The organism is Oceaniradius stylonematis (assembly GCF_003149475.2).
GTDB classification, from domain to species: Bacteria; Pseudomonadota; Alphaproteobacteria; order Rhizobiales; family Rhizobiaceae; genus Roseitalea; species Roseitalea stylonematis.
Genome location: NZ_QFWV02000001.1, coordinates 65193 through 277510, shown reverse-complemented (window position 1 = coordinate 277510; position 212318 = coordinate 65193). Strand labels below are relative to the sequence as shown.

Genomic DNA, 212318 nt, shown 5'->3' with positions numbered 1-212318 from the left:
CAGGCCGCATGAGGCCACAATTGAAAACCCGGGCTCTTCACTCAGCTGGATGAGAGATGGGGCTCAGGTCATATGCCGAGTTTTTGGGAGCGGCGAGAACTCGCCGGATATCTCCGGGACGTTCGCAAAAAGCCGGATAGGTTTCAACACCTGTCTAGCTCTATTGGGCAAGCCAAAACATCAGGGGAGCTCAACGCATCAACATCGGATAGTACAAGATTGCTTTGATCAAATGATGCATTCGATGCATTTCGCGATAAGCCAACAAAATCCGCCGCATAAATTCGATGAACTGCATGCTCTCGGAGCGTTCCTCCTCCATTCCCTCTCGACGGGGAAAGTATTCTATGACCTGAGAAACTTCGTCATAATTCGTTTTGTAGTGCGCTATGGAGTTTCGTAATTGGTTGTCCGTTGCCGCATCTTCTAGCGTAAACCAACTGTCGTCGATGAAATCCATTTTCCTTCCAAATGGAACGTCCGCAAATGCGTTTAGGCTTTGTGGAGTAAAATCTCTACCGTTGGGCAATCGGCCAATACCAGGCTGGAATTCATTATGGTTGCCACGTTTTATTAGATTGTTGACCCCTGCTATTAGTACCAGCTGTCGAGATACTATCTCCGTAATATCTTTGTACATGTCTTTGTACATCTCAAAATCATGTGTAGACACGCGTACCGGCAAAAGTGTTTCAGAAAAATCGCAGTCAAAATCATAAAATAAAACTGGGCGCAGAGCGAGTTCTGCATTCAGAATCCGAGGGTAAATCTCTAAGCAGTCATGTTGAAGCGCCTTCACGAAGCCAGTGCCATGCACCTCATCAATGAATGCGTCAGTGGCTTGTCTATTGCTCTGGGACAATTCTGAAATTACGCGCATGTATTGATCGACGGTGTCTCTATCTTGCCCAGGTAGTGCAAACGGCCACATTACCTTTGCGATCAAACTGTAGAGAGTTGCATTTATGTCTTGCGGTAAATCAGAGTCTGCCGCTACTCTGAAACGCTGCCGGGCACAGTTTTGAAACGGCTTTATCTTTCCGTTCCGATAGAATTTCAGGCAGTTTCGGAAGAAAGGGACATTGTCAGCACCCGCGTTCAACGCATTCAGTCTTGCGTTGTGCAGTTGGTATTCCTCGGGACGAATTTGCGTGATCGCACGCATAAACGGCGTCATACCCATCACATACTCTCCCATGTAGACCGGAAAATCTAAATGCAGGTCTACAAAGGGGTTAGTGTTATCAAAAGGGCTGATCCCCTCGGCTCGTTCCGCACCCGAGAATTTCATACCCACTCCGAACGTCAAATCAATATCAATAGGAGCTGAACAGCCAGGGCAAGCAAACCTAAGGGGCTGGTGAAGGCGGTTCGACATACCTATTCGACAGTCTATGGCTTGGTCGCACGAGGTGCACTTAAGCGTCTCATTAAAGTTCATGTTTTTACACCTGTGTAGACCAATATAAGTGGCCGTAATACTAAATTTGCTTACATTCGATATTATTCCTTTGGGTGCCACTCATGCCTTGCTTTAAGTTCGGCGGGACTTTCAAGGTCTATGCTTCATTTCCGTCGTCAAACCATTCTTTCGGCACCAAGGCAGCTTCACCGCGCCACTCTTCCACAAGAGTTACACCCTGAATTTCTCCCCAAACGTCGGGACCAGCGTGATCCAGAATGATCGTCTGGAGCCTTCCCTTCGCACGCACCACCTCGTCGGCTACAGCAACAAAGACTGCCCTTACTGCCGCAATGTCTTGATCCCGAGTTCTTCCAGTCTCAGATTCGAATTCCGTCTCAAAACCACGTGGAAAATAAACCTGGCTCGGTTGGTCATAGACCAAAAAACTTGGAACTGGATGGTTCGGGAGCTCCATGAAGTAGCGCTGCAGCGAGAGCGTGGCAGCAACATGGTAAGCTAGCCAGTTTGCGCCGCTTCCAATCTCCCAGAGATAATCCGTACGGTCGCTATGCACCACTTTGACTGTGAGGTCTCTGACATCCAAATTTATGGGTGCATCTGGCCATTCAGCGTCAAGCTTTGGCACGATCTGAGAGGCAATATGTTCAACCTGTCTTAGTGATCCTTGTGTCCTGCGCTCCACCTGTGATTCTGAGTAGATTGTACGTAGTTCACCAATTTGTTGCTGAAGTGAGTCGAGCCGCTCATTCAGTTCGGCCGACTCATCGCTACGCTCGTAAGTCGAAAGGGCTTGTTCCAAACGCCCAAGAAACCGCTCAATTCGGTCATGCCGGTATGCGATCTCTCGAACTTGCTCAGATTCCTGCTCTAGCAACAAAATCTCTTGTCTGACCTCAGCGAGTTGATTCGCCGCAGTTTCTACTTCGCCTCGTATTCGCAGTTGCTCTGCATCGAATGTGTCGGACAAACCAGGCTGTGATCGCAGTTCAATCTCCACCCCTCGAAGTGCTTCAACGAGAGAGTTCAACTGGTTCACAGATTCAAGTGATCTCGAAAGTAAGTCGCCCTCAAATGCAATCTTAGTTTGTAGCCAGTCCGAAATACCGAGGCGATCTCGCTGAATTCTGATTGCGTCTCCGTAGTTCTCACTGCTCTCAACCAGACGTCGGATTTCATTCAATCGCTGCCTCCACTGGGAGAGCAGCGATGCAGCCTCCGTTTCTTGACCTCTGAGATCTTCAAGGCGGCGAAGAGTAGGTTCAATGGAGTCAATAGTTGTGTTTGATTCCCGAGTGTTGGACTGTGTAGCCCTACGCAGCAAGTCCGCAATGTCTGCCCACTCTGAAGGAACAACAGTGTCCACAGGCAGAAGCCCAAATTCAATTGACTGCCGCACCCAAGCTTGTGTTTCTGTTCGCCATGCGTCCGCTGCACCACGAAGCGTACGCAGGTTACTTTTAATCTGCCTGACTATTCGCAACAGCCGGTCTATTTCCCATCTCGCAGCCAGCATTTCTGCTGTCAATGCACCCAAAACGTATGGAAAAATCGCTTTAAGTTTTTCGCGATGCTCTGTGGTGTCCGCGTTGAAGTAGAGCGCCAAGGGGTTAGCCACAATGTATTGTGGTTGAAAGTTAAACGCCATCAAGTCGCGAAAGCTAACTCTCGATTGAAAACCGGACTCGCTGTCGGGATCAAGGCGAAGTGTTGACAACCCTGCAAGTTGGTCGAGCTTTCGCTTAACAGACTCTGCGGTGGTATTTTTCTCAGGCACATTTATTGGTACTTCGAGGCTCTCTCCCTCCAAAATAAACATATCGCCGGTTTGCCGGGCATCTCCGGGCTCACGCCGTGCTAAGAGCTTCTGACCTTCAGCTGTTTCCACCAATACTCCGAACCAAGCGCATGATTTTCGTATGGTGCCAACGGGAATGCTACATTTCCCTGACGCGAGACAATAATCGATGATTGGAATGACAGCCGACTTACCTGTCTTCGACGCACCGCTGATTACGTTGACCATGCCCGGCTCAAAATTCACTACTCGAGGGGCAAGTCCTGATTTGGACCACAATATCAATTTGAGTATCTGAAAGTGCATGTTAGGCAACCACCCTCAGAATTGAAAACACTTGATTTTGCTGTAACCGCCCACACCATTTGCCCAGTTTTTCGGCGCCTTTGACATGATTCCGGAGGCGTTCTGGCACGACGGGCAATTTGGTTTCGTTCGCACGCACACATGCTGATCTGTAGTCGAGCTTTATGATTCCAGCACTAATGGCGATTCCCAATGAATCCAGAGTGAGACTTCTTAGCTTCAGTGCCCTGCCATGAATGGCCAACAAATTTTCGCGCTTTTCTGCTAATTTCGCTGCCAGCCGCCCCAAACCAGATGGAAGTTGTGTTGAACGTACGTGCTCCAAGGTTTCGGCGTGCAGTATGATGGGCAGTACGAGAAATAAGCTTGTCATTGGCACAAGTTTCCCAATTGCTTCGCTTTGAAAGCCCCGGCCAAAGCTCCACAGCAAGATCGAGCCGAACGCCGGATTTTGAACCAGTTCAATTTGTGAATAACTTCCCTCTTCCATCATTCAGCGGCCTCACCAAATAGGACTTCGTAACTGGGATGCCATCCAACAACCAGCTTGTCCGCGAGATCGTTGAAGGCTCCCGGAATGAAGTGCGTCGGAAGAGGTTGCCCATCCAGTGGCAATTGAAGATAGGTGCAGCGTCTATAGAGAGATCTTCCTCTTTCCTCGGGGGCTAGAGCTTTTTCAGTGTCCTCAACCTCATCTCGCTGGAGCGTATGATGACGTTTTAGTGTCGCATCGAGATCGTCGAAGCTCTCTTCGAGAACTAGTCCATCGGCTGCCCAGCGCGTCTTATCTGCGGCTGTCCTTAGGTAATCAGCAACGGCCTCCATCTTCAGATCAGCGCTTGCATCGACTGCGGCCAGCTGCTTGAGGAAAATCGGATCGGAATTAAGCATGGAATCGATCTGCTCATCACTTGGACGTCTCGAAGCCGACGTCAGCAGCCCAGCAAGGTTGTGTCTGCGGACAAAATTTTGAAACCTTCGTCTGAAAACGGCAACGTCAACAATCGGCGGCGAACCTAAACGTATGCATTCATCCGCATCCGATTTCGCGCGACCGATCGCCGATGCACAAAAATCGTCTATCAGCGCTGCCGGCAAAGTTGCTTGCAGCTTTTGTCGAATTGAAAGGATCGGGTCTTCAACGCTCTCAAATCGAAAGTTGCGAATAATGTCGCTGCAGATTTTGCTTCCTGCGGCAATAAACCTTGTAATGTGCGGCTCAGCGCCTACGCCCTTCTTTCCTATGAAATTTGGCGCGGATATCTCCTTCAATATGTCCGCCGCTTCTTCATTTTTTGCCGCCGAGTGTAACCGCTTAACTAGGTCTCCACTGCATACTGGGGTTACGTAGTATCGGAACTCAGAACTCTCAGAATCCACCGTTCCGGCGACACAAATGTCTGCCCAATTGGCCAAGGTGTTCCAAAGCTCCTTCGAGCGGTCGGAAGCCGGGTTCCCGGTTAGCGAACTTTTAGTTTGCTCGAGCACAACTCTACCATCCGGCCAGTGAAGCGCGACATCCTCAATATGCTCCATCGACGCCGAGCATCCGTCAGGTGCGTCAAATAAATAGTGACATAGGCGAACGGGCTGCAGCGCAAAACCGAGATACTGCCCCGGAGCTGCGCTTTTCGGTTTTGCTAAGTCTACAACACTCATCGAGACCTCCACCTTAAACTCATAACCCAAATCTCTGAAATATCTCGAGAAAATAGCAAATAATCGCGGTCAGGACAAAGAAAACTACAATATTGGGGAAATGTATCCACACAGCCTGCTGCGGCCAGGGGGATGCAACGGGGGTGCGCAGCGACCCCCTTGCCAAGATAGCGGGTACTACCCCGCACATCTTGCACTTCTCTTTACCTGCATTTCCGATCGAGATTCGCCTCGGATCAAAAACGTTCACCTGACCCCAAAAAGAACTCGGCATATTTTCCAGAATATTTTTTATTGACCAATTGGTAAAATTGTAATTCACTACCATTGCTACCAGGTTGCTCGTTCTCTGCGATTGAAGCAACTTGTGAAGCGCAATTTGGCGCTTTGGACGCTCATAGCGTCCCTCCGGGAGCATTTTGGATGCCCGCTCCCCCTGCATTTCCCTTGCCCCGGAGTTTATCGACAGCCATTTCACGTGTGAAATGTACACCGGAGGCAAGTTAACCGCCTCCGTCTTTTGTTTTCGACGAAGGCAAATACTGAGCAAACATTTGGGAATAAATTCCTTGTTTGTTCTATATTTGTTCTGTACTGTATTAGACCCAGTTAATACAGTCGGAACCGAGAAGAAAGGACGTGGCGATGACAATAAACGACACCACGATTCAAGAGCGTCCAAGCTCCGCCTCGGTGGAACGCAACGGCTCGTTTCCTGAGTTTGACCCGGCGAAATACCGAGCTGAACTGAGTGAGTTCGGCCTGACGGAAGAGCAAGAAAACGAACTGCTCACCATCCTGTGGTCGATCATGGTGAAGTTTGTCTATCTCGGCTTCGACGTGAAAAATTGTGGGCAGATTTTCGAAAGCTTCACTCAAGCCGCCCAGGGCGACTCCGGCGCGATAGACTCTTCTCATTCATCACAAAAGGAGAAGCCAATCGGAGGACGAAGCCATGATTAATGACTCACATCACAGCGAGGCGGTGATCTATTGCCGCGTTTCCAGCACCAAACAAACCACGGTCGGTGACGGTCTGGCGTCTCAGGAAACGCGCTGCCGCGAGTTTGCGCGCATGAAGGGCTATGAGGTTCTTCAAGTGTTCAAAGATGACGTGTCCGGCAGCTTGATAAACCGTCCCGGCATGATGGAGATGTTGGCCTTCGCAAAAATGCGAAAAGGAAAAGACACGGTCATTCTTAATGATGATGTGTCACGCCTGGCACGCGACCTCCAAGCTCACCTTGAACTGCGCGGTGCAATCGCGAGTGTCGGCGCTCGCTTGGAATCACCTTCCATTGAGTTCGGCGAAGATTCAGACTCGATCCTCGTCGAAAATTTGCTCGCCAGTGTGTCGCAGCATCAGCGACAGAAAAACGGCGAGCAAACCAAAAACCGCATGAAGGCGCGCATACAAAATGGCTATTGGGTTTTTCAGCCGCCGGTCGGCTATGAGTATGCGCCCGTACCTGGGCGCGGAAAAATGCTCAAGCGCAACGAGCCAGTTGCGTCCATCATTCAAGAAGCTCTCGAAGGCTACGCGAATGGGCGCTTTGATACGCAGGCGGATGTCATGCGCTTTCTGCAAGAAAATCCCCTATTCCCGAAAGATGCGCGCGGCATTGTTCGTCATCAGCGCGTCTCCGTGCTTCTCAATCAATGTGTCTATGCCGGATATGTCGAAGCGCCCAAATGGGGTGTCGAAATGCGCGAGGGGCAACATGAGCCGATCATTTCCGCAAAAACATACCAACGCATTCAAGATCGTTTGAGCGGCGGATTCTACGCGCCCCGCAAATCAAACATCAATGAAGATTTCCCGCTGCGTGGTCACGTCGTTTGCGCGGATTGTGGAACGCCTCTGACCGCGTGTTGGTCGAAAGGAACGCACAGCCGCTATCCTTACTATCTCTGCCCGAAACGCGGTTGCGACAGCTACGGCAAGTCCATTCGCCGCGACAAGATCGAAGAAGAGTTTGAAGCGCTGCTCTCAAGCGCAACGCCCAGCGCTGCCTTATTCAAAGTCGCAAAGGCAATGTTCAAAGACCTTTGGGACTATCGCCTGGCGCAAGCTGAATCACGTGCGAAAGCGCTAGCGGCGCAGCTTGTGAAAATCGACGATCAAGTGGCGCAATTTCTGGAACGCATTTTCGAAGCGTCATCGAAGACCGTCATTGGCGCATACGAAGATCATATTCATAAGCTCGAAATGGAAAAGCGCGTTATCAAGGAAAAGGCCGCAGAAATCACCAAACCGGCCAATACCTTTGACGATGCACTTAGAACGGCTTTGGAATTTCTCGGAAACCCCTTGAATCTCTGGGGTTCTGGCCGGTTAGAAGACCGTCACGCAGTCCTAAAACTGGCATTTAGTGACCGTCTGGAATACTCACGCGAAAATGGATTTAGAACGGCAAATTTTACTATGCCCTTCAAGGTCTTAGGTAGCTTATTGGGTGGTGAAGAAATGATGGCGCACCCGGGAAGATTCGAACTCCCGACCCCCAGATTCGTAGTCTGGTGCTCTATCCAGCTGAGCTACGGGTGCATAGCGCGGCGGGCCAATGGCCCCGGCAAGGCGGCTTGGTAGTCGCAAGCGTCTCAAAATGCAAGCGCATACCGATCGTTTTTTGCCGCCGCGCCGATGCGTGCGCGGCACCTCTTTGCGGCGGGCGAAGCACTGGGAGATGCAGCGGCAACCGCATAAAACGGGACGCCCGCTGCCGGGCGGCCAAGGGCATCAGGCGGCACGCGCAAGCGGTGCCGGACGGCGAGGACACACTCGTTGCCCGACCCGATCAGGAAGGCCCCGGTCAGCGCCGGCTGGCGGTTGCTTCGCCCGGCCCGGTCGCCTTTACGCCCGAGCCGACTTGCCGCGCATGCCCCGACAGGCTGACCGGCGCGTCGGGCAAGCGGATCTCGAAATGCGTGCCGACGGCCCGGTCGTCGCGCAACTCCAGCGTGCCGCCGTGCGCCGTGACCAGTTCGTGGGCGATGGCAAGACCGAGCCCGGTGCCGCCCTGCCGCGCCGCGCCGGAAAACGGCGAAAACAGATGCTCGCGCGCCTTGGCCGGAAGCCCCGGGCCGGTGTCCTCGATCGAAATGATGGTCGTCGTGCCCATCCGCACCGCCGACACGGAAACGCGCTTGACGGTGGCCGGATCGTCGTCGCCGCGCATCGCCTGCACCGCATTGCGGCAAAGGTTCATGGTGACGCGAAACAGCTGCTCGGGGTCGGCGTCGATTTCCAGATCGTCGGGAATGTTGGCCGAAAACTGGACCTGATCGCCCGGTTCCAGGCCAAGCAACTCCTCGACATCGCCGATCACGCGCGACAGGCGCACGCGCCGCCGCACCGGGTCTTTCTCCTGCGCCTTGCCGTATGAGACCACATCGGAGGTATAGGCCGCCGCCCGGTCGATCGCGCGCACGAGTTTCGGCGCAAACCGTTGCACCGTCGGGTCCTTGGTTTCGGCGAGCCGGTCGCCGATCAGCTGCGCCGAGGCGAGGATGTTGCGCATGTCGTGATTGATCTTGGAGACCGCCAAGCCAAGATCCGCCAGCCGCTTCTGGCTGCGCAGCGTCGATTGAAGCTGGCTCTGCATGCCGGCCAGTTCCCGTTCGGCCAGGCCCAGTTCGTCCGAGCGGTTTTCCGGTTCGATCACCGCGCCCGGATCGGACGGATCGGCGGCAAAGCGCAGCATCGAGGCGGTCATCTTCTCGATTGGCCGGATCATGATCCGGTTGATGGCCAGAAAGACCAGCGTAGCGGTGATCAGCGAGATCAGCAGCGACAGGATGGCCACATTGCGCGCATAGGTCAGCATCGCCGCGCGCAGATAATCGTCCGGCATGACCATTTCGATCCGCCCGCCGCTTTGGCCGACCGGCCCGGTGACGCGCAGCGTCTGGTCGCCGCCGAAGAACAGCGTCGCAAACGCATCGCGGATAGCATCGGCCGGCGTGAACGCGATGACGTCGACATGCTGGTCGATCGCCTCGGGCATGTCGGAGACGACGAGCAGCCGGGACTGGTCGTCCATCCTGAGCGCGATCGTCTGTGCGCCAATCGCCATCAGCACGTCGTCCTGCACCTGTTGCGGCAGTTCGGCCGCCGTGTCGGCGGTGATCAGCACGCTGGCCGCAGCCGCCGTGTTCAGCCGCTGCTCGAGCCAGGTGATCCGGAAATTGGCGACCGAGGGCACGAAGATCAGAACTTCGGCGATCAGCACGAACAGGATGGTCAGCCACAACAGCTTGGCCGACAGCCGTCGGCGCGGACGCGCGCCGGGCCGGGCGGTGTTTTCCGTGTTATCGCCGCTCTCGCTCATGGCACCCAAGATAGAGCGCCGCGCGGCGCTTCGCCAACGATTGGCGCTCTTATGGTTAGGCCGCTCACCCGAAACGCCTCAGAAAGCCGATGATCCGGCGCACCATCGGCTTGCGGGTCATCGGCGCGGCGAAGCTGGTCGCCGCGCGTTTGGTAATCTCGGTCATGGTCGGATAGGGCGCGATGAAACCGCGCAGATCGCCCGCCTTCATCTTCTTCGACAGCGCCAGCGCGAAGATGTTGATCATCTCGCCGGCATTGGCGCCGGCGATCGACGCGCCAAGAATGCGGCCCTTCTTGTCGGTGATCATCTTGACCAGCCCGTCGGTCTTGCGTTCGGCCTGGGCGCGGTCGTTTTCGGCATAGGGCCAGCGCAGAATTGTGATGTCGCCGGCTTTCTTGCGCGCCTGCTCCTCGGTCAGCCCCACATGGGCCAGTTCCGGGTCGGTGTAGGTCGCCCAGGGGATGATGTCATTGTTCGGCTTGCCCGGCAGACGGAACAGGATCGACTGGACGACAAGGCCGGCATGATAGCCGGCCACATGGGTGAATTGCAGCCCGCCGGCGACGTCGCCGATCGCGTAGACGCGCTTGTTGGTCGTGCGCAGCGCATCGGTCACGGTGATGCCGCGGCGGTCATGGGCGATGCCGGCAGCATCGAGACCGAGATTTTCCGTGTTCGGAGCCCGGCCGGTGGCGACCAGAATGTGCGTGCCGTCGACATGCGATTGTTCGCCGTCATGCTCGACGGTGACGCGCACGCCGTTCTTGCCGCGCTTTTCCACCGAGACGACCTTGGTCTCTTCCATCATCTCGACGCCGTCGTCACGGATGCGGTCGAGCACGATGGACACCAGTTCCGGATCGTCTTTGCCCATGGCCTTGAACGCCTCGATCACCGTGACCTCCGAGCCCAGACGCCGGTGCGCCTGCGCCATCTCCATGCCGATCGGCCCGCCGCCGACAACGATCAGGTGACCGGGCTTGCGGGTCTGCTCGAACAGCGTCTCGTTGGTCAGATAGTCGACCTGGTCGAGGCCGGGAATCGGCGGCACGAAGGCGCGGCTGCCGGTGGCGACGACGAAGCGCCGCGCCTTGATTGTGTGGCCGCCGGCTTCCACGGTGCGCGCATCGGTGAACGTGCCGTGGGCTTCGATCACCCGAACGCCGAGCGCGGTGAACCGCTCGACGGAATCGTTGGGCGCGATCGCGCCGATCACGTCATGGACATGATCGTGCACGCGCCGGAAATTGACCTCGGGCTCCACGGCCTTGATGCCGAACTTTTCGGCGTGGCGCATGGAGTGGGCGGTCTTGGCCGCCGCGATCATCGCCTTGGAGGGCACACAGCCATAGTTCAGGCAGTCGCCGCCCATCTTGCCGCCCTCGATCAGGACGACCGAAACGCCGAAGGCCGCTGCCGCTGCCGCAACCGTCAGTCCGCCCGAGCCGGCGCCGATGACGCAGATGTCCGGTGTCAGAACGTCGCTCATGAAAATGGTGTCCCCTGATCATATGGTGCGGCCGGCTTGGCGGCCTGTGGCAGTGAAGGTGGCGTCCTTATGCGCCGGACGGCGTCTTGCGGCTTCGCCATTTCTTGATGACGACCGGAATGGCCGCAACGATGGCGAGCGCCGCAAAGGCCAGCGTGATTTCGGTGGTGATCAGATCGCCAACCGAGGCGCTCGTTCCTGCCGCTTCCGCCGCGTCCAGGACCGAGCCGATGCCCTGGCCCAGATAGCTGTAGGCGACGACACCGGGCAGGATGCCCAGGAAGGTGGCGATCACATAGGTGCGCAGCGGCACGTTGAAGAGCGCCGGTGCGATATTCATGATGAAGAACGGAAAGACCGGCGCGATCCGCAGCACCAGAAGATAGCTGAACGCATCCTTTTCGAATCCGTCGGCGAGGTTTTTGACCCGCCCGCCGACCCTGCTTCGCAGTCCGTCGCCGAACGCCGATCTGGCGGCGAGGAAGATCGCGCTCGCGCCGGTCGTCGCTCCGATCGCGACGATCACCGACCCGGTCAGCCATCCGAACAGGAAGCCCGAAAAGATCGTCAGGATCGATGCGGCGGGAAACGAAAAGGCGACGGCGATTGCGTAGAGCGCGGTGAAGCCGATCGTCGACAGCCAGTAGTTGGACGCAACGAAGCTTGTCAGGCTCTCGCGGCTTTCGGCGAGGAAATCGAGGGTGAAGAAGCGCTGCCAACCCATCAGGTAGGCAAAGCCCAGCCCGGCCACGACAATGGCCAGCGGCAAAAAGCGCTTTGCGGTCGGCCAGAGCGAGCCGCGTGCGGGCGTGTCGGCGTTCTTGGCCATGCTGGCTTGCGATGTATCAGTCATTGTGAGCGTGTCCAACGGGTTTGAGGGCGGCCGGGCGGCGCGGTTGATCCCGAAATGCCCATCGGCCCGCTCAACAACAACTCACAACGGGGTGACACGACAATCCGTGATCCGCCCGGTGCGGCACTTCACGGTGCCGTGACCGGTCCGTGTGTGGCGTCGCAACCAAGATGGCCCGCCGTGCCCAATCCGATTGACTTTGGATGGCCGTTCGCACATAAGCCCGTCAACGTTCGGGCATCGGTGCCCGGCGACGCGTTTGTGTTGCCGCGCCCCTGCCCAAAGGGCCCTTGAAGAGATGAATGAGAAGGCCGCGACACGCGGCGTGTGATCCCATGACCAAACGCACCTATCAGCCCTCCCGCCTGGTTCGCAAACGTCGCCACGGATTCCGTGCCCGCATGGCGACGGCCGGCGGCCGCAAGGTTCTGGCGCGCCGGCGCGCCAAGGGCCGCAAGAAGCTGTCGGCCTGATCGCGGGACGGCGCGCCGCAACGCGACGCGCCATCGGGCCCCGATGCCGGCGAGCGGAACGACCGGACCCTATGAGATCATGCGCAAGCGCGCCGACTTCCTCGCTGCCCGGCAGGGCGTGCGGCTGGCGGGCGACACCGTCCGGCTGGAAATGCGGCGGCGCGGGCCGGCAGAAAACGGCGACGGTCCGCGCGTCGGCTTCACCGTGACCAAGCGCATCGGCAACGCCGTTACCCGCAATCGGGCAAAAAGGCGCCTGCGCGAGGCAGTGCGGCTGGTTGCCGCCCGTGACATGCGGCCGCGACATGACTATGTGATCATTTCCAAGCCCGATGTGTTGACTGCGCGGTTCAGCACATTATGCGAGGATTTGCGCCGGACGCTTGCGCGCGGACACAAGCGCATCGGCGACGCCGCAAACGGCAACTGACGGAACGCACGGGGCCGAAAAGGCCGGACACGGAGCCATGGACACCAACAACCGCAACCTGTTCCTGACCATCGGCCTGTCGGTCCTGATCCTGACCCTGTGGCAGATATTCTACGTCAACCCGCAGATCGAGGCCGAGCGTCAGGCGCAGCTCGAACAGCAGGCGGTCGAACAGCAGGTCCAGCCCGGCACCGAGTCAGCCGGCGCGGGCACGCCGCAAACGCAGGGCGCGACCGCATCGGGCGAGATCCCGCAGGCGACGGTGTCGGGCAGCGCACCCGGGATGGCGGGCGAAGCGGCCGGCGCGGCCGGCGATCGCGCCTCGGCGCTGTCGACCACCGATCGCATTCCCGTCGACACGCCGACCCTGTCCGGCTCGATCAATCTGACCGGCGCACGTTTCGACGATCTGTCGCTGAAGAATTACCATGTCACGGTCGACGAAACCTCGCCGATCGTCGATCTCCTGTCGCCGGTCACCGGGCCCGACGCCTATTTCGCCGAGTTCGGCTATACCGGCGTCGAGGGTGCGCCGGGTCCTGACGCCGTCTGGCAGGTCGAGGGCAATGCCGTCCTGACCCCGTCTACCCCCGTCACGCTGACCTATTCGGCCGAAAACGGACTGACCTTCAGCCGCCAGATCGCGGTCGACGACAGCTACATGTTCACGATCACCGACGAAATCGCCAACGGCGGCGCCGGTGCAGTCGCTGTGCAGAATTATGGCCGCACCACCCGCTACACCAAACCGGCCCTGCCGCCGATCTTCATCCTGCATGAGGGCATGATCGGCGTCACTGGCGAGGAAGGGCTGACCGAGCACACCTTCAACGAGATCGAGGACGAGGGCCAGGTTGCACCCGGCAAGTCGACCGACGGCTGGCTCGGCATCACCGACAAATACTGGGCGACGGCGCTGATCCCCGAGCAGGGCAGCAGCTTCCAGCCGCGCTACTCCTATTTCACCGACGGCACGCCGCGCTATCAGGCCGACTTCCTGGGTGACGCGGTCACGATCAACGCCGGCCAGTCGGCGACCGTCACCAACATGCTGTTCGCCGGCGCCAAGAAGACCAAGATCATCGATGCCTACGAGGCGGAACGGGAAATCCGTCAGTTCGAGCTGATGATCGACTGGGGCTGGTTCCATTTCATCACCAAGCCGCTGTTCCACCTGCTCTACTGGCTCAACAGCGCGATCGGAAATTTCGGCCTCGCCATCCTTGTCACGACGGTCATCATCAAGGCCTTCTTCTTCCCGCTTGCCAACAAGTCCTATGCCTCCATGGCCCGCATGAAAGTGGTCCAGCCCAAGATGGCGGAGATCAAGGAACGCTACGGCGACGACCGCGAGAAGATGCAGAAGGCGATGATGGAGCTCTACAAGAAGGAGAAGATCAATCCGATCGCCGGCTGCTGGCCCGTCCTGATCCAGATCCCGGTCTTCTTTGCGCTCTATAAGGTGCTGTACGTCACCATCGAGATGCGCCATGCGCCCTTCTTCGGCTGGGTGCAGGACCTGTCGGCGCCCGATCCGACCTCGATCTTCAACCTGTTCGGCCTTCTGCCGTTCGACCCGTCCACCGTGCCGCTGTTCGGCCCGTTCCTGATGCTCGGCGTCTGGCCGCTGCTGATGGGCATCACCATGTTCATGCAGATGCAGATGAACCCGCCGCCGCCCGATCCGACCACGGCGATGGTGTTCAAATGGATGCCGATCCTGTTCACCTTCATGCTGGCGACGTTTCCGGCGGGTCTGGTGATCTACTGGGCGTGGAACAACTTCCTGTCGATCATCCAGCAGGGCGTGATCATGAAGCGCAACGGCGCCAAGATCGAATTGTGGGACAATCTCAAGAGCATGTTCGGCGGCGGCAAGGCCAACAAGCCCGCCGAATAGGCGATTGCGCGAACCGCAAGGGGAGAAGGGTCCGATGACCAGCTGAGCACCGATCCGCCGTTTGCAACGGATGGATCGACGACACCATCCCGACCACTCACTTTCGGAGCTCAGCCATGCACGGGCCTCATCCGACCACCGCCTATCCGCTTGCCGGGTACGCGCATGCGGTCTTTCTCAACAATTTCATCACCCGCCCAAACATCGAAGTGGGCGACTATACCTACTATGACGATGCGAGCGGCGCCGAGCGCTTCGAGGAGCGCAACGTCGTCCATCATTACGAATTTCTGGGCGACCGGCTGGTGATCGGCCGCTTCTGCGCGCTGGCTGCTGGCACGACCTTCTTCATGAACGGCGGCAACCACGCCATGGACGGCTTTTCCACCTATCCGTTCAACATATTCGGCAATGGCTGGGAGGAGGGTTTCGACCCGCAGACGTGGGTCGATGCGAGCCGCGGCGACACGATCGTCGGCAACGATGTCTGGATCGGCAATGGGGCGCTCGTCATGCCCGGCGTCACCATCGGCGACGGCGCCATCGTCGCGGCGCGCTCGGTCGTCGCCTCCCACGTGCCCGCCTATGCGGTCGTGGCCGGCAATCCGGCGCGCATCGTCAGGATGCGGTTCGACGACCGGACCATCGCGCGGCTGTTGGACATCGCCTGGTGGAACTGGCCGGCCGAGACGATCACCGCGCATCTGGACGCCATTCGCGGCAACGATCTTGCCGCGCTCGAAGCGATCGAGGATAAGCGGCCATGACCGACGCGGCCGACCTCACCATCGACACGTCCTCGCCCGTCTGGGCGGCGCTCAAGGCGAGGGGCGCATGGACGTTCGTGCGCGGCGTGCCCGCCATGGAGCATTTGCCGCCCGAAGGCCCGCCCGAGATCGCCTTCGCCGGACGGTCCAATGTGGGCAAATCTTCTCTGATCAACGCGCTGACCGGCAAGAACGGGCTCGCGCGCACCTCCAACACGCCCGGCCGCACGCAGGAGCTGAACTTTTTCGTCCCTGAGGGTTTTTCCGGCACGCTCGACGATCTGCCGCCGCTCGCCATCGTCGACATGCCCGGCTACGGCTACGCCAAGGCGCCGAAGGAAACCGTCGACCGCTGGACCGATCTGGTGTTCGACTATCTGCGCGGGCGGACCACGCTCAAGCGCGTCTTCGTGCTGATCGACGCGCGTCACGGCATCAAGACAAACGATGAAGAGGTGTTCGACCTGTTCGACCGGGCCGCCATTTCCTACCAGCTCGTGCTGACCAAGATCGACAAGATCAAGCCGCCCGCGGTCGCCCGTCTGACCGCCGAGACCGAACAGCGCATCCGGCGCCGGCCGGCCGCGTTCCCGGGCGTGATCGCGACGTCGTCCGACAAGGCGCTGGGTCTGGACGATCTGCGCCGCGCCATCGCCTATGCCGTTGCTTCGTGACGGAAAACGGGCCGCGCCCGGTTAACCGTAGCGCGCGGTTCCCGGCGATTTCGGCGTCCGTTTGCGCTACAGGACGGCCGATGACGGCAAGTGCGGCGCGACGATATCCCGACTACGGCACATTCGCGGTATGGCGGCTTTTGGCCGCCATGCTGGTGATGGGCTATCACTTCTCGTTCTCGGCGCCCCATGACGATGCGCTGACCACCTGGTTCGAGCACATGAACCCGCTGCTCGACATGTTCTTCGTCCTGTCCGGCTTCCTGATCTATGAGCGCTATCATGATCGTGTTTTGACTCGCGGCGCCTACGGCCGCTTCGTCCTGCGGCGCCTTTCGCGGCTCTACCCGCTGCATCTGGCAACGCTGGGCTTCTTCGCCGCCGTCGGCATGGCCGCCCATGCCGGGCTGATCGAGGCGGGCGGCATCGACAGCCGCTACGACATGAGCCAGCTTTTGACCAACCTGTTCCTGCTGCAGGCATGGGGCGTGCACGACACGCTGACCTTCAACTATGTGTCCTGGTCGCTGTCGGGCGAATGGTTCGCCTATCTGATGCTGCCGGTGCTGGCATTTGCGGGTCTGCGCATGGGCCTTGCCGGTCTGGTCGCCGTGCTCGCCCTCACGCTCGCCGGGCTCGAATGGGCAAGCCGCGACGCCACCGACTATTCCCAGACCTGGTATGATGCCAAAAGCTGGGGCGCCGGGCGCATCTTCGCCGATTTCACCTTCGGCGCGATCCTGTTCCGCATCGTCGGACGCCTCCCGGCCCGGTTGGGTTCGCGTCCGGCCGGCTGGATGTTTCTCGGCCTGTCTATCGTCACCATGTTCGCCGGCATGGGCACCTATGTGGCGCTGGCGCTGATCGGCTGCGCCATCGTCTGCGTTGCGCTGGTCGAGCGCCAGCCGGACAGCGCCAGCTCCCTCCTGACGGGGCTCGCGCCGGTCACCATTCTCTCCTACGGCATCTACATGTGGCATCCGGTCATGGAGACGCTGTTCTTCTCGGGCGTGTGGAAGCTGGCGTTCGGCGCTCCCGAGACGACTTTGTTCTACCTGTTCGCAGCCGTCCCGGTCGTCGCCACCTTCGTCGTGGCCGCCCTGTCGCTGCGCTTTTTCGAAACGCCGGCCGCCCGCGCGATCATGGCGCTGGGCGACAGGCAGCGGAAAGCAGTGCAGCCGGCCCGCGCCTGAAACGGAATTGCGGCAACGGCTGGAATTTTCCCGCGGCACCGACTATCTGCTGTGCACGAGAGGGCGCGTCCGCCATGCGGACGCCTGCACAGCCGCGCGCAGATGTGAACTGGACCAAGATGAAGGCCGATTTCTACGAGACATTGGGCGTATCGCGCGATGCCGACGAAAAGGCGCTCAAAAGCGCCTACCGGAAGCTGGCGATGAAATATCATCCCGACCGCAATCCCGGCGACAGCGCAGCCGAGGTAAAATTCAAGGAAGCCAACGAAGCCTACGAGACGCTCAAGGACCCGCAGAAGCGCGCCGCCTATGACCGGTTCGGCCATGCCGCGTTCGAAAACGGCGGAATGGGCGGCGCAGGCGGCTTCGGCGGTGCCGGCGCCGGCGGCTTTGCCGACATATTCGAGGACATTTTCGGGGAGATGATGGGCGGCGGGCGCGCCCGGCGCGGTCCGGGCGGCCGCGAGCGCGGCGCCGATCTGCGCTACAATCTCGAAATCACGCTGGAGGAGGCCTTTGCCGGCAAGACCGCGCAGATCCGCGTGCCGACTTCGGCCACCTGCGAGACCTGTTCGGGATCGGGCGCCAAGCCGGGCACCAGTCCGGCGACGTGCACGACCTGCAACGGCGCCGGCCGGGTCCGCGCCGCGCAAGGGTTCTTTTCCGTCGAGCGCACATGTCCGGCCTGCAATGGCCGCGGCGAAATCATCACCGATCCGTGCGAGACCTGCTCGGGCCACGGGCGCGTCACCCAGGAACGCTCGCTTTCGGTCAACATTCCCGCCGGCATCGAGGACGGCACGCGCATTCGCCTCGCCGGCGAAGGCGAAGCCGGCTTCCGCGGCGGCCCTGCCGGCGACCTCTACATCTTCATCTCGGTGCGGCCGCACGAATTCTTCCAGCGCGACGGTGCCGACCTTTACTGCAAGGTGCCCATTTCGATGACCACGGCTGCGCTCGGCGGCCAGTTTGAAGTGGGCACGCTCGATGGCTCGCAAACCCGCGTGAAGGTGCCCGAGGGCACCCAGTCGGGCCGCCAGTTCCGGTTGAAGGGCAAGGGCATGCCGGTGATGCGGCAGGCCCAGATGGGCGATCTCTACATCCAGATCGCCGTCGAGACGCCGCAGAACCTGTCAAAGCGCCAGCGCGAACTGCTCACCGAGTTCGAGGACATTTCGGCCAAGGAGAACAGCCCCCAGTCGAGCGGCTTCTTCACCCGCATGAAGGACTTTTTCGACCTTGGAGACTGATCCCCACTTCGCATCCCGCCGCGATGGCGACGATGACGTCGACGCCGCCGATCGGTCCCGGCGCAAGCGCAGCGAACTGTCTGACCGGCTGAAATTTCTCGCCGCCATGTTCCGGTCGCCGCGCCGGGTTTCGTCGGTGACGCCGACATCGCGCCAGACCGCGGTCGAAATGGCCCGCCCCATCGATTGCCGATCCGGCCTTCCGGTCCTCGAGCTCGGTCCGGGCACCGGACCCGTCACGCGCGCGATACTGGATCGTGGCGTCGCCCCTGGCGATCTTTACGCGATCGAGCAATCGGCCGACTTGTGCCGGCATCTGGAGAAGGCCTTTCCGGGCGTCAATGTCATCCACGGCGATGCCTTCGATCTCGACACGACGCTCGCCGCTACGGGCGTGTCGCTGTTCGATTGCGTGATTTCCGGCATTCCCCTGCTCAGCTTTGGCCCGGAGCGCAGCGATGCGCTGCTGATGAGCGCGATCGGACGCGTGCCGCCCGGCCGCCCGATGGTGCAGATCACCTATTCGGCCAAGGCGCCGCTGCAGCCGAGCGATCCGCGCGTGCGCATGCACCGCAGCGCCAGGGTCGTCAGGAACCTGCCGCCGGCCAGTGTTTGGCTTTATTCGCGCCCGGATTGATCGCCGGCCCCGATTGCGGTCTATTGCACTGCACCGTCCCACCGTCTTTCACCGCCTCGAAGGATCGCCATGCCCGCCAAAGTCCTCCTGCTTGCCGGATCGGTGCGATCCGGCTCGTTCAACGTGTCGCTCGCCCAGGCCGCCAACAAGGTGCTGGCCGAGATGGGCGCCGAGACGACGATGATCTCGCTGGGCGATTATCCGTTGCCGCTGGTTGATGAGGATCTGAAGAGCGAAAAGGGCGTGCCGGAAAACGCCGTCCGGCTGGCACGCCTGTTTGCGGCCCATGACGGACTGTTCATCGCCTCGCCCGAATACAATTCCTCGATCCCGCCCCTTTTGAAGAACGCGATCGACTGGGTCAGTCTCGCGCCGAAGGACATCAAGGCCTATGCGGGCCTGACCGTGGCGCTGGGCGCCGCATCCAACGGTGCGCTCGGCGGCATTCGCGGGCTTTATCACCTCCGCTCGGTGCTGATGAATGTCGGCGCGCAGATCGTCACCGAACAGGCCGGTATCAGCCGCGCCGCAACCGCCTTTGGCGAGGACGGGCTGCCGGCCGACGAGCGCCAGCTCAAAATGCTGCAAAACACCTGCCGGTCGCTTCTGGAAAACCTGACCGAGGGCAGGGCACGGTCATGATCGCGGCGGTGCGTGATCGCCTGATCGTCGGGCTCGATCTGCCGGCCGTTGCCGATGCCGAGGCCATGGTCGACACGCTAGGGGACACCGTCTCCTTCTACAAGATCGGCTACCGGCTCGTCTTTGCGGGCGGGCTCGATCTGGCACGCCGCCTGAAGGCGGCGGGCAAGTCCGTGTTCCTCGACATGAAGCTGCTCGACATCGACAACACGGTCGCGCAGGGCGTCCAGAGCGTGGCGGCGATGGGCGTCGACATGCTGACCGTCCATGCCTACCCCAAGGCGATGGCCGCCGCCGCCGAAGCGGCGCAGGGCAGCCATCTGACGCTGCTCGCCGTTACCGTCCTGACCTCGATGGACGATCACGACCTGTCCGATGCCGGCTATCATGACAATGCCGCCGGTCTCGTCCTGAAGCGGGCGCGCCAGGCGCGCGACGCGGGCATGGGCGGCATCGTCTGTTCGGCGGCCGAGGCGGAGCCGGTGCGCGATGTGGTCGGACCGGGCATGGCGATCGTCACGCCCGGCATCCGGCCCGCCGGCAGCGCGGCAGGCGACCAGAAGCGCGTCGTCACACCGGCCCAAGCGATGGCCGCCGGCGCGACCCACCTGGTCGTGGCCCGGCCGATCATCGCCGCGCCCGACCCCGCCGGGGCGGCCGCCGCGATCCTCGACGAGATGGCCGCGGCCGCGGAAGGCTAGGTGGTCTGAACAGACCCAGAGCGGGCTTGCTTTTGGCCGCCTGACCGAATTTGCTGGCCGTTGCGCAACCGTGGCGTCATCAGGGGAGACAAACCATGCCGAAGGGATATTGGGTCGCGCGGATCACCGTGCACGACCCCGAACGCTACAAGGACTATGTGTCGGCGGCCACGCCCGCCTATCAGGAGCATGGCGCGAAATTCCTGGTGCGCGGCGGCGCGATTGGGGCGTCCGAAGGCGCCAGCCGGCAACGCAACGTCGTCATCGAATTCCCCACCTATGAGGCGGCGCTCGCCTGCTACAATTCGGACACCTACGCCGGGGCGCGGGCCATCCGGCAGGAGATTTCCGAGGGCGAAGTCATCGTCGTCGAGGGCCACGACGCCTGATGGCGCCCGCGCCGGCGGCCCGCCGCCACCTTTCGTTAACCGAAGTTAACGCCGCATTAACACATGCGCCGCCTAATGGCCCGATGGTGCGTGAAATGCAGGGGATTGGGCACTACCTAGACGTTAGCACGATTTCGCAACCGCGAAGCCAGTGCTAGCGTGCAATCGATTTAATGTTGCCATGCACAAGAAGCGGCCTGCATAAAGACCCTATGAGAAGCCGCCGCACGGCCCATGAGGAGAGGACGACAGGTGTTCTATCATTTGTATGAACTGAATCATGCCGTGATGCAGCCATGGCGCGCCGCCGCCGACGCGACCCGGCTGTTCTACCAGAACCCGCTCAACCCGGTTTCCCGCACGCGCTACGGCCGCACCGTCGCCGCCTGGGCCGAGGTTTTCGAGCGCACCACGCGCCGCTACGGCAAGCCGGCCTTCGATCTCGACGAGACCGTGATCGACGCCAAGCAGGTGCCGGTGGTGGAAAACACCGTCTGGTCCAAGCCGTTCTGCAATCTGGTGCATTTCCAGCGCGATCTCGCCAAGCCGCGCCCGTCCGACCCGCGCGTTCTGCTGGTCGCGCCCATGTCGGGGCACTATGCGACGCTGCTGCGCGGCACGGTCGAACGCTTCCTGCCGGAAGCCGAGGTCTACATCACCGACTGGGTCGATGCGCGCCACGTGCCCATGTCCGAGGGCCATTTCGATCTGGACGACTATATCGACTATCTGATCGAGATGCTGAACCATCTTGGCCCCGACACGCACATTGTCGGCGTTTGCCAGCCATCGGTTCCGGTGCTGTCGGCGGTCTCGGTGATGGAGCAGCATGGCAGCCCCAATTCGCCGACCTCGATGACGCTGATGGGCGGTCCGATCGACACGCGCTGCAATCCTACCGCCGTCAACCAGCTGGCCGAGGAAAAGGACCTCGACTGGTTCCGCGACAATGTCATCATGCATGTGCCGTTTCCCAATCCGGGATTCGGCCGGCCCGTCTATCCGGGCTTTCTGCAGCTGACCGGCTTCATGTCGATGAACATGGACCGGCACATGATCGCGCAGAAGGACTTCTTCATGCATCTGGTGCGCGACGATGGCGATTCGGCCGAAAAGCACCGCGAGTTCTACGACGAGTATCTCGCCGTCATGGACCTGACGGCGGAATTCTATCTCCAGACCGTCGAGACCGTCTTCATCGAGCATGCACTGCCCAAGGGCACGATGACCCATCGCGGCGAGCCCGTCGATCCGGGCGCCATCAGCCGCGTGGCGCTGTTCACCGTCGAAGGCGAGAATGACGACATCACCGGACGCGGCCAGACCAGGGCCGCACATGCGTTGTGCACCGGCCTGCCGGAAAACATGAAGGTTCATTACGAGCAGCCGCGCGTCGGCCATTACGGCGTCTTCAACGGCTCGCGCTTCCGCACCGAGGTCGCCCCGCGCATGCTGAACTTCATGCGCGCCCAGTCCAATGTCAAACGCCGCGGCAAGATCAGGGCCGTCGCCTGATCGCGTTTCGTCTGACTGTTCATGACCGCATCCGTCGCGATCCGTCCGGGCGCGCCCGACGACCGCAACGGCATCGAGGCGCTCTATCCCGATGCCTTTCCGGACGAGGATCTGCTGCCGGTGGTTCGCAAGCTGCTGGACATGCCGTCCGGCGTCCTGTCGCTGGTGGCGGTGGAGGACGGCGCGCTCGTCGGACATGTCATCTTCACCGATTGCGGCCTCAGCGATGCCGATGCGCGCCTTGCGCTCCTCGGTCCGCTCGGCGTCGCATCCGCACGGCAGGGGCAGGGGATCGGCAGCGCGCTCGTCCGCGATGGCCGCGAAAGGCTGAGACAGGCCGGCATCACCCATGTCTTCGTCCTGGGCGATCCCGCCTATTACGCCCGCTTCGGCTTTGCCCCCGAGACCGGCGTCGCAACGCCGTTCGAACTGCCTGTCTCATGGCGGGACGCATGGCAGTCGCTCGCCCTTGCCGCCGCCGCCAGGCCGCCGCGCGGCATGCTTTCGGTGCCCGAGCCCTGGAACGACCCCGCCCTTTGGGCACCCTGACCGTCCATCGCCCCCAACCGTTAACCATGTCACCGACCCGTGAACCTATGCCCGTTGCCGGTCGCCGGCCCGCGTGATTAACTGTTTGTTAACCGGTGAGACCCCGCCGGCGAACGGGACAGGGAGTGGGGCGCGTGCGTATGCGTTTCGGGTGGATTGCCGCGGTTTCCGCGGGCTTGGCGGCGTTGGCCGGACCGGCCGATGCCGGCGCGATGAAGACCGGCGGACTGACCTCCCAGCCGATCGGCCATTACGAGTTCTGCCGCCTTTACACCGAAGAATGCCGCCAGAAGCGCGGTTCCTACAAGCCGATCACCATCACGCGCGAGATCTGGGCGCAGATCCTCAACGTCAATTCGGCGGTCAACATGGTGATCGAACCGCGCAGCGACATGGACATTTACGGCCGCGAGGAGGTGTGGACCTTTCCCGACGCGGCCGGCGATTGCGAGGACTATGTGCTGCTCAAGCGGCAGATGCTGATCGGCCAGGGATTGCCGCCCTCGGGCCTTCTGATCACCGTCGTGCGCAAGCCCGATGGTGAGGGGCACGCGGTGCTGACGGTGCGCACCGACCGCGGCGACTTCGTCCTCGACAATCTCAGGTCCGAGGTCCGGCTCTGGAGCGACACCGAGTACACCTATCTCAAGCGCCAGTCCGAGCGTCATGCCGGGCACTGGGTGTCGATCGAGATGCCCGACCGGATGGTCGTCGGATCGGTCGAACCCGCCGCGCCGACCGTCTCCGCGCGCTGATCCCTGGCAGCCGCGAGGTGCGGCGATCGTTTCCGTTCTTCGGTCCGTGATCAGCCGGCGTCGATCAGGTTGACGCCGCCGCGCCGCGCGCAGGCCGGGCCGGGGCCGCGCATATAGTGGCGCTCGGGCTGGTAGCTCGGCCAGATGAACTCGCGGATGGACCGGATTTGGACTTCGATGGCACGCATTGGTCTTGTCCCCTTTCTGACGGCGCCCCTGCCGTGTGCGATGGGTCCAAGACTAGCCCGCTACAGATGAATTCGGCGTGAACGGATCACCCGATTCGACGCCCTCCGAACCACCCGAACCCGCAATGCAACCACTATCGTTCATCTTGGTTAATGCCGCATTAACCTCCGGGCGCCGCTGCCCGCGCGGCGGCTAAGCATTGCCGATCAGCATGCCGGCGGCGAAGACCAGCGCGCCGCCCAGCACCACCTGGAAGATCGCCCGTCCCCACGGCGTTTCCATGAAGCGGTTCTGCGTCCAGGTGATCGCCCACAGTTCGATGACGACGATGACCATGGCGATGATCGTCGCGGTCCAGAAATGCGGGATCAGATAGGGCAGCGCATGGCCTAGGCCGCCGACGGTCGTCATGATGCCGGTTGCCAGCCCGCGCTTGATCGGCGAGCCGCGCCCGGAAATCACGCCGTCGTCGGAGGCCACCTCGGTGAAGCCCATCGAAATGCCCGCGCCGACCGAGGCGGCAAGGCCGACCAGGAAAGTCGTCCATGTGTCCTGGGTGGCGAACGCGGTGGCGAAGATCGGCGCCAGCGTCGATACCGATCCGTCCATCAGCCCGGCGAGACCGGGCTGCACATAGGTCAGAATGAACTGCTTGCGCTCGGCATCGTCCTCCTCCTGGCGCGCATCCTCTGGCAGATGCTCGGCTTCCAACTGCACCGCCTTTTGCTCGTGCCCGCTCTCGGCGAGCGCCAGATCGCCGAGCAGCGCCCGCGTGTCCGCATCCGTGCACTGCTGCGCCGCGCGATGATAAAAGCGCTGCGCCTGCGCCTCCATCTCGGCGGCCTGGCCGCGCACCTTGTCGAGACCCAGCGGACGCACCAGCCAGTCCGGCTTGCGGTCGTAATAGCCGCGCACATGTTCGCGCCGGATCAGCGGAATGGTGTCGCCGAAGCGCTTCTTGTGCAATTCGATCAGCCGGGTGCGGTGCTCGCCTTCCTCGGCGGCCATGTCCTCGAAGATCTTCGCTGATTGCGGATAGTCCTCGCGCAACCCGTCCGCATAGGCCAGGTAGATGCGCGCATCGTCCTCTTCCGACGAGATCGCAAGCGCAAGCACTTCCTGTTCGGAAAGGGACGAGAAGTCGCGCCGGTTGGATACGAAGAATTTGTTGAGCATGGAAATCACCAATTTGGAATAATTCTAAACTAAGCCTTTCGCGCTCCGGGGGCAAGCCGCGCAACGCCACGCGCCGCCACAAATTTGCTCACGCCAATGTGCATCGGGTTTAAGCAAGGTTTCACCGAAGCGGTGATAGGCTGTTTCGGCGACAGGGCGCATGCGGTGTGGGCGCAATGAGATGACCGAACAGCGCGATACGATATTGGACAACATCGGGCACTGGCTGGCGGGCCGGCTGGAAGCGGAATCATCGGGCTACAGGCCCTACACGCCGTCCGATCCGCACACGCTTTACCGCACGCTGGAGCCGGGCGACGTGCTGCTGGTCGAGGGCAACCGGCAGATTTCGGCGGCGATCAAATATCTGACCCAGTCGACCTGGAGCCATGCGGCGCTCTATGTCGGCGACGCGATCGACGAGGTCGACGCCTCGGGCCGCCGCAGGCGCCTGGTCGAGGTCAATCTGGGCACGGGCTGCACCGCCGAGCCGCTGGAGAAATACGAGACCTACAACACGCGCATCTGCCGGCCCGTCGGCCTGACGCCGTCCGACCGGCAGGTCGTCGTCGATTTCATGATCGGCAAGATCGGCCTGAAATACGACAACAAGAACATCCTGGACATGCTGCGCTATTTCCTGCCGACGCCGCCGGTTCCGGTGCGCTGGCGCCGCCGCATGATCCAGTTCGGTTCGGGCGATCCCACCCGCGCCATCTGTTCGACGCTGATCGCCCAGGCGTTCCAGGAGATCCGTTACCCGATCCTGCCCGAAATCACGCTGGCCAGGGGGCGCGCCCGTGCCGTCTCGGACTATTCGCGCCGCGAGATCATGCATATCCGCCATCACTCGCTGTTCACGCCGCGCGACTTCGATTCCTCGCCCTATTTCGAGATCGTCAAGCCGACCCTGCGTTTCGGCTTCGACTACAAGCGTCTTCAGTGGCGCGAACCGTCCAAACCCGGCGACGCGGCGCCCGAAGCCGCAACACCGCCGGCCGAGCCGGTCGCCATGCGCCGCTGAGCGCGATCCGAAGCGTACTTGACCGCCGTCAATGCACAGGCCCCCGCACGGGTCTTCAGTGCCGCCGCCGGCAGCCGGTGGCGCGCCGGCCCGTGACACGAGCCACCGCATCGGGAGACAGATGATGAAAGCGCACCGATCCCTGAACACCCTTGTCGCCGCGACCGTTCTGGCGCTTGGCGGACTGTCCGCAAGCGTGCCGGCCCAGGCCGGCGACTGCACCGGCCATATCGTCGGGGTGCGGCCGATCAGCCAGTACAACCACGCCGCAGGAAACGGGTTTCTCGCCGTGCGCAGCGGGCCGGGATCGGGTTACCAGCAGATCGGCGAATTCTACCTGGGCGACGAGATCGCCGTGTGGGACCGCCGCGGCAACTGGTATGCGGCCATGTGCATGTCGGGCCGCTGCAACAACCCGCTTTGGGCACAGCCCAGCGCACAAGGCTGGGTCTACGGCAAGTACGTCTCGGTCGGCGGCGTTTGCCCGTAGGAAAGCCTGCTCGCGGCACGTGTGCATAAAGCGCACTATCTGACCGTTTCGATCAGGGCGTCTGGTGCTGCCGCCGGCAGCGCCGGCCGTGGTCCGGTCAGTGGGAAGTCAGGCCGCCCGTGGGAACCCACTCGTCGTGGGCGCCCTGGCGGAACCCGTAGCGCTGCCAGGACTGTTTGCCCCGGGGCGACTCCAGTTTGAAGGAGATCTCCATATGGTGACCGTCGGTCCGCACCGTGATCGCGCCATAGACGCCGACATTGCGCTGCTGGATGAATTTCGTCAGCCGCGCGCGTTCCTGCCGCAACTTTTTCCTGTCGGCGTCCGATGTCGTCGGGGCTTCGATCTTCTTGTTCAGCAAAGCGAGCTTCTTGAAGTCGGCCGCACGGCCTTCCTCGCGCGTCGATCGCAGCAGTTCCGTACACAGCAGAAGAGGGGCATCGCCCCGGCCGAACTTGCCCAGCCGCCCCAGAAGGTCCGGTCGCGGATGGGCATGGCTTTCCTCGTCACCCGACGAAATCACGAAGGCAAACGGGTTGACGGCCTTGAGCAACTCGTCGGTGACGTCGTTCGAGCCGTGATGGCAGCTCTTCATGACGTCCGCCGACAGCCGGGTGCTGGCCTGCGGCACGGCGTCCGCCAGCGCCTGCGCGTCTCCGATCCCGCCATAGTGCCGCAGCAGAAAGTCCTCGGCGGGCGCGTTCAGGTCGCCCCCGAAGAACAGCTTGAACGATCTGAGCGTCAGCCGCAGCAGCACGGAGTGCCCGTTCTTTGTCTTGCCGGTGTTCTTGGCCGACGAGCCGATTCCGTCGCCGAACCAGCGCAGACGGTCGTTGCCAGCCGCGTCGCGCTCGACCACCGGACCGATGACTTCGATGGCAACGTCCCGCCCGGAGCTCGGCGCAAAGCCGGGGATCCACTGGCGCCCGGCCTCGGACTCGCCATGCTCGGTCGACAGCATTTCGATCTGGCCGACGCGGCCGCTCGTCATCGCCGTGTGCAAAAGCCTTGGATACCATTTCCGGCCCCGCACCGCCGGATCGCCATACAGCGTGCGCACCGCCGTGTCCGACGCGACGATGCCGGTCAGATATCGCCCGCTCGCATCGGTCGGCCCGAGCAGATCGTTGCCGGTGCGCTCCATCAGACCGTTGTGATAGATGCGGTCGAATTCGATGTTCTTGTGCGAGAAGATCTTCTGGAAGCCACGATAGTGGTCGGCATCGGGATGCGTGATGATCGCCGCGTGGAACCGGAATGCCCTCTTTAGCTTGCCGAAGCGCCAACGCAGGAAGCCGAACATGTTGTCGGATATGCCGGCGTCGATGACCATGATCCGTTCGCGCTCATGGTCCGCCGCACCCGCATCCGTGCGCGCTTCCGGCGAAACGACGACGCAGCCGTCGCCCTGGCCGACATCGAGAAACATGACCTCCAGCGGACGTTCGGTGGCAATGTCCTCGACCGGCAGGAAGTAGCGTTTGCTGCCCCATTTTATCTTCGCCCATCCATCCTGGTCGATCGATTCGATGTTGAGGAAATCGCCCCAGCGGACATCCCTTGCGCGGGCGCCGCGGGCCCTGCTCTTTTTGGAGTAGAGCCAGGTTGGACCGCTTTTCTCGTTTCGTTTTACAAAGCCGGTGTTCATGGGGGCTCCCGAAAGAAAAGAAAATACGTGGAACATCATAGCAGATCGGGTCCATTATTGGCAGTCGCCAAGAATTGGCGAGACGGATCCGATGATCCGTACCGGCGGTGCGCTGCCCCTGGGCATGCGGCCCCGCCGCCGTCCCAGCATCGCGATTCCGCTTTCCCGGCAAGGCGTTCGCCCCTATATCAGCGCCATGACCAAGACCCCGCGTTCCCACATCCGCAATTTCTCCATCGTCGCCCATATCGACCATGGCAAATCGACGCTCGCCGACCGGCTGATCCAGATGACCGGCTCGCTGGAAGAGCGCGAGATGAAGGACCAGGTGCTCGATGCGATGGACATCGAGCGCGAGCGCGGCATCACCATCAAGGCCAACACCGTCCGGCTCGAATATGACGCGGCGGACGGCGAGCACTATGTGCTCAACCTGATCGACACGCCCGGCCATGTGGATTTCGCCTACGAGGTCTCGCGGTCGCTCGCCGCCTGCGAGGGCTCGCTTCTGGTGGTCGACGCCTCACAGGGCGTCGAGGCGCAGACGCTCGCCAACGTCTATCAGGCGATCGACAACGACCATGAGATCGTCACCGTCCTCAACAAGGTCGACCTGCCCGCCGCCGACATCGACCGTGTCAAGGCGCAGGTCGAGGAGGTGATCGGGCTCGATGCGTCCGACGCCGTCGAGATTTCCGCCAAGACCGGCCAGGGCATCGACCAAGTGCTCGAAGCGATCGTCACCCGCCTGCCCGCGCCGCCCGAAGGCGAGGGCGCCGAGCCGCTCAAGGCGCTTCTGGTCGACTCATGGTACGACGCCTATCTCGGCGTCGTCGTCCTCGTGCGCATCATCGACGGCCGGATGAAACGCGGCCAGACGATCCGCATGATCGGCACGGACGCCAGGTATCAGGTCGACCGCGTCGGCGTGCTGACGCCCAAGCTCGTCACCGTGCCCGAGCTCGGCCCCGGCGAGATCGGCGTCTTCACGGCATCCATCAAGGAAGTGGCCGACACCCGCGTCGGCGACACCATCACCGAGGACAAGCGCCCCACCGCCGTGGCGCTGCCCGGCTTCAAGCCGGCCCAGCCGGTCGTCTTCTGCGGCCTGTTTCCGGTCGATGCCGCCGATTTCGAGGATCTGCGCGCCGCCATCGGCAAGCTGCGCCTCAACGATGCGAGCTTTTCCTACGAGATGGAGACCAGTGCCGCGCTCGGTTTCGGATTCCGCTGCGGCTTTTTGGGCCTTCTGCATCTCGAGATCATCCAGGAGCGGCTGGCGCGCGAATTCGATCTCGACCTGATCGCCACCGCGCCGTCGGTCGTCTACCGCATGACGCTGACCGACGGCACGGTCACCGAACTGCACAACCCCGCCGACATGCCCGACGTGGTCAAGATCGCGACCATCGAGGAGCCGTGGATCAAGGCGACCATCATGACGCCGGACGATTATCTGGGCGCCATATTGCAGCTCTGTCAGGAGCGGCGCGGCATCCAGACCGACCTTGCCTATGTCGGCAGCCGCGCCATGGTCACCTATGAGCTGCCGTTGAACGAAGTCGTGTTCGATTTCTACGACCGGCTCAAATCGATCTCCAAGGGTTATGCTTCGTTCGACTACCAGATCGACGGCTATCGCGAGGGCGATCTGGTGCGCATGTCCATCCTCGTCAACGAGGAGCCGGTCGACGCGCTGTCCATGCTGGTGCACCGCTCGGCGGCCGAAAAGCGCGGCCGCGTCATGTGCGAAAAGCTCAAGGACCTGATCCCGCGCCACATGTTCAAGATCCCCATCCAGGCGGCGATCGGCGGCAAGGTGATCGCCCGCGAAACCATCTCGGCGATGCGCAAGGACGTGACCGCGAAATGCTATGGCGGCGACGTGACGCGGAAACGCAAGCTGCTGGAAAAGCAGAAGGAGGGGAAGAAGAAGATGCGCCAGTTCGGCCGCGTCGAGATTCCCCAGGAAGCGTTCATCCAGGTGCTGAAGGTGGATGGGTAGGGCTGCCCAAACCGTCTTGCCGCCCCTGCCTGCGTCATCCCTGGGCTTGACCCCGGGATCCATTCCTGCGGCCTTGACGATCGAGCGCTCGGAACACACCGGATTCTATCGCCAAGAGAGTCGGCGTTGACGATGAGGCGCGAGGCGCGCGCGCGGCCGGTTTGATCGTGACGGTCAGTCACGCGTTTGTTTCTGGGCAAACCGGCGGACCAGCCGGAATGGATCCCTGTGACAAGCACAGGGATGACGGTGGATGGATTCCCATCACAGACTTACCCCCCTTCCCCCAAACCGCCCTTACACTCCCCGCCATCCCCTTCGCGGAAACCCGGCGGCGTACCGTGCCGGCGGGGAAGGGGACGATGGCGCGGTTGGCGGTGCAGAGGTGCCCCGCTGGGCGATGAGCCCCCAAGCCGCGTTTGGCCCCGCAGCATCCTTGATGCTGCGGAAAGGTTCCAAACGCCACCATTTGAATCGCCTGCAAGCTTTCCGGATCGGCCGAGCCGATCCGGGCGCAGGCGTGCGGAATGAAGATGTGCGGCGTCCGTTCGTGCCTGCCATCGGCCAGACCCGGCCGGCGGTCAGGGATGGGCGGGGCCGGCCGAACCCTCCCGGCGTTGCGGGTCTGCGACGCTCGGGCCGGGTACGGCGGCTGCGGCAGGGCGCAAGCCTCGCGTCGGCGCCCCATATTACGATCACCGCAAGCCCGTCGAACGGGCGGTCCGGCGACCGCACCCAACATAGCAATGCGCGGTTTCCGGATCGCCCGTTGGTCCTTCCATTGCGCTCACGCCACTCCCGCTGGCGCGGGACGGCTGCGCGTGCGCGCCGAAACGGCGGCGGTGATGGGGTCCCCGCCAGCGAGCGCGTCAGCGCGACGCTTAAGGGCGGGGCGGAGAAGATCGCGCTTGCGGGCTGCGCCCGTCGGCGGTGGGGCGTCGCAGGCAAGCAAGGCGGTCAGAAGCCGCCGGATCAACCCTTTCTTCACCATGGCGGCGTTTACCAATGCGAAACCCTAAAGCTTAAGCGGCTGGCAATGGGCCCCGTGTAGGTTGGCGTTACTGATCGGGCCGGAGAGAAACCCGACAGAGTGCTGTTTGACACGAGTAAGGAGCTCACCAATGTTTGCACGTTTTCTGAAAGACGAGTCGGGTGCGACTGCCATCGAATACGGTCTGATCGCTGCTCTGATCGCTGTTGCCATCATCACCGGCGCAACGGCCCTGGGTACCGAACTGAACGCCAAGTTCGACGAAATCTCCTCGGAGCTCGCTGGCTGATAACGGCCATCGTGCTGAGGCCGCGAGCCTCGCCACAGGGATTTCGACCCAACAAGAAGACGGCCCGCTCGACCGAGCGGGCCGCTTTGCTTTGAGCGCCGCAGGCGCGGTCGGCCATCGCGCGCGACCTTGCCAATGCCGGGCCGCCGTTCTACGCAACACCGGCTTTTCATCGAAAAAGGGGCGATCGGTGTCGGCCACGATCCCGCGAGTCATCCCGGTCATCTTGTGCGGCGGCGCGGGCTCGCGCCTGTGGCCGATGTCGCGCGACGACAAGCCCAAACAGTTCCATGCGCTGGCCGGCGATGCCAGTCTGTTGCGCCAGACGCTGGCGCGCATGCCGCAGGGCATCGTCGACGATGTCGCGTTCGGCGCGCCCTGCGTCATCGGCAGCGCCGCGCTGGCGCCGCTGCTTGAAGCCGAACTGGCCGGCACGGGTGATTTCCGTTTGGTGCTGGAGCCGGCGATCCGCGACACGGCCGCCGCGATCGCCGCAATCACCGCGCTGCACGAAGCGGGCCCGGGCGATGATCTGCTGCTCGTCGTGCCGTCCGACGCGCTGATCGAGGATCACGCCGCCTTCCGCACCGCCGTGGCCCGGGCGGCGCGCACCGCGGCGGCCACCGATGCGATCATGTTGCTCGGCATCGCGCCGACCCGGCCGGAAACCCAGTACGGATACATCGAGACGGGCGAACCGCTGGGCGAGGGGCACGCCGTGCGCCGGTTTCGCGAAAAGCCTGACGCGGACACCGCGCGGCACTATATCCATCAGGGCGGTTTTCTGTGGAATGCCGGCATGTTCCTGTTCCGGCCCGGCCGCATGGCGGAGGCCTTCAGAAAGCATCAGCCGCAGATATGGGATTGCGCATCGCAGGCCGTGCGCGCCGCGCGGATCGACGGCTGCAGGCTGTGGCTCGATGCGCCGTCCTTTTCGGCCGCCGAAAAACTGTCGGTCGACTACGCCATCATGGAAAAGGCGGACAATATCGGCGTGGTGCGGGCCGGTTTCGACTGGGACGATCTGGGTTCCTGGGCCCAGCTCCACGATCACGCGCCAAAGGATGACAAGGGCAATGCGCTCGACGGGGACATTATCGCCGTCGACAGCGCCGGCAACCACATTCGCGCGCGCGATGCCATCGTCGCTGTCGCCGGCGTCGACGATCTGGTGGTGGTTGCCGAAGACAACAAGGTGCTCGTGACCCGCCGGGACCGCACGCATCTTGTCAAGGACGTGACGGCTCTTTTCAAGGAGCGGTTCGTCGGCTCTGTCGCCCATGACCGCTCCGAGGCCGCAATCCGGCGATGGCTGTTCGACGCATGTCTGCCGTTCTGGGCCGGACCCGGCATCGATGACGTCCATGGCGGTGTGCATGAGGGCCTCGGCCTCGATGGCGCGCCGGGCACATATGCCTCCAAGAGGATGCGCGTGCTGCCGCGCCAGATCTACAGCTTCGTCCATGCAGGGGCGCTGGGCTGGAACAATGCGCCCGGCGGCCTGCTCGAAACCCTGTTCGAAACGCTCGTGTCAACGGCCTGGGACACCACCGATGGCGGCTGGATCCACCGCTTCAACCCGGACGGAACCGTGCAGGACGGCCGGCGCGACACCTACGATCAGGCCTTCGTGCTGCTGGCGCTGGCGTGGCTCCACAAGGCCGGCGGGTTTGACGATGCCCGCGCATGGGCCGACCGGACGCTCGACTTCATGGATGCCCGCCTCGCCGATCGCCGCCATGGCGGTTTTGTTGAAGACACGTCCGGCAGCGCGCCGCGGCGCGCCAATCCGCACATGCACATGCTCGAAGCCATGCTCGCCTGGTATGACGCGACGGGTGAGACCGGATTTCTCGATCGCGCCGAAGCGATGGTCGAACTGTTCGACGCCCGCTTTTTCGATGCGGCAGCGGGCACGGTGCGCGAGTTTTTCGCCGACGATTGGACGCCGCTGTCTGACGATCCGGCGCACACCGCCGTCGAGCCGGGCCATCACTATGAATGGGCATGGCTGCTTCTGCGCTTTGCGGACAGACGGTCAAGGCCGGGGCTTGAGGACAAGGCACGCGTGCTGTTCGCGACCGCCCGCGCATTCGGCCATCATCCCGCGACGGGCGCGGTGGCCGACACCATGCGGCCCGATGGCGCCGGTCAGTCGGCAACGGCACGCTGCTGGCCACAGACCGAAGCGCTCAAGGCCGCCATCGCCCTTGAAAAGCGGGGCGTATCGGGCGCGACCGCGCTACGCCGGCAGATGATCGATGTGCTGTTCGATCACTATCTCGCCCAACCGGTCTCCGGTGGCTGGGTCGATGCGATCGATCCGAACGGCAAACCAATCGCCGCCGACATGCCGGCGAGCACGCTCTATCACGTCGTCTGCGCGCTGGCCGAACACCTTCAGGCGGATTGACGGCCCTCGTCCGTGCCGGGCACCAGGGTGCCGGGCCGGAAGGTTACGGTCAGCGGGTCCTCGCTGGCGAGGCGGCGCTGGAGCGCGGCATCGGCGTCGGCGCCAAGCGTCTGTTCCCAGTCGCGCAGCGTCGTGCGGTAGGTGCCAAGCGCGTTCATCACCGCCGTCTTGCGGTCGCGCGATGCGTGGGCAAGCATGGTAACCGACAGGCAGAGCACCTGCTCTGTCCCGGAGAAGGAAGCGCCTGTAACCGGCACGGCGATCACCGCTTCCCGCCCGATGAAGCCGCAGGCGGTCGCATTGGTGTCGAGCGCCGTGCCGATCACGCCGATGCCGGTTCGCTGTTCGCCGTAGCCGGAAAGCGCTTCGGGAGCGTTGGCGCCCGATGCAAGGCGCACCAGCGTCGTGCCTTGCGTTTCCTCGACATCGAGCAGCGTCGCCCATTCGATCCTGTCGATCAGACGCGACACCACGGCAAGCGTCTTGCGGTTGTCGAACGACATGCGGCTGTCGGCAAGCCCGAGCCCGGCGAGCGCATCGCGGATCGCCGATGACAGTGCATCCTCGGGGCGGCTCGTGCCGACCGTAACCGTCTTGGCCTGGTGGCGGATCGTATCGACGGGGCGCGAGGTCTCTTCGAACGCATCGCGGACGAGCGGCAGTGCGCCCTGCGCCAGCCCTGCGACATCGGACCCTTCGCGCATCCGCCGGGCAAGGCGCGCAATCTGCGCCAGGTGACTGGCGCCGAGACCCGAATTGAAGGCGCCGTCGGCCGCCTCGTCGACAAATGTTTCAAGGGCCGCCACGACCGCTTCCGGATCGGCGCTTTGTTCGCCCATCGCCACCAGCCCCAGTCCGGCAAGGATCGGCTTGAGCTTCTGCGCGCCCTCGTCGATGGCCTTGGCCGCGTGGAAGCCGAACAGATGGCCGGCCACCGTGGCCAGGACGAAGGCAAGATCGGCGCCGACATCGGGCAGCGCGATGACCCGTTCGGCATAACCGGCAAAGGCATCCGCATCGGCGCCCTTTGTGGCGAAGACGACCGGACGGCCATTGTGCGCCTTGAAGATCGCCGCTTCCTTGACGACGTCGCCGACCAGATCGCCCGGCAGATCGTTGGCGACCACCAGCGTCAGCGGCTCTGTCGACAGGTCGATGTGCTTTTTGTCCTCGGTGTAATCGACCGGGATCGACTTGTAGCAAAGCTCTGACAGCTTGATGCGGATTTCCAGCGCCGCCACGTGATTGACGCCCGAGCCGGTGACCGCCCAGTAGCGGGAATAGGGGGCAAGATCGCGGGCGCATTGGCCGATATGGGTTTCGTCCGCAAGGACCGCCGCGATGTGCCCGGGCAGCTTTTCCAGTTCGCCCATCTCGTAGGCCAGTTCCACATCGGTCATCGCGCCGAGCTGGGCGGCGAGAAACAGCGCGGTCAGCTTGCCGGCGGTGATCTGCGAATAGAACGCCTTGGTCGAGGCGACCGACATTTCCACGTCGCGCCCGTCGGATGTGTAGAGAACCGACTGCGCCTTGCGGACGAGATCGGAACTGCGCCGGTTGACGATCGCATGCACGAACGCGCCGCGCTCGCGGGCAAGGTCGACGGCACGGTTGGTGTCGGTCGTCGTGCCCGACTGCGAGACTGCGATCACCAGGGCCCGCTTGAAATCATAGGCGTCGATATCGGCCGACAGTTCCGACGAGCGCACCGCCTCGACCGGAATGCGCAGGCGGCTGTCCCGGGCGATGGCCTTTTCGACCAGATGGCCGATGCCGACCGCCGCCACGCCTGCCGTGCCCTGGCCGATCACATAGATCCGCGACAACCCGCCCTTGAGCGCTTCGCGCAATTCCGCCCAGATGTCGTAGGGCAGCTTGTCGAAGGCGACCAGGCCCTTTTCGCGCCGGAACCGGCCGCGCAGCGTCTTGGCGACGCTGGCCGGCCCGTCATGGATTTCCTTTTCGAGGAATGTGTCGAAATCGCCGCGATAGATGTCGCGCGCATAGATCTGGATCGGGTCATACTTGATCTTGGCCGGCGTGCCGTCATTGACGGTCCGCATGATCGCGTCGCCCCTGTTGGCATCGAGGTGGATCACTGAACCGCCGGCGACCGAGCGGGCAAGGTTGGCTGCCTCGCGGGCCGCGTTGCAAAGCCCGTAGCTCTCAGAGGCGAACATGAACCCGTCGGCAAGCCGGGCGGCGTAAAGGCCCTGGCCCGACCCCTTCTGCGCCAGAAGCGCTTCGCCGGGCATCATCGGGTCGATGCAGCCGACGGCCACCGAGCCGTCGAGCCGTCGCGTCGCGGCGCGGAACCGCTCCATCCGGTCGTCCGACGGTGCGTCGGCAAGCCGGTCGGCCAGCGGGATGACCTTGGCGTCGGTGGTGATCGCGGCGTCGACCGCGCTCTGCCGGTTGGTGACCAGTTCGGTCATCAGTTCGACGTGATTGTCCACATCCCCGTTGAGCGCATACATCGCACCGAGCGCGGCCTTGGCATCGCCGGGCGCGTCGCCGTTCAGGGACGGGTTGTGCGGATGGCAGTTGGCGACCGAGATGACGCCGTGCGAAGCCCAGCGCGTATGCGACAGGATCGACACGCGCCGTGCCCGGGATGCGAGCGCCCAGAAAAGGGAGTCATCGCGCAGCGCATCGCGCAGCGCGGCGCCATTGTCGCCGAGCCGGCCCACCAGATTGGCCGTCTTGTAGATGAAGGTGACGGTGGTTCCGCCGGCATCGCGCGGCGTCACATAGACCGCATCGTGTCCGGCATGGATGTCGGCCGCCCGGACCGTCAGCGCCCTGGCCTCGCTGTCGGGCAGCGAGCCAGGCGCCTCGGCGGGCACGTCCAGCTGGATGGCGATCCCGGCCGAATCCCGGCCGCGCACTTCCAGCCGGTCATTGGCCCGCAACACATATTCGGTGGCGATGGCCACATGAAGTGCGGTCGTCGTGTTCAGATCGATGCCGGGTCCGACCAGTCCGCGGGCGGTCGCCGCATGGTCGGCCAGCTCCGCCTCAAGCTGCCAGCCGAAGTCCCGCAGGCCCTCTATCAGCGGGTCGAGATCGGTGCGCCCGGCTTCCGACAGCGCAGTGAGCGCGGTCTCGTGCTCGCCGAGGCGGGCGGCAAGGCCGCGCAGCGCGGCCTCGAGATCGGCGTCCAGCGCCACCGCGCGCACGAAGCCGATCGCCATCATCTCGCCGAAGCGCTTCTTGAGCACGCCGATGACGTCGCCGAGCGTCCCGACCGCGCGGTCGCCTGCTCCGGCGCTGGCGATCTTGTCGGTCAGCTCGCTGACGAACCCGCTGTCGGGCAGGTCTGTGGAAAACTCGTCCGTCACGTATCCGGCGATGCCGCACATGGTCCTGATCCCCTCGCATGGTCCCGGCGGTGGTATGCGCCGCAGCCGAAATTGCTTTGAAACGCAGCGCACAGGAGGTGCAAGGGCGAATCGCCGCCACCTGGTCACATCGTGCATCAACGCGTAACGGGCGCATCTATACGGCCACGACGGACCTATGTCATTGCGCGATTGCCGGCACCGTAAACGTACACGCTCCATGACATTTGTGTGATTTCGTGAAATCGGCCCGCCTCTGCCAATATTTCGCCGCAAACGCTCTGTTAATTTACCATTAACGGCAAAACGCCGTTGTCCGGCTAAGGCCCGTCCCCCGCCGATCCGGACTAGTGGCAGCCTAATCCCCCTCTCCGGGCTGCCACTTTCGTTCTTGAGCCATCATGCGTGACCTCCGCATGATGGCTTTTTTTGTGCCGTACCGTGTTTATGGTTTTGACACGATCGGCGCGCGCACCCATCAATCGCGACCGCAACCGTACACGCAGGGAGGCGACCCGTGACCAAACCGGCATTGAGCCTGGAACCCGTTCTCGACGCGCTCGACAGCGCCGTGGACGACAGCATCGAACGGCTCTTTTCGCTGTTGCGGATACGGTCGATCTCCACCGACCCGGCCTACAAGGACGATTGCCGTGCCGCGGCGAACTGGTTGGCCGGCGATCTGGCATCGATCGGCTTTGACGCGTCGGTGCGCGACACGGATGGCCACCCGATGGTCGTCGCCCACCATGATGGCCCGTCCGCCGATGCGCCGCATGTCCTTTTCTACGGCCATTACGACGTCCAGCCGGTCGACCCGCTGGACCTGTGGCACGACGATCCGTTCGATCCCAGGGTGAAAACCATCGGCGGCACGGACGTGATCTCCGCTCGTGGCGCGTCGGACGACAAGGGGCAGTTGATGACCTTTGTCGAGGCCTGCCGGGCCTACAAGGCCGTTCATGGTGCCCTTCCATGCCGCGTATCCATCCTGTTCGAGGGCGAGGAGGAAAGCGGATCGCCTTCGCTCAAACCCTTCCTCAAAGCCAATGCCGACGAGTTGAAGGCCGATGTGGCGCTGGTCTGCGACACGTCCATGTGGAACGCCGAAACACCGTCCATCTCGGGCAGCCTGCGCGGGCTGGTCGGCGAGGAAATCACCATCCACGCAGCCGATCGCGATCTTCATTCGGGCTATTTCGGCGGTGCGGCGGCCAATCCGCTGCACATATTGAGCGCCGTTCTCGCCGCCATGCACGACGAGACCGGCCGAGTGACCATTCCGCATTTCTACGACGGCGTCGAAGAGGTGCCGGCGCAACAGCTTGAAAGCTGGAAAGCGCTGGGCATGACGGACGAGGCGTTTCTCGGCGAGATCGGCCTGAAACACCCGTCCGGTGAGCGTGGCCGCAGCGTCCTGGAACTGACCTGGGCGCGGCCGACCGCCGAGGTCAACGGCATGATCGGCGGCTATACGGGCGAGGGGTTCAAGACCGTCATTCCTGCCAAGGCATCGGCAAAGGTGTCGTTCCGCCTGGTCGCCGGTCAGGACCCGCAGGCGATCCGCGACAATTTCCGGGCCTTCGTGCGCGCGCGCATTCCCGGCGACTGTTCGGTTGAATTCGCCGAGCACGGCGCCGGACCGGCCAATATCCTCGCCGCCGATTCACCGGCCGTGCTGGCCGCCAAGGCGGCATTGTCCGACGAGTGGCCCATGCCTGCCGCCGTGATCGGCATGGGAGGCTCGATCCCGATCGTCGGCGACTTCAAGCGCATGCTCGGCATGGATTCGCTGCTGGTCGGCTTTGCCCTGTCGGACGACCGCATCCATTCACCGAACGAGAAGTACAATCTGGCCTCGTTCACCAAGGGTCAGCGCTCCTGGGCGCGTATTCTCGATGCTCTGGCCTCCACGTGATCGCCGATCGGGCAAAGCCATGAAACCGGCGGGCCCGCGCGGTTAACCGCACCTTAAATGGCCGCGTTCTAGGCTCATCGGGCCGTTCGTTTGTTTGGTGTCACGGTTGTGCGGGCCCGCATGTTTTCAAGACGAAAGAAGCGCAAGACGCGCGTCGAGCCGCGGTTCGAGGATCGCGGCGGTCGAAAGTCGGCCGCCGACTTCTCGGTGACGGCGGCCGATCGCGCGGCGCCCCCGCCGGCGCGCAAGCGCAAACCGTCGTCCAAAAAGCCGGGGGCCAAGGCCGCATCGGGCGCGCGCCGGAAACCGGCCGCACGCGGCTCATCCGGCGGACGCCGCAGGACAAGCGGGCGCGGTTTCGTGCGCGGCTTCGTCTATTGGTCGTTCATCGCCTGCATCTGGGGCGGTGTCGCGCTGGCCGGCATCATCGCATGGTACGGCGCGCAACTGCCCTCGGCCAGCGCATGGGCGGTTCCCGACCGGCCGCCCAATGTCAAGATCGTCGCGGTCGACGGAACGCTGGTGACCAATCGCGGCGCGACCGGCGGCGCGGCGGTCGGCCTGCATGAGATGAGCCCCTATATTCCCAAGGCCGTCATCGCCATCGAGGACCGGCGCTACTTCTCCCATTTCGGCGTCGACCCGATCGGGCTGGCCCGCGCCATGGCCCGCAACGTGATGGCTGGCGGGCTGGTGCAGGGCGGCTCGACGCTGACCCAGCAGCTCGCCAAGAACCTGTTCCTGACGCCTGAGCGCACCGTCGGCCGCAAGGTGCAGGAGGTGCTGCTGGCCCTTTGGCTCGAACATGAATACTCCAAGGAGCAGATCCTCGAACTTTATCTGAACCGGGTCTATTTCGGCTCGGGCTCCTATGGCGTCGAGGCGGCGGCGCGGCGCTATTTCGGCAAGTCGGCGCGCGATGTGTCCCTGCCCGAAGCGGCGCTCCTCGCCGGGCTTTTGAAAGCGCCGTCGCGCCTGTCGCCGAACCGCAATCCCGAACGGGCCGAAAGCCGCGCGCAGGTGGTTCTTTCGGTGATGCGCGAACAGGGGCTTGTGTCCGACACGGAAATGACCGCGGCCTTGGCCAGCCCGGCCGCCCGCGCCAACCGCTATTGGTCCGGCGCGCACCATTATGTCGCCGACGCCGTCATGGAGGAACTGCCGCAACTGATCGGCGAAGTCCGGCAGGACGTGATCGTCGATACCACGGTCGATCTCTACCTGCAGACCGCCGGCGAAACGGCCATCCGCGCCGCGATCGCCGAACATGGCGCCGAGCGCGACGTCAGCCAGGGCGCGCTTGTGGCGATCGATCCGGCCGGCGCCGTCCGCGCCATGGTCGGCGGCGTCGACTATGCCGCCTCCCAATTCGACCGGGCCAGTCAGGCCAAGCGCCAGCCCGGTTCTGCGTTCAAGCCGTTCGTCTACCTTGCCGCGCTCGAAGCAGGCGCGCTGCCCTCGTCGGTGCGCAACGACACGCCGGTTCGGTTCGGCAATTGGGCGCCGGAGAATTATCGCGGCAAATATCACGGCCCGGTCACGCTGGAGACCGCGCTGTCCAGATCGCTCAATTCGGTGGCGGCGCAACTGATCATGGAAAGCGGCGCGGGTACCGTTGTGCGCACGGCGCAGAAAATGGGCATCGCCTCGCCGCTGAAAGCCAACGCCTCGCTGTCGCTCGGCACGTCCGAAGTCACGCTGTACGAGCTGACATCGGCCTATGTGCCGTTCGCGTCCGGCGGCTATCGCGCCGACCCGCACCTGATCCGCCGGGTGACGACCATGGAGGGCGAGGTTCTTTACGAGCGAAAAGACAGCCGCAGCCGCGTGCTGGCGCCCGATCTCGCCGGCATGATGAACCAGATGATGAGCCAGACCGTGCGCGCCGGCACTGCCCGCGCGGCCCGGTTCGATCATCCCGCCGCCGGCAAGACCGGCACCACCCAGAACGCCCGAGATGCCTGGTTCGTCGGCTACACGGCCCATCTGGTGACCGGGGTCTGGTTCGGCAATGACGACGGCAAGCCGATGAAGAACGTCACCGGCGGCACGCTGCCGGCCGAGGCCTGGCGCGACTTCATGGTGGCTGCTCACCAAGGCGTCGCCATCGCCGACCTGCCCGGCTACATGCCGTTCAACGTCATTCCCAAGCCGCGCCCCGAGGGCTTCCCGTTCGGACCCGGCAGGCGGCCTTCCGCGCCTGTCGACGGCGGCACACCTCTCGCAAGCGACAGGTCGCCGCCATCGGGTGCCGTGGCACGCGATCGCGTCGCCCTGCCGCCACCGGACCGGACGATCACCTCGTCGACGGGTGCTCCGCGCCCTCAAACCGATGTCGGTGTGTCGCAGGGGGAGGCCGGAACGGTTCTCGACGTGATTTTGGGCCAGTAGGCCCAACAGGCAACCTCACACCGAAAACATTCCAAAACACCCGCCTTGCACGCAAAATGCGCCCTCCTTATATACCCGCCAGCGCGGAAGGCGCCTTTTGCGCCGTCCGGAAACAATCGATCTGCCAACGAAGAGGGGCCGCGCACACGAACGCCATAACGGGTCCGTGCGGTTCGCTGAAAGAAGAGGTTAGACATGGCAAAAGTTATCGGCATCGACCTGGGAACGACCAACTCCTGCGTCGCCGTCATGGATGGCAAGGACGCAAAGGTCATCGAGAATGCGGAAGGCGCGCGTACCACGCCGTCCATGGTGGCCTTCACCGATGACGGCGAGCGCCTCGTCGGCCAGCCGGCCAAGCGTCAGGCGGTCACCAACCCCGAGAACACGCTGTTCGCGGTCAAACGCCTGATCGGCCGCCGTTATGAAGATCCGACCGTCGAAAAAGACAAGAAGATGGTCCCCTACAAGATCGTCGAGGGCAAGAACGGCGATGCCTGGGTCGAAGCGGGCGGCGACAAGCGTTCGCCGGCCGAAATCTCCGCCATGGTCCTTCAGAAGATGAAGGAAACCGCCGAGAGCTACCTGGGCGAGACCGTTCAGCAGGCCGTCATCACCGTGCCGGCCTACTTCAACGACGCCCAGCGCCAGGCCACCAAGGACGCCGGCAAGATCGCCGGTCTGGAAGTTCTGCGCATCATCAACGAGCCGACCGCTGCTGCTCTGGCCTATGGCCTGGACAAGCGCGACGGCAAGACGATCGCGGTCTATGACCTTGGCGGCGGCACGTTCGACGTTTCGGTCCTCGAGATCGGCGATGGTGTCTTCGAGGTCAAATCCACCAACGGCGACACCTTCCTTGGCGGTGAAGACTTCGACATGCGTCTGGTCGATTACTTCGCGGCCGAGTTCAAGAAGGATCAGGGCATCGACCTGAAGGGCGACAAGCTGGCCCTGCAGCGCCTCAAGGAAGCGGCCGAAAAGGCCAAGATCGAACTGTCCTCTTCGGCGCAGACCGAAATCAACCTGCCCTTCATCACCGCCGATGCGTCCGGTCCCAAGCACCTGACGATGAAGCTGACACGGGCCAAGTTCGAAAGCCTTGTCGACGATCTGGTCAAGCGCACCGTCAAGCCGATGGAAGCCGCCCTCAAGGATGCCGGCATGAAGGCCGGCGAGATCGACGAGGTGGTTCTGGTCGGCGGCATGACGCGCATGCCCAAGGTCCAGGAGACGGTCAAGTCGTTCTTCGGCAAGGAGCCGCACAAGGGCGTCAACCCGGACGAAGTGGTCGCCATGGGTGCCGCCATTCAGGCCGGCGTGCTGCAGGGCGACGTCAAGGACGTCCTGCTGCTCGATGTCACGCCGCTGTCGCTGGGCATCGAGACGCTTGGCGGCGTCTTCACCCGCCTGATCGACCGCAACACGACGATCCCGACCAAGAAGAGCCAGGTCTTCTCGACCGCCGAGGACAACCAGTCCGCCGTGACCATCCGCGTCGCCCAGGGCGAGCGCGAAATGGCCGCCGACAACAAGCTGCTCGGCCAGTTCGATCTGGTCGGCATTCCGCCGGCGCCGCGCGGCATCCCCCAGATCGAGGTGACCTTCGATATCGACGCCAACGGCATCGTCAACGTCAAGGCCCAGGACAAGGGCACCGGCAAGGAGCACGAGATCCGCATCCAGGCATCGGGCGGACTGTCCGACGAGGAAGTCGAACAGATGGTCAAGGACGCCGAGGCCAATGCCGAGGCGGACAAGAAGCGCCGCGAGGCGGTCGAAGCGCGGAACCAGGCCGAGTCGCTGATCGACTCGACCGAAAAGTCGCTGTCCGAGCATGGCGACAAGGTGTCCGAGGAAGACAAGACGGCCATCGAGGACGCGATCGCCGCGCTCAAGGAAGAGACCGCCGCCGAGACCCCCGACGCCGAGGCGATCACCGCCAAGACGCAAGCGCTCGCAGAAGCCTCGATGAAGCTCGGACAGGCCATCTATGAAGCCACCCAGGCCGAGGAACAGGCCGCCGCCGAAGGCGATGCGGAAGCCGACGCCGCCTCTGACGATGTGGTCGATGCCGATTTCGAGGAAATCGACGACGACGAGGACCAGAAGAAGGCGTCGTAAGTCACTCGCCTTCGTTCACGCCATCAAAAAGGCCGATCCGGGAAACCGGATCGGCCTTTTTTCTTTGCGTGCTGTCTGGCGTAAGTGCCGTCAGCCGTAGACCGGCTCGGAGCCGTCGGCGGGCGTGAACTTCAGCGCCACGCCATTGATGCAGTGGCGCTTGCCGGTCGGCTGCGGGCCGTCATTGAAGACATGGCCCAAATGACCGCCGCAGCGGCTGCAATGCTCCTCGGTGCGCGGGATCAGCAGCTTGTAGTCGGTCCTGTAGGCAACCTTGCCCTCGATCTCCTGCCAGAAGCTCGGCCAGCCTGTGCCGCTGTCATATTTGGTCTCCGACAGGAACAGTTCCTGGTCGCATCCCGCGCAATGGAAGACGCCGGCGCGCTTCTCGTCGTTGAGCGGGCTGGTGAACGGGCGTTCGGTCGCCTCTTCGCGCAACACCGCATACTGCATCGGCGTCAGCTGCGCCCGCCATTCTTCCTCGGTCTTGACGATTTCGAAAGCGCCGTCCGCGGCAGCTGTCGCCGGGTTTGCGCCCCACCATTTGAAGATGCCGGCGGCAGCGGCGCCGCCGAGGCCCAGCGTCAGGAATGATCGTTTCGTCACCATGGCAAACTCCCGTGTCGAACGTGAAGATAGCGGTCGTGTCGGCGGTTTGCATCTCACCTTCGTCCACGATTTCGTGAACGCGAGGTAAGCCCTGTGCCGATGCGACAATTCGCGCAGCAAGGAATGGGGCACGAGCTTGGAATCCTTCCAGATCGAAACATGCCTGTCACACAAAAGTTGCAAGCAAGGTTTGGTGCCGCGGCTGCGCCCAAAGCCGGATGCGCGCACACACGTCAAAAATGACACCCGGAGGACTTCCATGGATCGCAAGCAGATCATCAACGACCCTGCGCACGGCAACCGTGCCGAGGCGTTCGAGGCATTCGACGACATCCCGACCAACCCCAATCTCGGCAACACGATCGGCGATGTGATCAACCGCCGCTATGGCCGCCGCGACGTTCTGCGCGGCGTGCTGGGCGTGACGGCCACTGCGGCCCTGTTCGGCACCTCGGCCCTAACCGCGCCCGGACAGGCGCTCGCAATGACCGAGGGCGACCGCTTCAACTTCACCGAACTGCGCTGGGGCAACGACCAGACCCATCACATCGCCGACGGCTTCGATGCGGACGTGCTGATCCGCTGGGGCGATCCCATCATGGCCGATTCGCCTGAATTCGACGTCATGAACCAGACCGCCGAAGCCCAGGCCAAACAGTTCGGCTACAACAATGACTATGTCGGCTTTGCCGAGATCGAGCCCGGCCGCGGCATGCTCTGCGTCAATCACGAGTACACCAACGAAGAAGTCATGTTCCCCGGGATTGGCCGCCAGGACCGGTCCGGCTTCGAACAGATGACCAAGGAACTGGTCGACATCGAAATGGCCGCTCATGGCGGCTCGGTCTTCGAGATCGTGCGCGGCGAGGACGGCAAATGGTCGGTCAACCGCGACAATCCGAACAACCGCCGCATCACCGCCGAAACCCCGATCACCTTCTCGGGTCCGGCTGCCGGCCATGACCGCCTGAAAACGAGCGCCGATCCCACCGGCATGAACGTGCTGGGCACGATCAACAATTGCGCCGGCGGCATGACGCCCTGGGGCACCTATCTGATGGCCGAGGAGAACTTCCACGGCTATTTCTGGACCGACACGCTCGACGCCGAAGGCGATCCCGACCTTTCGGCCCAGCCCGAGGCCGCCTCGATGGAACGCTATGGCGTGCCGGGCCGCTGGTATGCGTGGGGCAAGTTCCACGACAGGTTCAACATCGACAAGGAGCCCAACGAACCGAACCGTTTCGGCTACATCGTCGAGGTCGATCCAATGAACCCGGACGCGACACCCATCAAGCACACGGCGCTCGGCCGCTTCCGTCACGAAGGCGCCGAAACGACGGTGGCCTCCGACGGCCGGCTGGTCATCTATTCGGGCGACGACAACCGCTTCGACTATCAGTACAAATGGGTGTCGGCCGAAGCCGTGACCGACGAAAACTCGGTGTTCGGCTCCTCGCTCCTGTCCGAAGGCACGCTCTATGTGGCGCGCTTCAACGATGACGGCACCATCGACTGGCTGCCGCTGGTCCACGGCGAAGGCCCGCTGACCGCCGAGAACGGCTTTGAAAGCCAGGCCGACATCGCCATCGACACGCGCCTTGCCGCCGATCTTCTGGGCGCGACGCCGATGGACCGTCCGGAGGACGCCCAGCCGCGCGGCGACGGCACGGCCTACATCATGCTGACCAACAACAGCCGCCGCACGCCCGAGCAGGTCGATGCTGCCAACCCGCGTCCGGAATCGAACTTCGGTCACATCATCGAGATCAAGGAAGAGGGCGGCAACCACTCGGCGACGACCGGCACCTGGTCGATCCTGGTCAAATGCGGCGATCCCTCGATCGCCGAGGTGGGCGCCCAATGGCACCCGGAAACCTCCGAGCATGGCTGGTTCGGTTCGCCCGACAACTGCGCCATCGACGCCGACGGCCGTCTGTGGATTTCCACCGACCAGGGATCGAACTGGGCCAAGACCGGCAAGTCGGACGGGCTCTACAGCCTTGAGACCGAAGGCGAACTGCGCGGCCACTCCAAACTGTTCTTCCGCTGCCCTGTCGGCGGCGAACTGTGCGGTCCCTACTTCACCGACGATGCGGAAACGCTGTTCCTCGCAGTTCAGCATCCCGGCACGGACGGCACGAAGGATCTGGTGGGCTTTGCCAAGGATTCGACCTTCGAAGACCCGGCGACCCGCTGGCCCGACTTCGATCCGGCCATGCCGCCGCGTCCGTCCGTGGTTGTCGTGACCAAGCAGGGCGGCGGCAAGATCGCCGTCTGACACGGTCGGCCTGCACAATCGAAGGCGCGGGATCCGTCCCGCGCCTTTTCTTATGCGGGCGAGGGGTTTATGAGGGCTCCGACCACATTCAAGGGCGTCCGCCATGGCCTCCAAAGACATTTCGACCCCCGCCACCGAGGCGGCGATCCTCGCCGATGCGCTGCCCTATATGCAGCGCTATGCGGGCAAGATGGTGGTCGTCAAATATGGCGGCCACGCCATGGGCGATGCGGCGCTCGGCAAGGCGTTCGCCCAGGACATCGCGCTTCTCAAACAGTCCGGCGTCAACCCTGTCGTCGTTCACGGGGGCGGGCCTCAGATCGGTGCCATGCTCGACCGGATGGGCATCGAATCGACCTTCGAGGGCGGCCTGCGCGTCACCGACGAGAAGACCGTCGAGATCGTCGAGATGGTGCTCGCCGGCTCGATCAACAAGGAGATCGTCGCGCTGATCAACGCGCAAGGGGCCTGGGCGATCGGCCTGTGCGGCAAGGACGGCAATCTGGTCTTCGCCGAAAAGGCGCAGAAGACCGTCAGGGATCCCGACAGCAATATAGAGCGCGTCGTCGATCTGGGCTTTGTCGGTGAACCGGCCAAGGTGGACCGCACGCTGCTCGACCAGTTGGCCACCTCGCGCATGATCCCGGTGATCGCGCCGGTCGCGCCGGGCCGGGACGGCCACACCTACAACATCAATGCCGACACGTTCTCGGGCGCCATTGCCGGCGCCGTGGCCGCGCAGCGGCTCCTGTTCCTGACGGACGTGCCGGGCGTCCTCGACAAGAACGGCACGCTGATCAAGGAACTGACAGTCAGTCAGGCGCGCGACCTGATCGCCGACGGCACGATTTCGGGCGGCATGATCCCCAAGGTCGAGACCTGCATCGCGGCGTTGACCCGCGGCGTCAAGGGCGTCGTGATCCTCAACGGCAAGACGCCGCATGCGGTGCTGCTCGAACTCTTCACCGAGCATGGCGCCGGCACGCTGATCGTGCACGATCCGGTCTGACGCGACCCCTCAGACGTCGATCGACCGGGCGATCAGCTCCTTCATGATCTCGTTCGAGCCGCCATAGATCATCTGCACGCGCGCATCGGCATAGAGCCGGGCGATCGGATATTCCATCATGTAGCCATAGCCGCCAAAGAGTTGCAGGCACTCGTGCATCACCTCGTTCTGCACCTCGCTGCCCCAATATTTGGCCATGGACGCGGTGGCCGGATCGAGCGTGCCGGCCTCGGCCTTGACGATGCAGTCATTGACGAAGGCGCGCAGCATCTCCGCCTTCGTCTTCATCTCGGCGAGCTTGAACCGGGTGTTCTGGAAATCCATGATGCGCTGGCCGAATGCCTTGCGCTCCTGCACGTATCCGATGGTCTCCGAAAGCGCATAGTCGATATAGCCCAGCGCCGTCAGCGCGATGACGAGCCGCTCCCACGGCAATTGCTTCATCAACTGATAGAAGCCCTGGCCCTCTTCGGCGCCCAGAAGGTTGGTGCGCGGGATCTTCACATCCTCGAAGAACAGCTCCGACGTGTCGTTGGCCTTCATGCCGAGCTTTTTGAGGTTCTTGCCGCGCCGGAACCCCTCCGCGCCCTCGGTTTCGAGCACGATCAGCGACATGCCCCTGGCGCCTTCGCTCTTGTCGGTCTTGGCGGCGACGACGATCAGGTCGGCCGTCTGGCCGTTGGTGATGAAGATCTTCGAGCCGTTCAGGCTGTACTGGTTGCCGTCCTTCTCGGCGAAGGCGCGGATCGCCTGAAGGTCCGAGCCCGTGCCCGGTTCGGTCATGGCAAGCGCCGCCACCTTGTCGCCGCTGACAAGGCCCGGCACCCAGCGCTGCTTCTGCTCCTCGCTGCCATAGGCGAGCAGATAATGGATGACGATCGACTGGATGCCGAAGCCCCAGCCGGCATCGCCGACCCTGCCCTGTTCGTAGAGCGTGATCGCATCGAACGCCAGGCCGCCGCCGGCGCCGCCATAGGTTTCGGGCACCGCGCCACCCATGATCCCGTGCGCTCCGGCCTTCTCCCAGAAGCCGCGTTCGACGACGCCCTGTTCGGTCCAGCGCTCCATGTTGGGCACCAGCTCGTCGGCGAAAAAGCGCCGCACCGCGTCGGTGAACATGCGGTGTTCGTCCGCGGCCCAGGCCGCCGTGGGGGTCAGCATTTCCATTGGCCGCATTTCCTCCGTTGTCCGGCGCCCGCAGCGGCACCGTGCTGCGTCCGCGCCCGCGCCGTCAAGTATGCATGACGGGCCCGATGACGAAGCGCGGTCGCACGCTTATATTGCCGTCATGAACGCACCCCAAAAACCGGATAACGACCGTCTTCAGGCGGCCTTCGACGTGCAGCGGTCGGCCTTTTCGTTCGATTCGGTGCCCGGTATCAGCGCGCGGCGCATGAAGCTGCGCGATCTGCTCCGTGCCATCCGCGCCCGCCGGTCGGAGATCGTCGACGCGATCAGCGACGACTTCGGCAACCGGTCGGCCGACGAGACCCTGTCGGCGGAAGTTGCCGTGACGATAGGCAGCATCGAGCACACCTGCCGCCACCTGGACCGCTGGGCGAACCCGACCCGCATGTTCAATCTGGGCATTCCGATTCCGGGCCGCACCTATGTGCGCCACGAACCCAAGGGCGTCGTCGGTGTGATTTCGCCCTGGAACTATCCGTTCCAGCTTGCCGTCATACCGGCGGCCACAGCGCTCGCCGGGGGCAACAGGGTGCTGATCAAGCCATCGGAATTCACGCCGCGCACCGCAGACCTTCTGGCGCGGCTGTTCGCCGATGTCTATGGAGAGGACGAGGTGGCTGTGGTGACCGGCGGGCCCGAAATCGGCAAAACCTTTTCCGAACTGCCCTTCGACCATCTCTTTTTCACCGGCTCGACCGCGGTTGGCCGGAAGATCGCCATGGCGGCGGCGGAAAACCTGACGCCCGTGACGTTGGAACTTGGCGGAAAGAGCCCCTGCGTGATGATGCCGGACGCCGATCCGGAAAAGCACACGCCGCTCGTCGCCTTCGGCAAGTTCTACAGTGCCGGCCAGACCTGCGTTGCGCCCGACTATCTGTTCGTCCCCACGGGGCAGGCGGCGGCATTCGGAGAGGCGATCATCGCCGCGGCAAGGCGCGCCCATCCCGATCCGGCGACTGGAGACGGATACACATCGATCATCACCGAAAGGCATCATGACCGCCTGGCCGCGATGATCGAAGCAGCGCGGGACGCCGGCCTGACCGTGCTGAGCGCCGGTGACGCGGCGCCGGAAGCCCGCCGCATCCCGCCGACCGTCGTTATCGGCCCGGCGCCGGACAGCCGGCTGATGACGGAAGAAATTTTCGGGCCGATCCTGCCGATCCTTGAATATGACGATCTGGACGATGCGGTGCGTTTCATCACCGGGCGCGATCATCCGCTCGCGCTTTATGCCTTCGGGCGCGATGCGCGCGCGGCGGAAAAACTTGTGGCCCGGACCACATCGGGCGGCGCGGTCGTCAACGGCGCCATCGTTCACCTTGCGGTCGAGCACCTGCCATTCGGCGGGGTCGGCACGTCCGGCTATGGCGCCTATCACGGCAAGCGAGGCTTTGCCGAATTCACCCATGCGCGCTCGGTGCTCGTCCTGCCGCAATGGCCGATCCTGCGCGACACCATCATTCGCCCCTCCGGCCGCCGCATGCGCTGGCTGACCGACTGGATGATCGGCAGGTAGGGGTCAGCCGCCGTCGACCTGAAGGCTCACCCGGTCGGCGGCAAAGCGGGACAGCGAATATTGGACGGGCCGTCCGTCCATGTCGGCATTGACCGCCTCGGCAACCAGCACGATCGCGCCCGGCGACAGACGCAGATGGTCGAGATCGTCGGCTGTGCCGTGCCGTGCCTCGATCCGCGTCCATGCCCGCACATAATCGGTCACGCCCAGTTGCGCCAAAGCGCGGGTCACCGACCGGGACCGGGCAAAGATGTCGGCGATCGCGCCGAAACGGCCTGCGTCGAACCACGATGTCGCGCGCGACACCGGCATGCCGTCCGCAAGACCAAGGCTTTCAAGGCGGATGACCGGTGCGCCCGTTGCGATATCGAGCGCACGGGCGATGTCCGCTGTTGCCGGTTCCCGCCCGTGGTCGAGCAGTTCGGCGCCGCGGTTCGCCGCCTGGCCCTCAAGCCCTTCCGAAAACCGCGTGCGCTGGCCGATCCGGTAGGTCAGGCGCGGCTTGCGCCGCACGAAGGTTCCGCGCCCCTGATGGCTTTGGACGGCCCCTTCATGCGCGAGCGCCTTGATGGCCGCGCGCACCGTGTGCCGGTTGACGCCGAACCGTTCCGCCAGCGCCTTTTCCGGCGGCAGCTTGCCGTCCGCATCGACGAGCGGTCCCGACAGCCCCGCGCGGATCGCATCGGCGATCTGCCGCCACATGGCGATGCCCGACTGGCGTTCGATCTGGTCCGATTGCGCGGTCATTTTTCCGGCCTTGTCATAACTCTGTCACAGCGGTCGCCTAATCGTGAGACTATCTTATCTAGTTGTCTATAACAATAGACAAATTGGAGATATCAATGACCGCACCAGAGTCCATGAACGAACATGCCCAGGCGCGCCGGCATCGCCTGTCGGTCTTGGCCCAGGGCGACGCATCGTTGCTCGCCGAATGCTGGAACGGCCTCGGCATCGATCCCGAATGCGAGCTGGTGCGTGGTCCAGAGATCGGGCTGGTGGCGTTGCGCGGCCGCATGGGTGGCGGTGGCGCACCGTTCAATCTGGGCGAAGCGACCGCGACCCGCGCCAGCGTCCGCCTCGCCGACGGCACGACAGGTCACGCCATGGTGCTCGGCCGCGACAAGGCCAAGGTCAAACTCGCCGCCGTGATCGATGCGCTGGCTCAGGATGAGGCGATGGCCGCCCGGCTCGATGAGGCCGTGATCGCGCCGCTCCAGGCGGCGATCGCCGTGCGCGACGCCGGCCGCGCCGCCGAGACCACGGCGACCAAGGTCGACTTTTTCACCATGGTGCGGGGAGACGACTGATGGCGATGCAATCCAACGACGCGATCGTCACCGGCGGCTTTGGCTCGCCCGTCTTCGATGCCCAATCGGTCTTCCACGCACTCATGGACGCCATGGCCCGGCCCGGCACAGTGCAGGCCGTCAGCCATCGCGCTTCCGCCCCGCCGCCGCTGGGCCCGGTCGCCGCCGCCGCCGCGCTCACCTTGTGCGATGCCGACACGCCGGTCTGGCTCGATGCGGCATTGGCAACGGACGGTGCCGTGGCGCGCTGGCTCGGCTTTCACGCCGGCGCACCGGTCACGGGCGATCCCGCCGAGGCCGCCTTTGCGCTGATCGGCTACGGCCCGTCGCTCGGCTCGTTCGACCGTTTTGCCCGCGGTACGCAGGAATACCCGGACCGGTCGGCGACGCTGATCGTCCAGGTGCCGGAGCTGACGGGCGGCCCGGCGCTGACGCTGACCGGGCCGGGCATCGAACAGAGCGCAACGCTGGCGCCGAGCGGGCTTCCGGCACGGTTTGCGGCCCTTTGGGCCGACAACAATGCGCTGTTCCCGCGCGGCATCGACATCGTGCTGGCCACGCCCGGCGCGGTCGCCGCGCTGCCGCGCACGACGCGCATCCAGGCGACGGAGAACTGACATGTATGTGGCGGTCAAGGGCGGCGAAAAGGCGATCCGCAATGCGCACCGGCTGCTCGCCGATCGCCGGCGCGGCGACCGGTCCGTTCCGGCGCTGACGCTGGCGCAGATCGCAGGCCAGTTGGCGCTTGCCGTCGACCGGGTGATGAGCGAGGGCGCGCTCTATGACCGCGACCTGGCCGCGCTGGCGGTCAAGCAGGCGCGCGGCGACATGATCGAGGCGATCTTCCTGGTGCGCGCCTATCGCACCACGCTGCCGCGTTTCGGCTATTCCGAGCCGGTCGACACCGGCGCGATGCACATCGAACGGCGCATCTCGGCGACCTACAAGGACCTGCCGGGCGGCCAGATGCTCGGGCCGACCTTCGATTACACCCACCGGCTTCTCGACCCTGAGCTTGCCGGCGATGCCGAAGTGCCGGATGCCGCGCGCCGCCAGGGCGAACCGGCCCGCGCCATGCGCGTCTCGGACATTCTGGCCGAGGACGGGCTGATCGAGGGCGACGGCGATGCGGCAACGGAGATGCCCGGCGACATCACCCGCGAACCGATGGAATTTCCGATGCAGCGCGACACGCGCCTGCAATCCCTCTCGCGCGGCGATGAGGGGTTCCTGCTGGCGCTCGCCTATTCCACCCAGCGCGGCTATGCGCGCTCTCACCCGTTCGCCGGCGAGATCCGCATCGGCGAAGTGGAGGTGGCTGTCGATATGCCCGAGCTCGGCTTTGCGGTGACCATCGGGCGCGTCCAGCTCACCGAATGCCAGATGATCAACCAGTTCAAGGGCTCGTCCCAGGCGCCGCCGCAGTTCACGCGCGGCTACGGCCTCGTCTTCGGCCAGTCCGAGCGCAAGGCGATGGCCATGGCCCTGTGCGACCGCGCCATGCGGGCGCGCGAACTGGGCGAGGACATCGTCGCGCCGGCCCAGGACGAGGAGTTCGTCATCTCCCACTGCGACAACGTCCAGGCATCGGGCTTCGTCGAGCATCTCAAACTGCCGCATTATGTCGACTTCCAGGCCGAACTGGAGCTGGTCCGCACCATGCGCGCCGAACATGAGAGCCGGCGCGATGCGGGCGAAACCGCAGCGGAGGCAGCCGAATGATCGAGGGGCTGTCTCATGTGACCTTCATCGTCTCCGATCTCGAACGGATGACGCGCATCCTCGTCGAGGTGCTGGGCGCCGAAGAGGTCTACGCAAGCGGCGAGGAAACGTTCTCGCTGTCGCGCGAGAAGTTCTTTCTGGCCGGAGGCGTCTGGATCGCGATCATGGAGGGCGAGCGCCGGTGCGAGCGCAGCTACGACCATGTCGCCTTCAAGATTGACGAGGCCGATTTCGATGCCTGCGTGGAGCGCGTCCGCCGACTGGGCCTCGACATGAAGCCGCCGCGCCCCCGCGTTCCCGGCGAAGGCCGCTCAATCTACTTCTACGACGAGGACGACCACATGTTCGAGCTTCATACGGGTACGCTGGCCGAACGTCTGGCGCGCTACGCGAAGGGAAGAAGGGCCGCTGAATGACCACACAACCCGCCGAACTCGCCACCTACAATTTCGCCTATCTGGACGAACAGACCAAGCGGATGATCCGCCGGGCGATCCTCAAGGCGATCGCCATTCCCGGCTATCAGGTGCCGTTCGCCTCGCGCGAGATGCCGATGCCCTATGGCTGGGGCACGGGCGGCGTGCAGGTCACCGCCTCGATCATCGGCCCTGACGACACGCTCAAGGTCATCGACCAGGGCGCCGACGACACGACAAACGCGGTCTCGATCCGTGCCTTTTTCGCCAAGGTCGCCGAGGTCAACACCACGACCAGCACCGCCGACGCGACCATCATCCAGACGCGCCACCGCATTCCCGAGGAGAAGCTCGTCGAAGGACAAATCCTTGTCTATCAGGTGCCGATCCCCGAGCCCTTGCGCTTTCTGGAACCGCGCGAGACCGAGACGCGCAAGATGCACGCGCTCGAGGATTACGGGCTCATGCACGTCAAGCTCTATGAGGACATCGCGCGCAACGGCCACATCGCGACCACCTATGCCTATCCGGTCAAGATCAAGGGCCGCTATGTGATGGACCCGTCGCCGACGCCCAAGTTCGACAATCCCAAGATGGACCAGTCCGAAGCGCTGCAGCTCTTTGGCGCCGGACGCGAAAAGCGCATCTATGCGGTGCCGCCTTACACAAGCGTCGTCAGTCTCGATTTCGAGGATTTCCCGTTCGAGGTGAACCGGTTCGACCAGCCCTGCGCCCTGTGCGGCGCCGAAGGCGTCTATCTCGACGAGGTGGTTCTCGACGATCGCGGCGGGCGCATGTTCGCGTGCTCGGACACCGACCATTGCGAAAAGCGCCGTGCCGCCGGCCACAAAGGCTCGATGGCAAGTGAAGGAGCGGCAACATGATGACACAAAGCGACAGTGTTTCACCTTACCCTGAGCCGGCCAATGGACGAGGTGAAAACGCAAACCCGCCCCTTCAACAAGCGCAGGGTAAGGGCTTGCCGGCCTTCGATGAAGACAAACCGCTTCTGTCCGCCAGCGGCGTGTCGAAATTCTATGGCAGCCGCATCGGCTGCGAGGATGTCAGCATCGACATCTGGCCGGGCGAGGTTCTGGCGGTGGTCGGCGAGAGCGGATCGGGCAAGACGACCCTGCTCAACTGCATCTCGACACGGCTGATGCCGACGACGGGCACGGTGACCTACCGCATGCGCGACGGCCACATCCGCGATCTCTACCGGATGGGCGAAGCGGAACGGCGTTTCCTGATGCGCACCGACTGGGGCTTTGTCCACCAGAACCCCGCGGACGGCCTGCGCATGACCGTGTCGGCGGGCGCCAATGTCGGAGAGCGGCTGATGGCGACCGGTGCCCGGCATTATGGCGACATCCGCGCCACCGCCGGCGACTGGCTCGGCCGCGTCGAAATTGCCGAGGATCGGATCGACGACCAGCCGCGCGCCTTTTCGGGCGGGATGCGCCAGCGCCTTCAGATCGCGCGCAATCTGGTCACGGGTCCGCGCCTTGTCTTCATGGACGAGCCGACCGGCGGCCTCGACGTGTCGGTGCAGGCGCGCCTTCTCGACCTGTTGCGCGGGCTTGTCACCGATCTGGGTCTGGCGGTCGTCGTCGTCACCCACGATCTGGCCGTCGCGCGGCTCCTGTCGCACCGCATGGTCGTCATGAAGGACGGCCGGGTCATCGAGACCGGCCTGACCGACCGCGTGCTCGACGATCCGCGCGCGCCCTACACCCAGCTTCTCGTTTCGTCGATCCTGCAGGCATGATGCGATGGCCGTTCCCCTGATCGTTTCCGGTGTCTCCAAGAGCTTCACCATGCATCTGCGCGGCGGCGTCCGCATTCCGGTGGTCGACGCGGTGCATTTCTCGATCGAGACCGGCCAGTGCGCGGTGCTGAGCGGGCCGTCCGGCGTCGGCAAGTCGTCCATCCTGAAGATGCTCTATGGCAACTATGCCGTCGATGTCGGCCAGATCCTGATCCGCCACAATGGCACGCTGATCGACCTCGCGCGGGCCGAGCCGCGTCAGGTGATGGCCGTGCGGCGCGACACGATCGGCTATGTCAGCCAGTTCCTGCGCGCAGTGCCGCGCGTTTCCGCGCTCGATGTCGCCGCCGAACCGCTGGTGCAGCGCGGCGCCGATCCCGATACGGCGCGCCGCCGCGCCGCGGACCTGTTTGCCCGCCTCAATCTGCCCGAAAAGCTGTGGGACTTGCCGCCGGCCACCTTCTCGGGCGGCGAGCAGCAGCGGGTCAACATCGCCCGCGGCTTCATCACCGACCATCCGATCCTCCTGCTGGACGAGCCGACTGCATCGCTCGACGCCGCCAACCGCGCCGTCGTCGTTGCGATGATCGGTGAGAAGAAGGCCGACGGCGTCGCTCTCCTCGGCATCTTCCACGACGCCGACCTGCGCGAGGCGGTGGCGGACCGCATCATCGAAGTCACCGGCTTTGCCCCGCAAAAGGCCGCCTGAGCCAATGCCCAAACTGTCCGAACAGCCGATGGTCCATGCAACAGCGCGCGTCACCGGCTCGACGCTTGGCCGCTACACCGAGATCGACGAGGGTTGCGTCGTCACCGAGTGCGAGATCGGCGACTATTCCTACCTGATCCGCCAGACCGAGGCCTGGTGCGCAACCATCGGCAAGTTCGCCAACATCGCCAGTCATGTGCGCATCAACGCCACCAACCATCCGACCTGGCGGGCGACCCAGCACCATTTCACCTACCGGGCGGGCGACTATTTCGACGACGCCGACAACGAACCCGAGTTCTTCACCTGGCGCCGCGACCACCGGGTCGTGATCGGCCACGATGTCTGGATCGGCCACGGCGCGATCATTTTGCCCGGCGTCACGGTCGGCAACGGCGCCGTCGTCGGCTCCGGCGCGGTGGTCACCAAAGACGTTGCATCCTACGCCATCGTCGGCGGTGTGCCCGCCCGGCCGATCCGCGACCGGTTCACCCCGAACATCGCCGAACGCATGGAGAAACTGGCCTGGTGGGACTGGAGCCATGCCGATCTGCGCGGCGCACTCGACGATTTCCGGACGCTTGAGGCCGAGGCCTTTCTCGCCAGACATGGCGGCTGACAAGCCTGGTTCGGGGCTGTGGACTGTTACACAACTGACACCGAACTGACATTGGACATTCACATCGGGCCGATAGGCCGCGAAACGTGTGCGGTTGCGAAAAGGTCCTTTGCGAATGCTCGAAGTCAGCCAGGTCACCCGTCGTTTCGGGACCAATGTCGCCGTCGACAATGTGACGATCGGCATTCCCGAAGGGCAGATGGTGGGCGTTATCGGCGCCTCTGGCGCGGGCAAGTCGACGCTGCTGCGGATGATCAACCGGCTGATCGACACGACCGAGGGCAAGATCGTCTTCTCCGGCACGAACGTGTCGGCGCTGCGCGGGCAGAAGCTGCGCAACTGGCAGCGCGACTGCGCCATGATCTTCCAGCAGTTCAATCTGGTGCCGCGCCTCGACGTTCTGACCAATGTGATGCTCGGGCGGCTCAACCACCGCTCGTCGGTGGCAAGCCTGTTGAACATCTTCTCCGATCAGGAACGCGCCATGGCGATCGCGGCGCTCGAACGGCTGGGCATCGAGCGCGCCGCGATGCAGCGCGCCGGAACCCTGTCGGGCGGCCAGCAGCAGCGGGTCGCGATCGCCCGCGCCCTGATGCAGCAGCCCAAGGTCATTCTCGCCGACGAGCCGATCGCGTCGCTCGATCCGCGCAACGCTCAGATCGTCATGCAGTCGCTGCGCGACATCAACCGCAATGACGGCATCACCGTCGTCACCAATCTGCACACGCTCGACACCGCCCGCACCTTCTGCGAGCGCATCATCGGCATGCAGGCGGGCAAGGTCGTGTTCGATGGCGGACCGGACGATCTGACAGAGGCCGCCGCCCGTTCGATCTATGGCGCGGACGGGCTCGAGGATGCGTTCTCCGAAGCCGTCACCTCGACCAGCCTCGCGCCGGCAAGGCCCGCACGCGCCAAGGAAACCAAGGAACCGGCGCTGGTTGGCGCCTGACAGGTTTAGCCGCTCGCCGGGCCGGACGGGCGGTTTTTTTGTTTCAACACGGCCAACCGGGCCATGCCCGATCTTCATGCCACTTCCGGGAGACCAAACATGCTGAAGAAGACCCTGCTCGCGACCGCTGCCGTCGCTCTCGTTGCCACCAGCGCCCATGCACAGGACGTGTTCCGCGTCGGCATTCTGGGCGGTGAAAACGAAGCCGACCGCCTGCGCAACAACCAGTGCCTGATCGACCTTCTGCCCGAAGCCATCGGCGTCAAGGAAGTTCAGCTTTTCCCCGCCGCCGACTATGACGGCGTCGTCCAGGGCCTGCTTGGCGGCACGCTCGACTATGCCGAACTGGGCGCCTCGGCCTATGCCAAGGTCTATCTCGAAGACCCCGAAGCCGTTGACCCGGTCCTAACCACCCAGCAGGTGGATGGCGCCACCGGCTATTATTCGATCATGCTGGCCCGCAAGGATTCGGGCATCGAGTCGATCGAGGACGCACGGGGCAAGCGGCTCGGCTTTGCCGACCCGGACTCCACCTCCGGCTTCCTCGTTCCGTCCGTCGCCCTGCCGGCACAGCTCGGCATGCCGGTCGACGAATACTTCTCCGAAACCGGCTTCGGCGGCGGCCATGAGAATGGCGTTCTCGAAATGCTGAAGGGCAATTTCGACGTTCAGGTGACCTGGTCGTCGGGCGTTGGCGAGTTCGCCGACGGCTACACCTCGGGCAACATCCGCAAGATGGTCGACAAGGGCCTTCTGGACATGGACGAGGTCAACGAAGTGTGGCGCTCGCCGCTGATCCCGAACGGCCCGATCGTCGTCTCCAACCAGCTCGATCAGGACGTGCGCGCCAGGTTCATCGAGTTCTTCAAGGCCATGCCCGAAAACCATCCGGACTGCTTCCGCTCGGTCCAGGGCGGCGATTTCGCCGGCTTCATCGACGTGGACCACTCGTTCTACGAGACCATCGTCGCCGCCCGTAAGTCCAAGATCGGCTCCTGAGCCTGATCGACACCATGCCGCGCCGCGTTCCGAAAGGGGCGCGGCGCGTCATCATCTGGCGGACCTTTTCCCATGGCATCGACAGACTTGCACGATCCCGACGCGTATGTCCGAAACGGGCAATACGATGTCGATCGCCACTGGCGCGATCTCGTCCGCCAGCGCCGTCTCTACACGGCGTTGAGCCTGGGCATCCTGTTCGTTGCGCTGTTTGCGTCGCTGTGGTTCGCCAACGAGACCAATGCAGGCAAGTTCTTCGACCGGCTGCCGCATTTCTTCGATTTTGTCGGCGGCATGATCCCGCGCGACGGCTGGGAGGTCTGGCGGGCGCTGTTCGATCTTGAGAGCCCCTACTATGACGGCTCGTTCAAATATGATTACCCCGATGGCCGCGTCTATTTCTGGGGCACCTGGTACGTCCCCGAATACATCCACAAGATGGTCGAGACGCTCAATATCGCGATCCTGTCGACCCTGATCGGCTTCATCTTCGGCTTCCTTCTCTGCTTTCTGGCCGCCACCAACCTGACCACGACCCGCTGGCTGCGCTTTGTCGTGCGCCGCTTCATGGAGTTCCTGCGCGCCTTCCCGGAGATCGTCATCGCCGGCTTCTTCCTTGCCATCTTCTCGCTTGGCCCGGTGCCGGCGATCATCGCCGTGTCGATCCACACGATCGGCGCGCTCGGCAAGATGTTCTTCGAGGTGGTCGAAAACGCCGACATGAAACCCGATGAGGGTCTGCGCGCGGTCGGCGCCAACTGGACCGAACGCGTCTGGTTCGGCATCGTGCCGCAGATCATGCCGAATTTTCTCAGCTACACGCTGCTGCGGCTTGAGATCAATGTGCGCGCCTCCACCATCATCGGTGCGGTGGGCGCGGGCGGCATTGGCGAGGTGCTGCGCCTGTCGATCAGCCGCGGCCACGAGGCCAAGACGCTGGCGATCATACTCCTTCTTTTCGTCACCATCGTCGCCGTCGATCAGCTTTCGGCCTGGCTGCGCCGCAAGATCGTCGGCGACCAGGCCTTCCAGTTCGGCGCTTAGGGGAGATGATGCCATGACCATGTCCGCCCAACCGCTTTCCGCCGCCCGGATCGACGAGATCATGGCTCGCCAGCCTGACGTGTTCCGGCGGCCCTTCCACAAGCGCTTCGCCGCGCCGCTGGCCGTCGCCGCGGTGACCGCCTACTGCATCTACGCCTTCTGGTTCTTCTCGATCGGCCAGGTCTTTGCCAACGGCAACTGGAACATTGCCGGCACCTATCTGGCCGACTGGGTGTCCTATGAGGTGCGGCCGGACATCGAATATCGCGACGGCGAGATCGAGGTGACGTTCCCGCGCTTTTCGCCGCTCGGCGAGAACCCCGATCCCGACTGGATCGAGACGGAACAGGGTACCGTCACAGTTATCGTCGACCGCCCGACGGACAATTCGGCATCGGCCGCACCGGCGTCGGGCTCTTTCATGTCGCCCAACTCCGATGCGACGCTGACCGCCGAGGACAACGCGCTTGATGGCGATGCGGCGGCAACGCCGGCCGACGAGGGCTTCTCGTTCATGTCGCCCAATTCCGATGCGACATTGACGGCCGAAGACAATGCCCTTGGCGGCGCGGCGCCGGCGGCGGACGAGGCGGTCGTCACGGAAACGCGGCAGGGCGTCGCGCGCGCTCTGGTGACCATCTATGAGCGCGGCACCATCGACGTGACCCCCGACCGCGTCATCGTTACCCGCTACAATGGCACGCTTGACGTTCTGATCGACCGGGAGAACGAGCAGGTCCTGCCGCAGGGGCCGCTGCCAGAGTGGGCAAGCCAGCGCGCGCCGGGCGCCAAGGTCTTCATCGACTTCGGCTTTTACGGGCGTGCAGAAATCCGTCACCGCGAGGTCAAGGTCAATCGCCGCTTCCTGGGCTGGGAGAATTTCGTGTTCGATCCGGCTTCGCCCTATTGGGGCCTGGGCTTCGGCGAGGTCATGGGCAAGGCGTTCGGCCCGCCGATCGAGGAGGGGCGGTCCAACTTCGGCATCATGTGGCAGAACATCGTCTACAACGCCGAATGGCAGCACGGCGATGTCTGGATCAAACTGCTGCAGACCATCGTGATGGCCTTCGTCGGCACGCTCTTTGCGGTCTTCATCGCCTTTCCGCTGTCCTTTGCCGCCGCCCGCAACATCACGCCCAACCGGTTCGTCAACCAGATCCTCAAGCGCTTCTTCGACTTCCTGCGCTCGGTCGACATGCTGATCTGGGCCCTGTTCTTCACCCGCGCCTTCGGCCCGGGGCCGCTGGCCGGCATTTCGGCGATCTTCTTCACCGACACGGGTACACTCGGCAAACTCTATTCCGAAGCGCTGGAAAACATCGACGACAAGCAGCGCGAAGGGGTCCGCTCGGTCGGCGCGGGCCCGGCGGCTGTCCAGCGTTTCGGCGTGGTGCCGCAGGTGCTGCCCATCTTTGCCAGCCAGGCGCTCTATTTCTGGGAGTCCAACACGCGGTCTGCGACGATCATCGGCGCTGTCGGGGCCGGCGGCATCGGCCTCAAGCTCTGGGAAGCCATGCGCACCAATCAGGACTGGGAAAACGTCTTCTACATGGTCATCCTGATCCTGATCGTCGTCTTCATCTTCGACAACGTCTCCGGCGCCTTGCGGGCACGGCTGGTCGGCCGCCAGGCGGGCTGACGGCTTGATCGCCGCGTGTCTGCGTTGAGACGGTCACGCAAACGTCATAAAGACGGACCATAGGAAGGCCGGCGCCAATGCGCCGATTCCCCGACAAAGAGAAGCGCATCCGATGACGCCGCAAACCGTTCTGACCAACGCCAACCTCGTTCTTGAAGATCAGGTCCTGCACGGCACGATCGTCATCGAAGATGGCGTGATCACCGACATTGATGCCGGCGCCGTGGCCCATGGCGAGGACATGGATGGCGACTATGTCGTCCCCGGGCTGATCGAGCTGCACACCGACCATCTCGAGCAGCATTTCGCGCCGCGTCCCGGCGTTCGCTGGCCGCTGACCGCCGCCATTCAGGCCCATGATTCGCAGATCGCGGCTTCCGGCATCACCACCGTGTTCGATTGCCTGCGGCTGGGTTCCGACGAGGATGGCGGCTTCGAAAAAGGCGAGATGCGGGCCATGTCAGGCGCCATCCAGGAGGCGCAGCGCGAGGGCCGGTTGCGCGCCGAGCACCGCATCCATTTGCGCTGCGAGGTGTCCGCCGCCGACGTGATGGACCATTTTTCCGAATTCGAGGACGATGAGGCCGTCGGCTTGATCTCGCTGATGGATCACGCGCCCGGCCAGCGCCAGTTCCAGACGCTTGACCAGTACGAGCTCTACTACAAGACCAAGCGCGGCCTGTCCGACGAGGAGTTCCGCGCCTTTGTCGAACGCCGGCAGATGCAGTCGGCGATCTATTCGGACAAGCACCGGCACGCGCTGGCTGCGATCTGCGCGGCACGCGGCATTGCCATTGCCAGCCATGACGATGCGACGCTCGATCATGTCGAGGAAGCCAAACAGTTCAACGTCACGGTGGCCGAGTTCCCGACATCGATGACCGCGGCCAAGGCGAGCCACGATGCGGGCATGGGCGTTCTGATGGGCGCGCCCAATGTTGTGCGCGGCAAGTCGCACTCGGGCAACATTGCCGCCCGCGAACTGGCGCGCGAAGGCGTTCTCGACGTGCTGTCGTCCGACTATGTGCCGTTCTCGCTGGTCTACGCGCCGTTCGTTCTGGCCGAGGAGATCGACCATATCGACCTGCCGGACGCGATCGCCATGGTGACGGCCAATCCGGCACGTCAGGTGGGGCTCGACGACCGGGGCCGGCTGGCGCCCGGCCTGCGCGCCGATCTGGTGCGTGTGGGCCGTCAGGACACGATTCCGGTCGTCCGCCAGGTCTGGCGCGAGGGGCGCCGGGTGGCCTGATGGGCGGCGTCGATCCTGCGACCGGCATGCTCTTTGCTGTCGTCGGGCGCAGCGGCGTCGGCAAGGACAGTGTCATCAACCATGCGCGCGCCGCGCTGGCCTGCGACCACCGTGTCCTGTTCGTGCGCCGCGTCATCAGCCGTCCCGCCGACAGCCGGGGCGAAGACCATGATCCGGTCACCGAAGACCAGTTTCGCCGGCTGCTGGCTGAAGGCGCCTTCTGTGCCGAATGGCAGGCGCACGGCCTGCATTACGGCATCCCGACGGCGGTTCTCGACCATGTCGAGACCGGCGGCGTTGCCATCGTCAACGGATCGCGCCAGGCGCTCGACCGGCTGTTTGACCGGTTTCCGCACGTTCAGGTGGTCGAGATCGTCGCCGACCCCGAGGTGATCGCAGCGCGCCTTGCCGCGCGCGGACGCGAAACGGCAGAACAGATCGCCGGCCGTCTCCGCCGCTCCGTGCCCGCCTATCGCGGCGCCGATACGGCGGTGACCATCGACAATAGCGGCCCGCTCGCCATCGCGGGCGACGCGCTGGCCGATCTGGTCCGTGCGCGCCTGTCGGGCGCCGTTGCACGGCTGCGCCCGGTCTTGACGAATCCCGGCTGAGCGCACACACCATCCGCCGCAACGGCATAGGATCGGGATCGGGACATGGCCAAATCCGGCGGGCAACTGGTCGTCGACGCTCTGATCGAAAATGGCGTCACGCAAGTTTTTGGCGTGCCCGGCGAGAGCTACCTGCCGGTGCTCGATGCGCTGCACGATGCGCCGCAAATCCGGTTGACCATCGCCCGCCAGGAGGGTGGGGCGGCGATGATGGCCGATGCGCACGCCAAGCTGACCGGCCGGCCCGGCATCTGTCTGGTGACGCGCGGGCCGGGCGCGGCCAATGCCTATGCGGGCGTGCATGTCGCTGCGCAGGATTCAACGCCGATGATCGTGCTGATGGGTCAGGTGGCGCGCGGCGACATGGATCGCGAGGCGTTCCAGGAAGTCGACGTCAAGGCTATGTTTGGCGATCAGGTCAAATGGGCGGCGCAGGTCAACCAGACCGAACGCCTGCCCGAATACATGGCGCGCGCCTTCTCCGTGGCGCAGTCCGGCCGGCCCGGCCCCGTCGTGCTGGCGTTGCCCGAGGACGTGCTGTCCGGCACCGCCGACACCGTCGCCGCGCCCATGTCACAGCCCATCAGCGCCCATCCGGACCCCGACGCCATCAAACGGCTTGGAGAAATGCTTCACGCGGCCGAACGGCCGCTGGTCATTGCCGGCGGGCCGGGCTGGGATGCAGGTCTGGTCGATCGCTTTGTCGCCTTCGCCGAGCGCTGGTCGTTGCCGGTGTCCTGCGCGTTCCGGGCGCAGGACCGGTTTCCCAACACTCACGCTCAGTATGCGGGCGATGCCGGCCTTGGCATCAATCCTGCGCTGGCCGATGCGATCCGCAACAGCGATCTGGTCATAGCGCTCGGCGCGCGGCTAGGCGACTGCACGACGTCCGGCTACACGCTGTTCGACGCCCCGGTGCCGCGCCAGACGCTTGTCCACATCCATCCCGAGCCCGATGAGTTGGGCCATGTATTCCAGCCGGCCCTGCCGGTCGCCGCTTCGGTCGGCGCGTTCCTCGACGCTGCCGAAGGGCTTGAGGCGCCGCGCGATCCCGTCTGGGCAAAATGGACTGCCGAGCGCAACGCGGCTTATCGCGGCTGGACGGACGAAGCCACCGCCATGCCCGGCACGTTCAATCTGGGCGAAGCGATCATCTGGCTCCGCGAGAACCTACCGGACGACGCGATCCTGACCAATGGGGCCGGCAACTATGCCGCCTGGCTGCATCGCTTCTACCGCCACCGGCGTTACCGCACGCAGGTCGCGCCGACCTCCGGGTCGATGGGCTATGGCTTGCCGGCCGCGGTCGCCGCCAAGCTCGCCGAACCCGGCAGGCCGGTGGTCGCGCTGGCCGGCGACGGATGCCTGCAAATGACCGTCCAGGAACTGGGGACGGTGGCCCAGGAAAGGCTCGGCATCATCGTTCTGGTCGTCAACAATTCCATGTATGGCACGATCCGCATGCATCAGGAGATGCACTATCCCGGCCGCATCTCGGGCACGTCCCTGGACAATCCCGATTTCGTCGCGCTTGCACGCGCCTATGGCCTTGAAGCCGAACGCGTCGCCGAAACCCGCCAGTTCGCCCCGGCCATGCAGCGCGCCCTTGCGAGCGATGGCGCCAGCCTGATCGAGATCGTCACCGACCCGCGCGCGCTGAGCCCGACCCGCACACTCGATTGATCAGGAAAATGGTGGAGGTGAGAGGATAATCCTCTCACCGGAACCGGCGGGTTGGGTTGGCGGGCGGCAACCCGCAAAAAAATTGGTGGAGCCAAGGGGAATCGAACCCCTGACCTCTTGCATGCCATGCAAGCGCTCTCCCAGCTGAGCTATGGCCCCGTAAAGGATGGTCCGCTTGAGCGAACCGGCGCTCGATACAATCTCACCGGCGCCTAATCAAGGTCTTTTGTGCCGCAGCGGACGATCAGTCGTCTTCGTCCGGATTGATTTCGACGATGCCGCTGACATCGTCCTCGTCTTCATCGTCGCTGGGAAGAAACGTGTCGTCTTCTTCCTCGTCATCGTCCAGGACTTCGTCGTCGGTATTGTCGCCAAGGTCCGGCAGATTGTCGTCGCCTTCCTCGGCGTTTTCCTCGTCGGCATCCTCAAGCGACAGCACTTCCGGGCCCTCGGTCTCGGTCTCTTCCTCGGTTGTCTCCGCGACGTCCTCTTTGACCTTTTCGGGCTTGGCCTCGACGACGTCGGCGCCATCATCCTCGAAGAAGGAGAGCGGGTAGGACTTGCCCGTATAGGGAGAGACGATCGGGTCCTTGTTCAGATCGTAGAACTTGCGGCCCGTCTCGGGGCACACGCGCTTGGTTCCAAGGTCAGGTTTTGCCACGGCAGGGCCTCATCAAGACATGTATGGGAAACGCAAACGGCCTTTGCGCATCTATCCCGCAAGGTGTTCAGGGTGGACCGGTCCATAACGGCAATGACCTACCCTGTCAAAGCCATTTCTGGCCTTGGTTCGGGCGCTGCGGAGACGGCTCGCCTTCTATGCGGCAACGGCCCGCGGTCAAGCCGATTTGACCGGCCTGACCGGCTGGCGTATGCGCCCGGACGCATGCCTGCCCGTCCGACACCCGATGGAACCATGATCGCATCCGGAACGCACCTTGCCATCATCCTTGCCGGTCTCGCCGCCGGCGAGACCGTTTGCGATGCGGCGCCCGGAGGCGAGACAGCGCCCTTGCTCGGCGCCATGAATGCTCTGGGAGCGCGGATTCGTGCTGGCCGGAACGGCGCGACAATGATCGCGGGCGCCGGCAATGGCTGCCTGCTGCAACCTGGGGCGCCGCTGGCACTGAATTCGCCCGAAGACGCGCTGCTCGTGGCAGGCTTGGTCGCGCCCTATGACTTGGCAACACGCGTCCAATGCGCCGTTGGCCTGAATGGCGATGCCGTTGCGTCGTTGCTTGCCGCATTCGCGGCGATGGGCATTCAGGCCGAGGCGGACGGACGCGACGCGATCGTCTTTGCGGGACAGGCGACAGCCAATCCCGCCATCCACGACGCCGGCGGTTGGAGCGATGCCGCGGTTGCCGCCGTCATGCTCACCGCGCTCGGCACGCCCGGCATCACCCGGGTCGGGCATCTGCCCCGCAACCCTGCGGGATTGGCCGAAATCTTCGTCCGGTTCGGCGCCGTGATCGACATCGCCGCCAACGATCGCCGCTGGTCGCTGGCCGTGACGGGTCAGACGGATATTCGCGCGCCTGCCGATACCCGCACGCAGGAGGACAGAGCATGATCCCGGTGATCGCCATTGACGGGCCGGCCGCATCGGGCAAGGGCACGCTCGCGCGCCGCATCGCGGCCCATTACGGATTGCGTCACCTCGACACCGGCCTGACCTATCGCGCCGTTGCCCATGCGCTCGTCGCCACCGGAAAGCCGCTCGACGATGAGGCTGAAGCGGTTGCCGCAGCCGAGCGGCTCGACCTTTCGGCCATGGATCGCACTGTCCTGGCCGCGCACGCCGTCGGCGAGGCGGCATCGAAGGTGGCCGTGATGCCGGCGGTGCGCCGGGCTCTGGTGGAACGACAGCGCCGCTTCGCCGAAACGCCGCCCGGCGCCGTACTCGACGGGCGGGACATTGGCACCGTCGTGTGCCCCGACGCGACGGCCAAGCTCTATGTCACCGCGAGCCCGGAAGTTCGCGCGAAACGCCGCTATCACGAGATATTGGCCGGTGGCGGCGTTGCGGATGAAGCTGCGATCCTTGCCGACATTCAAAAGCGCGACGCGCGCGACATGGGCCGCGCCGATTCGCCGTTGCGGCCCGCGATCGACGCCCACTTGCTTGACACGTCCGATATGACTATAGAGACGGCGTTTCAGGCCGCCCGTGCCAAAATCGACCGGGCACTTGAACGCAACTGAACCGTCCAGCATCGATCCCGCGCCGGACCGCCCTTCAAGGGCCGGATCGTTGTTGGCAGACAAACACAAACCCCGGCGCCCGCGCGAGGCGATGACCAGATCGATGCCGCCCGCGCATCAGGAGCATAAATGTCAGAACTGAACCCCACGCGGGAGGACTTTGCGAGCCTCCTCGAAGCCTCGTTCGCCGATCAGGATACGATCGAGGGCCGTGTCGTCAACGGCACGGTGACGGCCATCGAAAAGGACATGGCCATTGTCGACGTCGGCCTGAAGGTTGAAGGCCGCATCGCACTCAAGGAATTCGGAGCGAAAGCCAAGGACGGCACGCTCAATGTCGGCGATACCGTCGAGGTCTATGTCGAGCGCGTCGAGAACGCGCTTGGTGAAGCGGTCCTGTCGCGCGACAAGGCCCGCCGCGAGGAAGCCTGGGTCAAGCTCGAGGCCAAGTTCGAGGCCGGCGAGCGCGTCGAAGGCCAGATCTTCAACCAGGTCAAGGGCGGCTTCACCGTCGATCTGGACGGCGCCGTTGCCTTCCTGCCGCGTTCGCAGGTCGATATCCGGCCGATCCGCGATGTCACCCCGCTGATGCATACGCCGCAGCCCTTCGAAATCCTCAAGATGGACAAGCGCCGCGGCAACATCGTTGTCTCGCGCCGCACGGTTCTCGAGGAAAGCCGGGCCGAGCAGCGTTCGGAAATCGTCCAGAACCTCGAAGAAGGCCAGGTGGTCGAGGGTGTCGTCAAGAACATCACCGACTACGGCGCATTCGTCGATCTGGGCGGCATTGACGGACTGCTGCATGTCACCGACATGGCATGGCGCCGCGTCAACCACCCGACCGAGATCCTGCAGATCGGCCAGACGGTCAAGATCCAGATCGTACGCATCAACCAGGAAACGCACCGTATCTCGCTCGGCATGAAGCAGCTCGAGGCGGACCCGTGGGACGGCATCGGCACCAAATACCCGATCGGCAAGAAGATCACCGGCCGCGTGACCAACATCACCGACTATGGTGCGTTCGTCGAGGTCGAGCCGGGCATCGAAGGCCTGATCCACGTCTCGGAAATGAGCTGGACCAAAAAGAACGTCCATCCCGGCAAGATCCTGTCGACCAGTCAGGAAGTCGAAGTGGTGGTGCTGGAGGTCGATCCGGACAAGCGCCGCATCTCGCTTGGCCTCAAGCAGACGCTCAACAACCCCTGGGAAGAGTTCGAACAGCACTTCCCGGTCGGCCAGGTCGTCGAGGGCGAGGTCAAGAACAAGACCGAGTTCGGTCTGTTCATCGGCCTGGAAGGCGATGTCGACGGCATGGTCCACCTGTCGGACCTCGACTGGAACCGGTCCGGTGAGGACGCCATCGAGGATTACAACAAGGGCGATGTGGTCAAGGCCGTCGTGCTCGACGTCGACGTCGACAAGGAGCGCATCTCGCTGGGCATCAAGCAGTTGACCGGCGATGCGGTTGGCGATGCGGCTTCGTCCGGCGCGCTGCGCAAGAACGCCGTCGTCACCTGCGAAGTCACCGCGGTGAACGATGGCGGCATCGAGGTGAAGCTGGTCGACCACGATCTTGACGCCTTCATACGCCGTTCGGACCTGTCGCGTGACCGTGACGAGCAGCGCCCCGAGCGCTTCTCGGTCGGCCAGCGGGTCGATGCGCGTGTTACCCAGTTCAACAAGAAGGACCGCCGCCTCTCGCTCTCCATCAAGGCGCTGGAAATCGCCGAGGAGAAGGAAGCGGTTGCCCAGTTCGGTTCGACCGACTCGGGCGCTTCGCTGGGCGACATTCTCGGAGCCGCCCTCAAGAAGCAGGACGATGGCGACAAGTAAGCGCCTCTGACTGTCTCCATCAGACAGCCCGCCGGTCGTTGCGACCGGCGGGTTTTTTCTTGCCTCGACGCGGGTTCCTGTGCCGCTATGTCCGGCACGACACGCCGGAAAGGATGCGATGCTCAAGCCGCCGCAATTGCGCAGGTTGGCCAACGGCCAGGCAACCCTTGACGCCTTTGCCCATGAAGCCGCCGCCGAAACGGCGGCTGCGCTCGGCCGTGCCGGAAGGAAACTGGAGGCGGCGCTCGCCGCGCTCGAACGCCACGATGCGACGCCAGGAGCCAATCGCGACCGCGACGAACTGGTGCAGGAGGCGGCGGATTGCGCCTGGGCGCTGTTCATCCAGCGCGACTTTCTCGGCCTGCGCTCCGATCATCATCTGACCGGCACTTACAAGATCCCGCGTGAAGTGATGATCAGGGTCGGCGTCTTCGCCAAAAGCCGCCGGGGCGGCTAACGGTCTTGCCTTGACCTAACCGTCGCTCGGATCGAGGCGAAGGACAGGCGATCTGGCGTCCAGGCCGACGGCGCCGTCGGGCGGTCCATCACTGCGATCAACGCTGATCGAGATGGACGGGCCCTCGGGGAGCACATTGAACAAGCACGCCGCTTGAACGAATCCATGACCAGATGTTCACGCGCGCCTCAGGAAAGATCGCGCTTGCGAGGCGTGATTTGCAGCCATCGATCCTTGCGCACACTGGTTGTTCTCTATCTACATTCGCTGACCGTGTAGTGAGTGTACGCAGTGCCGCCGCGGGATGATGTGCCGGCCCGTGTCAGTGTGCAGTTGAACGATCGGCCGGCGAAGCGAGCAAGATCGCGATACCCGTCGCGGTCATCGCGCTCAAAAATGGTATTGCGAATAATGAAGTTGCGCGGAGAGGATTCCTTCGCGCATTTCAGCACCGCGAATTTGCTGTGCGACGAAGAACCCGCGGTGATCTGGCATATCGCCTTAGATTCCTCAGCTCCGACCGGGGCAGTGGCTACCGCCATCAGACCAAGTGTGCCGCATACAGTGGCCAGACTACGAAAAATTCTCATCACGCGCCCCTAAACATAAAACAAAAAGATAAAGTATTAGAGCGTATTTCAGAAATAATGCAAATTCAAACGGGATTTGCGTGATCAGTTGTTGGAGCCAGTCGCCTCGGATGCGCTTGTCAGTGCCGGTGCGACTACGCAGCTTTCTCGGGCTTTTTGATTTAATTCAAATAGCCCTTCCCAGTGCTCGATACTCCTGAGCTCCAAATGTACCCGATAGTATTGGCCGCTGCGGCGAGCCGGAACGGCTCACAAAGCACTCTCGGTCGGGCTGCTGCGAGGGGCAGGCGATCTGGCGTTCAGGCGCGCATCGCGCCGGTGTTGGCGGCGAGCCAGTCGGCCAGTTCCGCATGGCTGGTGACCACATGGTCGGCGCCGGCGTCGCTGAGTGCCGCGCCGCTCTTGTCAGTCCAGTGCCCGCCGCCGGTGAAGCCGATCACGAACTGGCCGGCGGCCTTGGCGCCGCGCACCCCGTTGGCGCTGTCCTCGACGGTGATGCACGCCTCGGCGGCGTAGCCCATCTTTTCAGCGGCATAAGCGAACAGGTCGGGCGCTGGCTTGCCGTTTTCGACCATGTCGCCCGAATACACGCCGTCGCCGAAAAACCTCGCCAGCCCGGCCTGCTCCAGCTTGAGCGGCAGGAAGGGCATCTGCGTCGACGAGGCGACGCAGCGTGGCGCGGCCATCGCCTTCAGGAGCGTGTCGACCCCGGCGATCGGCCGGACTTCCTCCAGAACGCGGCGGCGCGAGACGCTTTTGAGCGCCGTGTAGTCGTCGTCGGTCAGCGGCGTGCCGGTCTTTTCGAGCAACAGATCGGACAGTTTGGCCCGCCACTTGTCCTGCGCCAGCGCCATGAACTGGCCGACATACCAGTCGCGCTCGACCTCGATGTCCTTGGAGCGCAGGAAGTCGAACTCGACCTCCAGATAGATCGCCTCGGAGTCGATGAGCACGCCGTCGCAATCGAAGATCAGCAGGGGATCGTCCATTATCGGTCCAGTCAGCTGTGGGCGAAAAGGTCGGTTTCGGGCCAGCCCATCAGGTCGAGGCGCGCGCGCGTGGGCAGGAACCGGAAGCACGCTTCCGCCTCCTTCGTCCGGCCCTCGCGCTCGAGCCGCACGACCAGCCCATCCATCAGCGCGTGCAGATGCAGGACATCGCTGGCCGCATAGTCGAGCTGCGCGTCCGTCAGCGTTTCGGCCGCCCAGTCGGACGATTGCTGCTGCTTGGAAATGTCGATGTCCAGCAATTCGCGCGTCAGGTCCTTGAGGCCGTGCCGGTCGGTGTAGGTCCGCGTCAGCTTCGAAGCGATCTTGGTGCAGAAGACGGGCTGCGTGGTCACGCCGAACGCATGTTCGAGCACGGCGATGTCGAACCGCCCGAAATGGAAGATCTTGGTCTTCTTGCGATCGCGCATGAGGCGGGCGAGGTTGGGCGCCTTCTTCTGCCCCTTGGCGATCTGGACCACATCGGCGGTGCCGTCGCCGGGCGAAAGCTGGACGACGCACAGCCGGTCGCGATGCGGGTTCAGGCCAAGCGTTTCGGTATCGACGGCGATGCGGTCGCCATAGCGCTCCGCCGCCTCTTCGCTCAGATCGCCCTTGTGCAGGCGAATCGCCCTGGCCATGCGTGTCGTCCCCTCAAGCGGTGTCGCCCGCTTGTATGGGGCGGCGCAGCAAAGCTCAAGCGGAACCGCGCCGATTTGCGTTGGCGGCGCACCGCAAGCTCATCGGGCCGGCGCGGCGGTCCTTGCGAAGCGGTTGGACAGCGGCGTCGCCGTAAGCCCGTGCAGCACGATGCTCATCAGGACCGTCAGCACGACACAGGCGACAAGTTCCTCGCCGCCGGGAATGTCGAACCGCTCCAGCACCAGCAATGCGAACAGGATCGATGCCAGCCCGCGCGGGCCGAACCAGCCCAGGAACAGCTTCTCGTAGGTGCTGAGCCCGGTGCCGGCAAGACACAGCCAGATCGGCAGCATGCGCACCACCGTCAGGAACAGGACCGACAGGGTCGCGGTCTGCCATGTTGCATGTTCGAGCCCGACCGGCGCAAGCACCGCTCCGAAGATCAGGAATGTGAGCAGCGTCAGCAACTGGCCTTCGCCTTCCATGAATTCGCGGATGAACAAGGACGGCGCGCGCAGCGTGTTGCCGAAGACAAAGCCGCCGACGAAGGCGGCGATAAAGCCGTTGCCGCCGACCGCCTCTGCCGCAAAAAAGCTGAAAAAGGCGACCGCCAGAAAGTACAATCCCTGCGCCACCGTCGTTGTCGCGTTCCGGTCGACGGCCAGGTCGAGCAGCTTGGCCGCGCCGAACCCGATCACCAGGCCTGCGAGCGGGCCGAGCGTCACCTGCCCCAGCGCGAAAAGCGCGATATTGTCCGGCACGGCGCCGGCATGGCTGGCCATGCCGTCGGCGGCGAGGATGGCCGCAACCAGCACCACGGGCAGCGCCAGCCCGTCATTGAGCCCGCTTTCGACATTGATCGACTGGCCGATGCGTTTGGGCACCTTGCTGTTGGTCAGAACGCCCTGGCCGAGCGCCGCATCGGTCGGCGTCAGGATGGCGGCGACCAGCAGCGCCAGCGTCCAGGGCTGGTCGGGCGACACCCAGCGCGCAACCAGCGTGCCCAGAACGATCGCCATGCCCATGCCGATCAGCAGCATGCGCGCGGGGATCGCCGCATTGCCGGCGAGGTCCTGGCGGCGCACGCCCGATGCGTCGGAGAACAAAAGCAGGATCAGCGTGATCTCGGCGATCAGGTGGATCGCATCCTGATCGATCTGCTCGGGCACCATGTCGAGACCCGCCGAGCCGATTGCCAGCCCCAGCGCGGTGAAGATCATCGGCAGCGTCACGATCGACGCTTCGATGCGCCGCGACAGGAGCGCATAGGCCGCCGCAAAGGCCAGCACGATCAGTATGGTCGCCGGGCTCAGCATGTCATGTCGCCCTCTTCGGTGTGCAGGCCCTTGTCGCGGGCCGGTCGGCCCTGCAATAGATACACGCCATGCAGGCTTTTCTCGACCGCTTTCTGGCGCTGCCCGCCGGCTACAGCGAAGGCCAATACGGTGGGCGCCGCTACGGCGTGTCGGTTTCGTCGTCGGCCGACGGAAGGCGGCGCAAGCTCTATGCCGAGGAACTGGGCGGCAAGGATCATGTCAGCCTGAACCTCTATTTCCTCGCGTCGGGCAAGCCGCTGCTCAAGCCGTGCGAAACGCCTCAGGCCAGGGTGATCGACTTCGTCATGGGCTTTAAGCCGGCGCCGTGACGTGGGCCCCGAAATCGCGGCGCAGCACGGCGAGCTTCGGGTCGATATAGGCTTGGCAGAAGGGGCGCCCGGGATCTTTGGCGTAATAGTCGTGAAAGCGCGTGTCGGACGGCTTGAAAGCAACGAACGGCAGGGTCCTGGTCACCAATGCACCGCCGAACTCCGGCTGGAACCGCTCGACCAGACCGCGCGCCTGCTGCACCTGCCGATCGTCGAACGCATAGACCGCGCTGCGATACTTGCCGCGCATCGAATGCGCCGCCGTGCTGGCATGGGTCCGCAGATGCACCTCGGTCAGCGTGGCAAGATCGATGATGGCCGGATCGAAGGTGACGATCACCGCCTCCGACCAGCCGTCGAAGGGCGGATCGGACCGGATGAAACCCTGCTCGACGCTGTGCACGCCGCGCAGCGCCTGGAACACCGCCTCGGTACACCAGTGGCAGCCGCCGCCAAAGCCGATCCTGATGCGGTTCTTGCTCATGTCCGTTTTCCTTCGCGCACACGGAATGTCGATGCCGGCCGTTTGGGCCGACGCCGTATCATGCCGTGCACTCTTTCGGACGCGTCAGGCGGCCTGACCGCCGCGTCTGGGCAGCTTCCAGCCCGGCCGCGGGAAATGGCAGGTGTAGCCGTTCGGATAGCGTTCCAGATAATCCTGATGCTCCGGCTCGGCCTCCCAGAAATCGCCGACCGGCGACACCTTGGTGACGGCCTTTCCGGGCCAAAGACCGGAGGCGTTCACATCGTCGATCGTGCGCAGCGCTTCTTCGCGCTGGTCCTCGTCGACATAGAAGATCTCCGAGCGGTAGGACGCGCCGATATCGTTGCCCTGACGGTCCAGCGTGGTCGGATCGTGGATCTGGAAGAAGAACTCCAGAAGATCGCGGTAGCTGATCACCGCCGGATCGAACTCGATCTCGATGCCCTCGGCATGGCTGCCATGGTTGCGATAGGTCGCGTTCGGCACGTCGCCGCCGGTATAGCCGACGCGCGTCTTCGCCACGCCTGGCAGCTTGCGGATCAGGTCCTGCATGCCCCAGAAACAGCCGCCGGCGAGGACGGCGCGGTCAAGCGTCTTGCTCATCAGGCATTCTCCTTGTCGGTATCTGTGCCGAACAGGCCGAGAAGATCGCCATAGCCTTCGTCTTCCATGTCCTCGATGGCGATGAAGCGCAGCGAGGCCGAGTTGATGCAATAGCGCAAGCCGGTCGCTTCCTTCGGGCCATCGTTGAAGACGTGGCCGAGATGGCTGTCGCCATGCTTCGAGCGAACCTCCACGCGGCGCATGCCGTGGCTGTCGTCGAACGTCTCGACGACATGTTCGTCGATGATCGGGCGTGTGAAGCTCGGCCAGCCGCAGCCGGATTCGTACTTGTCGCTGGACGCGAAAAGCGGCTCGCCGGACACGATGTCGACATAGATGCCCTTGGCCTTGTTGTCGTTGAGTTCGCCGGTGAACGGTCGCTCAGTGCCATTCTCCTGCGTGACCCGGTACTGTTCCGGGGTCAGCCGGGAAATGGCTTCGGCGGATTTCGCATAGGTCTTGGCGCCGGTCATTTGGCTTCTCCTTTGCCGTGTCTCCCCGTTATGGGGCGGCGCACCGCCAACTTCCAGTCACCGCTGCGTGAGCCGCCGTTCTCAGGCCACCTCTTCGATCTCCAGAGTGCGGCCGTTGAAGGTGAAATCGTCGCCCGCTTCCTTGCCTTCCATCGCCTTGTAGATGGGCGCCTGGGTCGAAATGCCGATCAGCTCGACGCCCTCATGCTGGAACCGTGCCGTCGACACGGCGATGACGAAATGGCGTCCGCCGACCGTAACGATCGCGCCTTCGCCCACCTCGGATTTCGGGCTGAAATCGATGGCGCGCAGCCGGTCGATCTTGGTCTCGTAATCGTGCACGGGCTGCTCGAACGCCTCGGCCAGTTCGCTGGCCGTTTCCGCCTGCGCCCGCTCGTCCGTTTCGATCGGCTCGGAGCGGTCCAGCCGCGCGCTTGCCAGAAACTGTTCGTAATGCTCCCGGGCGTGCTCGAGTTCGGCTTCGCTCAGCGCGAGCATGGTTTCCTTGACGGCTGACTTGTTCATTTTGGCTCCTTGGTCTTCAATCGCGCCGTGCGGTCCGGCCCGGTTTGACCGTGGCCGCGCCGTCCGGCGTTCATGGGCCGTCTTACCAGCACTTTGCGCCCGCTTGCATCCCAATTCTTTGCCGCAGGCAGGCAAATGGCGTGGGCGCGCACCCTGCCGCCCGGCCATCGGCGTGCAGAGCGTAAGGTCACACATGAACGGCGCGGTGAGGAAGCGGGCAGGTGAGACGAACAATCACGAACGTCGCCGGCGGGCGGATTGGTCGATCGGTTGCCTGACGACCGGAATGAATCGTGCAGGTGGGAGGAGTTGCCTCGAACCGGAACCCGCGCGCCGGGTTGGCTGGTACTGGCGGCACGCAGACGAAAATGGTGCCCAGAAGAGGACTCGAACCTCCACGGCCTTGCGGCCACTGGCACCTGAAGCCAGCGCGTCTACCAATTCCGCCATCTGGGCACGAAATCGAGCCGTGACATATGCGGTCCACCCGGTGCTGTCAACCAAGGTCCGGGCGTGTTCGCACATGCTTGCCGGGGACGCCGCGATCGACTAACGCCATGGGCGGTTGGTGCATGCCGGGCCGCCGCGACCGCCCGCAAAGGCCGTTGCCGGACGCAAGCGTCGCGGCCGATGCGACGGGGAGGAGACGCCATGATCACGATCGCTGGTTCAATCAATCTCGACCTCGTCGCCCGCGTCGACCATCTGCCGGCGCCCGGCGAAACGGTCTCCGGTGTCGGCTATGCCGAGGCGCCCGGCGGCAAGGGCGCCAACCAGGCACTGGCCGCCCGCCGCGCCGGCCACGAGGTGCGCATGGCCGGCTGCACCGGCGATGACGCCAATGCGGACGCTGCCCTGTCCCTTCTGGACGGCGCTTCGGTGGACCTGTCCGCCGTGCGCAGGCTCGCCGAGGAGCCGACCGGCGTCGCACTGATCCTGGTCGATGCGGAGACGGGCGAAAACCAGATCGCCGTCGTGCCGGGCGCCAACGCCCGTGTCTTGGAGGGAACTGACGATCTGATCCTGTCCGCCGGCAACGCGCTGCTGCTCCAGATGGAAATCCCCGACACGGCCGTTGCGCGCGCGCTGGAAGCGGCCCGTGCGGCCGGCGCCGTGTCCTATCTGAACATCGCGCCCTTCCGTCCGGCGGCAGCCGAACTGGCGCGCCATGCGGACGTGGTGATTGCCAACGAAACCGAATTCGCCGCCCTTACCGGCGAAATCGGGCTTGCCGACGATTCGATTGACGCGCAGATGGCGCGGCTCGCCGCCGAACTCAAGGCGGCGATCGTGCTGACGCTGGGCGCCGATGGCGCGTTTGCCGCGACCGCCGACGGGATGGCGCGGGCAGCGTCGCCGGCAATCGAGCCGGTCGATACGGTCGGCGCCGGCGACACGTTCTGCGGCTATCTGGCTGCCGCGCGCGCCGAAGGCAAGGACTGGCCCGAAGCGCTCGATCTGGCCTGCCGCGCCGGCGCGCTGGCCTGCCTCACCGAAGGCGCCCAGCCCTCGATCCCCGATCGTGCGCGGGTCGACGCCTTCAAGGCATGAGCGGGTTCAGAGCGTCGCCAGCCGCTCGGTGATCAGGTCGAAAAAGCCGGCCGCGTCGATATCGCCAAGCACGTGCGCATTGGCTGGCTCGCCGGTGACGCCCCACCAGTCGATCACAGTCATGCCCAAGGTCAGTGGCGAGCCCGTCTCGATGGCCACATGACAGTCGCGGCCCGTGAACAGATCGGGCCGCAGAAGGTAAGCAATCACGCACGGATCGTGCAGCGGTCCGCCATCGGTGCCGTATTTGTCCTCGTCGAACCGTTCGAAAAAGTCGATCAGCTTTGCCGCCGCATCGCAGACCGGTGTCTTCTTGGCGCGCAGCGCGTCGATCCGGGCCTGGGTGGTCAGGGCCTTGTGGGTGACGTCGAGCGGCGCCACCACGATCGGCACGCCCGAGGTGAACACGGTGTGCGCGGCTTCCGGATCGACATAGATGTTGAATTCGGCTGTCGGCGTGACATTGCCGCCCTCGAAGAAGCCGCCGCCCATCAGCACGATCTCGCGGATTTTCGGCGCGATGTCGGGCGCCTTGATCAGCGCCAGCGCGATGTTGGTCAGCGGCCCCAGCGGACACAGCGTGACATGGCCCGCCGGATGGGCGCGGACGGTGTCGATGATGAAGTCCGGGCCGAACTGGCTTTCGAGCGGCATCGTCGGCTCGGGCAGGTCCGGCCCGTCGAGCCCCGTCTTGCCATGCACATATTCGGCGGTGACCAACGTGCGTGTCAGCGGCCTCTCGGCACCGGCGAAGACACGCGTCTGCGGCTTTCCGGCCAGCTCGCAGATCTTGCGCGCGTTCCTCTCGGTCAAGCTGAGCGGCACATTTCCGGCAACCGCCGTCACGCCGAGCACGTCGAGTTCCGGGCTCGCCAGCGCAAGCAAAAGCGCGATCGCATCGTCCTGGCCCGGGTCGGTATCGATGATGATGGCACGCGTGTCGGTCATGGCGGTCCCCCGGACATTCTTGAAAATCGCCCGCCCAGACATCATAAGACATCAAGGCGGATGCCGGACGGGTTCGCCGTGCCGCGCGACAAATGCAAGTCAAAACTTGTGCTCGCGGCAATGTCGCTTGCAAAGGACATGAAAAGGCGGTGCCCATGACCAATTTTTCCAGCCCGCTGCTGGTCGGCTTCGAGACCATCGAAAAATCGCTGGAACGGGTCGCCAAGTCGGGCGACGGCTACCCGCCCTACAACATCGAACGCATCCGCCGCGATGATGGCGCGTCGATCATGCGGATCACGCTGGCCGTCGCGGGCTTTTCCTCGGACGATCTGGAAATCACCACAGAGGAAAGCCAGCTTGTCATCCGCGGCCGGCGCGCCGATGCCGACGATCCGGCCCGCGAGTTCCTGCACAGGGGCATTGCCGCCCGGCAGTTCCAGCGCGCCTTCGTGCTGGCCGACGGCATGCGCGTCATCGGCGCGGACCTCGAAAACGGCCTCCTGCTGATCGATCTCGAGCGCCCCGAGCCGGAGCGCCTCGTCAAGCGGATCGCCATCAACGATCGCGGCTGAGCCCGCCGTTCTTGCCCGGCAACTTCACCGGAATGTGAGAGGAGGTGACGAGCCGCGTGTTGACCGGCCGGCATGGCACGTGATGTTTTCGCGCACCACTTGCCAAACCGGAGACAGCCAGCCCGTGACCGACCTGATCCGCGTAACCGCGCTGACCCTTGCGCTGACCCTTTCCGCCGGCCCGGCGATGGCCGATCCAGACCCGGCCGACTGGAATGCGGTGCTCGAAGAAGCGCGCGGCCAGACCGTCTACTGGAACGCCTGGGGCGGCTCCACCCAGATCAACGCCTATATCGGCTGGGTCGGCGAGGAACTGGAAGAGCGCCACGGCGTCCGGCTGGTGCATGTCAAGCTCGAGGACACGGCCAACGCGGTCACCACGGTCGTCGCGGAAAAGACCGCCGGCCGCGATGAAGGCGGCTCGATCGACCTCATCTGGATCAACGGCGAGAACTTTGCCTCGATGAAACGGCAGGGCCTGCTGTTCGCGCCCGACTGGGCGACGAAGCTGCCCAATTGGCGTTATGTGGATGTGGAGAACAAACCGACCATCACGGTCGACTTCACCCTGCCGACCGACGGACTTGAATCGCCCTGGGGCATGGCCAAGCTGGTCTTCTTCTACGACAGCGCCCGCACGGACGCCGCAGACCTGCCGGACAATGCCGCCGACCTTTTGGCCTGGGCCAAGGCCAATCCCGGCCGCTTCTCCTATCCCCAGCCGCCGGATTTCATCGGTTCGAGCTTTCTCAAGCAGATCCTGATCGAGACCGTGGCCGACCCGGCGGTGCTGCAGGAGCCCGTCGACGAAGCCAGCTTCGAGACGGTCACGCAGCCCATGTTCGACTATCTCGACCGGCTGCACCCGCATCTGTGGCGCAGCGCACGGGCCTTTCCCAAGGATTATCCGTCGATGAGCCAGCTTCTGGCCGACGGCGAACTCGACATCACCTTCGCTTTCAATCCGGCCGAAGCGTCGAGTGCCATCGCCAACCAGCTCCTGCCCGACACGTTGCGTTCGTTCACCTTCTCGGGCGGCACGCTCGCCAACACCCATTTCGTCGCCATTCCCTTCAATGCCAACGCCAAGGCCGGCGCTCTGGTGGTCGCCAACTTCCTGATCTCGCCGGAAGCACAGGCCCGCAAGCAGGATCCGGAAGTCTGGGGCGATCCCACCGTTCTGGCCATGGACAAGCTGTCGGCCCCGCAACGCAAACTGTTCGAGGCACTCGATCTGGGCATCGCCACGCTGCTTCCGGATGAGCTCGGTCCGGCTCTTGACGAGCCGCACCCGACATGGATGTCGCGTCTGGAAGAGCGCTGGTCGGCCCGCTACGCCGTCGGCAACTGACCGTCGGCGGCCCGGCGCGCCATGCTCCGCTTCGCGCCGCCGCTGGCCCTGTTCGTTCTCGCGGCCCCGCTGGCATGCGGGCTGATGGGCACGGTGCTGCCCGCGTTCGGCTTTTTGCCGGCGCTGGGCGGATATCAGCTGTCGACCCGGCCGTTTGCCGATCTGTTCGGCCAGCCCGGCCTCTGGCGGTCTGCCCTGCAGGCGCTGATGATCGGTCTTCTGACCACCGCCATCTCGCTGGCCATGGTCGCCGGCTTCGTCTGTGCCTGGTACGGCACGCGCGCCTTCCGCCTGATCCAGCATCTGGTTTCGCCGCTTCTGGCCGTGCCGCACGCCGCCGCCGCGTTCGGCTTTGCCTTCATGATCGCGCCGTCGGGCTATCTGGCCCGCCTGTTCTCGCCCTGGGCGACCGGTTGGGAGCGCCCGCCCGATCTGCTGGTTGTCAACGATCCGGCCGGTTTCGCGCTGATCGCGGGCCTTGTCATCAAGGAGGTGCCATTCCTGCTTCTGGTCACGCTCGCCGCCCTGCCGCAGGTGCCCGCGCTGCGTTCGCTGCGGCTCAGCCAGTCGCTCGGCTATGGCCGCATGATGGGCTTCATGTTCACCGCCTGGCCGCCGCTCTACCGGCAGATTCGCCTCGCCGTCTTCGCGGTGATCGCCTATGCCAGCGCCAATGTGGACGTTGCGTTCATTCTGGGACCGACGACGCCGCAGACGCTGCCGGTGCGCCTTGTCGGCTGGATGAACGACCCAGAACTGTCGATGCGTTTCATGGCATGCGCCGGCGCGTGTCTGCAGATCGCCGTGACGGCGGTCGCGCTTCTGATCTGGGTGGCGCTGGAGCGGATCGCCGGCCCGGTCGCCGAGGGCATCTGCGAAACCGGGCGCCGGTTTCGCCGCGACGGTTTTGCGCGCCTTGCCGCCGGCGGCATGATGGCGGCATCGGCATTGCTCGTCTTCGGCGGTCTGGGTGTTCTTGCGCTCTGGTCGGTCTCCGGCCTGTGGCAGTTTCCCTCCGCCTTGCCCGACGCCCTGACATGGCGCACCTGGCAGCGCACCGGCCCTGCGCTGTCCGGCCCGCTTGCAACGACGATCATCATCGCGCTCGCCGCAACCGCGATCTCGGTCGCGATCGCGCTCGCCTGCCTTCAGCGCGAGAACGAGACCGGCCGCACCGGCGGCAACCGCGCGCTTGCGCTGGTCTATCTGCCGCTTCTGGTGCCGCAGATCGGCTTTCTCTTCGGCCTGCAATTGCTGCTGATCGCCGGCGATGCCGACGCCAGCTGGGCGGCGCTCATCCTCGTCCATGTCGTCTTCGTCCTGCCTTACGTCTTCCTGTCGCTGTCCGCGCCATGGCGCGCCTATGACGGGCGCTATGAGGCGGTTGCCGCAGCGCTCGGTGCGCCCGCCGGGCGCGTCTTCTGGCGTGTGCGGATGCCCATGCTGCTGCGCGCCGTACTGGTGGCGGCCGCGGTCGGCTTTGCCGTCTCGGTCGGCCAGTATCTGCCGACCTTGCTGGTCGGCGCGGGCCGGTTCCCGACGATCACGACCGAGGCGGTGGCGCTTGGATCGGGTGGCGACCGGCGCGTCATCGGCGTCTACGCCTTTCTTCAGATGCTTCTGCCCTTTGTCGGCTTTGCCCTCGCAACACTCGTGCCGGCCTTGCTTTTCCGCAATCGCCGCGCGATCAGGGGTCTGTAACCAGGGCTTTCATGACCGATCCATCCGCAACGCATGCAACGGGCCTCCGGCTCGAAAACGTCGCGATAGCGCTGGGCAGCCGCACGCTGGTCAGCGTCGATCACGATATCGCGCCGGGCGACGTGCTGACGGTGATGGGTCCTTCCGGCTCCGGCAAGTCGACGCTTCTGGCCTTCATCGGCGGCTTTCTCGATCCGGTCTTTTCCGCGCGCGGCCGCGTGCACTGCAACGGGACCGACATCACAGGCGCGCCGCCGCAGACCCGCCGTGCCGGTCTTCTGTTCCAGGATCCGCTGCTGTTCCCGCACATGTCGGTCGGCGGCAATCTCGTGTTCGCCGTGCCGCCCTCGGTCGCCGGCCGTACGGCGCGGCGGCAGCGCGCCGGCGACGCGCTGGGCGATGTCGGTCTCGACGGATTCTTCGATCGCGATCCCGACACGCTGTCCGGCGGCCAGAAAGCGCGCGTCGCGCTGGCGCGCGTGCTTGTCTCCGATCCTGCCTTCATGCTGCTCGACGAGCCCTTTTCCAAGCTCGATGCCGGCCTGCGCGATCAGATCCGGCGGCTTGTGTTCGAACGGGCCAAGGCGCGCCGACTGCCGGTGCTGCTGGTGACCCACGATGCCGCCGATGCCGAGGCCGCGCACGGCGCCTTGATCGAACTCGCCCCCGCCGCATCGGATGGCGCCGGACCATGATCGACTTTGCCGCCACCGGTCTGCCGGCCGCCGCGGTTCTCGGTGATCTCAAACGGGCGCTCGGCGGCGGCCCCAACGCGGTTCTGGTCGCGCCGCCGGGCGCTGGCAAGACCACGCTGGTTCCCCTGGCCCTGCTCGGCGAGGCGTGGGTCGGCGGCGGCAGGATCGTCATGCTCGAACCGCGCCGTCTGGCCGCTCGTGCGGCAGCACGGCGGATGGCATCGCTGCTCGGCGAACGTGTCGGCGAAACGGTCGGTTATCGCATGCGGATGGACAGCAAGACCGGCCCGAAGACGCGGATCGAGATCGTCACCGAGGGCGTGTTCGTGCGCATGATCCTCGACGATCCGGAGCTTTCGGGAACCTCGGTCGTCATATTCGACGAGTTCCACGAACGCTCGCTGGACGCGGATTTCTCTTTGGCGCTGGCGCTCGATGTGCAATCCGCCCTGCGCGAGGATCTGCGCATTGTCATCATGTCCGCGACGCTCGATGGCGGTCGCGTCGCGCGTCTTCTGGACGATGCGCCGGTGATCGAGAGCGCCGGCCGCACTTACCCCGTCGATATTCACTACCGGCCGCGCAAGCCCGATCAGCGCGTCGAGGACGCAGTGGCCGATGCGGTCCGCGCCGCGCTGCGCGAGGAGGAGGGCAGCATTCTCGCCTTCCTGCCGGGACAGGCGGAGATTCGCCGCACCGCCGCGCGCCTCGAACCACTCCTTCCGCCCGATGCCTATCTGGCGTCCCTGTTCGGCGCGATGGACATCGCCGATCAGGACCGGGCGATCCTTCCGGCCGAACAGGGCCGGCGGAAGATCGTGCTGGCAACGGCAATCGCCGAAAGCTCGGTGACGATCGACGGCGTGCGCATCGTCATCGATTCGGGACTTTCCCGCCAGCCGGCCTTCGAGCCGGGACAGGCGATCACCCGGCTCGAGACGGTTCGCGAGAGCCGGGCCTCCGCCGACCAGCGCGCCGGTCGTGCCGGCCGCACGCAGCCCGGCATCGTGATCCGCCTGTGGCACGAAGGCCAGACGGCGGCGCTTGTCCCGTTCGATCCGCCGGAGATCACCCGCACCGACCTGACGCGGCTCACGCTCGATTGTCTGGCCTGGGGTGTCGCCGATCCGCATGCGCTGCGCTTTCTTGACCCGCCGCCCGAGGCTGCCCTGTCCGAGGCGCGGTCGCGGCTGGAAGGGCTCGGCGCGATCGACGGGCAGGGACACCTGACGCCGAAAGGGCACCAATTGCGCATGATCGCGCTGCCCGTGCCGTTGGCGGCGATGGTGGCGGCGGCGGAGAATTCAGGCGATGCAAGGCGCCGCGCGCGCTTGGCCGTTCTGATCACGGAGCGGGGTCTGGCCGGCATGTCGACCGATCTCGACCGGCGGCTTCAGGCCTTTGACAACGATCGATCGGCCCGTGCACGGCAGGCCCGGCAACTGGCCGACCGCATCGCCGCACAGATCGACTTGCCCGATGGCGGTGGACAGGACGAAACCGCCGGCATCATGCTGCTCGACNGTTGTGGTCGAAGAGACCGATCCGCTGGCCCGCGAGGAGTTCGTCGTCGCCGCCGATGCGACCGGTGCGGCGGCACAGACGCGGCTTCTGGCCGGGGCGGCCATATCGCTTGCCGACATCGAGGACCGGCTGGAGGACCGGATCGCCGACCGGGTCGAGATGGCGTTCGATGCCGGATCGGGCCGGCTATCCGCCCGACAGGTCCGGCGTCTGGGTGCGATAACGCTGTCTTCGGCGCCACGCCCGGTCGAGGCCGGCGATGCGGCGGCAAAGGCGCTCACAGACGCGGTGCGCGTTTACGACCTGCCGCTTCTGCCGTGGACCGAAAAGGCGCGTTCGGTGCGCGACCGGCTGGCCTGGCTGCATGCGCGCGCCGGTGACCCCTGGCCGGACATGGGGGATGATGCGCTCATCGCAACGCTCGATGACTGGCTGGCACCGTTCCTGGCGGGTCGCACGGATTTGTCCGGCGTACCGCTGATCGATGCGCTTCTGATGCGCGCCGGTTCCGTCCGCGCCGCAGACCTCGACCGGCTCGCACCGTCTCACTTCACCGCGCCCACCGGCTCGCGCCTCGCGCTGCGCTATCCGCCCGATGGTTCGGCGCCGGCACTGGCGATCCGCGTCCAGGAACTTTTCGGGCTGACCCGGCATCCTGCGCTTCTGGATGGCGCGGTTCCGCTGGTCGTCGAACTCCTCTCGCCCGCGGGGCGGCCCATCCAGCGTACCGTCGACCTCCCCGCATTCTGGGCCGGCAGTTGGGGCGAGGTGCGTGCCGAGATGCGGGGCCGCTATCCCAAACATGTCTGGCCCGACGATCCGGCCAATGCCGCGCCGACCCGACGGGCCAAACCACGCAAATCATGATTGCGTGCGAGAAGCATCGGATTTTCTGGCAATTCGGGCTTTTGGGCGCCATATAAGCGCCCATGGATCAACAGGTCGACGACAGCCCGGTCATGCAAGGCGAGCGGTTCGAGCGCCGCCGTCTGCGCATGTCGACGCTCACCAACACGCGCTGGATTGCGGTTCTGGGCCAGAGCGTCGCCGTCACCGTCGTTGCCGCATGGCTGGGCTTCGACTTTCCCATCGTTGCCTGTTTCGCGCTGATCGCCGTTTCCGCAGCGCTCAACCTTGTCCTGACATGGGTTTTCCCGGCCAACATGCGGCTTGGTCCGGCCCATGTCTTCGCCGTCCTTTTCTTCGACATTGGCCAGCTCGCCGCACTCCTGTTCCTCACCGGCGGGCTGGAAAACCCGTTCTCGGTGCTGCTGATCGTGCCGGTGATCATCTCGGCGGCGACGCTGCCGGCGCGGTACACGGCCGCATTGGGACTGGTGGTGTTCGTCTCGGCCAGCGTGCTGGTCTTCTCGCATCTGCCGCTGCCCTGGTATGCGGACGTGCCGCTCGACATTCCCTTCATCTTCGTCGCCGGCATGTGGGCGGCGGTTCTGTCGTCGGTCGCCTTCACCGCCTTCTATGTCTACCGCGTCGCCGACGAGGCCCGCAGCCTGGCCGATGCATTGTCGGCCACCGAACTGGTGCTGCAACGCGAACATCATCTGTCGGCGCTCGACGGGCTGGCTGCCGCCGCCGCCCATGAGCTGGGCACGCCTCTGGCCACCATTTCCCTTGTCTCCAAGGAAATGGACCGCGCGACCGCCGAGGAAGATCCGCTCAAGGAAGATGTGCGGCTGCTGCGCGCGCAGGCCGATCGTTGCCGCGAGATTCTGTCGCGCCTGTCGACGCTCAACACGTCCGAGGACCTCATTTCCCTTATGTCGATTCGCGAACTGATCGAGGAACTCGCCGCCCCGCATCGCGAGTTCGGCGTTCGCATCGTCACCGGACACGATGGAGACGGCAGCCCCGAACCGGTGATGCGGCGCAATCCGGCCGTTCTCTACGGGCTGGGCAATCTGGTCGAGAACGCCGTCGATTTCGCGCGACACACGGTGCGCATCGATCTGCGCTGGTCCGACCGCCAGGTGCGCATAGACATCGTCGACGACGGACCCGGATACCCGGCTGACCAGCTTGAGAAACTGGGAGAGCCGGATCTGGGTGCAACCCGCGACGTTCAACGCAGCCGCAAGGGCGGCCCCGGCCTGGGCCTTGGCATCTTCATCGCCAAGACACTGCTCGAACGCAACGGCGCGACGCTGCGCTTTGCAAATGGCGGACGGCCCGAAGCCGGCGCCGCCGTGACGGTCAGCTGGCCGCGCTCATCCATTGAGGCGGCGGCCGCGTAGAGGAGACAGAAAGGTGAGATCATGCTGACACAGGAAAACACCAACACCGATGTGGTGCCGGGACCGGGTCCCGATGCCAGCCTGCTGCTCGTCGATGACGATGCGCCCTTTGTGCGCCGGCTCGGCCGCGCGATGGAAAGCCGGGGCTTTGCCGTGGAAATGGCCGAATCGGTCGCCGAGGGGCTTGCCCGCGTTGAAGCCGCGCCGCCCGCCTATGCGGTTGTCGACATGCGGCTCGAGGATGGCAACGGTCTCGATGTCATCAAGGCGCTGCACGCCAAGCGGCCCGAGGCCCGCGCGATCGTCCTGACCGGCTATGGCAACATCGCGACCGCCGTCAATGCCGTCAAATTGGGCGCGATCGACTATCTGGCCAAGCCCGCCGATGCCGACGATGTCTACAATGCGCTGACCGTCGCGCCGGACGGCACCCCGCCGCCGCCGGAAAACCCGATGTCGGCCGACCGGGTGCGGTGGGAGCATATCCAGCGCGTCTATGAGATGTGCGACCGCAATGTCTCGGAGACGGCGCGCCGGCTCAACATGCATCGCCGCACATTGCAGCGCATCCTCGCTAAGCGCGCGCCGCGCTGATCACGGTTGTGAAGGCGGCTCGCCGGACGCCCATTCCGCCGCCAGCAACCGCCCGGCGGCGAACCGCGCGAACCGCAGCGTGACCGCCTTGCGCCGCGCCGGCGCAAGCCTGTGCTCCGGGGCATCGGCAACGATGGCGGCGCCGTGCCCGTCGGCGCGGATGAACCCGCAATCGTCGGGAAAAAGATGCTGCGGCACGTCGGGCAGCGTTGCAAAGAACAGACGGTCGCAATAGTCCCGATATCCCGGCCATTTGGCATCGGCCATCATGTCCTCGGGCGAGGATTTGATTTCGACGATGACGATGCCGCCGTCGGGAGCCAGAGCGACAAGATCGGCGCGGCGGCCGCTGGCCAGCGTCATTTCCGGAACCGTCGCCAACCCCATTTCCCGCAGCAGGATCTGAACGCCCCGCCGCACCGTCAGGGCGCGCGCCGATTGCCGGCCATCGGCCAGCGGATTAATCGATACGGCGGAAACAAGCGGCATTTGATCCCGTCACGGCGGACTATGACGTTGCGTCAACTGTGGTGCGTCGGTGACACTGTGTGCCAAAGCGCACAGACCTGCAAGATTACGGGGGGCCATCCTTGCACGCGGTTCAAAGCTTCATGTAACGTTGGATTAACCATGTGGGGCGAAAAAACCCCGGGGCTGTTGGGTTTGAGGGACATCATGCAAAGACGAGCTTTTCTGGGTGGATTCGCCGCGATCGCCGCAACCGGGCTTGCCGGCTGTTCGGCCACCAATTCGAACTATTTCGCCAATGCCTATGCGGGCATGCCGGACGGCGAATACACGCTGCCGAAAATCCCGGTTTCGAAAGTGCCTGAGGAGTTCCGCCGCCAGGTCGTCGATTACGAGACGCGGCATCGGCCCGGCTCGATCATCGTCGACACGCCGAACCGGCATCTTTATCTTGTCCAGGAAGACGGCAAGGCGCTGCGCTACGGCATCGGCGTGGGCCGCGACGGGTTCCGCTGGTCGGGCACGGCCAAGGTGGGCTGGAAGCGCCGCTGGCCGACATGGACACCGCCGGCGGCGATGATCCGGCGCCAGCCGGAACTGGCAAAATATCGCGGCGGCATGGAGCCTGGCCTGACCAATCCGCTGGGCGCGCGCGCGCTTTATCTGACGCGCGGCGGCCGCGACACCGGCTATCGTCTGCACGGCACGCCGGAATGGTGGTCGATCGGCAACGCCGTCTCGTCGGGCTGCATCCGCCTTATGAACCAGGACATTGTCGACCTTTACAACCGCGTCGAGCCCGGCGCGAAGGTTGTCGTCCTCCAGGGCTGACGCCGCATCGCCGACAGTCGAACGCGAAAAGGCCGGGCGATCGCCCGGCCTTTTTTGCCGGTTCGGTCTTCGGTCAGACGGCCTCGACCTGCTCGACCTCGGGAATGAAGTGCCGCAGCAGGTTCTGGATGCCGTGCTTGAGGGTCGCCGTCGACGATGGGCATCCGGCGCAGGCGCCCTTCATGTGCAAAAAGACGACGCCGTCGCGAAAGCCGCGGAAGGTGATGTCGCCGCCATCCTGGGCGACGGCCGGTCGCACGCGCGTCTCGATCAATTCCTTGATCGTCGCCACGATGCTCTCGTCGCCGGCCTCGAAGAATTCTTCTTCATCGCCAAAGTCGGCTGCGCCGTTCTGTTCGGCCATCACCGGCGCGCCGGCCATGAAGTGCTCCATGATCGCGGCAAGAACGGCCGGCTTCATGTGCATCCAGTCATGCGCATCGTCCTTGGTGACGGTGACGAAATCATAGCCGAAGAAGACGCCGGTCACGCCATCGACATCGAAAAGCCGTCCGGCCAGCGGCGACTTGGCGCCCGCTTCGCCGGCATCGCGGAAATCGGCGGTGCCCATCTCCATGACGACCTGGCCGGGCAGGAATTTCAGCGTGGCCGGGTTCGGCGTCGTTTCGGTCTGGATGAACATGGCATCACCTCAATTTGGAATAATTCCAAAATAGAGTGAAACGCTCACCCTATCAAGCGCTAGCAGGCCCCTGTGAAAGGGGCGCGCTCGCTATGAACATATGCGTCCGTCACGACAGGCTTTCAATGTCCTCGTCGGTCAGATTGGCGGGCACCACGGTGACGGGGATCGGAAACGCCGCGTCCCGCCCGGCGATCGATGAGACGAGCGGCCCCGGCCCTTCCTTGGCCGCGCTGGCCGCGAGCACGAGGATGGCAATGTCCTGGTCTTCCTCGATCAGTTCGTGAATGGGTTCGACGCCGACGCCCTCGCGGATCACGGTCTCGGGCTCGATTCCGCACTGTTCGCGCGCGAGCGTGGCGAATTTCGACATCACCTGCTCGGCGCGCTCCATCGCCTCTTCACGCATCACCTGCTCGACGCCCAGCCAGTGCTGGAAGTCGCCGGGCGCGATCACGAACAACAGGATCAGACCGCCATGGGTGTTGGCCGCGCGGCGAGCGGCGTAGAACACGGCGCGCTCGCATTCCGGTGTTTCGTCGACGACCGCGAGGAACTTGCGGCGATGACCGGCTTCGCCGGAAAGGCGTCTGGTGACCATGGACGAATCTTTGGCACGGCCCGCGCCGGCCCGCAAGCGGAGAGAGGCTCAGGCGCCCAGACCGACGATCCGCCGCACATCGGCCATGACCGGCGCGGCGATCGCCGACGCCCGTTCGGCGCCGTCGGCCAGAATCCCGTCAATATGACCCGGATCGGCGATCAGCCGCCGCATCTCTCCGGCGACGGGGCTCAGAACCTCGACCGCCAGATCGGCGAGCGCCGGCTTGAACTCGGAAAACGCCTTGCCGCCGAACTCTGCCAGCACCGCGTCGCTCTCCATGTCCGCCAGCGCGGCATAGATGCCCACAAGGTTCGCCGCTTCCGGCCGTTCTGCCAGGCCCGCCGCTTCGCTCGGCAACGGCTCGGGATCGGTCTTGGCCTTCCGGATCTTGCGGGCGATCTCGTCGGCCGTATCGGTCAGATTGATTCGCGACAGGTCCGAGGGATCGGATTTCGACATCTTCTTGGTGCCGTCGCGCAGGCTCATGATTCGCGTTGCCGGCCCCTCGATCACCGGTTCGGTGAGCGGGAAATAGCCCGACACGGTCTCCCGGCCGATGTGCATTTCGATGCCCAGACCCAATTCCGCGATACGGTCGGAATAGTCGTTGTTGAACTTCTGCGCGATATCGCGGGTCAGCTCCAGATGCTGCTTCTGGTCGTCGCCCACCGGCACGTGGGTTGCCCGGTAGATCAGGATGTCGGCCGCCATCAGCGCCGGATAGGCGAAAAGGCCGACCGACGCGTTCTCCCGGTCCTTGCCGGCCTTTTCCTTGAACTGGGTCATCCGGTTGAGCCAGCCCATGCGCGCCACGCAGTTGAAGACCCACGCCAGTTCCGCGTGCTCGTGCACGCGGCTCTGATTGAAGACGATGTGCTGCGCCGGATCGATGCCTGCGGCAAGAAAGGCCGCCGCGACGGAGCGCGTCGCATTGATCAGCTCGGTCGGGTTCTGCGGCATGGTGATCGCATGCATGTCGACCACGCAATAGATGCATTCGTGCCGCTCCTGCATCGCGACGAATTTGCGGATCGCGCCCAGATAATTGCCGAGCGTCAGATGGCCGGTCGGCTGGACGCCGGAAAAGACGCGCTCGTGGAAGATGTTGGTCATGGGACGGTCCGTTTGGAATGCGCCGGCCTTATGCAATGGCCGTTGCCGCCGTGCAAGGGCCGGTCGACCGCTCAGACGCCGCGCCGGAACAGCATTGCCCTTAGCGCGCCGAGCCGCGCCGCGCCGGTCAGATGCGCCAGACCGAAGAAGCTGACGACGCCGGCACCGACCACAATGGAAAGCGCGGCGGCCCGCGGGACAAGCGGGGAGCCGGACGCCAGTTGCGGCGCAAGAAGCTGCGCGGCCGCCCACACACACAGGCCCATCAGCACGGCGCTGACCGCAATCAGCACCAGAAGGCGGGTCATCGGCCCATCGATCGTCCAGAGTCCGCGCCGGTTCAGAAGCCAATAAAGCGCGATGGCATTGACCCAGCCGGCAAGGCTCGTCGCGATCGCGATGCCCACATGGCCCACGAATGGAAACAGCGCCAGGCTGGCTGCCACATTCACCGCCATGGCGGCAATCCCGACCTGCATCGGCGTCTTGGTGTCCTCGCGGGCGAAGAAGCCGGGCGAAAACACCTTGACCAGCACGAAGGCCGGCAGGCCGACGGCAAACGCCTGCAGCGCAAGCGCGGTGCCGCGTGCGCTTTCGGCGTCGAAGGCCAGCCTTTCGAACAGCACCGAGACAAGCTGGTGCGGGATCACGGCCAGAGCCACCGCAGCGGGCAGGGTCAGCATCATGGAAAACTGCAGTGCCCGGGCCTCGACGGCCTTGGCCGCACCCATGTCGCCAGCCTTCAGCTTTCGCGACAGTTCCGGCAGCAGCACGACGCCGATGGCTATGCCGACGACGCCGAGCGGCAATTGGTAAAGCCGGTCGGCATAATAGAGCATGCTGGCGGCGCCCGCCTGCATCGAAGCGATGATCGTGCCAACGACGATGTTGATCTGCGTCACGCCGCCGGCGATGACGCCGGGAATGCCCAGCGTGACCAGCCTCTTCATGCGGCCGTTCCAGCGCGGGCGCACGAAGCCGAGCGCGAACCCTTCGCGCCGCAAGGCGATCACGACCATGGCCAGCTGCGCAACGCCACCGACGACGACGCCGACCGACAGCCACAGCCCCGCATCGCGCGTTGCCGCAAGGCCGGAAGAGACGATGTAGCTGAGCACCGCGATCAGCACGACATTCAGCAGGACCGGTGCGAATGCCGCCGCCGCGAACCGGCCCAGACCGTTCAGCACGCCCGAAATCAGCGCCAGCAGCGAGACGAGCAGAAGATAGGGAAAAGTGATCCGCGTCAGTTCCACCGTCAGGTCGAACTTGTCAGGATCGGCCGAAAAGCCCGGCGCCAGCCCGTACATCAGGACCGGCATCGCGATCATGGCAAAGCCGATAACAATGGCCAGGACGGTAATCAGGCCGGCCATGGCTTCCTGCGCGAACCGCCGCGCTTCCTCGCGGCCCTCGCCTTCCAGCCGCCGCGAAAAGAGCGGAATGAAGGCCGAATTGAAGGCGCCTTCGGCGAAGATCCGACGAAACAGGTTGGGGAAGCGGAAGGCGACCACGAAGGCGTCGGCCACCGGGCCCGTACCAAGAGCGGCCGCCATCAATATGTCGCGCACGAATCCCAGCACGCGGCTGGTCATGGTCGCACCGCCCACCGTGGCGAAATTGCGCAAAAGGCTCATCGTCTATTCGGCCGCCACGGCGGCCTTGCCCGCCTGCTTCTTCGTTGCGCCGCGCTGATCGTTCTTGAGCACGGAAAGAAGTGCCTTGCGGATGCGGCCCTGGCGCGCCGTGTCCTCGATCTTCTGGCCGACCAGATCGGTCACATAGAAACTGTCGATCACCTTCTCGCCGAAGGTCGTGATGTGCGCGGAACGGATGTCGAGCTTGAGATCGGAGATCGCGCCGGTCAGTTGCGACAGGAGCGCCGGGCGGTCCAGCCCTTCCACTTCGATCACGGTAAACCGGTTGGACAGCGTGTTGTTTATCTTCACATTGGGCTCGACATGAAAGGCGCTGAGCGCCCTGCGGCGTCGCTTGTGCGCCTGCACGTCCGGCAGGCTCACCTTGCCGCGCAGGACATCCTCGATCAGTGCGCCGATCCGGCGGCCGCGCCGCAACTCGTCTTCGTCCTCGACAAATTCGCGTTCGATCTGGATGACATCGAGCGCGCGGCCGTCGGATGTGGTGAAGATGTGGGCCCCGTCGATCGATGCGTCCGCGCTCGAACAGGCGGCGGCGATGACCGACAACAGGCGCGGGTGGTCCTGCGCCAGCACGGTGATCTCGGTCATCGCCTGAAATGCATCCGTGCGGACTTCGGTCGCCAGCGCCTTGCCCTCGGCATTGGCCGCGCGGATGAACTCGGCATGGCGCTCCTGGTCTTCCAGATCGACGGTCAGAAGATAATTGTCGTAGTGCAGGCGCAGAACCGCCTCGCGATCGGCTTCGGTCCAGCCGGCGAGCCGTTCCTCGAGCGCTTGCCGGCGGCTGGCGGCGCGGCTCTTGCGGCTGGTTTCCGAGAAACCGCCCGTAAGTGCCAGTTCCGCCTCTGCATAGAGCGTGCGCAACAGCTGGCCCTTCCAGCCGTTCCAGACGCCCGGACCGACGCCGCGAATGTCGCAAACGGTCAGCACCAGCAGCAGCTTGAGCCGCTTGACCGTCTGCACCCGCGCGACGAAATCCTCGATCGTCTTGCGGTCCGACAGGTCCCGCGCCTGAGCGGTCATCGACATGAGAAGATGGTCCTGCACCAGCCAGGCGATGGTCGCCGTGTCCTCGGGCGAAAAGCCGAAACGCGGGCAAAGCTTTCGCGCCACCTCCGCCCCGGCGGTCGAATGATCCTGCGGTCGGCCCTTGGCGATATCATGCAGAAACAGTGCCACATAGAGCAGCGTGCGCTCGCCTTTGAGGCCCGGCATCAGCGTCGCGGCGAGCGGATGATCTTCCTTGAGTGTACCCTTTTCGATGTCGGCGAGCACGCCGATCGTACGGATCAGATGTTCGTCGACGGTGTAGTGATGATACATGTTGAACTGCATCATCGCGACGATCCTGCCGAAATCGGGGACGAAACGGCCGAGCACGCCCGCCTCGTTCATCCGCCGCAGATTGAGCGCCGGATCGTTCTTCGAGGAAAGGATCTTGATGAACAGCGCATTGGCATTGACGTCGGTGCGCAGTGCCTTGTCGATCAGCTTTAGCGAACGCCGGACCAGTTGCAGCGCCTGCGGATGATATTCGAGCCCGTACCGGTCGGCCAGATGGAACATCCGGATCAGGTTCACCGGATCGCGCTTGAAGACCTCCTCGTCGGCGACATTGATGCGCTGACGGTCGATGACGAACTCCTTGATACCGCGAATCTTGCGCGAGCGACCGGTGAAGGGCAGCGCCTGCAAGAGGCCGGACAGCGCCGGCGCGTTCTTGATCTCCTGGTCTTCCAGCGCCGCGCAGAAGATGCGCGTCAGGTCGCCCACATCCTTGGCGATCAGGAAATAGTGCTTCATGAACCGCTCGACATCCTCGAGCCCGGGGTGTGACTGGTAGCCGAGCCGCTCGGCGAGGTCCCGCTGCACGTCGAACGACAGGCGTTCCTCGGCCTTGCCGGTCAGGAAATGCAAGTGGCAGCGCACCGCCCAGAGGAAGTCTTCGCACTTGACGAAGAGATTGTAGTCCTTGCGGGTGAAGACACCGAGCTTGACCAGTTCCGCACGTCGCCGCACGCGATAGACATATTTGGCAATCCAGAACAGCGTGTGGAGGTCGCGCAATCCGCCTTTTCCGTCCTTGACGTTCGGCTCGACGACGAACCGCGCTTCGCCCATCCGCTGGTGGCGCGCATCGCGCTCGGCGAGCTTGGCCTGGATGAACTGGACGGCGGTCTTCTGCACGACCTCGCCATCGAACCGGTCCATCAGCTCCTTGAAGAGCGTTTCGTTTCCGATCAGGAACCGGGCCTCGAGGATCGTGGTGCTGATCGTGATGTCGTTCTTGGACAGCCGCACGCAGTCATCGATGTTGCGCGTGGCGTGGCCGACTTTCAGCCCCATGTCCCAAAGCATGTAGAGCATGTATTCGGCCAGTTGCTCGCCGAGCGGCGTCTGCTTGTAGGGCAGGACGAACAACAGATCGATGTCCGATCCGGGCGCCAGCGTGCCGCGGCCATAGCCGCCGACCGCCGCCAGCGCGATCCGCTCGCCACGGGAAAGATCCGAGACCTTGAACACATGGGCGAGGGCGAAATCGTAGGTGGCCCGGATGATCGCATCCTGGAGGTCCGACAGGCGCTTTGCGCAGCCATGGCCCTTGCCGTCCTCGAAAAGCCGCCGCTCGGCCTCGGCGCGCCCGTCGGCCAGGACCTGCTTGAGATGGGCGAGCACCTTGGCGCGTACACCCGTGTCCGCGCCGTCGCCGCCCGCATCGCGCGCGAACCCTTCCAGCGCCGCGCCGATGGTCGCGGCGTCGGGAAGGGCGGTCTTTCCGGTGACGGCCTTGTCCAATCTCAGTCCTTCTTCGTTGCGACCGCCTTGAGCGCATAGAGCGCTTCGAGCGCCGCGCGCGGCGTCATCTCGTCAGGCGAAAGATCGTCAAGCGCCGCCTCGATAGCCGATCGGACGGCGTTTGGCACGGACTGTTTTGCCGCCGGCGCCGCCGAGAAAAGCGGCAGATCGTCGATCAGCGCGGCCGCGCCCTTGTCGCGGTTCTGCTCCTCGAGTTGGTCGAGCACCTGTCGTGCCCGGCTTACGACCGCGTCGGGCAGGCCGGCAAGCCGCGCCACCTGCACGCCATAGGACCGGTCGGCGGCGCCCTGGCCGACCTCGTGCAGGAACACCACCTCGCCTTCCCATTCCTTGACCCGCATGGTGACGTTGGCCAGCCGGTCGAGCTTTTCGTGAAGCGCTGTCAGCTCGTGAAAATGAGTGGCGAACAGCGTCCGGCAGCGATTGTGCTCGTGTAGATATTCGATCGCCGCCCAGGCGATGGAAAGCCCGTCAAAGGTCGCCGTTCCCCGGCCGATCTCGTCGAGGATGACGAGCGCGTTCTCGCCGGCCTGGTTGAGGATGGCCGCGGTTTCGACCATCTCGACCATGAAGGTCGATCGCCCGCGCGCCAGATCGTCCGAGGCTCCGACACGGCTGAACAGCCGGTCGACAATGCCGATATGGGCCTGTCCGGCCGGCACGAAGGAGCCGGTCTGCGCAAGGATCGCGATCAGCGCGTTCTGGCGCAGAAAGGTCGACTTGCCGCCCATGTTCGGCCCGGTCAGAAGCCACAGCGCGCCATGGTCGGCACCGTCCTTGGGCGAAAGGTCGCAATCATTGGCGACGAACGGATCGGCGGCCTGCCGGCGCAGGGCCTGCTCGACGACCGGATGGCGCCCGCCGACGATACGGAAGGTGCGGCTGTCATCGACCACCGGCCGGCAATAGCCTTCCGAGGCGGCCAGATCGGCAAGCGCCACCGAAACGTCGATCACCGCAAGCGCATGCGCCGCGTCGCGGATGGCATCGGCATGGGCGACGCTGAGCGCGCGCAATTGCTCGAACACGGCCAGTTCGATCTCGAGTGCCCGCCCCGCGGCGTTGGCGATGCGGCTTTCAAGATCGGCCAGTTCGGTGGTGGTGAAACGCATCGCGTTCGCCATGGTCTGGCGGTGGATGAAGCGGGCCTTGGCGTCGTCGGATGCATTGAGAGCGCTCGCGTTCAGCGCGGTGACCTCGATAAAATAGCCCAGCACATTGTTGTGCTTGATCTTCAGTGACTTGACGCCGGTTTCGGCTGCGTAATCGGCCTGCAGCGATGCGATGACGCGCCGCGACTGGTCGCGCAGCGCCCTCATCTCGTCGAGCTCGTCATGATGGCCTGTGCGCACGAAACCGCCATCGCGCGCCAGAAGCGGCATGTCATCGTCCAGCGCTTTTTCCAGCGCGTCGGCGACCTCGGCGGGCGCGGCGCCGAGCATGGCACGCGCTTCGTGCAGTTCGGCGCCCAGATCGGCTCCCGACAGCACCTGGTGGACCGACGCGGCGACCGCCAGCCCGCCGCGGATGGCGGCCAGATCGCGCGGGCCGCCACGGTTCAGCGACAGGCGCGACAGCGCGCGCGCCATGTCCGGCAACGCCTTCAGATGGGCGCGCAGCGTGGCGCCCAGCCCATCGTCGGCCATGAACTGGCTCACGGAATCGAGCCGCTCGGCAATGGCGGCGACATCGGTCAGAGGCGCGCGCAGCCGTGCTGCCAGAAGCCGCGCGCCGGCGCCGGTCACCGTCCTGTCGATCGCCTTCAAAAGGCTGCCGTCGCGCTGGCCCGACAGCGTGCGTTCGAGTTCGAGATTGGTGCGCGTCGCCGGATCGATGAACAGGGTTTGCGCGCCGGTCTCGCGCTGCGGCCGCTGCAGCGCCGGCCGTTCGGACACTTGCGTCTTTTCGACATAGGCGAGCGCCCCCGATGCGGCGGCCAGTTCGGCGCGCGAGAAGTCGCCGAACCCGTCCAGCGTCGTCACGCCGAAATATCGCGCGAGCCGGTCGCCCGCCGTGGCGCTGTCGAACAGGGCGGCGGGATGTGCGCTGACAGCGCGGCCGAACTGGTCGAAGACCGGCCTGAGCTCGGGATCGTGAAAAAGCGCTTCGGGGACGATGATCTCGCGCGGCGCGATGCGGGTGAGATCGGGCAGGAGGCGCGCCGGCGCGGTTTCGCCGAGCCGGAACTCGCCGGTCGAAATGTCGATGAAGGCGTAGGCCATCTGGTCCGAGGCCCGGATGCGCGCGAGCGCCAGAAGATAGGCGTTCTCGCCCGGCTCCAGCAGCTTGTCCTCGGTGATCGTCGCGGGCGTGACCAGCCGGGTCACATCGCGGCGGACGACCGATTTCGAACCGCGTTTCTTGGCTTCGGCCGGGTCTTCGAGCTGCTCGCACACCGCCACGCGATGGCCGAGCCCTATCAGCTTCTGCAGATAGTCGTCGGCGGCATGAACCGGAACGCCGCACATCGGAATGTCCTGGCCCAGATGCTTGCCGCGCTTGGTCAGCGTGATGCCCAGCGCCCGCGAGGCGATCTCCGCGTCCTCGAAGAACAGTTCGTAGAAGTCGCCCATCCGGTAGAAAAGGAGCAGCCCCGGATTGGCCGACTTGATCTCGAGAAACTGCGCCATCATCGGCGTCGGCGCGCCGGTCGAGGCGCTGCCGCCCGCTCCGCCGCCGGTTTCCCGATGCTGTGCCGCCCTGCCATCCATCGCCTGGGACCCGTTTCGTTCCGTCCGAGCTTATGCGCGTTTACACGGCGCCGCGACAGGGATTAGAAGGTCTTTTCCCCGACTAGTGTCCGAATACAGCGCGCAAGGGACGACCCTCATGAACAAGCCTCACCGTCCCGCCGCGCCGTCCGTTTCAAAGCGTCCCGCGATCAGCGACAGCGAAGCGCTCGATTTTCACGCGCGCGGCAGGCCGGGCAAGCTCGAAGTCACGCCCACCAAGCCGATGGCGACCCAGCGCGACCTGTCGCTGGCCTATTCGCCGGGCGTCGCCGTCCCCGTCAAGGCGATCGCCGAACGGCCCGAGGCCGCCTTCGACTATACCGCGCGGGGCAACATGGTGGCCGTCATCTCCAACGGCACGGCGATCCTCGGCCTGGGCAATCTCGGCGCGCTCGCCTCAAAACCGGTGATGGAAGGCAAGGCCGTCCTCTTCAAGCGCTTTGCCGATGTCGATTCGATCGACCTGGAGGTCGACACCGAAGACATGGACGAGTTCGTCAATTGCGTGCGCCTGCTCGGCCCGTCGTTTGGCGGCATCAATCTCGAGGACATTCGCGCGCCGGACTGCTTCATGATCGAGGACCGGCTGCGCGAGGCCCTCGACATCCCGGTGTTTCACGACGATCAGCACGGCACCGCGATCATCGCCGCCGCCGGCCTGATCAACGCGCTGCATCTGACCGGCCGTGATCTGCGCGACGTCAAGATCGTCTGCAACGGCGCGGGCGCCGCCGCCATCGCCTGCATCGAGCTGGTCAAGGCGATGGGCGTGCCGCACGACAATGTCATCCTGTGCGACACCAAGGGTGTCATCCATCAGGGCCGGGGCACCGGCATGAACCAGTGGAAGTCGGCTCACGCGATCGCTACCGACCGGCGGACGCTCGCCGACGCGATGGAGGGCGCCGATGTCTTCTTCGGATTGTCGGTCAAGGGGGCGCTGACCGCCGACATGGTGCGGTCGATGGCCGACAATCCGATCATCTTCGCCATGGCCAATCCCGACCCGGAGATCACGCCCGAAGAGGTCGCCGAAATCCGCGACGATGCGATCATTGCGACCGGCCGGTCCGATTATCCCAACCAGGTCAACAATGTGCTCGGTTTTCCCTACATCTTCCGTGGCGCGCTCGATGTGCAGGCGACGACGATCAACGACGCGATGAAGGCCGCCGCGGCCAATGCCATTGCCGAACTCGCGCGCGAGGACGTGCCCGACGACGTGGCGATCGCCTATGGCGGCACGCGTCCCCGGTTCGGCCCCGGCTACATCATTCCCGTCCCGTTCGATCCCCGCCTGATTTCGGCGATCCCGGTCGCGGTGGCGCGCGCCGCGATGGAATCGGGTGTCGCGCGCCGGCCCATCGCCGACTTCGACGCCTATGCGGTCGAACTGTCCGCGCGCCGCGATCCCATCGCCGCCACGCTCCAGCGCATCTTCGATCGCGTCCGCCGCAATCCCAAGCGCATGTTCTTCACCGAGGCGGAGGAAGAGCAGGTCGTCCGCGCCGCCGTCTCCTACGTCAATCAGGGGCTCGGAACCGCCATCCTTCTGGGCCGCGAGAACCTGATCGCCGAAGCGGCGCGCAATGCCGGCGTCGATCTGGAACGCGACGACATCGAGATCGTCAATGCGCGCCTGTCGAACCGCGCCGCCGCCTATGCGGACCATCTCTACGAGCGTCTGCAGCGCGACGGTTACCTGTTCCGCGACTGCCTGCGGATGGTCAATAACGACCGCAACATCTTCGCCGCCACCGCCGTCGCGCTCGGCGATGCCGACGGCATGGTCACCGGTGTCACCCGAAACTACGCCACCGCGCTCAGCGACGTTCGGCGCGTCATCGACGTGCGGCCCGGCCACCGTGTCGTCGGCGTTTCGCTGGCGCTGTGCCGCGGGCGCACGGTGCTGGTCGCCGACACGGCGGTGCACGACATGCCGACCGCCGAGGAACTTGCCGACATCGCCGAGGAGGCGGCCGGCATGGCCCGCAAGCTCGGCTATGAACCGCGCGTGGCTATGCTGGCCTATTCGACCTTCGGCCAGCCGCAGAGCGAACGCTCCAATTCCGTGCGCGATGCCGTGCGCATGCTCGACAAGCGGCGCGTCGATTTCGAGTATGACGGCGAGATGGCCGCCGATGTCGCGCTCAACGCCGAACTGATGGCGCAATATCCGTTCTGCCGGCTGTCGGCGCCGGCCAATGTTCTGGTCATGCCGGCGTTTCACTCGGCCTCGATTGCCACCAAGATGCTGCAGGAACTGGGCGGCTCGACCGTGATCGGTCCGCTTCTCGTCGGGCTCAACAAGTCCGTTCAGATCGTTTCGCTGAACGCGCGCGATGCGGACATCGTCAACATGGCCGCGATCGCCGCCTACAATGCCGGCGGATGATCAGGCGGCGAAGCGATCCGCATCTGCACCGTAATAGGAGACATAGCGCGCGCTGATCTGTTCGACCGGCAGGACGACGAGCACATCGACCGAAGCGAACGCATGGTCGATCACCGCGCCCTCGCCGAATGTGGCGCCGAGCCGAAGATAGCCCTTGATAAGCGGCGGCAGGGCGCGCATCGCCGCCTTCAGGTCGATCGCCTCGGCCGGCATGAAATCCATGTCGACACGTGTCTCGGCCCGCGCCGTCACCGACCAGTCGCCGGTGGCGCGCGCATGATGATGCAGGAATGCCAGCGCCATCGCATGCCGCGCGGGGACGCGGCCGGCAAAGGACGCGCAGCCGAACATCACATCGATGGCGTTGCGCCGGCAATAGGCCCAGATGCCCTGCCACAGAAGTTCGATCGTACGCTTGGAGCGATAGTCCGGCAGGACACAGGAGCGGCCCAGTTCGAGAAAGCGGCGGCCGTCATGCCGTTCGAGCAGGGCGCCGATGTCGAATGCGCTGTCCGAATAAAACGGCCTGCCGGCGAGGTTTTGCTGCGGCAGGAGCCTGTAGGTGCCGATAATCCGGTCCGTGTCGGTTCCCGCGATCGCAGTGTCCAGGACGATCAGATGGTCGCACAGCGCGTCATAGCCGTCGGCATCGATCCCGTCTTCATCGCCCGGCGCCGCGAACTCGGCCGAGAAAACGGCATGGCGCAGCCTTTGTGCGGCCCGGATTTCGTCACCGGTCGTCGCAAGCCGTGCACGCAGTTTGCCGATCTCGCCCAGAAACGCCGCCGGTTCGGCGGGCGGGCGGGCCGGCTGGCTTGGCGCTGCGCGTGCGATGGTCATCGTTCGAACCCGAATCCGGTCTGCATCCGACAAGGTGAGTTGTCGGCTATGACGATCCCGTGACGCCAGTATGACACATTTTCGGCGCGCGTTAATGCCTGTTCAGGCCGCTGCGCTGTCCAGCGTTTCGAACAGGACGTGCAAGTTCTGTGCGGTCAGCGGCTTGCGCACGATCTTCTGCGCACCGACGGCAAGCAGAAGGCGCTCCAATTCCGGATCGTCGTCGGCGGTCAGCGCGACGATCGGCAGGCGCGTGTCGCCGCCATGGGCGTCCTCGTGCGTACGGAAGAGGCGGATCGCCTCGGCGCCGTCGAGCACAGGCATGTGAACGTCCATCAGCACCAGATCGAAGGCGGCGTCCGGCGCGGTCATCCGGTCGAGCGCGGCCTTGCCGTTGTCCGCAAGCGTGACAGCGTGCCCCGCCTTTTCAAGAACGCTGCATGCCAGAAGCGCGTTGACCGGATTGTCTTCGGCGAGCAGCAAGCGGCGCCGGCGCTGCGCGGCCGGCGTCACAAGGGACAACGGATTGGACAGATCGTCGGCGGGTTTGCCGTCCAGAGTACGTTCCAGAACGCGCAACAGGCTGGAGCCACGCACCGGGCGTGTCAGGAATGCATGGCCGTCGGCCTTGAACTGCGCGCCCAGCGTGCCGCGCTCCTCGGGCTCGATCAGAACCACCGGACGGCCGCCGCGCGCGGCGATCCGGTCTGCGAGGCCGAGCGCCCGATCCGGATCGCGCATCAGCCGGCTGTCGATCAGCACCGTCGCGCCCGGCATGTCGTGCAACCGGTCGAGCGCCAGCTCCGGCGCGGTCGTGTGCTCGACCGACCCGCCATGCCCCGCGATCGCATCGGCCAGCATGTCCGCCTCGCATCCGGCGCGCATCATCAGGCAGAAGTGCTGACCCGATAGCGCCTCGTCGCTCGGCTCCGCCCCTTTTTGCGGCTCGATACCCGCCGGAACGCGCACGGTGAATTCCGTTCCCATGTCGGGCGAACTTTCAAACGCGATCGTGCCGCCGAGCCGGTCGACCAGCCGTTTGGCGATGGCAAGGCCAAGCCCCGCGCCATCGTGCCGACGCGCAAGGCTCATATCTGCCTGCTCGAACGGTTCGAAGATTTGCGCCTGCTTTTCGATCGGTATGCCGGGCCCGCTGTCGCGGACGGTGATGGTCAGATCGTGCGCCCGTCCGCCATCGGAGGAAGGCGCGTGGCCGATCTCGACGGCAATGCCGCCTTCGGCGGTGAACTTGATCGCATTGGCGACGATGTTGAACAGGATCTGCCGCAGGCCCTTGGCGTCGGCGCGCATCGATACCGGCACACCCGGCGCGATCGAATAGCCGAGATCGAGCCCCTTTTCGTGCGCGCGGCCGGCCAGCAGTTCGATCACGCCGCTGGTCAGCGCGCGCATGTCCGTGGCCGAGAAGACCGGCGTGCTGGTGTCGGCGCCACTGCGGCCGAATTCCAGAAGGTCGTTGACCAGCAGCATCAGCGCTTCGGAGGACGATGTGATCGCCTCGACATAATTGCGCTGCTCGGCGGTCAACGGCGTGTCGGCCAGCAGTTTGCCCATGCCGACGATGCCGTTCAGGGGCGTGCGGATCTCATGGCTTACAATGGCCAGAAACTGGGATTTCGATGCGTTCGTCTCGTCCATGGCGTTGCCCCGCCGTCAGGTCGCGGACCCCGCAATTTCGTCCGAGGGCCGGCAATCGGCGGTCGTGATGGCCGCGCGAACCCGCACGATAGGCTGTGAAGGTTATCAACTGGTTGCGTTGACGACCCGTATGGATCAGCGGGTGTCAGCCGGCCATGTCGATGACCACGCGGCCGCGCACCTTGCCCTCGAGCAGTGCCGTCGCCGTCTCGACGATCGCGTCGAAACCGATCGTCGTCGACAGGCTTTCGAGCTTTGCCGTGTCGAGGTCGCCGACAAGCCGGCTCCAGGCTTTTTCGCGCAACGCTCTGGGCGCCATCACCGAATCGATGCCCAGCAGCGACACGCCGCGCAGGATGAAGGGCGCGACGCTCGCCGGCAGGTCCATGCCTTGCGCAAGGCCGCAGGCGGCCACCGCGCCGCCATACTGCGTTTGCGCCAGGACATTGGCGAGGGTCACCGAACCGACCGAATCGATGCCGGCGGCCCACCGCTCCTTGCCGAGCGGCCGGCCGGGTTCGGACAATTCCGCCCGATCGATGATTTCCGCCGCGCCTAGCGATTCCAGGAACGCCGATTCGCTGGTCCGCCCGGTCGAGGCGATGACCTGATAGCCCAGCTTGGAAAGAACCGAGATCGCCACCGTGCCGACGCCGCCATTGGCGCCGGTGACGACGACCGGGCCGCGGTCGGGCGTGATGCCGGCACCCTCAAGTGCAAGCACCGACAGCATCGCCGTATAGCCCGCCGTGCCAATCGCCATCGCCTGATGCGGGGTCAGCGCGTCGGGCAGCGCGATCAGCCAGTCGCCATTGACGCGCGCCCGGCCCGCATACGCGCCGTAATGCACCTCGCCGACGCCCCAGCCATTCAGAATGACCTTGTCGCCCGCCTTCCAGTCGGCATGATCGGAGGCGACAACGGTCCCGGCAAAGTCGATGCCGGGGATCATCGGCCAGCGGCGGACGACCGGCGATTTGCCGGTAATCGCGAGCCCGTCCTTGTAGTTGATCGTGGTGGCTTCGACGGCGACGACCACATCGCCTTCCATCAGGTCGTCGACGGTCAGTTCGGCGACATCGACCGACTGAACCTTGTTGTCGTCGCGCGACACCATGATCGCCTTGAACGCGTCGGCCATCGGCCTCTCCCCTCAATTGTTTCGGCGCAACCTGCCAGCGCGTTGGCCGCAAGGTCAATCGGCTTTGCGGGTGCTGCGCCACAAAAGCACTTCGTCGAGAATCACCAGGCCCGCGCCGACGGTGATCGCCGCGTCCGCCAGGTTGAAGATCGCAAACGACCAGCCCGGCGTGTGAAACAGGAAATAGTCGATCACATAGCCGTAAAGCGAGCGGTCGATCAGATTGCCGATGGCGCCGCCAATGATCAGCGCAAAGCCGAAATGGGCGACGATCCGGTCCGCCGGGCTCGACACCCACAGCCAGCTCACGAAACCGGTGACTGCAAGGCTCAGCACGATCAGCGGGCCGGCGCCCCACCCTGACAGCATCGAAAAGGCGATGCCCGGATTGTGGGTCAGAAACAGCGCGAAGAAAGGCAGAAGATCGATCCGCTCGTGATAGTCCATCGCCTGCTCGACGCCGATCTTGATCGCCTGGTCGACGGCGACCATCGCGCCGACCGTCAGGAGAGCGGTGGAGATGCGTTTCATGACGGGTCCCCGGCAACCGCGAATGCGTGCCGCCGTGCCTCGTACAAGGCCAGCCCGGTTGCGACCGCCAGATTGAGCGAATCGGCCCGTCCGGCCTGCGGGATGCGGATCAGCGTGGTGCACAGATCCGCCAGATCGGCCGGCAGCCCGGCCTGCTCATTGCCCATCAGCAAAAGGATCGGACCGCTGGCATAGTCGGGCACGCGATAGTCGACCGAGCCTTCCAGATGAGTACCGATAATCTGGCCCGGCCAGTCGCCGGCAAAGCCCTTGAATGCCTCGGCTGTCATGCGCGCCACGGGCACCGCGAAAATCGAACCCATTGTCGCGCGCACGGTTTCGGTGGCGAACGGATCGGTCGTTTCGCCGACCAGGATGACGCCCCTGGCGCCGCCGGCATCGGCGGTGCGGATGATCGTGCCCAGATTGCCGGGATCGCGCACCCGGTCGAGCGCGATCCAAAGATCGTCCGCGCCGGGCCGGATCGATGCCGCATCGGCAAATCGCCGCTGCATGACCCCAACGACCATCTGCGGATTGTCGCGCCGCGTGATCTGGCCGAGCAGCCGTTCCGGCACGATCAGAACGTCCGCACCGGCCGCCACCGCACGGGTCGCCAGCGCTGTGACCGCCTCATTTCCCTTGGCCGATGCGGCATGGATCAGCGTTTTCAGTCGCCATCCGGCGTTCATCGCATCGATGATCAGCTTCATGCCTTCGGCGAGAAAGCTGTTGGTCTCCTCCCTGTGGCGCTTTTTTTCGAGCAGCCGGATGTCCTTGATGATCGGATTGGCCGCGCTGGTGACTTCCTTGACCCGTCCCGGGGCCGCGATCGGACTGGCCATCATGCGTGTCCCGGCGTCCAGCGGCTGAACATGGAGGTCGACAGGACGCGTCCGGCACTCGTCTCGCGCAGAACCAGTTCGCCCGATTCGACATGGCCGGCCGGCGCAAAGCCGGTCATGGCCTCCATCATCGTCTCGTGGATGGCGAACATCGAGGCCCGTATCGCGTAGGCCGTCAGCACCAGCATGAGGGGCGTATCGGAAAGAATCGCGCGGCAGCCATCGAGCATGTCGGGCAGATGATCGAAGAGCTGCCAGACCTCGCCGGCCGGACCGCGGCCATAGGCCGGCGGATCGAGCAGGATGATGTCATAGGCATTGCCGCGCCGCCCTTCGCGCGCCACGAACTTCATCGCGTCTTCGCAGATCCAGCGGATCGGCTTGTCTTCAAGCCCGGCATGGGCCTGGTTCTCGCGCGCCCAGCCGATGGCCTTTTTCGAGGCATCGACATGGGTGACGTGGGCGCCGGCAGCCGCTGCCACCAGCGAGCCGACCCCGGTATAGCCGAAAAGATTCAGGACGCGCAGGGGCCGCTCCGCGCCCTCGATCGCATTGCGCATGGCGCGCCAATGCGCTGCCTGTTCCGGGAACACGCCGACATGGCGGAACGATGTGAAACGGCCGAGATAAGGCACCCCGTCGAATGCCATCGGCCAGGTTTCCGGCAGCGGTTTCGCCGGAAAACGCCAGCGGCCAAGCCCTTCCTCGTCCGTGTCGCCGGTGAACACCGCATCTGCCGCTTCCCAGTCCGGCGGGGGCAGGGCGCGGCCCCAGATCGCCTGCTGTTCGGGGCGCACCAGCGTCAGCGAGCCGTAGCGTTCGAGCTTGAGCCCGTCGCCCGTGTCGACAAGGGCGTAATCGTCGGTGGCATCGGTCTCGAGGATCAGCGGAACGGTCTCCGCCGGGCGCGCGCCGCTTCGCCGTGTCCGGGGTTCCGGAGTTTCGCCAGCCGCCCGTGGCGGCCTGTCGGCATGTTTCGGCTTGGGGCGGAAGCCGCGTGGCTCGCCGGACCTGGCGCGCGGCGCACCATCGCGTTTTGCCGCCTGTGACTTTGTGCGGCGGCCATCCCTGGCGCGGTTCTTGCTCATGGCAGGCATATGGCTGTTCGCGGTCGGCTTGTGAAGCGAAAACGCCGTTCAAAGGCCGCAGCGCGCTGCGATCAAGGCGGCGGCGGCCAGGTCCTCGAGCGATGCGCCGGTCGACTTGAACAGCGTGATCTCGTCATCGGAGGTGCGGCCCATATGATCGCCATTGACCAGTTCCATGAGTTCGGCGCGCACATGGCTGCGCTCGATCAGCCCGGCATTGATCGGCTGCACCAGATCGCCGCCCTCGTGCAGCGCCCCCGCATAGGTGTCGACGAACAGACTTGCCCGCTGCACGCACTCATCGTCGCTTTCGCGCATGGCCGGCGTGAACGCGCCGACAAGATCGACATGCGTGCCCGGCGAGAGGAGAGCGCCCTTGATCAGCGGCTCGGTCGATAGCGTCGCGCAACTGATGACATCGGCCTTGCCGACCGCCGCATCGAGGCTTTCGGCGGCGACGGCCTCGGCCGCTTGACCGTCGGCGCGCAGGCTTTCCGCAAGCCTTTCGGCGCCCGCGACAGTCCGGTTCCAGACCAGAACGTGCCTGTAGGGCCGGACGCTCAGATGCGCCCGGACCAGAAACGGCGCCAGCGCACCGGCGCCGACCATCAGCAGCGTGTCGGGTTCGGCCGGCGCGAGGTGGCGCGCGGCAAGCGCCGATGCCGCAGCCGTTCGCCACAAGGTCAGCCGGGCGCCATCGATCATCGCGATCTGCGCACCGGTCTTTTTGTCCATCAGGATGACGGAGGCCATCACGGCGGGCAGGGTGCGCGCGCCATTGTCCGGTGTCACCACGACCAGCTTGACGGCCATGTGGCGGTCGTTCCAGGCCGGCATCAGCAGCAGGGTCTGGTCGGCACTGTCCGCGTTGGCGATGGTGTGGTGGTGACGGGGCGGAGCGTGGACGCCGCCCCTGAACGCGTCCGCAAGCGTGTCGGTCAGCGCCGGAAAGTCCAGCGCAGCATCGACGTCATCGGCCGAAATGATCTTCATGGATGATCAGCGCTGCAGCACGAGCGAGGTGCCGGTCGCCGAATTGTCGCCATTGGTCCGCTTGGTCTTTTCGACCTCGTGGCGCAATTGCCGGGCCTCGCGCTTGTAGGTCCGTTCCTGCTTGCGGTGTTTGCCCTGGGCCAGCCAGGCGCCGAAACCGCCGGCAACCACGCCGATCGCAGCCGCCACGAACAGCCAGACGAACAGCGGCGCCTGATAGGTCAGCGCGGGATTGCCCGGATTGAACACGTCGATCGACAGCGGCACCGATGTCCTGTTGGCAACCATCAGCGCGATCAGGACGATGGCCAGCGGGATCAGGATCAGGACGTTGAAGATGCGGCGCATGAAGGCGGCTCGAACGGTTTGCGTTGCGGTGCGCTTTACTTACCGCCGTTCAGGCGGTTCCGCAATTCCTTGCCCGTCTTGAAGAAGGGCACCCACTTCTCCTCGACCATCACCTTTTCGCCGGTGCGCGGATTGCGCCCCTCGCGGGCCGGGCGGTTCTTGACCGAAAAGGCGCCGAAGCCGCGCAGTTCCACCCGGTTGCCTTCGGCCAGCGTGTCGCCGATCTCGTCGAGCACCGCATTGACGATGTTCTCGACATCCCGCTGGTAGAGATGCGGGTTGCGGTTGGCGATGATTTGAACGAGTTCGGATTTGATCATGGCTCTGCCGTCGGCGAGGTCAGCAAGGCGTCAGCGTGCCAAAGCGAGATCAGCCCGTCAAGGAAAAGCCTTTGGTTCAGGGCCTTTGTGACCGATGAGGCCGGGTTGGAAAGCCCGATCCGGCCGGCGACGAATTCGGCCGCGATGCCGAGGCCAAATAGGCCCGAATCCTCGCGGCGTGGCTCCCAACGAACGATCTTCAGGTCCTCGTCGATACCTTGTGCGGTCAGCCAGGCGCGGGCTGCGTCCTCGCCGCCCAGTTCATCGACCAGCCCGTTGGCAAGGCTCACCCGGCCCGAATAGACCGACCCGTCGGCGAGCCGGTCGATCGTCGCCTGGTCGAAGCCGCGCCGCTCGGCGACCAGTTCCTTGAACCAGTCGAAACTGTCCATGACGAGCGCGCGCAGCATTTCCTCGGCGCCTTCGGGCGGTTCGCCGAAAAAGGACGGTTCGGCCTTGAGCGGCGTCGATTTGATCGCCCTTACGTCGACGCCCCAGTTCTCCAGAAGACCGGTGAAGTTCGGATATTGCACGATCACGCCGATCGACCCGACGATCGACGACTGGCGGGCGACGATGCGGTCGGCGGCGACCGCCACCATATAGCCGCCGGATGCGGCAAGCGTGTCGATCTGGGCGACCACCGGCTTTTCGGCGGCCAGCTTGCGGACCGCATCATGGACCGCTTCGCTGCCAGCGGTGGTGCCGCCAGGCGAATCGATGGCGATGATCACGGCCTTGGCCTGTTCGCTCCTGCGCACCCGCTCGATCAATGCCAGCAGGCGGTCGTCGCCCGTGATCGTGCCTTCGATGGCGATCCGTGCCACATGGGACCGGGTTTGCGGGCCGAAACGGTCGCCGCTGAATGAAGCGGTCAGCGCGATCAGGCCGGCAACGATCACGATGATGGTGATCGCGCGCCAGAAGGAGAGTTTCCGGCGCATCCGCTGCCGGTCTATGATATCGTCGGCCCGCAACGGTTCCATGGGTTCTCTCTCCGCTTGGCGTGTGGCGACGGGCCGCCGGGACATCCAAAAACGACCACATTGGAAACTTAATCGATCCCGACCGGGATTCCAGCCTCCCGAAAGCAATGTGCGACAGGCTGTGACGACTCACCGCGCCAGCTGCGGATGAAGGACTTGGGCATGGGCGAAGGATTTGGGCATGGGGCTTGAAGCGCGCAAAGAGCCGACATCGCCCGGCAGCGGCCGGCGGTTCGCGCGTGCCGCCAGCCATTCAAGGCGCGTGCGGCTGTTGCGCTGGCTGGTCCCGGCGGTCGCGGCCGTTGCCCTTGTCGGGGTTGCCGGCGTCATGGCAATATCGCGCATCGCCCTGCCGGGCATCGATGTGGATCTGGCGTCAAGCGCCATCGTCGACGGCAAGCTGGTGATCGCCGAACCGCGTCTTGACGGCTTTACGCCCGATCAGCGCGCCTACAGCGTCTCGGCCCGGTCCGCGACCCAGGAGATCGGCGCCGATCCGTTGACACTTCAGGAGCTGCGCGCCGATGTCGAGTTGGAAGACGGCACGACCGCCTTTCTCAGTGCCGAAAACGGTGTCTTCAATCCTGCCGATAACAGTCTCGTTCTGGGAGAACGCGCCCTGCTCGAAACGACCGGCGGCGTCAGGGCCATTTTTTCCGATGCGGAGGTCGATCTTGCCACTGGCGATCTGGTCGTGCGCGACACGGTTGAGATCGAGCAGCCCGGCATGCGGATCATCGCCGACCGGCTGACGGTTGAGGGCCACGGCAAAAGGCTGGTGTTTGAAAACAACGTCAACGTCATGATAGAGCCGACCGCCATCACCGCCAGGGTACAAACGGATACACAGCAATGAACAGGCAGAATTGGGGGCGCAACGCCCGAGCTTTCGCGCTGCTGGCGGCCCTATGCGCCCCTATCCTGGTCACGGCCCATGCCCATGCCCAGGTCGGCGGTGGCGACTTCTCGCTGTCCGGTGACGAACCCGTGCAGGTCGATGGCGATCGGCTCGAGGTGCTCGAGGACGAGGGCATGGCGGTTTTCGAAGGCAATGTCCGGGTGGTTCAGGGCGATACGGTTTTGCGGACGGGCAAACTGGTCATCCGCTATGCGCGCGGCGGCGACGGTTCGCTGGCAACGGGCGGCGCGCAGATCGACCGATTGGAGGCGAGCGGCGGCGTCAACATCCAGACCGCGACGCAGGTCGCCACCGGCGAGACCGGCACCTACGACATGGCATCCGAGGTCCTGATCCTGTCGGGCAAGCGGGTGACGCTGTCGGAGGACGGGAACGTCGCGACCGGGTGCCTCTTGACCGTCGACATGCGCGCCAATCGCTCCCGGCTCGAAGGATGCCGTGACCAGGGATCGCGTCCGACCATCCTGATCCAGCCGCAAAGCCGCTGACCCGGTCCCCGGAACCCGACGAGATGCGCCCCCGTGTTGTCCCTGTTCAAACAGCGTAGGTCCGGCACAGCCGCCAAGGGCGGCCAGAACCTCGGCGGAACGCTCGTCGCGCGCGGACTGACCAAGAGCTATCGCGGCCGCAAGGTGGTCGATGGCGCCTCGATGGCGCTTCGGGCCGGTGAAGCGGTCGGCCTTCTGGGCCCCAACGGGGCGGGCAAGACGACCTGCTTTTACATGGTCACGGGGCTCGTGCCCGTCGACAGCGGCCAGATTCTACTCGACGGCCATGACGTGACGGCGATGCCTATGTATCAGCGCGCGCGCCTGGGCATCGGCTATCTGCCGCAGGAAGCATCGATCTTCCGCGGCCTTTCGGTCGAGCAGAACATCATGGCGATCCTGGAAGTCGTGGTGAAGAATGCCGCCGAACGCGCGCGCAAGCTCGATGCCCTGCTCGACGAATTCTCGATCGCCCATCTGCGCAAGGCGCCCTCGATTGCGCTGTCGGGCGGCGAGCGCCGGCGGTGCGAGATCGCTCGCGCGCTGGCCTCCGATCCGGCCTTCATGCTGCTGGACGAGCCGTTCGCGGGCGTCGACCCGATCGCCGTTTCAGACATTCAGGGCCTGGTGCGCCATCTGACCAAGCGCGGCATCGGTGTTCTGATCACCGATCACAACGTCCGCGAAACGCTGGGCCTGATCGACCGCGCCTATATCATCCATGCCGGCAGCGTGCTGACACATGGCCGTCCCGACGAGATCATCGCCAATCCGGACGTGCGCCGTCTTTACCTTGGCGACCAGTTTAGCCTTTGATCCCACCCGTGCGGCTGGCCACGCCGGGCAAAACCCGCTTTAATGACGCTATGCAAGTGTCGGGCCAATCGGGCCGGCCATAACCAAGCGGGACGAAATCTTCCATGGCGCTGACCGCCCGGCTCCATCTGCGTCAAGCCCAGACGATGGCGATGACGCCGCAATTGCTGCAGTCGATCCGTCTGCTGCAATTCTCGCACATGGAGCTCGAACGGTTCATCGACGACCAGATCGAGCGCAACCCGCTGCTCGAACGCGCCGACGAGGCGGGCACGGCGCAGCCGGCGGCCGAGATGCCCGAACCCGCCCTGCCGGTGGATGCGGCCGGCATGGCCGACCGACTCGATACCTCGCTGGAAAACGTCTTTCCCGACGATCCGGGCCGGACCGATGGCTCGGCCTCCGCCCGAAAAGGGGCGCATCGGGAGCGTCAGCCCGGACTGCCATCGATGGGCGTGCCGGACACCGATTGGCCGGTGGAGGAGTTCGCCGACCGCCCACCGGGCCTGCGCGAACATGTGCGCGACCAGATCGCCATGACCGTGCGCGGCCAGGCCGACCGGGCGATCGCCATCGACCTCGCCGATCATCTGGACGCGCGCGGATATATCGAGGCCGATCTCGACGCCATCGCCACGCGGCTGGCAGTGCCGCGCGCGGCGATCGATCGCGTGCTGGGCATGGTGCAGACCTTCGATCCGGCCGGACTGTTTGCGCGCGACCTGCCCGAGTGCCTGGCGTTGCAGTGCGCGCGCCGCGACCGGCTGGACCCGGCGATGCGGGCACTTCTCGAAAATCTCGAATTGCTGGCGCGGCGTGATTTCAAGGCTCTGTCGCGTCTGTGCGGCGTCGATCAGGCCGATCTCGTGGACATGCTGGCGGAGATACGAACCCTCGATCCGCGCCCCGGCCTTGCTTTCGAACACAGCCCCGTCCAGGCGGTCGTGCACGATGTAGAGGTGCGGAAGGGCGCCGACGGAGCGTGGCAGATCGAACTCAACCGCGATTCGCTGCCGCGCGTTCTGGTTGATCGTGACTATTATGCGACCGTGACCGCCGGCGCGCTGGACGGCGCGGAAAAGTCGTTCATGACGCAATGTCTTCAGGATGCGCACTGGCTCGAGCGCAGCCTCGACCAGCGCGCCACCACGGTGCTCAAGGTCGCAACCGAGATCGTGCGCCAGCAGGACGGGTTTCTGACCGAAGGTGTCAGCGCCCTCAAGCCGCTAACCATGAAGATGGTCGCCGACGAAATCGCCATGCATGAGTCGACCGTCAGCCGCGTCGTCGCCAACAAGTTCATGATGACGCCGCGCGGCCTTTACGAATTGCGATTTTTCTTCTCCGGCGCGATCTCGGCGACCGATGGCGGTGATCGCGACCATGCGACCGAAAGCGTGCGTCAGCGCATCCGCGATCTCATAGAGGCCGAACGTCCCGAGAAGGTGCTGTCCGATGATGCGCTGGTGGTCCAGCTGCGGGCGGACGGCATCGACATCGCGCGGCGGACGGTCGCCAAGTACCGGGAATCGATGAACATTGCATCCTCCGTCCAACGCCGGCGCGAAAAGCGCGCTCTTGTGCTTGCCGGAACGTGACCGGGCATTTGGCGGCCGGTTTCGCGGTGATTGCCCTTCACAATCCACCCCGATTGCACCAATCTGGCGGCGAGGCCACAAAGAGCCGCGGCCAATCCCCGGCCGCACGACGGGGCACAACACGAAGAGGTAGGACCATGAGTCTGCGCGTTTCGGGAAAACACATGGAGATCGGCGATGCGTTCCGCACACGCATCGAGGACCGGATCGACGAGGCGATCGACAAGTATTTCGGCGGACGCGCCTCGGGCCATGTGGTGGTCGAAAAGTCGCGATCCCGATTCACCACCGACTGCACGCTGCACCTCGATTCGGGCACGGTCCTCCAGGCAACCGGCGAGGCTCAGGACCCGCAGGCCTCCTTCGACGCCGCCGCCGAGCGGATCGAAAAGCGCCTGCGCCGCTACAAGCGCCGGTTGAAGTCCCACCATGCCAACGGTGCGGCCACGCGGGTCGAGGAATATGCCTACCGCGTGCTCGAGGCGCTGCCCCAGGACGAGGATGAAGAGCTTCCCGACGACTACGCGCCGCTCGTCATCGCCGAGACCAAGATGAGTTTGTCCACCATGCCGGTCTCTTCGGCGGTTTTGCAACTGGACCTTCAGGACACGCCGGTCTATGTGTTCCGCAATGCTGGGAGCGGCGACGTCAACCTTGTGTATCGCCGCCCCGATGGACATATCGGCTGGATCGATCCGGGATCGTTGAAGTAGGGATCGGCAACCGCGCGGGACCAGATGCCCGCGCCGCGGTTTGCTTCGATCCGTCCCGGAGACCAAGGCCGCCGACCCAAGAGGGAATAACGATGGATCTGGGCGATATTCTCGCGGAAAACGCCGTGACCGGCGATCTGCGCGCCAGTTCGAAGAAGCAATTGCTGCAAGCCGTCTCAGAACATGCCGCCGAACTGACCGGCCTGTCGGCACGCGAGATTTTCGACACTGTCCTGCAGCGCGAAAAGCTCGGGTCGACGGGCGTGGGGAACGGCATCGCCATTCCGCACGCCAAGTTTCCCGGCTTCGACCGGATCGCCGGCGTGTTTGCGCGGCTGCACGAGCCGATCGATTTCGATGCGCTTGACGAGCAGCCCGTCGATCTGGTCTTTCTGCTGTTGGCGCCGGAAAATGCCGGCGCCGACCATCTCAAGGCGCTGTCGCGCGTGGCGCGCCTGATGCGCGATCCCGGTCGCGTTGCCCTTTTGCGGGCGACCAGCGATCCGCAGGCGCTCTATCATCATCTGGTGGAAGGGCCGGCCTCCAACGCCGCCTGAGCGGCCCCGTGGGGCGGTCCTAGCGGATCCGGCGTTCGCTGTCGGGCTCGAACAGCATTGCCCGGTCCGGGTCGAAGCGCGCGGTGATCGCCTGACCGGGCTTGATCCCGTGGTTCTCGCCCAGCGCGATCGTCAGCGGCTCGTCCGTGTCGGCGCCCGAATATCCATAGGACACACCGCCCAGATCCTCGATCACCTCGATGCGGGTTTCCAGCGACGCGCTGCCATCGGTCGAAAAATGCTCCGGCCGGATGCCCATCAGAACCGGTGTGTCCCGCTTCAGCGTCCCGCTCATCGGCACCGAGGCGCTCGTGCCGTCAAAGTCGTTAAGGGCGATGGTGGCGGTGCCATTGCCCGATGCGGTGACGGTTCCGCGCAGGAAGTTCATTTTCGGCGAACCGATAAAGCCGGCAACGAACAGATTGTCGGGGTCCGAATAAAGATCGAGCGGCGCGCCCGCCTGTTCGATCCGGCCGGCGCGCAGCACGACGATCTTGTCGGCGAGCGTCATCGCTTCGACCTGATCGTGGGTGACATAGATCATCGTCGCGCCCAGGTCATTGTGAAGCTTGGCGATCTCGAGCCGCATCTTCACGCGCAGTTCCGCGTCCAGGTTCGACAGCGGTTCGTCGAACAGGAACACTTTCGGCTCGCGTACGATCGCCCGGCCGATGGCCACGCGCTGGCGCTGGCCGCCGGACAATTGCTTGGGCTTGCGCTGCAAGAGCTGTTCCAGATGCAGGATTTCGGCGGCCTTGTGCACCCTCTCGCGGACCATCTCCGGATTGGCGCCGGTCATCTTCAGGCCGAACCCCATATTCTCCTCGACCGTCATGTGCGGATAAAGCGCATAGGACTGGAACACCATCGCCACGCCGCGGTCGGCGGGCTCGACCCGGGTCACGTCCTCACTGCCGATCGCCACCGTGCCGCCCGATGCCTCTTCCAGGCCGGCGACCAACCTCAGCAGTGTCGACTTGCCGCAGCCGGACGGGCCGACGAACACCGCGAACTCGCCCGATTCGATGGACAGATCGACACCGTGGATGACGTCCACGCTGCCGAACGACTTCTTCAGATCCCTCAGTTGGACGTCTGCCAATGGAAGCTCCCCCGCTACCGGCCGGTGTCCGCTAGGCGCGCGGTCCCAGCCTGATTTCGATATCGGCATTGATGGCCGCCGCCGCCGCGCGCACATCGTCCGCCCATCGTTCCAGTTGCGCCATCGCGATGCGGTAACTCGGCGCCGTCACCGAGATGCCGCCGACGAAAGACCGGTCATGCGACCGGATCGGCGCGGCGACACAGTGTATGCCGGTCTCATGCTCTTCCCGGTCAAAGGCGATCCCGGCGGCCCTGATGTCGGCCAGTTCCTCGCCCAGTACGGCCGCATCGGTCAGCGTGTGCTCCGTGTGCCGGCGAAAATCGACCCGCGCGATGCGCGCCCATGCGTCTTCGGGCGGCAGCGCCGACAGCGCCGCCTTGCCGACGCCGGTGCAATAGCAGGGCGAAGCATTGCCGATCTGGCTGTGCATCCGCACCGCCTGACGCGATTCCACCTTGTCCAGATAGATCACCTCGAGATCGCTCAGGACGCCCAGATGGACCGTTTCGCCGGTCTTTTCGTGCAGCGCGGCCAGGTGTGGTTCGGCGATCTCGCGAAACCGATTGCCCGACCATGCCCGCGCGGCGAACTGCAAAAGGCGCAGCCCCAGCCCGTATGAATGGTCGGGATTGACCTGCAAAAGGCCCTCCGAGATCAGGTTGGAGACCTGCCGGTGCAGCGTGCCGGGCGGCTGACCGATTGCCTCGCGCAGATCGCGAAAGCGCATCGGCCGCTCGGCGCGCGCCACCACGTCGAGCACGGCAACCGCCTTGCCCAGCGTGCCGGTATCCGGCACCGTCCGCGCGCGATCGGCATCCGATTTCCGGTCGGTCCTGTCCTGTTCGATCCAGGTGTCCATGTCCTCCCCGGCGGACGGCATGGGAGACCGTCCGGCTCTTGACTCCTTATCGACCTTAGCTCAATAATTCAAGATAGTCAAACGACGTTCCACTATATGGAACAACTTATGCGGCGTCGTTTGTCTGAAAGAACCGCATTTGCGCCGTCCCGGATCAACCGTTCGGCGCGCGTTTGGGTGGCGGAGAGGCGCCATCCGCATTCGGGAGGAAAATCGGAATGAAATCCATTCTCAAGGGCGCCGCGTTCGGCGTCTTGGCAACAACGATGATGGCGGGCTCGGCCTCCGCCAGTGAACTCGTCATCACCTTCGATGACCTGAATCCGGCGCCGAAGGCCGCATTCGAGGCTGCGGTCGAGGCTTTCCGCGCCGCCAACCCCGACATCGAGGTGACCGCCAACAATGGCGACCGCGAGGCGCACAAGAACACCATCCGCAGCGCGCTTCAGAACGATGCGCCCGACGTCATCACCTGGTATCCGGGCAACCGCATGGCGCCCTTCGTCGACGCCGGCCTGTTCATGGACATTTCCGACCTGTGGGCGTCCGACCCCAACCTGTCGCAGCATTTCGAAGCCATCAAGCCGACCATGTCGCGCGACGGCAAGCAGTGGGGCGTGCCCTATTCCTATTATCAGTGGGGCGTCTATTACCGCAAAGACATCTTCGACAAGCTGGGCCTGTCCGAGCCGACGACCTGGGACGAGATGCTGGCAGCCTGCGATGTGATGAAGGAAAACGGCGTCACGCCGTTCACCATCGGCACCAAGTTCCTTTGGACGGCAGCCGGCGTGTTCGATTATCTGAACCTGCGCACCAACGGCTATGAGGTGCATAACGCGCTGACCGCCGGCGAGATCAAATACACCGACGATCGCATCCGCGCGACCTTCGCCAACTGGGAGACGATGCTGGAGCGCTGCTCGTTCGTCGACAACCACGCGACGATGAGCTGGCAGGAAGCGCTGGCCCCGTTCGCCAATGGTGACGCCGCCATGTATGTCATGGGCAACTTCGCCGTCGCCGGCATGAAGGACGCGGGCCTGACCGAGGAGCAGATCGACTTCTTCCAGTTCCCGGAAATCACGCCCGGACTGCCACGTGCCGAGGAAGCGCCGGCGGACGCCTTCTTCATCCCGGCGAACGCCACCAATGTGGAGAACGCCAAGAAGTTCCTCGCCTTTGTCGCTTCGCCCGAAGTGCAGGCGGAATGGAACAAGGCAATCGGCCAGCTTCCGCCCAACTCGGCCGCCGCGATCAATGAGGACGACAAGTTCATCGTCGAGGGGATGGAGACGCTGTCGACCGCATCGGGCCTGGCCCAGTTCTATGACCGCGATGCGCCGGCGGCGATGGCCCAGGCCGGCATGGAGGGCTTCCAGCGCTTCATGCTCGACCCGAGCACGCTCGACGAAGTGCTGACCGAACTCGATCGCGTTCAGGGCGAAGTCTACTAAGCCAACACCGGAAACCGGCCAGACCTATTCGGGTCTGGCCGGATCATCCGCCGGCAGGCATTTGGTCGCGGCATTCCAGAGCGGGAACAGGCGACGCAAATTCGTCCCGGCGCTTTCGGGGAGGAGCACCCATGGCGAGCGCGGCAACAGCCAGCGCGGGCGGCCTTCGAGCCAGCCGTTACGAGACCGAAACTGTCCGCGTGGCCGTATCGGGCGTGGTGCTCGTGATCGCGGCCTGGCTTCTCTTCTTTGTCGTCGATCCCGGCGTTATCCAGAACTGGCTCGGCTATGGCCAGCGCAGCGACGCACGCGTGCCCGCTTTCTTTGCCCGTTTCGCGCTGCTGCTGGCCGTCATCGTCTCGGGCTTCACGCTGGTCACCTCGACCGCCTACTACAAGCGCAACCGGATCAGGTTGGCGCCTTGGATGTTCGTGTCGATCGGCCTGGTCTTCTTTGCGGTCTACGTCATCCTGCCGATCTTTCAGTCCTTCTCCTATTCGTTCACCCGCTGGGACGGGCTGCGCGACATCAATGGCGTGTGGACCGGCGAATGGGTCGGTCTCCAGAACTACCGGCGACTGCTCGACGATCCGAACTTCTACACCTCGCTGTGGAACAACCTGTTGTGGCTGGTCCTCTATATGCTGGCCGTGCCGATCGGGCTGGGCATCGCCCTGTTTCTGAACCAGACAGTCACCGGCATCCGCATCTACAAGTCGCTCTTCTTCTTCCCCTTCGTCATCTCACAGGTCGTGGTCGGGCTGATCTTCACCTGGGCCTACAATCCCGAGTTCGGGCTCGTCGGAGAGATCTGGGGCTGGTTCTTCTGCGAGGAGACCACGAACATCATGGGCAACCCGACGACGGTCTGCTCGGTCGATCCGCCCAACATCCTCGGCAACCCCGATGTCGCGACCTACGGCATCATCGCCGCCGGCCTGTGGCCGCAGATCGCCTATTGCATGATCCTTTACCTGACCGGGCTGAACAACGTATCTCCCGACCAGATCGAGGCCGGCCGGCTCGATGGCGCCAAGGGCTGGAAGATGCTGCGCCACGTGATCCTGCCTCAACTCGCGCCGGCGACCTTCCTTGCCGTGGTCGTCACCGTGATCGGCGCGCTGCGCTCGTTCGACATGATCGCCACGATGACGCAAGGGGGGCCCTTTGGCTCCACAAACGTGCTGGCCTACTACATGTACGACCAGGCGGTCGGTGAGGGCGTCGGTCGCTACGGCTACGGTTCGGCCATTGCCGTCGTCCTGTTCGCCATCATGCTGGTCTATATCAGCTACTTCCTGTGGCGCATGTGGCAGGACGAAAGGGAGGCGCGCTGATGTCGGACACCTTTCGCGCCCGTGTCGCCGCAATCTGCGAGCGCCTTCCTGGATCGGAGGTGTCCGACCCCTGGGGCGGGGGCCACGACGCCTATAAGGTCGGTGGCAAGATGTATGCCTGCATCGGCGCGATGACGCCGGGCGTCGCGGTCAAATGCGCGGATATCGAAACCGCCGAAATGCTGAAATCGGTCGGCTTTGCCGCGCATGCACCCTATTTTCACAAGAGCTGGGTGCTGTTGCCCGAGGACGCCGATGGCGGCGAACTGAAACAGCGTATCGAGCAGTCCTATGATATCGTCCGGGCCAAGCTGCCCGCCAAGGTCCGCAAGGCGCTGCCCGAGCGCAGCAGAGCGGAGGCGGNCGCACTGTTCGTCTGGCTCCTGCCGCTGCTGGCGATCTTCCTGACCTCGATCCGCCCGGCGATCGACATCAACACCGGCAACATGTTCGGCATCCCCAGCGAATTCGTGATGTTCGACAATTATGGCCAGGTGCTCGCCCAGCCCAACGCGCTGCGCTACATGCTCAACACGCTGATCATCACCATCCCGACGGTGATCCTTTCCGTGTCGCTGGCCTGCCTGACAGGCTATGCGCTGGCGGTCTACCGGTTCCGCTGGGCGCTGCCGCTGTTCTTTGTCTTCGTCGCCGGCAACTTCGTGCCGTTCCAGATCCTCATGCTTCCGGTCGTCGACCTGTCGGTGCGGCTCGAAATGATGAACACCATCCCCGGTCTCGTCATCTTCCATGCCGCGTTCCAGACGGGCTTCTGCACGCTGTTCATGCGCAACTTCATCAAGGCGCTGCCGTTCGAACTGATCGAGGCCGCGCGGATCGAGGGCGTCGACGAGTTCAAGATCTTCTGGCACCTGGTCCTGCCGCTGGTGAAACCGGCCATCGCCGCGCTGTCGGTGCTGATCTTCACCTTCATCTGGAACGACTTCTTCTGGGCGACGGTGATGCTGCAGGACGATGCGAACCTGCCGATCACCGTGGGCGTGCGCACGCTCAACGGTGAATTCGTCCAGCAATGGCAACTGATCTCCGCTGCATCGCTTCTGGCCGCCCTGCCGCCGGTGATCATGTTCTTCGCCATGCAAAAGCACTTCATCGCCGGGCTGACGCTTGGCGCAACCAAGGGCTAGCATTCCATGAGCGTGTCTCCGACCATCGCCTTCATCGGCGCCGGTTCCACCATCTTCATGAAGAACATCATCGGCGACGTTCTGCACCGTCCGGCGCTGTCCGGCGCGGTGATCCGTTTGATGGACATCGACCAGACGCGGCTCGACCAGTCCAGGCTGGTCGCCGAGAAGCTGGTCGCAACGCTCGGCGCAAGCGCGACCGTCGAGGCAACAACCGATCGCCGCCGCGCGCTCGATGGCGCCGATTTCGTTGTCGTCGCCTTCCAGATCGGCGGGTTCGAACCGGCCACGGTCGTCGACTTCGAGGTTCCCGAGCAACTTGGCCTGAAGCAGACCATCGCCGACACGCTCGGATTGGGCGGCATCATGCGCGGCCTGCGCACCGTGCCGCATCTGTGGGCGCTGTGTCAGGACATGACCGAACTGTGCCCCGACGCGATCCTCCTGCAATATGTCAACCCGATGGCGATCAACACCTGGGCGATAGCCGAACGCTATCCGAACATTCGTCAGGTTGGCCTTTGCCATTCCGTGCAAGGCACGGTGAAGGAACTGGCGCGCGATCTGGGCATCGATCCATGGCGCATCCGCTATCGGGCGGCGGGCATCAACCATGTGGCGTTTTTCCTCGAGTTCGAGGAACGGATGGACGATGGCACCCATCGCGACCTCTATCCCGATCTGCACGCCGGCTACGAGGCGGGCCGCATCCCGCTGGAGCCCGATCACAATCTGCGCTGCCCCAATCTTGTGCGCTACGAGATGATGAAGCGCCTGGGTTATTTCGTCACCGAGAGCTCCGAGCACTTTGCCGAATATGTGCCCTGGTTCATCAAGCGCGACCGGCCGGACCTGATCGAGCGCTTCCGCATTCCGCTGGACGAATATCCCAAGCGCTGCGTCGAACAGCAGAGCGCCTGGGCCGCGCAATATGAGGAATATCAGTCGTCTGACTCAATCGGTATCGAGCCGAGCCACGAATATGCCTCCGACATCATCAATTCGGTGTGGACAGGCGAGCCTTCGGTCATTTACGGCAATGTGCCCAACCACCGGCTGATCGACGGTCTTCCCGATGGCTGCGCGGTCGAGGTGCCGTGCCTGGTGGACGCCAACGGCGTCCAGCCGACGCGCGTCGGCGCCCTGCCGCCGCAGCTGACGGCGCTGATGCGGTCCAATGTCAATGTTCAGGAACTGACGGTGCGGGCGCTCGTTGAGGAAAAGCGCGAGCATGTCTATCACGCCGCGATGATGGACCCGCATACGGGCGCCGAACTGGATCTCGACCAGATATGGACTGCCGTCGACCGGCTGATCGAGGCGCATGGCGCCTGGCTGCCCGACTGGCTGCATGGCGACGCGATGCGTGTCGCAGCCCAATAGGAGTAACCAGAAGACAATGGCCGATTTTCCGATCTATCCGGACCTGAAAGGGGCGTCCGTCCTGATCACCGGTGGCGGGTCGGGCATCGGCGCCGCGCTCACCGAAGGCTTCGTCGCGCAAGGGGCGCAGGTCGCCTTCATCGACATTGCCGAAGAAGCCAGCAAGGCGCTGGCCCACGACCTTGGGGCGCGCTACGGCCATGCCCCGCTCTACCTCAAGGCCGATCTGACCGATGTTGAAGCAATCCGGGCCGCAGTGGCCGAAGCCGCCCGCGACCATGGTCTGGTGACGGTCCTCGTCAACAACGCCGCCTGGGACGACCGCCACGAGATCGATGCGGTCGATGCCGACTATTGGGACAGGAACACGGCGATCAATCTGCGCCACGCCTTCTTCACCGCCCAGGCCGTTACTGAAGGCATGAAGGCGTCGGGCGGCGGCGCGATCGTCAATTTCACCTCCACATCCTTCATGCTGAACATTGGCGACATGCCGGCCTACACCGCATCCAAGGCCGGCATTATCGGCCTGACCAAGGGTCTGGCGGGCAAGCTCGGGCCGCACAAGATCCGCGTCAACGCGATTGCGCCCGGCTGGGTGATGACCGATCGCCAGAAACAGCTTTGGGTGACGGACGATTCGCTCAACGAAATGCTCGGGCGGCAAAGCCTCAAACACGCATTGCAGCCGCACGAGATGGTCGGGCCGTGCCTGTTTCTGGCATCGAGTGCGGCCAGCGCCATCTCGGCGCAGACCCTGATCGCCGATGGTGGCCTGCTTTGATCGCCAATCCCGCCATCGCGGCCGTTCTGGTCGATTGGGGAACCTCCCGTCTCCGGCTCTGGGCCGTCGATGGCGCCGGAACCGTGCTTGGCGAAGCGCGCAGCGGCGAGGGCATGGGCGCAACCGAGCCGCGCGCCTTCGAAGGTATCCTGGAGCATCATCTTGCCGAACTGGGCGCCGGCCCGAAGGTGCCCGTCATGATGTGCGGCATGGTCGGCAGCCGGCAGGGCTGGCAGGAAGCGCCCTATGTCGAAGTGCCGGCCCGGCTCGAAACGATCATCGAACGCGCGCTGCCCGTGTCCGGCACGCCGCGCGAAGTGCGCATCCTGCCGGGCATCGCCGACCGCAGCGTCGAAACGCCCGATGTGATGCGCAGCGAGGAAACCCAGCTTCTGGGCCTGGGGCGAATGGCGGGCAACGGTGCTGAGGGGCTCGTCTGCATGCCTGGAACCCATGCCAAATGGGTCCTGATGGACGAAGGAGCCACCCAGGTTTCCGGCTTTGCGACGGCGCTGACCGGCGATCTGTTCGCGGCCCTGTCGCGCGGCTCGGTCCTGCGTCACTCGCTTTCGGGCGATGCCGGGTTGGATGGCGCTTCGTTCGACAAGGCCGTGCGCGCCGCCATCGACGAACCCGCAAGGATGCTCATGCGGCTGTTTGCGATCCGCTCGCGCGCCCTTTTGCATGGCGCCGATGCGGCCCACGCCTCGGCCAGCCTGTCGGGCACGATCATCGGCCAGGACATTGCCGGCGCGCTCGCCCGGTTCGGCAAGCCCGAGCGGCTGACGCTGGTCGGCGGCGGCACGCTGGGCGCGCTGTACGCTCGGGCGCTCGATCTGGTCGGCATCGCAACCGATGTCTTCGACGGCGAGGAACTGGCGCGCGCCGGCCTGTTCGCGGCCGCCGTTCGCGTCTGGCCCGACATGTTCGCCACCGCGCCCCCTGCGACGGCGGCAAACCCGTGAGCGTGCAATGACCATATCGAAACAATGGCCAGGCTTGCGGCGCGGGCTTGTCGCGATCCTGCGAGGCTTGAAGCCCGACGAAGCGGTTGGCATCGCTGCGGCGCTGGTCGAGGCGGGCTTCGAAGCGATCGAGGTGCCGCTCAATTCGCCCGATCCGTTCGTCTCGATCGAAACGATCGCGGCGCGTTTCGGCGACAAGGCGCTGATCGGCGCCGGCACGGTGTTGACGCCGTCCGATGTCGACCGGTTGGCCGGTGCCGGCGGCAGGCTTCTGGTCTCGCCGAACATCGATGCCGGCGTAATGGGCCGCGCCGCCGAACGCGGGCTTGTCACCATGCCCGGTGTCTTGACGCCGAGCGAGGCGCTGGCCGCCGTTCGCCTTGGCGCATCGGCGCTCAAATTCTTTCCCGCGAGCGTTCTCGGCCCGTCCGGCATCAAGGCGATCTCCGCCGTTTTGCCCGGCGATACGCTCATCGGCGCGGTCGGCGGCGTGTCGCACGACGATTTCGCGGCCTACGGCAAAGTCGGCGTGCGCACATTCGGCCTCGGCTCGTCGCTCTATGCGCCCGGACTGGACGCCGGCGAGGTCGGCAAACGGGCAAGAGCCGCCATCGCCGCCTATGACGCGGTTTTCGGGTAGGGACCATGGCCGCAATCGACTTTCTGTCACGCACGCACTGCCACCTCGGCGAAGGCCCGTTCTTTTGCGACCGGCGCGACACGCTGTTCTGGTTCGATATTGTGGAGAAAAAGCGATACGCGCACGACTTTGCCACGGGAACGGAGACCGTTCTCGACCTGCCAGAGATGGCGAGCGCCATGGGCGTGGCGGCGGACGGCCGCGACGTGATCTTCACCGAAACCGGCCTGTTGCTGTGGGACGGCACCGACCTGACGCGGTGCGCCGCGATCGAGGCGGACAACCCGCAAACGCGCTCCAACGATGCGCGCATCCATCCGTCCGGCGCTTTCTGGCTCGGCACGATGGGCAAGGGCGCCGAGCCCGGTTCCGGCGCCATCTATCGCTGGTTCGCGGGTTCGGTCGACCTGCTGTTCGACAACATCACCATCCCCAATGCGATCTGCTTTTCGCCCGACGGAACGACGGCCTGGTTCACCGACACGCCGACCGGAAAGCTGATGCGGGTGGCGACCGATCCGGCGACCGGCGCGCCAACCGGTGAGCCCCAACTCTTCTTCGATCATTCAGGCGGCACGGGTGGCCTCGATGGCGCGGTCTGTGACGGCGGCGGCAACATCTGGAACGCCCGTTGGGGTGCGTCGGCGCTCGATTGCTATGCGCCGGACGGCACCCGCACCACGACGATCGACCTGCCGGTCACGCAGCCGAGCTGCCCTGCCTTTGTCGGCGGCAACCGCCTTGCGGTGACCTCGGCATGGGAGAACATGGACGCCGCCGCCCGTACCGCCGATCCCGATGCCGGTGCAACGCTGATCGTGACGCTTGACGTGGACATCGAACCGCGATTTGAGCCGGCCCTGCATCTTTATCTTTGATCCGTCCGGATGCCCTGACATGACCACTCTTCGCAAGCAGCGCCTCGGCACCTGCTATTATCCCGAACACTGGCCGCGCGAGCGCTGGGAAACCGACGCCGCGCTGATGGCCGAAGCGGGCATCAGCCATGTCCGCATCGGCGAGTTCGCCTGGTCGCGGCTGGAGCCCGAGCCGGGCCGTTACGATTTCGGCTGGATGGACGAGGCGTTCGACGTGCTGGGCGCGCAGGGGCTGCGCATCGTTCTGGGCACGCCCACGGCGACGCCGCCCAAATGGCTGGTCGATACGATGCCCGACATGGTGGCGCTGGACGACCGCGGCGATCCGCGCCGTTTCGGCTCGCGCCGCCACTATTGCTTCTCCCATCAGGGCTATCGGGCCGAGTGCGCCCGCATCGCCGAGGCGCTGGCGCGCCGCTATGGCACCCATGACGCGCTCGAAGCCTGGCAGATCGACAATGAATATGGCTGCCATGACACGGTAATGAGCTATTCGCGTGCAGCGCTTGACGGGTTTCGCAACTGGCTGGCGCAGAAATACCAGTCGCCCGATGCGCTGAACCGCGCCTGGGGCAACGTCTTCTGGTCAAAGGAATATTCGTCGTTCGATGCGATCGACCTGCCGAACCTGACCGTGACCGAGCCGAATCCTGCCCATGTCATGGATTTCTGGCGCTATTCGTCCGACCAGGTCGTCGCGTTCAACAGACTGCAGGCCGACATCATCCGCCGCCATTCGCCGGGCCGCGCTGTGAGCCACAATTTCATGGGTTCGGAGATCGCCTTCGATCACTATGCGGTTGGTGCCGATCTCGACATCGCCACCTGGGATTCCTATCCGCTAGGCTTTCTGGATCGCGACACGTCGGACGAGGCGGTCAAGCTGCGCTATCTCGGTGTCGGCGATCCGGACCTTCAGGCCTTCCACCACGATCTCTACCGGGCGTGCGGCCAGGTGCGAAACGGCCAGAGCGAAGGCCGCTGGTGGGTGATGGAGCAGCAGCCCGGACCGGTGAACTGGGCGCCGTTCAATCCGGCACCCGAACCCGGCGCGCTGCGTCTCTGGGCGTTCGAGGCGTTCGCCGCCGGTGCAGAGATCGTCTCGTACTTTCGCTGGCGCCAGCCGTCTTTCGCCCAGGAGCAGATGCACGAGGCGCTGCTTCTGCCCAATGGCGACAGGAACGAGGGCTGGCATGTGTGCAAGAAGGTGGCCGGCGAACTGAACGCGCTCGGCGCCGTGGCCGCGCCCGAACGCGCCGATGTTGCCTTGGTCTTCGACTATGAAAGCGCATGGGCATGGGCGATCCAGCCCCAGGGCGCAGATTTTTCCCATCTCGACATGGCGCTGCGCTTCTACCGCGCCTTGCGGCGCGCCGGCGTCAGCGTCGATGTGGTACCGCCGACGCCCCAGGCGGTTCAGGGGCGCAAGCTCGTCGTCCTGCCATCGGTCTATGCGGGCAGCGCGGCGCTTGCCAATGCCCTTTCTGGCGGCGACACCCATCTGATCGTCGGGCCGCGTACCGGATCCAAGACGCGTGACTTCCAGATTCATCCGAACCTGCCGCCCGGGCCGTTCGGAGCGCTCACCGGCGTGACTGTCACCCGGGTCGAAAGCCGTCCACCCTTCGCGCCGGTCGCACTGGACAATGGCACGTTGTTTGAGGGCTGGCGCGAGTTCGTCCGCCATGGCGACGATGTGACCGTTCAAGCGCGCTGCGCCGATGGCCATCCTGCACATCTTGTAAAGGGCCGGGTCCACTATCTGGCCGGTCGCCCCGACGCCAGGCTCGCCGACAGCGTCGTGCGCCGTGTGCTTGCCGATGCCGGCATTGCGCCTCTGGACCTGCATCGCGATGTGCGCATCCGCGACAATGGCGCGATCCGCTACCTGTTCAATTACGGTCCGGAGCCGGTCGATGTTTCGCCATGGACCGGAAAGGGCGATGCCCTGCTTGGCGAAACGCCGCTCGAACCGCGCGGCGTGATGGCTGTGCGACGCGCTTGACCCCTGCCGGTACGCCGACATAGCACAGGGCGATGAGTGTCCTTGTTCTCGATACCGCTGCGCGTTTCTGTTCGGCCTGCCTTTATGACCCGGCGGCAGACGCGATCCGTGCCGCGCGCGAGGAGGAGATCGGCCGTGGCCACGCCGAACGGCTGATGGGCGTCGTGGCCGATGTCATGGACGAAGCGGGCGCCGGATTCGGCGATCTGACCGGGCTGACGGTGACGATCGGGCCGGGATCGTTCACCGGCATCCGGGTCGGTGTCGCGGCGGCACGCGGCATCGCCGTGGCGCGGAACCTGCCGGTCACCGGCGTGACGACGCTGGAAAGCCTGGCCGTGCAGGCAACGAATGAAACGAGGGTCGAAGGACCGTTCGCCGTTCTCATCGCCGGCGGTCGAGGCCAGATCTTCATGCAGCATTTTTCCGCCGCAGGCGAAGCGCTCGACGAAGCGCGCGCCATGGCCGAAGACGAGGCCGACAAGCACCTGCGCCCCGACTGCGCATTGCTGGTCGGCGATGCTGCGGCTGGAATGGAGACGGATCTGCCGACCACCGTCGACCGCCCTGTGGGCACGATCGGCGCGGTCGCCCGCGCGGCCAGGCTCTTTGAGCATGCCCCTTCGCCGCTTTACCTGCGCGGGGCCGACGCCAAGCCGCAGACCGGGTTTGCCTTGCCGCGCCGTTCGGACGGAGAAGATGCCGCATGAAGTGGTGGCAGGGCCTTTGGGGAGCGGCGGACATCGCGATCGCGCCGATGCAGCGCACCGACGCGGTCGAGGCGTCCGATATCCACCGGGCTCTGTTTGCCCGCCCTTGGACCGACGGCGAGATCGCCGATCTTCTGGGGACGTCCAGCGCCGCCGGTTTTATCGCCCGAGAGGCGGCCGCGCGCGGCGGCGCGATGATTGGCTTCGTCCTGCTGCGGACGGCTGCCGACGAGGCGGAAATCCTCACCATCGGCGTCCGCCCGGACTGGCAGGGCCACGGCATCGGTGCGCGGCTGATGGCGCATGTTTTGGCGCATGCCCATCGCGAGCGGCTCGCCTCGGTCTTCCTCGAAGTCGAAGAGACGAACGTGGCCGCAGGCGCTCTCTACCGGAAGCTCGGCTTTGCCACCGTCGGCGACCGGCCCGACTATTATCGCGGCGCGGCCAAGGCGCGCACGCGCGCACTGGTCATGCGCCATGACGTGGCCGCCGCGCGCAAGGCGCGCTAATCCGATGGAGACCCTGCGTGCCGTCTTCGTCGTCTGTCTGGCATTGGCGATCACCGCGGTGCTGCTGCCCGTGCACCTTGTCGCCCAGTGGCGGCGCTGGCCTCTGCGCAAGACCACCGCGCAAACCTGGCACCGTTGGGTGGCCCGAGCGATGGGGCTTCGCATCGATATACATGGCGCCCCGGCACGCGCCGGTGGCCACGGCGTACTGCTGGTCGCCAACCATGCCTCCTGGCTCGATATCGTCGCGCTCGGTTCGGTCGCGCCGGTCAGCTTCATCGCCAAGGACGATGTCCGCGACTGGCCGGTCTTCGGTCTTCTGGCGCGGCTCCAGGACTCGGTGTTCGTGTCGCGCAACGCGCGTGCCACCACCCGCACCCAGGCCGAAACGATCGCGCAGCGTCTTGCCGATGGCGACACGATCGTCTTGTTCGCCGAGGGCACGACATCGTGCGGCAACTTCGTCTATCCGTTCAAGTCCTCCCTGTTCGGCGCGCTGGGCGTCGGCGAAAGCGATCGCCGAGATGACGCGCTGGTCCAGCCTGTTGCGATTGCCTACACCGGCGTCGATGGCATCCCGATGGGCCGCCAGTCGCGACCGCTGGCCGCCTGGCCCGGCGACATCGGCATCGGCCCGCATTTGACACGCATTCTGCGCGAAGGCCGCATCGACATCCATGTCGGTTTCGGCGACCCGATCACGGTGACGCCCGGCACCAACCGGAAACGGCTTGCTACGGAAACAGAACGCGCCGTGCGGCGCATGATGTCGGCGCTGGTGCGGGGCCAGCGCCCTTCTTCCGCTGGCACGCAAAAACCGCTAAGGACGGCGCATGAAGAAAGCTGATCCAGCATCGGACAATCCGGCCGCCAACACCCGCAAGGTGTTCGTCAAGACCTATGGCTGCCAGATGAACGTCTATGACAGCCAGCGCATGGCCGATGCGCTGGCGCGGGACGGTTTTGTCGAGACCTCGACGCCGGACGATGCGGACATGGTGCTGCTGAACACCTGCCATATCCGCGAGAAGGCTGCCGAGAAGGTCTATTCCGAGATCGGGCGCCTGCGGCAGTTGCGCGCGCGGCGGCAAAAGGCCGGTGCCGACCTGATGATCGGCGTCGCCGGCTGCGTCGCCCAGGCCGAGGGGCGCGAGATCGTTGTGCGCGCGCCGGCGGTCGACTTCGTCATCGGCCCGACAACCTATCACCGCCTGCCCGACGTTGTGGCGCGCGCCCGCCGCGGCGAAAAGGTCGTCGAGACCGAGTTCGCCGTGGAGGACAAGTTCGAGCACCTGCCAGAACAGCAAAAGCGGCAGGTCCGCAGCCGCGGCGTCACCGCGTTTCTCACCGTCCAGGAGGGGTGCGACAAGTTCTGCACCTTCTGCGTGGTGCCCTATACGCGCGGCGCCGAGGTCTCGCGGCCGGTCGCACAGATCGTCGAAGAAGCGCGTCGCCTGGTCGATGCCGGCGTGCGCGAGATCACGCTTCTGGGCCAGAACGTCAACGCCTGGCACGGGGAAGCGCAGGACGGGCGCCAGTGGGGCCTGGGCGAGTTGCTGCACGAGCTGGCGCGGATCGATGGCCTTGCGCGGCTGCGTTACACGACCAGCCACCCGCGCGACATGGATGACGCGCTGATCGCTGCCCATCGCGATCTGGACATGCTGATGCCCTATCTGCACCTGCCGGTGCAGGCCGGTTCGGACCGGGTGCTCAAGGCAATGAACCGCAAGCATACCGGCGACGATTACCGCCGGCTGGTCGATCGAATCCGCAAGGCGCGGCCCGACATCGCCCTGTCCGGGGACTTCATCGTCGGCTTTCCCGGCGAAACCGACGCCGATTTCGAGGACACGATGCGGATCGTGCGCGATGTGAGCTATGCGCAGGCCTTCTCGTTCAAATATTCGCCGCGCCCCGGTACGCCGGGTGCGACGATGGACGGCCATGTGGAGGAAACCGTCAAATCGGAGCGCTTGCAGCGGCTGCAGGCATTGCTCGGCGAGCAGCAGGCCGCCTTCATGAAAAGCCTTGAAGGGCAGGAGATCGCGGTGCTTCTCGAAAAGCCCGGCCGCGACGCCGGCCAGCTTGTCGGCCGGTCGCCATGGCTTCAGCCCGTCATTTGTGATGAAACTGTCGGAAAGATCGGCGACAGTGTCACGGTGCGAATCGAACGGGCATCGGCCAACAGCCTGATTTCGTCGGAGGCGGCGAACCGCAGGCGGGCGGCATGAACCAACAGGACGGACAGAGCGCTTGACGACGCAGACAGGTGTCAAAACGCAGACCGCGCCTCACGGCGCGTCCGATCTCGCCCACATTGTCATGACCTTCGACAACAACCACCATGCGCGTGCGTTGTTCGGCCAGTTCGACCAGAACCTCGCCCTGATCGAGCAGATGCTCGGCATCGATGTGCGGGCGCGGGGCAATCAGGTCACCATCAAGGGCGATCCGCTGGCGACCGAACAGGCGCGCCGTGCGCTCGACTGGCTCTATGACCGGATCGAGGAGGGCGGCAGGGAACCGGAAGCCTCCGATGTCGAGGGCGCGCTGCGCATGGCGATGGCCGCCGACGATCAACTGTCGCTGCCAACCATGGACGGCGCCGGGCGCATCGCGGCCGCCCAGATCGCCACCCGCAAGCGGACCATCATGGCCCGCACCCCCAATCAGGACGCCTATATGCGGGCGCTCGACCGGGCCGAGCTTGTCTTCGGCGTCGGCCCCGCCGGCACCGGCAAGACCTATCTGGCCGTCGCCCATGCGGCCATGCTGCTCGAACGCGGCCAGATCGACCGGATCATCCTGTCGCGGCCTGCCGTCGAAGCAGGCGAGCGGCTCGGCTTTCTGCCCGGTGACATGAAGGAGAAGGTCGATCCCTACCTTCGGCCGCTCTATGACGCGCTCTACGACATGATCCCCGGAGACAAGGTGGAGCGGGCGCTTGCGGCCGGTGTCATCGAGATCGCGCCGCTCGCCTTCATGCGCGGCCGGACCCTGTCGAATGCGGCGGTGATTCTGGACGAGGCGCAGAACACCACATCGATGCAGATGAAGATGTTCCTGACGCGGCTTGGCGAGAATGCCCGCATGATCGTCACCGGCGATCCCAGCCAGGTCGACCTGCCGCCGGGCCAGAAATCGGGCCTTGTCGAGGCGCTCGGCCTGCTCGGCGACGTCGAGGGCATCGTTACCGTGCGTTTCCGCGACAGCGATGTGGTGCGCCATCCGCTGGTTGCCCGCATCGTTGCGGCCTATGACCGCGACGGCGGCTGAAACCGGCGCCATGCACCTGCATATCGACATCGCGATCGAAGGCGGCAACTGGCCGCCAGAGGACGAATTGCGGCCGATGATCGAACGGGCACTTCGCCATGCGGCCACCGTTCTGGGCCTGGCAGGCGAGACGTCGGAACTGTCGGTCGTCCTGACAGACGATGCGACGATCCGCACGCTCAACGCCAAATGGCGGCGCAACGACAAGGCAACGAACGTGCTGTCCTTTCCGGCCTATCCGATGGCCGCCGGCGATCCGCCCGGCCCGCTTCTGGGCGATATCGTTCTGGCCCGCGAGACGATCGAGCGCGAGGCAGCCATTGACGGCAAGAACATCGATGCCCATTTCACCCATCTGATTGTTCATGGCTTCTTGCATCTTTTGGGCTATGATCACGAACTGGACGACGACGCCGACGAAATGGAGCGCCTCGAACGTGCAATATTGGCCGATCTCGGGATCGACGATCCCTACACGCCGATATCGGACGACATGAAAGACGATGGAAGACCGACAAGCTGACGCAAAGGTGCAGGAAGCGCCGCCCGAACCGGAGCCCGAACCTTCGAGTCCGGGCTTGCCCGCTATAATCCCCCCGAGAAAGCCGCCCGGCTTCTTTCAGCGCCTGGCCTATCTGTTCCGGCCGCAGGACAGTGTGACCGTCCGCGAGAATTTGCAGGACGCGCTCGCCGCCTCCAGCGCCGCGGGCGACCAGACGATCTCCGCCGACGAACGCGCCATGCTGAACAACATATTGCGGCTGCGCGAAGTGCGCGTCGTCGACGTGATGGTGCCGCGCGGCGACATCGAGGCGGTGGACCTGTCGACGTCGCTGGGCGATCTCCTCAAGCTCTTTGAGACATCCGGCCACAGCCGCATGCCGGTCTACAACGAAACGCTCGACGATCCGCGCGGCATGGTCCACATCCGCGACGTGGTCGCCTATCTGACGCGCACCGGCCGCCGCCGGACGCGCCGCCCGAAGACCGAGCCAACCGGAGCGGCGGCCGCCAAGAGCGCGCCGAACGGTCGTGCCAACGGCGCGGCCAAGACCGCGCTCGACTTCTCGAAGATCGATTTTTCCCGCACCATCGGCGATCTCAAGCTGATGCGCGACGTGTTGTTCGTGCCGCCCTCCATGCTGGCCTCGGACCTGATGGGCCGCATGCAGACGCAGCGAATCCAGATGGCGCTCGTGATCGACGAATATGGCGGCACGGACGGCCTCGTCTCGCTCGAAGACATTGTCGAAATGGTCGTCGGCGATATCGAGGACGAGCACGACGAGGTCGAGGTGCAGATCGAGCGAGTGGACGAGAACACCGTCATCGTCGATGCCCGTCTGGAACTGGAGGAAGCCGCCCGCGAACTCGGCCCCGCCTTCGTCGAGGCCGCGCGCCGCGAAGAGGGCGATGTCGACACCATTGGCGGCCTGATCTTTTCGCTGCTCGGCCATGTGCCGGTGCGCGGCGAGGTGATCCCGGCGTTCGCCGGTTACGAGATGGAAGTGCTGGACGCCGATCCGCGACGCATCCGCCGCGTGCGCGTTGTTCGTCTGCGCCAGCACCAGCGCCGCGGCGCCGGGCGCCGCGAAGCTTCGAGCGCGCCGCCCCGTCTTCCCGCGCCCGGGCCCGTACAGCCCGGCACGCCGGAAGCCGAACCCGTCAACGTCTGACCCGATGCGCCGGCGTCGCGCCGGCCCGGCAAGCCTGATAAGGCTTTGGGCGACGTGATTCGCCCCGGGGCTCCATGGAACATTTCGCCCAGCGCATCCTGCTCTTGCCCGGCTGGCGCCGTGCGGCCCTGTCGGTCGCGCTCGGTGCGCTGACCGCGCTGACGCAGGCGCCCTTCCATCTGTTTGCCATCGGCTTTGTCACCTTTCCGCTCCTCGTTTGGCTTCTGGACGGCGCGGTTGGCACGACGCCGGGAAAGGCGTCTGGGGCGCTGCGCGCGGCATTCCGGATCGGCTGGCTGTTTGGCCTTGGCTATTTCGCCGCCGGCATCTGGTGGCTCGCCAATGCGCTGCTCGTCGAGGCGCCGGAATTCGCCTGGGCGATCCCCCTGGCCGTGCTCGGCCTGCCGGCTGTTCTGGCTGTCTTCTACGGCGCGGCCTGCGCGCTCGCGCGGCTCGCCTGGTCCGACGGCGTCGGCCGGATCGCCGCGCTGGCCGCCGCCTTCGGCCTTGCCGAATGGGCCCGCTCCTTCATCCTGACCGGCTTTCCCTGGAACGCCATCGGCTATGCGCTGATGCCATCGCCGGTCCTGATGCAATCGGCGGCGATCGGCGGCATTTTCGCCGTGAGCGCGTTTGCGGTGCTGGTCTTTGCGCTTCCCGCGCAACTGGCTGCGCGGCGCGGCGCGGCGATCACGGCGGTGGCGCTGTGCGTTGTGCTGGTCGGCGCCCATGCCGGCTTCGGTATCTGGCGTCTTGCACAGGCAGGCGATTTGGCGGTCGCGCGCGACGATGCGCCCGTCATCCGCCTCGTTCAGCCGGCGATTGCCCAGGAACAGAAGATGGACCGGGAGGCGCGGGCGGCCACGTTCCAAACGTTGCTCGACCTGACCGCGCTGGACGCGGCCCCTGACGAGGCGCCGGCGGCCGGGGATCAGGCCGAGGCGCAGGGCCCGGCGTCGGGGCGTGCTCCTGACATCGTGGTGTGGCCCGAAACGTCCGTGCCCTACCTATTGACCCGCGATGCCGCAGCGCTCGCCTCGATCGGCGAGACACTGTTGCCGGAACAGATGCTGCTCGCCGGCGCGGTGCGCGAGGAGCCGGGAGAGCAAGCCGGCTCGGTGACCGGCCGCTACTACAATTCGGTGATGGCGGTGACGACCGGCGGCGTGATCGCCGGCGCCGCCGACAAGGTGCATCTCGTCCCGTTCGGCGAGTATCTTCCGTTTGCCGATCTGCTGTCTGCCATCGGTCTGCGCGCCGTCGCCGCCGCCGACCGCGGCTATTCGGCTGCGCCCGCCCGAACGACAATCACGCTCCAGGGCGGTCTGACGGTGTTGCCGCTCGTCTGCTACGAGTCGATCTTTCCGAAACTGGCCGTGCCGCCCTCCGGCCAGCGGGTCGACGCCATCGTCAATGTCACCAACGATGCCTGGTTCGGCCGGACGCCGGGGCCGTGGCAGCATCTGCACCAGACACGGTTGCGCGCCGTCGAGACCGGCCTGCCGATCATCCGTGTGGCCAACAACGGCATCTCGGCTGTCGTCGATCCGCAGGGCCGTATCGTTGCCCGGATCGGCCACGATGTGCGCGCGGTGGCCGATGCACTGCTGCCGGACGCCGCACAACCCTTGTTCCCCGAGCGGCAACGAGAGATCAACTTCTGGTTGTTCCTTTCCATACTTTCGGCTATAGCGATCACAGCGCGCATCAGGTTGCGCGCTTTCGGCGGGAATTAGGCCGCACTTTGTTGACAGGGGCCTTCGTCGGGGCTCATAGGTAGCGCGCCGCACTTGGGGACCGCGTTGGGGGACGCGCAAGGACGGCTTCTGGTCCTGATTTGAGCAATGGCCGCCGTCCGGGCGGCGGGGACACAGAATGAACGACAAGAAGAAGAAACAGCCCAATCCCATCGATATCCATGTCGGCAGCCGCATCCGCCTGCGACGGACCATGCTCGGAATGAGCCAGGAGAAGCTCGGCGAGAGCCTGGGGATCACGTTCCAGCAGGTGCAGAAGTACGAAAAGGGCACCAACCGTGTCGGCGCCAGCCGGCTGCAGAACATCGCATCGATCCTCAACGTGCCCGTGTCGTTCTTTTTCGAGGACGCGCCGGACGGCAGCGCAGCATCGGCCCCGTCGGGCCTCGAAGAGAATTCGTCCACCTATGTGGTCAGCTTCCTGTCGAGTTCGGAGGGCCTTCAGCTCAACCGCGCCTTCGTCAAGATCGCCGATCCCAAGGTGCGCCGGCGCATCATCGACCTGGTCAAGTCGCTGGCCGACGAGGATGCCTGACGCCGATCGCCGACGCCGATCGAACAAGGCCGCCATCGGAGAAAGGACTCGCGCGCCGGAGCATGATGTGTAAGTCTTGGTTGACACCGATCAACGTCAGCCAACGCGAAAGCGGCCAGACTTCCGCCCATGCACGACCGTCTTGTCCAGGCCGACAACCAGATTTGCTTTCGCGCATTGTGCGGGATGCAGCGGGAACACACCCGCGCGCACGGGCGGCGGGCGGGCATCATCGCGCTTGCGATGCAGGCGATGCGCAAGGCATCGCGGCGACGCAAGGCCTGCATCGACTGCCCCTATGGCGGCCAGTGCGCCGAGCCGGATTCGCAAAACCTGATCAGCGCCGGCCGGGTCGATGCCCATGTCACCGTCGCACCGATCATGACCGGGTCAGATCGCCTATGAAGGAACCGGCCTCGTGCGGCCGCACCACCGCCGCGCGGATGAGTTGGTCGAAGTGGCGCGTCAGCGCATCGACGGCATCCTTGGCGTTCAAGACCAGATACATGTCGCCCATATAGACTGCCGCGCGCATCGGTCCGAACACGGTGTAAGGCGCTGAAAAGGTACGCCGTGCATCGAACAGGAACAGCCGCAGGCCCGGATAGAGGTCATCGGTCAGCGCTGCGATCTGTTCGATCTGCGCGTGCCGCAACGGCGCGTCCAGATCGGTCCAGGCGCCGCTGCCTTCGGCCAGCGCCTGCAGTGTTTGCAGCGGCATGCACACTTCGGTGTCGTTCTCCGGCTTGCGGCTGTAGGCCAGCCTTTCGCGTGCGTCATCGATCTGGACGGCGACGGGCGGTTTGCTGTCGCGCGTCTCGAACGCGATCACCGCCTCGGTCCGCAGAAAATCGGGAATGGTCGCGGGCACATAGCGGATTTTGGTGCCGGCCGCCTCCTGGTGCCACTGCACAAGTGCGGCATCGTTGCGCGAATCCTGCGCCTCCTCCAGTTCAAGCGCCGGCCGGATCTCGGCGGACACGCCTTCGTCCTGGCTCAGGCCCAGCAGCCAGTCGAGACTGACCGATTGCGTCGCCGCGATGCGGATCAGCGTTTCGGCGCGCGGCAGCCTTGCGGTTTCGCCCGAAAGGAGCTGCGACAGGGCCGACCGGTCCAACCCGACCGCGGCAGCAAACTGCGAACGGTTCAGGCCCGAACGGAAGAGCAGTCCGGCCAGCCGGTTACGGAACAGACGGGACGCGTCGCGTTTGTCGATTGTGTCGGCCTGCGCAGCAACCATGCGGATCAACTCCGACGTTTGATGACAATTATCAACATANCCTTGTGTCAGGGGAAACGAATCATAATGAGAAAACAAACGATTGAGTGGCCGACAATGGTCATGATGGCGCTGTGCTACGGTGTATGGCTGGCGGCCGGCTTTTGGCTATTTCCGGTGGTGCCGGTCCTTGCGCTGGCGCTCATGGCGGTCGCCGCCGGCTTTCATACCTCGCTGCAGCACGAGGTGCTGCATGGCCATCCGACCCGCAGCGCCGCCGTCAACGAACTGCTCGTTGGGCTGCCTCTGGCCGTGGCATTCCCGTTCCGGCGGTTCAAGGCGCTGCACCTGCGCCATCACCGTGACGAGAACCTGACCGACCCCTATGACGACCCCGAAAGCTGGTATCGCGCCCAGGGCGACCATGCGGCATTGGGCTGGCCGATGCGCGCGCTGCTCGCCGCCAACAACACCTTCGTGGGCCGTCTCGTGATCGGGCCGCCATTGATGACGTTCGGCTTCTGGCGCGACGATGCGCGGAATTTCGCTGCCGGCAATCCCGGCGTGCGTCGCGCCTGGGCGCACCACGCGCTTGGGCTCGCCGCGCTCGTCGCGATCGTCTGGGGCGGTATGGGCATCAACCTGCTGGTCTATGTCGGCACGGTTGCCTATGGCGGCATGGCGCTGATCGCCATCCGGACCTATTGCGAACATCGCTGGGACCAGACGCCGGACGGCCGCACGGTTGTCGTCGAAGACAGCCGAATCCTGTCCTGGCTGTTCCTCAACAACAATCTGCACATCGTCCATCACAAGCGGCCCGCCGTGCCCTGGTACGAACTGCCGCGCCTTTATCGCGAGCGCCGTGCCGAGTGGCTGGCCGCCAACAAGACCTATGTGTACCGCAATTACTGGCAGATTTTCCGCGCCTATGCGTTGTCGGCCAAGGAACCAGTGGTGCATCCGGTGCGCCGACGGGCCGACGCGCCGGCCATGGCGCCCGGCGCGTTCCAGCCGGCATCGGCCGCGCCTGCCGCCGGTCCCCGCGATGCAATGCCGGTCGCCGCAAGGCCCGACCGCTGACCGCCCGGTCATGATCGCATGTCTGCCCATGTATGACTGGCCCGAGCGCCGGGCCGAGACCGACGCTCTCTGGACCCGTCTGTGCGACGCGCTCAGGGATGAAGGCTTCGATGCACCCGACGCGCTGACCCGTGCCGGCGATCTCGAAGGGGCATGGCTGGGCCCGGACCTGCTGCTCGGCGAGACCTGCTCCTATCCGCTCGAAACCGTGCTCCGGGGCCGCGTGCGCTATGTCGCGACACCGATCCATGACGCGCCGGGCTGCGGCCACGGCACCTATCGCAGCGTGATCGTCGCGCGGGGGAGGGGAGACGATGCGGCGCCACCCGCCAATGCCGGGTCGATCCTGCCCACATCGCTGGAAGGTCCTCTGGCCGCGAACGCACCGGAATCAATGTCGGGCTTTGTCGCGCTGCGACGGGATATGGCGCGCGCCGGACGGCTGTTCCCCGAACCGACCCTTTGGACCGGATCGCACCGGGCCTCGATCCGCGCCGTTGCGGACGGTGAAGCGGCCTGCGCCGCAATCGACTGCGTGACCTGGCAGATCGCCAAAGACCATGAGCCCGCCGCGCAAAAGGTGCACGTCATCGGATGGACGGCGGAGCGGCCCGGCCTGCCGCTGATCACCAACGCCGCCATGAGCGACGCGGACATGGCGCGGTTGCGCACCGCTGTGGCTGCCGCCATGCCAGCCGTCGTGCTGGATCCCCCGACCGAACGCTGATCAGTCAGTCCGGTTCGCCATCGACGACCCGCAGGCGCAGATGGCCGGTCTTGCTTTCGGCGCCCGGTTCCGCCGCGTCCTCCTTGGTCGGCCGCTCGTCGAACTCCAGCCCTTCGATCTTCTGGCCGCGCTTGGTCAGCTTGCCCGTCGTGATCAGGATGTCGTCAACATCCTTGGCCGTCTGCCCGAAATGGGTTTGCAGCTTGCGCACCCGTTCGTCGAGTCGCCCCAGATCCTCCATCAGGCGCATCACTTCGCCCTGGATCAGATGCGCCTGCTCGCGCATGCGGGCGTCTTTCAGCAGCGCCTGGATCACCTGGATCGACAGCATCAGGAGCGACGGCGAGACGATCACGATGCGGGCGCGGTGCGCCTTCTGCACGATCGCCTCATGGTGTTCGTGAATGTCGGCGAAGATGCTCTCGGAGGGCACGAACAGGAACGCGGTGTCCTGAGTTTCCCCGGCAATCAGATATTTGTCGGCGATCGCCTTGATGTGCACGTCCATGTCGGCGCGGAACCGCTTGGCGGCCGCCGTTGCGTCCGCCTCGTTCTTGGCCTCGCGCACCGCATTCCAGGCTTCGAGCGGGAATTTTGCGTCGATCACCAGATCCGGCGCACCGTTGGGCATGGAAATCACACAATCGGGCCGCGATCCGTTCGACAGCGTCGTCTGGAACGCGAAGGCGCCCATTGGCAGCCCGTCTTCGATGATCGCTTCCATCCGGCTCTGGCCGAAGGCGCCGCGCGTCTGCTTGTTGGACAGGATCGATTGCAGTTCGACCACCTGGCCGGCGAGCTGCTGGATGTTGTTCTGCGCCGTGTCGATGACTGCGAGGCGTTCGTGCAGCTTGCTCAGATTGGCATGCGCCGACTTCTGCTGTTCGTTGATCGACTGGCCGATGCGCGAGGTCATCGCATCGAGCCGCTGCGACAGCGTGGTGCTCATCTCCGTGTGGCGCGCGCCGAACATGTCGGTCATCGCCGCCAGCCGGCCCTGCATGTCGGCCTGGGCTTTCAGAATGTCGTCGACCCGCGCTTCGGCGCGCTCGGCCCGCTCATGCGCCTGCCGAAGATCGCGCCGCCCGGCGACGCCGTTGCGCCAGACCAGCAGCAATGCAAGCAGCACAAGCGCTGCCAGGATCAGCGCGCCGGTCGCCAGGCTCTCGCCGATCGAGACAGCCCGTCCGGCGAACATGAAGGCGGTTTGATCGAGGCTGAATCCGGTATCCATTCCCCAGCATAGACGATTCGCGGCTGCCGTGCCGATTGACGCATCGTGCGGTCTTTCCTAACTGGAAGGCGTCATGGCCATCAAACCGATCGTTCTCATTCCCGACCCGATCCTGCGCGAGACGTCGAAACCGCTCGAACGCGTCGACGATGCCGTGCGCGCGTTCGCCGACGACATGCTGGAGACGATGTATGACGCGCCGGGCATCGGCCTTGCGGCGATCCAGGTGGGCGAGCCGGTCCGCATGCTTGTCGCCGATGTCGCCAAGGAGGAAGATGGCAGGGAACCGCGCGTCCTGATCAACCCGACCATTGTCGCCCGCTCGGACGAGCGCAGCCTTTACGAGGAAGGCTGCCTGTCGATCCCGGACTATTACGCCGATGTGGAGCGGCCGGCGGCGATCACCGTCAGCTATGTCGACCGCGACGGCACCGATCAGACGCTCGAGGCCGACGGGCTTCTGGCCACATGCCTGCAACACGAGATCGACCATCTCGACGGTGTCCTCTTCGTCGATCACATCTCCAAGCTCAAGCGCGACATGGTCTTCAAGAAGTTCCGCAAGCTCGCCAAACAGCGCGGCGACGGCCCCGTGATGGCCTAGCGTTTCCGGAACCGCAGGATCATGCGCATCATCTTCATGGGCACGCCGGACTTTTCCGTGCCGACGCTCCGCGCGCTGCACGCCGCCGGCCATGACATCGTCGCCTGCTACACCCAGCCGCCGAGGCCGGCCGGCCGGCGGGGGCTGAGCCTCAGAAAATCGCCGGTCCACGAGGCGGCCGAAGCGCTCGGCATCGAAGTGCGCACCCCCAAAACGCTGAAGGCCGCCGATGAGCAGGCGGCCTTTTCCGCGCTTGGCGCCGATGTGGCGGTCGTCGTCGCCTATGGCCTTCTTCTGCCCAAGCCCATCCTGGAAGGCACGCGCCTTGGCTGCTTCAACGGCCACGCATCGCTTCTGCCGCGCTGGCGCGGTGCCGCTCCGATCCAGCGGGCCATCATGGCCGGCGATACGGAAACCGGCATGATGATCATGAAGATGGACGAGGGGCTGGACACCGGCCCGGTCGCCATGACGGAAAAGGTCGCCATCGGCCCCGACATGACCGCCGGGGAACTGCACGACGCCCTCTCGCGGACCGGCGCGAGCCTGATGGTACGCGCCATGGCCGCCCTCGAGCAGGGTGTTCTGGAACTCGTGCCCCAGCCGGACGACGGCGTCACCTACGCCGCCAAGATCGCCAAGGACGAAACGCGCGTCGATTGGGCGGGAGATGGCGCCGACATCCACAATCACATTCGCGGCCTGTCGCCCTTTCCCGGTGCCTGGTGCGAAATGCGCTTTGGCGGCAAATGGGAGCGGGTGAAGCTGCTGGCCTCGACCCAGGCGCCGGGATCGGGCAAGCCGGGTGCGCCGATAGTCGGCGCGCCGATCACCGTGGCGTGCGGCACCGGTGCCGTGCGGCTGACACGTCTGCAGAAAGCGGGCGGCAGGCCGCTCGACGCCGAAGCGTTCCTGCGCGGCAATCCGCTGTCCGAGGGCGACCTGCGCTAGTCGGACCCGAACAGCGGCGTCTCCGGCCGTTCCAGCCGGTAGAGATCGATGGCGCTGGCGGGCGCGCCGTCGGCCGCCGGCCGCACGATCCGCGTGAACCACTGGGCCGGCGGATTGGCATTGGCGATGGCCGCCGGCGGTCCGGTCGGAGGCTCGGTGCCGCTGACGTGAACGGCGACAAGCACGGGCCAGTCGACCGCGTCGTCGCTGGCCGGCAAGTCGACGAACCCGTAGCGGTGGAATTCGTCCAGCGGCAGGACGCGGTAGCCGTGCCCGGCGAAACGGCCATACGTCTCGAGGTATCCGTAAAGCCCATATCCGCGGGCGAGAATCGTACCGATACCGGCACGGCGGCGCTCGGTTTCGATGTTCGATGCGACCTCGGTCCATCCGTGCATTGTGAGCGTCTGGTCGGCGAACGGCAGCCGGACAGGCTGGAACTGCGCCTGCGCGAAGATCACCGCAGCAACCAGTGCGCCGACAGGAACCTGCGCGCGCCTTGTCCAGCGCTGAATGGTTCGCAGCCACGCCCAGTCCGGCTTCCACGCGTAAATGGCCCAGGCGCCGACGATCGACCACTGCGCGTAAAGCGGCCACGTCCAGTTGCCTTGGGTAACCGAGTGGAGACTGAAGGTGATGAAATAGACAAGCGCCGGAATGCCGGTCCAGATCAGCAGGGCAAAGCCGCGATTGCCGCGTTCGGAACGATGCCGCGCAAACCGCCAGTGGGCTGCGGCGCCCATGATGAACAGGCCCGGCAGGAGGAGCGCGATCTGGCCCGCCAGGAATTCCGGCAGATGCTTCGTATCGGTCCAGTCGAACCATTGCAGTCCGCGCGCGGAGCGGCCGAACTGGAATTCAAAGGATGAAAGGCTGTTGTTGAGGTTCCATGCGATAACCGGCGCGAAAATCGCCAGAGCGACGGCGCCGCCGGCATAAAGCCAGGGCGAGGTGAACCAGTGCCGGTTGCGCCGGTCGAAAAGCAGCCAGAGCACCACGCCGGCACCCAGGAAGAGGCCCGTATATTTTGCTGCGAGCCCCAGGCCGGCAAACAGGCCGAAGACGAGCCACCATCGTCCGTCGTTTGAGCGCAGAAGTTCCGCAGCCGACCAGATCGACAGCATCCAGAACAGCATGGACGGCGCATCGGGCGTGATCACCAGAAGGCCGAGCATGGCGCCGGGCGTCAGATTGAAAGCGTAGACCGAATAGGCCGCGATGCGGCGATCGCCGAAAACCAGCATGGCAGTCCGGAAGACGGCCAGCGACACCAGCCCCACCGACAGGACCGCAGGGAGCCGTGCCGCCAACTCGCTCGGGCCCAGCAGCGCATAGCCGGCCTTGATGAACCAGGCGACCGCAGGCGGGTGGTCGAAATAGCTCGCCTGCAGCGGATGCAATGCCCACAGCGAGTAATAGGCTTCGTCGCGGATCAGCTCCGTCGTGCCCGCCATGACCAGCTTGATCGCCATCAGGACGCAAACGAAGCCGGCGACGACAATGGGTCGTGTCCAGTACGCCAGCGGCGCATCGGTGTCCGTGGAACGGGGTTCCGGCGATGACGAGGCGGCATCGTTCATGGTTCCGCCTCATCGGAGTTTTCGCCTCCGGCGTCAATCGGCCCGTGTCGTGACGGCTGGACATGGCCGGCCTCCGGGCTTAAGCACCCGCCCGTTCCCGGCACCGGACGACCATGCCCCGTTACCGCCTGACAATCGAATATGACGGCACGCCCTATGTCGGCTGGCAGCGGCAGACCAACGGTCACGCGGTTCAGGAAGCTGTGGAAAAGGCGGTCTTGGAGTTCTCCAAGCAGAAGGTGACGCTGCAGGTGGCCGGCCGCACCGACACCGGCGTTCACGCCATCGCCCAGACGGCCCATGTGGATCTGGAACGCGATTGGGATCCGGTCCGGGTGCGCGAGGCGATCAACGCCTATCTTGTGCTCGACGAGGAACGCATCTGCGTCGTGGATGCCGAAAAGGTGCCGGACACGTTCCATGCCCGCTTTTCGGCGCAAGCACGGCACTATCTGTACCGCATCCACAACCGGCCGGCGCCGCTGACCCTCGACCATCGCCGGGCCTGGTGGTGCAAGCGGCCTCTCGACGTCGATGCGATGAATGCCGCTGCGAAGATCCTGATCGGCACCCACGATTTCACGACCTTCCGCGCCGCCCAGTGCCAGTCGAAATCGCCGGTCAAGACGCTCGACGCGATCACTTTTTCCCGCGATGGCGAGCGGATCGACGTGCATGTCTCGGCGCGTTCGTTCCTGCACAATCAGGTCCGCTCGCTGGTCGGCACGCTCAAGCTGGTCGGCGAGGGCCGTTGGACGGCAGACGACGTGCAAGCCGCACTCGAAGCGCGCGACCACCAGAAGTGCGGCGCCCTGGCGCCGCCGCATGGGCTCTATCTGCTGCGGGTGGACTATCCGGACGATGCCGGGGTTTGACGCCCGCTGTCCTCGCCGGTTCCGGCCGTCAATGGCGTCGGACGCCCGTGGCAGGATATGCACTTATGCTTATATCTTTCTATTGATGTGTCTTTGCTTGACGTTGCCGGCCTCGTCCCGTAACGACAGCGCGTCCGTTTGACCGCCCGGCGGTCTTCCTTTCCAAATCCAGCCAGCAGGGCGAGATCATGGCACGGCAGAATTATCTCTTCACCAGCGAGTCGGTGTCCGAGGGCCACCCCGACAAGGTTTGCGACCGCATCTCCGACGAGATCGTCGACATGATCTACCGCGAGGCGCGCAAGCAGGGCGACGACGCGCTCTGGAAGGTTCGTGTTGCCTGCGAAACGCTGACGACGACCAACCGCGTGGTCATCGCCGGCGAAGTGCGTGTCCCGGATACGTTCTTCAAGAAGGACAAGGCCGGCAATGTGGTCACGGACGATGCGGGCGAACCCGTCATTGCGCCCGGCCGCTTTCGGTCAGCGGCGCGCCGCGCCATCCGCGACATCGGTTATGAGCAGGACGGGTTCCACTGGAAGACATGCCGCATCGACGTGCTGCTGCACGCCCAGTCGGCGCACATCGCGCAGGGTGTCGACAGTGCATCGGATGCGCAGGGCGCCGAGGGCGCCGGCGACCAGGGCATCATGTTCGGCTATGCCTGCCGCGAAACGCCCGAACTTATGCCGGCGCCGATCTATTATTCGCACAAGATTCTCGAGCTTCTCGCCGACGCGCGCAAGAGCGGCGAGGGCGATGCCGCCCGGCTCGGCCCGGACGCCAAGTCGCAGGTCACGGTGCGTTACCGCGACGGCATGCCGTCCGAGGTGACCAGCATCGTCCTATCGACGCAGCATCTCGACGACAGCTGGGATTCCAGGAAGGTTCGTTCGGTCGTCGAGCCCTATATCCGCCAGGCGCTGGGCGACCTGCCGATCGCCGACGACTGCAACTGGTACATCAACCCCACGGGCAAGTTCGTCATTGGCGGTCCCGATGGCGATGCCGGCCTGACCGGCCGCAAGATCATCGTCGACACCTATGGCGGCGCCTCGCCCCATGGCGGCGGCGCTTTCTCCGGCAAGGACACGACCAAGGTCGACCGCTCGGCCGCCTATGTATCGCGCTATCTGGCCAAGAACGTCGTGGCGGCCAAGCTGGCCGACCGCTGCACGATCCAGCTTTCCTATGCGATCGGCGTTGCCCAGCCCCTGTCGGTCTATGTCGACACGCATGGCACGGGCACGGTCGCCGATGCGGCGATCGAGGACGCCATCCGCGATGTCATCGACCTGTCGCCGTCGGGCATCCGCAGGCACCTCAATCTGAACCGGCCGATCTACGCCAAGACCGCCGCCTACGGCCATTTCGGCCGCAAGCCCGGCCGTGACGGCTCCTTCTCCTGGGAAAAGGTCGATCTGGTCAAGGCGCTCAAGCAGGCGGTCAAGCAGGCCGCCTGACCCGCCGACCGTCATGGCTGCCGATCATCCGACGCGCGCCACCGAGGCCTTTTATGGCCGGCGGCGCGGCAAGACGTTGCGCGGCCGGCAGGCCGAGGCGATGCGGTGCCTGCTGCCCGATCTTTTGATCGATCTGGAAGCGCCGGCGCCGGCCAGCCCGGCAACGCTGTTTCCACACACGCCGGAGACCATCGTCCTTGAAATCGGCTTTGGCGGCGGCGAGCACCTGTTGTCCCATGCCCGGCGTCGGCCCGAGGTGGGCTTTGTCGGCGTCGAGCCCTTCGTCAATTCGATGGCCAAGTTGGTCACGGCGCTGGATGTGCATCCGGCCGGCAACATCCGGCTTTACGACGACGATGCCACGCAACTGCTTGACTGGCTGCCGGACGCCTCGATCGACCAGATCGACCTGCTCTATCCCGATCCATGGCCGAAACCGAAACACTTCAAGCGCCGGTTCGTCAGCGACCGCAATCTGGACCGGTTCGCCCGGGTGATGAAGCCCGGTGGCCTGTTCCGTTTCGCTTCCGACATTGACAGCTATGTCAACTGGACGCTGCAGCACATCGACCGGCATCCGGATTTCGCATGGACCGCCCGCCGCGCCGCCGACTGGCGCAATCCCTATCCGCACTGGCCGGGTACGCGCTACGAGGCCAAGGCCCTGCGCGAGGGCCGCACGCCGGTCTACCTGACCTTCGCCAGATCGTAGCCTGTTCCGATTTCGTCAGCGCGCCGAGGCGACCAGCGCCGGGTTTCCGCGCGCCGGTTGCAGGGCGACCACCTTGTAGCCCTCGCGCTCGAGCATGTTGAGGAAGGTCGGCAGCATCGATGCCGTGCGCGCATGCAGATCGTGAAACAGGATGATGCCCGAGCCGCGCCGGCGCAGGTCCCGCATCGTGCGCGTGGCGACGCGCACCGGGCTGATGCGGAAATAGTCCTTGGAGTCGATATCCACATCGACCACGACGATGCCGCGGGCGGCGAGATGGCCGCGAAGCGCCGGCGTGTCGGCGAGATAGGGGAAGCGGAAGAAGGGCAGATCGGGGATGCCGGCCTCGCGCAGCGCCCGTTCGCCGCGTGCGATTTCGGCGACCGCGTCGGCATGGCTCATCGCCGCAAGATTGGGATGGCGATGGGTGTGGCTGCCGACCGTGTGTCCGCGCGCGATCACGTTTCGGGCAAGCGCCGGGTTGTTGCGCGCCATCTCGCCGACCATGAAGAAGGTCGCCTTGATGCCCTTGGCATCGAGCGCATCGAGAATGCGCCGCGTGTTCTGGCCCGCGGGCCCGTCATCGAAGGTGAGGATCACTTCTTTCGGACCGAGCCGGATGTCGTCGATCGTGTCGACCCGCATGACGCGGCCGGTCAGCGCTGTGCGGCGCAGGCTGCCGGCGGTTTCACGCAGGCTTGACCGGTCCGACGCGCTGGGTGCGAAGGCCACCGCTTGTGGCGTGGTTTCAGCGTCGCGATCGGCCGATGGCGCGAGCGATGCGCACCCGCCAAGAGCGGCCACGGCGATCAGCAGGGAAAAGGAGGGCAGAAAGCGACGCAGCAAGGATGCGGCCATCGGAGACACCACGCAGTACAAAGAGTATCTGCGCGCTATGGTAAACGGCGATGGTTAACGAAGTGCGAGCCGACGGGCCGGCCCTGGACGGCCGTCGCCCCTTGCAACCGGCTGTCGGCGGGCGTATATGACAATCAAATCTTGGTCGTAGACGAAGAGTGGGCCCGCCGGACCCGCTCTTTTTTATATTCGAGACGGAATTGACGACGAACGAACGCGAATTCGCGCCCATAACCGAAGACGAGCCGCGCCTGGTCACCGAGACCGGGATCGATGCCCGTGTCGCCATGCTGATCGAGCCTGTGCTCAATTCCGAAGGCTTCCGGCTGGTGCGTGTGCGCCTGTCCGGTCAGAACGGCGCGACCTTGCAGGTGATGGCCGAGCGCGCCGACGGAACGATGACCGTCGAGGATTGCGAGACGCTGAGCCGGATGGTCTCGCCGATCCTCGATGTTGAAGACCCTATCGACCGCGCCTATCATCTGGAAGTGTCCTCGCCGGGCATCGACCGGCCGCTTGTGCGCAAGACCGATTTCGCCAAATGGCGCGGTCATGTGGCCAAGCTCGAGACATCGGTCCTGGTCAACGGCCGCAAGCGCTTCCGCGGCACCATCACCGATGTCGATACCGATACGGTCACGCTGTTCCGCGACCAGCCGTCCATGGCCGACGAGAACACCAATGTGATCCCGTTTTCGGCGATCGCCGATGCGCGGCTGATCCTGACCGACGAATTGATCCGCGCGTCGCTGACGGCCGACAAGGCCGCCCGCGCCACACGCGGACTTGAAACCGAACATGACGATTTTTCCGGCGATGCGCCGGATGCCGAAACGCCCTGAGGGAGACCAAGATGGCAGTCAGTGCAAACAAGCTCGAACTCCTGCAGATCGCCGATGCGGTCGCGCGCGAGAAGCTGATCGACAAGGAGATCGTGATCGGCGCGATGGCCGACGCGATCCAGAAGGCGGCGAAATCGCGCTACGGTCAGGAGACCAATGTGCGTGCCGACATCAACGCCAAGACCGGCGAGATCAAGCTGCAGCGCCTGATGGAAGTGGTCGAGGAACTCGAAAACACCGACAACCAGATCGCGTTCGAAGATGCGCGCGCCAAGAACCCGGACGCCCAGATCGGCGATTTCATCGCCGAGCCGCTGCCGCCGCTCGATTTCGGCCGCATCGCCGCCCAGTCGGCCAAGCAGGTCATCGTCCAGAAGGTGCGCGAGGCCGAGCGCGACAAGCAGTATGAAGAGTTCAAGGACCGCGTCGGCGAGATCGTCAACGGAACGGTCAAGCGCGTCGAATATGGCAACGTGGTCGTGGACCTCGGACGCGGCGAGGGTATCATCCGCCGCGACGAACTGATCCCGCGCGAAATGTACCGCTATGGCGACCGCGTCCGCGCTTTCATCTATGACGTGCGCCGCGAGCAGCGCGGGCCCCAGATCTTCCTGTCGCGGACGCACCCGCAATTCATGGCCAAGCTGTTCCAGATGGAAGTGCCGGAAATCTATGACGGCATCATCGAGATCAAGTCGGTCGCCCGCGACCCCGGTTCGCGCGCCAAGATCGCCGTCATCTCGCGCGACAGCGCCATCGACCCTGTTGGCGCCTGTGTCGGCATGCGCGGCAGCCGCGTCCAGGCGGTCGTCGGCGAGTTGCAGGGCGAAAAGATCGACATCATTCCCTGGCAGCCCGATGCGGCCTCCTTCATCGTCAACGCGCTGCAGCCGGCCGAAGTCGCCAAGGTTGTGCTCGACGAGGATGCCGAGCGCATCGAGGTGGTGGTGCCCGACGAGCAGCTTTCGCTCGCCATCGGCCGCCGTGGCCAGAATGTACGCCTTGCCTCGCAACTGACCGGCTGGGACATCGACATCCTGACCGAGGACGAGGAGTCCGCGCGCCGCCAGAAGGAATTCACCGAGCGCACGCAACTCTTCATGGAAGCGCTCGACGTCGATGAGATGGTCGGCCAGGTGCTGGCGTCGGAGGGCTTCTCGTCAATCGAGGAAGTGGCTTATGTCGACGCCGAGGAAGTCTCGTCAATCGAGGGCTTTGACGAGGACACCGCCGCCGAGATCCAGACGCGCGCACGCGAATATCTCGAACGCATCGAGGCCGAGAACGACGCCAAGCGCATCGAACTGGGCGTCGTCGACGAAATCCGCGAAATCCCCGGTGTGACCACCGCAATGATGGTCGCGCTCGGCGAGGACGGTGTGAAGACAATGGAAGATTTTGCCGGATGCGCGGTCGACGATCTTGTCGGCTGGCGCGAGCGCGTCGAGGGCGAAACCAAGATCCACGACGGCATCTTCACGCCGTTTGGCACCACGCGTGCCGAAGCTGAGGAAATGGTCCTTTCCGCGCGTCTGACCGTTGGCTGGATCACCGAAGAAGACCTTGCCGCCGAGTATGAAGAGGAAGGCGCGGAACTGGCCGAAGGGGCTGAAGCCGTTGCCGCCGACGCCGATGCCCCCGCGGGAGCTCCGGCGTAACGCCGGCGTGACGAGGATGGCACCCCGGCATGACCTTGAACGAAGCGGACATCGCGATGAACGAACGCCGTTGCATCGTGACCGGCGAAAGCGCCGACGCTGACGGGCTGATCCGCTTCGTTGCCGGGCCCGACGGCATGGTCGTGCCCGATCTCAAGCGCACCCTGCCGGGCCGCGGCTGCTGGGTGACCGCCCGGCGGGCGATGGTCGACAAGGCCGTGTCCAAAAAGCTGTTCGCCCGGGCGCTGCGCCGCAAGGTAGACGTGCCAGACGATCTGGGCGCACTGGTCGACCGTCTGCTGGTCAGGCAGGCAACCGGCGCACTGTCGATGGCGCGCAAGGCGGGCGCGCTCGTTTCGGGCGCCATGCAGGTCGACAAGGCCGTGCGCGCGGGCCGTGCCACCGCATTGCTGCATGCCCTGCATGCGGCGCCCGACGGCATCCGCAAGCTCGACCAGGCGCGCCGCGCCACGGTGCATCTGGGCGGCCCGGACGTGCTGGTTTTCATGCTCCTTGATGACGAACAAATGGGTTTGGCATTCGGGGGCGGTAATGTAATACATGCAGCCGTGCTTGACGGCAGGGGTGGCCATGCCGCATTGCGGCGGCTTGAAGCGCTGCGCGACTACAGGACTGGGCCAGATATGCGACCGGCTTCGCCGGACGCAGGCGCCGGTCTTTTGGCCGGAACGGCCGGCGGGCATGTGACCGCGAAGGAAACGGATCAGGAATGAGTGATACAAGTTCGGACGACAAGAAGACGGCTGGCCGCACGCTCTCGATGAGGCGCGATAGCGGCACGGGCACCGTTCGCCAGAAGATGGGCGGCGGGCGCACCAACACCGTCGTCGTCGAAACGCGCAAGCGCAAGTTCACCAAGCCGGGCGACAAGCCGGCAGGTGGATCGCTTGCGGGCGGCCTGAAGCCGCGCGCGAAGCCCGCTGCCGAAGCGCCGACGCCGGCCCCCGCGCCCGCGCAGGATGCCGGGGCCGCCGACCGCAGCGGCGCGGTGCTCAAGGAACTGTCGCAGAGCGAGATCGAGGCGCGCCGCCGCGCGCTCGAGGAAGCAAAGGCGCGCGAGGCTGACGACCGCGAGAAGTTCCAGGCCGACGAGCAGCGGCGCAAGGAAGATGAAGCGCGCCGCGAGCGCGAGATGGCCGAGCGCGAGGAAGCCGAGCAGGCCGAACAGGCGCGTCTGGCGGCCGAGGCCGAAGCCAAGGCGCAGGCCGCCCAGAAGGCCGAACAGGAAGGCGCGCGCCGCGCACCGGCCGAAAAGGCCGCGCCGGGCCGTACCGACGATGGCGATGCCCGCCGCGGCGCCGCCGCCAAGCGGCCGGCCAAGACCGATGCCGCGCCCAAGCCGTCGCGCGGCCGTGACGACAATCGCCGCCGCGGCAAGCTGACGCTCGCCAACGTGACCGGCGACGGCGAGGGCCGTTCGCGCTCGCTGTCGGCCATGCGCCGCCGTCAGGAGAAGATCAAGCGTGCCCAGATGGGCATGTCCGAACCGCGCGAGAAGATTTCGCGCGAGGTGCGCCTGCCCGAGACGATCACCATCCAGGAACTGGCGCAGCGCATGACCGAACGTGCGGTCGATGTCGTCAAGTTCATGATGAAGCAGGGCCAGATGATGAAGCCCGGCGACCTGATCGATGCGGACACCGCCGAACTGATCGCCGAGGAATTCGGCCACACGGTGCGGCGCGTGTCGGAATCCGATGTCGAGGAGGGCCTGTTCGGCATTGACGACAAGCCCGAGGACATGAAGCCGCGTCCGCCGGTCGTCACCATCATGGGCCATGTCGATCACGGCAAGACGTCGCTGCTCGATGCGATCCGCAACGCCAATGTGGTCTCCGGCGAAGCCGGCGGTATCACCCAGCATATCGGCGCCTATCAGGTGGAAAAGGACGGCCAGAAGATCACCTTCCTGGACACGCCCGGCCACGCCGCCTTCACCGCCATGCGCGCGCGCGGCGCCCAGGCGACAGACATCGCCATCCTCGTGGTTGCCGCCGACGACAGCGTGATGCCGCAGACGATCGAATCCATCGCCCACATCAAGGCGGCCGGCGTGCCGATGATCGTGGCGATCAACAAGATCGACAAGCCCGAAGCGGACGCCAGCAAGGTGCGCACGGAGCTTCTGCAGCATGAAGTGTTCGTCGAATCCATGGGCGGCGAAACCCAGGATGTCGAGGTCTCGGCGCTCAAGGGCACCAATCTCGACGGCCTGCTCGATTCGATCCTCTTGCAGTCCGAAATCCTCGAACTGAAGGCCAATCCCGACCGCACCGCCGAGGGCGTCGTCGTCGAGGCCAAGCTCGACAAGGGCCGCGGCGCGGTGGCAACCGTGCTGGTCCAGGCCGGTACGCTGAAGACGGGCGACATCGTCGTCGCCGGCGACGAATGGGGCAAGGTGCGCGCCATCATCAACGATCGCGGCGAAAACCTCGATGAAGCCGAACCGTCTCTGCCGGTGGAGATCCTCGGCCTCAACGGCACGCCGCAGGCCGGCGACAAGGTCGCAGTGGTCGAAAACGAGGCGCGCGCCCGCGAGGTCTCCGATTATCGCCAGCGCAAGACGCGCGAGATTTCCGTGGCACGCCAGGCCGGCGCGCGCGGCTCGCTCGAACAGATGATGGCGGCAGCCAAGGACGCCGAAACCGCCGAGTTCCCGCTGGTCGTCAAGGGCGACGTGCAGGGATCGGTGGAAGCGATCCTCGGTGCGCTCGAAAAGCTGGGCACCGACGAGGTCAAGGCGCGGATCATCCATTCCGGTGCCGGCGGCATCACCGAAACCGACGTCTCGCTGGCCGAGTCGACCGGTGCGGCGATCATGGGCTTCAACGTGCGCGCCAACAAGCAGGCGCGCGATGCGGCCGAAGCGGCCGGCGTCGAGATCCGCTATTACAACATCATCTACAACCTGCTCGATGATGTGAAAGCGGCGATGGAAGGCCTGCTCTCGCCCGAACGCCGCGAGACGTTCCTGGGCAATGCGGAGATCCTCGAAGTCTTCAACATCACCAAGGTCGGCAAGGTCGCCGGCTGTCAGGTGACCGAAGGCAAGGTCGAGCGCGGCGCCGGCGTGCGTCTGGTACGAGACAGCGTCGTCATCCACGAGGGCAAGCTCAAGACACTCAAGCGCTTCAAGGACGAAGTGCAGGAAGTCCCCGTCGGACAGGAATGCGGCATGGCCTTCGAGAATTACGAAGACATCCGCGCCGGCGACGTGATCGAATGCTTCCGCGTCGAGGAAGTCGCGCGGACGCTTTAGGGCACAATCTCAATATGCCGTGGCCAATGGCCACGGCCACCGATCGGACGGCGCGGTCCCATCCCGCCCGTCGCGAGAAAGGTATGGAACCATGTCCCGTTTTGCCGGGGCCGACCAAGGCCCCTCCCAGCGCCAGCTTCGCGTTGGCGAGCATGTCCGGCATGCGCTGACGCAGCTTTTGCAGCGCGGCGAAGTCGCCGATCCGGAGCTTGACGGCGTCGTCCTGTCGGTGACCGAGGTGCGCATGTCGCCCGATCTGAAGATCGCCACCGCCTATGTCACCGCCTTTGGGCACGAGGACATGGCGCCGCTGGTCAAGGCGCTTGCGCGCAACGCCAAGTTCATTCGCGGCCGGCTGTCGCGCGAACTCGGCCAGATGAAATACATGCCCGATTTCCGCTTCCGCGCCGACACGAGCTTCGACAATTTCCAGAAGGTGGACGCGCTGCTCAAATCGCCGCATGTGGCGCGGGATCTGGACGGAGACCAGGACTGATGGCGCGCCAGCGCACGAAGAAGGGCCGGCCGGTTTCCGGCTGGCTGGTGCTCGACAAGCCGCTTGAGCTGGGTTCGACCAAGGCGGTCTCCAAGGTGAAATGGCTGTTCGGCGCGCAAAAGGCCGGCCATGCCGGAACGCTCGATCCGCTGGCGACCGGCATCCTGCCGATTGCGTTGGGTGAAGCGACCAAGACTGTTCCCTACGTGATGGATGGCACAAAGGCTTACCGTTTCACCGTGAGCTGGGGCGCACAGACGACGACTGACGATCTGGAAGGCGAGGCGACCGAAACGTCCGATATGCGGCCGGACCGCGCCGCCATCGAGGCGCTTCTGCCACGCTTCACCGGCACGATCAGCCAGACGCCGCCGCAATTCTCCGCCGTCAAGGTCGATGGCGAGCGCGCCTATGCGCTGGCCCGTCAGGGCGAGGCGGCGGCGGTGACGGCACGCGATGTCGAGATCGACGCGCTCACCATCATCGCCCATGACGGCGACACGACCATTTTCAAAGTCGAATGCGGCAAGGGCACCTATGTCCGCTCGCTCGCCCGCGACATGGGACGGGAGCTTGGCTGTTTCGGCCATGTCAGCGCGTTGCGCCGAACCTTCGTCGAACCGTTCGACGAGGCAGACGCCGTCACCCTTGCCGAACTGGAAGCCGCGGTCGAGGCCGCCGGCGACGACGAAGCGGCGCGCCATGGGGCGCTCGATGCGTTCCTGCTCGACACGGGCGAGGCGATGGACGGGTTTCCGCGTGTTGATCTCGGCGACGAGCAGGCGCACCGCATCCGTCTTGGCAACCCGGCGATCCTGCGCGGCCGCGACGCGCCGGTCGCCGAGGAAGAGGCCTGCGCCTTCCATCGCGGGCGCCTGGTGGCGATCGGCGAGATCGCGCAGGGCGCCTTCCGCCCGCGCCGCGTCTTCCGCCTTTGACACGGTGACAAGTTTAGCCCGCAAGGGTGATTGCATTTGTTCGATCTTGGCGCCAACGTCGCCGAAAACCATTCCGATATGACAGGAGCGCCCGATGCGCGAACAGCGGCAATTCTACATTGACGGCCAGTGGGTCGACCCGGCCAAGGCCAACGATCTGGAGGTCCACGATCCGGCCACCGAGGACGTCTGCGCGGTGATTTCGCTGGGATCGTCCGCCGATGTCGACAAAGCCGTCGCCGCCGCCAAGGCGGCCTTTGAGGGCTGGGCCGCAACGCCGGTCGCCGAACGCCGGGCCGTGCTCGAACGTCTGGGTGCCGTCATGAAGGTCCGCCATGACGATCTGGCAGAAGCGATCTCGCTGGAAATGGGCGCGCCGATCGATTTCGCCAAGGGCGAGCAGGCCGGCGCCGGCCCGTGGCACCTCAAGGGATTTCTCGACGCGATGGACAAGTTCGCGTGGGAAGAAAAGTTCACCGACCGCGAGACGATTATCCGCGAACCGGTCGGTGTGGTGGGCCTGATCACCCCGTGGAACTGGCCGGTCAACCAGATCGCGCTGAAGGTCATCCCGGCGGTCGCCGCCGGCTGCACCTGCGTGCTCAAACCGTCCGAGATCGCACCGCTGTCGGCCATGGTCTGGGCCGAACTGATGGACGAGGCGGGCTTCCCGAAGGGCGTCTTCAACCTGGTCAATGGCGATGGGCCGACGGTCGGTGAGGCCATGTCGAACCATCCCGATATCGACATGATGAGCTTTACCGGTTCGACGCGCGCCGGCAGCGCGGTGATGCGCGGTTCGGCCGCTTCGATCAAGCGCGTCACGCTGGAGCTCGGCGGCAAGTCGCCCAACATTGTCTTCGCCGATGCGGATCTGCCCAGGGCGATCAGGCGCGGCGTCACCCACATGATGGAAAACACCGGCCAATCCTGCAACGCGCCCTCGCGCATGATCGTCGAGCAGGACGTCTATGACGAAGCGGTCGAACTGGCCAAGGAAGCCGCCGAGGCAGTCAAGGTCGGCAATCCGCGCGATGCGGGCGGCCATATCGGCCCTCTCTCCTCGGCCGCCCAGTTCGACAAGGTGCAAAGCCTGATCGAGACCGGCATGGCCGAGGGCGCGCGCCTGGTCACCGGCGGTCCGGGCCGGCCCGAAGGCTTCAACCGCGGCTGGTATGCGCGGCCGACCGTCTTTGCCGATGTCACCAACGAGATGACCATCGCGCGCGAGGAGATTTTCGGCCCGGTCCTGACGATGATCCCGTTCTCGGGCGGCGAGGACGAAGCCGTTCGGATCGCCAACGACACGCCCTACGGGCTCGCCGCCTATCTGTGGACCGGCGACGCGAACAAGGGCGACCGCGTCGGGCGCCGTCTGCGCGCCGGCATGGTGCGCGTCAACGGCGCCGGGCTTTCGGCGGGCCATCCGTTCGGCGGTTACAAGCAGTCCGGCAATGGCCGCGAGGGCGGCGTCTGGGGTCTTGAGGACTTCACCGAGGTCAAGGTGCTCAGCCAGCGCTACTGACATGCCGGCCATCGAGATCAGACAGGACGATCTGCGCGGTCCGGAGATCGCCGCCTTGCTGAGGCGGCATCTAGACCACATGTTCGCCATCACGCCGGCGGGCAGCGTCTACGCGCTCGATCTCGACGCGCTGCGCGTACCGGAGATCACCTTCTGGAGCGCTTGGCTCGACGGCGAGCTCGTCGGCTGCATCGCCCTCAAGGACATCGGCGGCGGCCATGGCGAGATCAAATCGGCCCATACCGTGGCCGAACGGCGCGGCGCCGGCATCGGCCGGGCGCTGGTCGCGCACCTGATCGATGAGGCGCGCATTCGCGGCATGAAACGGCTCAGCCTCGAAACGGGCAAGACGGAGCATTTCCGGCCGGCGCAGGAGCTCTACCGCCGCTTCGGTTTCGAGGAAACAGGACCGTTCGGCGATTACGGCCCCGACCCGCATTCATACTTCATGACGAAGGCGCTGGACTGAGCGAATGGCGTTTGCGTTCGCAGCGCTTTTCGACTATAGCGCGCCCAGCGCCGGCCTTTTCGGCCGCGCCAACGGCCCCTGCTGGACGACATCCCGGCAGCGGGCGTCTTCAAACCCCTTGTAAGTTGTGAAAGGAAACACGATGTCGATCACTGCCGAGCGCAAGGCCGAGCTGATCCAGAAGTTTGCGACCAAAAGCGGCGACACGGGTTCGCCCGAAGTGCAGGTCGCGGTCCTCACCGAACGGATCAACAACCTCACCGAGCATTTCAAGGACCACAAGAAGGACAACCACTCACGGCGTGGCCTTCTGAAGATGGTTTCCCAGCGGCGCAAGCTTCTGGACTATGTGCGCGGCAAGGAAGAGGCGCGCTACCAGACCCTGATCAAGGAACTGGGCATCCGCCGCTGAACGAATTCGGGCGGGCTCTTGAAGGGTCCGCCCTTGCCCCATTCAGGCGGGGGACATTTCGCCTGTCAGGCCGGCGCGAACGTTGAAGACAGCGGCGCGCCGGCCGCCCGAGAACCGCGTTGGAGCCGCGGGGCAGGATTGCCGGTTGCTTGCAGGGACCAGGGCGCACATGCCGCGCCGACCACAGACAAGCATCCAGTCGTCTTGCCCGGGCCCAGGTTCGAAAACCCAAGCCTGGCGCGCTGGCCCTTGGCCGGCATTGCGCCCTTATTGAAGGACAAGACATGTTCGATCACCACAAAGTGGAACTGGAGTGGGGCGGTCGCCCGCTTACGCTCGAAACCGGCAAGATCGCCCGGCAGGCCGACGGCGCCGTTCTGGCGACCTATGGCGAAACCGTCGTTCTGGCCACCGTCGTCTCCGAGAAGAGCCCGCGTGAGGGCCGGGACTTCTTTCCGCTGACAGTCAACTATCAGGAAAAGACCTTTGCCGCCGGCAAGATTCCCGGCGGCTTCTTCAAGCGTGAAGGCCGTCCGTCGGAAAAAGAGACGCTGACCTCACGCCTGATCGACCGGCCGATCCGCCCGCTTTTTGCCCCCGGCTACAAGAACGAGACGCAGGTCGTCCTCACCGTTCTGCAGCACGATCTGGAAAACGATCCCGACATCGTTGCCATGATCGGCGCGTCGGCCGCGCTGACCATCTCCGGCGTGCCCTTCATGGGCCCGATCGGCGCCGCCCGCGTCGGCTACATCAATGACGAATTCGTGCTCAACCCGCATGTCGACGAGATGGAGGAATCCGATCTCGACCTCATCGTTGCGGGCACCGCCGATGCCGTTCTGATGGTGGAATCGGAAGCCAAGGAACTGGACGAGGAAGCCATGCTCGGCGCCGTCATGTTCGGCCAGCAGGCGTTCCAGCCGGTCATCAACGCGATCATCAAGCTCGCCGAAGTGGCTGCCAAGGAACCGCGCGACTATGCCCCCGAGGATCTCAGCGAACTCGAAGCGACGATGGGCGGCCTGATCTCCGACGAACTGGCCGAGGCCTACAAGATCACCGACAAGGGCGCTCGCTACGCCGCCATCGACGCCGCCAAGACCAAGGTCTTCGAGACGCTCTACCCCGAAGGCGCCGAGAACCCGGCCTGGAACCCCGAGCAGATCAAGTCCGTCTTCAAGGACCTGCAGGCCAAGGTCGTGCGCGGCAACATCCTCAAGACCAAGACGCGCATCGACGGACGCGACCTGTCGACGGTCCGCCAGATCGTTTCGGAAGTCGGCGTCTTCCCGCGCACCCACGGCTCGGCCGTGTTCACGCGCGGCGAAACCCAGGCCATGGTCGTTGCCACGTTGGGTACCGGCGAGGACGAGCAGTTCGTCGATTCGCTCACCGGCACCTACAAAGAGANGCGAGATCGGCCACGGCAAGCTGGCCTGGCGCGCCGTCCATCCGGTGCTGCCGGAAGCGGAAGAATTCCCCTACACGCTGCGCGTCGTCTCCGAGATCACCGAATCCAACGGCTCTTCCTCCATGGCGACCGTCTGCGGCACCTCGCTGGCGCTGATGGATGCCGGCGTTCCGATCAAGGCGCCCGTGGCCGGCATCGCCATGGGCCTGATCCTGGAAGGCGACGAGTTCGCTGTCCTGTCGGACATTCTCGGTGACGAGGATCATCTGGGCGACATGGACTTCAAGGTCGCGGGCACCGCCGAGGGCATCACCTCTCTGCAGATGGACATCAAGATCGCCGGCATCACCGAGGAGATCATGAAGATCGCCCTCGACCAGGCCAAGGGCGGCCGCGCGCACATTCTGGGCGAGATGGCCAACGCGCTGTCGGAAAGCCGTGAGGAGCTGGGCGAGTTCGCCCCGCGCATCGAGGTGATGAACATCCCGGTCGACAAGATCCGTGACGTGATCGGCTCGGGCGGCAAGATCATCCGCGAGATCGTCGAAAAGACCGGCGCCAAGATCAACATCGAGGATGACGGCACGGTCAAGATCGCATCGTCCTCGGGCAAGGAGATCGAGGCGGCCAAGCAGTGGATCCACACGATCGTTGCCGAGCCCGAAGTGGGCGAAATCTATCAGGGCACCGTGGTCAAGACCGCCGACTTCGGCGCCTTCGTCAACTTCTTCGGTCCCAAGGACGGTCTGGTGCACATCTCCCAGCTCGCCCAGGAGCGTGTCGGCAAGACCACCGATGTCGTCAAGGAAGGCGACAAGGTCTTCGTCAAGCTGATGGGCTTTGACGAGCGCGGCAAGGTCCGCCTGTCGATGAAGGTCGTCGATCAGGAGACCGGCAAGGAGATCGAGCGCAAGAAGGAAAAGGCCGACGATTGATCGTCATCGGCCAATGAAACCGGAAACGCGGGGCTGGATGCATTCCAGGCCCCGCGTTTTTCGTTTGGGGCGTTGTCATGGATCGACCGGTAAAGACGCTGCTTGCGCCGTTTGAGGCGGGTGAGGTCCCGTTGCCGGAGACCGGAAGCGCGTGGCTGTTCCTCAATGCCGCCGATCCGGGTTCCGCCGGCGATCTGTTCGCACAGGCCCGGCTTTGCTGCGTGCAGCCGTCACGTCCGGCGTTTCTGGCACTGGAACGGGCCGGCCACGAGGTTTGGCCCCTGGCGCCTGTGGATGAAGCGTTCGACGGCGCGCTCGTCCTGCTCGGCAAGCATCGCCGCCTCAACGAGGCGATGGTCGCAAGCGCCAATCAGGCCGTTCGTCCGGGCGGTATTGTGATCGTTGCGGGCGACAAGGCGCTGGGGGCGGCCAGCGCTCGCAAATGGGCCGGCGGGCAGGTACCGCTCGGTGGCTCGCTCGCCAAGCATCACGGCATCGCGTTCTGGTTCCCGGCCAGTGAAGATGCGTTTGCAGGCGTTGCGCTGCCCGTAACCGAACCGGCGCCGGGTTTTGCCGCAGCGCCCGGCATGTTCTCGTCCGACCGCATCGATACCGGGTCGGCGCTGCTCGCCGAGCACATCGATGGCCGCATCGCCGGCGCCGTCGCCGATTTCGGAGCGGGCTGGGGCTATTTGTCCGGCGCGGTTCTGACGCAGGCAAGGCCGGCTTCGCTCGATCTGGTCGAAGCATACAGGCCCGCGCTCGACCAGGCACTTGCCAATCTCGCACCGCTCAGGGGCGAAGTACCCGTCACCGGCCACTGGCTCGACGTGACGACCGAGCCACTGCCCGGACCGTTCGACTGGGTCGTGATGAACCCGCCTTTTCACACGGGTCGTGCGAGCGAACCCGATCTCGGCCGCGCCTTCATCGCAGCCGCCGCGCGGGCGTTGAAGCCTTCGGGCCGGCTTTTGTTGGTCGCAAATCGGCGCCTGCCCTATGAGCAAACACTTCGGGATCGCTTCGCAGCCTTTGTGGAAGGCGAGGTCCGCGACGGTTTCAAGCTGATCGAGGCATCCCGGCCACGCAGAACCGGCGGTCAGGATGCTGCCGCGAGAAACTCGGGCTGAGGCACCGCAGGCAGCGCGCCGGCCGGCCCCGCTTCGCTGTCGCGGTGATGATGCTTGATGGCCGACAGCGGCTGCGGCTTGCCGAACAGATAGCCCTGCATGATCGTGCATCCGGCCGCGCGCAAGAGTGTCGCCTGTTCCTGGGTTTCCACACCTTCGGCGACCACGGATGCTCCCATGGACCGCGCCATGCCGACGATCGATGCAACCATGGTGCTGGCGGCGGGGTCCTTGTCGGTGAGACGGTCGACAAAGGATTTGTCGATCTTCAGCGTGTTGAAGCGCAGCTCGTTCAGTGTCGAAAGGTTTGAATAGCCGGTCCCGAAATCGTCGATCGCCAGCAGGATGCCGAGCTCGCGCAGCTGGGCGAGCAGCCGTCTGACCTCGCTGTGGTTGCGGATCAGAAGCGTTTCGGTGACTTCGATCTCCAGCCGGTCGGGCCGGATTTCGGTGCCGTTGATCAATCGGCCGAGATTGGCCACGAAATCGTCCCGGTTGAACTGCGCCGGCGAAACGTTGGCCGACACGGAGATGTTGTCGGGCAGCTGCTCGAGGTCTTCGCACACGCGGCGCAGGACGAAGTCGCCGATCTGCTGGATCAGCCCGCACTGTTCGGCGATCGGGATGAACTCCGATGGCGGGATCGAGCCGTTCTGATGGTGGTTCCATCGCAACAGGGCTTCATAGCCAACCGTTTCGCCGGTAACGGCGTGGACCTTGGGCTGGTAGTGCAGCATCAGCTCGTCCCGTTGCAGGGCTCCGCCCAATTCCGCTTCGATCCAGTGGCGGTAGGCGGCGACCTGGCTCATCTCGGGATGGTAGATCGACCATGTGCCGCGGCCGGTGGCGCGCGATGTCGTGCGCGCCAGATTGGCATGGCGCAGGATGCGTTCCATCGGCGGGTTGTTCTTGTGAATCTCGGCGACGCCCGCGTTCCAGAAGACCGAATGTGACGCATTGCCGACACGTACCGGCAGCGACAGGATCCCGAGCAGCGCTTCGGTCGCCGCGCGCAGCTCCCGGTCGTCATGATTGGCGGCCAGGACGATCACGAACTCGCCGCCGCTTGTGCGTGCGGCAAGGCCGGTATCGCCGACAACGCGCTGCAGCCGGTCGCCGAACACGCGCAAAAGCGAGTCGCCGGTTTCCAGACCATAGGTTTCGTTGAAATCGCGCAGGGAATCGAAGTCGAGGCTGATCAGGAAGAAGCGGTTCATCCGGCTGGGGCCGCCGCCTTTCGAGACATAGCCGTCGAGGCTTTCCGCCAGGCCGCTGCGTGACAAAAGGCCGGTCACCGAATCGACGCTCAGCAAGGCCTCGTAGGTCTGGCTCGCATCGTCGCCGCCGGCGAAATAGGCGTGTGCCGTGCCCGCGCCCGCGAGCGACGCCAGGCCCAGAACGATGGCCCCGAAGGTTGCCGCTTCGCGATAGCTGCTCAGCGTCATGCCGGCCATGTCCAGCGCCCAAAGCGCCAGCATTGCCGCGCCCATGCCGCTGGAGAAGATGGTCAGTGCGCGGAAGACGCGGGTCTGCTTGGGTACTTTGTTGCGCTTCATTTTGCCCCCTTGCGGGCAAATTCGCAGCAAAACCCTAAAAAGGGGTGAAATGAAGCATTGCGGCACGCTGTGGTTGCGGCCTCGTGTGGGTTATTTTTGGTCGGTGCGCCTGAGCTCGTCGAGGCGCGGCATCGACATGATGTTGTAGCCGCTGTCGACATAGTGGATTTCGCCGGTCACGCCTCCGGAAAGGTCGGACAGAAGGTAAAGCCCGGCGCCGCCGATATCGTCCAGATTGACCGCCCGGGCCAGCGGCGAGTTCTTTTGCTGGAAATTGTACATCAGCCGGGCATCGGACACGCCGGCGCCGGCCAGCGTCCGTACCGGACCCGCCGAAAGCGCGTTGACGCGGATGCCCTGGGCGCCGAAGTCGGCCGCCATGTAGCGCACGCTGGCTTCCAGCGCGGCCTTGGTCACGCCCATCACATTGTAGTTGGGCATAACCCGTGTCGATCCGCCATAGGTCAGCGTCAGAAGCGAGGCGCCGGGGTTGAGAAGAGCCATCGATTGCTGCGCGACCTCGGTGAACGAATAGGCCGAGATGACCATGGTCCGCGTGAAGTTCTCACGCGTCGTCACGTCGACATAGCGGCCCTTGAGCTGCGACCGGTCGGTGAACCCGATCGCATGGACGATGAAATCGAGACTGCCCCATTCGCTGCCCAGCGTTTCGAACACCGAGGCGACGGTGCCGACATCCTCGACATCGCAGGGCATGACCAGCGACGAGCCGAGTTCTCCGGCCAGCGGCTTGACCCGTTTTCCGAGCGCTTCGCTCTGATAGGTGAAGGCGAGCTCGGCTCCCTGCTCGGCAACGGCCTTGGCTATTCCCCAGGCGATCGAATGGTCGTTGGCGACGCCCATGATCAGGCCGCGCTTGCCGCTCATCAGTCCTGTCATCGGCGTGTCCCTTCCCTCGGCCGCATCAGTCGGCGAACCGCTGGAACGCCAGCGTCGCATTGGTTCCGCCAAACCCGAACGAATTGGAGATGGCGATGTCGTATTCGACATCGTCGATCCGCTGCCGCGCGATCGGCATGCCTTCAAACTTCGGATCGAGCTCGGTGATGTGGGCGCTTTCGCCGACGAACCGGTTGTTCATCATCAAAAGCGTGTAGATCGCCTCCTGCACGCCGGTTGCACCCAGCGAGTGGCCGGTCAGCGATTTGGTCGAGGAGATGTGCGGCAGCGCGTCGCCGAAGACGGTGCGTATGGCTTCCATCTCCCGCTCGTCGCCCACCGGCGTCGAGGTGCCGTGCGTGTTGATATAGGTGACCGAGCCTTCGGTGGTGGCGAGCGCCATCTTCATGCAGCGCACCGCGCCTTCGCCGGACGGAGCGACCATGTCATAGCCGTCCGATGTCGCGCCGTATCCGACGACCTCGCCATGGATCTTCGCGCCTCGGGCCTTGGCATGCTCGAGTTCCTCGAGCACCAGAACGCCGGCGCCGCCGGCGATGACGAACCCGTCGCGGCTGGCATCATAGGCGCGCGATGCGGTCGATGGCGTTTCATTGTGCTTGGTTGACATGGCGCCCATCGCGTCGAACAGGTTCGACATCGTCCAGTCCAGATCCTCGCTGCCGCCGGCGAAGACGATGTCCTGCTTGCCCATCTGAATGGTCTCATAGGCATTGCCGATGCAGTGGTTCGACGTCGCGCAGGCCGACGAGATCGAATAGTTCACGCCCTTGATCTTGAACGGCGTTGCGAGCGTTGCCGAAGCGGTCGATGACATCGCCTTGGGCACCGCGAAAGGCCCGATCCGTTTGGGGGAGTTGTTCTTCTGGGTCAGCAGCGCCGCCTCGAAGATGGTGCGGGTCGACGGGCCGCCCGAACCCATGATGATGCCGGTCCGCTCGTTGGAGACCAGATCGTCGCCCAGCGCCGCATCGGCGATGGCCTGGCGCATGGCGATGTAGTTCCAGGCCGATCCGCGCGCCAGGAACCGCGACTCCCGCCGGTCGAGAACCGTGAACGGATCGAGCGTCGGCTCGCCATGGACATGGCATTTGAAGCCCAGCTCCGCATATTCGGCCGCATGGCTGATGCCCGACCGCGCTTCGCGCAGCGAGGTCAGCACCTCGTCCGTATCATTGCCGATCGACGAGACGATCCCCATGCCGGTGACGACGACGCGTTTCATGTTCGCTTCCCGTTGTTTTGCGTCAGGCTTTGAAGAGCCCGACGCGGAGGTCGGTAGCCTGGTAGATGGTTTCGCCGTCGGCTTTCATCCAGCCGTCCGCGATGCCAAGCACCAGCCGCCCGCGGCGCACGCGTTTGAAATCGATGCCGAACTCGAGCAGCTTGACCGAAGGCGTGACCATGTCGGTAAACTTGATTTCGCCGGTCGACAGTGCCCGGCCCTTGCCCGGTTCGCCCAGCCAGCCAAGGTAGAAGCCCGTGAGCTGCCACAGCGCGTCCAGGCCCAGACACCCCGGCATCACCGGGTCGCCGATGAAGTGGCACTCGAAGAACCACAGATCCGGCGTGATGTCGAACGCGGCGCGGGCATAACCCTTGTCATGGTCACCGCCGGTCTCGGATATGTCGGTGATGCGATGCAGCATCAGCATGGGCGGCGCCGGCAATTGCGCATTGCCCGGGCCGAACAGGTCCCCGCGCGCGCATTCCAGGATGTCCTCGTAGGTGTAGCTTGATTTCTGCTCGGCCATGCCGGTGGGCGTCCTCCGCGTTCTTGACTGCCGGCCCAAGCCTTGGCGCCGGCCGCGTCTGTTTATTGATCCCCTGCGGCCCGGTCAAATTGACGCTGCGGTCGCGCCGGGCGGAGCTATTGCCATTCAGCGCCAATGCGAATATATGAAAATGAGTTGCAACAACAGGGAAAATCCCTGTGTTCACGGCTGTTTTTGGGATCGAAGATGGCGCGCACTGAAAGCGCCGGGGCACACAGCTCCGACACACGCAATCTCCTCCAGTCGGTCGGCCTTCGGCCGACCCGGCAGCGCGTTGCATTGGCGTCCATGCTGTTCGGCGAGCACGATCAGCACATCGCCGCAGAAGATCTCCACCGGCAGGCGCTGGACGCCGGCATTCCGGTATCGCTGGCGACCGTCTACAACACGCTGCACCAGTTTACCGATGCGGGGCTGTTGCGCATCCTCGCCGTCGAGGGCCAGCGCACATATTTCGACACCAATACGTCCGATCATCACCACTTCTTCATCGAGGAGAGCAACGTGGTGATGGACGTGCCCGAGGGTACGGTCACGGTCGGTGATCTGCCCACGCCGCCCGAAGGCATGGAGATCGCCAACGTGGATGTGGTGATCCGGCTGCGTCCGACGCGCAAGGCACGCTGACCGCGCGGGCGATATCGCCCGCCCCCGAACGTTCGAGTCGGTTCGCCCCTATTCGATGATTTCGTCGGGGTAGGCACCCCACAGGTCGGCCTGCGCGACGAAACCGCTCAGCGTCCGGTCCTTGTGGCGAACTTCCAGTTCGCACCAGGCGCCGTCACAACGCTCGATCTTGCCGACCACGCCCGGCTGCAGCTTGGCGACCGCTTCCGCGCCGGCGCGCGATTCCGCATAGAGCGTGATGACGTTGCGCGCATCGCGGGCATTGCGCCATGGCGTTGCGATCGCCGTGCGCGTGCCCGACAGGAGCGAGCCGTGGATCCAGCCCGTATCGCCTTCGGAATCTCGGACCCGGCGCCAATTGTCATACTCCTGGATGACCTCCAGCGGCAGACCGGTCTTCACGTAGCGCCAGGCCACCGCATATTGCTTGCCCGGTCCGACCCGCATGTTGACCCGCTCGGCCTTCAGCGAAACGAAGCGCGGCAGCGGAAGGCCGCTGGGGCCGCGTGAGACCGAGCTCGTCGTCTGCGCGGACGCCGTCGGGGCGCCGCCTGCCGGAACCATCGTCAATGCCAGTGCCACGGCCAGTACCAAACGCATGTGTCACCTGTCCGTTTGTCGGCCGGCGGCGGCGCGAACCATGGCGCGCGACCAGGGCCGCGGCCGTCGAGACCCCTTTGCACCGGCGGGCGCGCTTGCTAGAGATGATGCGTCCGCACGGCTTTTCACACCGTCGCATTTGTTGGTTAACGAGCGATCAACGGACACCCTTGCCCGGCCATCGGGCGTCGGTATCGGGTTGGCCGGAACATTCAGGGGAAAGGGCCACGTCTTGGACACAAAGCCGACCGTGATCGTCACGCGCCGTCTTCCCGACCGGGTCGAGGCGCGCATGCGGGAGCTGTTCGACGTACGCCTGAACGGCGACGACAAGCCGTTCGGCCGCGACGATCTGGCGCGCGCCATGACCCAAGCCGACGTGCTGGTGCCGACCGTTACCGACCGCATCGATGCGGACCTGATCGCGGGCGCCGGCAAGCGCCTCAAGCTGATCGCGAATTTTGGCAATGGCGTCGACAATATCGACATCGCCGCCGCCCATGAGCGCGGCATCTTCGTCACCAACACACCGAACGTCCTGACCGAAGACACGGCCGACATGACGCTGGCGCTCATTCTCGCCGCGCCGCGCCGGATCGTCGAGGGCGCAGGCTATCTTCTCGGCGAAGACCGTTGGGACGGCTGGTCGCCGACATGGATGCTCGGGCGCCGCATTCACGGCAAGCGGCTCGGAATTGTCGGCATGGGCCGCATCGGTATCGCCGTTGCGCGCCGCGCAAAGGCATTCGGACTGGCCGTTCACTATCACAATCGCAACCGGGCCGCGCCGGTCATCGAAAAGGAGCTGGGCGCAACCTATTGGGAAAGCCTCGACCGGATGCTCGCCCATATGGACATCGTCTCGGTCAATTGCCCCTATACGCCGGCGACTTTCCATCTGCTGTCGGCCCGCCGGCTCGAACTGCTGCGGCCGTCCGCCTTTATCGTCAACACCGCGCGCGGCGAGATCATCGACGAGGATGCGATGATCAGGCTCTTGGAAGACGGCCGCATCGCCGGCGCCGGGCTCGACGTGTTCGAGCATGAGCCCAAGGTCGACGACCGGCTGTGCAAGCTGGCCGCCCAGGGCAAGGTGGTGCTTCTGCCGCACATGAGTTCGGCCACCATCGAAAGCCGCATCGAGATGGGCGAGAAGGTGATCATCAACATCCGGATGGTGGCGAGCGGAGATCGGCCGCCCGATCGCATCCTGCCATCGATGGTGTGAAGCAGCGGGCCGGCGGTACGACGCCGGCCCCGTCGGTGGGCATCAGGCCTTCTTTTTGGCCTGTTTCTGCCAGTCGCGGATCTGCCGGTCGCTGAACGGCATGTAATCGTCGATGCGCTGGATGTCCGATGCGCTCAGCCCGGCAATCTGCGCAAAGGTGGTAATGCCTTGCTCGTTGAGCTGACGCTCGGCGACCGGGCCGATGCCCTTGATGTCGGTCAGCTTGTCCTTGGTGCCGGAGGGTGCGGCGAAAAGCGGGCCGTCAGGCGCCTTGGGCGGCGTCTCCGACGCGGCCTTTGACGGCTTGCCGGGTTTTTCCGACTTGCCGCCTTTTGCCGCTTTTCCTGCTTTGCCGTCCTTGCCGGATGCGGACGAGGCGGTCGATGATCCGGTTGCCGCGGCTCCCTTTGTGGCCGTGGCGCCCGACTTGGACGCCTTGCCGCCGCTCTTGCCAGACCCGCGGCCCTTGCCGGACACGCTGCCTTTGCCGGACACGCTGCCCGCTGCCGCGGTGGAGGTCGAAGCCGAACTGGCGCCAGCCGCTTTGGTGCCCGACTTCGATGGCTTGCCAGCCTTTCGCGCTTTTGCGCCCGCCGCGGTCGATGCCGAGCCGGTTGCCGCAGCCGCCCCCTTCGACGCCGCCGGTTTTGTGCTGGTTGCTGGCGCGACGCCGGCCGCCGGCGCCGCGACGGAGCCTGGACCGGCGGAGACGGGGTTTTCCCACGCCTTGCCGCCGGCGGTGCGTGGCGAACGGACCAGCGGTTTGGCCGCATTGTCCCCCGACATGGATTTGTCGAGCGCGCGGCGCGACAGGTAGAGGTAAAGCCAGACAGCGATCGCGATCGCGATTGCGGTCAAAACCAGTATGAAGAACAGAAACATCGAAGGCCCCCTTGCTCTACACGCGCCCGGAAACGTCCCGGCGCCGTGACAACATCCGTCTGAAGACCTAATGACGCGCGCGCCGATCCCGGTCAAGCGCGCCGGCCATATCGCATCGTCTCAAACCGTGTCGATAGCGCATCATAAAGCAGCAGGCGGCCGAAAAGCGGCTCTCCCGCTCCTGTCACCAGCTTGATCGCTTCGGTGGCCATCAGCGATCCGATGACGCCGGCCAGCGCCCCCAGAACGCCCGCCTCGGCACATGTCGGCACCGTTCCCGGCGCGGGCAGGTCGGGATAAAGATCGCGATAGCGCGGCAACCGCTTGCCGTCCTCATCGTTCCTGAAAGGCGCGAACACAGTGACCGATCCGTCAAAGCGCTGGATCGCGCCGGTAACGAGCGGCGTTTCGAGCCGCTCGGCCACATCGGCGGCAAGGCGGCGCGTTTCGAAATTGTCCGACCCGTCCATGATCACATCGTGACCGGAAAGAAGCGATTCGGCATTGTCCGGTGCCAGCCGCTCGGCCCGGCCATCGACCCGAACATGCGGATTGATCGCGGCAATCTGCGCAGCGGCGCTTTGCGCCTTCGGTTGCCCGACCGCGTCGGTCATATGCAGCGTCTGCCGCTGCAGGTTTGACAGCGACACGGCATCATCGTCGATGACGGTCAGCGTCCCCACACCGGCCGCGGCCAGATAGGTCAGTGCCGGCGAACCGAGGCCGCCGGCGCCGATCATGGCGATGCGCGCACCGGCGAGCCTTTGCTGGCCCGTGCCGCCGATCTCCGGCAGCACGATGTGCCGCGCATAGCGTTCGATCTGTTTGGCATCCAGGGCAGGGGGCTCAGCCATCGGCGGTGACGGTTCCGTCTTCGACCCGCAGATATTGCGCACGGTCTCCGAGCGCGTCAAACAGGTTCCGGTCGGTGCCCGTCATGAAGGCCTGGCCGCCGATCCCGTGCACCCGGTCGAACAGCTCCGCGCGGCGTTCAGGGTCGAGATGGGCAGCGACCTCGTCGAGCAGCAGGATCGGAGTCATCGCGCTGACCGACGCCGTCAGCGCCGCATGGGCGAGCAGCAAGCCGATCAGGAGCGCCTTTTGCTCGCCCGTCGAACACAGCGACGCGGCGATGGCCTTTTGCCGGTGCTCAACGACGAGATCGGCCCGGTGCGGCCCGGTCAGCGTGCGGCCCGCCGCCCGGTCGCGCCCGCGCTTGCCGCGCATGTCGGTTTCAAGCCAAGCCTGAAGGTCGCCGGCGGCCATGCCGTCCGCCAGCCGCGCCTCGAGTTCGCCCGCCATCGACAGGTCCGCCATGGGAAAACGAGCGCCCTGCGGCGTTTCGGCGATCAGCGCGGCCAGCAGGCTGACAAGCTCCTGCCGCGCGATGACGATTGCCGTGCCCAGCGCCGCCAGTTGCGCTTCGATCGCATCGAGCATCAGATCGTTCTGGGCGTTCGGCGGCGCCTCCAGCAGCCGGTTGCGCTGCCGCATTGCCTTTTCATGGTCCCGTGCGCGCCGCCCGTGCCCGGGATCGATCGCCAGCACCATGCGGTCGGTGAAGCGGCGCCGATCCGCCGCAGGTCCGGTGAAAAGCCCGTCCATGGCCGGTGTCAGCCAGAGAATGCGCGCCAGATCGAGCAGTTCGTCGGCGCTGGCCGCATTGGTTCCGTTGATGCGCACCCGCCTTGTCCGCGCGCCGTTCTCCGTTGGCGTCACGCCCGCCGTCCCGGTGCCGACCGCATAGCCATCGCCGTCGCGTTCGAGCTTCGCGAACACCGAAAACCCGTCGGCGCCCTTGCGCGCCATGTCGGACAGGTTGGCCCGGCGCAGCCCGCGCCCCGGAGAGAGCAGCGACACGGCCTCGATCAGATTTGTCTTGCCCGCGCCATTGGGGCCCGAAAGCACCACATGGCGCCCGTCGAGCGCAAGCGTCGTTTGTTCATGGTTGCGGAAATCGGTCAGCGTCAGGGCCGACAGGCGGACAAGCGTGCTCATCGGCGTGCCGCCGCCCGTGGCGCCGGCGTCGCAGCGCCTTCAGACGCGCATCGGCATGAGCACATAGAGCGCGTTCTTGTCCTCGGGGTCCTCGATCAGCGTCGGCGAGCCGGCATCGGCGAACGAGAACTTCACCTCGTTGCTGCCGAGCTGGCTGGCGATGTCGAGAAGATAACGCGCATTGAAACCGATCTCGATCGCCTCGGCGTCGTAACCGGCCGGCAACTCCTCGGTCGCCGAACCGGAATCGGGGTTGTTGACGGCCAGCGTCAACTGCCCGTCCGACAGCGCCAGCTTGACCGCGCGGCCCCGTTCCGACGAGACCGTCGATACGCGGTCGACGGCCTCGGTGAAGACCTTGCGGTCGATGACCATGTCCTTGTCGTTGCCGACCGGAATGACGCGCTGATAATCGGGAAAGGTGCCGTCGATCAGCTTCGATGTCAGCACGACAGAACCAATGGTCAACCTGACCTTGCTGTCGGACAGTTCGATCTGCACCGACACGTCCGGATCGTCGACCAGCTTCTGGAGTTCGCCCACCGTCTTGCGCGGCACGATCACGCCGGGAATGCTCTCGGCGCCGTCCGGCGCCTTGGTTTCGGCACGGGCCAGGCGATGGCCGTCTGTGGCAACCGCGCGCAGCACGATGTCGCCGTCGGCTTCGGCCGTGTGCAGATAGATGCCGTTCAGATAATAGCGCGTCTCTTCGGTCGAGATGGCGAACTGGGTCGCCTCGATCAGCCGGCGCAGCACGGCGCTGTCCAGTCGGAAACTGTGGTCGAATTCGCCGGCCGCCAGTTGCGGGAAGTCGGATTCGGGCAGGCACTGCAGCTTGAACTGCGACCGGCCGGTGACGACGCTCATCGTAGCGCCGTCCGCATCGGTCGACAGCATGACCTCCGAGCCGTCCGGCAGCTTGCGGACGATGTCGTAGAGAAGGTGCGCGGGGACGGTGGTCGCACCGGCCTGTTCCACATGCGCCGGCACCGCCTCGTTGATCTCAAGGTCCAGGTCGGTCGCAGTCATGGCGAGGCTTCCGCCATCGGCTTTCAGCAACACGTTCGACAGAATCGGGATCGTGTTGCGCCGCTCGACGACGCGATGCACATGATTGAGGGATTTCAGAAGGTTGGCTCGCTCAAGGGTCACGCGCATGGTCGAATGATCCGGTCTGGCATATCAGAGGGCCGGCCCGGAGACACGAGGCCGGCGAATGGAAAGGGCGCCGCTCCGGCCGGTTGTCCGTCCGCAAATCGTCGTCCCCTCGGGATCGCGAATGTGGCGGCTCGAACGTCGAAATGCAAGTGCGATGGCCGGCCCTTGCGGGCCGGCCACGGCAAACTTTGGGGATAAAGCGCACGCCGTGTGCGAGGCGCTTGCGGCAGGCCTATTCCTTGATCAGCCGCCGCAGAAGCTCGATTTCCTTGGCCAGCTTCGGGTCGTCCTTGATCAGTGACTCGACCTTGCGGACCGCATGCAGGACCGTCGTGTGATCCTTGCCGCCGAACCGTCGCCCGATCTCAGGCAGCGAGCGCGGCGTCATGGTCTTGGACAGGTACATGGCGATCTGCCGCGGCCGCACGACCGAACGGGTGCGCCGGTTCGACAGCATCTCGCCGCGTGCCACATTGTAGTGGTTGGCCACCGTCTTCTGGATGTCCTCGATGCGGATCTTCTTGTCGTCGTCGATGCGCACCAGATGGCCCAGAATGTCGTCGACCCGGTCGAGCGCGATGTCCGGCTCGAACGAATGGCGGAAGACGAGCTGGTTGAACGCGCCTTCAAGTTCACGGAAGCTCGAACAGACCGTCTGGGCGACATGGGCGAGCACCTGCTCGGAAATGTCGAGCGAGGTGTCGTCGCGCCGCGCTTCCTCGAGACGCCGCTGCAGCATCGACAGCCGCATGTCGTAGTCCGGCGCCTGGATCTCCAGCGCAACGCCGCCGTGCAGGCGCGAGCGCACGCGCGGGTCGAGCGATTCCAGCTCCGACGGCGGCCGGTCGCCGGCAACGACCACCTGCCGGGCGCTGTCGAGCAGCGTGTTGATCAGGTGGCAGAACTCGGACTGGATCTTCTCGCCCTGCAGGAACTGCATGTCGTCGATCACCAGAAGGTCGATCTCGTGCAGCGTCTCCTTGAGGCGCAGCGCGCTCTGGTCGCGGATCGCGCTGGCGAACCGCCACATGAAGTATTCCGCCGTCAGGTAGACGACGCGCTTGGTGGGGTCCTTCGCCTTGGCCGCATTGGCGATCGCCTGCAGCAGATGGGTCTTGCCCAGCCCGACATTGGAATGGAAGAAGAGCGGGTTGAAACGCGCCGCGTTCGGCCCCTGCTCGACCGCGGCCCGGGCGGCCGCAAGGCATACGCGGTTGGACGGGCCCTCCACGAAACTGTCGAACGTGTAGCGGCTGTCGACGGGCGATCCGAGCATCTCGCCATTGCGGCCGGTTTCGGCAACGCCCTGGCGCGCGGCCGCCGCCGCAGGCGTGCGGTCCGACTTGGCCATTGCATTGGCCTTGGCCCTCTCCGCGCTGGCTCGGGCGGCGTCCGCGACTTGGCCGGCGCGTTCCGAGACGGCCGCGCCGCGCGTGGCGCTGCGAACGACCACGTCGATCTTCAACGCGTTGCCGTCTGCCTCCCGCCAGAAGTCGAGGATGGTATCGAGATAGTGGTTGTTGATCCAGTTGCGCAGGAACGGTGTCGGAACCGAAAGCTGAATGACCGGGCCGGAGGCGTCCTCAAGCTTGAGGCGCTTGAACCAGCTTTGGTAGACTTCGCCGCCCAGCTTGGCGCGAAGCTGCTGGCACACCTTGTCGAATGTCGTCCTGCCGTCTCCGGTCGGCTGGCCCGCCCTGCCGCCTTCTTCGCTTTTCTTCTTGCTCACGATCTCGCTCCCGTTTCTCGACTGTGCAACCGGCTGCTGACCGGGCTGTCGATCGGGAAACGGATCTCGTTCGGATGTGTGAAACAGTGGTGCGGGCTGCGTCGTTGATTGCGCCACCCTGCTGGCTTCCCCTCGCATGTCGATGTTCGCCTCCTTCTGACCTGCAACGGCATGCGCACACGCCAAGGCCGCCCTGTTTTCAACATTGCGGGCCATGACGGTCATGTGCCCCGTGTGGACCGACGCAAAACACAAACAGGCGTCGGTTATGTCCCGCAATCAATGTCTGCCGGCCGCTGGCCGCCATCGTCTTCATCCACGCCCGCGGACATGGCGACGATCTGTCGCCACCACGGACACCTTCTCAAATCCGGGCAATACTCCCCCGCTGCCGGAACCGCAGGGTCCCGTCACTGCGCAATCGCTCAACTCCCGAATTGGCCCTGCCCCGGGACCGCTGGACGCACGCACCCGCCGCGAATGCAACTTATAGTCGCAATCGGCTTGTCGGCTCGCTATTTTCAGCAGGAACGCGCGCCCGTTCAGTGAGGACAAATTAGCCCCATCCGAGCCGTTGTTACAAGGCCCGTTAGGGCATTTTTAACCGAGCTGCGCCTCGGATTTCGGGAACAAAATGTGTCCCGATTCGCTTTGCAAAAGATAAGCGATTGGGATTCCACAGCTTCTTTCGAAACGACAAAAAATGCAGCTTTCGGCAAATTTTTTTTCGCATGTGAAGGCTTGACTCTTGCGCAGATTCCGTTTCGCGGGAGCGCGGTGGCCTCTCGGAGGCGTTGTTTCGTAAGGTATTGAAAACAAAGGGAAATATTGGGCAGCGCCATGCAAATCCGCTGTCGCCGCCGCGGCACGGCAGGTCCGTTCGATATCGGACAGCCACGCTAAATGGCTGTCGCCCAACGGGAATTTTCTTGTTAGCCGGAGAACGAAAAAACCCGGCCGAGGCCGGGTTGTTCAAAAGCTGAGCCGACGAAGCAAAACTAGCCGGCGATTGCCTTCACGCGGCTTGCCAGGCGCGAGACCTTCCGCGAAGCCGTGTTCTTGTGCATCACGCCCTTGGACGCTGCACGCATAAGTTCAGGCTGCGCGACTTTCAAAGCTTCGGTTGCAGCCGCCTGATCGCCGGCCGCGATGGCTTCCTCGACCTTGCGGATGTGGGTGCGCACGCGCGAGCGGCGCGCGGTGTTGACTTCGGTGCGCGCCTCGATCTTGCGCGTTGCCTTCTTGGCTGACCTTGTGTTGGCCATGCTTGCCTCTCTCGATCTGGTCCGGAACCCGGAAGCGGCCGCCGGACCGGATGGACGATCGCTGGACGGCCTTGAACAATTATGGCGGCAAATCTGCCGCCAAGATTGCGTGGCTATAATCTCAAATGCTCTGCCAGTCAACGGCGGATGGCGCTTTGCCCCGCCTCACCGGTTGCGGAAACTCGGCGTGCGCTTGTCGATGAACGCGGCCATGCCCTCGCTCTGGTCCTCGAGGGCGAACATGGCGTGAAACAGCCGCCTTTCGAACCGCAGCCCTTCGGCGAGGCCCGTCTCGAACGCCTGGTTGATGGTCTCCTTGGCCATCATCACCGAAGGCAATGAGAAGCTGGCGATCTTCTGCGCGGCGCTGATGGCTTCCTCGATCAACTCCGTGTCCGGTACGATCCGCGCCACGAGCCCGCACCGTTCGGCCTCCTCGGCGTCCATCATCCGGCCCGTCAGGCACAGATCCATCGTCTTGGCCTTGCCGATCGAGCGGGCCAGACGCTGTGTGCCGCCCATGCCCGGCATGATGCCGAGCGTGACTTCCGGCTGTCCGAACTTGGCGCTCTCGCCGGCGATGATGAAATCGCACATGGCCGCCAGCTCGCACCCGCCGCCCAGCGCATAGCCGCTGACGGCAGCGATCATCGGCTTGGGAAACCCGGCCACGGTTTCCCAGCCGCCCAGCGCATCGTGCATGTAGGCGCTTGCGAACGCGAACTCCGACATCTCCTTGATGTCGGCGCCGGCGGCGAACGCCTTTTGCGAGCCGGTGATCACCACGGCGCCGATCTTGGCATCGTCGCGCATCGCCGCAAGAGCGTCGATCATCTCGTCCAGCAGCGCCTTGTTGAGCGCGTTCATGGCCTTTGGCCGGTTCAGCGTGATCAAACCGGCTTCACCGCGCTTCTCGACGATGATCGTGTCATAGGCCATGGCAGATGCGCTCCGTGGATCGGGGTTGATGGCCGGCTATCTCTGGCATGCCGGACAGTAGAATGTCGACCGCCCGCTTTGGACGATGCGCCGGATCGGGGCCGTGCAGCCGTCATGGCGGCACGGTTCGCCCTCCCGCCCGTAGACGGCGAAGCTGTGCTGGAAATAGCCCAGCGAGCCGTCGGTGTGCACATAATCGCGCAGCGACGAGCCGCCCGCTGCGATCGCGTCGGCGATGACGTCGCGCACGGCGTCGGCCAGGGAGTGGCAGCGGGGCGTCGGTCGGCCAGCACGCGTGACAAGCGTTCTGGCCTTGCGTCGCGGCGAAAGCCGCGCACGCCACAGCGCCTCGCACACATAGATGTTCCCCAGGCCCGCGATCAGCCGCTGGTCCAGAAGGGCGGCTTTCAGAGGTGCCGCCTTGCCGGCGAGCATCACCGCCAGCCGGTCGCCGTCGAGCGCGTTGCCCGTCGGCTCGAGCCCCAGCCCGCGCAGGTACTGGTTCTCTGCCAGCGTCTCGGCGCGGTCGAGATCGACAAAGCCGAAGCGGCGCGGGTCGTTGTAGGTGACGCGCCGGGTGGTCCCGTCCCGGTCAACGAGATGAAACACGATATGGTCGTGCGTCGAAAGCTTCGACCGCTCATGATGGAAGGCGCCGGGCGTCAAGGCGTCTTGTCCGTCCTCGATGCGGTAGGAACCCGACATGCCAAGATGGCTGATGAGAACGGCGCCACCGTCGAAGTGCATCGTCAGGTATTTGGCACGCCGGCCAACGGACGTGATGGTTCGGCCTTCAAGTGCCTCGGACAATCCGTGCGGCAGGGGAAAGCGCAGGTCGGCCCGGCGCAGTTCGAGCCTGGCCAGCCTTGCGCCCTCCATCGCCGGCTGCAGGCCGCGCCGGACGGTTTCGACCTCGGGCAGCTCAGGCACGGTCCGTCAGCTCACCCAGAAACGAGGTGCCGTCGTCATCGGCGCCGATGCCCAGATGGTCGGCCAGCGTTTCGCCGATGTCGGCGAATGTCGGGCGGATGCCGACGCCGGTCGCGGCAAGGCCCGGTCCGAACCCGACGATCGGCACCCGCTCGCGCGTATGGTCGGTGCCGCTCCATGTCGGATCGCAGCCGTGATCGGCGGTGATCAGCAAGAGGTCTCCGTCGCGCAGCTTGCCGGTCAGCTCCGGCAGATACCGGTCGAACGCCTCGAGTGCGGCCGCATAGCCGGCGACGTTGCGGCGATGGCCGTACAGCATGTCGAAATCGACGAAGTTGGCGAACACCAGGTCGCCGTCGCCGGCGTCGTCGATGGCCTTCAGCGTGGTCTCGCCGATCGCCGCGTTACCCGATGCCTTGCGCACCTCGCTGACCCCCTGATGGGCGAAGATGTCACCGATCTTGCCGACCGCGATCACCCGTCCGCCAGCCGCCACGGTGCGGTCGAGAAGGGTCGGTGCGGGCGGCAGGACCGAATAGTCGCGGCGATTGCCGGTCCGCTCGAAGCTGGCTGCGTTCTCGCCGACGAACGGCCGCGCGATCACCCGGCCGATGTTCATATCGTCGACCAGCGTCCGGACGGTCTCGCAGAGCGCATAAAGCCGGTCGAGTCCGAACCGGGTCTCGTGCGCGGCGATCTGGAAGACCGAGTCGGCCGATGTGTAGAAGATCGGCAACCCTGTGCGCAGGTGTTCTTCGCCCAGGTCGGCGATGATCTCGGTGCCCGATGCGTGCCGGTTGCCGAGCGAGCCCTCAATGCCCGCTTCGGCGTAGATCGCCTCGAGCAGGGATTGCGGAAAAGCAGGCACCTCGTGCGGAAAATAGCCCCAGTCGAAAAGAACCGGCACGCCGGCGATTTCCCAATGGCCGGAAGGCGTGTCCTTGCCGTGCGAGACCTCCTGCGCGGCGCCCCAGAAGCCGTCCACGCGCGCCGGCTTCAGCGCGGCCGCGCCCGCATGGCCGGACGCCAGTTCGGCCGCGTGGAAGAGGCCAAGCCGGGCCAGGTTCGGGCAGTCGAGCGGGCCGCTGCGATCGTCATTTTCGGCTTCGCCGGCGGCCGCCCTGTCGATGATGTGTCCGACCGTGTTGGCGCCCTCATCGCCGAAAGACGCCGCATCGGCCGCACCGCCAATGCCCACCGAATCCAGAACCACCAGAATTGCGCGCGCCATGTGCCTGCCTCGCTTGCCACAGGTTGCCGCAGCCTCAGCACGGCCGTGATCGGGCATGCCGCTTGCGCCAACGGCGTCTTATAAGCTTGAGTGTGGTCCAGGTCCATGTCGTTGACGGGTTGGGGTGCCTGCAAGATGAAACATCTGTCAAGGCTGGCTGTGACGCTGGCTCTGCTTGTGTCCGCTTCTCCGGCGGTGGCCGACTGGCGCACGGAAACCGGCGTCTTTCGTGTCGGAGTGGTGGGAAGCGGCGCCGGCGACGGGTCGCCGGAACACCATGCGCCGTTCCGCGATGCGGTCAGTGCGGCCATCGGAATGCCGGTGGAGGTTCTGCTGTTGCGCGATGCGCCCAGCCTGATCGACGCCCAGACCGCCGGCCGCATCGAATATGCCGTCCTTTCGGCGCTTGGCTTTGCGACGGCCCAGGAGACGTGCGCGTGCCTGGTGCCGCTGGCCGCGCCGACCGCCGCTTCGGGCGCCTTTGGTGTCCAGTCAACGCTCGTCGTAAGGCCGGGGGAGGGCGATGGCCGGACGGCACTGGCCGGCGGTCCTGTCGGCCATGGCCCCACCGGATCGCTGACCGGCGATCTGGCGCCGATGGTATCGTTCCGCTTTGGGGGCAAGCCGCTGCGCGAGGCTGGCCTCGATCTGTCGGTCCAACCCAGTTTCGAGACGGCGCGCGATGCGTTTGTCGCCGGTGACCTTGTTGCGTTTTTCGCGTGGGATTATGCCGCACCCGACGGCGCGCCCCGGCCCGGCGGCGGATTGGCCGCGACGGTGGTTGCGCTCGGCGACGGCGCTGCGGAAATCACCTGGCGATCAGGCGTGGTGCCGTTCGGGCCCCATGCCGTGCGTGACGATGTTCCCGAAGAGGTAAGGCAGGCGCTGACTTCGATGCTGGTGGCGCTCGACGAGGCTTCGCCGGCGGCGTTCGATGCGATCTCGCCATCGCTGGCCGGTGCGTTCCGGCCAACGGCTCCGGGTGACTACGACTATGCAATCGAACTGGTTCGAAGCGTGTCGGCGCTGCGATGATCGGCTGCCAACAGGCCTGATGGATGCATTGGCGGGCTAGTTGCCGAACAGGTCTGCGTCGCCTCCGGCACCAGCCTCGAACATGGCATTCACGCGGGCGCGCTCGCGGGTGGATTCGATTTCGGCCGGTGTCTGATAGGCCCATTCGCAGAAGGGCTCGCACGACAAGGTCTCGACGATCGAGCGCCGGTAGATGCGCAAGGTCGACGAGTCGTCGCGGACCACGGCAACCTGTTCGTCAAGAATGGGCGTGCCGGCACCGTCGAGCACGACGATGTTCGTGCGCCCGAACCCCTGGCCGGTCAACACGATCGTGTTGGCATCATGCACCGTGGCGTCGGCGACGCCCGGATTGCCGATGATCACCGTCGAGGCAGCCCTGGACAGCTTGAGCACCTTGGCCTGGTTGAGCACGACCTCGACACCGGCATCGGTTGCAGGTTCGGCGTTTGCCGGACCCGCCAAAGGCGCAGCGAACATCAGCGACAGGGCAACAACACCGGCAACACGCAGGGCCATGATCGGACTCCGGACCATTGATCTTTCCGCGTCCATCTTCGGCGACAATCGTGAAGGAAGCATTAACCATGCGTGTCCGGATCAGGCCCCGCGCGCCTCAGGAAGTCTTAACGAGGCGGTGTTAGCCTTGGCCCATGCAATGCATTGAGCCACGGAAACCGTCATGATCTCGGCCATCATCTTTGTCGTTTTTCCTTTCGCGATGATCTACGCGGCGCTGTCGGACATGTTCACCATGACGATCGCCAACCGGATCTCCTTGCTGCTGATCGTGACATTTCTCGCCATCGCACCGTTCATCGGGCTGACGTGGATGCAGTTCGCCACGCATCTGGCCGCGTTTGTCCTCGTTCTGACGGTCACGTTCGGGCTGTTCGCTGTCGGCGTGATGGGCGGTGGCGATGCCAAGCTGATGGCCTCGACGGCTCTGTGGCTCGGGCTTGGTCCGGCGCTGATGAACTATCTGTTGATCGCCACGGTTGCCGGAGGAGCGCTGACGCTGTTCCTGATGGTCTTCCGCAAGTCGGCCCTTGCCACCTATGCGGGCGAGGTGCGCGTGCTCCGTCGGATCATCGACGAGAAGGACATTCCCTACGGCATTGCGCTGGCCGTCGGCGGGCTCGCCTCTTTCGGCCTGTCGCCGGCCATGGTTTGGGCACTCGGCCAGGCATGACGAGAGCACTTCGCCGCTTCACCGTTTGTTAAGCATACCGCTGCAGCGACCGTTAACCATAAGTACACCATTGACGACCGAAAATGCGCCCCATGGCGGCGAGGTCCGTCCAGAGATCGGGTGTGCTCATGTCGATGCGTTTTGTGATTATGGCTGTTGCGGTGCTCGCGGCCGGTGCCGCGGGTTTCCTGGCGATGAACATGATGGGAGCGTCCGGCCCGACCGAGACTGTCGTGGTCGCGCCCTCCGCCCCGGCCATCGAGCTCGACGAGGTTCTGGTCGCCACCGAGACGTTGACGACCGGCGCTCGGGTGGAAAACCGAATCCGCTGGCAAGACTGGCCGACCGGCGCGCTCTCGCCCGACTTCATCACCCGCTCGAGCCGGCCCGACGCCATCAGCGAACTCTCTGATTCCGTCGTTCGGGCCACGATCTCTCAGGGCGAGCCGATCCGCCCGATCAAGCTGCTGGGCGCCGATCAGAGCTTCATGTCGTCCATCCTGCCGGCCGGCAAGCGCGCCGTGGCCACCGAGATCGCAGCCGACACATCGGCGGGCGGCTTCATCCTTCCGGACGACTATGTCGATGTCATCATGGTCAGCCGGGAGAACGATGGCGGGTTCCGGACGGAAACGATCCTGAACTCCATCCGCATCCTGGCCATCGACCAGACCATTCGCGAGGATGAGGAAGGCCGGCTCGTCCAGGTTGGCCAGACCGCCACATTGGAACTGACGCCCCAACAGGCCGAGATCATCACCGTTGCGCGACAGATGGCCGACCGGCTGACGCTTGCGCTGCGCTCGGTGAAGGATGTCAGCCCGGCCGAGGCCGAGAACGCCGCCGACCATCTGATCGGCGCGGGTCCGGGCGGAACGATCACCGTCATTAAGGGCGGCCAGAGAGTGACGTCAGCGCCATGACCAAATCATCTCCCCACGACAATCGCGCGCGGAACGACCGCGCATACGTGACACGAACCGACAGGCATCCGCTCATGGCCGCTCATCCGTTCAAATTCTTGCTGGTGGCGTCCGCCGCCGTCGCCATGCTGCTTTCGCCGACTGGCCAGTCCGGGTTGCCGGGCCTTGCACAGGCACAGGCGCAGAGCGTGGTTTCCGTCGGCCGCAACACCTCGGGCAGCGAGCGCATCATGCTCGGACTCGACAAGTCGCTGGTGATCGACCTGCCTGCCGATGCCCATGACATTCTGGTCGCCAATCCGGCGGTCGCCGACGCGGTCTCCCGGACCGCGCGGCGCATCTACCTTTTTGGCAAGTCCGTCGGCGAAACAAACATCTTCGTCTTCGACCGCAATGGCGAACAGCTGGTCAGTCTCGATCTGCGCGTCGAACGCGATGTCGCCGGGCTTGACCGCTATCTGGAGCGGTTCATTGCAGGGTCGGACATCAAGACCGAGATCATCAACGACAATATCGTCCTGACCGGCACGGTCCAGACGCCGCAGGACGCTGCCAAGGCGGCCCAGCTTGCGGAAATCTTCGTCAAGGGCGGCGATGCCACCACCCAGGAAACCGGCTTCTTCTTCGGCCGGCTCGGCAACAGCCAGATCGTCAATCTGCTCGAAATCACCGGCGGAGACCAGGTGACGCTGAAGGTCACGGTGGCCGAAATTCAGCGTTCGGTCATGAAGCAGCTCGGCACCAGCCTTTCGGTGACCGGCTCGAGCGGCGACATCACCTTCGGCGTCGTAAACGAGGGCAGCTACGGTGCCCACGGCAAGCCGTTGAACGGCAACGGACTGAGCCTTGGCGGCAATTTCAGCGGCGGCGGCTTTGGCAGTGTGAATCTCAACGCCCAGTTCCGCGCCATGGAAGAAGCCGGCGTCATGAAGACGCTCGCCGAACCGACCCTGACCGCCGTGTCGGGCGAAAAGGCGATCTTCCGCGCCGGCGGCGAATACAACATCGTCAATGGCTCCAGCGTCGACGACGATGGCCGCGTCATCGTCAATTACCGGCAGATCGACTACGGTGTCGGCCTCGAATTCACGCCGGTCGTCCTGTCGCCGGGCCGGATCAGCCTGCAAATCCGCACCTCGGTCTCCGAGCCCACTTCGGAAGGCTCGGTCAGTGGCCTTGCCGGCAATGTCAGCGTCCTTTCGCTGCGCAAGCGGCTCGCTGACACGACCGTCGAGCTGCCGTCGGGCGGCTCGATGATGATTGCCGGCCTGCTGCGCGACGATGTCCGCCAGGTCGTCTCTGGCTTTCCCGGACTGTCCAAGGTGCCGGTCCTGGGCGCGCTGTTCCGCAGCCAGGACTATATCCGCGCCGAAACCGAGCTTGTGATCGTTGTCACGCCCTATCTGTCGCGACCGGTCGCCGCATCGCAACTTGCGCGTCCGACCGACAATTTCAATCCGCCATCCGATGCCCAGGCCGCACTGCTGACCCGTGTCAACCGCATCTATGGCAGCCAGTCCCAAGAACCGCCGCCCGGCCGCTACCACGGCGCGATCGGCTTCATCTACAAGTGACCGGAGTTCAGCCAGCCATGTCCTTGAAACAGCTTCAAACGGTCGGCGGACTTCTGGTCGCGGCGAGCCTTTTGGCCGGTTGCGCGACCGGCACCGACAATATCGCCGTCAGTTCGGTTTCGGACGATTATCGCACCAACCATCCGATCGTCATCTCGGAGCGGGAGCAGACGCTCGACGTGGCCGTGGCCAGCGGCGCCCGCACGCTCAACCCGGCGACGCAAAGCAACATCACCGCCTTCGCCCGCACCTTCAAACAGTCGCGGACCGGCGTTCTGCATGTCCTGCTGCCGTCCAACTCGCCCAACGAGCACGCCGCCGATCGTGTGCGCGAAACCATCATCGATGCGATCGAGCGAGGCGGCGCCAGCCGCAACGACGTGTCGATCCAGCACTATGATGCCAGCGGGCATGGCGCCGCCGCTCCGGTCCGGCTGTCCTTCCACGGTGTCACCGCCGACGTTCCGAAACCCTGCGGTCAGTGGACCGGGAACCTGGCCGAGACTGCGCAGAACCGCCACTACAGCGATTTCGGCTGCTCCACCCAGAAAAACCTCGCCGCTCAGATCGACAATCCGAACGACCTTCTTGGGCCCCGTGCGATGTCGCCGATCGACGCCGCCCAGCGCGGTGTGGTGATCGGCACCTATCAGAGCGGGCCGACCGGAAAGGCCTCCGAGGTCGCCTATTGACGATGACACAGAACACTGCCCGCGCGATCGCGGGCAGTCCAGAAACCGAAGCGGAAGCAAGTGACATGTCCGATACCGCTCTTAATCTTGATGCCGAGCCCTTGGCGGCGGCGCCCGAAGAGGCCGATGCGCTTCAGCAGGTCCGGCCGGTGCCGCGCATTTCCGTGCAGGCGTTCTGCGAGACCCAGGCCGTGGCATCGACCATCGAGCGCATGGCCGAAGACCGGCGGATGTCGAAGGCGCAGACGCGCGTCTACATGGGCGGTCTTGCCGCAGCCGTCGAATTCTACCAGACCGCACCCACGCCCAATCTGATCTTTATTGAAATCGCCTGCGGCCGCGACGAACTGATGGCGCGGCTCAACGAACTGGCCGATGTCTGCGATCCTTCCAGCCGCGTCGTCATCATCGGCCATCACAACGACATTGCCCTTTACCGCGAGCTGATCCGCGCGGGCATCTCCGAATACATGGTCGCGCCGGTCTCGCTTGCAGATCTGATGAGCACGATTTCGGGTCTGTTCGCCGATCCCGAAGCCGATCCGATCGGACGGTCGATCGCCTTTGTCGGTGCCAAGGGCGGCGTCGGCGCCTCGACCATCGCCCACAATGTGTCCTGGGCGATCTCGACACTGTTCGAGAACGAGGTCGTGGTCGTCGATATGGACCTGCCCTTCGGGACAGCCAACATCAACTTCGACCAGGATCCCGCGCAGGGGATTGCCGAAGCCGTTTTCTCGCCCGAGCGTCTGGACGAGGTTTATCTGGACAGGCTGCTCGCCAACTGCGCCGAGAACCTGTCGCTTCTGGCGGCGCCATCGACGCTGGATCGTTCCTACGATTTCGGCGCCGATGCCTTCGGCAACCTGATCGACATCGCACAGCGCACCGCGCCGGCGGTTGTTCTCGACGTGCCGCACGGCTGGAACGGCTGGACCAAGGCGACGCTCACCCATGCCGATGAAGTGGTGATCGTCGCCGCTCCGGAACTGGCAAATCTGCGCAACACCAAGAACCTGATCGACACGTTGCGCGGACTGCGTCCGAACGACTCGCCGCCGCGGCTGGTGATCAACCAGGTCGGCGTGCCCAAGCGGCCGGAAATCTCCGTTGGCGACTTCAGCGATCCGCTCGAGGTCGAGCCGGCGGCCGTCATTCCGTTCGACGCGCAGCTTTTCGGCAACGCCGCCAATTCGGGCCGCATGCTGGCCGAAACCGATGCCGCGAGCCCCGTGGTGGCCACGCTGGGCCAACTCGCTCATCTGGTGACGGGCCGCTCGGTGTCCGTGCCCAAACACAAGCCCGGACTTCAGGCGCTGCTGGCGCGGCTGAAGAAGTCATGACGGCAACGCGTTCGACCACGGGGGCATATTGATGTTCGGCAAGAGAGGCACAGCGGGAACGGCCGGACCGGCCGGTTCGGCGGGATCGACGCACGACGCCCCGACAAGCCCGGCAGCACCCGAACCGGTCGAGGCCGCGACAGCTCCCGCGCCCGCGCCCGAGCCTGAGACACCGGCGCGGCCTGCGGCTCAGCCCGAGCCGGCACCGGCCGTCACGCCCGCCAAGCCGGCTGCGCGCTCCCAGTCCCAGCGCAACGAATCCTATTACGACACCAAGACGCAGGTTTTCTCCGCGCTGATCGAAACGATCGATCTGTCGCAGCTCGCCAAGCTTGATGGTGACAGTGCGCGCGAGGAAATCCGCGACATCGTCAACGACATCATCGCGATCAAGAACTATGCGATGTCGATCGCCGAGCAGGAGGAGCTGCTCGAGGACATCTGCAACGACGTTCTGGGCTACGGCCCTCTCGAGCCTCTGCTGGCCCGCGACGATATCGCCGACATCATGATCAACGGGCCGGACAGCGCCTATATCGAAGTGGACGGCAAGGTCCAACACGCCGACGTCAAGTTCCGCGATGCCCAGCAATTGCTTTCCGTGTGCCAACGGATCGTCAGCCAGGTGGGCCGGCGTGTCGACGAATCGAGCCCGATCTGCGACGCGCGTCTCGCCGACGGCAGCCGCGTCAACGTCATCGCCCCGCCACTGGCCATCGACGGCACCGCACTGACGATCCGCAAATTCAAGAAGGACAAGCTGACGCTCGATCAGCTGGTCAATTTCGGATCGATCTCGCCTGAGGGTGCCACGCTGCTCCAGATCATAGGCCGGGTGCGCTGCAATGTGGTGATTTCCGGCGGCACGGGCTCGGGCAAGACGACGCTTCTCAACTGCCTGACGCGCTACATCGACGAGGATGAGCGCATCATCACCTGCGAGGATTCGGCAGAACTGCAGCTGCAGCAGCCGCATGTCGTGCGGCTTGAAACCCGCCCGCCCAACCTCGAGGGCGAAGGCCAGATCACCATGCGCGATCTCGTCAAGAACTGCCTTCGCATGCGTCCCGAGCGGATCATCGTCGGCGAGGTGCGCGGACCGGAAGTGTTCGACCTGCTGCAGGCCATGAACACCGGCCATGACGGGTCCATGGGCACCATCCACTCCAACTCGCCCCGCGAATGTCTCAGCCGTATCGAATCGATGATCGCCATGGGCGGCTTTTCGCTGCCCCAGCGCACCGTGCGCGAAATCATCGTCGGCTCGGTCGACGTCATCGTTCAGGCGGCACGCCTGCGCGACGGCTCGCGCCGGATCACCCACATCACCGAGGTGGTCGGCATGGAAGGCGACGTGATCATCACCCAGGACCTGATGCTTTACGACATGCAGGGTGAGGACACCAACGGCAAGATCCTCGGCAAGCACCGCTCGACCGGCATCGGCCGTCCGGCCATGTGGGACAGGGCCCGTTACTACAATGAGGAGCAGCGTCTGGCGGCGGCGCTCGATTCCATGGAAACGGTCCAGAACTGATGGTGCAGTGGACAGCAGGCAGGGATAGGCAGCCATGACGATCATGGGCATTCCCGTCATCGTGATTGCCATCTTCGCGCTCGCCGCCCTCGGTGTCGGCGGCGTGCTCTATGCGTTGCTGTACAACAGGGTGCAGATCGAGGAGAAATCCGGCAAGCGCCTTGCCGCCATCAGCAGTCGCAGCTCCGACACCAAGGTGCGCAAGGCCGCGGTCGAACGCCTCAATGAAGGCCAGAAGCGCCGCAAGCAGGTCAGCGAATCCCTTGATGATCTCGAAAAACGGAACAAGGATCGCGAAAAGCACATCACCAAGCCGTCGCTGAAGATGCAGATCAAGCAGGCCGGCCTCAATATCGAGATGCGGACCTTTTATCTGATGTCGGCCGGCCTCGGCGGTGCCCTGGCGGTCATGGCGCTGGTGGCTGGCCTTGGCCTCATCTACGTGCCGGCCGTGTTTTTCGCCGGCGCTTTTGGCGTGCCGCGCTGGATCGTCGCGTTTCTGCGCAAGCGCCGCATGAAGCAGTTTCTCGACGAGTTTCCCAATGCCATCGACGTCATCGTCCGGGCTATCAAGTCGGGCCTGCCGCTAAACGACGGGATCCGCCTGATCGCGGGCGAGGCCAAGGAGCCGGTCCGTACGGAGTTCGGCAGGATCGTCGAGGCGCAGCAACTGGGTGTGCCGACGCCCGAAGCGTGCATGCGCATGTACAACCACATGCCGGTTCCCGAGGCCAGCTTCTTTGCGATCGTCATCCAGATCCAGCAGCAGGCCGGCGGCAACCTGTCCGAAGCGCTCGGCAACCTGTCGAAGGTGCTGCGGGCGCGCAAGCAGATGAAGAACAAGGTCGCCGCCATGTCGATGGAAGCAAAGGCGTCCGCCGTCATCATCGGTGCCCTGCCGCCCGTCGTGATGTTTCTCGTCTATCTGACGAGCCCGGAGTACATCATGCTGCTGTTCACGACCGATACGGGGCTGTTCATTCTCGGCGTGTCGCTTGTCTGGATGTCGATCGGCATCTTCGTCATGCGTCAGATGATCAATTTCGAGGTGTGAGGTCCGGCCATGATATCGACCATTGTCCAGACCGCCACGTCACCGCAGTTCGTCTTCGCCGTGCTCGTTTCGGTCGCCGTGTTCGCCACCATCCTCACGCTGCTCACGGCGGTGACCGGCGGCAGCCAGCTCAAGAGCCGGATGAAGATGGTCGCAACCGAGCGCGACGAGATTCGCGCCCGCGAGCGCGCTCGGCTGGCCACCGAAAAGGTTCAGGGCAAGGGGTCGCTGCGCGTCGATGAGTCCAGGTTCGCCGGCATCAAAGGCGTGGTCGACCGGCTCGATCTGCGCAAGGCGCTGGCCGACGATGCGACGGTCAAGAAGCTTCGGATGGCCGGTTTCCGGGGCCAGCAGCCGCTGAACATGTTCCTGTTCGCCCGCTTCGTGCTGCCGTTTCTGTTTCTGGCCGTGGCCATCTTCTACATTTTCGGCCTGGGCAACTTCAGCGAACACTCGACCATGATGCGTTCGTTCATGTGCGTCGGCGCCGCCTATGCGGGCTTTTATGCGCCCAATCTGTATGTCAGCAACCTGGCAGGCAAGCGCGGCAACTCCATCCGCAAGGCCTGGCCCGATGCGCTCGACCTGATGCTGATATGCGTCGAGTCGGGCATGTCCGTGGAAGCCGCGTTCAAGCGCGTGTCCGTGGAGATCGGCACGCAATCGGTGCCGCTTGCCGAAGAGTTGGTGCTGGTCGGCGCGGAACTGTCCTATCTCAGCGAACGCCGGCAAGCCTACGAAAACCTGGCCAAGCGTACCGGCCTCGACTCGGTCCAGGCCGTCTCCCAGGCGATGATCCAGGCCGAACGTTACGGTACGCCCATCGGCTCCGCGCTGCGCGTTCTGGCCAACGAAAGCCGCGAACAGCGCATGACCGAAGCCGAGAAAAAGGCGGCCGCGCTTCCGCCCAAGCTGACCGTTCCGATGATCGTCTTCTTCCTGCCGGTCCTGTTCGGCGTGATTCTCGGCCCGGCCGGCATCCAGGTCTCGCAACAGGGCGGCATCTTCGGCGGAGGGTGATCGCATCGCGCCCGACACGACAAAAAGGGCCCGCCTAAAGGCGGGTTTTTTTGTCGGGGGTTGCGGTCATTCGCGGGGGGGACGGGCGGACGGATCGTCAGTTGGCGGCGTTCTGCCGGTCTTCCTGCTCGATCAGGTTCCAAGCATTTTGCTGCGCCAGCATCTGCCGCAGATAGGCGATGTTGGTTTCGGCCTGGTCGGGCGTCATCTCGCGGCGGGCAATGTCCTCGGCTTCGGCGAACCGGCCCTGAAGACCGACGATCAGCGCCAGATTCTGCCGCACGCGGCTGTCCGCGCCGGGCTGTTGCACCGCCGTGCGCAAGTGCCGTTCCGCTGTCGGCAGATCGCCCTGCAGCATGTGGCTCATCGCAAGGTTCGACAGGACCGAGGGTTCGTTCGGGCGGATCTGCAACGCTTTTTCATAGCGCTGGCGCGCTTCGTCCGGACGCCCTGTCTGATCGTAGATCGCGCCCTCGGCCGAAAGCAGTTCCCAGTCAGGCTGCGTCGGGTCCTGCGCCCTCTGGATCGCGTCGAGCGCGGCCGGAAACTGACCGGCACCGGCGAGTGCCTTGCCGTAGGCGGCCAGAACCTGCTTGTCGCGCGAATGGGTGATCGCAGCCTTGCGCATCACGGCCAGCGCCTGCTCGTTCGCGCCGTTCATCCGCAGCACGGATGCATAGGCGATCGCCACCGACTTGTCATTCGGGTTGCGTTCGTACTGGCGGCGGTGGCTGGCCAGCGCCGATTGCAGTTCCGTGCCGCTCAATTGCGCGATCGGCTTGTTGCCCGCCGGCCCGATCGATCCGGTCGTCAGGTTGCTGTTGGCACACCCGGCCAGAAGACCGGCCAGCAGCACAGCGACACCGAGGCGGGCGGGCCGGTGCAGGTTCGATGAACCGATAGGCTTGGACATCGCGATACTCCACGAAGCAGGGCCGGCACGCGGCATGCGTCCTTTTGCGGGCGTAACTCCGCATTAACCTCTGTTAACCAGCGATAATCTGTTAACCCTAACGGATGGTTAATCCCCGGCGCCGAGGACATGATGGCTGATCGACTGACAATGCTGGCTCCTGACGAAGCGCGCACCGACGCGCGGCCCATTTGGATTGTCGGAAACAACGCAAAAAGCAGTCCGGCACAGGTGACGGCATGGCTGGAGGCAACGGGCTTCGAAGCCGAGGCCGGGGCCGTCGCCCTCGTGCCCGCGCCGGACGGCGGCGGCGTGGCAGGGGCGGCCATCGCCCTGGGCGAACCGGCCGATCCGTTCGCGCTTGGCGCGCTCGCCGGCAAGCTGCCGGCGGGTGACTGGTTCGTCGCCAATCCCGATGAGACCGATATCGGGAAGGCGACGCTGGGTTTCTGCATGGGCGCCTATCGTTTTGACCTGTACCGTACGCCGCCGGCCAAACGCGTCCGGCTCGTGCCCGACAAAGCGGTCGATCGCGCGCGTCTCGAAGCGGTTGCGGGCGCGGTTTCGCTGACCCGCGATCTCGTCAACACGCCGGCCAACGACATGGGGCCGGCGGCGATCGAGGCGGCCGCCCGGACGTTGGCAGCCGGCCACAAGGCGGTCGTCAAGGTGATCGCCGGAGAGGAACTGATCGCCAAGAAGCTGCCGATGATCCATGCGGTCGGTCGTGCCTCGGCAACGCCGCCGCGCCTGATCGACATGAGGTGGGGAAAAAAGACCGCACCGAAGCTGACACTGGTCGGCAAGGGCGTCTCGTTCGACACCGGCGGCGTCGGCATCAAGCCCTCGGGCTCGATGCGCAACATGAAGAAGGACATGGGCGGCGCGGCCAACGTTCTGGGCCTGGCCGCCATGATCATGGCGATGGAACTGGGCGTGCGGCTGCGTGTGCTGATCCCCGCTGTCGAGAACGCGATCTCCGGCAATGCGTTCAGGCCCGGTGACGTCTATCCGACGCGCAAGGGCCTGACCGTGGAAATCGGCCACACCGATGCCGAGGGCCGGCTGGTGCTGGCCGATGCGCTGGCACTGGCCGATGAGGAAGAGCCGGATCTGATCGTGGACATGGCAACGCTGACGGGTGCGGCGCGCGTTGCGCTCGGCCCCGATATCGTGCCCTTCTACACGGGAGACGATGCGCTGGCCGGCGCTTTGGCAAGGGCCGCCGAAGCCGAGCGAGATCCGCTCTGGCGCATGCCGCTCTGGCAGCCATACGCCCGCAACCTGTCATCGACGGTGGCGGACTGCGCCAATGTAACCGCCGACGGGTTCGCCGGATCGGTGACGGCCGCGCTCTTCCTGCAGAAGTTCGTGGCCGACAAGACGCCCTGGGTCCATCTCGACCTGTTCGCGTGGACGCCGAAGCCGAAGTTGCACGCGCCGGTCGGCGGCGAGGCGCAGGCGATCCGCGCCCTGTTCGCGGTTCTGGAACATCGTTACGGCGACCGGTGACCTCGCCCTTGTGTGCCACGGCTCGGACCGTCATATTGAAACGGTTCCGAAACGTTTGTGTGCGACCAGCGGACGATGACGGTCACATTGAGGCCCAGCCAGGCGCTCGCGCTCTGGCACCATGTATCGCTTGCCGAGGTGCGCGACAGCGCGCCGGACCTGACGACGCGCCAACTTGCCATCCTCCTGACGATCTACCTCGAACCGCCGCCCCATTCGGTGCGCGGGCTGGCCGCACATCTCGGCGTCACCAAGCCGGTCATCACGCGCGCACTCGACACGATGGGTGCCATGAAGCTGGTCACCCGGCATCGCGATCCGCGGGATCGGCGCAATGTGGTCATCGCCCGCACCGTTGACGGCGCGCTCTATCTGGAACGGTTCGCCGACGTCATCATCGCCAAGGCGAGGGAACTGCCCGCATGACCGAAAAGCCGCTTGATCCGCGCCTGCACGCCTTTCGCCGCGACTTGGCCGACGCCCGGTTGCGCGGTCTGGTCGATGCCAACCATTTCGCTGATGGCGAGGAGCTGGTCGTCCGGGACGCCGTGGTCGATATGCGCACGCAACCGATGCCGCAGGCCGGTCTGGGCACACAACTGCTCCACGGCGACCGGGTTCGCATGTTTCAGTCCGATGAGGGCTGGGCCTGGGTTCAGGCCGAGCGGGACGGATATGTCGGCTATGTCGCTCAGCGTGCGTTGAGCAGACCCTTGGGCACGGCGTCCGGCACCCACCGCATCGCGGCGCCACGGACGTTCCTTTTCGATGAGCCGGATTTCAAGCGTCCCCCGGCCGACTGCCTTTCGATGGGCTCATTGGTTTCGGTCGCTGAATTCGTCGAGAGCCGCAATGTCGCCTATGCGCGCCTCGACGACGGCCGCTATTGCCCGGCAGGGCACATCCGCGAGGCGGATGACCATGAGCCGGATTATGCGGCCGCCGCCGAAACGCTGCTTCACACGCCCTATCTGTGGGGCGGAACGTCCGCCTTCGGCATCGACTGTTCGGGCCTTGTGCAACTGGCCATGCTGATGGCCGGCCGGGCGGCGCCGCGCGACAGCGACATGCAGGAAGCGGAACTGGGCGAACCGGCCGATCCCGCAAACGGTCTTCGGCGCGGAGATCTCGTCTTCTGGATCGGCCATGTCGGCATCATGCGTGACGCCGAGACGCTGCTGCATGCCAACGCCAATGCGATGGCGGTTTCGAGCGAACCGCTCGGTCAGGCCATCGACCGCATCGCGGCTCTCTACGGGCAACCGACCGGCTATCGGCGTCCCTGACGGCGATCAGTAGCCGGCGTCGCGATCGACCAGATTGGTCAGCGGTTCACCGCGCTCATGTGATTCAATCTGGGCAATCATGGGCGGGATCAGTGCGGCGGGCACCGATGTGGCCGCCGCATGCGGCGTGATCGTCACGCGCGGATGGGTCCAGAGCGGACTGGTTTCGGGCAGCGGCTCGGCCTGGAACACATCGAGGCTGGCCGCACCCAGCCAGCCATTTTCCAGAGCCGCAAGGATGTCGGCCTCGTTCTGCAGATCGCCGCGGCCGGCATTGATCAGCACGGCCGGCCCCAGCGGCCCGCGCCGTTTCATCTTCGCAAACAGCGGTTTTGACAGGATGCCCTTTGTCTTCGGCGTCAGCGGCAAAAGGCACACGACGATGTCGCTGATGGCCAGAAAACCGTCGAGCCCGTCATCGCCGGCAAAGGTCGCTACGCCTTCGATTTTCTTTGCCGTCCGGCTCCAACCCGCGACTTCAAAGCCGAGCGCGGCAAGCTTGCGCGCCGCATCGAGCCCGAGTACGCCGAGACCCAGAATGCCCACCGTCACGTCGCGCGCGGCCGGCTGCATCCGGTCTTCATGCCAGATTTTCTCCGCCTGCTGGCGCCGGTAGCGCGGCCCCTTGCGGTGATGGTCGAGCACCTGCCAGACCACATATTCGCTCATCCGCTCGGTCAGGTCGTCGGCGACGACGCGCACGATGGGCACGTCCGGAACATCGGGATCGGCGAAGATGTGGTCGACGCCGGCGCCGATCGAAAAGATCGCCTTGAGATTGGGCAGCCGGTTGAGAATGCCGGGCCGCTGCTTCCACACGACCGCGTAATGGATGGATGCGTCTACGGGCCCGTCCGGTTCGGTGACAACCGTCCGGCCGGGTGCGGCCCGTTCGATCTCGTCACGCCACACGGCGGGATCGAAGCCGGTGACGGACAAAAGGATCGAGCCGGGGGAGGGTGCCATCGTGCGAACTCGCTTGCCAAAAATGCCTACTGGCTGACGACGCCGGCCGCGCTCGTCTTGATGTCGAAGGCGGCGGCCATCAGCGCCCTTGTGTAATCGGTTTCCGGCGCGTCGAAAATGGTGTCGGCCGACCCCTGTTCGACAATTAGTCCGCCGCGCATGACAATGACGTGATTGGCGAGCGCCCGCACCACTTTCAGATCGTGGCTGATGAACAGATAGGCCAGATTGTGCCTCTTCTGCAGATCGCGCAGAAGGTCGACCACCTGGGCCTGAACGCTCATGTCGAGCGCCGAAGTGGGCTCGTCCAGCATCAGGAATTTCGGCTTGAGCACCATCGCCCGGGCAATGGCGATGCGCTGGCGCTGGCCGCCGGAAAATTCGTGCGGATAGCGGAACCGCGTCTCGGGATCGAGCCCGACCTCGTCGAGGGCGGCGACGACGCGATCGTCGCGTTCGTCGGGGCTCAGGCCCGGTTCGTGGATCGCAAGGCCCTCGGCGACGATCTCGGCGATCGACATGCGCGGGCTCAGCGATCCGAACGGGTCCTGGAAGACGATCTGCAGATCCTTGCGAAGCGGCCGCATCTGACGGAACGAGCGTGCATCGATGGCCTCGCCAGCAAACCGGATACGGCCGTCCGACGAAATCAGCCGGCTGAGCGCCAGCCCAAGCGTCGTCTTGCCCGACCCGCTCTCGCCGACGACGCCGAGCGTCTGGCCTGCGCGCACCGTCACGTCGATCCCGTCGACCGCTTTGACGTGATCGACCGTCTTGCGCAGGAAGCCTTTTTTGATCGGGAACCAGACCTTGATCTGGTCGCCTTCCATCACGACGGGCGCGTCGGGGTCGGCGCGGGGCGGCTGGCCCTTCGGTTCGGCCGCGAGCAGGTGCCGGGTGTAGACGTGCTGCGGGTCGCCGAAGATCGCCTCGGTCGGCCCGGTCTCGACGATCTCCCCATCGGTCATCACGCAGACGCGGTCGGCGATGCGCCGCACAATGCCCAGATCGTGCGTGATGAACAGCATCGACATGTCCTGCTGCCGCTTGAGATCGTCGAGCAGTTCGAGGATCTGCGCCTGAACGGTCACATCGAGCGCCGTCGTCGGTTCGTCCGCGATCAGCAGCCTGGGCGTGTTGGCGAGCGCCATGGCGATCATCACGCGCTGGCGCTGGCCACCGGACAATTGGTGCGGATAGGCGCCAAGGCGCTTTTCGGGTTCGCGAATGCCGACCTGGTTGAGCAGTTCGAGCGTTCGGGCTCGCTGGTCCGCTTCGCCCATGCCCTGGTGCAGCCGCAACACCTCGCCGACCTGCTTTTCGATCGGGTGCAGCGGGTTCAGCGACGTCATCGGCTCCTGGAAGATCATCGAAATGTCGTTGCCGCGGACCGTGCGCAGTTCGTCGTCCGACGCCGCCAGCAAATCCTGCCCGCCGAACATGATCTGACCCGACGGGTGCGACGCGGCCGGATATTGCAGCAGCTTGAGCACGGACAGGGCGGAGACCGACTTGCCCGACCCGCTCTCGCCGACGAGCGCCACGGTTTCGCGCGCACCGATGTCGAACGAGATCGTTCTGACCGCATGGGTGACATGGCCGCCTTGCGTGAAGTCGACGGAAAGATCGCGGACGGACAGGAGTGGTTCTGTCACAGCGCGGCCCGCACATCGGTATGGTGAAAATCGTTCCCCTTGAAGAGCAGCGGTTCGTTTCGAACCTTGGCCAGAGCGTAGGCGAAACAATCGCCGAGGTTGAGTTTGGCGGGATGGTGTCCCTTGCCGAAGCGGCGGAACGCTTCGATAGCCATGTTGGTTTGGTCTTTGTCTACTGCGACGAACTTCAAGCGCGTTCCTCGTTGAAAGAACTGCAATGATCGTGTGACGTCGGGCTTGTCATGCCTGGTTATGCGGGCATGGACCTCCCACCAATTGACGGCGGATATGAAAAGCGGAACCGTGTCGCTGAACAGGTAAGGCTCGTAGATGCCGCTGCCCTCTTCCTTCATGACAAACGCCACGATCGCTGACGCATCGACAATCATGCCGGAAAGCCGTCTTCATCATAAAGGTCGTCATGACTGCTGGTGTAGCCTGCCGGCAGTTCCTTCATCGAATCGCGGTGTGCGAGAAACTGCTCTCGCGCCTTGATCCGATGCCGTTGAGCCTCATCGGAGCGAGCTTGATCTCGTTCCAGCTCGCTTTCCAACGCGTCAAGGATCACGGCCGTCATGGTGGAATTGCGCTTGAGGGCGAGTTCCTTCGCCAATTGATGCACGCGCTCATTCTTGATGTTCAGACCCATCGTGGTCTCCGAGGTAGAATTCTACCTTCATATAGCACGCCTGTCGCATCACCCAAACGTCTTCCTGGGATCGAACGCGTCGCGCGTCGCCTCGCCGATGAAGATCAGCAGCGACAGCATGATCGAAATGACGATGAAGCCGGAAAAGCCGAGCCACGGCGCCTGGAGGTTGTTCTTGCCCTGAAGGATGAGTTCGCCGAGCGAAGCCGATCCCGGCGGCAGGCCGAAGCCGAGGAAATCGAGCGAGGTCAGCGTGGTGATCGACCCGTTCAGGATGAATGGCAGGAAGGTCAGCGTCGCCACCATCGCGTTCGGCAGGAGATGGCGGAACATGATCGTCCGGTTCGACACGCCGAGCGCGCGCGCCGCGTTGACATATTCGAAGTTGCGTGCGCGCAGGAATTCGGCACGGACGATGCCGACAAAGCCGACCCATGAGAAGATGAGCATGATGCCGAGCAGCACCCAGAAGCCCGGCGGCAGCACGGCGGCCATGATCAAGAGTATGTAGAGGACCGGGATCGAGGACCATATCTCGATCACGCGCTGGAAGATCAGATCCGTCCAGCCGCCGAAATAGCCCTGGATCGCGCCGGCGGTGACGCCAATCACCGCCGAGGCGATCGTCAGGATCAGCCCGAACAGGACCGATATGCGGAAGCCGTAGATCGTCCGCGCCAGGACGTCGCGCGCCTGGTCGTCCGTGCCGAGCCAGTTGAAATTGCTCCAGTGGCAGTTCGGATCGTCGATGCCGCCGGCATAGCGCGCGCACAACTCCTCGCGGCTGTCGAACATGAAGGCCGGCTTGGAGGGCGCGGTGGTCGGCACCTCCTTGTTGACGGTCCTGTAGGAATAGCGGATCGGCGGCCAGACCATCCAGCCATTGGCCTTGATCTCGTCCTGGATGAACGGGTCGGTGTAGTCGGTGCGCGCCAGGAACCCGCCGAATTTCTCCTCGGGATAGTTGACGAAGACCGGCGTCAGAAGTTCGCCCTTGTAGGAGACCAGGATCGGCCGGTCGTTGGCGATGAATTCGGCAAACAGCGACAGGACGAACAGGACGAGAAACAGCCACAGCGACCAGTAGCCGCGCCGGTTGGCCTTGAAGTTCTGCCAGCGCCGCTGGTTGAGCGGCGAGAGGAACGGCCGCCGCCGTCGCGGTATGGCGCCGTCCCGTCCGAAAGTGGGTTCGTCAACCGTCTGGTCCATGTCAGACCTCCCGGCTTTCGAAATCGATGCGCGGGTCGATCCACGTATACATCAGGTCCGACAGAAGGCTGACCAGCAGTCCCATCAGCGAGAAGATGTAGAGCGTTGCGAACACCACCGGATAATCGCGGTTGACGACCGAGGTGAAGCCCAGAAGGCCGAGCCCGTCGAGCGAGAAGATCGTCTCGATCAGGAGCGATCCGGTGAAGAAGGCCGAGATGAACGCCGCCGGAAAGCCGGCGATGATGATCAGCATCGCGTTGCGAAACACATGGCCGTAAAGCACTTGGCGCTCGGTCAGGCCCTTGGCCCGCGCGGTGATCACATATTGCTTGCGGATTTCGTCGAGGAACGAGTTCTTGGTCAGAAGCGTCGTCGTCGCGAACGCCGACAGCACCATTGCGGTCAACGGCAGCGTCAGGTGCCAGAAATAGTCGACGATCCGTTCCGGCCATGACAGTTCGGCCCAATTGTCGGAGACGAGCCCGCGCAGGGGGAACCAGTCGAAGAACGATCCACCGGCGAACAGGACGATCAACAGGATTGCGAACAGGAAGCCGGGGATGGCATAGGCGACGATGATCACGCCCGACGTCCACACATCGAAGCGCGAACCGTCCGACACCGCCTTGCGGATGCCGAGCGGAATGGAGATCGCATAGGAGATCAGCGTGATCCAGAGCCCCAGCGACACCGACACCGGCATCTTTTCGAGGATCAGGTCGATGACGGTGATGTCGCGAAAATAGCTCTCGCCGAAGTCAAACCGCAGATAGTCCCAGATCATGTTGCCGAACCGGACGAGCGGCGGCTTGTCGAAGCCGAACTGGCGCTCGAGATCGGCGATGAACTCGGGGTCGAGCCCCTGCGCGCCGCGATAGCGCGAACTGGCCCCGCCGCCTTCGACGCTGCTGCCGAACTCATCGGCCCCGGAAACCTCGCTGCCGCCGCCGGTGAAGCGCTCGGTCGCATCGCCCCCCTGGCCGGTCAGTTGCGCGATGACCTGCTCGACCGGCCCGCCCGGCGCGAACTGCACGATGACGAAGGAAATCGCCATGATTCCGAAAATGGTCGGAACCATGAGCAGAATGCGGCGAAGGATATAGGCGCCCATTGCTCAGCGTCTCCGCGCGCGCGGGTCGAGGGTCGGAATCGTTATCGCCTCATGCCTTGCCAATCGCGCGCGCCTTTTCCTCGTCGATCCACCACAGCGCCTCGATCGGCCAGAAATAGTCCGGCTTGTCGTCGAAACCGAACATGTCCCAGTAGGCGATGAACTGATTCGCTGCGCGCCAATTTGGAATCCAGTCGCGCCGCAAACGCAACACCCGGTCCAGAACACGCATCGCCGTGCGGTAGGCGTCGCGATCGGGGGCCGCGCCCACTTCGGCGATCAGCGCGTCGACCAGCGGATCGGCCGCGCCGGTCCAGTTGCGCGAGCCGGGCAGGTCGGCCGATGCTGCGCCGAACACGCCCTCGAGGCTGCTCTGCGTCGGTGTCGGCGTCCAGCCAATGGCGCGCCCAACCATGTCGAAATCGAAGTCGCTGGTGCGCGCCTGATATTGCGCGGGATCGACCAGTCGCAGGCTGGCATTGATGCCGACCAGGTTCATGGTGCGCACATAGGGGCCGTAAATGCGCTCGAAGATGGACGACCGGATCAGCATCTCGACGTCCAGCGTCTCGCCGCCGGCATTGCGCAGCCGGCCCTCGCCGTCCGCCCTCCAGCCGGCCTCGGCGAGAAGGCGGGTCGCCTCGCGCAGCCGCGCCCGGTCGCGGCCCGACCCGTCGGCGGCCGGCTGCATGTGGGCTTCATCACGGATGCCTTCGGGCAGGTCGTGATCGGCTGCAAGCTTGTCGATCAGCGCGGTTTCGGCAACGTCCGGCAGGCCCGACGCCTCATATTGCGATCCGGCAAACAGCGAATGGCTGCGCTCATAGAGCCCGTAGAACAGATTCTGGTTGGTCCACTCGAAATCGAAGCACAGCGCGATCGCATCGCGCACCCGCCGGTCGGCGAACCGTTCGCGCCGCTGGTTGAGCGCCCAGGCCTGCATGGATGGCCGCACATCGGCGTCGATCAGGGACTGGACCACCCGGCCGTCCGTGATCGCCGGAAAATTGTATTCGGTCGCCCAGGTCTTGGACGTGAACTCGCGCCGCCAGGTCACCTCGCCCTTCTTGAACGCCTCGAACCCGGCCTGCCGCTCGGTGAAGAACTCGATGCGGATCGTCTGGAAATGGTTCTGCCCCGCACCGGTGCCGATCGCCCGGGCCCAATAGTCCTCGACGCGCTCGAACTCGATGAAGCTGCCGGCATTGAAGCGACCGACCTTGTAGGGGCCGGACGCGAGCGGCGGCTCGAGCGTCGATGTGTCGAACGTCCGGTCGGCGTAATAGGCCGCCGACTGGATCGGATAGGTCGATGCGATCGTCAGGATGGCCTGCGCCGACTGTGTGCCGTCGAACACCAGCGTCACGGTCCGCGCGTTCTCGGCGATCACCTCGGCGAGCGGCCGCAGCGGCAGCGACAGGTCCGGGTGCCCCTGCGCCTTGATCCTATCGTAGGTGAATTTGACATCGCCGGCGGTGATCGGCGCGCCGTCGTGAAAGCGCGCAATGTCCCGGAGCCGGAAGGTGAAACGGTTGCCGTCCTCGGAGATCGTCACAGTCTCGGCGACATGGCAGTAGATCGCGTCGGGCTCGTCATGGGCCGACACCATCAGCGTGTCGAAACACATCTCCATGCGCGGCGGCGCATCGCCCCTGCGCACGAAAGTGTTGAGCGTGTTGAAGGATTGGTAGTTCTGGTTGAAGTACCAGTACCAGGGCTGGAAGTTGAACACGCCGCCCGCCGGCGCGTCCGGGTTGGCATAGTCGAACCGGGCAAATCCGGCGGGGTATTTCAGGTCGCCGAAGGCGGACAGGCCGTGCAGAGGCGTGCCGCGCGCATTGGCCGCCGGAGACAGTCTCGGAAACATCGCCGAGGCCGCAAAGCCGCCTGCTGCGACGGCCAGAAACCGCCGCCGGTCGATGATCATTGCATCGCCTCCGGCCTCACCCACCAGGACTGGAAGTCGACACCGGCATAGGCCGGTTGGCTGTCGACGAAACCGAACTTGTCCCACCAGGCGATCCATTCGTCCGCCGAGTGCCATTGAGGGATGTAATAGTGGTTCCACAAGAGCACGCGGTCGAGCGCGCGGGTGGCCGCCACCAGTTCGTCACGGTCGTCGGCGAAGATGATTTTTTCGATCAGCGCGTCGACGACCGGGTTCTCGATGCCCGACATGTTGCGCGAATCCGAACTGTCTGCCGCCGCAGACGACCAGAAGTCGCGCTGCTCGTTGCCCGGCGACAGCGACTGGGCGAGAACGACCGTCGTCATGTCGAAATCGAACTCTTCGAGCCGGGCGATGTACTGGCTGGCATCGACAATGCGAATCTGCGCGTCGATGCCGAAGCGGCGCAGATCCTCGGTGAACTGGCCGGCAATGATGTTGGTCGTTTCAGAGGCGCCCAATATCTCGATGGCAAAGGGTTCGCCAGTTTCGGCATTGACCCATGCGCCATCGCGCGGCTCCCAGCCCGCCTCGCGCATCAGCCCCGCCGCGATGCGCTGGTTCTCCCGGTTCCTGGCGCGATCGCCGCCGACCGGGTTTTCGAATGGCATCGTGAACAGTTCGGCCGGCAGTTCGTAACGGTACTCCTCCAGGATTTCCAGTTCCCGGCCTTCGGGCACGCCGGACGCCTGCAACTCACCGCCTTCGAAGAAACTGTCGGTGCGCGTACGCTGGCCGGCCAGCTGCAATCGGTTGATGCTCTCGAAATCGAACAGGTGCGCCAGCGCCTGGCGGACCCGCCGGTCGGCGAACTTGTCGCGCCGCATGTTCATCGCAAAGCCCTGCATGGGCTTCGGGCTGGTCGTCGGAAAGGCCCGCTTCTTCACCTGGCCTTCCTCGAAGGCTGGGAAATTGTATTCGCCGGCCCATCGCGACGACCGTGTTTCGGTGCGGAAATCCTGGATTCCGCCCTTCTTGAAGGCTTCCCAGATCGGCGTGGCATCGAGAAAATAGGTGTAGGCGATGCGGTCGAAATTGTTCCGGCCCAGATTGACGCCCAGATCGGCGCCCCAATAGTCCTCGACCCGCTCCCAGGTGATCGATCTGCCTGCGTCGAACTCGCCGATGCGATAGGGGCCGGAACCCAGCGGCGGCTCGAGTGTCGGCTGGCTGACGTCGCGCGGGTTGCCGTCTGCACCGGTGCCTTCCCACCAGTGCCTGGGCAGGACCGGCATGTCGCCAATGATCTGCGGCAGTTCGCGGTTGCCGGTCTGGTCGAACGAGAACTTGATGTCGGTCGCGTTGAGGATTTCGGTCCCGGTGATGTTCTTGTAGTACTCGCGATAGAGCTGGCTGTGCTCGGTCAGGACGTCGAACGTCCAGACGACGTCGTCGGGCGTGACCGGTTCTCCGTCATGCCAGCGCGCGTCCGGATCGAGCCGGTAGACGACGAAGGAATAATCCTGCGGAAAGGTATAGGCCGCCGCAAGGCGCGGATGGCTGGTCGACGGTTCGTCGATCGACTGCGACAGAAGCGTGTCGTAGAGCAGGCCGCCGCCGAACCCGGCAAGGCCGGCAGCCGGCGTCCCGCGGATGATGTAGGGATTGAAGCTGTCGAACGTGCCCTGAACGGCAAGGTTCACCGTGCCGCCCTTGGGCGCATCGGGATCGGCATGGTCATAGTGCCGGAAGTCGTCGTCATATTTGCTCGGTTCGATCAGGGAACTGGTGGTCACCCAGCCACTGGCCTCCTGGGCCTCGGCATCGCCGATTGCGATCATGGTCATCAGGCAAGCGGCGCTGGCGATCAGCAACTTCATGGGCACCTCCGCGATTGATCTTGCCAATCACAGTAGGGGCGTTTGCGGCGATTCAAAGCCCCAAACGACGATCGGCCCGGCGAAAACCGGGCCGACCTGGCTCACTTGTGCGTCAGTTGGGCCTATTCGGTCGCCGTCGTTTCAGCCGCATCGCCCTCGGCGGCGGCTTCTTCGGCCGGGGCCGCTTCGGGCTCGGGCAGCGCGACCGGGCTGTCGTTCTGCGTTGCAAGCCAGGCGATCAGGTCGGCGCGCTCGCCGTCGCGGGGCAGGCCCGCGAAGCTCATCGAGGTGCCGTCGATGTAATCCTTGGGGGCAGCCAGGAAGTTGTTGAGCGAGTCGAAGTCCCACACCGTGCCGCCTTCGGCATAGTCCTGCATGGCCTGCGAATAGCGGAACTCGTCATAAAGGGCCACTTCCTTGCCCACGATGTTCCACAGGTTCGGTCCGGTCTTGTGGCCTGCACCGCTTTCGATGTTGTGGCAGGACTGGCACTTGCGGAAGACGCCTTCGCCATTGCTCGCATCGGCGCTGGCGAGAAGAACCGAGATCGGCACGTCCACCTCTTCGACCGCCACCGCGGTGCCTTCGCTTTCCTCGACGATGATCGCGAAGCCTTCCTGCTCGGGCGCCTGGTGCGAAAAGATCGCGTCGCTCGCCAGTCCGACGGTCATCACGACAAACACGGTCCCCAGGAACGCGCCTGCATACATGGTGGTGTTCATAAAAAGCCTCTACCCGATCATCAGCCGCCGGCGCACCTTTCGTGCACGCGCAAAGTGGCCGTTTCCTATGTCTTTTGTCCGGGGCTTGCAACACCTATAAGGTCGAACCCGCTGAGACGTTTTGCCACCATTCCGACCCCCGGTTCAGGCCTTCATGACACCGATCATCCTCATTCCCGCGCGCATGGCCTCGACCCGTTTGCCGGGCAAGCCGCTGGCCGACATTGCCGGAAAGCCGATGATCGTCCATGTCGCCGACCGGGCGCGCGACGCCGATTGCGCCGATGTCGTGGTTGCCGTCGACGATCAGCGGATCGCCGAAGCGGTCGCCGCGCATGGCCATCGCGCGGTGATGACGCGGCCCGATCACCCTTCGGGCTCGGACCGCATCTTCGAGGCGCTGGAGGCGGTCGATCCAAGCGGCGATATCGATGTGGTGATCAATCTTCAGGGCGACCTGCCGACGCTCGATCCGGCCATGGTCCGTGCCGCGATCGCCCCGCTCCAAAACGCCGCCTGCGACATCGCGACGCTCGGCAACGAAATCGCCGACGAGGGCGAAAAGACCGATCCCAACATCGTCAAGATCGTCGGTACGCCCGTGGCCCGGGATACGCTCAACGCGCTCTATTTCACGCGCGCCACGGCGCCCTGGGGCGACGGCCCGCTCTACCACCATATCGGCATCTATGCCTATCGGCGCGCGGCGCTTGCCCGTTTCGTCGGCCTGCCTCCTTCGGCGCTGGAACAGCGCGAGCGGCTCGAACAGCTGCGCGCGCTCGAGGCGGGCATGACCATCCATGCCCGGCTTGTTGACACCGTGCCGTTCGGGGTCGATACACCGCGCGATCTGGAGCGGGCGCGCACTCTTTTGGCGTGAGCGCGAACAGGAAGAACCAAACCCATGGACGAGAACGCCAGAACGCTGATCGCCTTTCAGGGCGAGCCCGGAGCCAATTCCGACACGGCATGCCGGAACATGTATCCGGCGATGACGCCGATGCCGTGCCCGACCTTCGAGGATGCGTTCACCGCGGTCGACAAGGGCGCGGCCGCCCTGGCGATGATCCCGATCGAGAACACGATCGCCGGCCGGGTGGCCGATATCCACCATCTTCTGCCCGAATCCGATCTGCACATTGTCGGCGAATACTTTCTGCCCATCCATTTTCACCTGATGGCGCTGCCGGGCACGGACCGCTCGGCGATCCGCACTGTCCACAGTCACATTCACGCGCTCGGACAGTGCCGGAAGTACATCAGAAGCAATGGCTGGGAAGCGGTGATCGCGGGCGATACGGCGGGCGCTGCCAAACTGGTCGCCGAGAGCGGCGATCCGGCCATGGCGGCGCTGGCGCCCGAACTGGCCTCCGAGATGTACGGCCTGGGCATACTCGAGCGCGACGTCGAGGATCAGGCCAACAACATCACCCGCTTCGTCGTCCTGTCCAAGGCGCCGTTCATCCCGGCGCGGCGCTCGGACGACGAACTGATCATCACCACATTCGTCTTCCGCGTGCGCAACATTCCCGCCGCGCTCTACAAGGCCATGGGCGGTTTCGCCACCAATGGCGTCAACATGACCAAGCTGGAGAGCTACCAGATCGGCGGCGCGTTCGTCGCGACCCAATTCTATGCCGACATTGAGGGGCATCCGGACGATGACAATGTGAAGCTGGCCTTCGAGGAGATCGGCTTCTTCTCTGACCATTTCCGGGTTCTGGGCGTCTATCGTGGCGCCGACCAGCGTCAGAAAAGCCGGCCAGGCTAACCGGCCGCGGCCCAGTTGCGGACGAGCAGTGACGCGATGGCGCCGCGCGGCGGCATTTTGAAGTCGTCCCCGCCACGCCCGTCCAGCACTTTGCGAACCTCACCGCGCGTGAACCAGCGCGCATCCTCGAGTTCGTCGTCGATGCGGATCGTCTCGGTCAAAGCCTCGCAATAGCAGCCGATCATCAGCGTATGCGGAAACGGCCATGGCTGGCTGGCATGATAGGCCACGCGGCCGATCGTGATGCCCGCTTCCTCTTCGGTCTCTCGCCGCACAGCGTTCTCGATCGTCTCGCCAGGCTCGACGAAGCCGGCAAGGCACGAATACATGCCCTCGGGAAAATGCAGGCTGCGGCCGAGCAGGCACCGCTGATTGTCAACGCTCACCGACAGCATGATGACCACCGGATCGGTGCGCGGGAAATGCTGGCCGTCGCATTGCGGGCATACGCGTTTGTAGCCGCCATCGGCCATCGCGCTCTTATGGCCGCATCGCGAACAGAAGCGGTGGGTGTCGTGCCAGGATATCAGAGCGGCGCCCTGCGCCAGCGCGCCGAGCGCGGGCGCGTCGAGCAGGCCCTGCACATAGATCGAGCGATAATCGATCGCCTTCAGATCGTCCGGCAGCGCCTCGACATCGGCATAGGCCGCCAGAACCGGCGTGCCGTCATCCTCGTAGCCCAGCAGCACCGCCCCGTCGGTGTCCGCGCCAAGCGTGTTCGCCGAAGCGACATCGAACCATGGATCGGCCGTTGTTCCGTTGGGCCGCAGCACGGCGCGGCCCGCACCGACCAGCAAGAGCCGGGCGCGCGGATCGGCCAACGCCTCGGGCACCGATGTCTCGCTGCGCTTTTCCGACCAGCGCTGCAGCCGGTTGCCGGCAAAGCCGGTCAGCGCCGAGGGTTCGGGCGCGGCAGCATCGGAAAAAAGGTCGGCCATGAGGGCTCCGAAGGGGGCAGTTTCAGCCGACTACCTACCGCCTCAGAACGCGTTTGAGAACCGCTCGATAAAGGCCTTGGCGGCACCGTTCTGGTAAGGCGTCGGCGTTCCGGCGCACCAGACCGGACCGGGCCAGGCCGGATCGCCCAGGTGCCGGGCGATGACATGCATGTGCAACTGCCGCACCTGGTTGCCGAGCGCGGCGACATTGATCTTGTCGGCGCCGGTGACATCGGCCAGCGCCTGGGCGATCTGCGTCGTCTCGAAGGTCAGCATGGTCTGGTCGAGCGGCGTCAGTTCGTGAATCTCCGTAATGCCGGAACGCTTCGGAACGAGGATCAGCCATGCAAAGCGCGAATCGTTCATCAGCCGCAACTGGGTCAGCCCCAGATCGGTCACGAACAAGCTGTCGCGTTCGAGCGTCGGATCGAGTTCGAAGTCCGTCATCGGGCGACGATAGCAGGTTTGCCCCCGAAAGCGACTTGCAAATGCTAGGCCGAAGGTCGATATGAGGGTCGGGAGGTTGGTGGTGGACGCGCCACTCGCCAACCGGGTCAGGTCCGGAAGGAAGCAGCCCTAACGAGATCCGGCACGGGTCACCGTGCCAGCCTCCCGCCTTTCCTTTTGCATCAGGCGTCGAATCCCGCCCGCTTCGCTGGTCAAGCCGGTCGCAACTGCGCTACATCTTCTCCATGAGCGATGCTTCCCCGAAAGATGCCGGCTATCGCGTGCTCGCGCGCAAATACCGGCCGGCCGATTTCACCGCGCTGATCGGGCAGGAGCCGATGGTGCGCACGCTGACCAACGCGTTCGCCGCCGACCGGATCGCCCAGGCCTGGATGCTGACGGGCGTGCGCGGTGTCGGCAAGACGACGACGGCGCGCATCCTGGCGCGCGCGCTCAACTACCAGTCCGACACGATCGACAAGCCGACGATCGACCTCACCGTGCCGGGCATCCATTGCCAGCCGATCATGGAGGGCCGGCATGTCGATGTGGTCGAGATGGATGCGGCGTCCCACACCGGCATCGACGACATCAAGCAGATCATCGATTCGGTGCGTTACGCGCCGGTGTCGGCCCGCTACAAGGTCTACATCATCGACGAAATCCACATGCTGTCCGAAAAGGCGTTCAACGCGCTTTTGAAGACGCTCGAAGAGCCGCCGCCCCACGCCAAGTTCATCTTCGCGACCACCGAGATCAGGAAGGTGCCGATCACCGTCCTGTCGCGCTGCCAGCGGTTCGACCTGCGCCGCATCGAGATCGCCGAACTGACCGCGCACCTGCGTTCCATTGCCGACACCGAAGAGGTGGCCGTCGACGACACCTCGCTGGCCATGATCGCCCGCGCCGGCGAGGGTTCGGTGCGCGACGCGCTGTCGATCCTCGATCAGGCCATCGCCCACGGCAACGGCACGGTCGATGCGAGCGCCGTGCGCGACATGCTCGGCCTTGCTGACCGCACCCGCGTCGTAGACCTGTTTGAGCATCTGATGGCCGGCCGCGTCACCGAGGCGCTGGACGGGTTTTCGTCGCTCTATCAGGCTGGCGCCGACCCGGTCGTCGTCCTCAACGATCTGGCCTCGTTCACCCATCTGGTCACCCGGCTGCGCTATGTGCCCGGCGCCGCCGCCGCCGATCCGTCCCTGTCGCCCGACGAGCGCGAGCGGGGCATCGCCTTTGCCGAAAAGCTTCCGGTCACGGTGCTGGCCCGTGCCTGGCAGATGTTGCTCAAGGGCATCGGCGAATGCGAGAGCGCGGCGCGGCCCTTCGCGGCCGCCGAAATGCTGCTGATCCGGCTCGCGCATGCATCGACGCTGCCGACGCTGGACGAGGCCTTGAAGAAGCTCGACAGCGCACCGGCCGGCCCGGCGCAATCCGCTAACGCGCCTCCACCCGGCACGCAGGCGCCGTCGCACTCCGCATCATCGGGCTCATCGGAAACACCGCCGGCAATGGGACAGCGGCAACCGCTCGACCCCGTGCCGCCAGCCGCGCAGCCGGCGACCACCATGACCGCCGTTCAGCCGCACCCCGGCGGTGGAGCATCGGCCATGCGGCTTGTTTCGGAGAATCCCGGGCCGGCGCTGGCGGCCCAGCCGCCCATGGCCGCACCCGAACCGGCACAGCCATCCGTACCCGTTGCCGGCCTGCAGGACCTGGCCGATCTGGCCGACCGGCACCGCGACCCGCTGATGAAGGTGATCATCCGCAAATGCGTGCGGCTGGTCTCCATCGAACCGGGCCGGCTGTCGGTCAATCTGACCGAGGATGCCCCGCCGACGCTGCTCGGCGATCTGTCGCGCAAGCTCGGCGACTGGACCGGCACGCGCTGGATCGTGTCGGTCAGCCGCGAACCCGGCGGACGGACGCTGGAGGAGGTCGACGGCGAAAAACGCGACGCGCTGTTCGCCGATGCCGCGCGCGATCCCGACGTGTCGGCGATCCTGGGCGCCTTTCCGGGCGCGCGCGTCGTCGATGTGCGCGTCAACGATGCCGGCCCGCTGGACGTAATCGCCGGCGATACCGATATGGACGTGAGCGACGTCGTCGCCGACCCCGACGATCCGACCGATACCGACTGATCTGGAGACAACCATGCGCGACATTATGGGCCTGATGAGCAAGGCCAAGGAAATGCAGGAAAAGATGCAGGCCATGCAGGCCGAGATGGAAGAGATGACCGCCGACGGCACGGCCGGCGGCGGCATGGTCACCGTCACGCTCACCGGCAAGGGCGCGATGAAGGCCCTCAAAATCGATTCCTCCATGTTCTCCGAAGACGATGTCGAGATCCTCGAAGACCTGATTATCGCCGCCCATTCGGACGCCAAGGCCAAGATCGAGCAGATCGTCGCCGAAAAGACCCAGGAAATGACCGCCGGCCTGCCCCTGCCGCCCGGCATGAAACTGCCGTTCTGAGCCCGGCATCATGCTGTCGCGTCGCCGTTTCTCGAAGGGCGCGGCCTTGGCGGGCGCGGCATCGCTGATGCCGAAGATGGCAGGGGCAACCGACATGACCAACGCGCGCGCAGCGGGCTTCCATCTTCCGGCCGAGGACGATCCGCACGCGCGCACCTTCATGCAATGGCCGGTCAGCCGCCGGGTGCACCCCGATCCGGTGTTTCTCGGCATGGTGCAGCAGGCGATCGCCGACATCGCCAACGCGATTGCCGAGTTCGAGCCGGTCGTCATGCTGATGGACGCCAGCCACGAGCGGGCGGCGCGGCGCAGACTGTCGGACGCCGTCGAAGTGTGGGACGTGCCGACCGACGATCTGTGGGCGCGCGATTCCGGCCCCATGTTCGTTGTCGACGGCCAGGGCGGGCTTGCCGTCAGCTATCTGAATTTCAATGGCTGGGGCGGCAAGCAGGTGCACCGCCATGACGGTGCGATCGCAAGGCGGATTGCCGAGATCATGCAGCTCGAGCTGTTCGACAACGGGCTCGTCGGCGAGCCCGGCGGCGTCGAGACCGACGGCCACGGCACGCTGATCGCCCATGAAAGCTCCTGGGTGAACCCGAACCGCAACACTGGTTCGCGCGCGGAGGTCGAACGCCTGCTGCTCGATGCGGTGGGGGCCGACAAGATGATCTGGGCGCCCGGAATCGCCGGCGCCGACATCACCGACTACCACATCGATGCGCTGGCGCGGTTCGTCGCGCCCGGCACGATCCTGATCCAGATGCCCGAGCATATCGTGCCGGACGATCCGTGGTCGAAGGCTGCGTTTGAAACCCATGACATTCTGGCGGCGGCAACCGATTCACGCGGCGAACCGTTGGAACTTGTGGTCCTGCCCGAGCCGTTGGATGTTCGGGTGGATGGTCCCGAATTCGTCGCGTCCTACGTCAACTATTATGTCTGCAACGGCGCGGTGATCGCGGCCGGGTTCGGTGACCGGGAAGCCGACGCGATGGCCCGGGAAACACTGGCCGACCTTTATCCCAAACGAGAAATCGTGATGCTCGATGTCGATCCGGTGGGCGAAGTGGGCGGCGGCATCCATTGCGCAACGCGCGAGCAACCTGCGGTTTAGCATCATGGCACCGGCGGGATACGCCTCCGGAACAGCCGCCCGTCGACCAGCGCCAGCCCGACGCCGATCAGTGCCATGCCGATCATGTGGCGCGGCAGCAGCACCTCGTCGAGAAAGGCGATGCCCAGCAGGATCGCGCTGACCGGCACCAGAAATGTGACCAGCGACAGGTTCGTCGCGCCCGCGCCCGACAGGATGCGGAAGTAGAGCAGGTAGGCAAAGGCGGTCGAGACGATGGCAAGGCCGACGAGCGCCAGCACGCTGTCGACCCCCGGCATGGCGAGCGCCCATGGCCGGTCGACCGCGAGCATAAGCGGCAGCATCAGGACGCTCGATGCGGTCACCTGTCCGGTCGCGACCGCCAGCGGATCGATCGCCGCCTTGCGGAAGCGGCGGCCATAGACGGCGGCAAACCCGTACGCCAGCGCCGCGCCCAGACAGGCCAGATAGGCCGCCACCGTGCCCCAGCCGCCGCCGAGCGTGGCGCCGCCCATCATCACCGCCACCCCGCCAAGGCCCGCAAAGACGCCGGCGATGCGCGGCCCCGACAGTTTCTCGTCGTCGGTCCAGCAATGCGCGACGACGACGGTGAAGAGCGGCGTCATCGCGTTGAGGATGGAAGCGACGCCCGACGCGATCTGCGTCTGGCCGTAGACGATCAGCGTGAACGGGATGACATTGTTCAGCGCGCCCATCGCAAAGAACATGCGCCAGACGGCGCCGCTCCACGGCAACGCACGGCCGGTCGCCCGCAGATAGAGGTGCAGCGCGACGGCGGCGAGGGCGACCCGGAAGAACACGATCGTCAACGGCGGCAGGTCGCGCACGATCACGCCGTTGAAGAAGAACGATCCGCCGAACACGATCGAAAGCGTGATCAGCATCGCCCACTGCGCGGGCGACATGGCGACGTTGACGGCGACGGGCTGCGACATGCGGGGCATTCTTGGCGACAGGCGGATTCGATCTCCACTAATGCCGAGCCGCGTCGCCCGCCACCCGTTTCTTGACGCGCCGGTGTTCCGGCTTTGCACGCCGGGCCGGACGGCCTAAATCAATGCCATGTCATCGAAACGAATCGCAGGCCCCGAGATCGAACGGCTGATCCAGCTTCTGGCCAAGGTTCCGGGTTTGGGCCCGCGCTCGGCGCGGCGCGCGGCACTGCACATGATCAAGAAGCGCGAGCAACTGCTGGAGCCGCTCGCCGGTGCGATGGCCGAGGCGGCGGCCAAGGTGACCATCTGTTCGACCTGCGGCAATGTCGACACCGCCGATCCCTGTTCGGTGTGCACCGATCCGCGACGCGAGGACGCAACGATCATCGTTGTCGAGGATGTCGCCGATCTGTGGGCGCTCGAACGCGCCGCTGAAATGAACGTCCGCTATCACGTGCTTGGCGGCACGCTGTCGCCGCTCGACGGCGTGGGCCCGGACGATCTGAACATTTCAGGCCTGATCGACCGGGTCGCGAGCGGCGCGGTGCGCGAACTCATTCTCGCCGTCAACGCGACCGTCGAGGGGCAGGCGACCGCCCACTACATCACCGCACAGCTCGAGGACACGGACGTGAAGATCACGCGGCTCGCCCACGGCGTTCCGGTGGGCGGCGAACTCGACTATCTCGATGAAGGCACGCTGTCGGCTGCCCTGCGCGCGCGCACCAACTTCTGAACCAGCGCCCTGTTTCACACCGGAATCACCTGCTAGCGTGACGCCACCGCTTTGATCGGGGAACGACAGATGGTCCGCCTTGCAGCCCTTGTCCTTGTTTGCATACTCGCCTTGACGGGCGCAGCCCGCGCCGATCTCCAGGGCCAGTATGAGCGCTTTCTGGAAGACACGATGTGGCCCAAGGCAAGGTCCGCCGGCGTCTCGCGCGCCACATTCGATCGCGCCATGGGACAAAAGCGCCTGAACACCGACATTCCCGGCCTCGTCCGACCCGGCCAGACGACGCCGCAACGCATTCGCCAGGCGGAGTTTTCCGCGCCCGCCCGCTATTTCAACGAGAACAATCTGGGCGCCATCGTCAGCCAGGGCCGCCGTCTGGCCAGCCAGCACGCGTCGACCCTGGCGGCGCTCGAACGCCGCTATGGTGTGCCCGGGCGCATCATCCTCGCCATCTGGGGCCGCGAGAGTGCATTCGGCCGGGTCGATATTCCGCATGACGCCTTTCAGGTACTCGGCACCAAGGCCTTCATGTCGACCCGCCCCGATCTCTTCCGTACCGAACTGGTCGCCGCCCTTCAGATGGTCGAGCGCGGCAACGCCACCCCCGCGCAGATGAAATCGTCCTGGGCGGGCGCGCTCGGCCAGCCGCAATTCCTGCCCACATCGTTTCTGGAGCACGCCGTCGACATCGATGGCGACGGCAAACTCAACATCTGGACGTCCGTGCCCGACACGCTGGGCTCGATCGCCGCCTATCTCGATCATTTCGGCTGGGTTTCGGGACGCGACTGGGGGTTCGAAGTCAGTGTGCCCGCCGATATCTCATGCAGCTTCGAGGGGCCGGATCAGGGCCTGAAGATCCGCGACTGGGCGGCGATGGGCATCACCCGCATTTCCGGCCGCCCCTTTCCGGCCCACGAGATGGATCTGGAGGCCTATCTGATGATGCCCGCCGGCCGCAGCGGCCCGGCCTTCATCGTCACGCCGAACTTCTACGTGCTCAAACAGTATAATGAGAGCGATCTCTACGCCCTGTTCGTCGGCCATGCGGGCGACCGAATCGAATGGGGCTCGGGCCGGTTCAAGGCCGCCTGGGGCCGGGTCGACACGCTCTACCGCTCGGAGATCGCCGCCATGCAGCGCGTGCTCGAAGGCAAGGGCTATGATGTCGGCGGCGCCGACGGGCTGCCCGGCTTCAAGACCCGCCGCTCCATCGGCGACTGGCAGCAAAAGAACGGCCGGCAGCCCACATGCTTTCCGTCAAAGGCGCTGATCGGCGCGATCAGGTAGGCTCGCCGGTCAAAGCCCGAGCATGCCCAGATAGGCGATCGCCAGCGCGATGCTGACGATGAACTCGCCGGCGATGAAGGCCATGGCCAGCGACACGGAGCTGTCGAGCGCGGCGCGTGTCAGCCGGACGGCGGCGACAAGGATCAGCACCATCAGCACGCCGCCGAGCATCATCATCGCCCCATTGTCGTCGGCAACGACCAGATGGGGCACATAGAGCGCGGCGATCACATAGCTGAACAGCGCATTGGCCCAGTTCCGCGCGATCACCAGATGCACGAAACGGTGGCCGAGCCCGAGCGGGCGCAGGACGAGCGCGAAGACCGGGATCGGCAGCAGCCACACGACGAGTTCGAACACCGCTTCGCCGGCAACGAGCGGCGCAACGCCCATTGACGGCATTTCGGCCTGGTTGGCCCGCGCATTCATCACCCAGACGAAGAACATGGCCGGCAGCGCGACGGCGATCGCGGTGAACGAGCGCCAGAACCCGTCCGCCGAAATGTCCATCCGCTCGATGGCGCCGGGCCGCCCCGTGATCGCCGCAGCCACGCATTCGACATGGTGGAAGGCGTAGTCGAGATTGATCATCGGCCCGCTTTTCCCGCAAACCAGCGGATGATGAAGTCGGCATAGATCGCCGTCAGTGTTTCCAGATCCGCAAGCGCGACATGCTCGTCGACCATGTGCATGGTCTTGCCTACGAGGCCGAATTCGACCACCGGGCAGTAATCCTTGATGAACCGCGCATCGGACGTGCCGCCGGAGGTCGAAAGAACGGGATCGCGCCCGGTCACCGCGGTCACGCTGGCGGCCAGCGCCCCGGTCAGGGCTTCGTTGCGGGTCAGGAAAACCTGGCTCACCGGTTCTTTCCAATCGACGCCAAAACGCGCCGGCGGGCGATCGTCGCGGCCGGACGCGGCGCCGCGCGCGAGCCGCGCCATGATTTCCGCCTTCAGTGTCTCTTCCGTCCAACTGTCGTTGAACCGAACATTGAAGCTGGCCGACGCGCGCGCCGGAATCACATTGACCGCCGGATTGGCCGTGTCGATCGTCGTCACTTCGAGATTGGATGGCTGGAAATCGTCGGTGCCCGCATCGAGCGGCGTCGCGTTCAGCGCCGCGCACAAGGCGACGATGGAGCGCACCGGATTGTCGGCCAGATGCGGATAGGCGACATGCCCTTGCGTCCCCTCGACAATGATCGTGCCGGACAGCGATCCGCGCCGGCCGATCTTGATCATGTCGCCCATCGCATCGGGATTGGTCGGCTCGCCCAGAAGGCACGCGTCCCAGCTTTCGCCCTTCTCGGCCGCCCATTTGAGCAGCTTGACCGAGCCGTTGATCGCCGGTCCCTCCTCGTCGCCGGTGATCAGCAGCGACACCGAGCCCGGCACCGGCCGCCCGCTTTCGACAACCCGGGCAAGGGCGGCGACGAAACAGGCGATGCCGCCCTTCATGTCGACGGCGCCGCGCCCATACATGGCGCCGCCCGATACAGATGCGCCAAACGGATCGTGGGTCCAGGCGTCCGGATCGCCCGGCGGAACCACGTCGGTGTGACCGGCAAAGATCAGATGCGGGCCGTTGCCCGAGCGCCGCGCATAGAGATTGTCGATGTCCGGCGTGCCCGGCTCGGAAAACACCGGCCGGTCGCAGACGAAGTCGAGCGGCGCCAGCATCGCGCTCAGCGCGTCGAGCGCGCCGGCATCGTCCGGGGTCACGGACGGGCATTGGATCAGCGCGGCCAGATTCGCCGCCGGGTCTGTGGGCAATCGGGTCATGCAGCGCACTTAGCCAATGACGCAGACCCTGTCACGCCCGCTGATTTGAGGGATTGCGCGGCGGGAAATCGTCCGTCGCACCGGGCGGCATGGACGCAAACTGCGATCACAAACCTCACGAAACGCGTGAGATCGGCGCGGCGGGGTTACCGTCGCAACGCCGTCGGGATCGAAATCTGACCCTCAGCCGGTCACGAAAACCGGTCCATCGTTCACACGTCCCTGAACGCAGCGGTCCAACTGCGTGAACAATGGCGCTTCGATCACGGAACACGTGAATCGTTCCGTTTCTGTAAGCATATGAAAATGTTGAAAAAAATATGGCTCTAGGGTGCGGTTTCACACCCTTCAAGATCACAGCTGCGTGAGTCTGCTTACGTTTTTGTAATTGGCAGTTACCGCACCCTGTCCCCCATCTTCCGGTCAGCCAAGGCGGCAACGCAGAACGCTCCGCCGAAGCCCGGCACCCGGAAGGGGCCGCATCAANCCGTCACCGCCACCACCGGCGCCTTCGCCCAGTCGTCCGCTCTGGATGTGTTCACCCCCGAAGTCAGCCAGTCCGGCGTCGACTTCTC

The 212318-nt window shown here is 64.7% G+C and carries 194 protein-coding genes, 3 tRNA genes, 1 other RNA gene and 4 pseudogenes; 122 read left to right on the top strand and 80 right to left on the bottom strand.

The window, feature by feature from the left end; genetic code table 11:
• Positions 1-190 precede the first annotated feature (190 nt).
• The 4 genes from DEM25_RS17535 to DEM25_RS17525 all read right to left on the bottom strand — a co-directional run bounded on the left by DEM25_RS17535 (position 191) and on the right by DEM25_RS17525 (position 5186).
• Positions 191-1291, bottom strand: coding sequence for a hypothetical protein (locus DEM25_RS17535; protein WP_147393251.1), 1101 nt, complete (start codon positions 1289-1291; stop codon positions 191-193).
• 268 nt (positions 1292-1559) lie between these two features.
• Positions 1560-3527, bottom strand: coding sequence for a DUF3732 domain-containing protein (locus tag DEM25_RS01320; RefSeq protein ID WP_109766704.1), 1968 nt, complete (start codon positions 3525-3527; stop codon positions 1560-1562).
• 1 nt (position 3528) lies between these two features.
• Positions 3529-4020, bottom strand: coding sequence for a three component ABC system middle component (locus tag DEM25_RS17530; RefSeq protein WP_109766705.1), 492 nt, complete (start codon positions 4018-4020; stop codon positions 3529-3531).
• Positions 4017-5186: an ABC-three component system protein gene (locus tag DEM25_RS17525; protein WP_109766706.1), complete on the bottom strand. Its 1170-nt coding sequence runs from the start codon at positions 5184-5186 to the stop codon at positions 4017-4019. The genes DEM25_RS17530 and DEM25_RS17525 overlap by 4 nt, the downstream gene beginning before the upstream one ends.
• A gap of 645 nt (positions 5187-5831) precedes the next feature.
• Between DEM25_RS17525 and DEM25_RS01310 the strand changes: the two genes are divergently transcribed.
• Both DEM25_RS01310 and DEM25_RS18035 read left to right on the top strand, forming a co-directional pair.
• The gene (locus DEM25_RS01310; RefSeq protein ID WP_109766708.1) at positions 5832-6149 is read left to right on the top strand and encodes a hypothetical protein; all 318 of its coding nucleotides are present in this window, start codon (positions 5832-5834) and stop codon (positions 6147-6149) included.
• Positions 6142-7161, top strand: a pseudogene (locus tag DEM25_RS18035) (recombinase family protein); the annotation flags it as partial. The gene DEM25_RS01310 and the pseudogene DEM25_RS18035, both read left to right, overlap by 8 nt.
• A 496-nt stretch (positions 7162-7657) precedes the next feature.
• Here the strand turns inward: DEM25_RS18035 and DEM25_RS01300 are convergent.
• From DEM25_RS01300 to DEM25_RS01285, 4 genes are all read right to left on the bottom strand, one after another.
• Positions 7658-7734 (bottom strand) — tRNA-Arg (locus DEM25_RS01300).
• Between the two features lie 265 nt (positions 7735-7999).
• Complete coding sequence (locus DEM25_RS01295; protein WP_109766709.1) at positions 8000-9517, bottom strand: sensor histidine kinase; 1518 nt, start codon at positions 9515-9517, stop codon at positions 8000-8002.
• Between the two features lie 64 nt (positions 9518-9581).
• On the bottom strand, positions 9582-11009 hold the full coding sequence (locus DEM25_RS01290; RefSeq protein ID WP_109766710.1) for a dihydrolipoyl dehydrogenase family protein: 1428 nt from the start codon (positions 11007-11009) through the stop codon (positions 9582-9584).
• A 67-nt stretch (positions 11010-11076) separates the two neighbouring features.
• Positions 11077-11862 carry a TVP38/TMEM64 family protein gene (locus DEM25_RS01285; protein ID WP_342633451.1) on the bottom strand — a complete coding sequence of 262 codons (786 nt, stop codon included), beginning with the start codon at positions 11860-11862 and terminating at the stop codon, positions 11077-11079.
• Between the two features lie 335 nt (positions 11863-12197).
• Here DEM25_RS01285 and rpmH point away from each other — a divergent pair, with 335 nt between their 5' ends.
• The 14 genes from rpmH to DEM25_RS01215 all read left to right on the top strand — a co-directional run bounded on the left by rpmH (position 12198) and on the right by DEM25_RS01215 (position 23740).
• A complete protein-coding gene (gene rpmH, locus DEM25_RS01280) occupies positions 12198-12335 on the top strand; it encodes a 50S ribosomal protein L34 (RefSeq protein WP_109766713.1) in 138 nt (45 codons plus the stop codon).
• 43 nt (positions 12336-12378) lie between these two features.
• Positions 12379-12765: a ribonuclease P protein component gene (gene rnpA, locus DEM25_RS01275; RefSeq protein WP_109766714.1), complete on the top strand. Its 387-nt coding sequence runs from the start codon at positions 12379-12381 to the stop codon at positions 12763-12765.
• Between the two features lie 37 nt (positions 12766-12802).
• The gene (yidC, locus tag DEM25_RS01270; RefSeq protein ID WP_109766844.1) at positions 12803-14665 is read left to right on the top strand and encodes a membrane protein insertase YidC; all 1863 of its coding nucleotides are present in this window, start codon (positions 12803-12805) and stop codon (positions 14663-14665) included.
• Between the two features lie 116 nt (positions 14666-14781).
• Positions 14782-15432, top strand: coding sequence for a CatB-related O-acetyltransferase (locus tag DEM25_RS01265; protein ID WP_109766715.1), 651 nt, complete (start codon positions 14782-14784; stop codon positions 15430-15432).
• Positions 15429-16106, top strand: coding sequence for a ribosome biogenesis GTP-binding protein YihA/YsxC (gene yihA, locus DEM25_RS01260; RefSeq protein ID WP_109766716.1), 678 nt, complete (start codon positions 15429-15431; stop codon positions 16104-16106). The genes DEM25_RS01265 and yihA overlap by 4 nt, the downstream gene beginning before the upstream one ends.
• Positions 16107-16186: 80 nt before the next feature.
• Positions 16187-17299, top strand: a complete 1113-nt coding sequence (locus tag DEM25_RS01255) for an acyltransferase family protein (protein ID WP_109766717.1) — start codon at positions 16187-16189, stop codon at positions 17297-17299.
• 119 nt (positions 17300-17418) lie between these two features.
• Entirely contained in the window at positions 17419-18552 is a 1134-nt protein-coding gene (gene dnaJ, locus DEM25_RS01250; protein ID WP_109766845.1) for a molecular chaperone DnaJ, read from the top strand.
• The gene (locus tag DEM25_RS01245; protein ID WP_375566717.1) at positions 18542-19189 is read left to right on the top strand and encodes a class I SAM-dependent methyltransferase; all 648 of its coding nucleotides are present in this window, start codon (positions 18542-18544) and stop codon (positions 19187-19189) included. The genes dnaJ and DEM25_RS01245 overlap by 11 nt, the downstream gene beginning before the upstream one ends.
• 69 nt (positions 19190-19258) lie before the next feature.
• Positions 19259-19831 carry an NADPH-dependent FMN reductase gene (locus DEM25_RS01240; RefSeq protein ID WP_109766718.1) on the top strand — a complete coding sequence of 191 codons (573 nt, stop codon included), beginning with the start codon at positions 19259-19261 and terminating at the stop codon, positions 19829-19831.
• A complete protein-coding gene (gene pyrF / locus DEM25_RS01235) occupies positions 19828-20532 on the top strand; it encodes an orotidine-5'-phosphate decarboxylase (RefSeq protein ID WP_109766719.1) in 705 nt (234 codons plus the stop codon). The genes DEM25_RS01240 and pyrF overlap by 4 nt, the downstream gene beginning before the upstream one ends.
• A gap of 95 nt (positions 20533-20627) precedes the next feature.
• Entirely contained in the window at positions 20628-20921 is a 294-nt protein-coding gene (locus DEM25_RS01230) for a DUF1330 domain-containing protein (protein WP_109766720.1), read from the top strand.
• Positions 20922-21173: 252 nt separating this feature from the next.
• Positions 21174-22436 carry a polyhydroxyalkanoate depolymerase gene (locus DEM25_RS01225; RefSeq protein WP_109766721.1) on the top strand — a complete coding sequence of 421 codons (1263 nt, stop codon included), beginning with the start codon at positions 21174-21176 and terminating at the stop codon, positions 22434-22436.
• A 21-nt stretch (positions 22437-22457) separates the two neighbouring features.
• Positions 22458-22985, top strand: a complete 528-nt coding sequence (locus DEM25_RS01220) for a GNAT family N-acetyltransferase (protein WP_109766722.1) — start codon at positions 22458-22460, stop codon at positions 22983-22985.
• Between the two features lie 140 nt (positions 22986-23125).
• Positions 23126-23740, top strand: a complete 615-nt coding sequence (locus DEM25_RS01215) for a transglutaminase-like cysteine peptidase (protein ID WP_109766723.1) — start codon at positions 23126-23128, stop codon at positions 23738-23740.
• Between the two features lie 50 nt (positions 23741-23790).
• Here DEM25_RS01215 and DEM25_RS17855 read toward each other — a convergent pair whose 3' ends face one another.
• Together DEM25_RS17855 and mbfA are read right to left on the bottom strand one after the other, a co-directional pair.
• On the bottom strand, positions 23791-23928 hold the full coding sequence (locus DEM25_RS17855; protein ID WP_196780233.1) for a hypothetical protein: 138 nt from the start codon (positions 23926-23928) through the stop codon (positions 23791-23793).
• Between the two features lie 193 nt (positions 23929-24121).
• Positions 24122-25105, bottom strand: a complete 984-nt coding sequence (mbfA, locus tag DEM25_RS01210) for an iron exporter MbfA (RefSeq protein ID WP_109766847.1) — start codon at positions 25103-25105, stop codon at positions 24122-24124.
• A 181-nt stretch (positions 25106-25286) separates the two neighbouring features.
• Here mbfA and DEM25_RS01205 point away from each other — a divergent pair, with 181 nt between their 5' ends.
• Complete coding sequence (locus DEM25_RS01205; RefSeq protein WP_109766724.1) at positions 25287-26129, top strand: C40 family peptidase; 843 nt, start codon at positions 25287-25289, stop codon at positions 26127-26129.
• A gap of 124 nt (positions 26130-26253) precedes the next feature.
• On the top strand, positions 26254-26619 hold the full coding sequence (locus tag DEM25_RS01200; RefSeq protein WP_158585132.1) for an SH3 domain-containing protein: 366 nt from the start codon (positions 26254-26256) through the stop codon (positions 26617-26619).
• 97 nt (positions 26620-26716) lie between these two features.
• On the opposite strand, the gene DEM25_RS01195 is transcribed toward DEM25_RS01200, so the two are convergent.
• Entirely contained in the window at positions 26717-28267 is a 1551-nt protein-coding gene (locus tag DEM25_RS01195) for a ComEC/Rec2 family competence protein (RefSeq protein WP_109766726.1), read from the bottom strand.
• A 196-nt stretch (positions 28268-28463) separates the two neighbouring features.
• On the opposite strand from DEM25_RS01195, the gene lepA reads away from it, so the two are divergent.
• The 3 genes from lepA (at position 28464) to DEM25_RS01175 (ending at position 33965) form a co-directional block, all read left to right on the top strand.
• A complete protein-coding gene (gene lepA, locus DEM25_RS01190) occupies positions 28464-30272 on the top strand; it encodes a translation elongation factor 4 (RefSeq protein ID WP_109766848.1) in 1809 nt (602 codons plus the stop codon).
• 1121 nt (positions 30273-31393) lie between these two features.
• Positions 31394-31552: a Flp family type IVb pilin gene (locus DEM25_RS01180; RefSeq protein WP_109766729.1), complete on the top strand. Its 159-nt coding sequence runs from the start codon at positions 31394-31396 to the stop codon at positions 31550-31552.
• A 190-nt stretch (positions 31553-31742) separates the two neighbouring features.
• A complete protein-coding gene (locus tag DEM25_RS01175; RefSeq protein WP_196780232.1) occupies positions 31743-33965 on the top strand; it encodes an AGE family epimerase/isomerase in 2223 nt (740 codons plus the stop codon).
• On the opposite strand, the gene DEM25_RS01170 is transcribed toward DEM25_RS01175, so the two are convergent.
• Positions 33953-37327, bottom strand: coding sequence for an SIS domain-containing protein (locus tag DEM25_RS01170; protein WP_158585131.1), 3375 nt, complete (start codon positions 37325-37327; stop codon positions 33953-33955). The two genes, DEM25_RS01175 and DEM25_RS01170, sit on opposite strands and share 13 nt — an antisense overlap.
• A 496-nt stretch (positions 37328-37823) precedes the next feature.
• Between DEM25_RS01170 and DEM25_RS01165 the strand changes: the two genes are divergently transcribed.
• From DEM25_RS01165 to dnaK, 3 genes are all read left to right on the top strand, one after another.
• Positions 37824-39224 (top strand): M20/M25/M40 family metallo-hydrolase, encoded by a 1401-nt coding sequence (locus tag DEM25_RS01165; RefSeq protein WP_109766731.1) that lies wholly within the window; start codon positions 37824-37826, stop codon positions 39222-39224.
• 120 nt (positions 39225-39344) lie between these two features.
• Positions 39345-41615: a transglycosylase domain-containing protein gene (locus DEM25_RS01160; protein WP_109766732.1), complete on the top strand. Its 2271-nt coding sequence runs from the start codon at positions 39345-39347 to the stop codon at positions 41613-41615.
• A gap of 195 nt (positions 41616-41810) precedes the next feature.
• Positions 41811-43739: a molecular chaperone DnaK gene (gene dnaK, locus DEM25_RS01155; RefSeq protein ID WP_109766733.1), complete on the top strand. Its 1929-nt coding sequence runs from the start codon at positions 41811-41813 to the stop codon at positions 43737-43739.
• Positions 43740-43829: 90 nt separating this feature from the next.
• On the opposite strand, the gene msrB (DEM25_RS01150) is transcribed toward dnaK, so the two are convergent.
• Positions 43830-44348 carry a peptide-methionine (R)-S-oxide reductase MsrB gene (msrB, locus tag DEM25_RS01150; RefSeq protein WP_109766734.1) on the bottom strand — a complete coding sequence of 173 codons (519 nt, stop codon included), beginning with the start codon at positions 44346-44348 and terminating at the stop codon, positions 43830-43832.
• Between the two features lie 259 nt (positions 44349-44607).
• Between msrB (DEM25_RS01150) and DEM25_RS01145 the strand changes: the two genes are divergently transcribed.
• Positions 44608-46629 carry a PhoX family protein gene (locus DEM25_RS01145; RefSeq protein WP_109766735.1) on the top strand — a complete coding sequence of 674 codons (2022 nt, stop codon included), beginning with the start codon at positions 44608-44610 and terminating at the stop codon, positions 46627-46629.
• Between the two features lie 103 nt (positions 46630-46732).
• Entirely contained in the window at positions 46733-47638 is a 906-nt protein-coding gene (gene argB, locus DEM25_RS01140; RefSeq protein ID WP_109766736.1) for an acetylglutamate kinase, read from the top strand.
• Between the two features lie 9 nt (positions 47639-47647).
• Here argB and DEM25_RS01135 read toward each other — a convergent pair whose 3' ends face one another.
• A complete protein-coding gene (locus DEM25_RS01135; RefSeq protein WP_196780231.1) occupies positions 47648-48814 on the bottom strand; it encodes an acyl-CoA dehydrogenase family protein in 1167 nt (388 codons plus the stop codon).
• A 112-nt stretch (positions 48815-48926) separates the two neighbouring features.
• Here DEM25_RS01135 and DEM25_RS01130 point away from each other — a divergent pair, with 112 nt between their 5' ends.
• Positions 48927-50345 carry an aldehyde dehydrogenase family protein gene (locus DEM25_RS01130; protein WP_158585130.1) on the top strand — a complete coding sequence of 473 codons (1419 nt, stop codon included), beginning with the start codon at positions 48927-48929 and terminating at the stop codon, positions 50343-50345.
• Between the two features lie 3 nt (positions 50346-50348).
• Here DEM25_RS01130 and phnF read toward each other — a convergent pair whose 3' ends face one another.
• Entirely contained in the window at positions 50349-51092 is a 744-nt protein-coding gene (phnF, locus tag DEM25_RS01125) for a phosphonate metabolism transcriptional regulator PhnF (protein WP_109766739.1), read from the bottom strand.
• A gap of 95 nt (positions 51093-51187) precedes the next feature.
• Between phnF and phnG the strand changes: the two genes are divergently transcribed.
• The 15 genes from phnG (at position 51188) to DEM25_RS01050 (ending at position 65069) form a co-directional block, all read left to right on the top strand.
• Entirely contained in the window at positions 51188-51655 is a 468-nt protein-coding gene (gene phnG / locus DEM25_RS01120) for a phosphonate C-P lyase system protein PhnG (protein ID WP_109766740.1), read from the top strand.
• Between the two features lie 5 nt (positions 51656-51660).
• The gene (gene phnH / locus DEM25_RS01115; protein ID WP_420578887.1) at positions 51661-52272 is read left to right on the top strand and encodes a phosphonate C-P lyase system protein PhnH; all 612 of its coding nucleotides are present in this window, start codon (positions 51661-51663) and stop codon (positions 52270-52272) included.
• Between the two features lies 1 nt (position 52273).
• Positions 52274-53377: a carbon-phosphorus lyase complex subunit gene (locus DEM25_RS01110; protein WP_109766742.1), complete on the top strand. Its 1104-nt coding sequence runs from the start codon at positions 52274-52276 to the stop codon at positions 53375-53377.
• On the top strand, positions 53374-53793 hold the full coding sequence (gene fosX, locus DEM25_RS01105) for a FosX/FosE/FosI family fosfomycin resistance hydrolase (RefSeq protein ID WP_109766743.1): 420 nt from the start codon (positions 53374-53376) through the stop codon (positions 53791-53793). The genes DEM25_RS01110 and fosX overlap by 4 nt, the downstream gene beginning before the upstream one ends.
• Positions 53790-54677: an alpha-D-ribose 1-methylphosphonate 5-phosphate C-P-lyase PhnJ gene (locus tag DEM25_RS01100; protein ID WP_109766744.1), complete on the top strand. Its 888-nt coding sequence runs from the start codon at positions 53790-53792 to the stop codon at positions 54675-54677. The genes fosX and DEM25_RS01100 overlap by 4 nt, the downstream gene beginning before the upstream one ends.
• Positions 54678-54772: 95 nt before the next feature.
• Positions 54773-55561, top strand: coding sequence for a phosphonate C-P lyase system protein PhnK (gene phnK / locus DEM25_RS01095; protein ID WP_245412709.1), 789 nt, complete (start codon positions 54773-54775; stop codon positions 55559-55561).
• A 4-nt stretch (positions 55562-55565) separates the two neighbouring features.
• Positions 55566-56270 carry a phosphonate C-P lyase system protein PhnL gene (phnL, locus tag DEM25_RS01090; protein WP_109766745.1) on the top strand — a complete coding sequence of 235 codons (705 nt, stop codon included), beginning with the start codon at positions 55566-55568 and terminating at the stop codon, positions 56268-56270.
• A gap of 4 nt (positions 56271-56274) precedes the next feature.
• A complete protein-coding gene (locus DEM25_RS01085) occupies positions 56275-56889 on the top strand; it encodes a DapH/DapD/GlmU-related protein (RefSeq protein WP_109766746.1) in 615 nt (204 codons plus the stop codon).
• A gap of 115 nt (positions 56890-57004) precedes the next feature.
• A complete protein-coding gene (phnC, locus tag DEM25_RS01080; RefSeq protein ID WP_109766747.1) occupies positions 57005-57841 on the top strand; it encodes a phosphonate ABC transporter ATP-binding protein in 837 nt (278 codons plus the stop codon).
• A gap of 99 nt (positions 57842-57940) precedes the next feature.
• Positions 57941-58840, top strand: coding sequence for a phosphonate ABC transporter substrate-binding protein (gene phnD, locus DEM25_RS01075; protein WP_109766748.1), 900 nt, complete (start codon positions 57941-57943; stop codon positions 58838-58840).
• Between the two features lie 72 nt (positions 58841-58912).
• Complete coding sequence (phnE, locus tag DEM25_RS01070) at positions 58913-59884, top strand: phosphonate ABC transporter, permease protein PhnE (RefSeq protein ID WP_109766749.1); 972 nt, start codon at positions 58913-58915, stop codon at positions 59882-59884.
• Between the two features lie 13 nt (positions 59885-59897).
• On the top strand, positions 59898-61523 hold the full coding sequence (phnE, locus tag DEM25_RS01065; protein ID WP_196780230.1) for a phosphonate ABC transporter, permease protein PhnE: 1626 nt from the start codon (positions 59898-59900) through the stop codon (positions 61521-61523).
• A 112-nt stretch (positions 61524-61635) separates the two neighbouring features.
• Complete coding sequence (locus DEM25_RS01060) at positions 61636-62775, top strand: alpha-D-ribose 1-methylphosphonate 5-triphosphate diphosphatase (RefSeq protein WP_109766750.1); 1140 nt, start codon at positions 61636-61638, stop codon at positions 62773-62775.
• Entirely contained in the window at positions 62775-63386 is a 612-nt protein-coding gene (gene phnN / locus DEM25_RS01055) for a phosphonate metabolism protein/1,5-bisphosphokinase (PRPP-forming) PhnN (RefSeq protein WP_245412708.1), read from the top strand. The genes DEM25_RS01060 and phnN overlap by 1 nt, the downstream gene beginning before the upstream one ends.
• A 45-nt stretch (positions 63387-63431) precedes the next feature.
• Positions 63432-65069 carry a thiamine pyrophosphate-binding protein gene (locus DEM25_RS01050; protein ID WP_109766751.1) on the top strand — a complete coding sequence of 546 codons (1638 nt, stop codon included), beginning with the start codon at positions 63432-63434 and terminating at the stop codon, positions 65067-65069.
• Positions 65070-65152: 83 nt separating this feature from the next.
• Here DEM25_RS01050 and DEM25_RS01045 read toward each other — a convergent pair.
• Positions 65153-65228, bottom strand: a tRNA-Ala gene (locus DEM25_RS01045).
• Between the two features lie 85 nt (positions 65229-65313).
• On the bottom strand, positions 65314-65730 hold the full coding sequence (locus tag DEM25_RS01040) for a TIGR02300 family protein (RefSeq protein ID WP_109766752.1): 417 nt from the start codon (positions 65728-65730) through the stop codon (positions 65314-65316).
• A 255-nt stretch (positions 65731-65985) separates the two neighbouring features.
• Here DEM25_RS01040 and DEM25_RS01035 point away from each other — a divergent pair, with 255 nt between their 5' ends.
• The 4 genes from DEM25_RS01035 (at position 65986) to DEM25_RS01020 (ending at position 69567) form a co-directional block, all read left to right on the top strand.
• Positions 65986-66642 (top strand): carboxyvinyltransferase, encoded by a 657-nt coding sequence (locus DEM25_RS01035; protein WP_109766753.1) that lies wholly within the window; start codon positions 65986-65988, stop codon positions 66640-66642.
• Positions 66639-67274, top strand: a complete 636-nt coding sequence (cmk, locus tag DEM25_RS01030) for a (d)CMP kinase (RefSeq protein ID WP_109766754.1) — start codon at positions 66639-66641, stop codon at positions 67272-67274. The genes DEM25_RS01035 and cmk overlap by 4 nt, the downstream gene beginning before the upstream one ends.
• A 129-nt stretch (positions 67275-67403) precedes the next feature.
• Entirely contained in the window at positions 67404-69110 is a 1707-nt protein-coding gene (gene rpsA, locus DEM25_RS01025) for a 30S ribosomal protein S1 (RefSeq protein ID WP_109766755.1), read from the top strand.
• A gap of 118 nt (positions 69111-69228) precedes the next feature.
• Positions 69229-69567 (top strand): DUF6665 family protein, encoded by a 339-nt coding sequence (locus tag DEM25_RS01020; RefSeq protein WP_109766756.1) that lies wholly within the window; start codon positions 69229-69231, stop codon positions 69565-69567.
• An 889-nt stretch (positions 69568-70456) separates the two neighbouring features.
• Here DEM25_RS01020 and DEM25_RS01015 read toward each other — a convergent pair.
• The 3 genes from DEM25_RS01015 to DEM25_RS01005 all read right to left on the bottom strand — a co-directional run bounded on the left by DEM25_RS01015 (position 70457) and on the right by DEM25_RS01005 (position 73101).
• The gene (locus DEM25_RS01015; protein ID WP_109766757.1) at positions 70457-71146 is read right to left on the bottom strand and encodes an HAD family hydrolase; all 690 of its coding nucleotides are present in this window, start codon (positions 71144-71146) and stop codon (positions 70457-70459) included.
• An 11-nt stretch (positions 71147-71157) separates the two neighbouring features.
• Positions 71158-71784: a ribonuclease D gene (locus DEM25_RS01010; protein WP_109766758.1), complete on the bottom strand. Its 627-nt coding sequence runs from the start codon at positions 71782-71784 to the stop codon at positions 71158-71160.
• 99 nt (positions 71785-71883) lie between these two features.
• Positions 71884-73101: a cation:proton antiporter gene (locus DEM25_RS01005; RefSeq protein ID WP_109766759.1), complete on the bottom strand. Its 1218-nt coding sequence runs from the start codon at positions 73099-73101 to the stop codon at positions 71884-71886.
• Between the two features lie 68 nt (positions 73102-73169).
• Here DEM25_RS01005 and DEM25_RS01000 point away from each other — a divergent pair, with 68 nt between their 5' ends.
• Positions 73170-73430, top strand: a complete 261-nt coding sequence (locus tag DEM25_RS01000) for a hypothetical protein (protein WP_109766760.1) — start codon at positions 73170-73172, stop codon at positions 73428-73430.
• Here the strand turns inward: DEM25_RS01000 and DEM25_RS00995 are convergent.
• The 5 genes from DEM25_RS00995 to DEM25_RS00975 all read right to left on the bottom strand — a co-directional run bounded on the left by DEM25_RS00995 (position 73414) and on the right by DEM25_RS00975 (position 75971).
• Entirely contained in the window at positions 73414-73914 is a 501-nt protein-coding gene (locus tag DEM25_RS00995; RefSeq protein WP_109766761.1) for a peptide-methionine (S)-S-oxide reductase, read from the bottom strand. The two genes, DEM25_RS01000 and DEM25_RS00995, sit on opposite strands and share 17 nt — an antisense overlap.
• Positions 73915-73998: 84 nt before the next feature.
• Positions 73999-74517: a peptide-methionine (S)-S-oxide reductase MsrA gene (msrA, locus tag DEM25_RS00990; protein ID WP_109766762.1), complete on the bottom strand. Its 519-nt coding sequence runs from the start codon at positions 74515-74517 to the stop codon at positions 73999-74001.
• Positions 74517-74990 (bottom strand): peptide-methionine (R)-S-oxide reductase MsrB, encoded by a 474-nt coding sequence (gene msrB / locus DEM25_RS00985; RefSeq protein ID WP_109766763.1) that lies wholly within the window; start codon positions 74988-74990, stop codon positions 74517-74519. Before msrB (DEM25_RS00985) ends, msrA begins: the two co-directional genes overlap by 1 nt.
• A gap of 81 nt (positions 74991-75071) precedes the next feature.
• Positions 75072-75515 (bottom strand): hypothetical protein, encoded by a 444-nt coding sequence (locus tag DEM25_RS00980; protein ID WP_109766853.1) that lies wholly within the window; start codon positions 75513-75515, stop codon positions 75072-75074.
• A 369-nt stretch (positions 75516-75884) separates the two neighbouring features.
• A tRNA-Leu gene (locus DEM25_RS00975) sits at positions 75885-75971 on the bottom strand.
• Positions 75972-76166: 195 nt separating this feature from the next.
• Between DEM25_RS00975 and DEM25_RS00970 the strand changes: the two genes are divergently transcribed.
• Positions 76167-77066, top strand: a complete 900-nt coding sequence (locus tag DEM25_RS00970) for a ribokinase (protein ID WP_109766764.1) — start codon at positions 76167-76169, stop codon at positions 77064-77066.
• A 6-nt stretch (positions 77067-77072) separates the two neighbouring features.
• Here the strand turns inward: DEM25_RS00970 and DEM25_RS00965 are convergent, their stop codons facing one another.
• Positions 77073-78014, bottom strand: a complete 942-nt coding sequence (locus DEM25_RS00965) for a nucleoside hydrolase (protein WP_109766854.1) — start codon at positions 78012-78014, stop codon at positions 77073-77075.
• Positions 78015-78169: 155 nt separating this feature from the next.
• Here DEM25_RS00965 and DEM25_RS00960 point away from each other — a divergent pair, with 155 nt between their 5' ends.
• The 7 genes and pseudogenes from DEM25_RS00960 to DEM25_RS00930 all read left to right on the top strand — a co-directional run bounded on the left by DEM25_RS00960 (position 78170) and on the right by DEM25_RS00930 (position 86706).
• Entirely contained in the window at positions 78170-78589 is a 420-nt protein-coding gene (locus DEM25_RS00960; RefSeq protein ID WP_109766765.1) for an Hsp20 family protein, read from the top strand.
• A gap of 133 nt (positions 78590-78722) precedes the next feature.
• Entirely contained in the window at positions 78723-79940 is a 1218-nt protein-coding gene (locus DEM25_RS00955; RefSeq protein ID WP_281004520.1) for an ABC transporter substrate-binding protein, read from the top strand.
• 21 nt (positions 79941-79961) lie between these two features.
• Positions 79962-81641, top strand: coding sequence for an ABC transporter permease (locus DEM25_RS00950; RefSeq protein WP_109766767.1), 1680 nt, complete (start codon positions 79962-79964; stop codon positions 81639-81641).
• Positions 81642-81652: 11 nt separating this feature from the next.
• Positions 81653-82336: an ATP-binding cassette domain-containing protein gene (locus DEM25_RS00945; protein ID WP_109766768.1), complete on the top strand. Its 684-nt coding sequence runs from the start codon at positions 81653-81655 to the stop codon at positions 82334-82336.
• A pseudogene (gene hrpB / locus DEM25_RS00940) lies at positions 82333-84727 on the top strand (ATP-dependent helicase HrpB). Before DEM25_RS00945 ends, hrpB begins: the two are co-directional and overlap by 4 nt.
• A gap of 62 nt (positions 84728-84789) precedes the next feature.
• Positions 84790-86112, top strand: coding sequence for an ActS/PrrB/RegB family redox-sensitive histidine kinase (locus DEM25_RS00935; protein WP_109766770.1), 1323 nt, complete (start codon positions 84790-84792; stop codon positions 86110-86112).
• Positions 86113-86133: 21 nt separating this feature from the next.
• Entirely contained in the window at positions 86134-86706 is a 573-nt protein-coding gene (locus tag DEM25_RS00930) for an ActR/PrrA/RegA family redox response regulator transcription factor (RefSeq protein ID WP_109766771.1), read from the top strand.
• Here the strand turns inward: DEM25_RS00930 and DEM25_RS00925 are convergent, their stop codons facing one another.
• Positions 86707-87195 (bottom strand): MmcB family DNA repair protein, encoded by a 489-nt coding sequence (locus DEM25_RS00925; protein ID WP_109766772.1) that lies wholly within the window; start codon positions 87193-87195, stop codon positions 86707-86709.
• 186 nt (positions 87196-87381) lie between these two features.
• On the opposite strand from DEM25_RS00925, the gene DEM25_RS00920 reads away from it, so the two are divergent.
• Positions 87382-88005, top strand: coding sequence for a L,D-transpeptidase (locus DEM25_RS00920; RefSeq protein ID WP_109766773.1), 624 nt, complete (start codon positions 87382-87384; stop codon positions 88003-88005).
• A 73-nt stretch (positions 88006-88078) separates the two neighbouring features.
• On the opposite strand, the gene DEM25_RS00915 is transcribed toward DEM25_RS00920, so the two are convergent.
• The 6 genes from DEM25_RS00915 to mutS form a co-directional block, all read right to left on the bottom strand.
• Positions 88079-88648 (bottom strand): NifU family protein, encoded by a 570-nt coding sequence (locus DEM25_RS00915; RefSeq protein ID WP_109766774.1) that lies wholly within the window; start codon positions 88646-88648, stop codon positions 88079-88081.
• 109 nt (positions 88649-88757) lie between these two features.
• The gene (locus DEM25_RS00910; protein ID WP_109766855.1) at positions 88758-89249 is read right to left on the bottom strand and encodes a universal stress protein; all 492 of its coding nucleotides are present in this window, start codon (positions 89247-89249) and stop codon (positions 88758-88760) included.
• A 48-nt stretch (positions 89250-89297) separates the two neighbouring features.
• Positions 89298-90365, bottom strand: a complete 1068-nt coding sequence (trpS, locus tag DEM25_RS00905; protein ID WP_109766856.1) for a tryptophan--tRNA ligase — start codon at positions 90363-90365, stop codon at positions 89298-89300.
• 71 nt (positions 90366-90436) lie between these two features.
• Complete coding sequence (gene murJ, locus DEM25_RS00900) at positions 90437-92002, bottom strand: murein biosynthesis integral membrane protein MurJ (protein WP_109766775.1); 1566 nt, start codon at positions 92000-92002, stop codon at positions 90437-90439.
• Positions 92003-92005: 3 nt separating this feature from the next.
• Positions 92006-94822, bottom strand: coding sequence for a [protein-PII] uridylyltransferase (locus DEM25_RS00895; RefSeq protein ID WP_109766776.1), 2817 nt, complete (start codon positions 94820-94822; stop codon positions 92006-92008).
• Positions 94823-94824: 2 nt separating this feature from the next.
• Positions 94825-97476 (bottom strand): DNA mismatch repair protein MutS, encoded by a 2652-nt coding sequence (gene mutS / locus DEM25_RS00890; RefSeq protein ID WP_109766857.1) that lies wholly within the window; start codon positions 97474-97476, stop codon positions 94825-94827.
• Between the two features lie 196 nt (positions 97477-97672).
• On the opposite strand from mutS, the gene DEM25_RS00885 reads away from it, so the two are divergent.
• Complete coding sequence (locus DEM25_RS00885) at positions 97673-99970, top strand: NADP-dependent malic enzyme (RefSeq protein ID WP_109766777.1); 2298 nt, start codon at positions 97673-97675, stop codon at positions 99968-99970.
• Here DEM25_RS00885 and olsB read toward each other — a convergent pair whose 3' ends face one another.
• From olsB to sppA, 10 genes are all read right to left on the bottom strand, one after another.
• Positions 99971-100810 carry a l-ornithine N(alpha)-acyltransferase gene (gene olsB, locus DEM25_RS00880; protein WP_109766778.1) on the bottom strand — a complete coding sequence of 280 codons (840 nt, stop codon included), beginning with the start codon at positions 100808-100810 and terminating at the stop codon, positions 99971-99973.
• Between the two features lie 102 nt (positions 100811-100912).
• Complete coding sequence (locus DEM25_RS00875; protein WP_109766779.1) at positions 100913-102469, bottom strand: ATP-binding protein; 1557 nt, start codon at positions 102467-102469, stop codon at positions 100913-100915.
• A gap of 145 nt (positions 102470-102614) precedes the next feature.
• Complete coding sequence (gene acuI, locus DEM25_RS00870) at positions 102615-103610, bottom strand: acrylyl-CoA reductase (NADPH) (protein ID WP_109766780.1); 996 nt, start codon at positions 103608-103610, stop codon at positions 102615-102617.
• Between the two features lie 54 nt (positions 103611-103664).
• A complete protein-coding gene (gene lspA / locus DEM25_RS00865) occupies positions 103665-104141 on the bottom strand; it encodes a signal peptidase II (RefSeq protein ID WP_109766781.1) in 477 nt (158 codons plus the stop codon).
• A complete protein-coding gene (locus DEM25_RS00860; protein WP_109766858.1) occupies positions 104138-104986 on the bottom strand; it encodes a TrmH family RNA methyltransferase in 849 nt (282 codons plus the stop codon). Before DEM25_RS00860 ends, lspA begins: the two co-directional genes overlap by 4 nt.
• Positions 104986-106083 carry an RsmD family RNA methyltransferase gene (locus DEM25_RS00855; RefSeq protein ID WP_196780228.1) on the bottom strand — a complete coding sequence of 366 codons (1098 nt, stop codon included), beginning with the start codon at positions 106081-106083 and terminating at the stop codon, positions 104986-104988. Before DEM25_RS00855 ends, DEM25_RS00860 begins: the two co-directional genes overlap by 1 nt.
• A gap of 39 nt (positions 106084-106122) precedes the next feature.
• Positions 106123-107067, bottom strand: coding sequence for a bifunctional Delta(1)-pyrroline-2-carboxylate/Delta(1)-piperideine-2-carboxylate reductase (gene lhpI, locus DEM25_RS00850; RefSeq protein WP_109766782.1), 945 nt, complete (start codon positions 107065-107067; stop codon positions 106123-106125).
• A 6-nt stretch (positions 107068-107073) separates the two neighbouring features.
• Positions 107074-107415, bottom strand: a complete 342-nt coding sequence (locus DEM25_RS00845; protein ID WP_109766783.1) for a LapA family protein — start codon at positions 107413-107415, stop codon at positions 107074-107076.
• Positions 107416-107450: 35 nt separating this feature from the next.
• A complete protein-coding gene (locus DEM25_RS00840; protein WP_109766784.1) occupies positions 107451-107735 on the bottom strand; it encodes an integration host factor subunit beta in 285 nt (94 codons plus the stop codon).
• Positions 107732-108721 (bottom strand): signal peptide peptidase SppA, encoded by a 990-nt coding sequence (sppA, locus tag DEM25_RS00835; RefSeq protein ID WP_109766785.1) that lies wholly within the window; start codon positions 108719-108721, stop codon positions 107732-107734. Before sppA ends, DEM25_RS00840 begins: the two co-directional genes overlap by 4 nt.
• 181 nt (positions 108722-108902) lie before the next feature.
• Between sppA and DEM25_RS00830 the strand changes: the two genes are divergently transcribed.
• The 6 genes from DEM25_RS00830 (at position 108903) to ptsN (ending at position 113812) form a co-directional block, all read left to right on the top strand.
• Positions 108903-109577 carry a hypothetical protein gene (locus DEM25_RS00830; RefSeq protein ID WP_120222605.1) on the top strand — a complete coding sequence of 225 codons (675 nt, stop codon included), beginning with the start codon at positions 108903-108905 and terminating at the stop codon, positions 109575-109577.
• Positions 109574-110128: an LptA/OstA family protein gene (locus tag DEM25_RS00825; RefSeq protein WP_109766787.1), complete on the top strand. Its 555-nt coding sequence runs from the start codon at positions 109574-109576 to the stop codon at positions 110126-110128. Before DEM25_RS00830 ends, DEM25_RS00825 begins: the two co-directional genes overlap by 4 nt.
• 42 nt (positions 110129-110170) lie before the next feature.
• On the top strand, positions 110171-110944 hold the full coding sequence (lptB, locus tag DEM25_RS00820) for an LPS export ABC transporter ATP-binding protein (protein ID WP_245412714.1): 774 nt from the start codon (positions 110171-110173) through the stop codon (positions 110942-110944).
• A 104-nt stretch (positions 110945-111048) separates the two neighbouring features.
• The gene (gene rpoN / locus DEM25_RS00815) at positions 111049-112542 is read left to right on the top strand and encodes an RNA polymerase factor sigma-54 (RefSeq protein WP_109766789.1); all 1494 of its coding nucleotides are present in this window, start codon (positions 111049-111051) and stop codon (positions 112540-112542) included.
• 137 nt (positions 112543-112679) lie between these two features.
• Positions 112680-113255 (top strand): ribosome hibernation-promoting factor, HPF/YfiA family, encoded by a 576-nt coding sequence (hpf, locus tag DEM25_RS00810; protein ID WP_109766790.1) that lies wholly within the window; start codon positions 112680-112682, stop codon positions 113253-113255.
• A 92-nt stretch (positions 113256-113347) separates the two neighbouring features.
• The gene (gene ptsN, locus DEM25_RS00805; RefSeq protein ID WP_109766791.1) at positions 113348-113812 is read left to right on the top strand and encodes a PTS IIA-like nitrogen regulatory protein PtsN; all 465 of its coding nucleotides are present in this window, start codon (positions 113348-113350) and stop codon (positions 113810-113812) included.
• A gap of 19 nt (positions 113813-113831) precedes the next feature.
• On the opposite strand, the gene DEM25_RS00800 is transcribed toward ptsN, so the two are convergent.
• Positions 113832-114914 (bottom strand): ABC transporter ATP-binding protein, encoded by a 1083-nt coding sequence (locus DEM25_RS00800; protein ID WP_245412707.1) that lies wholly within the window; start codon positions 114912-114914, stop codon positions 113832-113834.
• Between the two features lie 31 nt (positions 114915-114945).
• Positions 114946-115776 carry an IclR family transcriptional regulator gene (locus DEM25_RS00795; RefSeq protein WP_109766860.1) on the bottom strand — a complete coding sequence of 277 codons (831 nt, stop codon included), beginning with the start codon at positions 115774-115776 and terminating at the stop codon, positions 114946-114948.
• Between the two features lie 218 nt (positions 115777-115994).
• On the opposite strand from DEM25_RS00795, the gene DEM25_RS00790 reads away from it, so the two are divergent.
• The 19 genes and pseudogenes from DEM25_RS00790 (at position 115995) to DEM25_RS00705 (ending at position 134839) form a co-directional block, all read left to right on the top strand.
• Positions 115995-117233: an ABC transporter substrate-binding protein gene (locus tag DEM25_RS00790; RefSeq protein WP_109766793.1), complete on the top strand. Its 1239-nt coding sequence runs from the start codon at positions 115995-115997 to the stop codon at positions 117231-117233.
• A 131-nt stretch (positions 117234-117364) separates the two neighbouring features.
• Positions 117365-118570: a carbohydrate ABC transporter permease gene (locus tag DEM25_RS00785; protein WP_342633450.1), complete on the top strand. Its 1206-nt coding sequence runs from the start codon at positions 117365-117367 to the stop codon at positions 118568-118570.
• A pseudogene (locus DEM25_RS18030) lies at positions 118570-118854 on the top strand (MmcQ/YjbR family DNA-binding protein); the annotation flags it as partial. The gene DEM25_RS00785 and the pseudogene DEM25_RS18030, both read left to right, overlap by 1 nt.
• Positions 118855-118881: 27 nt before the next feature.
• Positions 118882-119718, top strand: coding sequence for a carbohydrate ABC transporter permease (locus tag DEM25_RS00780; protein WP_439650642.1), 837 nt, complete (start codon positions 118882-118884; stop codon positions 119716-119718).
• Between the two features lie 6 nt (positions 119719-119724).
• A complete protein-coding gene (locus tag DEM25_RS00775; protein WP_109766796.1) occupies positions 119725-121101 on the top strand; it encodes an alpha-glucosidase/alpha-galactosidase in 1377 nt (458 codons plus the stop codon).
• A gap of 16 nt (positions 121102-121117) precedes the next feature.
• Complete coding sequence (locus tag DEM25_RS00770; protein WP_109766797.1) at positions 121118-121885, top strand: SDR family NAD(P)-dependent oxidoreductase; 768 nt, start codon at positions 121118-121120, stop codon at positions 121883-121885.
• On the top strand, positions 121882-122850 hold the full coding sequence (locus DEM25_RS00765; RefSeq protein WP_245412706.1) for a 2-dehydro-3-deoxygalactonokinase: 969 nt from the start codon (positions 121882-121884) through the stop codon (positions 122848-122850). Before DEM25_RS00770 ends, DEM25_RS00765 begins: the two co-directional genes overlap by 4 nt.
• 7 nt (positions 122851-122857) lie before the next feature.
• Complete coding sequence (locus tag DEM25_RS00760) at positions 122858-123490, top strand: 2-dehydro-3-deoxy-6-phosphogalactonate aldolase (RefSeq protein ID WP_109766798.1); 633 nt, start codon at positions 122858-122860, stop codon at positions 123488-123490.
• Between the two features lie 5 nt (positions 123491-123495).
• Positions 123496-124368 carry an SMP-30/gluconolactonase/LRE family protein gene (locus tag DEM25_RS00755; protein ID WP_109766799.1) on the top strand — a complete coding sequence of 291 codons (873 nt, stop codon included), beginning with the start codon at positions 123496-123498 and terminating at the stop codon, positions 124366-124368.
• A gap of 19 nt (positions 124369-124387) precedes the next feature.
• The gene (locus DEM25_RS00750; RefSeq protein ID WP_109766800.1) at positions 124388-126373 is read left to right on the top strand and encodes a beta-galactosidase; all 1986 of its coding nucleotides are present in this window, start codon (positions 124388-124390) and stop codon (positions 126371-126373) included.
• A 32-nt stretch (positions 126374-126405) separates the two neighbouring features.
• Positions 126406-127083 carry a tRNA (adenosine(37)-N6)-threonylcarbamoyltransferase complex dimerization subunit type 1 TsaB gene (gene tsaB / locus DEM25_RS00745; RefSeq protein ID WP_109766801.1) on the top strand — a complete coding sequence of 226 codons (678 nt, stop codon included), beginning with the start codon at positions 126406-126408 and terminating at the stop codon, positions 127081-127083.
• Positions 127080-127592 carry a ribosomal protein S18-alanine N-acetyltransferase gene (gene rimI, locus DEM25_RS00740; RefSeq protein WP_109766802.1) on the top strand — a complete coding sequence of 171 codons (513 nt, stop codon included), beginning with the start codon at positions 127080-127082 and terminating at the stop codon, positions 127590-127592. The genes tsaB and rimI overlap by 4 nt, the downstream gene beginning before the upstream one ends.
• A 4-nt stretch (positions 127593-127596) precedes the next feature.
• Positions 127597-128439, top strand: a complete 843-nt coding sequence (olsA, locus tag DEM25_RS00735; protein ID WP_158585128.1) for a lyso-ornithine lipid O-acyltransferase — start codon at positions 127597-127599, stop codon at positions 128437-128439.
• The gene (gene miaB, locus DEM25_RS00730; protein ID WP_109766804.1) at positions 128426-129826 is read left to right on the top strand and encodes a tRNA (N6-isopentenyl adenosine(37)-C2)-methylthiotransferase MiaB; all 1401 of its coding nucleotides are present in this window, start codon (positions 128426-128428) and stop codon (positions 129824-129826) included. The genes olsA and miaB overlap by 14 nt, the downstream gene beginning before the upstream one ends.
• Before the next feature lie 91 nt (positions 129827-129917).
• Positions 129918-130871 carry a PhoH family protein gene (locus DEM25_RS00725; RefSeq protein WP_109766863.1) on the top strand — a complete coding sequence of 318 codons (954 nt, stop codon included), beginning with the start codon at positions 129918-129920 and terminating at the stop codon, positions 130869-130871.
• Entirely contained in the window at positions 130852-131394 is a 543-nt protein-coding gene (ybeY, locus tag DEM25_RS00720) for an rRNA maturation RNase YbeY (RefSeq protein ID WP_196780227.1), read from the top strand. Before DEM25_RS00725 ends, ybeY begins: the two co-directional genes overlap by 20 nt.
• Positions 131375-132547, top strand: a complete 1173-nt coding sequence (locus tag DEM25_RS00715; RefSeq protein ID WP_109766805.1) for a hemolysin family protein — start codon at positions 131375-131377, stop codon at positions 132545-132547. Before ybeY ends, DEM25_RS00715 begins: the two co-directional genes overlap by 20 nt.
• A gap of 74 nt (positions 132548-132621) precedes the next feature.
• Entirely contained in the window at positions 132622-134283 is a 1662-nt protein-coding gene (gene lnt / locus DEM25_RS00710; protein ID WP_109766806.1) for an apolipoprotein N-acyltransferase, read from the top strand.
• 139 nt (positions 134284-134422) lie between these two features.
• Complete coding sequence (locus tag DEM25_RS00705; protein WP_109766807.1) at positions 134423-134839, top strand: helix-turn-helix domain-containing protein; 417 nt, start codon at positions 134423-134425, stop codon at positions 134837-134839.
• Positions 134840-134935: 96 nt separating this feature from the next.
• Here the strand turns inward: DEM25_RS00705 and DEM25_RS17700 are convergent, their stop codons facing one another.
• Positions 134936-135202: a hypothetical protein gene (locus DEM25_RS17700; protein WP_158585127.1), complete on the bottom strand. Its 267-nt coding sequence runs from the start codon at positions 135200-135202 to the stop codon at positions 134936-134938.
• Positions 135203-135218: 16 nt separating this feature from the next.
• Positions 135219-136079 (bottom strand): helix-turn-helix domain-containing protein, encoded by an 861-nt coding sequence (locus tag DEM25_RS00695; protein ID WP_245412705.1) that lies wholly within the window; start codon positions 136077-136079, stop codon positions 135219-135221.
• A 66-nt stretch (positions 136080-136145) separates the two neighbouring features.
• On the opposite strand from DEM25_RS00695, the gene DEM25_RS00690 reads away from it, so the two are divergent.
• Positions 136146-137141, top strand: a complete 996-nt coding sequence (locus DEM25_RS00690) for a fatty acid desaturase (RefSeq protein ID WP_109766809.1) — start codon at positions 136146-136148, stop codon at positions 137139-137141.
• Positions 137142-137151: 10 nt separating this feature from the next.
• Positions 137152-137868: a phosphate/phosphite/phosphonate ABC transporter substrate-binding protein gene (locus tag DEM25_RS00685; protein WP_158585126.1), complete on the top strand. Its 717-nt coding sequence runs from the start codon at positions 137152-137154 to the stop codon at positions 137866-137868.
• 4 nt (positions 137869-137872) lie between these two features.
• Here the strand turns inward: DEM25_RS00685 and DEM25_RS00680 are convergent, their stop codons facing one another.
• Entirely contained in the window at positions 137873-139102 is a 1230-nt protein-coding gene (locus DEM25_RS00680) for a DNA recombination protein RmuC (RefSeq protein ID WP_109766811.1), read from the bottom strand.
• Between the two features lie 73 nt (positions 139103-139175).
• Between DEM25_RS00680 and def the strand changes: the two genes are divergently transcribed.
• Together def and fmt are read left to right on the top strand one after the other, a co-directional pair.
• Positions 139176-139706 carry a peptide deformylase gene (def, locus tag DEM25_RS00675; protein WP_109766812.1) on the top strand — a complete coding sequence of 177 codons (531 nt, stop codon included), beginning with the start codon at positions 139176-139178 and terminating at the stop codon, positions 139704-139706.
• A gap of 21 nt (positions 139707-139727) precedes the next feature.
• A complete protein-coding gene (fmt, locus tag DEM25_RS00670; protein WP_109766813.1) occupies positions 139728-140657 on the top strand; it encodes a methionyl-tRNA formyltransferase in 930 nt (309 codons plus the stop codon).
• Here fmt and DEM25_RS00665 read toward each other — a convergent pair.
• Positions 140654-142237 carry a glycosyltransferase family 39 protein gene (locus DEM25_RS00665; RefSeq protein WP_109766814.1) on the bottom strand — a complete coding sequence of 528 codons (1584 nt, stop codon included), beginning with the start codon at positions 142235-142237 and terminating at the stop codon, positions 140654-140656. The genes fmt and DEM25_RS00665 overlap by 4 nt on opposite strands.
• 113 nt (positions 142238-142350) lie before the next feature.
• Here DEM25_RS00665 and truA point away from each other — a divergent pair, with 113 nt between their 5' ends.
• From truA to trmB, 3 genes are all read left to right on the top strand, one after another.
• Positions 142351-143112, top strand: coding sequence for a tRNA pseudouridine(38-40) synthase TruA (truA, locus tag DEM25_RS00660; protein ID WP_109766815.1), 762 nt, complete (start codon positions 142351-142353; stop codon positions 143110-143112).
• A gap of 188 nt (positions 143113-143300) precedes the next feature.
• Positions 143301-144575, top strand: coding sequence for a methionine adenosyltransferase (gene metK, locus DEM25_RS00655; protein WP_109766816.1), 1275 nt, complete (start codon positions 143301-143303; stop codon positions 144573-144575).
• Positions 144576-144588: 13 nt separating this feature from the next.
• The gene (gene trmB / locus DEM25_RS00650) at positions 144589-145287 is read left to right on the top strand and encodes a tRNA (guanine(46)-N(7))-methyltransferase TrmB (RefSeq protein ID WP_109766817.1); all 699 of its coding nucleotides are present in this window, start codon (positions 144589-144591) and stop codon (positions 145285-145287) included.
• 15 nt (positions 145288-145302) lie between these two features.
• Here the strand turns inward: trmB and DEM25_RS00645 are convergent, their stop codons facing one another.
• Complete coding sequence (locus DEM25_RS00645) at positions 145303-146145, bottom strand: polysaccharide deacetylase family protein (RefSeq protein ID WP_109766818.1); 843 nt, start codon at positions 146143-146145, stop codon at positions 145303-145305.
• Between the two features lie 200 nt (positions 146146-146345).
• Here DEM25_RS00645 and rimP point away from each other — a divergent pair, with 200 nt between their 5' ends.
• From rimP to DEM25_RS00590, 11 genes and pseudogenes are all read left to right on the top strand, one after another.
• Positions 146346-146987, top strand: a complete 642-nt coding sequence (rimP, locus tag DEM25_RS00640; RefSeq protein ID WP_245412704.1) for a ribosome maturation factor RimP — start codon at positions 146346-146348, stop codon at positions 146985-146987.
• 11 nt (positions 146988-146998) lie between these two features.
• Positions 146999-148645, top strand: coding sequence for a transcription termination factor NusA (gene nusA / locus DEM25_RS00635; protein ID WP_109766819.1), 1647 nt, complete (start codon positions 146999-147001; stop codon positions 148643-148645).
• 56 nt (positions 148646-148701) lie between these two features.
• The gene (locus DEM25_RS00630; protein WP_109766867.1) at positions 148702-149379 is read left to right on the top strand and encodes an RNA-binding protein; all 678 of its coding nucleotides are present in this window, start codon (positions 148702-148704) and stop codon (positions 149377-149379) included.
• Complete coding sequence (gene infB / locus DEM25_RS00625; RefSeq protein WP_109766820.1) at positions 149376-151925, top strand: translation initiation factor IF-2; 2550 nt, start codon at positions 149376-149378, stop codon at positions 151923-151925. Before DEM25_RS00630 ends, infB begins: the two co-directional genes overlap by 4 nt.
• Positions 151926-152016: 91 nt before the next feature.
• Positions 152017-152421, top strand: coding sequence for a 30S ribosome-binding factor RbfA (rbfA, locus tag DEM25_RS00620; protein ID WP_109766868.1), 405 nt, complete (start codon positions 152017-152019; stop codon positions 152419-152421).
• Positions 152421-153359 (top strand): tRNA pseudouridine(55) synthase TruB, encoded by a 939-nt coding sequence (gene truB, locus DEM25_RS00615; RefSeq protein WP_109766821.1) that lies wholly within the window; start codon positions 152421-152423, stop codon positions 153357-153359. The genes rbfA and truB overlap by 1 nt, the downstream gene beginning before the upstream one ends.
• Positions 153360-153453: 94 nt before the next feature.
• Complete coding sequence (locus DEM25_RS00610) at positions 153454-154884, top strand: aldehyde dehydrogenase family protein (protein ID WP_109766822.1); 1431 nt, start codon at positions 153454-153456, stop codon at positions 154882-154884.
• A gap of 1 nt (position 154885) precedes the next feature.
• Positions 154886-155353: a GNAT family N-acetyltransferase gene (locus DEM25_RS00605; RefSeq protein WP_109766823.1), complete on the top strand. Its 468-nt coding sequence runs from the start codon at positions 154886-154888 to the stop codon at positions 155351-155353.
• Positions 155354-155495: 142 nt separating this feature from the next.
• Positions 155496-155765 carry a 30S ribosomal protein S15 gene (rpsO, locus tag DEM25_RS00600; protein ID WP_109766824.1) on the top strand — a complete coding sequence of 90 codons (270 nt, stop codon included), beginning with the start codon at positions 155496-155498 and terminating at the stop codon, positions 155763-155765.
• A gap of 284 nt (positions 155766-156049) precedes the next feature.
• A pseudogene (locus DEM25_RS00595) lies at positions 156050-158114 on the top strand (polyribonucleotide nucleotidyltransferase).
• A gap of 77 nt (positions 158115-158191) precedes the next feature.
• Entirely contained in the window at positions 158192-159244 is a 1053-nt protein-coding gene (locus DEM25_RS00590; RefSeq protein ID WP_109766827.1) for a class I SAM-dependent methyltransferase, read from the top strand.
• Here the strand turns inward: DEM25_RS00590 and DEM25_RS00585 are convergent.
• The 4 genes from DEM25_RS00585 to fabA form a co-directional block, all read right to left on the bottom strand.
• Entirely contained in the window at positions 159214-160800 is a 1587-nt protein-coding gene (locus tag DEM25_RS00585) for a putative bifunctional diguanylate cyclase/phosphodiesterase (protein ID WP_109766828.1), read from the bottom strand. The two genes, DEM25_RS00590 and DEM25_RS00585, sit on opposite strands and share 31 nt — an antisense overlap.
• Before the next feature lie 90 nt (positions 160801-160890).
• The gene (gene fabI, locus DEM25_RS00580; RefSeq protein WP_109766869.1) at positions 160891-161700 is read right to left on the bottom strand and encodes an enoyl-ACP reductase FabI; all 810 of its coding nucleotides are present in this window, start codon (positions 161698-161700) and stop codon (positions 160891-160893) included.
• A 25-nt stretch (positions 161701-161725) separates the two neighbouring features.
• Positions 161726-162946 carry a beta-ketoacyl-ACP synthase I gene (fabB, locus tag DEM25_RS00575; protein ID WP_109766829.1) on the bottom strand — a complete coding sequence of 407 codons (1221 nt, stop codon included), beginning with the start codon at positions 162944-162946 and terminating at the stop codon, positions 161726-161728.
• Between the two features lie 22 nt (positions 162947-162968).
• A complete protein-coding gene (gene fabA / locus DEM25_RS00570) occupies positions 162969-163475 on the bottom strand; it encodes a 3-hydroxyacyl-[acyl-carrier-protein] dehydratase FabA (protein WP_109766870.1) in 507 nt (168 codons plus the stop codon).
• Between the two features lie 207 nt (positions 163476-163682).
• Here fabA and irrA point away from each other — a divergent pair, with 207 nt between their 5' ends.
• Positions 163683-164123, top strand: coding sequence for an iron response transcriptional regulator IrrA (irrA, locus tag DEM25_RS00565; RefSeq protein WP_109766830.1), 441 nt, complete (start codon positions 163683-163685; stop codon positions 164121-164123).
• Between the two features lie 48 nt (positions 164124-164171).
• On the opposite strand, the gene DEM25_RS00560 is transcribed toward irrA, so the two are convergent.
• Entirely contained in the window at positions 164172-164723 is a 552-nt protein-coding gene (locus DEM25_RS00560; protein WP_109766831.1) for an SH3 domain-containing protein, read from the bottom strand.
• A gap of 232 nt (positions 164724-164955) precedes the next feature.
• Between DEM25_RS00560 and DEM25_RS00555 the strand changes: the two genes are divergently transcribed.
• Positions 164956-165951 carry a 2-hydroxyacid dehydrogenase gene (locus DEM25_RS00555; RefSeq protein ID WP_281004518.1) on the top strand — a complete coding sequence of 332 codons (996 nt, stop codon included), beginning with the start codon at positions 164956-164958 and terminating at the stop codon, positions 165949-165951.
• A gap of 42 nt (positions 165952-165993) precedes the next feature.
• Here DEM25_RS00555 and DEM25_RS00550 read toward each other — a convergent pair whose 3' ends face one another.
• The 9 genes from DEM25_RS00550 to DEM25_RS00510 all read right to left on the bottom strand — a co-directional run bounded on the left by DEM25_RS00550 (position 165994) and on the right by DEM25_RS00510 (position 176083).
• Positions 165994-166833, bottom strand: a complete 840-nt coding sequence (locus DEM25_RS00550) for a helix-hairpin-helix domain-containing protein (protein ID WP_245412703.1) — start codon at positions 166831-166833, stop codon at positions 165994-165996.
• A 92-nt stretch (positions 166834-166925) separates the two neighbouring features.
• Positions 166926-167687, bottom strand: coding sequence for a molybdopterin-synthase adenylyltransferase MoeB (gene moeB / locus DEM25_RS00545; RefSeq protein ID WP_109766833.1), 762 nt, complete (start codon positions 167685-167687; stop codon positions 166926-166928).
• On the bottom strand, positions 167680-168831 hold the full coding sequence (recF, locus tag DEM25_RS00540; RefSeq protein WP_109766834.1) for a DNA replication/repair protein RecF: 1152 nt from the start codon (positions 168829-168831) through the stop codon (positions 167680-167682). The genes moeB and recF overlap by 8 nt, the downstream gene beginning before the upstream one ends.
• 39 nt (positions 168832-168870) lie before the next feature.
• Positions 168871-169989: a DNA polymerase III subunit beta gene (dnaN, locus tag DEM25_RS00535; protein ID WP_109766835.1), complete on the bottom strand. Its 1119-nt coding sequence runs from the start codon at positions 169987-169989 to the stop codon at positions 168871-168873.
• A 232-nt stretch (positions 169990-170221) separates the two neighbouring features.
• A complete protein-coding gene (dnaA, locus tag DEM25_RS00530; protein ID WP_281004517.1) occupies positions 170222-171718 on the bottom strand; it encodes a chromosomal replication initiator protein DnaA in 1497 nt (498 codons plus the stop codon).
• Positions 171719-172716: 998 nt separating this feature from the next.
• Entirely contained in the window at positions 172717-172983 is a 267-nt protein-coding gene (gene rpsT, locus DEM25_RS00525; RefSeq protein WP_109766836.1) for a 30S ribosomal protein S20, read from the bottom strand.
• A gap of 165 nt (positions 172984-173148) precedes the next feature.
• Complete coding sequence (locus DEM25_RS00520; RefSeq protein WP_109766837.1) at positions 173149-173922, bottom strand: enoyl-CoA hydratase; 774 nt, start codon at positions 173920-173922, stop codon at positions 173149-173151.
• Positions 173923-173958: 36 nt separating this feature from the next.
• Positions 173959-174852: a bifunctional DNA-formamidopyrimidine glycosylase/DNA-(apurinic or apyrimidinic site) lyase gene (gene mutM / locus DEM25_RS00515; RefSeq protein ID WP_109766838.1), complete on the bottom strand. Its 894-nt coding sequence runs from the start codon at positions 174850-174852 to the stop codon at positions 173959-173961.
• Positions 174845-176083, bottom strand: a complete 1239-nt coding sequence (locus DEM25_RS00510) for a phosphopentomutase (protein WP_109766873.1) — start codon at positions 176081-176083, stop codon at positions 174845-174847. Before DEM25_RS00510 ends, mutM begins: the two co-directional genes overlap by 8 nt.
• A gap of 135 nt (positions 176084-176218) precedes the next feature.
• On the opposite strand from DEM25_RS00510, the gene DEM25_RS00505 reads away from it, so the two are divergent.
• On the top strand, positions 176219-177118 hold the full coding sequence (locus DEM25_RS00505) for a phosphate/phosphite/phosphonate ABC transporter substrate-binding protein (RefSeq protein ID WP_158585125.1): 900 nt from the start codon (positions 176219-176221) through the stop codon (positions 177116-177118).
• 36 nt (positions 177119-177154) lie between these two features.
• Here DEM25_RS00505 and DEM25_RS00500 read toward each other — a convergent pair whose 3' ends face one another.
• The gene (locus tag DEM25_RS00500) at positions 177155-177637 is read right to left on the bottom strand and encodes a pilus assembly protein N-terminal domain-containing protein (protein WP_109766874.1); all 483 of its coding nucleotides are present in this window, start codon (positions 177635-177637) and stop codon (positions 177155-177157) included.
• A 163-nt stretch (positions 177638-177800) separates the two neighbouring features.
• Between DEM25_RS00500 and DEM25_RS00495 the strand changes: the two genes are divergently transcribed.
• From DEM25_RS00495 to DEM25_RS00460, 8 genes are all read left to right on the top strand, one after another.
• A complete protein-coding gene (locus DEM25_RS00495) occupies positions 177801-178310 on the top strand; it encodes an A24 family peptidase (protein ID WP_109766840.1) in 510 nt (169 codons plus the stop codon).
• 128 nt (positions 178311-178438) lie between these two features.
• A complete protein-coding gene (gene cpaB / locus DEM25_RS00490) occupies positions 178439-179233 on the top strand; it encodes a Flp pilus assembly protein CpaB (RefSeq protein WP_109766875.1) in 795 nt (264 codons plus the stop codon).
• A gap of 74 nt (positions 179234-179307) precedes the next feature.
• A complete protein-coding gene (locus DEM25_RS00485; protein WP_196780225.1) occupies positions 179308-180807 on the top strand; it encodes a type II and III secretion system protein family protein in 1500 nt (499 codons plus the stop codon).
• Between the two features lie 17 nt (positions 180808-180824).
• Positions 180825-181499: a CpaD family pilus assembly protein gene (locus tag DEM25_RS00480; RefSeq protein WP_109766841.1), complete on the top strand. Its 675-nt coding sequence runs from the start codon at positions 180825-180827 to the stop codon at positions 181497-181499.
• A gap of 65 nt (positions 181500-181564) precedes the next feature.
• On the top strand, positions 181565-182842 hold the full coding sequence (locus tag DEM25_RS00475) for a CpaE/TadZ family protein (protein ID WP_109766877.1): 1278 nt from the start codon (positions 181565-181567) through the stop codon (positions 182840-182842).
• Positions 182843-182873: 31 nt separating this feature from the next.
• Positions 182874-184379, top strand: a complete 1506-nt coding sequence (locus DEM25_RS00470) for a TadA family conjugal transfer-associated ATPase (RefSeq protein WP_109766842.1) — start codon at positions 182874-182876, stop codon at positions 184377-184379.
• 40 nt (positions 184380-184419) lie between these two features.
• Positions 184420-185433 (top strand): type II secretion system F family protein, encoded by a 1014-nt coding sequence (locus DEM25_RS00465; RefSeq protein WP_375567831.1) that lies wholly within the window; start codon positions 184420-184422, stop codon positions 185431-185433.
• Positions 185434-185442: 9 nt separating this feature from the next.
• Complete coding sequence (locus DEM25_RS00460; RefSeq protein ID WP_109766843.1) at positions 185443-186453, top strand: type II secretion system F family protein; 1011 nt, start codon at positions 185443-185445, stop codon at positions 186451-186453.
• A 97-nt stretch (positions 186454-186550) separates the two neighbouring features.
• Here the strand turns inward: DEM25_RS00460 and DEM25_RS00455 are convergent, their stop codons facing one another.
• Complete coding sequence (locus DEM25_RS00455; RefSeq protein ID WP_109766879.1) at positions 186551-187366, bottom strand: tetratricopeptide repeat protein; 816 nt, start codon at positions 187364-187366, stop codon at positions 186551-186553.
• Between the two features lie 132 nt (positions 187367-187498).
• Here DEM25_RS00455 and DEM25_RS00450 point away from each other — a divergent pair, with 132 nt between their 5' ends.
• The 3 genes from DEM25_RS00450 (at position 187499) to DEM25_RS00440 (ending at position 190164) form a co-directional block, all read left to right on the top strand.
• Positions 187499-188878, top strand: coding sequence for a leucyl aminopeptidase family protein (locus DEM25_RS00450; RefSeq protein ID WP_120222610.1), 1380 nt, complete (start codon positions 187499-187501; stop codon positions 188876-188878).
• A gap of 75 nt (positions 188879-188953) precedes the next feature.
• Entirely contained in the window at positions 188954-189304 is a 351-nt protein-coding gene (locus DEM25_RS00445; RefSeq protein WP_109769320.1) for a MarR family winged helix-turn-helix transcriptional regulator, read from the top strand.
• Positions 189301-190164 (top strand): C40 family peptidase, encoded by an 864-nt coding sequence (locus DEM25_RS00440; protein ID WP_109769318.1) that lies wholly within the window; start codon positions 189301-189303, stop codon positions 190162-190164. Before DEM25_RS00445 ends, DEM25_RS00440 begins: the two co-directional genes overlap by 4 nt.
• A gap of 6 nt (positions 190165-190170) precedes the next feature.
• Here DEM25_RS00440 and DEM25_RS00435 read toward each other — a convergent pair whose 3' ends face one another.
• The 9 genes from DEM25_RS00435 to DEM25_RS00395 all read right to left on the bottom strand — a co-directional run bounded on the left by DEM25_RS00435 (position 190171) and on the right by DEM25_RS00395 (position 200247).
• Positions 190171-191130 carry a 2-hydroxyacid dehydrogenase gene (locus DEM25_RS00435; protein WP_109769317.1) on the bottom strand — a complete coding sequence of 320 codons (960 nt, stop codon included), beginning with the start codon at positions 191128-191130 and terminating at the stop codon, positions 190171-190173.
• A gap of 26 nt (positions 191131-191156) precedes the next feature.
• Positions 191157-192785: an ABC transporter ATP-binding protein gene (locus tag DEM25_RS00430; protein ID WP_109769316.1), complete on the bottom strand. Its 1629-nt coding sequence runs from the start codon at positions 192783-192785 to the stop codon at positions 191157-191159.
• The gene (locus DEM25_RS00425; RefSeq protein ID WP_109769315.1) at positions 192782-193174 is read right to left on the bottom strand and encodes a type II toxin-antitoxin system VapC family toxin; all 393 of its coding nucleotides are present in this window, start codon (positions 193172-193174) and stop codon (positions 192782-192784) included. Before DEM25_RS00425 ends, DEM25_RS00430 begins: the two co-directional genes overlap by 4 nt.
• The gene (locus tag DEM25_RS00420; protein WP_109769314.1) at positions 193171-193434 is read right to left on the bottom strand and encodes a type II toxin-antitoxin system VapB family antitoxin; all 264 of its coding nucleotides are present in this window, start codon (positions 193432-193434) and stop codon (positions 193171-193173) included. The genes DEM25_RS00425 and DEM25_RS00420 overlap by 4 nt, the downstream gene beginning before the upstream one ends.
• 48 nt (positions 193435-193482) lie before the next feature.
• A complete protein-coding gene (locus DEM25_RS00415; protein ID WP_109769313.1) occupies positions 193483-194643 on the bottom strand; it encodes an ABC transporter permease in 1161 nt (386 codons plus the stop codon).
• Position 194644: 1 nt separating this feature from the next.
• The gene (locus tag DEM25_RS00410) at positions 194645-195757 is read right to left on the bottom strand and encodes a microcin C ABC transporter permease YejB (protein WP_109769312.1); all 1113 of its coding nucleotides are present in this window, start codon (positions 195755-195757) and stop codon (positions 194645-194647) included.
• A gap of 49 nt (positions 195758-195806) precedes the next feature.
• A complete protein-coding gene (locus tag DEM25_RS00405) occupies positions 195807-197684 on the bottom strand; it encodes an extracellular solute-binding protein (RefSeq protein WP_109769311.1) in 1878 nt (625 codons plus the stop codon).
• Positions 197681-199525 (bottom strand): extracellular solute-binding protein, encoded by a 1845-nt coding sequence (locus tag DEM25_RS00400; RefSeq protein WP_109769310.1) that lies wholly within the window; start codon positions 199523-199525, stop codon positions 197681-197683. Before DEM25_RS00400 ends, DEM25_RS00405 begins: the two co-directional genes overlap by 4 nt.
• A gap of 122 nt (positions 199526-199647) precedes the next feature.
• Positions 199648-200247 (bottom strand): c-type cytochrome, encoded by a 600-nt coding sequence (locus tag DEM25_RS00395; RefSeq protein ID WP_109769309.1) that lies wholly within the window; start codon positions 200245-200247, stop codon positions 199648-199650.
• A gap of 154 nt (positions 200248-200401) precedes the next feature.
• Between DEM25_RS00395 and DEM25_RS00390 the strand changes: the two genes are divergently transcribed.
• Positions 200402-201127, top strand: a complete 726-nt coding sequence (locus DEM25_RS00390; protein WP_109769308.1) for a 3-deoxy-manno-octulosonate cytidylyltransferase — start codon at positions 200402-200404, stop codon at positions 201125-201127.
• Positions 201128-201151: 24 nt separating this feature from the next.
• On the top strand, positions 201152-202018 hold the full coding sequence (locus DEM25_RS00385) for a prephenate dehydratase (protein ID WP_109769307.1): 867 nt from the start codon (positions 201152-201154) through the stop codon (positions 202016-202018).
• Here DEM25_RS00385 and nudC read toward each other — a convergent pair.
• Positions 202015-202956 carry an NAD(+) diphosphatase gene (gene nudC, locus DEM25_RS00380; protein ID WP_109769306.1) on the bottom strand — a complete coding sequence of 314 codons (942 nt, stop codon included), beginning with the start codon at positions 202954-202956 and terminating at the stop codon, positions 202015-202017. The genes DEM25_RS00385 and nudC overlap by 4 nt on opposite strands.
• 42 nt (positions 202957-202998) lie before the next feature.
• Positions 202999-203403 carry an HIT domain-containing protein gene (locus DEM25_RS00375; RefSeq protein ID WP_109769305.1) on the bottom strand — a complete coding sequence of 135 codons (405 nt, stop codon included), beginning with the start codon at positions 203401-203403 and terminating at the stop codon, positions 202999-203001.
• 71 nt (positions 203404-203474) lie between these two features.
• Between DEM25_RS00375 and ffs the strand changes: the two genes are divergently transcribed.
• From ffs to DEM25_RS00355, 4 genes are all read left to right on the top strand, one after another.
• Positions 203475-203572: signal recognition particle sRNA small type (gene ffs, locus DEM25_RS00370), an RNA gene on the top strand.
• Between the two features lie 76 nt (positions 203573-203648).
• Entirely contained in the window at positions 203649-205544 is a 1896-nt protein-coding gene (locus DEM25_RS00365; RefSeq protein WP_109769319.1) for a DNA polymerase III subunit gamma/tau, read from the top strand.
• Between the two features lie 13 nt (positions 205545-205557).
• On the top strand, positions 205558-205881 hold the full coding sequence (locus DEM25_RS00360) for a YbaB/EbfC family nucleoid-associated protein (RefSeq protein ID WP_109769304.1): 324 nt from the start codon (positions 205558-205560) through the stop codon (positions 205879-205881).
• A gap of 94 nt (positions 205882-205975) precedes the next feature.
• Complete coding sequence (locus DEM25_RS00355) at positions 205976-206998, top strand: agmatine deiminase family protein (protein ID WP_245412702.1); 1023 nt, start codon at positions 205976-205978, stop codon at positions 206996-206998.
• Between the two features lie 2 nt (positions 206999-207000).
• Here DEM25_RS00355 and DEM25_RS00350 read toward each other — a convergent pair whose 3' ends face one another.
• The gene (locus DEM25_RS00350; protein ID WP_109769302.1) at positions 207001-207933 is read right to left on the bottom strand and encodes a DMT family transporter; all 933 of its coding nucleotides are present in this window, start codon (positions 207931-207933) and stop codon (positions 207001-207003) included.
• A 127-nt stretch (positions 207934-208060) separates the two neighbouring features.
• Between DEM25_RS00350 and recR the strand changes: the two genes are divergently transcribed.
• Together recR and DEM25_RS00340 are read left to right on the top strand one after the other, a co-directional pair.
• Positions 208061-208669 (top strand): recombination mediator RecR, encoded by a 609-nt coding sequence (recR, locus tag DEM25_RS00345; RefSeq protein WP_109769301.1) that lies wholly within the window; start codon positions 208061-208063, stop codon positions 208667-208669.
• 69 nt (positions 208670-208738) lie between these two features.
• Entirely contained in the window at positions 208739-209959 is a 1221-nt protein-coding gene (locus DEM25_RS00340; RefSeq protein WP_109769300.1) for a lytic murein transglycosylase, read from the top strand.
• A 9-nt stretch (positions 209960-209968) separates the two neighbouring features.
• On the opposite strand, the gene DEM25_RS00335 is transcribed toward DEM25_RS00340, so the two are convergent.
• Together DEM25_RS00335 and dapE are read right to left on the bottom strand one after the other, a co-directional pair.
• Entirely contained in the window at positions 209969-210550 is a 582-nt protein-coding gene (locus DEM25_RS00335; protein ID WP_109769299.1) for a hypothetical protein, read from the bottom strand.
• On the bottom strand, positions 210547-211743 hold the full coding sequence (gene dapE, locus DEM25_RS00330; RefSeq protein ID WP_109769298.1) for a succinyl-diaminopimelate desuccinylase: 1197 nt from the start codon (positions 211741-211743) through the stop codon (positions 210547-210549). Before dapE ends, DEM25_RS00335 begins: the two co-directional genes overlap by 4 nt.
• Between the last annotated feature and the right edge of the window lie 575 nt (positions 211744-212318).

Bases quoted from the DNA above. Each gene is read 5' to 3' on its own strand.
- DEM25_RS17535 (WP_147393251.1), bottom strand. From the start codon at position 1,291: ATGAAATTCTCGGGTGCGGAACGAGCCGAGGGGATCAGCCCTTTTGAT.
- DEM25_RS01320 (WP_109766704.1), bottom strand. From the start codon at position 3,527: ATGCACTTTCAGATACTCAAATTGATATTGTGGTCCAAATCAGGACTT.
- DEM25_RS17530 (WP_109766705.1), bottom strand. From the start codon at position 4,020: ATGATGGAAGAGGGAAGTTATTCACAAATTGAACTGGTTCAAAATCCG.
- DEM25_RS17525 (WP_109766706.1), bottom strand. From the start codon at position 5,186: ATGAGTGTTGTAGACTTAGCAAAACCGAAAAGCGCAGCTCCGGGGCAG.
- DEM25_RS01310 (WP_109766708.1), top strand. From the start codon at position 5,832: ATGACAATAAACGACACCACGATTCAAGAGCGTCCAAGCTCCGCCTCG.
- DEM25_RS01295 (WP_109766709.1), bottom strand. From the start codon at position 9,517: ATGAGCGAGAGCGGCGATAACACGGAAAACACCGCCCGGCCCGGCGCG.
- DEM25_RS01290 (WP_109766710.1), bottom strand. From the start codon at position 11,009: ATGAGCGACGTTCTGACACCGGACATCTGCGTCATCGGCGCCGGCTCG.
- DEM25_RS01285 (WP_342633451.1), bottom strand. From the start codon at position 11,862: ATGACTGATACATCGCAAGCCAGCATGGCCAAGAACGCCGACACGCCC.
- rpmH (WP_109766713.1), top strand. From the start codon at position 12,198: ATGACCAAACGCACCTATCAGCCCTCCCGCCTGGTTCGCAAACGTCGC.
- rnpA (WP_109766714.1), top strand. From the start codon at position 12,379: ATGCCGGCGAGCGGAACGACCGGACCCTATGAGATCATGCGCAAGCGC.
- yidC (WP_109766844.1), top strand. From the start codon at position 12,803: ATGGACACCAACAACCGCAACCTGTTCCTGACCATCGGCCTGTCGGTC.
- DEM25_RS01265 (WP_109766715.1), top strand. From the start codon at position 14,782: ATGCACGGGCCTCATCCGACCACCGCCTATCCGCTTGCCGGGTACGCG.
- yihA (WP_109766716.1), top strand. From the start codon at position 15,429: ATGACCGACGCGGCCGACCTCACCATCGACACGTCCTCGCCCGTCTGG.
- DEM25_RS01255 (WP_109766717.1), top strand. From the start codon at position 16,187: ATGACGGCAAGTGCGGCGCGACGATATCCCGACTACGGCACATTCGCG.
- dnaJ (WP_109766845.1), top strand. From the start codon at position 17,419: ATGAAGGCCGATTTCTACGAGACATTGGGCGTATCGCGCGATGCCGAC.
- DEM25_RS01240 (WP_109766718.1), top strand. From the start codon at position 19,259: ATGCCCGCCAAAGTCCTCCTGCTTGCCGGATCGGTGCGATCCGGCTCG.
- pyrF (WP_109766719.1), top strand. From the start codon at position 19,828: ATGATCGCGGCGGTGCGTGATCGCCTGATCGTCGGGCTCGATCTGCCG.
- DEM25_RS01230 (WP_109766720.1), top strand. From the start codon at position 20,628: ATGCCGAAGGGATATTGGGTCGCGCGGATCACCGTGCACGACCCCGAA.
- DEM25_RS01220 (WP_109766722.1), top strand. From the start codon at position 22,458: ATGACCGCATCCGTCGCGATCCGTCCGGGCGCGCCCGACGACCGCAAC.
- DEM25_RS01215 (WP_109766723.1), top strand. From the start codon at position 23,126: ATGCGTTTCGGGTGGATTGCCGCGGTTTCCGCGGGCTTGGCGGCGTTG.
- DEM25_RS17855 (WP_196780233.1), bottom strand. From the start codon at position 23,928: ATGCGTGCCATCGAAGTCCAAATCCGGTCCATCCGCGAGTTCATCTGG.
- mbfA (WP_109766847.1), bottom strand. From the start codon at position 25,105: ATGCTCAACAAATTCTTCGTATCCAACCGGCGCGACTTCTCGTCCCTT.
- DEM25_RS01205 (WP_109766724.1), top strand. From the start codon at position 25,287: ATGACCGAACAGCGCGATACGATATTGGACAACATCGGGCACTGGCTG.
- DEM25_RS01200 (WP_158585132.1), top strand. From the start codon at position 26,254: ATGAAAGCGCACCGATCCCTGAACACCCTTGTCGCCGCGACCGTTCTG.
- DEM25_RS01195 (WP_109766726.1), bottom strand. From the start codon at position 28,267: ATGAACACCGGCTTTGTAAAACGAAACGAGAAAAGCGGTCCAACCTGG.
- lepA (WP_109766848.1), top strand. From the start codon at position 28,464: ATGACCAAGACCCCGCGTTCCCACATCCGCAATTTCTCCATCGTCGCC.
- DEM25_RS01180 (WP_109766729.1), top strand. From the start codon at position 31,394: ATGTTTGCACGTTTTCTGAAAGACGAGTCGGGTGCGACTGCCATCGAA.
- DEM25_RS01170 (WP_158585131.1), bottom strand. From the start codon at position 37,327: ATGTGCGGCATCGCCGGATACGTGACGGACGAGTTTTCCACAGACCTG.
- DEM25_RS01160 (WP_109766732.1), top strand. From the start codon at position 39,345: ATGTTTTCAAGACGAAAGAAGCGCAAGACGCGCGTCGAGCCGCGGTTC.
- dnaK (WP_109766733.1), top strand. From the start codon at position 41,811: ATGGCAAAAGTTATCGGCATCGACCTGGGAACGACCAACTCCTGCGTC.
- msrB (WP_109766734.1), bottom strand. From the start codon at position 44,348: ATGGTGACGAAACGATCATTCCTGACGCTGGGCCTCGGCGGCGCCGCT.
- DEM25_RS01145 (WP_109766735.1), top strand. From the start codon at position 44,608: ATGGATCGCAAGCAGATCATCAACGACCCTGCGCACGGCAACCGTGCC.
- argB (WP_109766736.1), top strand. From the start codon at position 46,733: ATGGCCTCCAAAGACATTTCGACCCCCGCCACCGAGGCGGCGATCCTC.
- DEM25_RS01135 (WP_196780231.1), bottom strand. From the start codon at position 48,814: ATGCGGCCAATGGAAATGCTGACCCCCACGGCGGCCTGGGCCGCGGAC.
- DEM25_RS01130 (WP_158585130.1), top strand. From the start codon at position 48,927: ATGAACGCACCCCAAAAACCGGATAACGACCGTCTTCAGGCGGCCTTC.
- phnF (WP_109766739.1), bottom strand. From the start codon at position 51,092: ATGACCGCGCAATCGGACCAGATCGAACGCCAGTCGGGCATCGCCATG.
- phnG (WP_109766740.1), top strand. From the start codon at position 51,188: ATGACCGCACCAGAGTCCATGAACGAACATGCCCAGGCGCGCCGGCAT.
- phnH (WP_420578887.1), top strand. From the start codon at position 51,661: ATGCAATCCAACGACGCGATCGTCACCGGCGGCTTTGGCTCGCCCGTC.
- DEM25_RS01110 (WP_109766742.1), top strand. From the start codon at position 52,274: ATGTATGTGGCGGTCAAGGGCGGCGAAAAGGCGATCCGCAATGCGCAC.
- fosX (WP_109766743.1), top strand. From the start codon at position 53,374: ATGATCGAGGGGCTGTCTCATGTGACCTTCATCGTCTCCGATCTCGAA.
- DEM25_RS01100 (WP_109766744.1), top strand. From the start codon at position 53,790: ATGACCACACAACCCGCCGAACTCGCCACCTACAATTTCGCCTATCTG.
- phnL (WP_109766745.1), top strand. From the start codon at position 55,566: ATGGCCGTTCCCCTGATCGTTTCCGGTGTCTCCAAGAGCTTCACCATG.
- DEM25_RS01085 (WP_109766746.1), top strand. From the start codon at position 56,275: ATGCCCAAACTGTCCGAACAGCCGATGGTCCATGCAACAGCGCGCGTC.
- phnC (WP_109766747.1), top strand. From the start codon at position 57,005: ATGCTCGAAGTCAGCCAGGTCACCCGTCGTTTCGGGACCAATGTCGCC.
- phnD (WP_109766748.1), top strand. From the start codon at position 57,941: ATGCTGAAGAAGACCCTGCTCGCGACCGCTGCCGTCGCTCTCGTTGCC.
- phnE (WP_109766749.1), top strand. From the start codon at position 58,913: ATGGCATCGACAGACTTGCACGATCCCGACGCGTATGTCCGAAACGGG.
- phnE (WP_196780230.1), top strand. From the start codon at position 59,898: ATGACCATGTCCGCCCAACCGCTTTCCGCCGCCCGGATCGACGAGATC.
- DEM25_RS01060 (WP_109766750.1), top strand. From the start codon at position 61,636: ATGACGCCGCAAACCGTTCTGACCAACGCCAACCTCGTTCTTGAAGAT.
- phnN (WP_245412708.1), top strand. From the start codon at position 62,775: ATGGGCGGCGTCGATCCTGCGACCGGCATGCTCTTTGCTGTCGTCGGG.
- DEM25_RS01050 (WP_109766751.1), top strand. From the start codon at position 63,432: ATGGCCAAATCCGGCGGGCAACTGGTCGTCGACGCTCTGATCGAAAAT.
- DEM25_RS01035 (WP_109766753.1), top strand. From the start codon at position 65,986: ATGATCGCATCCGGAACGCACCTTGCCATCATCCTTGCCGGTCTCGCC.
- cmk (WP_109766754.1), top strand. From the start codon at position 66,639: ATGATCCCGGTGATCGCCATTGACGGGCCGGCCGCATCGGGCAAGGGC.
- rpsA (WP_109766755.1), top strand. From the start codon at position 67,404: ATGTCAGAACTGAACCCCACGCGGGAGGACTTTGCGAGCCTCCTCGAA.
- DEM25_RS01020 (WP_109766756.1), top strand. From the start codon at position 69,229: ATGCTCAAGCCGCCGCAATTGCGCAGGTTGGCCAACGGCCAGGCAACC.
- DEM25_RS01015 (WP_109766757.1), bottom strand. From the start codon at position 71,146: ATGGACGATCCCCTGCTGATCTTCGATTGCGACGGCGTGCTCATCGAC.
- DEM25_RS01010 (WP_109766758.1), bottom strand. From the start codon at position 71,784: ATGGCCAGGGCGATTCGCCTGCACAAGGGCGATCTGAGCGAAGAGGCG.
- DEM25_RS01005 (WP_109766759.1), bottom strand. From the start codon at position 73,101: ATGCTGAGCCCGGCGACCATACTGATCGTGCTGGCCTTTGCGGCGGCC.
- DEM25_RS01000 (WP_109766760.1), top strand. From the start codon at position 73,170: ATGCAGGCTTTTCTCGACCGCTTTCTGGCGCTGCCCGCCGGCTACAGC.
- DEM25_RS00995 (WP_109766761.1), bottom strand. From the start codon at position 73,914: ATGAGCAAGAACCGCATCAGGATCGGCTTTGGCGGCGGCTGCCACTGG.
- msrA (WP_109766762.1), bottom strand. From the start codon at position 74,517: ATGAGCAAGACGCTTGACCGCGCCGTCCTCGCCGGCGGCTGTTTCTGG.
- msrB (WP_109766763.1), bottom strand. From the start codon at position 74,990: ATGACCGGCGCCAAGACCTATGCGAAATCCGCCGAAGCCATTTCCCGG.
- DEM25_RS00980 (WP_109766853.1), bottom strand. From the start codon at position 75,515: ATGAACAAGTCAGCCGTCAAGGAAACCATGCTCGCGCTGAGCGAAGCC.
- DEM25_RS00970 (WP_109766764.1), top strand. From the start codon at position 76,167: ATGATCACGATCGCTGGTTCAATCAATCTCGACCTCGTCGCCCGCGTC.
- DEM25_RS00965 (WP_109766854.1), bottom strand. From the start codon at position 78,014: ATGACCGACACGCGTGCCATCATCATCGATACCGACCCGGGCCAGGAC.
- DEM25_RS00960 (WP_109766765.1), top strand. From the start codon at position 78,170: ATGACCAATTTTTCCAGCCCGCTGCTGGTCGGCTTCGAGACCATCGAA.
- DEM25_RS00950 (WP_109766767.1), top strand. From the start codon at position 79,962: ATGCTCCGCTTCGCGCCGCCGCTGGCCCTGTTCGTTCTCGCGGCCCCG.
- DEM25_RS00945 (WP_109766768.1), top strand. From the start codon at position 81,653: ATGACCGATCCATCCGCAACGCATGCAACGGGCCTCCGGCTCGAAAAC.
- DEM25_RS00935 (WP_109766770.1), top strand. From the start codon at position 84,790: ATGGATCAACAGGTCGACGACAGCCCGGTCATGCAAGGCGAGCGGTTC.
- DEM25_RS00930 (WP_109766771.1), top strand. From the start codon at position 86,134: ATGCTGACACAGGAAAACACCAACACCGATGTGGTGCCGGGACCGGGT.
- DEM25_RS00925 (WP_109766772.1), bottom strand. From the start codon at position 87,195: ATGCCGCTTGTTTCCGCCGTATCGATTAATCCGCTGGCCGATGGCCGG.
- DEM25_RS00920 (WP_109766773.1), top strand. From the start codon at position 87,382: ATGCAAAGACGAGCTTTTCTGGGTGGATTCGCCGCGATCGCCGCAACC.
- DEM25_RS00915 (WP_109766774.1), bottom strand. From the start codon at position 88,648: ATGTTCATCCAGACCGAAACGACGCCGAACCCGGCCACGCTGAAATTC.
- DEM25_RS00910 (WP_109766855.1), bottom strand. From the start codon at position 89,249: ATGGTCACCAGACGCCTTTCCGGCGAAGCCGGTCATCGCCGCAAGTTC.
- trpS (WP_109766856.1), bottom strand. From the start codon at position 90,365: ATGACCAACATCTTCCACGAGCGCGTCTTTTCCGGCGTCCAGCCGACC.
- murJ (WP_109766775.1), bottom strand. From the start codon at position 92,002: ATGAGCCTTTTGCGCAATTTCGCCACGGTGGGCGGTGCGACCATGACC.
- mutS (WP_109766857.1), bottom strand. From the start codon at position 97,476: ATGATGGCGCAGTTTCTCGAGATCAAGTCGGCCAATCCGGGGCTGCTC.
- DEM25_RS00885 (WP_109766777.1), top strand. From the start codon at position 97,673: ATGAACAAGCCTCACCGTCCCGCCGCGCCGTCCGTTTCAAAGCGTCCC.
- olsB (WP_109766778.1), bottom strand. From the start codon at position 100,810: ATGACCATCGCACGCGCAGCGCCAAGCCAGCCGGCCCGCCCGCCCGCC.
- DEM25_RS00875 (WP_109766779.1), bottom strand. From the start codon at position 102,469: ATGGACGAGACGAACGCATCGAAATCCCAGTTTCTGGCCATTGTAAGC.
- acuI (WP_109766780.1), bottom strand. From the start codon at position 103,610: ATGGCCGACGCGTTCAAGGCGATCATGGTGTCGCGCGACGACAACAAG.
- lspA (WP_109766781.1), bottom strand. From the start codon at position 104,141: ATGAAACGCATCTCCACCGCTCTCCTGACGGTCGGCGCGATGGTCGCC.
- DEM25_RS00860 (WP_109766858.1), bottom strand. From the start codon at position 104,986: ATGGCCAGTCCGATCGCGGCCCCGGGACGGGTCAAGGAAGTCACCAGC.
- DEM25_RS00855 (WP_196780228.1), bottom strand. From the start codon at position 106,083: ATGCCTGCCATGAGCAAGAACCGCGCCAGGGATGGCCGCCGCACAAAG.
- lhpI (WP_109766782.1), bottom strand. From the start codon at position 107,067: ATGAAGATCATTTCGGCCGATGACGTCGATGCTGCGCTGGACTTTCCG.
- DEM25_RS00845 (WP_109766783.1), bottom strand. From the start codon at position 107,415: ATGCGCCGCATCTTCAACGTCCTGATCCTGATCCCGCTGGCCATCGTC.
- DEM25_RS00840 (WP_109766784.1), bottom strand. From the start codon at position 107,735: ATGATCAAATCCGAACTCGTTCAAATCATCGCCAACCGCAACCCGCAT.
- sppA (WP_109766785.1), bottom strand. From the start codon at position 108,721: ATGGAACCGTTGCGGGCCGACGATATCATAGACCGGCAGCGGATGCGC.
- DEM25_RS00830 (WP_120222605.1), top strand. From the start codon at position 108,903: ATGGGGCTTGAAGCGCGCAAAGAGCCGACATCGCCCGGCAGCGGCCGG.
- DEM25_RS00825 (WP_109766787.1), top strand. From the start codon at position 109,574: ATGAACAGGCAGAATTGGGGGCGCAACGCCCGAGCTTTCGCGCTGCTG.
- rpoN (WP_109766789.1), top strand. From the start codon at position 111,049: ATGGCGCTGACCGCCCGGCTCCATCTGCGTCAAGCCCAGACGATGGCG.
- hpf (WP_109766790.1), top strand. From the start codon at position 112,680: ATGAGTCTGCGCGTTTCGGGAAAACACATGGAGATCGGCGATGCGTTC.
- ptsN (WP_109766791.1), top strand. From the start codon at position 113,348: ATGGATCTGGGCGATATTCTCGCGGAAAACGCCGTGACCGGCGATCTG.
- DEM25_RS00795 (WP_109766860.1), bottom strand. From the start codon at position 115,776: ATGGACACCTGGATCGAACAGGACAGGACCGACCGGAAATCGGATGCC.
- DEM25_RS00790 (WP_109766793.1), top strand. From the start codon at position 115,995: ATGAAATCCATTCTCAAGGGCGCCGCGTTCGGCGTCTTGGCAACAACG.
- DEM25_RS00785 (WP_342633450.1), top strand. From the start codon at position 117,365: ATGGCGAGCGCGGCAACAGCCAGCGCGGGCGGCCTTCGAGCCAGCCGT.
- DEM25_RS00775 (WP_109766796.1), top strand. From the start codon at position 119,725: ATGAGCGTGTCTCCGACCATCGCCTTCATCGGCGCCGGTTCCACCATC.
- DEM25_RS00770 (WP_109766797.1), top strand. From the start codon at position 121,118: ATGGCCGATTTTCCGATCTATCCGGACCTGAAAGGGGCGTCCGTCCTG.
- DEM25_RS00760 (WP_109766798.1), top strand. From the start codon at position 122,858: ATGACCATATCGAAACAATGGCCAGGCTTGCGGCGCGGGCTTGTCGCG.
- DEM25_RS00755 (WP_109766799.1), top strand. From the start codon at position 123,496: ATGGCCGCAATCGACTTTCTGTCACGCACGCACTGCCACCTCGGCGAA.
- DEM25_RS00750 (WP_109766800.1), top strand. From the start codon at position 124,388: ATGACCACTCTTCGCAAGCAGCGCCTCGGCACCTGCTATTATCCCGAA.
- tsaB (WP_109766801.1), top strand. From the start codon at position 126,406: ATGAGTGTCCTTGTTCTCGATACCGCTGCGCGTTTCTGTTCGGCCTGC.
- rimI (WP_109766802.1), top strand. From the start codon at position 127,080: ATGAAGTGGTGGCAGGGCCTTTGGGGAGCGGCGGACATCGCGATCGCG.
- olsA (WP_158585128.1), top strand. From the start codon at position 127,597: ATGGAGACCCTGCGTGCCGTCTTCGTCGTCTGTCTGGCATTGGCGATC.
- miaB (WP_109766804.1), top strand. From the start codon at position 128,426: ATGAAGAAAGCTGATCCAGCATCGGACAATCCGGCCGCCAACACCCGC.
- DEM25_RS00725 (WP_109766863.1), top strand. From the start codon at position 129,918: ATGACCTTCGACAACAACCACCATGCGCGTGCGTTGTTCGGCCAGTTC.
- ybeY (WP_196780227.1), top strand. From the start codon at position 130,852: ATGACCGCGACGGCGGCTGAAACCGGCGCCATGCACCTGCATATCGAC.
- DEM25_RS00715 (WP_109766805.1), top strand. From the start codon at position 131,375: ATGGAAGACCGACAAGCTGACGCAAAGGTGCAGGAAGCGCCGCCCGAA.
- lnt (WP_109766806.1), top strand. From the start codon at position 132,622: ATGGAACATTTCGCCCAGCGCATCCTGCTCTTGCCCGGCTGGCGCCGT.
- DEM25_RS00705 (WP_109766807.1), top strand. From the start codon at position 134,423: ATGAACGACAAGAAGAAGAAACAGCCCAATCCCATCGATATCCATGTC.
- DEM25_RS17700 (WP_158585127.1), bottom strand. From the start codon at position 135,202: ATGGGCATCGACCCGGCCGGCGCTGATCAGGTTTTGCGAATCCGGCTC.
- DEM25_RS00695 (WP_245412705.1), bottom strand. From the start codon at position 136,079: ATGGTTGCTGCGCAGGCCGACACAATCGACAAACGCGACGCGTCCCGT.
- DEM25_RS00690 (WP_109766809.1), top strand. From the start codon at position 136,146: ATGAGAAAACAAACGATTGAGTGGCCGACAATGGTCATGATGGCGCTG.
- DEM25_RS00685 (WP_158585126.1), top strand. From the start codon at position 137,152: ATGATCGCATGTCTGCCCATGTATGACTGGCCCGAGCGCCGGGCCGAG.
- DEM25_RS00680 (WP_109766811.1), bottom strand. From the start codon at position 139,102: ATGGATACCGGATTCAGCCTCGATCAAACCGCCTTCATGTTCGCCGGA.
- def (WP_109766812.1), top strand. From the start codon at position 139,176: ATGGCCATCAAACCGATCGTTCTCATTCCCGACCCGATCCTGCGCGAG.
- fmt (WP_109766813.1), top strand. From the start codon at position 139,728: ATGCGCATCATCTTCATGGGCACGCCGGACTTTTCCGTGCCGACGCTC.
- DEM25_RS00665 (WP_109766814.1), bottom strand. From the start codon at position 142,237: ATGAACGATGCCGCCTCGTCATCGCCGGAACCCCGTTCCACGGACACC.
- truA (WP_109766815.1), top strand. From the start codon at position 142,351: ATGCCCCGTTACCGCCTGACAATCGAATATGACGGCACGCCCTATGTC.
- metK (WP_109766816.1), top strand. From the start codon at position 143,301: ATGGCACGGCAGAATTATCTCTTCACCAGCGAGTCGGTGTCCGAGGGC.
- trmB (WP_109766817.1), top strand. From the start codon at position 144,589: ATGGCTGCCGATCATCCGACGCGCGCCACCGAGGCCTTTTATGGCCGG.
- DEM25_RS00645 (WP_109766818.1), bottom strand. From the start codon at position 146,145: ATGGCCGCATCCTTGCTGCGTCGCTTTCTGCCCTCCTTTTCCCTGCTG.
- nusA (WP_109766819.1), top strand. From the start codon at position 146,999: ATGGCAGTCAGTGCAAACAAGCTCGAACTCCTGCAGATCGCCGATGCG.
- DEM25_RS00630 (WP_109766867.1), top strand. From the start codon at position 148,702: ATGAACGAACGCCGTTGCATCGTGACCGGCGAAAGCGCCGACGCTGAC.
- infB (WP_109766820.1), top strand. From the start codon at position 149,376: ATGAGTGATACAAGTTCGGACGACAAGAAGACGGCTGGCCGCACGCTC.
- rbfA (WP_109766868.1), top strand. From the start codon at position 152,017: ATGTCCCGTTTTGCCGGGGCCGACCAAGGCCCCTCCCAGCGCCAGCTT.
- truB (WP_109766821.1), top strand. From the start codon at position 152,421: ATGGCGCGCCAGCGCACGAAGAAGGGCCGGCCGGTTTCCGGCTGGCTG.
- DEM25_RS00610 (WP_109766822.1), top strand. From the start codon at position 153,454: ATGCGCGAACAGCGGCAATTCTACATTGACGGCCAGTGGGTCGACCCG.
- DEM25_RS00605 (WP_109766823.1), top strand. From the start codon at position 154,886: ATGCCGGCCATCGAGATCAGACAGGACGATCTGCGCGGTCCGGAGATC.
- rpsO (WP_109766824.1), top strand. From the start codon at position 155,496: ATGTCGATCACTGCCGAGCGCAAGGCCGAGCTGATCCAGAAGTTTGCG.
- DEM25_RS00590 (WP_109766827.1), top strand. From the start codon at position 158,192: ATGGATCGACCGGTAAAGACGCTGCTTGCGCCGTTTGAGGCGGGTGAG.
- DEM25_RS00585 (WP_109766828.1), bottom strand. From the start codon at position 160,800: ATGAAGCGCAACAAAGTACCCAAGCAGACCCGCGTCTTCCGCGCACTG.
- fabI (WP_109766869.1), bottom strand. From the start codon at position 161,700: ATGACAGGACTGATGAGCGGCAAGCGCGGCCTGATCATGGGCGTCGCC.
- fabB (WP_109766829.1), bottom strand. From the start codon at position 162,946: ATGAAACGCGTCGTCGTCACCGGCATGGGGATCGTCTCGTCGATCGGC.
- fabA (WP_109766870.1), bottom strand. From the start codon at position 163,475: ATGGCCGAGCAGAAATCAAGCTACACCTACGAGGACATCCTGGAATGC.
- irrA (WP_109766830.1), top strand. From the start codon at position 163,683: ATGGCGCGCACTGAAAGCGCCGGGGCACACAGCTCCGACACACGCAAT.
- DEM25_RS00560 (WP_109766831.1), bottom strand. From the start codon at position 164,723: ATGCGTTTGGTACTGGCCGTGGCACTGGCATTGACGATGGTTCCGGCA.
- DEM25_RS00550 (WP_245412703.1), bottom strand. From the start codon at position 166,833: ATGTTTCTGTTCTTCATACTGGTTTTGACCGCAATCGCGATCGCGATC.
- moeB (WP_109766833.1), bottom strand. From the start codon at position 167,687: ATGGCTGAGCCCCCTGCCCTGGATGCCAAACAGATCGAACGCTATGCG.
- recF (WP_109766834.1), bottom strand. From the start codon at position 168,831: ATGAGCACGCTTGTCCGCCTGTCGGCCCTGACGCTGACCGATTTCCGC.
- dnaN (WP_109766835.1), bottom strand. From the start codon at position 169,989: ATGCGCGTGACCCTTGAGCGAGCCAACCTTCTGAAATCCCTCAATCAT.
- rpsT (WP_109766836.1), bottom strand. From the start codon at position 172,983: ATGGCCAACACAAGGTCAGCCAAGAAGGCAACGCGCAAGATCGAGGCG.
- DEM25_RS00520 (WP_109766837.1), bottom strand. From the start codon at position 173,922: ATGGCCTATGACACGATCATCGTCGAGAAGCGCGGTGAAGCCGGTTTG.
- DEM25_RS00510 (WP_109766873.1), bottom strand. From the start codon at position 176,083: ATGGCGCGCGCAATTCTGGTGGTTCTGGATTCGGTGGGCATTGGCGGT.
- DEM25_RS00505 (WP_158585125.1), top strand. From the start codon at position 176,219: ATGAAACATCTGTCAAGGCTGGCTGTGACGCTGGCTCTGCTTGTGTCC.
- DEM25_RS00500 (WP_109766874.1), bottom strand. From the start codon at position 177,637: ATGGCCCTGCGTGTTGCCGGTGTTGTTGCCCTGTCGCTGATGTTCGCT.
- DEM25_RS00495 (WP_109766840.1), top strand. From the start codon at position 177,801: ATGATCTCGGCCATCATCTTTGTCGTTTTTCCTTTCGCGATGATCTAC.
- cpaB (WP_109766875.1), top strand. From the start codon at position 178,439: ATGTCGATGCGTTTTGTGATTATGGCTGTTGCGGTGCTCGCGGCCGGT.
- DEM25_RS00485 (WP_196780225.1), top strand. From the start codon at position 179,308: ATGGCCGCTCATCCGTTCAAATTCTTGCTGGTGGCGTCCGCCGCCGTC.
- DEM25_RS00480 (WP_109766841.1), top strand. From the start codon at position 180,825: ATGTCCTTGAAACAGCTTCAAACGGTCGGCGGACTTCTGGTCGCGGCG.
- DEM25_RS00475 (WP_109766877.1), top strand. From the start codon at position 181,565: ATGTCCGATACCGCTCTTAATCTTGATGCCGAGCCCTTGGCGGCGGCG.
- DEM25_RS00470 (WP_109766842.1), top strand. From the start codon at position 182,874: ATGTTCGGCAAGAGAGGCACAGCGGGAACGGCCGGACCGGCCGGTTCG.
- DEM25_RS00460 (WP_109766843.1), top strand. From the start codon at position 185,443: ATGATATCGACCATTGTCCAGACCGCCACGTCACCGCAGTTCGTCTTC.
- DEM25_RS00455 (WP_109766879.1), bottom strand. From the start codon at position 187,366: ATGTCCAAGCCTATCGGTTCATCGAACCTGCACCGGCCCGCCCGCCTC.
- DEM25_RS00450 (WP_120222610.1), top strand. From the start codon at position 187,499: ATGGCTGATCGACTGACAATGCTGGCTCCTGACGAAGCGCGCACCGAC.
- DEM25_RS00445 (WP_109769320.1), top strand. From the start codon at position 188,954: ATGACGGTCACATTGAGGCCCAGCCAGGCGCTCGCGCTCTGGCACCAT.
- DEM25_RS00440 (WP_109769318.1), top strand. From the start codon at position 189,301: ATGACCGAAAAGCCGCTTGATCCGCGCCTGCACGCCTTTCGCCGCGAC.
- DEM25_RS00435 (WP_109769317.1), bottom strand. From the start codon at position 191,130: ATGGCACCCTCCCCCGGCTCGATCCTTTTGTCCGTCACCGGCTTCGAT.
- DEM25_RS00425 (WP_109769315.1), bottom strand. From the start codon at position 193,174: ATGATTGTCGATGCGTCAGCGATCGTGGCGTTTGTCATGAAGGAAGAG.
- DEM25_RS00420 (WP_109769314.1), bottom strand. From the start codon at position 193,434: ATGGGTCTGAACATCAAGAATGAGCGCGTGCATCAATTGGCGAAGGAA.
- DEM25_RS00415 (WP_109769313.1), bottom strand. From the start codon at position 194,643: ATGGACCAGACGGTTGACGAACCCACTTTCGGACGGGACGGCGCCATA.
- DEM25_RS00410 (WP_109769312.1), bottom strand. From the start codon at position 195,757: ATGGGCGCCTATATCCTTCGCCGCATTCTGCTCATGGTTCCGACCATT.
- DEM25_RS00405 (WP_109769311.1), bottom strand. From the start codon at position 197,684: ATGATCATCGACCGGCGGCGGTTTCTGGCCGTCGCAGCAGGCGGCTTT.
- DEM25_RS00400 (WP_109769310.1), bottom strand. From the start codon at position 199,525: ATGAAGTTGCTGATCGCCAGCGCCGCTTGCCTGATGACCATGATCGCA.
- DEM25_RS00395 (WP_109769309.1), bottom strand. From the start codon at position 200,247: ATGAACACCACCATGTATGCAGGCGCGTTCCTGGGGACCGTGTTTGTC.
- DEM25_RS00390 (WP_109769308.1), top strand. From the start codon at position 200,402: ATGACACCGATCATCCTCATTCCCGCGCGCATGGCCTCGACCCGTTTG.
- DEM25_RS00385 (WP_109769307.1), top strand. From the start codon at position 201,152: ATGGACGAGAACGCCAGAACGCTGATCGCCTTTCAGGGCGAGCCCGGA.
- nudC (WP_109769306.1), bottom strand. From the start codon at position 202,956: ATGGCCGACCTTTTTTCCGATGCTGCCGCGCCCGAACCCTCGGCGCTG.
- DEM25_RS00375 (WP_109769305.1), bottom strand. From the start codon at position 203,403: ATGACGGACTTCGAACTCGATCCGACGCTCGAACGCGACAGCTTGTTC.
- DEM25_RS00365 (WP_109769319.1), top strand. From the start codon at position 203,649: ATGAGCGATGCTTCCCCGAAAGATGCCGGCTATCGCGTGCTCGCGCGC.
- DEM25_RS00360 (WP_109769304.1), top strand. From the start codon at position 205,558: ATGCGCGACATTATGGGCCTGATGAGCAAGGCCAAGGAAATGCAGGAA.
- DEM25_RS00355 (WP_245412702.1), top strand. From the start codon at position 205,976: ATGACCAACGCGCGCGCAGCGGGCTTCCATCTTCCGGCCGAGGACGAT.
- DEM25_RS00350 (WP_109769302.1), bottom strand. From the start codon at position 207,933: ATGTCGCAGCCCGTCGCCGTCAACGTCGCCATGTCGCCCGCGCAGTGG.
- recR (WP_109769301.1), top strand. From the start codon at position 208,061: ATGTCATCGAAACGAATCGCAGGCCCCGAGATCGAACGGCTGATCCAG.
- DEM25_RS00340 (WP_109769300.1), top strand. From the start codon at position 208,739: ATGGTCCGCCTTGCAGCCCTTGTCCTTGTTTGCATACTCGCCTTGACG.
- DEM25_RS00335 (WP_109769299.1), bottom strand. From the start codon at position 210,550: ATGATCAATCTCGACTACGCCTTCCACCATGTCGAATGCGTGGCTGCG.
- dapE (WP_109769298.1), bottom strand. From the start codon at position 211,743: ATGACCCGATTGCCCACAGACCCGGCGGCGAATCTGGCCGCGCTGATC.